This window comes from Planococcus sp. SE5232 (genome assembly GCF_050686535.1).
GTDB lineage: Bacteria > Bacillota > Bacilli > Bacillales_A > Planococcaceae > Planococcus.
The window spans coordinates 1-230686 of the sequence record NZ_JBOGCP010000003.1; the positions used below are offsets into that span (position 1 = coordinate 1).

General features: G+C 46.0%; 204 protein-coding genes, 1 tRNA gene, 1 rRNA gene, 1 pseudogene and 4 riboswitches. Of the genes and pseudogenes, 68 read left to right on the top strand and 139 right to left on the bottom strand.

The genetic code is table 11. The features are described from left to right. Nucleotides 1–70: 70 nt before the first annotated feature. From ACRC6Q_RS11300 to ilvD, 15 genes are all read right to left on the bottom strand, one after another. Nucleotides 71–1621, bottom strand: a 16S ribosomal RNA gene (locus ACRC6Q_RS11300). 529 nt (nt 1622–2150) lie between these two features. Then, nucleotides 2151–3488, bottom strand: coding sequence for an NCS2 family permease (locus ACRC6Q_RS11305; protein WP_223635992.1), 1338 nt, complete (start codon nt 3486–3488; stop codon nt 2151–2153). A gap of 118 nt (nt 3489–3606) precedes the next feature. Further along, nucleotides 3607–3708, bottom strand: a riboswitch (purine riboswitch). A 126-nt stretch (nt 3709–3834) separates the two neighbouring features. Continuing rightward, a complete protein-coding gene (gene guaA, locus ACRC6Q_RS11310) occupies nt 3835–5373 on the bottom strand; it encodes a glutamine-hydrolyzing GMP synthase (RefSeq protein WP_223636047.1) in 1539 nt (512 codons plus the stop codon). Between the two features lie 125 nt (nt 5374–5498). Then, nucleotides 5499–5600, bottom strand: a riboswitch (purine riboswitch). Between the two features lie 32 nt (nt 5601–5632). Continuing rightward, the gene (locus ACRC6Q_RS11315) at nt 5633–7816 is read right to left on the bottom strand and encodes a transglutaminase domain-containing protein (RefSeq protein WP_431466556.1); all 2184 of its coding nucleotides are present in this window, start codon (nt 7814–7816) and stop codon (nt 5633–5635) included. Beyond that, nucleotides 7813–9027 (bottom strand): DUF58 domain-containing protein, encoded by a 1215-nt coding sequence (locus tag ACRC6Q_RS11320; RefSeq protein ID WP_431466557.1) that lies wholly within the window; start codon nt 9025–9027, stop codon nt 7813–7815. The genes ACRC6Q_RS11315 and ACRC6Q_RS11320 overlap by 4 nt, the downstream gene beginning before the upstream one ends. Next, the gene (locus tag ACRC6Q_RS11325; RefSeq protein ID WP_223635984.1) at nt 9024–9974 is read right to left on the bottom strand and encodes an AAA family ATPase; all 951 of its coding nucleotides are present in this window, start codon (nt 9972–9974) and stop codon (nt 9024–9026) included. The genes ACRC6Q_RS11320 and ACRC6Q_RS11325 overlap by 4 nt, the downstream gene beginning before the upstream one ends. Before the next feature lie 168 nt (nt 9975–10142). After that, nucleotides 10143–10970 carry an ammonia-dependent NAD(+) synthetase gene (gene nadE / locus ACRC6Q_RS11330; protein ID WP_223635981.1) on the bottom strand — a complete coding sequence of 276 codons (828 nt, stop codon included), beginning with the start codon at nt 10968–10970 and terminating at the stop codon, nt 10143–10145. An 11-nt stretch (nt 10971–10981) separates the two neighbouring features. Beyond that, nucleotides 10982–12451: a nicotinate phosphoribosyltransferase gene (locus ACRC6Q_RS11335; RefSeq protein WP_431466558.1), complete on the bottom strand. Its 1470-nt coding sequence runs from the start codon at nt 12449–12451 to the stop codon at nt 10982–10984. Between the two features lie 559 nt (nt 12452–13010). After that, nucleotides 13011–14453: an aldehyde dehydrogenase family protein gene (locus ACRC6Q_RS11340; RefSeq protein WP_431466559.1), complete on the bottom strand. Its 1443-nt coding sequence runs from the start codon at nt 14451–14453 to the stop codon at nt 13011–13013. Between the two features lie 19 nt (nt 14454–14472). Then, nucleotides 14473–15228 (bottom strand): SDR family NAD(P)-dependent oxidoreductase, encoded by a 756-nt coding sequence (locus ACRC6Q_RS11345; protein WP_431466560.1) that lies wholly within the window; start codon nt 15226–15228, stop codon nt 14473–14475. Nucleotides 15229–15240: 12 nt separating this feature from the next. After that, a complete protein-coding gene (locus tag ACRC6Q_RS11350) occupies nt 15241–16314 on the bottom strand; it encodes a tartrate dehydrogenase (RefSeq protein WP_223635970.1) in 1074 nt (357 codons plus the stop codon). Between the two features lie 18 nt (nt 16315–16332). Beyond that, a complete protein-coding gene (locus tag ACRC6Q_RS11355) occupies nt 16333–17601 on the bottom strand; it encodes a TRAP transporter large permease (protein ID WP_223635967.1) in 1269 nt (422 codons plus the stop codon). Nucleotides 17602–17603: 2 nt separating this feature from the next. Next, entirely contained in the window at nt 17604–18074 is a 471-nt protein-coding gene (locus ACRC6Q_RS11360) for a TRAP transporter small permease (protein WP_223635964.1), read from the bottom strand. Nucleotides 18075–18140: 66 nt separating this feature from the next. Continuing rightward, nucleotides 18141–19154: a TRAP transporter substrate-binding protein gene (locus ACRC6Q_RS11365; protein ID WP_431466561.1), complete on the bottom strand. Its 1014-nt coding sequence runs from the start codon at nt 19152–19154 to the stop codon at nt 18141–18143. 177 nt (nt 19155–19331) lie between these two features. Further along, a complete protein-coding gene (gene ilvD / locus ACRC6Q_RS11370; protein WP_223635958.1) occupies nt 19332–21017 on the bottom strand; it encodes a dihydroxy-acid dehydratase in 1686 nt (561 codons plus the stop codon). A 333-nt stretch (nt 21018–21350) separates the two neighbouring features. On the opposite strand from ilvD, the gene ACRC6Q_RS11375 reads away from it, so the two are divergent. Further along, complete coding sequence (locus ACRC6Q_RS11375; protein WP_431466562.1) at nt 21351–21857, top strand: GNAT family N-acetyltransferase; 507 nt, start codon at nt 21351–21353, stop codon at nt 21855–21857. A gap of 59 nt (nt 21858–21916) precedes the next feature. Here the strand turns inward: ACRC6Q_RS11375 and ACRC6Q_RS11380 are convergent, their stop codons facing one another. The 14 genes from ACRC6Q_RS11380 to ACRC6Q_RS11445 form a co-directional block, all read right to left on the bottom strand. Next, nucleotides 21917–23359, bottom strand: coding sequence for an aldehyde dehydrogenase family protein (locus ACRC6Q_RS11380; protein WP_431466563.1), 1443 nt, complete (start codon nt 23357–23359; stop codon nt 21917–21919). A 17-nt stretch (nt 23360–23376) separates the two neighbouring features. Further along, nucleotides 23377–24435 (bottom strand): homoserine dehydrogenase, encoded by a 1059-nt coding sequence (locus ACRC6Q_RS11385; RefSeq protein ID WP_431466564.1) that lies wholly within the window; start codon nt 24433–24435, stop codon nt 23377–23379. Nucleotides 24436–24530: 95 nt separating this feature from the next. Then, nucleotides 24531–25745, bottom strand: a complete 1215-nt coding sequence (locus tag ACRC6Q_RS11390; RefSeq protein WP_431466565.1) for a M20 metallopeptidase family protein — start codon at nt 25743–25745, stop codon at nt 24531–24533. A 26-nt stretch (nt 25746–25771) separates the two neighbouring features. Beyond that, nucleotides 25772–26971 carry a cystathionine gamma-synthase family protein gene (locus ACRC6Q_RS11395; protein WP_431466566.1) on the bottom strand — a complete coding sequence of 400 codons (1200 nt, stop codon included), beginning with the start codon at nt 26969–26971 and terminating at the stop codon, nt 25772–25774. Between the two features lie 13 nt (nt 26972–26984). Beyond that, nucleotides 26985–27989 carry a cyclodeaminase gene (locus ACRC6Q_RS11400; protein ID WP_431466567.1) on the bottom strand — a complete coding sequence of 335 codons (1005 nt, stop codon included), beginning with the start codon at nt 27987–27989 and terminating at the stop codon, nt 26985–26987. 28 nt (nt 27990–28017) lie between these two features. Further along, the gene (locus ACRC6Q_RS11405; protein ID WP_431466568.1) at nt 28018–29202 is read right to left on the bottom strand and encodes a M24 family metallopeptidase; all 1185 of its coding nucleotides are present in this window, start codon (nt 29200–29202) and stop codon (nt 28018–28020) included. 203 nt (nt 29203–29405) lie between these two features. Next, nucleotides 29406–31112 (bottom strand): PucR family transcriptional regulator, encoded by a 1707-nt coding sequence (locus ACRC6Q_RS11410; RefSeq protein WP_431466569.1) that lies wholly within the window; start codon nt 31110–31112, stop codon nt 29406–29408. 165 nt (nt 31113–31277) lie between these two features. Beyond that, nucleotides 31278–32249 (bottom strand): hydroxyectoine utilization dehydratase EutB, encoded by a 972-nt coding sequence (eutB, locus tag ACRC6Q_RS11415; protein ID WP_431466793.1) that lies wholly within the window; start codon nt 32247–32249, stop codon nt 31278–31280. Nucleotides 32250–32453: 204 nt separating this feature from the next. Beyond that, nucleotides 32454–33119 (bottom strand): GNAT family N-acetyltransferase, encoded by a 666-nt coding sequence (locus ACRC6Q_RS11420; protein WP_431466570.1) that lies wholly within the window; start codon nt 33117–33119, stop codon nt 32454–32456. Between the two features lie 178 nt (nt 33120–33297). Next, nucleotides 33298–34536 (bottom strand): helix-turn-helix domain-containing protein, encoded by a 1239-nt coding sequence (locus ACRC6Q_RS11425; protein WP_431466571.1) that lies wholly within the window; start codon nt 34534–34536, stop codon nt 33298–33300. A gap of 168 nt (nt 34537–34704) precedes the next feature. Beyond that, complete coding sequence (locus ACRC6Q_RS11430) at nt 34705–35964, bottom strand: S8 family peptidase (RefSeq protein WP_431466572.1); 1260 nt, start codon at nt 35962–35964, stop codon at nt 34705–34707. A gap of 275 nt (nt 35965–36239) precedes the next feature. Then, nucleotides 36240–37868 carry an alpha-glucosidase gene (locus tag ACRC6Q_RS11435; protein WP_431466573.1) on the bottom strand — a complete coding sequence of 543 codons (1629 nt, stop codon included), beginning with the start codon at nt 37866–37868 and terminating at the stop codon, nt 36240–36242. Between the two features lie 75 nt (nt 37869–37943). Further along, nucleotides 37944–38903, bottom strand: a complete 960-nt coding sequence (locus tag ACRC6Q_RS11440) for an aldo/keto reductase (RefSeq protein ID WP_223635922.1) — start codon at nt 38901–38903, stop codon at nt 37944–37946. A 162-nt stretch (nt 38904–39065) separates the two neighbouring features. After that, nucleotides 39066–41078 carry a penicillin-binding transpeptidase domain-containing protein gene (locus ACRC6Q_RS11445; RefSeq protein WP_431466574.1) on the bottom strand — a complete coding sequence of 671 codons (2013 nt, stop codon included), beginning with the start codon at nt 41076–41078 and terminating at the stop codon, nt 39066–39068. A 262-nt stretch (nt 41079–41340) separates the two neighbouring features. Here ACRC6Q_RS11445 and ACRC6Q_RS11450 point away from each other — a divergent pair, with 262 nt between their 5' ends. After that, entirely contained in the window at nt 41341–42618 is a 1278-nt protein-coding gene (locus tag ACRC6Q_RS11450; protein ID WP_431466575.1) for a glucose-6-phosphate isomerase, read from the top strand. A 57-nt stretch (nt 42619–42675) separates the two neighbouring features. Here the strand turns inward: ACRC6Q_RS11450 and ACRC6Q_RS11455 are convergent, their stop codons facing one another. Continuing rightward, on the bottom strand, nt 42676–43551 hold the full coding sequence (locus ACRC6Q_RS11455) for an ROK family protein (protein WP_223635916.1): 876 nt from the start codon (nt 43549–43551) through the stop codon (nt 42676–42678). A gap of 206 nt (nt 43552–43757) precedes the next feature. Here ACRC6Q_RS11455 and ACRC6Q_RS11460 point away from each other — a divergent pair, with 206 nt between their 5' ends. Continuing rightward, a complete protein-coding gene (locus ACRC6Q_RS11460) occupies nt 43758–44339 on the top strand; it encodes a biotin transporter BioY (RefSeq protein WP_223635914.1) in 582 nt (193 codons plus the stop codon). Between the two features lie 41 nt (nt 44340–44380). Here the strand turns inward: ACRC6Q_RS11460 and ACRC6Q_RS11465 are convergent, their stop codons facing one another. The 5 genes from ACRC6Q_RS11465 to ACRC6Q_RS11485 form a co-directional block, all read right to left on the bottom strand. Continuing rightward, nucleotides 44381–44827 carry a HEAT repeat domain-containing protein gene (locus ACRC6Q_RS11465; RefSeq protein ID WP_223635912.1) on the bottom strand — a complete coding sequence of 149 codons (447 nt, stop codon included), beginning with the start codon at nt 44825–44827 and terminating at the stop codon, nt 44381–44383. 229 nt (nt 44828–45056) lie between these two features. Next, nucleotides 45057–46289 (bottom strand): cysteine desulfurase-like protein, encoded by a 1233-nt coding sequence (locus tag ACRC6Q_RS11470; protein WP_431466576.1) that lies wholly within the window; start codon nt 46287–46289, stop codon nt 45057–45059. A gap of 255 nt (nt 46290–46544) precedes the next feature. After that, on the bottom strand, nt 46545–47507 hold the full coding sequence (locus ACRC6Q_RS11475) for a TRM11 family SAM-dependent methyltransferase (protein WP_223635906.1): 963 nt from the start codon (nt 47505–47507) through the stop codon (nt 46545–46547). 69 nt (nt 47508–47576) lie between these two features. Continuing rightward, nucleotides 47577–48515, bottom strand: a complete 939-nt coding sequence (locus ACRC6Q_RS11480) for a ketopantoate reductase family protein (RefSeq protein ID WP_431466577.1) — start codon at nt 48513–48515, stop codon at nt 47577–47579. 162 nt (nt 48516–48677) lie between these two features. Then, nucleotides 48678–49727: a YkvI family membrane protein gene (locus tag ACRC6Q_RS11485; protein WP_431466578.1), complete on the bottom strand. Its 1050-nt coding sequence runs from the start codon at nt 49725–49727 to the stop codon at nt 48678–48680. Nucleotides 49728–49932: 205 nt separating this feature from the next. Here ACRC6Q_RS11485 and ACRC6Q_RS11490 point away from each other — a divergent pair, with 205 nt between their 5' ends. The 4 genes from ACRC6Q_RS11490 (at nt 49933) to ACRC6Q_RS11505 (ending at nt 52690) form a co-directional block, all read left to right on the top strand. Next, nucleotides 49933–50484 carry a TVP38/TMEM64 family protein gene (locus ACRC6Q_RS11490; protein ID WP_223635900.1) on the top strand — a complete coding sequence of 184 codons (552 nt, stop codon included), beginning with the start codon at nt 49933–49935 and terminating at the stop codon, nt 50482–50484. Between the two features lie 619 nt (nt 50485–51103). Beyond that, entirely contained in the window at nt 51104–51877 is a 774-nt protein-coding gene (locus ACRC6Q_RS11495) for an alpha/beta fold hydrolase (protein ID WP_431466579.1), read from the top strand. Between the two features lie 204 nt (nt 51878–52081). Next, nucleotides 52082–52282: a DUF3231 family protein gene (locus ACRC6Q_RS11500; RefSeq protein ID WP_223635895.1), complete on the top strand. Its 201-nt coding sequence runs from the start codon at nt 52082–52084 to the stop codon at nt 52280–52282. A gap of 144 nt (nt 52283–52426) precedes the next feature. Next, nucleotides 52427–52690 carry a spore coat protein gene (locus ACRC6Q_RS11505; RefSeq protein WP_431466794.1) on the top strand — a complete coding sequence of 88 codons (264 nt, stop codon included), beginning with the start codon at nt 52427–52429 and terminating at the stop codon, nt 52688–52690. Nucleotides 52691–52765: 75 nt separating this feature from the next. On the opposite strand, the gene ACRC6Q_RS11510 is transcribed toward ACRC6Q_RS11505, so the two are convergent. Both ACRC6Q_RS11510 and ACRC6Q_RS11515 read right to left on the bottom strand, forming a co-directional pair. After that, a complete protein-coding gene (locus ACRC6Q_RS11510; RefSeq protein WP_223635893.1) occupies nt 52766–53542 on the bottom strand; it encodes a 3-hydroxybutyrate dehydrogenase in 777 nt (258 codons plus the stop codon). A 22-nt stretch (nt 53543–53564) separates the two neighbouring features. Beyond that, a complete protein-coding gene (locus ACRC6Q_RS11515) occupies nt 53565–54884 on the bottom strand; it encodes a GntP family permease (protein WP_223635889.1) in 1320 nt (439 codons plus the stop codon). 181 nt (nt 54885–55065) lie between these two features. Between ACRC6Q_RS11515 and ACRC6Q_RS11520 the strand changes: the two genes are divergently transcribed. After that, the gene (locus tag ACRC6Q_RS11520) at nt 55066–55947 is read left to right on the top strand and encodes a LysR substrate-binding domain-containing protein (RefSeq protein WP_431466580.1); all 882 of its coding nucleotides are present in this window, start codon (nt 55066–55068) and stop codon (nt 55945–55947) included. Nucleotides 55948–55990: 43 nt separating this feature from the next. Here the strand turns inward: ACRC6Q_RS11520 and ACRC6Q_RS11525 are convergent, their stop codons facing one another. The 3 genes from ACRC6Q_RS11525 to ACRC6Q_RS11535 all read right to left on the bottom strand — a co-directional run bounded on the left by ACRC6Q_RS11525 (nt 55991) and on the right by ACRC6Q_RS11535 (nt 58519). Next, nucleotides 55991–56818, bottom strand: coding sequence for an undecaprenyl-diphosphate phosphatase (locus tag ACRC6Q_RS11525; protein ID WP_298825980.1), 828 nt, complete (start codon nt 56816–56818; stop codon nt 55991–55993). 109 nt (nt 56819–56927) lie between these two features. Then, complete coding sequence (locus ACRC6Q_RS11530; protein WP_431466581.1) at nt 56928–57581, bottom strand: SDR family oxidoreductase; 654 nt, start codon at nt 57579–57581, stop codon at nt 56928–56930. A 179-nt stretch (nt 57582–57760) separates the two neighbouring features. Beyond that, nucleotides 57761–58519, bottom strand: coding sequence for an SDR family oxidoreductase (locus tag ACRC6Q_RS11535; RefSeq protein WP_223635876.1), 759 nt, complete (start codon nt 58517–58519; stop codon nt 57761–57763). 188 nt (nt 58520–58707) lie between these two features. Here ACRC6Q_RS11535 and ACRC6Q_RS11540 point away from each other — a divergent pair, with 188 nt between their 5' ends. Further along, on the top strand, nt 58708–59313 hold the full coding sequence (locus ACRC6Q_RS11540; protein ID WP_223635873.1) for a TetR/AcrR family transcriptional regulator: 606 nt from the start codon (nt 58708–58710) through the stop codon (nt 59311–59313). 52 nt (nt 59314–59365) lie between these two features. Here ACRC6Q_RS11540 and ACRC6Q_RS11545 read toward each other — a convergent pair whose 3' ends face one another. From ACRC6Q_RS11545 to ACRC6Q_RS11560, 4 genes are all read right to left on the bottom strand, one after another. After that, entirely contained in the window at nt 59366–60004 is a 639-nt protein-coding gene (locus ACRC6Q_RS11545; RefSeq protein WP_223635871.1) for a class F sortase, read from the bottom strand. Next, nucleotides 59979–60776 carry a DUF4397 domain-containing protein gene (locus tag ACRC6Q_RS11550; protein ID WP_223635868.1) on the bottom strand — a complete coding sequence of 266 codons (798 nt, stop codon included), beginning with the start codon at nt 60774–60776 and terminating at the stop codon, nt 59979–59981. Before ACRC6Q_RS11550 ends, ACRC6Q_RS11545 begins: the two co-directional genes overlap by 26 nt. A gap of 224 nt (nt 60777–61000) precedes the next feature. Continuing rightward, on the bottom strand, nt 61001–61660 hold the full coding sequence (locus ACRC6Q_RS11555; protein ID WP_431466582.1) for a reverse transcriptase-like protein: 660 nt from the start codon (nt 61658–61660) through the stop codon (nt 61001–61003). Nucleotides 61661–61808: 148 nt separating this feature from the next. After that, entirely contained in the window at nt 61809–62465 is a 657-nt protein-coding gene (locus ACRC6Q_RS11560) for a potassium channel family protein (protein ID WP_223635863.1), read from the bottom strand. A 140-nt stretch (nt 62466–62605) separates the two neighbouring features. On the opposite strand from ACRC6Q_RS11560, the gene ACRC6Q_RS11565 reads away from it, so the two are divergent. Beyond that, entirely contained in the window at nt 62606–63523 is a 918-nt protein-coding gene (locus ACRC6Q_RS11565; protein ID WP_431466583.1) for a PhzF family phenazine biosynthesis protein, read from the top strand. A gap of 223 nt (nt 63524–63746) precedes the next feature. Here ACRC6Q_RS11565 and ACRC6Q_RS11570 read toward each other — a convergent pair whose 3' ends face one another. From ACRC6Q_RS11570 to xylA, 4 genes are all read right to left on the bottom strand, one after another. Beyond that, the gene (locus ACRC6Q_RS11570) at nt 63747–64763 is read right to left on the bottom strand and encodes a Gfo/Idh/MocA family protein (RefSeq protein WP_223635857.1); all 1017 of its coding nucleotides are present in this window, start codon (nt 64761–64763) and stop codon (nt 63747–63749) included. Between the two features lie 84 nt (nt 64764–64847). Continuing rightward, nucleotides 64848–65831 (bottom strand): aldo/keto reductase, encoded by a 984-nt coding sequence (locus ACRC6Q_RS11575; protein WP_431466584.1) that lies wholly within the window; start codon nt 65829–65831, stop codon nt 64848–64850. 77 nt (nt 65832–65908) lie between these two features. Continuing rightward, a complete protein-coding gene (gene xylB, locus ACRC6Q_RS11580; protein ID WP_223635851.1) occupies nt 65909–67408 on the bottom strand; it encodes a xylulokinase in 1500 nt (499 codons plus the stop codon). A 30-nt stretch (nt 67409–67438) separates the two neighbouring features. Next, nucleotides 67439–68761, bottom strand: coding sequence for a xylose isomerase (gene xylA / locus ACRC6Q_RS11585; protein ID WP_223635848.1), 1323 nt, complete (start codon nt 68759–68761; stop codon nt 67439–67441). Between the two features lie 209 nt (nt 68762–68970). On the opposite strand from xylA, the gene ACRC6Q_RS11590 reads away from it, so the two are divergent. Beyond that, the gene (locus ACRC6Q_RS11590) at nt 68971–69606 is read left to right on the top strand and encodes a YesL family protein (protein ID WP_223635845.1); all 636 of its coding nucleotides are present in this window, start codon (nt 68971–68973) and stop codon (nt 69604–69606) included. 20 nt (nt 69607–69626) lie between these two features. Here the strand turns inward: ACRC6Q_RS11590 and ACRC6Q_RS11595 are convergent, their stop codons facing one another. The 3 genes from ACRC6Q_RS11595 to ACRC6Q_RS11605 all read right to left on the bottom strand — a co-directional run bounded on the left by ACRC6Q_RS11595 (nt 69627) and on the right by ACRC6Q_RS11605 (nt 72739). Beyond that, a complete protein-coding gene (locus ACRC6Q_RS11595) occupies nt 69627–70448 on the bottom strand; it encodes a carbohydrate ABC transporter permease (protein ID WP_223635842.1) in 822 nt (273 codons plus the stop codon). A gap of 13 nt (nt 70449–70461) precedes the next feature. Continuing rightward, nucleotides 70462–71340, bottom strand: a complete 879-nt coding sequence (locus tag ACRC6Q_RS11600; protein WP_223635840.1) for a carbohydrate ABC transporter permease — start codon at nt 71338–71340, stop codon at nt 70462–70464. Between the two features lie 97 nt (nt 71341–71437). After that, nucleotides 71438–72739, bottom strand: coding sequence for an extracellular solute-binding protein (locus ACRC6Q_RS11605; RefSeq protein WP_223635837.1), 1302 nt, complete (start codon nt 72737–72739; stop codon nt 71438–71440). Between the two features lie 333 nt (nt 72740–73072). Between ACRC6Q_RS11605 and ACRC6Q_RS11610 the strand changes: the two genes are divergently transcribed. Together ACRC6Q_RS11610 and ACRC6Q_RS11615 are read left to right on the top strand one after the other, a co-directional pair. Further along, nucleotides 73073–74281: an ROK family transcriptional regulator gene (locus ACRC6Q_RS11610; protein WP_223635834.1), complete on the top strand. Its 1209-nt coding sequence runs from the start codon at nt 73073–73075 to the stop codon at nt 74279–74281. A gap of 188 nt (nt 74282–74469) precedes the next feature. After that, the gene (locus ACRC6Q_RS11615; protein WP_223635831.1) at nt 74470–76083 is read left to right on the top strand and encodes a glycoside hydrolase family 43 protein; all 1614 of its coding nucleotides are present in this window, start codon (nt 74470–74472) and stop codon (nt 76081–76083) included. A 53-nt stretch (nt 76084–76136) separates the two neighbouring features. Here the strand turns inward: ACRC6Q_RS11615 and ACRC6Q_RS11620 are convergent, their stop codons facing one another. Continuing rightward, on the bottom strand, nt 76137–77180 hold the full coding sequence (locus tag ACRC6Q_RS11620) for an AbrB family transcriptional regulator (RefSeq protein ID WP_223635828.1): 1044 nt from the start codon (nt 77178–77180) through the stop codon (nt 76137–76139). Nucleotides 77181–77458: 278 nt separating this feature from the next. Here ACRC6Q_RS11620 and ade point away from each other — a divergent pair, with 278 nt between their 5' ends. Then, nucleotides 77459–79186 carry an adenine deaminase gene (gene ade / locus ACRC6Q_RS11625; protein WP_223635824.1) on the top strand — a complete coding sequence of 576 codons (1728 nt, stop codon included), beginning with the start codon at nt 77459–77461 and terminating at the stop codon, nt 79184–79186. Nucleotides 79187–79365: 179 nt separating this feature from the next. On the opposite strand, the gene ACRC6Q_RS11630 is transcribed toward ade, so the two are convergent. Beyond that, entirely contained in the window at nt 79366–80259 is an 894-nt protein-coding gene (locus tag ACRC6Q_RS11630; protein ID WP_223635821.1) for a sulfurtransferase, read from the bottom strand. A 185-nt stretch (nt 80260–80444) separates the two neighbouring features. Here ACRC6Q_RS11630 and cysK point away from each other — a divergent pair, with 185 nt between their 5' ends. The 5 genes from cysK to ACRC6Q_RS11655 all read left to right on the top strand — a co-directional run bounded on the left by cysK (nt 80445) and on the right by ACRC6Q_RS11655 (nt 85076). Beyond that, entirely contained in the window at nt 80445–81365 is a 921-nt protein-coding gene (gene cysK / locus ACRC6Q_RS11635) for a cysteine synthase A (protein WP_223635818.1), read from the top strand. Nucleotides 81366–81631: 266 nt separating this feature from the next. Beyond that, nucleotides 81632–82420: an ABC transporter ATP-binding protein gene (locus ACRC6Q_RS11640; RefSeq protein WP_223635815.1), complete on the top strand. Its 789-nt coding sequence runs from the start codon at nt 81632–81634 to the stop codon at nt 82418–82420. Then, on the top strand, nt 82404–83159 hold the full coding sequence (locus ACRC6Q_RS11645; protein WP_223635812.1) for an ABC transporter permease: 756 nt from the start codon (nt 82404–82406) through the stop codon (nt 83157–83159). Before ACRC6Q_RS11640 ends, ACRC6Q_RS11645 begins: the two co-directional genes overlap by 17 nt. 66 nt (nt 83160–83225) lie before the next feature. Beyond that, complete coding sequence (locus tag ACRC6Q_RS11650; RefSeq protein ID WP_223635809.1) at nt 83226–84215, top strand: ABC transporter substrate-binding protein; 990 nt, start codon at nt 83226–83228, stop codon at nt 84213–84215. 144 nt (nt 84216–84359) lie between these two features. After that, the gene (locus ACRC6Q_RS11655; protein WP_431466585.1) at nt 84360–85076 is read left to right on the top strand and encodes a 3-ketoacyl-ACP reductase; all 717 of its coding nucleotides are present in this window, start codon (nt 84360–84362) and stop codon (nt 85074–85076) included. A gap of 571 nt (nt 85077–85647) precedes the next feature. On the opposite strand, the gene ACRC6Q_RS11660 is transcribed toward ACRC6Q_RS11655, so the two are convergent. Further along, nucleotides 85648–85779 (bottom strand): hypothetical protein, encoded by a 132-nt coding sequence (locus ACRC6Q_RS11660; RefSeq protein WP_263298578.1) that lies wholly within the window; start codon nt 85777–85779, stop codon nt 85648–85650. 64 nt (nt 85780–85843) lie between these two features. Further along, complete coding sequence (locus tag ACRC6Q_RS11665) at nt 85844–87139, bottom strand: MFS transporter (RefSeq protein ID WP_223635803.1); 1296 nt, start codon at nt 87137–87139, stop codon at nt 85844–85846. A 350-nt stretch (nt 87140–87489) separates the two neighbouring features. Between ACRC6Q_RS11665 and ACRC6Q_RS11670 the strand changes: the two genes are divergently transcribed. Then, complete coding sequence (locus ACRC6Q_RS11670; RefSeq protein WP_223635799.1) at nt 87490–88023, top strand: hypothetical protein; 534 nt, start codon at nt 87490–87492, stop codon at nt 88021–88023. Nucleotides 88024–88075: 52 nt separating this feature from the next. Here the strand turns inward: ACRC6Q_RS11670 and ACRC6Q_RS11675 are convergent, their stop codons facing one another. The 3 genes from ACRC6Q_RS11675 to selB form a co-directional block, all read right to left on the bottom strand. After that, on the bottom strand, nt 88076–89218 hold the full coding sequence (locus tag ACRC6Q_RS11675; RefSeq protein WP_223635796.1) for a glycerate kinase: 1143 nt from the start codon (nt 89216–89218) through the stop codon (nt 88076–88078). A 140-nt stretch (nt 89219–89358) separates the two neighbouring features. Continuing rightward, entirely contained in the window at nt 89359–90759 is a 1401-nt protein-coding gene (gene selA / locus ACRC6Q_RS11680) for an L-seryl-tRNA(Sec) selenium transferase (RefSeq protein WP_223635793.1), read from the bottom strand. Continuing rightward, nucleotides 90756–92660 carry a selenocysteine-specific translation elongation factor gene (gene selB, locus ACRC6Q_RS11685; protein ID WP_223635791.1) on the bottom strand — a complete coding sequence of 635 codons (1905 nt, stop codon included), beginning with the start codon at nt 92658–92660 and terminating at the stop codon, nt 90756–90758. Before selB ends, selA begins: the two co-directional genes overlap by 4 nt. A gap of 160 nt (nt 92661–92820) precedes the next feature. On the opposite strand from selB, the gene ACRC6Q_RS11690 reads away from it, so the two are divergent. From ACRC6Q_RS11690 to ACRC6Q_RS11720, 7 genes are all read left to right on the top strand, one after another. Then, nucleotides 92821–92917, top strand: a tRNA-Sec gene (locus ACRC6Q_RS11690). Nucleotides 92918–93597: 680 nt separating this feature from the next. Next, nucleotides 93598–94593: a glycosyltransferase gene (locus ACRC6Q_RS11695; RefSeq protein WP_431466586.1), complete on the top strand. Its 996-nt coding sequence runs from the start codon at nt 93598–93600 to the stop codon at nt 94591–94593. Between the two features lie 50 nt (nt 94594–94643). Further along, nucleotides 94644–95693: a selenide, water dikinase SelD gene (gene selD, locus ACRC6Q_RS11700; RefSeq protein WP_223635786.1), complete on the top strand. Its 1050-nt coding sequence runs from the start codon at nt 94644–94646 to the stop codon at nt 95691–95693. A gap of 122 nt (nt 95694–95815) precedes the next feature. Further along, entirely contained in the window at nt 95816–96718 is a 903-nt protein-coding gene (phnD, locus tag ACRC6Q_RS11705) for a phosphate/phosphite/phosphonate ABC transporter substrate-binding protein (protein WP_223635784.1), read from the top strand. Nucleotides 96719–96729: 11 nt separating this feature from the next. Then, nucleotides 96730–97485 (top strand): phosphonate ABC transporter, permease protein PhnE, encoded by a 756-nt coding sequence (gene phnE, locus ACRC6Q_RS11710; protein ID WP_431466587.1) that lies wholly within the window; start codon nt 96730–96732, stop codon nt 97483–97485. A 12-nt stretch (nt 97486–97497) separates the two neighbouring features. Then, nucleotides 97498–98268: a phosphonate ABC transporter ATP-binding protein gene (gene phnC, locus ACRC6Q_RS11715; protein ID WP_223635781.1), complete on the top strand. Its 771-nt coding sequence runs from the start codon at nt 97498–97500 to the stop codon at nt 98266–98268. A 65-nt stretch (nt 98269–98333) separates the two neighbouring features. After that, nucleotides 98334–98939 (top strand): polysaccharide deacetylase family protein, encoded by a 606-nt coding sequence (locus tag ACRC6Q_RS11720; RefSeq protein ID WP_223635779.1) that lies wholly within the window; start codon nt 98334–98336, stop codon nt 98937–98939. Between the two features lie 242 nt (nt 98940–99181). Here the strand turns inward: ACRC6Q_RS11720 and rpiA are convergent, their stop codons facing one another. The 11 genes and pseudogenes from rpiA to ACRC6Q_RS11775 all read right to left on the bottom strand — a co-directional run bounded on the left by rpiA (nt 99182) and on the right by ACRC6Q_RS11775 (nt 108488). Further along, nucleotides 99182–99877 carry a ribose-5-phosphate isomerase RpiA gene (gene rpiA, locus ACRC6Q_RS11725; protein ID WP_431466588.1) on the bottom strand — a complete coding sequence of 232 codons (696 nt, stop codon included), beginning with the start codon at nt 99875–99877 and terminating at the stop codon, nt 99182–99184. Nucleotides 99878–99944: 67 nt separating this feature from the next. Beyond that, nucleotides 99945–100082 (bottom strand): annotated as a pseudogene (locus tag ACRC6Q_RS11730) (hypothetical protein); the annotation flags it as partial. Between the two features lie 49 nt (nt 100083–100131). Continuing rightward, complete coding sequence (locus ACRC6Q_RS11735; RefSeq protein ID WP_223635775.1) at nt 100132–100419, bottom strand: cupin domain-containing protein; 288 nt, start codon at nt 100417–100419, stop codon at nt 100132–100134. 29 nt (nt 100420–100448) lie between these two features. Next, the gene (locus ACRC6Q_RS11740) at nt 100449–101741 is read right to left on the bottom strand and encodes a TRAP transporter large permease (protein WP_223635773.1); all 1293 of its coding nucleotides are present in this window, start codon (nt 101739–101741) and stop codon (nt 100449–100451) included. After that, nucleotides 101738–102193, bottom strand: coding sequence for a TRAP transporter small permease (locus tag ACRC6Q_RS11745; protein WP_223635770.1), 456 nt, complete (start codon nt 102191–102193; stop codon nt 101738–101740). Before ACRC6Q_RS11745 ends, ACRC6Q_RS11740 begins: the two co-directional genes overlap by 4 nt. 97 nt (nt 102194–102290) lie before the next feature. Beyond that, nucleotides 102291–103322, bottom strand: a complete 1032-nt coding sequence (locus ACRC6Q_RS11750) for a TRAP transporter substrate-binding protein (protein ID WP_223635767.1) — start codon at nt 103320–103322, stop codon at nt 102291–102293. A gap of 67 nt (nt 103323–103389) precedes the next feature. Next, nucleotides 103390–103947: a 6-phospho-3-hexuloisomerase gene (gene hxlB, locus ACRC6Q_RS11755; protein ID WP_223635763.1), complete on the bottom strand. Its 558-nt coding sequence runs from the start codon at nt 103945–103947 to the stop codon at nt 103390–103392. After that, on the bottom strand, nt 103919–104569 hold the full coding sequence (gene hxlA / locus ACRC6Q_RS11760) for a 3-hexulose-6-phosphate synthase (RefSeq protein WP_431466589.1): 651 nt from the start codon (nt 104567–104569) through the stop codon (nt 103919–103921). The genes hxlB and hxlA overlap by 29 nt, the downstream gene beginning before the upstream one ends. A 32-nt stretch (nt 104570–104601) precedes the next feature. Beyond that, a complete protein-coding gene (locus ACRC6Q_RS11765) occupies nt 104602–105603 on the bottom strand; it encodes a LacI family DNA-binding transcriptional regulator (protein WP_223635756.1) in 1002 nt (333 codons plus the stop codon). A 252-nt stretch (nt 105604–105855) separates the two neighbouring features. Further along, complete coding sequence (locus tag ACRC6Q_RS11770) at nt 105856–106335, bottom strand: DinB family protein (protein WP_431466590.1); 480 nt, start codon at nt 106333–106335, stop codon at nt 105856–105858. A 119-nt stretch (nt 106336–106454) separates the two neighbouring features. Then, the gene (locus tag ACRC6Q_RS11775) at nt 106455–108488 is read right to left on the bottom strand and encodes a Na+/H+ antiporter (protein WP_431466591.1); all 2034 of its coding nucleotides are present in this window, start codon (nt 108486–108488) and stop codon (nt 106455–106457) included. A 213-nt stretch (nt 108489–108701) separates the two neighbouring features. Here ACRC6Q_RS11775 and ACRC6Q_RS11780 point away from each other — a divergent pair, with 213 nt between their 5' ends. From ACRC6Q_RS11780 to ACRC6Q_RS11795, 4 genes are all read left to right on the top strand, one after another. Then, nucleotides 108702–109439 (top strand): hypothetical protein, encoded by a 738-nt coding sequence (locus ACRC6Q_RS11780; RefSeq protein WP_223635748.1) that lies wholly within the window; start codon nt 108702–108704, stop codon nt 109437–109439. A gap of 184 nt (nt 109440–109623) precedes the next feature. Next, on the top strand, nt 109624–110772 hold the full coding sequence (locus tag ACRC6Q_RS11785) for an NAD-dependent epimerase/dehydratase family protein (protein ID WP_223635746.1): 1149 nt from the start codon (nt 109624–109626) through the stop codon (nt 110770–110772). A gap of 43 nt (nt 110773–110815) precedes the next feature. After that, the gene (locus ACRC6Q_RS11790) at nt 110816–111955 is read left to right on the top strand and encodes a glycosyltransferase family 4 protein (protein WP_223635744.1); all 1140 of its coding nucleotides are present in this window, start codon (nt 110816–110818) and stop codon (nt 111953–111955) included. Nucleotides 111956–111990: 35 nt separating this feature from the next. Next, nucleotides 111991–112446, top strand: a complete 456-nt coding sequence (locus ACRC6Q_RS11795; RefSeq protein ID WP_431466592.1) for a GtrA family protein — start codon at nt 111991–111993, stop codon at nt 112444–112446. A 319-nt stretch (nt 112447–112765) separates the two neighbouring features. On the opposite strand, the gene ACRC6Q_RS11800 is transcribed toward ACRC6Q_RS11795, so the two are convergent. Further along, complete coding sequence (locus ACRC6Q_RS11800) at nt 112766–113317, bottom strand: alpha/beta fold hydrolase (protein ID WP_223635740.1); 552 nt, start codon at nt 113315–113317, stop codon at nt 112766–112768. 173 nt (nt 113318–113490) lie between these two features. Between ACRC6Q_RS11800 and ACRC6Q_RS11805 the strand changes: the two genes are divergently transcribed. From ACRC6Q_RS11805 to ACRC6Q_RS11825, 5 genes are all read left to right on the top strand, one after another. Next, nucleotides 113491–113700 carry a DNA-binding protein gene (locus tag ACRC6Q_RS11805; RefSeq protein ID WP_431466593.1) on the top strand — a complete coding sequence of 70 codons (210 nt, stop codon included), beginning with the start codon at nt 113491–113493 and terminating at the stop codon, nt 113698–113700. A 47-nt stretch (nt 113701–113747) separates the two neighbouring features. Beyond that, nucleotides 113748–114593, top strand: a complete 846-nt coding sequence (locus ACRC6Q_RS11810; RefSeq protein WP_223635736.1) for a DUF4097 family beta strand repeat-containing protein — start codon at nt 113748–113750, stop codon at nt 114591–114593. A 396-nt stretch (nt 114594–114989) separates the two neighbouring features. After that, entirely contained in the window at nt 114990–115367 is a 378-nt protein-coding gene (locus ACRC6Q_RS11815) for a YidH family protein (protein ID WP_223635734.1), read from the top strand. A 43-nt stretch (nt 115368–115410) separates the two neighbouring features. Further along, nucleotides 115411–116628, top strand: coding sequence for an EAL-associated domain-containing protein (locus ACRC6Q_RS11820; RefSeq protein ID WP_431466594.1), 1218 nt, complete (start codon nt 115411–115413; stop codon nt 116626–116628). An 89-nt stretch (nt 116629–116717) separates the two neighbouring features. Continuing rightward, nucleotides 116718–117542, top strand: a complete 825-nt coding sequence (locus tag ACRC6Q_RS11825) for an STAS domain-containing protein (RefSeq protein ID WP_223635729.1) — start codon at nt 116718–116720, stop codon at nt 117540–117542. Nucleotides 117543–117581: 39 nt separating this feature from the next. On the opposite strand, the gene ACRC6Q_RS11830 is transcribed toward ACRC6Q_RS11825, so the two are convergent. The 8 genes from ACRC6Q_RS11830 to ACRC6Q_RS11865 all read right to left on the bottom strand — a co-directional run bounded on the left by ACRC6Q_RS11830 (nt 117582) and on the right by ACRC6Q_RS11865 (nt 125165). Further along, nucleotides 117582–118424, bottom strand: a complete 843-nt coding sequence (locus tag ACRC6Q_RS11830; RefSeq protein WP_223635726.1) for a YitT family protein — start codon at nt 118422–118424, stop codon at nt 117582–117584. 287 nt (nt 118425–118711) lie between these two features. Next, entirely contained in the window at nt 118712–119572 is an 861-nt protein-coding gene (locus ACRC6Q_RS11835) for a PPK2 family polyphosphate kinase (protein WP_223635723.1), read from the bottom strand. 138 nt (nt 119573–119710) lie between these two features. Beyond that, complete coding sequence (locus tag ACRC6Q_RS11840) at nt 119711–120145, bottom strand: VOC family protein (protein WP_223636036.1); 435 nt, start codon at nt 120143–120145, stop codon at nt 119711–119713. A 28-nt stretch (nt 120146–120173) separates the two neighbouring features. Continuing rightward, the gene (locus ACRC6Q_RS11845; RefSeq protein WP_431466595.1) at nt 120174–120674 is read right to left on the bottom strand and encodes an SRPBCC family protein; all 501 of its coding nucleotides are present in this window, start codon (nt 120672–120674) and stop codon (nt 120174–120176) included. A 140-nt stretch (nt 120675–120814) separates the two neighbouring features. After that, nucleotides 120815–121939: a zinc-dependent alcohol dehydrogenase family protein gene (locus ACRC6Q_RS11850; protein ID WP_431466596.1), complete on the bottom strand. Its 1125-nt coding sequence runs from the start codon at nt 121937–121939 to the stop codon at nt 120815–120817. A gap of 34 nt (nt 121940–121973) precedes the next feature. Beyond that, complete coding sequence (locus ACRC6Q_RS11855) at nt 121974–123422, bottom strand: aldehyde dehydrogenase family protein (protein WP_431466597.1); 1449 nt, start codon at nt 123420–123422, stop codon at nt 121974–121976. Between the two features lie 242 nt (nt 123423–123664). Beyond that, nucleotides 123665–124231, bottom strand: coding sequence for an MEDS domain-containing protein (locus ACRC6Q_RS11860; protein WP_223635711.1), 567 nt, complete (start codon nt 124229–124231; stop codon nt 123665–123667). Nucleotides 124232–124364: 133 nt separating this feature from the next. Next, nucleotides 124365–125165 carry an SDR family NAD(P)-dependent oxidoreductase gene (locus ACRC6Q_RS11865; RefSeq protein WP_431466598.1) on the bottom strand — a complete coding sequence of 267 codons (801 nt, stop codon included), beginning with the start codon at nt 125163–125165 and terminating at the stop codon, nt 124365–124367. Nucleotides 125166–125351: 186 nt separating this feature from the next. Between ACRC6Q_RS11865 and ACRC6Q_RS11870 the strand changes: the two genes are divergently transcribed. Continuing rightward, nucleotides 125352–126212, top strand: coding sequence for a GNAT family N-acetyltransferase (locus tag ACRC6Q_RS11870; protein ID WP_223635706.1), 861 nt, complete (start codon nt 125352–125354; stop codon nt 126210–126212). Between the two features lie 112 nt (nt 126213–126324). Here ACRC6Q_RS11870 and nhaC read toward each other — a convergent pair whose 3' ends face one another. Next, a complete protein-coding gene (gene nhaC / locus ACRC6Q_RS11875) occupies nt 126325–127782 on the bottom strand; it encodes a Na+/H+ antiporter NhaC (protein ID WP_431466599.1) in 1458 nt (485 codons plus the stop codon). Between the two features lie 472 nt (nt 127783–128254). After that, the gene (locus ACRC6Q_RS11880) at nt 128255–128545 is read right to left on the bottom strand and encodes a hypothetical protein (RefSeq protein ID WP_431466600.1); all 291 of its coding nucleotides are present in this window, start codon (nt 128543–128545) and stop codon (nt 128255–128257) included. Nucleotides 128546–128820: 275 nt separating this feature from the next. Here ACRC6Q_RS11880 and ACRC6Q_RS11885 point away from each other — a divergent pair, with 275 nt between their 5' ends. After that, on the top strand, nt 128821–130647 hold the full coding sequence (locus ACRC6Q_RS11885) for an LTA synthase family protein (protein WP_431466601.1): 1827 nt from the start codon (nt 128821–128823) through the stop codon (nt 130645–130647). A 137-nt stretch (nt 130648–130784) separates the two neighbouring features. Next, complete coding sequence (locus ACRC6Q_RS11890; protein ID WP_223635695.1) at nt 130785–131315, top strand: TlpA family protein disulfide reductase; 531 nt, start codon at nt 130785–130787, stop codon at nt 131313–131315. Between the two features lie 78 nt (nt 131316–131393). Here ACRC6Q_RS11890 and cax read toward each other — a convergent pair whose 3' ends face one another. The 3 genes from cax to ACRC6Q_RS11905 form a co-directional block, all read right to left on the bottom strand. Then, the gene (gene cax / locus ACRC6Q_RS11895; protein ID WP_223635693.1) at nt 131394–132449 is read right to left on the bottom strand and encodes a calcium/proton exchanger; all 1056 of its coding nucleotides are present in this window, start codon (nt 132447–132449) and stop codon (nt 131394–131396) included. A gap of 105 nt (nt 132450–132554) precedes the next feature. Further along, complete coding sequence (locus ACRC6Q_RS11900; RefSeq protein WP_223635691.1) at nt 132555–133454, bottom strand: 3-hydroxyacyl-CoA dehydrogenase; 900 nt, start codon at nt 133452–133454, stop codon at nt 132555–132557. Between the two features lie 79 nt (nt 133455–133533). Continuing rightward, complete coding sequence (locus tag ACRC6Q_RS11905; RefSeq protein ID WP_223635689.1) at nt 133534–134283, bottom strand: phosphatase PAP2 family protein; 750 nt, start codon at nt 134281–134283, stop codon at nt 133534–133536. Between the two features lie 160 nt (nt 134284–134443). On the opposite strand from ACRC6Q_RS11905, the gene ACRC6Q_RS11910 reads away from it, so the two are divergent. Beyond that, the gene (locus ACRC6Q_RS11910; protein ID WP_223635687.1) at nt 134444–135349 is read left to right on the top strand and encodes an oxidoreductase; all 906 of its coding nucleotides are present in this window, start codon (nt 134444–134446) and stop codon (nt 135347–135349) included. Nucleotides 135350–135406: 57 nt separating this feature from the next. Here ACRC6Q_RS11910 and ACRC6Q_RS11915 read toward each other — a convergent pair whose 3' ends face one another. The 3 genes from ACRC6Q_RS11915 to ACRC6Q_RS11925 are packed head-to-tail and all read right to left on the bottom strand — an operon-like array spanning nt 135407 to nt 137377. After that, nucleotides 135407–135880 (bottom strand): NUDIX hydrolase, encoded by a 474-nt coding sequence (locus tag ACRC6Q_RS11915; RefSeq protein ID WP_431466602.1) that lies wholly within the window; start codon nt 135878–135880, stop codon nt 135407–135409. A gap of 46 nt (nt 135881–135926) precedes the next feature. Beyond that, complete coding sequence (locus ACRC6Q_RS11920; RefSeq protein ID WP_223635683.1) at nt 135927–136652, bottom strand: ABC transporter permease; 726 nt, start codon at nt 136650–136652, stop codon at nt 135927–135929. Further along, complete coding sequence (locus ACRC6Q_RS11925) at nt 136649–137377, bottom strand: ABC transporter ATP-binding protein (RefSeq protein WP_431466603.1); 729 nt, start codon at nt 137375–137377, stop codon at nt 136649–136651. Before ACRC6Q_RS11925 ends, ACRC6Q_RS11920 begins: the two co-directional genes overlap by 4 nt. 290 nt (nt 137378–137667) lie before the next feature. On the opposite strand from ACRC6Q_RS11925, the gene ACRC6Q_RS11930 reads away from it, so the two are divergent. From ACRC6Q_RS11930 to ACRC6Q_RS11945, 4 genes are all read left to right on the top strand, one after another. After that, on the top strand, nt 137668–138279 hold the full coding sequence (locus ACRC6Q_RS11930) for a hypothetical protein (protein WP_223635679.1): 612 nt from the start codon (nt 137668–137670) through the stop codon (nt 138277–138279). 144 nt (nt 138280–138423) lie between these two features. Beyond that, on the top strand, nt 138424–139323 hold the full coding sequence (locus ACRC6Q_RS11935) for an oxidoreductase (RefSeq protein WP_431466604.1): 900 nt from the start codon (nt 138424–138426) through the stop codon (nt 139321–139323). Between the two features lie 163 nt (nt 139324–139486). After that, nucleotides 139487–140500 (top strand): STAS domain-containing protein, encoded by a 1014-nt coding sequence (locus tag ACRC6Q_RS11940; RefSeq protein ID WP_223635671.1) that lies wholly within the window; start codon nt 139487–139489, stop codon nt 140498–140500. A 140-nt stretch (nt 140501–140640) separates the two neighbouring features. Continuing rightward, complete coding sequence (locus ACRC6Q_RS11945; RefSeq protein ID WP_223635668.1) at nt 140641–141552, top strand: DMT family transporter; 912 nt, start codon at nt 140641–140643, stop codon at nt 141550–141552. A gap of 71 nt (nt 141553–141623) precedes the next feature. Here ACRC6Q_RS11945 and ACRC6Q_RS11950 read toward each other — a convergent pair whose 3' ends face one another. The 6 genes from ACRC6Q_RS11950 to ACRC6Q_RS11975 form a co-directional block, all read right to left on the bottom strand. Next, nucleotides 141624–142745 (bottom strand): NADH-dependent flavin oxidoreductase, encoded by a 1122-nt coding sequence (locus tag ACRC6Q_RS11950; protein ID WP_223635665.1) that lies wholly within the window; start codon nt 142743–142745, stop codon nt 141624–141626. Nucleotides 142746–142942: 197 nt separating this feature from the next. Beyond that, nucleotides 142943–144922 carry an FtsX-like permease family protein gene (locus ACRC6Q_RS11955; protein WP_223635662.1) on the bottom strand — a complete coding sequence of 660 codons (1980 nt, stop codon included), beginning with the start codon at nt 144920–144922 and terminating at the stop codon, nt 142943–142945. Continuing rightward, nucleotides 144915–145682, bottom strand: coding sequence for an ABC transporter ATP-binding protein (locus ACRC6Q_RS11960; RefSeq protein ID WP_431466605.1), 768 nt, complete (start codon nt 145680–145682; stop codon nt 144915–144917). Before ACRC6Q_RS11960 ends, ACRC6Q_RS11955 begins: the two co-directional genes overlap by 8 nt. 174 nt (nt 145683–145856) lie before the next feature. Next, entirely contained in the window at nt 145857–146873 is a 1017-nt protein-coding gene (locus tag ACRC6Q_RS11965; protein WP_431466606.1) for a sensor histidine kinase, read from the bottom strand. After that, on the bottom strand, nt 146866–147555 hold the full coding sequence (locus tag ACRC6Q_RS11970; RefSeq protein WP_431466607.1) for a response regulator transcription factor: 690 nt from the start codon (nt 147553–147555) through the stop codon (nt 146866–146868). The genes ACRC6Q_RS11965 and ACRC6Q_RS11970 overlap by 8 nt, the downstream gene beginning before the upstream one ends. A 155-nt stretch (nt 147556–147710) precedes the next feature. After that, the gene (locus tag ACRC6Q_RS11975) at nt 147711–148322 is read right to left on the bottom strand and encodes a type 1 glutamine amidotransferase family protein (RefSeq protein ID WP_223635650.1); all 612 of its coding nucleotides are present in this window, start codon (nt 148320–148322) and stop codon (nt 147711–147713) included. Nucleotides 148323–148463: 141 nt separating this feature from the next. Here ACRC6Q_RS11975 and ACRC6Q_RS11980 point away from each other — a divergent pair, with 141 nt between their 5' ends. Together ACRC6Q_RS11980 and ACRC6Q_RS11985 are read left to right on the top strand one after the other, a co-directional pair. Beyond that, nucleotides 148464–149939, top strand: a complete 1476-nt coding sequence (locus tag ACRC6Q_RS11980) for a protein adenylyltransferase SelO (protein ID WP_431466795.1) — start codon at nt 148464–148466, stop codon at nt 149937–149939. Between the two features lie 154 nt (nt 149940–150093). Then, nucleotides 150094–150981, top strand: coding sequence for a fructose bisphosphate aldolase (locus tag ACRC6Q_RS11985; protein ID WP_431466608.1), 888 nt, complete (start codon nt 150094–150096; stop codon nt 150979–150981). 54 nt (nt 150982–151035) lie between these two features. On the opposite strand, the gene ACRC6Q_RS11990 is transcribed toward ACRC6Q_RS11985, so the two are convergent. Both ACRC6Q_RS11990 and ACRC6Q_RS11995 read right to left on the bottom strand, forming a co-directional pair. Beyond that, on the bottom strand, nt 151036–152592 hold the full coding sequence (locus ACRC6Q_RS11990) for a class I adenylate-forming enzyme family protein (protein WP_431466609.1): 1557 nt from the start codon (nt 152590–152592) through the stop codon (nt 151036–151038). 301 nt (nt 152593–152893) lie between these two features. Next, a complete protein-coding gene (locus ACRC6Q_RS11995; protein ID WP_431466610.1) occupies nt 152894–154114 on the bottom strand; it encodes a PLP-dependent aminotransferase family protein in 1221 nt (406 codons plus the stop codon). A gap of 209 nt (nt 154115–154323) precedes the next feature. On the opposite strand from ACRC6Q_RS11995, the gene ACRC6Q_RS12000 reads away from it, so the two are divergent. Next, nucleotides 154324–154818: a BsuPI-related putative proteinase inhibitor gene (locus tag ACRC6Q_RS12000; protein ID WP_223635638.1), complete on the top strand. Its 495-nt coding sequence runs from the start codon at nt 154324–154326 to the stop codon at nt 154816–154818. Between the two features lie 202 nt (nt 154819–155020). Here ACRC6Q_RS12000 and ACRC6Q_RS12005 read toward each other — a convergent pair whose 3' ends face one another. From ACRC6Q_RS12005 to ACRC6Q_RS12040, 8 genes are all read right to left on the bottom strand, one after another. Next, nucleotides 155021–155503 carry a DUF2975 domain-containing protein gene (locus tag ACRC6Q_RS12005; protein WP_223635635.1) on the bottom strand — a complete coding sequence of 161 codons (483 nt, stop codon included), beginning with the start codon at nt 155501–155503 and terminating at the stop codon, nt 155021–155023. A gap of 207 nt (nt 155504–155710) precedes the next feature. Continuing rightward, nucleotides 155711–158446, bottom strand: coding sequence for a M14 family metallopeptidase (locus ACRC6Q_RS12010; protein ID WP_431466611.1), 2736 nt, complete (start codon nt 158444–158446; stop codon nt 155711–155713). A gap of 262 nt (nt 158447–158708) precedes the next feature. Further along, entirely contained in the window at nt 158709–159611 is a 903-nt protein-coding gene (mtnN, locus tag ACRC6Q_RS12015; RefSeq protein ID WP_223635630.1) for a 5'-methylthioadenosine/S-adenosylhomocysteine nucleosidase, read from the bottom strand. A gap of 171 nt (nt 159612–159782) precedes the next feature. Then, a riboswitch (purine riboswitch) is annotated at nt 159783–159885 on the bottom strand. Nucleotides 159886–159998: 113 nt separating this feature from the next. Further along, nucleotides 159999–161369, bottom strand: coding sequence for a vWA domain-containing protein (locus ACRC6Q_RS12020; protein WP_431466612.1), 1371 nt, complete (start codon nt 161367–161369; stop codon nt 159999–160001). Nucleotides 161370–161516: 147 nt separating this feature from the next. Then, entirely contained in the window at nt 161517–161963 is a 447-nt protein-coding gene (locus ACRC6Q_RS12025; RefSeq protein ID WP_431466613.1) for an SRPBCC family protein, read from the bottom strand. Nucleotides 161964–162247: 284 nt separating this feature from the next. Further along, a complete protein-coding gene (locus tag ACRC6Q_RS12030; protein ID WP_431466796.1) occupies nt 162248–163114 on the bottom strand; it encodes an AraC family transcriptional regulator in 867 nt (288 codons plus the stop codon). A 137-nt stretch (nt 163115–163251) separates the two neighbouring features. Next, on the bottom strand, nt 163252–163929 hold the full coding sequence (locus tag ACRC6Q_RS12035; protein ID WP_431466614.1) for a serine/threonine protein kinase: 678 nt from the start codon (nt 163927–163929) through the stop codon (nt 163252–163254). Between the two features lie 612 nt (nt 163930–164541). Then, the gene (locus ACRC6Q_RS12040; RefSeq protein WP_223635619.1) at nt 164542–166155 is read right to left on the bottom strand and encodes a glycoside hydrolase family 13 protein; all 1614 of its coding nucleotides are present in this window, start codon (nt 166153–166155) and stop codon (nt 164542–164544) included. Between the two features lie 581 nt (nt 166156–166736). Here ACRC6Q_RS12040 and ACRC6Q_RS12045 point away from each other — a divergent pair. After that, nucleotides 166737–166943: a TM2 domain-containing protein gene (locus ACRC6Q_RS12045; protein ID WP_223635617.1), complete on the top strand. Its 207-nt coding sequence runs from the start codon at nt 166737–166739 to the stop codon at nt 166941–166943. A 38-nt stretch (nt 166944–166981) separates the two neighbouring features. Beyond that, complete coding sequence (mug, locus tag ACRC6Q_RS12050; protein WP_431466797.1) at nt 166982–167491, top strand: G/U mismatch-specific DNA glycosylase; 510 nt, start codon at nt 166982–166984, stop codon at nt 167489–167491. Nucleotides 167492–167532: 41 nt separating this feature from the next. Here mug and ACRC6Q_RS12055 read toward each other — a convergent pair whose 3' ends face one another. From ACRC6Q_RS12055 to gdhA, 4 genes are all read right to left on the bottom strand, one after another. Further along, the gene (locus ACRC6Q_RS12055) at nt 167533–168072 is read right to left on the bottom strand and encodes a DUF1697 domain-containing protein (RefSeq protein ID WP_431466615.1); all 540 of its coding nucleotides are present in this window, start codon (nt 168070–168072) and stop codon (nt 167533–167535) included. Between the two features lie 30 nt (nt 168073–168102). Then, nucleotides 168103–169062 (bottom strand): Abi family protein, encoded by a 960-nt coding sequence (locus ACRC6Q_RS12060; RefSeq protein WP_223635604.1) that lies wholly within the window; start codon nt 169060–169062, stop codon nt 168103–168105. 144 nt (nt 169063–169206) lie between these two features. Next, nucleotides 169207–170334, bottom strand: a complete 1128-nt coding sequence (locus ACRC6Q_RS12065) for a 5-methyltetrahydropteroyltriglutamate--homocysteine S-methyltransferase (protein ID WP_431466616.1) — start codon at nt 170332–170334, stop codon at nt 169207–169209. A gap of 217 nt (nt 170335–170551) precedes the next feature. Further along, a complete protein-coding gene (gdhA, locus tag ACRC6Q_RS12070) occupies nt 170552–171934 on the bottom strand; it encodes an NADP-specific glutamate dehydrogenase (RefSeq protein ID WP_431466617.1) in 1383 nt (460 codons plus the stop codon). Between the two features lie 538 nt (nt 171935–172472). Between gdhA and ACRC6Q_RS12075 the strand changes: the two genes are divergently transcribed. Further along, on the top strand, nt 172473–172988 hold the full coding sequence (locus ACRC6Q_RS12075) for a DUF2798 domain-containing protein (RefSeq protein ID WP_431466618.1): 516 nt from the start codon (nt 172473–172475) through the stop codon (nt 172986–172988). Between the two features lie 59 nt (nt 172989–173047). On the opposite strand, the gene ACRC6Q_RS12080 is transcribed toward ACRC6Q_RS12075, so the two are convergent. Next, nucleotides 173048–173548 carry a pyridoxamine 5'-phosphate oxidase family protein gene (locus ACRC6Q_RS12080; RefSeq protein WP_431466619.1) on the bottom strand — a complete coding sequence of 167 codons (501 nt, stop codon included), beginning with the start codon at nt 173546–173548 and terminating at the stop codon, nt 173048–173050. A 176-nt stretch (nt 173549–173724) separates the two neighbouring features. Here ACRC6Q_RS12080 and ACRC6Q_RS12085 point away from each other — a divergent pair, with 176 nt between their 5' ends. The 3 genes from ACRC6Q_RS12085 (at nt 173725) to ACRC6Q_RS12095 (ending at nt 177448) form a co-directional block, all read left to right on the top strand. Beyond that, entirely contained in the window at nt 173725–174474 is a 750-nt protein-coding gene (locus ACRC6Q_RS12085) for an SDR family NAD(P)-dependent oxidoreductase (RefSeq protein WP_431466620.1), read from the top strand. Nucleotides 174475–174755: 281 nt separating this feature from the next. Continuing rightward, nucleotides 174756–176087 carry a sigma 54-interacting transcriptional regulator gene (locus ACRC6Q_RS12090; protein WP_431466621.1) on the top strand — a complete coding sequence of 444 codons (1332 nt, stop codon included), beginning with the start codon at nt 174756–174758 and terminating at the stop codon, nt 176085–176087. Further along, entirely contained in the window at nt 176084–177448 is a 1365-nt protein-coding gene (locus ACRC6Q_RS12095; RefSeq protein WP_223635590.1) for a YjiH family protein, read from the top strand. Before ACRC6Q_RS12090 ends, ACRC6Q_RS12095 begins: the two co-directional genes overlap by 4 nt. 142 nt (nt 177449–177590) lie before the next feature. Here ACRC6Q_RS12095 and metE read toward each other — a convergent pair whose 3' ends face one another. Together metE and ACRC6Q_RS12105 are read right to left on the bottom strand one after the other, a co-directional pair. Beyond that, on the bottom strand, nt 177591–179882 hold the full coding sequence (gene metE / locus ACRC6Q_RS12100) for a 5-methyltetrahydropteroyltriglutamate--homocysteine S-methyltransferase (RefSeq protein ID WP_431466622.1): 2292 nt from the start codon (nt 179880–179882) through the stop codon (nt 177591–177593). A 160-nt stretch (nt 179883–180042) separates the two neighbouring features. Further along, nucleotides 180043–180222: riboswitch (cobalamin riboswitch) on the bottom strand. Between the two features lie 572 nt (nt 180223–180794). After that, nucleotides 180795–181295 carry a site-2 protease family protein gene (locus ACRC6Q_RS12105; RefSeq protein WP_431466798.1) on the bottom strand — a complete coding sequence of 167 codons (501 nt, stop codon included), beginning with the start codon at nt 181293–181295 and terminating at the stop codon, nt 180795–180797. 428 nt (nt 181296–181723) lie between these two features. On the opposite strand from ACRC6Q_RS12105, the gene ACRC6Q_RS12110 reads away from it, so the two are divergent. The 3 genes from ACRC6Q_RS12110 to ACRC6Q_RS12120 are packed head-to-tail and all read left to right on the top strand — an operon-like array spanning nt 181724 to nt 182970. After that, nucleotides 181724–182203: a DUF2975 domain-containing protein gene (locus ACRC6Q_RS12110; RefSeq protein ID WP_223635583.1), complete on the top strand. Its 480-nt coding sequence runs from the start codon at nt 181724–181726 to the stop codon at nt 182201–182203. 10 nt (nt 182204–182213) lie between these two features. Further along, entirely contained in the window at nt 182214–182438 is a 225-nt protein-coding gene (locus ACRC6Q_RS12115; protein ID WP_223635580.1) for a helix-turn-helix domain-containing protein, read from the top strand. 46 nt (nt 182439–182484) lie between these two features. Next, on the top strand, nt 182485–182970 hold the full coding sequence (locus ACRC6Q_RS12120) for a DUF2975 domain-containing protein (protein ID WP_431466623.1): 486 nt from the start codon (nt 182485–182487) through the stop codon (nt 182968–182970). Between the two features lie 65 nt (nt 182971–183035). Here ACRC6Q_RS12120 and ACRC6Q_RS12125 read toward each other — a convergent pair whose 3' ends face one another. The 14 genes from ACRC6Q_RS12125 to ACRC6Q_RS12190 all read right to left on the bottom strand — a co-directional run bounded on the left by ACRC6Q_RS12125 (nt 183036) and on the right by ACRC6Q_RS12190 (nt 196672). Then, entirely contained in the window at nt 183036–184034 is a 999-nt protein-coding gene (locus ACRC6Q_RS12125) for an SPFH domain-containing protein (RefSeq protein ID WP_431466624.1), read from the bottom strand. 32 nt (nt 184035–184066) lie between these two features. Then, complete coding sequence (locus ACRC6Q_RS12130) at nt 184067–184843, bottom strand: TPM domain-containing protein (RefSeq protein ID WP_223635569.1); 777 nt, start codon at nt 184841–184843, stop codon at nt 184067–184069. Continuing rightward, entirely contained in the window at nt 184840–185868 is a 1029-nt protein-coding gene (locus tag ACRC6Q_RS12135) for a TFIIB-type zinc ribbon-containing protein (protein WP_431466625.1), read from the bottom strand. Before ACRC6Q_RS12135 ends, ACRC6Q_RS12130 begins: the two co-directional genes overlap by 4 nt. A gap of 48 nt (nt 185869–185916) precedes the next feature. Beyond that, nucleotides 185917–186633 (bottom strand): PspA/IM30 family protein, encoded by a 717-nt coding sequence (locus ACRC6Q_RS12140; RefSeq protein WP_431466626.1) that lies wholly within the window; start codon nt 186631–186633, stop codon nt 185917–185919. 294 nt (nt 186634–186927) lie between these two features. Continuing rightward, nucleotides 186928–188142 carry an acyl-CoA dehydrogenase family protein gene (locus ACRC6Q_RS12145; protein WP_223635563.1) on the bottom strand — a complete coding sequence of 405 codons (1215 nt, stop codon included), beginning with the start codon at nt 188140–188142 and terminating at the stop codon, nt 186928–186930. Between the two features lie 14 nt (nt 188143–188156). Then, nucleotides 188157–189320, bottom strand: coding sequence for a CaiB/BaiF CoA transferase family protein (locus ACRC6Q_RS12150; RefSeq protein ID WP_431466627.1), 1164 nt, complete (start codon nt 189318–189320; stop codon nt 188157–188159). A gap of 285 nt (nt 189321–189605) precedes the next feature. Continuing rightward, nucleotides 189606–189917 carry a DUF3870 domain-containing protein gene (locus ACRC6Q_RS12155; protein WP_223635558.1) on the bottom strand — a complete coding sequence of 104 codons (312 nt, stop codon included), beginning with the start codon at nt 189915–189917 and terminating at the stop codon, nt 189606–189608. A gap of 69 nt (nt 189918–189986) precedes the next feature. Then, entirely contained in the window at nt 189987–191180 is a 1194-nt protein-coding gene (locus ACRC6Q_RS12160; RefSeq protein ID WP_431466628.1) for a M20 family metallopeptidase, read from the bottom strand. A 362-nt stretch (nt 191181–191542) separates the two neighbouring features. Further along, a complete protein-coding gene (locus ACRC6Q_RS12165) occupies nt 191543–191920 on the bottom strand; it encodes a hypothetical protein (protein WP_431466629.1) in 378 nt (125 codons plus the stop codon). 146 nt (nt 191921–192066) lie between these two features. After that, entirely contained in the window at nt 192067–192768 is a 702-nt protein-coding gene (locus tag ACRC6Q_RS12170) for a LutC/YkgG family protein (protein WP_223635551.1), read from the bottom strand. Next, entirely contained in the window at nt 192761–194197 is a 1437-nt protein-coding gene (locus ACRC6Q_RS12175) for a LutB/LldF family L-lactate oxidation iron-sulfur protein (protein WP_431466630.1), read from the bottom strand. The genes ACRC6Q_RS12170 and ACRC6Q_RS12175 overlap by 8 nt, the downstream gene beginning before the upstream one ends. A gap of 2 nt (nt 194198–194199) precedes the next feature. After that, nucleotides 194200–194931, bottom strand: a complete 732-nt coding sequence (locus ACRC6Q_RS12180; RefSeq protein WP_431466631.1) for a (Fe-S)-binding protein — start codon at nt 194929–194931, stop codon at nt 194200–194202. A 121-nt stretch (nt 194932–195052) separates the two neighbouring features. Continuing rightward, nucleotides 195053–195760: a FadR/GntR family transcriptional regulator gene (locus ACRC6Q_RS12185; protein ID WP_431466632.1), complete on the bottom strand. Its 708-nt coding sequence runs from the start codon at nt 195758–195760 to the stop codon at nt 195053–195055. Between the two features lie 693 nt (nt 195761–196453). Continuing rightward, entirely contained in the window at nt 196454–196672 is a 219-nt protein-coding gene (locus tag ACRC6Q_RS12190) for a hypothetical protein (protein ID WP_223635543.1), read from the bottom strand. Nucleotides 196673–196897: 225 nt separating this feature from the next. Between ACRC6Q_RS12190 and ACRC6Q_RS12195 the strand changes: the two genes are divergently transcribed. The 4 genes from ACRC6Q_RS12195 (at nt 196898) to ACRC6Q_RS12210 (ending at nt 201535) form a co-directional block, all read left to right on the top strand. Continuing rightward, nucleotides 196898–198997, top strand: a complete 2100-nt coding sequence (locus ACRC6Q_RS12195) for an MMPL family transporter (RefSeq protein WP_431466633.1) — start codon at nt 196898–196900, stop codon at nt 198995–198997. Between the two features lie 75 nt (nt 198998–199072). Continuing rightward, nucleotides 199073–199744 (top strand): response regulator transcription factor, encoded by a 672-nt coding sequence (locus tag ACRC6Q_RS12200; protein ID WP_223635538.1) that lies wholly within the window; start codon nt 199073–199075, stop codon nt 199742–199744. Next, nucleotides 199741–201120 carry a sensor histidine kinase gene (locus ACRC6Q_RS12205; protein WP_431466634.1) on the top strand — a complete coding sequence of 460 codons (1380 nt, stop codon included), beginning with the start codon at nt 199741–199743 and terminating at the stop codon, nt 201118–201120. Before ACRC6Q_RS12200 ends, ACRC6Q_RS12205 begins: the two co-directional genes overlap by 4 nt. Before the next feature lie 25 nt (nt 201121–201145). After that, nucleotides 201146–201535, top strand: coding sequence for a hypothetical protein (locus ACRC6Q_RS12210; RefSeq protein ID WP_223635531.1), 390 nt, complete (start codon nt 201146–201148; stop codon nt 201533–201535). Between the two features lie 56 nt (nt 201536–201591). Here ACRC6Q_RS12210 and ACRC6Q_RS12215 read toward each other — a convergent pair whose 3' ends face one another. After that, nucleotides 201592–202014, bottom strand: a complete 423-nt coding sequence (locus tag ACRC6Q_RS12215) for a YybH family protein (RefSeq protein ID WP_431466635.1) — start codon at nt 202012–202014, stop codon at nt 201592–201594. 257 nt (nt 202015–202271) lie between these two features. Between ACRC6Q_RS12215 and ACRC6Q_RS12220 the strand changes: the two genes are divergently transcribed. Next, nucleotides 202272–203054 carry an SDR family oxidoreductase gene (locus ACRC6Q_RS12220; protein WP_223635495.1) on the top strand — a complete coding sequence of 261 codons (783 nt, stop codon included), beginning with the start codon at nt 202272–202274 and terminating at the stop codon, nt 203052–203054. A gap of 146 nt (nt 203055–203200) precedes the next feature. Here ACRC6Q_RS12220 and ACRC6Q_RS12225 read toward each other — a convergent pair whose 3' ends face one another. The 9 genes from ACRC6Q_RS12225 to ACRC6Q_RS12265 all read right to left on the bottom strand — a co-directional run bounded on the left by ACRC6Q_RS12225 (nt 203201) and on the right by ACRC6Q_RS12265 (nt 213786). Further along, nucleotides 203201–204097: a PucR family transcriptional regulator gene (locus ACRC6Q_RS12225; RefSeq protein ID WP_431466636.1), complete on the bottom strand. Its 897-nt coding sequence runs from the start codon at nt 204095–204097 to the stop codon at nt 203201–203203. A gap of 66 nt (nt 204098–204163) precedes the next feature. Next, nucleotides 204164–205216: an aldose epimerase family protein gene (locus tag ACRC6Q_RS12230; RefSeq protein ID WP_431466637.1), complete on the bottom strand. Its 1053-nt coding sequence runs from the start codon at nt 205214–205216 to the stop codon at nt 204164–204166. Nucleotides 205217–205282: 66 nt separating this feature from the next. Beyond that, nucleotides 205283–206425, bottom strand: a complete 1143-nt coding sequence (locus tag ACRC6Q_RS12235) for an ROK family transcriptional regulator (protein ID WP_431466638.1) — start codon at nt 206423–206425, stop codon at nt 205283–205285. Between the two features lie 256 nt (nt 206426–206681). Then, nucleotides 206682–208448, bottom strand: coding sequence for a glycoside hydrolase family 2 protein (locus tag ACRC6Q_RS12240; RefSeq protein ID WP_431466639.1), 1767 nt, complete (start codon nt 208446–208448; stop codon nt 206682–206684). 22 nt (nt 208449–208470) lie between these two features. After that, nucleotides 208471–209304, bottom strand: a complete 834-nt coding sequence (locus ACRC6Q_RS12245) for a carbohydrate ABC transporter permease (RefSeq protein ID WP_431466640.1) — start codon at nt 209302–209304, stop codon at nt 208471–208473. After that, on the bottom strand, nt 209304–210233 hold the full coding sequence (locus tag ACRC6Q_RS12250; RefSeq protein ID WP_431466641.1) for a carbohydrate ABC transporter permease: 930 nt from the start codon (nt 210231–210233) through the stop codon (nt 209304–209306). Before ACRC6Q_RS12250 ends, ACRC6Q_RS12245 begins: the two co-directional genes overlap by 1 nt. Before the next feature lie 90 nt (nt 210234–210323). Then, nucleotides 210324–211601, bottom strand: a complete 1278-nt coding sequence (locus tag ACRC6Q_RS12255; RefSeq protein WP_431466642.1) for an ABC transporter substrate-binding protein — start codon at nt 211599–211601, stop codon at nt 210324–210326. A 46-nt stretch (nt 211602–211647) separates the two neighbouring features. Further along, nucleotides 211648–212658, bottom strand: coding sequence for a family 43 glycosylhydrolase (locus ACRC6Q_RS12260; RefSeq protein ID WP_431466643.1), 1011 nt, complete (start codon nt 212656–212658; stop codon nt 211648–211650). 207 nt (nt 212659–212865) lie between these two features. Further along, nucleotides 212866–213786 (bottom strand): ArsR/SmtB family transcription factor, encoded by a 921-nt coding sequence (locus ACRC6Q_RS12265; protein WP_431466644.1) that lies wholly within the window; start codon nt 213784–213786, stop codon nt 212866–212868. Nucleotides 213787–214032: 246 nt separating this feature from the next. Here ACRC6Q_RS12265 and ACRC6Q_RS12270 point away from each other — a divergent pair, with 246 nt between their 5' ends. The 5 genes from ACRC6Q_RS12270 (at nt 214033) to ACRC6Q_RS12290 (ending at nt 219923) form a co-directional block, all read left to right on the top strand. Continuing rightward, nucleotides 214033–215211, top strand: coding sequence for a galactokinase (locus ACRC6Q_RS12270; RefSeq protein WP_431466645.1), 1179 nt, complete (start codon nt 214033–214035; stop codon nt 215209–215211). A gap of 2 nt (nt 215212–215213) precedes the next feature. Next, entirely contained in the window at nt 215214–216209 is a 996-nt protein-coding gene (gene galE / locus ACRC6Q_RS12275; RefSeq protein ID WP_431466646.1) for a UDP-glucose 4-epimerase GalE, read from the top strand. Between the two features lie 2 nt (nt 216210–216211). Continuing rightward, nucleotides 216212–217690, top strand: coding sequence for a UDP-glucose--hexose-1-phosphate uridylyltransferase (gene galT / locus ACRC6Q_RS12280; RefSeq protein ID WP_431466647.1), 1479 nt, complete (start codon nt 216212–216214; stop codon nt 217688–217690). Between the two features lie 151 nt (nt 217691–217841). After that, nucleotides 217842–218939 (top strand): ABC transporter ATP-binding protein, encoded by a 1098-nt coding sequence (locus tag ACRC6Q_RS12285; RefSeq protein WP_223635476.1) that lies wholly within the window; start codon nt 217842–217844, stop codon nt 218937–218939. Nucleotides 218940–219359: 420 nt separating this feature from the next. Further along, complete coding sequence (locus tag ACRC6Q_RS12290) at nt 219360–219923, top strand: DUF4256 domain-containing protein (protein ID WP_431466648.1); 564 nt, start codon at nt 219360–219362, stop codon at nt 219921–219923. Between the two features lie 123 nt (nt 219924–220046). Here ACRC6Q_RS12290 and ACRC6Q_RS12295 read toward each other — a convergent pair whose 3' ends face one another. From ACRC6Q_RS12295 to ACRC6Q_RS12320, 6 genes are all read right to left on the bottom strand, one after another. Next, nucleotides 220047–220853, bottom strand: coding sequence for a lysophospholipase (locus ACRC6Q_RS12295; RefSeq protein ID WP_431466649.1), 807 nt, complete (start codon nt 220851–220853; stop codon nt 220047–220049). 193 nt (nt 220854–221046) lie between these two features. Next, complete coding sequence (locus tag ACRC6Q_RS12300) at nt 221047–222993, bottom strand: LTA synthase family protein (RefSeq protein WP_223635470.1); 1947 nt, start codon at nt 222991–222993, stop codon at nt 221047–221049. 300 nt (nt 222994–223293) lie between these two features. Beyond that, nucleotides 223294–223659: a hypothetical protein gene (locus ACRC6Q_RS12305; protein WP_223635467.1), complete on the bottom strand. Its 366-nt coding sequence runs from the start codon at nt 223657–223659 to the stop codon at nt 223294–223296. A gap of 284 nt (nt 223660–223943) precedes the next feature. After that, a complete protein-coding gene (locus ACRC6Q_RS12310) occupies nt 223944–224303 on the bottom strand; it encodes a hypothetical protein (protein WP_431466650.1) in 360 nt (119 codons plus the stop codon). Nucleotides 224304–224496: 193 nt separating this feature from the next. Continuing rightward, nucleotides 224497–225258, bottom strand: coding sequence for a hypothetical protein (locus ACRC6Q_RS12315; protein ID WP_431466651.1), 762 nt, complete (start codon nt 225256–225258; stop codon nt 224497–224499). A 4-nt stretch (nt 225259–225262) separates the two neighbouring features. Continuing rightward, a complete protein-coding gene (locus ACRC6Q_RS12320) occupies nt 225263–229036 on the bottom strand; it encodes an AAA domain-containing protein (protein ID WP_431466652.1) in 3774 nt (1257 codons plus the stop codon). 937 nt (nt 229037–229973) lie between these two features. Between ACRC6Q_RS12320 and ACRC6Q_RS12325 the strand changes: the two genes are divergently transcribed. Both ACRC6Q_RS12325 and ACRC6Q_RS12330 read left to right on the top strand, forming a co-directional pair. Then, nucleotides 229974–230108 (top strand): hypothetical protein, encoded by a 135-nt coding sequence (locus ACRC6Q_RS12325; RefSeq protein ID WP_431466653.1) that lies wholly within the window; start codon nt 229974–229976, stop codon nt 230106–230108. Between the two features lie 2 nt (nt 230109–230110). After that, on the top strand, nt 230111–230236 hold the full coding sequence (locus ACRC6Q_RS12330) for a hypothetical protein (RefSeq protein WP_431466654.1): 126 nt from the start codon (nt 230111–230113) through the stop codon (nt 230234–230236). Nucleotides 230237–230686 lie beyond the last annotated feature (450 nt).

A 230686-nucleotide genomic window follows, 5' to 3' on the forward strand; every position in this document is an offset into this window, starting at 1 on the left:
TGAAGGTGAACCTTCAAAACTGAACGCAAAACGTCAACCCCGGGAAACCCGGTTCCGAATTCATCCTTAGAAAGGAGGTGATCCAGCCGCACCTTCCGATACGGCTACCTTGTTACGACTTCACCCCAATCATCCGTCCCACCTTCGGCGGCTGGCTCCACAAGGGTTACCTCACCGACTTCGGGTGTTACAAACTCTCGTGGTGTGACGGGCGGTGTGTACAAGGCCCGGGAACGTATTCACCGTGGCATGCTGATCCACGATTACTAGCGATTCCGGCTTCATGCAGGCGAGTTGCAGCCTGCAATCCGAACTGAGAACGGTTTTCTGGGATTGGCTCCCCCTCGCGGGTTGGCAGCCCTTTGTACCGTCCATTGTAGCACGTGTGTAGCCCAGGTCATAAGGGGCATGATGATTTGACGTCATCCCCACCTTCCTCCGGTTTGTCACCGGCAGTCACCTTAGAGTGCCCAACTGAATGCTGGCAACTAAGATCAAGGGTTGCGCTCGTTGCGGGACTTAACCCAACATCTCACGACACGAGCTGACGACAACCATGCACCACCTGTCACCGCTGTCCCCGAAGGGAAAGGCGTATCTCTACACCGGGCAGCGGGATGTCAAGACCTGGTAAGGTTCTTCGCGTTGCTTCGAATTAAACCACATGCTCCACCGCTTGTGCGGGCCCCCGTCAATTCCTTTGAGTTTCAGCCTTGCGGCCGTACTCCCCAGGCGGAGTGCTTAATGCGTTAGCTGCAGCACTAAGGGGCGGAAACCCCCTAACACTTAGCACTCATCGTTTACGGCGTGGACTACCAGGGTATCTAATCCTGTTTGCTCCCCACGCTTTCGCGCCTCAGCGTCAGTTACAGACCAGAAAGTCGCCTTCGCCACTGGTGTTCCTCCACATCTCTACGCATTTCACCGCTACACATGGAATTCCACTTTCCTCTTCTGCACTCAAGTCCTCCAGTTTCCAATGACCCTCCACGGTTGAGCCGTGGGCTTTCACATCAGACTTAAAGGACCGCCTGCGCGCGCTTTACGCCCAATAATTCCGGACAACGCTTGCCACCTACGTATTACCGCGGCTGCTGGCACGTAGTTAGCCGTGGCTTTCTGGTGAGGTACCGTCAAAGTGCCAGTAGTTAATTGGCACGTGTTCTTCCCTCACAACAGAGTTTTACGATCCGAAAACCTTCGTCACTCACGCGGCGTTGCTCCGTCAGACTTTCGTCCATTGCGGAAGATTCCCTACTGCTGCCTCCCGTAGGAGTCTGGGCCGTGTCTCAGTCCCAGTGTGGCCGATCACCCTCTCAGGTCGGCTACGCATCGTCGCCTTGGTGGGCCATTACCCCACCAACTAGCTAATGCGCCGCGGGCCCATCCTGCAGTGACAGCCGAAACCGTCTTTCCGTGCAGCCTCAGGAGAGGCCGCAAACTATTCGGTATTAGCACCGGTTTCCCGGAGTTATCCCGATCTGCAGGGCAGGTTGCCCACGTGTTACTCACCCGTCCGCCGCTGAACCGAATGGAGCAAGCTCCACCGGTTCCGCTCGACTTGCATGTATTAGGCACGCCGCCAGCGTTCGTCCTGAGCCAGGATCAAACTCTCCATTATAGAGTAGTTGATTGCTCAAATACTTGCTGGCGTACCGCCGTCCGAAGACGCACGGTTCGCTTTGATCTGCATACGCTGATCAGTAAAGTGCGCGGGCCGTTTTGCGCGGCCGTTGCTGTTTGTTGACGTTTTGCTGTTCAGTTTTCAAGGTTCAATGTGTCGCGCTCATTTGCGACTTGATTAATATACCACGGGCATATTATAGAGTCAACACTTTAAAGCGGATTTTTTCACAACTTTATTATAACAGAAAATTCTTAATAAAAAGATTACAAAAACGTTACAGATTTGAAAGGAGATTCACTCTTTACATTGAAGCTATCCCCTTATATTTAAAGCTTTCCCACTAATGGTCGACACTTGAATTTTCTGTGTAAAAAAGCCCCGGTAATATTTTCACTCCTTGAATTCGGAAAGCTCAAATCCCTCTCTCATTTACTGCGTATTTTAAGTTTCTTCTATATATAGGCTGCCTGCGTTATTTTGTCCAAAGAAAAAATCCTCCAGTTTACCTGGAGAATCTTTGTGTTTACGCAATGAAAATAAAATACAGAATGAAAATCACAAACAGTCCATACATGATCGGATGAACCTGTTTGCCTTTCCCTGCTACCAGCATCGTAATCGGATAAAAGATAAAACCAATTGCGATTCCTGTTGCAATGCTGTATCCAAGAGGCATGGCAATCATCGTCAAGAATGCTGGCACTGCAATTTCAAATCTTGTCCAATCAATTTTCCCGAGCGCGGAAACCATCAAGACGCCAACAATGATCAAAGCCGGTGCTGTTACGGCACTCGTGATCACTTCAAGTAAAGGATAGAAGAAGATTGAAACCAGGAACAGCAGACCGGTGACGACTGCCGCGAATCCGGAACGAGCTCCAGCTGCAACGCCGGATGTGGATTCGATATAAGAAGTCGTCGTCGATGTTCCGAAGATCGCTCCACTGACTGTAGCAATCGAATCAGCCATCAGCGCTTTGCCCGCTCTCGGAAGTTTATTGTCTTTCATCAACCCTGCCTGATTGGCTACAGCAACCAATGTTCCGGCTGTATCGAAGAAATCGACGAACAGGAATGTTAGCACAACTACAAGGAATTGAATATTCAGCAGTGAACCGAAGTCGTTGAAGATTGGCTCAAGCGCCACACCGAAAGTCGGCGCCATACTCGGCACATTCAAATCGATAATGGCACTCGGCAAGTTGACGACGCCAAAAATCATGCCGACAACAGCCGCAATCAAAATTCCGAAAAAGATTCCGCCTTGGATTCCCCGGACCATAAAGATGACGGTGACGAACAAGCCGAAGATTGCAAGCAATGCTGACCCGCTTGATAGATCTCCTAAGCCAACCAGAGTAGCTGGGTTATCAACAATAATCCCTGCGTTTTGAAATCCGATGAACGTGATGTAAAGGCCGATCCCAGCACCTACCGCATATTTTAATTCGGCAGGAATGGCGTTGATGATTAATTCACGAAGACCCGTTAATGTGATGAGAATAAAAATAAGGCCAGAAAATAAAACACCTGTTAAAGCAGTTTGCCAAGGAATTCCGTATGTCAGAATAACTGTATAAGCAAAGAATGCATTCAGTCCCATACCCGGCGCAAGCGCAATTGGATACTTTGCCAGGATTCCCATAACGAGACATCCGATGGCCGCAGCTAAAGCCGTCGCCATAAACACCGCTCCATAATCCATTCGCATTGCATCTGGAAGATCCGGAACCGATTCCAACGTTAACGTTAGCGGATTGACGACCAGGATATACGCCATCGCTAAAAATGTAGTTAAGCCTCCGATAAATTCACGGCGGTAATTTGTCCCCAGTTCTTCAAACTGAAAATACTTTTTCATTCTGATTCCTCCGAATGCCTGCGTATAATTTCTACAAAAGAAAAACGCATACAGCGGATTGCCGTATGCGTTCGATTTATCCCTTCCACTTAAATAAAAGAAGGGCATCCTACTCATCAGTTGAGCGGATTAAAATCGTAGTCGAGCCATTTACGGTGACTCGGTAGAAACTTTCGGGCCATATCCCCGACATTATACGACAAGCTTATTTAATTTCATACGTAATATATCATGGATAAAACGAATAAACAATACTAAACACGAACATTTATTTAGAATACGCAAAAAAAGTTCGTGAAAAAGACAAAAAAGATGCCAGCTTGATTAGCCGGCATCTTTTAATAATTTATTCCCACTCAATTGTTGCAGGTGGCTTGCTCGTAATGTCATACAGTACGCGGTTGATGTGATCCACTTCATTGACCAAACGGACGCTGATCTTCTCAAGCACTTCCCAAGGAATGCGTGCCCAATCAGAAGTCATGCCATCAATTGAAGTGACTGCACGGATGCCGATCGCGTAGTCGTAAGTACGGGCATCGCCCATAACACCTACGCTGCGAAGATCCGGCAATACCGTAAAGTACTGCCAGATGTCACGATCAAGACCCGCTTTACTGATCTCATCGCGCAAAATCCAGTCAGATTCGCGGACGATTTCCAGTTTCTCTTCCGTGACTGCTCCCATGATGCGAATGCCGAGGCCAGGACCAGGGAACGGCTGACGCCAAACGATTTCATCCGGCATGCCAAGCTCTGTACCAAGCACACGCACTTCATCTTTGAACAGCGTGTTCAATGGTTCGATCAATTTAAACTGCATGTCGTCCGGCAATCCTCCCACGTTGTGGTGGGATTTGATGGTTTGTGCAGTTGTCGTTCCGCTTTCGATGATGTCGGTATAAAGCGTTCCTTGTGCAAGGAAGTCCATGCCTTCCAATTTCGAAGCTTCGTCATCAAATACATAGATAAACTCGTTGCCGATGATTTTACGTTTTTTCTCTGGATCTGTAACGCCTTCAAGCTTGCTCATGAAACGGTCGCGTGCGTCGATTTTGATGACATTCATATTGAATCCGTCAGCAAAGGTCTTCATGACGCTTTCCGCTTCCCCTTTTCGAAGCAGGCCGTGATCCACGAACATGCACGTCAATTGATCGCCAATCGCTTTATGGATCAAAACAGCAACTACTGAGGAATCTACTCCGCCGCTAAGTGCGCAAAGAACTTTTTTGTCGCCGACTTCTTCACGGATTTTTTCGATTTCCAAGTCGATGTAATTTTCCATCGACCAGTCATCGGTCATGCCACAAACATCATAGACGAATTTGCGCAGAAGATCGTTGCCGTAAATCGAGTGGCGCACTTCCGGGTGGAATTGAACGCCGTAGAATCCGCGGCTTTCGTCAGCCATGGAAGCGATTGGACAACCCGAGCTTGTTCCGATGACGTCAAACCCTGGAGGTGCAGCAGTAACCAAGTCTCCGTGGCTCATCCAGACGATCTGTTCTTCAGGTAGGTCTTTGAAGATTTTGCTTTCTTTTGTCAGCTTCAGCTCCGCTTTGCCATACTCGCGGTTTTGGGATTTCTCCACATTGCCTTTCAAGTGCAAGGCCATCAGCTGCATGCCGTAACAGATACCTAAAATCGGCAAGCCCATTTCAAAAATCGCTTCATCGATGGAAAATGCGTTTTTATCGTAAACAGAATTAGGACCACCAGAGAAAATGATTCCCGTAGCGTTCATATCTTTGATTTCTTCAGCAGTGACTGTATGCGGATGAAGCTCGCTGTATACGCCGATTTCGCGGATACGGCGAGTAATCAACTGGTTGTATTGACTTCCGAAATCCAAAACGACGATTTTTTTCTGCTCTTTCAACATTGGACTAACTGGCAAAACCTTCACCTCTTCTATTCAATTCAGGTCTCAAAATAGCAAAAGAACGCGAAAATTGGACCTCGCGTTCTTCTGCTCTACATCAAAAAGGCGAATGCACATGTCTAAAAGCATGCGTCATCCACCTTCATAGTCAAGTCATTTCCGGGGACTTGGTAGAGACATCCGATCCATATTACCGGACATATATGAGGGCACCTGTAATCTATAATTTTCTCAATTGTACAAGTTAAAAGCGTTAAAATCAACCGCTTGTCCGATTGATTAAATTTTCCCAACTTTCTCTTAACTGAAGCCAGTCAACGGATTCAGCATCGCCTCCGTATACCGAACGCTCATAGGCCTCCGTCAATTCAGACATTTCCCTCGTCCCGAAAAACGAATCGATGTATGCAGCGTAGGACTTCAATGTCTGTCCCGGCCTTCTATGAATGCCATACAGATCCAATTGCTTCAATAATCGGAGATAAGCTTTTTCGAAGCGTTGCGGGCTGCCTCCACGGCTTCTGTAATAAGTAACCAGCAGCTTGGGCATCCATTTATGGCGGATTTTAAAGAGAATGCCTGCCAGTAATGCGCCAGCCACAAGAGTCCAGATGATTTTCCATCGGTTAGTTGAGATGAATTCAGCTGCTCCATCCAAGAAAGAAGGGCCTGATGAAACTGCCGTCTCCTCCTCTTCCACATTGTCAGAGTCTTCTTCAAGGGGACGTTCTTCTTGATCGAGCTGCTCGGGATCAGTCGGGTCCAGTTCCAAATCGAAATCGATTGAAGAGGCGCCTGTAAAGCCGATGGTCGGTTCAAACAGCATCCAGCCGACACCCGGCATATAAGCCTCAACCCACGAATGGGCATTGTTATTTGTCACCTGATAGATATCGGTGTCCCCTTCTGAATTGATCAGCTCACCTTCATTGAATCCTTTGACCCAACGGGCTGGAATATCAAGAGAACGCAGCATAACCACCATCGAGGTGGAAAAATTATCACAATAGCCCCTTTGGGTTTCAAATAAAAACTGATCGACGTAATCCTGGTCGGCTTCAGGCACCGGGATATCGGTTTGGCTGTATTCAAATCCGGAAGTACTGAAGTACCGCTCTATTGCCCGCGTCTTATCATAGACAGTATCGCTGCTTTCGGTGATTTCAGCAGCCAAATCCCCGACACGTTCAGGCAGTTCGTCGGGCAATTGCAGGAAACGGCCGAGTTCTGCCGGCAACTCCGCCAAATCCGCCAGCTCCGTTTCCCGCAAAGCGGTCAAACTATAGCTGGGTTCATTGAAGGTGATTTCAACGGTTTCGGGCTCGAACTCCTCCCCGTTCTGGTAGGTTTCAAAACGCTGGTCTGCCGTATTGTACTGGTAGTCCAGCGGTTCTTCCATTGAAAAAGATTGCGTTCCATAAGGATAAAGAACGAACGGGAACTCCTGCTCCATCGACAACAGAGCTGTTTCGAGCTCTTCTTCATCCGGGACAAAACCGGTATCAACAGTGTCGTTGTTGCCATAGACGAATGATTCGCCTATATTCTCCGTAAGTTCCCAGCCTTTCGTCGTGTAGATATCTTTGGATTCTACTTTCCAATATTGGCCTTCCGCTACCTCGGCGCGGAAAACGGGAGTATCGTCTCCGATAAAGGAACCGCCCAGACGTGAATCATCGACTCCGTAGCCGATCCGGCCGACACTTCCAGCGCTGCCGGCACCTCCCTGGCCAGAGAAAGAAGTGATAAATGGAACGGGATCTGGCCAAATCGGTCCTGCTTTCGGAAGATACAACGCGAATGCAGTGGAGGCGGCTATCACAAAGACAAGAGGAACCGCAAACAACGCCATTTTATCTGTACGTTCCACAACCCGGTGCCCTTCCATCCAACGCGCCAAGTACAGGAGGCCTGCAAGCAGCAGACCGATGACCATAATCCGGATAATGGCTGTTTCTCCTGAATAAGGACTGAAGGTATCCAGCACCGCTATGAAAATGACGGTCAATAAATAAAACAGGAAAATGCTTAATCTGAAGCTCACCCAGTAGTGGATTAAATAAATGGCCATCCAGAGCAAGATGAAAAATAACACAGTCCGAAAAACGTCTGTCGTCTGCGCCCAGTTCTGGGTCATTAAAGCTGAAAGATTCAGACTGAAATCATTTCGTAGAAAGGAAATCGCTTCACTGGTGAAAAACAGATTACCAGTATAGACGTACACGATGAACCATAGAATATACAGCATTTTCATTGGTCCTGAAAACCACCACGGAACTCTTAAAAAAGCCATCAACAAACCGACGGCGATAAAAATCAGAAAGAGTGCTTTATGCCCTGTTTCAGTCAATACAATGACCGGCGTCAGCCATTCAACCAGCATAAAGAAAACCAGTAGATACAAAACAGCCATAAACCATTTGTTTTTTCTTATGGAAGTCATTGCCGGCTCACCTCCGTAAACACTGTTGCAAAATTCTCTGGACTGACACGCCTGACAACAAAGCCTTTCGAGCGGGCAAATTGATGCACTTCCTCATCTTCCTTGAGCAATGCTTCTCCTTTGTTGACGACAACCAAACACATACAGTTGGTAAGACTTTTGGCATTTCGCCGGATGGACTGAACCATCTCCACGGAAAGCTGACTGGTCACATACAGCAGACTCGACGTATTCATCTGTTGGAGTTCACGGCCGATAGCTTGATCGACCGGCATATCCAAATCGCTCTGCACTTTCGCCAGATGATACATCACCCGCTGCAGATGCTCTTCGGTTTGGATCAACGGAAAATAATTCCGGTTCCGACCTACTGAGAGATAAGCCACACTTGAATTTGCGTGTACAATCGACTTTAAAATGGACGCCACCAATTCAATCTGCAACTCGAATTTCTCTGATTTTTTTCGGTCATCCAGCAAAAAAAGCTCCTGCGACTGGCGATCTTCGAATTCTTTTGTACGCAAGGTCTGGGTGCGTGCATAGGATTTCCAATGAATCCACGACACCCGGTCTCCTGGCTGGTAGTCCCGGATTCCGCTCGCCATGGTCGTGTCTTTCACTAAGGTAAAAGGAGCCGCCATCGACCCTTGATCATAGCGGGACTCCATCGGACGGTAGGCGATTTCTACGGTATTCGGATAAACCAAAACTGTCTGTTGGACAGGCAGCAAACAACTTTTTTTCACCCAACCGAAAAAATCAGCGATTTCCAACTGAACCCCTTCCAGCACATGTTCGCCTCTCGGCATCTGGTCGACCGCATACGTCCAGGAGACCGTTTTCTGAAATCCCGGAACAACCATTTTCTGTTGCTGGCCCGCCATTCTTCTATTCAAAGAAGGGGAATTTGTTTTTTCGCTCAGGACTGTGTAAAGCAACGGAAAAGGAATTTTCCTGTTGATTGTGGCGGTGGCTGAAAAGCTTCCGCCTTTCCTGACCTGGGCTGTATGGATTTCCCGAGTGGCTTCGACATCCTGCAAAGGATAGAAAGTCAGCAGCACCGAATAAAGGATGAATGGCAGAACCATATAAAAAATGAACCAGCTGACAAACCCGCCTTGAAACATGGCGAAGGAGAACGTCAACACAAGGATGAATAAAACGAGGATGAACCGCCCCCATAAACCTGTAATTTTTTTCAATCGACTCATTGGCCGACAAGCCTTTGGACAGGTACACGGGTTTTCGCTAATATCCGTTCTGTAATTTCTTCTGCAGTTATGCCATCGTAACGGGCCTCCGAACGCAGCATGATGCGATGGCCGAAAACAAACTTCGCCAAGTACTGAACATCATCCGGCGTCACGTAATCCCGTCCTTTTAATAGAGCATAGGCTTGGGATGCTTTCATGAGTGCAATAGAACCACGCGGACTGACTCCGAGGTAGACATAGGAATCCTGACGGGTCTGTCTGGATAAATCAACAATGTAGCTGCGAATGGTTTCATCCACTTTGATTGTTTTCACTTGTTCTTGAAGTTCCAATAGTTCATTGAGGGAAATCACCGAAGTCAATTCTTCGATTGGAGCTGCAGACTGTGCGCGGTTCAATACTTCCATTTCCTCTTTCGGCGTCGGATAGCCCATTTTGATTTTCAATAAAAAGCGGTCAAGCTGTGCTTCAGGCAGAGGGTAGGTTCCTTCGTATTCAATCGGATTTTGGGTGGCCATAACAAAGAACGGTTTAGGGATTTGCATCGTTACCCCATCAATTGTGACAGAAGCTTCTTCCATTGCTTCCAGAAGAGAAGATTGGGTTTTCGGGGAAGTTCGATTGATTTCATCAGCCAAAATGATATTGCCCATAATCGGACCCGGACGAAAATGGAATTCCATGTCTTTCGGGTTATAGATCGATACCCCAACGACATCCGATGGCAGCAGGTCGGGTGTAAATTGAATGCGCTTAAAATCGGCCCCTACAGATTTCGCCAAAGCGCGGACCAGCATGGTTTTTCCGACACCCGGCACATCCTCTAGCAGCACGTGTCCATGAGACAGCATCGCTACGATGCTCAACTCTGCAATATTCCGTTTGCCGATGATGACTTTTTCTATATTATCGATGACTTGTTCCAACCGCTCTTTTGCATTCATCTATAGTTCCTCCAATACGAATCAAAAAATGTTTTGAATTATCACAATCTTACCGTAATCATAACGAAAAATAGGTAATAACTCAACTGCACGGCTTCTTTGCCCTGACGTTTATCCTAGAACATAAGAAAAGCAGGACATCCCGAAGGATTCCTGCTTTTCTGTTTGTTATTTCCAAAAATCATCAAAAACCGTGATCGGCAAATGACGCTTATGCTGTGTTTTCAAATAATGGCCTTCCAGCGTTTCCTGAGCATCCGCCGGAATCTTCTTGCCTTCCAGATAATCATCGATCATTTCATAAGTGACTCCTAGAGCCACTTCGTCAGGGATTGCCGGCTTATCTTCTTCAAGATCCGCCGTCGGAATTTTCGTATACAGATGTTCAGGAGAACCGAGCTCTTTTAGCATAGCCCGTCCCTGACGCTTATTCAAACGGAATAATGGAGTTAAATCCGCGGCTCCATCTCCAAATTTTGTATAAAAACCGGTTATCGCTTCGGCTGCATGGTCCGTTCCCAGTACGACGGCATTGTGCATGGCCGCAACCGAATACTGAGCTTTCATCCGCTCGCGCGCCTTCTCGTTGCCTTTGGCGAAATCCGTCAATTCGATGCCGGCTTCTTCTAAGGCACGATCGCTGGCATCAACCGCTTCTTTTATGTTGATGGTATAGGTTTTCGACGGCTGAATGAAATCCAGGGCATCTTTGGCATCGTGTTCGTCAAACTGCACGCCGTAAGGCAGACGAATAGCATAAAACCCATATTCAGTCCCACCTGATTCTTCATTCAATTGGTCGATTGCCATTTGGGCCAGCTTGCCGGCCAATGTTGAATCCTGTCCACCCGATATGCCCAATACATACCCTTTCAAGAAGGAATGGCGCATCAAGTATTCCTTCAAAAATGAAACCGTGCGTTCAATCTCTTCCTTTGGTTGAATGGAAGGCTGGACTTTCAGTTCTTCGATAATTTGCTGCTGTAAAGTAGACATATGATTCCTCCTCAGTCTCCGATATAGTCATGAACTGCCTGCCGCACTTCTTGAATATTCCTCATCTTATTGTCCCAGCACTTCTGGCTGAGGTCGACTGGATATTCTTCAGGATTCAGTGAACGTTTGTATTCATCCCACAATAGATCCATATTTCGGATGGCATAAGCCTGCATTTCCTGCAAACTTGGATTTTCATAAATAACCTCGCCGTTTTCAACCACTTTCTGATGAATATTGACGGCTTCGAAATTCGTAACAAATTTTGATACGAATGTATGGACCGGGTGGAACATTTTCAAACGTTCCTGTGAAGCAGGATTCTCATCATGCATAGCGATATAATCGCCTTCTGACTTTCCATTTTCCCTATCTATGATCCGGTAAACGTTTTTTAATCCCGGAGTGGTGACTTTTTCAGCATTTCCAGAAATTTTGATGGTATCTTCCAGTTCACCATCCTCATTTTCTATAGCCACCAATTTGTAAACCGCCCCTAATGCCGGCTGATCGTAAGCAGTGATCAGCTTTGTACCGATGCCCCAAGAATCAACCCGTGCACCCTGGGCTTTTAAGTTCAAAATGGTATATTCGTCCAAATCATTGGAAACCACAACTTCCGCATTCGGGAAACCTGCAGCATCCAGCATCTTCCGCGCTTCTTTCGACAGGAAGGCGATATCACCACTATCCAGTCGAATTCCAAGAAAATTGATCTGATCGCCCAATTCCTGTGCCACTTTTATCGCAATGGGCAATCCGGATTTCAAGGTATCGTATGTATCGACTAAAAAGACGCAGTCCTTGTGGCGTTTGGCATAAGCATGAAATGCTTCATATTCATCTTTATAGGCCTGCACCATTGAATGGGCATGTGTACCTGCTACTGGAATGCCGAATTTCTTGCCTGCCCGCGCATTGCTGGTCGCTTCGAGCCCACCGATATAAGCTGCCCGCGTCCCCCATATTGCCGCATCCATTTCCTGCGCACGTCTTGTGCCGAATTCCATCACCCGCTCGTTTTTCACAATCTGTTTGATGCGGCTCGCTTTCGTCGCGATCAAAGTCTGGTAGTTGACGATATTCAATAGTGCTGTTTCAATTAATTGTGCTTCCACTAACGGTGCCTCTACACGAATCAACGCCTCGTTTTGGAAGACCAATTCACCTTCAGCCACCGAATAGACATCTCCTGTAAATCGGACTGTCCGCAAGTATTCGATGAAATCTTCCTTATAGCCAAGCTCTTGCTGAAGATATTCCAAATCACTGTCCGTGAATTTGAAGTTTTTCAAGTAATCCAACACACGTTCCAAGCCAGCAAAAAGGGCATAGCCATTACCAAAGGGCAATTTACGGAAAAATAATTCAAATACCGCCTTCCGCTCATGCATGCCGTCTGCCCAATAAGCCTCCGACATATTGATTTGATATAAATCTGTATGTAGTGCCAAACTGTCATCCGCATAATGCTTGTCCATAAGAGTCCCCTTCTTCCACCATCAGTAATGCCTACAATTATACACGAATAAAGGTAGGACCATAAATAAAAGCCACCTGAGCTGTATTTAAATTACTACATAATGTGAATACAAGGGAAGAGATTCCGTTTGTTTTCAGCTAACGCAGCTGGATCTGCAGCCAATAACCCTGTCTACTGTCAATGTAAGCTTATTTTAAACATTCATAATGAATGCTTTGACATTTATAAAGATATGTGAGATAGTAGTCTAATTAACACAAAGGTAACTGGTAAATTTTGATAATCTGGCATTCTACGATAAATGTTTTTGAGAATACTTATTCACACTGGCGCGATTTGAGGATCGCAAGGACGTAAAAGAAGGTAGGGTTTACGTTGCTTAAGTTAGAAAGCACCCAGTGGAACAATGACCGCGGTACTGGAAGTAATACTTTCAATGGAAATGATTCCCCGATAAAACGGGTTGAAAAATTGAGTCAAAACAAATTATAGTTACCTTAAACCAACAAAGGGATGTCCTCTAATCGAGGACATCCCTTTTCCAATTCCCCCAAACTTTAATACTTCAGCGCCACATTTTTCAAAATGGTGTAATTGCGCAAAGCTTCCAGTCCTTTTTCACGTCCAAACCCACTCTTTTTATATCCCCCAAATGGCATCTGCACACCTCCGCCTGCCCCGTAATTGTTGATGAACACTTGGCCTGCCCGAATTTTACTGGCTACACGGTGCGCCCGCGCGCCATCTTTTGTCCAGACCCCTGTCACCAGCCCATAATCGGTGCCGTTTGCCAGTTCAATCGCTTCTTGCTCAGTATCAAACGAAAATGCGGCAACAACCGGTGCAAAAATTTCTTCTTGAGCGACATAGCTTTTTGGCGCTAATCCATCAATGACGGTCGGCTGGAAAAAGTAGCCTTTTTCGAGTCCTGCTGTCACTTGTCGTTTTCCGCCTGTTAAAAACTGCGCTCCTTCTCTATCGGCGACATCCATAAACTCCAAGATGCGGGTGAATTGTTTTTCATTTAGAATCGGGCCAAGATCCAAATCATCAATTCCTTTGCCGATTTGAATCGCTTCCATTTTCGCTACGACCTTTTTCAGAAATTCATCTTTGATCGTTTGCTGAACCAGCAAGCGGGATCCCGCCGAGCAGGTCTGTCCAGCATTTTGGATAATGGACCGCACCACCCAATCCACTGCTTCCTCCTGATCGCAATCGTCAAAAATGATGTTTGGAGACTTTCCGCCAAGTTCCAAAGTGACCGGTTTGACGTTTTTGGCAGCCCCCATCATCACAGCGGAGCCTGTTTGGACGGAGCCCGTAAACGTGATATGGTCAACATCCGGATGCTCGGAAATCGCCGCTCCCGCCTCGAAACCATAGCCGGTCACCACGTTGAAAACGCCTTTCGGCAAGGTGGTTTGATCAAAAATCTCCGCCAATTTGATGGCCGTCAACGGGGTGTCTTCCGCCGGCTTTGCAACTACGGTGTTGCCTGTCGCAATTGCCGCGGCGGTTGAGCGTGAAATGATTTGCAGCGGGTAATTCCACGGAACAATATGAGCAGTTACGCCAATCGGTTCCCGCAAGGTATAATCGAGAATTCCCGGCTGAACCGGGATGGTCTCCCCGAAAATCTTATCTGCCATTCCCGCATAGTATTCAAAATACAGCGCAGAAGCTTCGACGTCTTTACGGGCCTGTGTCAGTGGCTTGCCTGTATCGAGCGTTTCCAGCAAAGCGATTTCTTCCGCATCCGCCCGTAAGGCATCCGCTACTTTATGTAAGATCCGGCCTCTTTCGATCGGAGGGAAAGACTGCCATTCTTCAGACTCGAAAGTAGCCCGTGCCGCTTCGACTGCCGCATCCACATCTTCTTTTTTCCCTCTCGGAATTTCTGCCAGCACGTCCCCAGTCGCCGGATTTTTTGTTTCAAAACGCTCTTTTCCGATGCTGTCGATCCACTCACCATTTACATACATCTGTTGCTTTTTCATTTTCTGCACCTCTTTCCGATTAGATTCCGCGGCCTCCATCTACATTCACTACACTGCCAGTCATCAGTTTCGCTAAATCGGAGCTGAGGTATAAGACGCAATTAGCAATCGCTTCAGGAGTGATCAACTCACCCAGCGGGACGCTTTTCCGGAAAATCTTCTCTTTTGTCTCGCCTGCATCACTGCCTGCTGCTGTAAATTCACTCAGCATCTTGGTATCCGCTGGACCGGGATTGATCGCATTGACCCGGATATTATAAGGTGCCAATTCAATAGCCAGCGCTTTTGTCAAGGAAATCGTCGCTCCTTTTGAAGCGACATAGGCGTTCAGACCAGGACGCGGACGATCTACCGAAACAGAGGCAATATTGATGATTGAACCACTATTTCGTCGTTTCATATACGGTACCACAGCCCGTGAAGTTAAAAAGACGGCAGTGGAATTGATCGCCATGATGCGCTCCCAATCCTCCAGGGAAACTTTTTCAATATCAGTTGCCGCTTGGGCGATTCCGGCAACATTTGCCAAGACATCAATCTGTCCAAACCTATCAGCTGTTTTTTTCACAGCATCTTCAACACTTTGTTCATTCGTTAAATTGCTTTGAATGACCAGCAGTTGTTCCGGATATTGAGCTTCTAGTTCAGCAAGTCCCTCCACTTGAACGTCGATTCCGGCCACTTTCGCACCTTTTTCGAGAAATTGCTCAACGACCACTTTTCCCATTCCGCCGCCTGCACCGGTGACAATCGCTACTTTATTGTCTATATCCATCCGACTCTCCTCCTATTTCCTCACCAATTGTTTAAGCTTTTCCGCAATTGCTGAACCGACTTCCTGTGTCGTGGCGCTGCCCCCTAAATCCGGCGTCAGCACCTTGCCTTCCTGAAGCACCTGCTCAATCGCATCAACAATCGCTGTCGATAGGTCTGAACGCCCTAAATGATCCAGCATCAAAGCCGAGGACCAGATCTGCGCAATCGGATTGGCAATTCCTTTGCCCGCAATATCCGGTGCTGACCCATGAATGGCCTCAAACATGGAAGGGAAATTCCGCTCGGGATTGATATTACCCGACGGCGATACACCAAGACCTCCAACTAAAGCCGCTCCAAGATCCGTCAAGATATCCCCGAACAGATTGGAAGCGATGACCACTTCAAATGATTCCGGGCGCATGACGAAATAAGCGGCCAAAGCATCAATGAAATTGCTCTCGAGTTCGATGTCCCCATAATCTTTGGCAACCGCCTCGACCACTTCGTCCCAAAGCTTCATCGAATGGATAATCGCATTGGATTTTGTAGCGCTGGTCACTTTGGATTTTTTGTTCTTTTTGGCATATTCGAATGCATATTTTGCAATGCGCTCGACACCTTGTTTAGTGATGACCGTGTTTTGAATCGCCATTTCCTGCGACTGCTGCTGATACAGACGGCCGCCGATATTCGAATACTCCCCTTCCGCATTTTCACGGAATACCATGAAATCGATCGGCTGATCGTTTTTCAAAGGAGATTCGATGCCCGCCAAGCGTCTGATTGGCCGCATATTGATGTATTGCTGAAAATTTTTGCGGATGGGCATGATCAATTCCCAGATGGTGATTTCATCCGGCACACGTTTATCTCCCACAGCCCCGAACAAGATCGCATCATAATCCTTCAGCTGATCCAATCCATCCTTCGGCATGATATGGCCATGCGCCAAATAATATTCACTGCCCCATTCAAATTGGTCGAAATCAACCTCAAATGTAGAATCCAACTGTTTTAAAGCTTCCAACACTTTAATTGCTTCTTTGGTGACGTCGGGTCCAATCCCATCCCCGGGAAGGACTGCTACTTTATGTGCTGACATGAACTCTCCTCCAATGCCTTAATCTCCAAGAAAGAATAGACTGATTCCTGGAATAAACGAAATAATGAGTACATCCACAATCATGATCAGAATAAATGGAACAATTGCTTTCACGAGGCTTTCAAATTTTGTTCCTGCTATGTTCGCAGCCACAAATAGATTGACGCCTACCGGTGGGGTGATAAATCCAATCCCAAGGTTGACGATCATGATGATCCCGAAATGCACGAGATCGATTCCAAGCGCGCTGGCGATCGGTACAAGAATCGGCGTTAAAATAATGACTGCTGCTGAAGTTTCCAGGAATACCCCACAGATCAGCAACAGCAAGTTGATGATCAATAAAGCAATAATCCAATTATCTGTCACGCTGAGCATCAATTCGGTCAGTTCAGCCGGAATCCGCTGGCGCGTCAAATAGTAGCCGAAGACCGAAGCACCGGCAATGATGAACATAATTACTGCGGTCACGACTACAGAAGAAGAGAAAATTCTTGTCAGATCCGCCACTTTAATCTCCCGATAAATGAAAATCCCCACAATCAATCCATAGACAACCGCTACAACCGCCGCTTCCGTCGGAGTGAATATGCCGCCATAAATACCGCCCAGTATAATCACCGGCATCATCAAAGCCAAAAATGCATCGAAAAATGCTTTGATGAAATCCTTGAATCCAAACTTTTCACCACCGCCATATCCCTCTTTCAAGGAAATCAGGTAGACCAGCAAAATTAGAGAAACCATTACAAACAAACCGGGAACAATCCCTGCAATAAACAATTCACTGACAGAAACGCCAGCTGCCACGCCGTAAAGCACCAGCGGAACACTTGGCGGAATCATGATGCCGATAGTTCCACCGGCCGCCTGGATCGCTGTCGCAAAGCTCTTTTCATAGCCTTTGTTGACCATTGCCGGAATCATTAAAGCTCCTACCGCTGCAGTTGTCGCGGCAGCTGAACCCGAGATGGCTGCAAAAAAGGCACAAGCGACAATCGATACGATTCCAAGTCCGCCTTTGACACGGCCGAAAATGACATTGGCCAGGTGGATCAACCGCCTCGAAATCCCCCCGCTTTCCATTAACTTGCCCGCCAGAATGAAAAAAGGTATCGCCATCAGCGGGAACGAATCGACTGAGTTGAACATCCGTTGAATAATGACGATCAGCGATACGTTTCCATCAAGAAAAAAAACGAGAGTTGAAGCCAGTCCAAGTGCCACCGCAATCGGAACATTAATTAAAAACAAAGCCAATAATAAGATAAACAGCACCAATGCCATCTTCAGACACCCCCGCTTTTAAAGTCTTTTGAAAACTGCGAGGCCATATTAATGATTAAAAGTACGCCGCTCACTGGAATGACCATATAAATCATTCCCATCGGAATCCGTAAAACCGGCGAGGTTTGGGACATTCCCTGCATTGCTAAATCATAGCCTTCTATTACCATCAACAGAAAAAAGAGCAGACTTGCAAATGTCGCAATGCTGTAAAGAGCTTTACGAATGGGAACACCGAATAAATTCACAAAAAACTCCATTCCAATATGCGCTTTTAAAGACATTGCATAAGACGCCCCCAAAAAGGTCAGCCAGATTAAGCAGTATCGCGCCAGTTCCTCAGTCCAGGCAAGAGGAGAATTCAATATGAACCGAAAAATCACCTGAAGAAAAACGGCCGTGACCAGCACAACCATAATAAGATTCAAGAAATGCTTGACACCGAAATTCATGTACCCGATTAACTTCCCCATCATCTTGCCCCCGATATAAAAAAGAGAGAAAGGATTCTCTCTTTTTTGAATTGACTTATTACCCGTTTACTGAGCTTCTAGAATCTCATTCAACAAGTCCTGATGTTCAATTGTTTCATAGACAGGCTCCACTGCTTCCTGGAAAGGCGCAGTGTCGATATCTTCAATGATTTCCATGCCATTATCCTTCAGGGTCTGAAGTGATTCCTGCTCCATTTCAACGATCAGATCACGTTCTCTCGCCCCCGCTTTTTGTCCTTCTTCGACAACGATATCACGCAAATCTTCCGGCAATTCATCGTAAGTCTGTTGGCTCATCATATAAATGGCTACAGAATAAACATGTCCTGTTAAACTCATGTATTGCTGATTTGCATCATAAAGACTGAACTGGTCTGCAACAATCGCTGGGTTTTCCTGTGCATCTACAACCCCCTGCTGCAAAGCAGTGATCGCTTCAGTCCATGCCATCGGCGTCGGCTGTGCACCCAATGCTTCAAAAGCGGCTAAATGGATTTCATTTTCCTGCGTTCTGATTTTCAACCCCTTTAAGTCTTCAGGTGTTTCAATTGGGCGTACGGCATTCGTGATGTGGCGATAACCGTTTTCTCCCCATGACAATCCGATGATTCCGTTTTCTTCCATCTTAGCGAATAACTCATCACCGATATCACCTTCCAAAATCTCCACTGCCGACTCCCGGTCCTGGAATAGGAAAGGCACGTCCAAAACGCCTAACTCCGGCACAAAATTGGTGACTGGAGCGGTTGAAGACACAACCAAATCGACTGTCCCAAGTCCCATGCCTTCAGTCAATTCACGCTCTGCTCCAATTTCACTGTTTGCAAAAACTTCAATGGTCACTTGCCCATCAGTCCGCTCTTCCACAGCTTCTGCCATTTCCAGGAATCCGATATGGTAAGGGTGATCATCCGGCAATGAATGTCCTGCCTGCAAAACGTAGGTTTCTCCCGATCCTCCCTCTTCACCCGATGAATCGCTGTCAGAACCTCCGCATGCTGTTAATGCCAATACACTTGCCATCATCACAGACACCATTCCAAACTTCTTTTTCGCCATTTTCTTTTCCCCCTTTTTTATGGTAAGTGGAACAATTTCCCCGGATTCAAAAAACTAAGTATCTTCAATTTCCTCTTCATAATATCAAAGGATCACCCTGTTTAGTAGACAAAATATTCAGTCTTAGCGAGTCAGACTAACTCAGTAGGATGAAAAAATCCCACCGAGTCAGTCTATTTATCGATTCAAGTAATCCGTAACTGCCCCTTTTGAAGAACAGGATACATTATGTGCGTATTTTCCGAGCACGCCTTTTTTATGGAGCGGAGGAGCTACCCACTGTTTGCGGCGTTCTTCCAACTCAGCTTCGGAGACATCCATGGAGATTTCCTGCAACTCCGAATCGATGGTCACCAAATCGCCTTCCTGTAAAAAGGCAATCGGTCCGCCAACCTGCGCCTCGGGTGCAATATGTCCAACCACCAGGCCATGTGTCCCGCCTGAAAAACGGCCATCTGTCAGCAACGCAACTGACGCGCCCATGCCTTTGCCGACAAGAATAGCTGATACAGAAAGCATTTCAGGCATTCCCGGACCGCCCTTCGGACCTACATAACGGATAACCAGTACATCGCCATCATTAATTTCATTGGCCATCACGGCTGCTGTCGCTTCTTTTTCGTTGTTGTAGACACGCGCTGGCCCTGTATGGCGTTTCACTTTCACACCGGAAACTTTTGCTACTGCGCCACTCGGTGAAAGGTTTCCTTTCAGGACAATCAATGGACCGTCCTGACGTTTTGGGTTATCGAACGGCATGATGACCTTTTGTCCTTCCTGCAACCCAGGTGATTCCTGAAGGTTTTCAGCTACTGTTTTGCCTGTTACCGTCATGCAGTCACCGTGCAGATACCCTGCTTCAAGCAACATTTTCATGACTGCTTGAACGCCGCCGACTTCGTGCAAGTCCTGCATGACGTATTTGCCGCTCGGTTTTAGATCAGCCAAATGCGGAACGGTTTTCTGTAGTCGGTTAAAGTCGTCAATCGTCAAATCCACTTCCGCTGCATGCGCAATCGCCAATAGATGCAGAATGGCATTTGTCGATCCGCCAAGCGCCATAACGACCGTGATGGCATTCTCGAACGCTTCTTTTGTCATGATGTCTTTCGGATAGACACCCAGTTCAAGCAGATTATGCACGGCTGCACCGGCCTTTTCACAATCCGCTAATTTTTCGGAAGATACAGCGGGATTGGAAGAACTTCCAGGAAGACTCATCCCCATTGCTTCAGCTGCAGATGCCATGGTATTTGCCGTATACATACCGCCGCATGATCCCGCTCCCGGGCAGGCGCCGCATTCAATCTTGCGGAGCGTATCGTCGTTGATGTCTCCATTATTATGCTGGCCTACACCTTCAAAAACTGAAACAATGTCAATATCCTGGCCATTATGGCGTCCTGGAGCAATCGTCCCACCGTACACAAAAACAGCTGGAACTTCAGAATTCGCAATAGCGATCAAACAACCCGGGATGTTCTTGTCACAGCCGCCGATCGCTACTAAGCCATCCAGGCTTTCAGCCCCTACCACCGTTTCAATCGAATCAGCAATCACATCGCGACTGGAAAGGGAATACTTCATGCCTTCGGTCCCCATTGAGATTCCGTCAGACACTGTAATCGTATTAAAAATGAACGGGACTCCTCCAGCCGCTCTAGCGCCTTTTTTCGCGCTGATGGCTAGGTCGTCAATATGTATATTACACGGCGTCACTTCACTCCACGTACTGGCGACACCAATCATCGGTTTCTTGAAATCTTCATCTGTAACTCCTACTGAACGGAGCATCGCACGGTTCGGTGCTTTCATCGCCCCTTCGCTGAAAACTTTACTGTTGATACGCAAATCTTTTTTCATAATTATCCTATCCTTTCTTTTCTATTTATTATAGAGCACATTTGTCAGAATTCAACGAATTAAAAAATAATATTTCATTATTTTTATAATCGTCAAATAACTTACACATGTATGCGGTTTCATCTTATTGTTTGATTATCTCCCTCTTGATGTATGCAATATATTTCTATATAATTACCTTGTCTACAATAACTTTATAGTCGGAGTTCACTGCATCCTTCTATTCTCGTCCATTTTTTAAAAAAGTGTTTTCAAACGAACTATCCCTCGATTCTAATTTTTGTGAAAGTCCGTGAGAATACTCAGGGAACGTGAGTAAAAGGAGATGGTCATATGTTGATCCGTGAAGCTAAGAAAAATGAGTTTTATATATTAAAAGAACAACGACTTGAATCCTATCGCCCATATGAAGCAGAGCTCTCGCCAGAGCATTGGGAAATGCTGAAAGCAAACTTGGAATCCACGAACGATCAAGAGGACGGTGCTGAAGTATTCGTTGCAGAAATAGACGGGCATATTGCAGGCAGTGTTGTGTTGTTCCCCGCTGATTCCAAGGCCTATGAATGGGATTCAATGGCCATAGAACATCCCGAAATCCGATTATTGGCGGTCAGTCCAGATTTCCGTTCCCAGGGAGTCGGCAAAGCGCTAGTCGAACATTGCATTGACATTTGTAAAATACGCAAGCAAAAATTTGTCGGCCTTCATACCGGAAGCTTTATGATAAACGCGATTGCCCTTTATGAGAAAATGGGCTTTGAACGGATTGAGTCACTCGACATCACGCCTTTAGATGATGGCATCGTTGTAAAAGCTTTTCGCTTAGATATCCAAAACTGATAAAAAGGTTCCGTCAAATTTTGACGGAACCTTTTTCAATCGTTTTTCAGGCCGTTCCTTTAGTGACTCGACAGTTTAAAACAGACAACTTTCGGCTCGGTCATTTCCTGAATCGAAAATTTGATGCCTTCACGGCCTAATCCCGAATTTTTTACCCCGCCGAATGGCATCGCATCGATTCGGTAATCGCTGCTGTCATTAACCATGATTCCGCCTACATCCAATTTGGCGATCGCCTTATGCGCTAAATCTATATTTTTCGTAAAAATTCCTGCCTGCAATCCATAGTTCACGTTATTTGATAATGCGATAGCCTCGTCGAGATCGGCTACTGTGTACAGCAATACTACAGGACCAAAAACTTCTTCTTTGGCGATCGTGCAATTTTCGGGAACATCCGTCAGTACAGTCGGCGAGTAAAAAGCTCCAGTCCGCTCTCCCCCTGTTAAAACAACCGCGCCTCTGCTTACCGCTTCTTCAATCAGTTGTTCAACACGCATCGCTTCCTTTTCAGTAATCAGCGGCCCCATATCTGTGAGCTCGGATAATTTATCTCCGACGATGTATTCCCCAGTGCGCTCAACGAACTGCGTCTTGAATGATTCAAAGACGCTTTCCTGAATATAGATCCGCTGAACGCTCAAACAGTTTTGTCCGGCCGCCCAGAAAGCTCCTGAAACGCTGGAATCCACAGCCTCTTCCAAATCGGCGTCCTCCAGTACGATGACGGGCGAATTCGACCCCAGTTCCATGCTGATTTTCTTCAATCCCGCTTTACGCGAAATGTCTTCACCCGCTTCCAGCCCGCCAGTGAAGGTGATCATCCGAACTGCAGGATGTGTAACAAGTGCATCTCCGATTTCCCTGCCATGGCCGGTGATCACGGACAAGACTTTTGCTGGCAAGCCGGCTAGGGAAAAAGCTTCCGCCAAGAGCAACGCACTTAAAGGTGTAACAGTTGCCGGCTTAACGATGATGGCATTTCCTGACGCAATGGCTGGACCAATTTTATGTGCAACCAAATTGAGTGGATCGTTGAATGGGGTAATCGCTCCGATAATACCGATTGGAAAACGGTAGAAATAGCCGATGCGATTTTCGCTTCCTGGCGATTGATCGAAAGGAATGGTTTCTCCGTTGATCCGCCTTGCTTCTTCCGCACTGATACGTAAAGTTTGAATAGCACGCCCTACTTCCTTTTTCGCTTCACGAATCGTTTTGCTGCTTTCCAGGGCAATCGTCCGGGCGTATTTCCCGCTATGCTGTTCGATGTGATCAGCAGCGCCATTGATTACTTTTATACGCTCGTGGACAGGCATTGCGGCTGCTATTTCGGCTCCTTCTTCTGCCTCTTTCACACAGTTCAACATATCTTCCGCTGTAGCGGCAGGAACTACATCGATGATGCTGTTGTCTTGGGGGTTCCGTACTTCAATGATCTGCTCACTGTTCACCCATTTTCCTGCAAAAAACATTTTTTTGCCTGTAAGATGAGTCCTCAAACAATTACCCCCTTATCTCATAGTAATTTTACCGCATGTTTTTCACGGGAAATCGTAATAAGGTCAATTAATAACGAAAAACCTGTCTCTGTCTTTCCCGCTCCCGCGCCGCTCAAGGTTACGTATCCCAGAAGGTCGGTCTCATAGGTGATTGCATTGACGGCTCCGCCGACAGATGCCAACGGATCAGTCAGGTCCACTTTCTCTGGAGCAATCGAAGCGATGACTTTGGACCCCTCTTTACGTGCTTTCGCTATAAGCTTCCAACGCTTCCCTTCTTTTTTCGCTTCCTCAATATCTTTTAATGTAAGGCTTGAAATTCCTTGGCATGAAACTTCTTCAACGGTCAACGGCGCTTTCATCACATAGTTCGATAGAATAACAATTTTATAGCGGGCATCGTAGCCTTCTACATCACTGGTCGGATCCGCTTCAGCAAAGCCTAAATTCTGCGCTTCCTTCAAAGCCTCCTCGTAACTGACACCTTCTGTCTCCATTTTCGTTAAAATATAATTTGTGGTTCCATTCAAGATTCCCCGCACTTCTGTAATTTCATTTCCCGCAAGTGTCGCAACCGGCATCCGAAGTGCCGGCGTCCCACTCATTACAGTGCCTTCAAATCCCCAAGACACTCCGTGTTGTTCAGCAATTCCCGAAAGCTCCTTATACGCCAAAGCGACCGGCCCTTTGTTGGTCATCACCACGTTCTTGCCGTTTTCGAAAGCCGTTTTGCAATGGTCGATTGCCGGTTGGCCTGTTTTCACATCCGTATAGGATACTTCAATGATAGTGTCTGCATTGGATTCCCGAATGGTCGTCAAACTATCCCACCCTTTGATCAGTCCTGAAGTTTGAGGATAGTCTTCCAGATTCCCGGTTTCTTTCAGCGTTTTCAAAATCACATTGATATCAAGGCCATTCGGATGATAAATAGCGCCTTTCCTCAAATCAGAAATCGCCACAATCTGCGCTTCAAAATCCTCATCCCGCTTCAATGATTCTTTCTTATCCCTAAGGATTTCAGCCAAGCCTTGTCCGACTACGCCAAATCCTATAAAAGCTAATTTATGGACCACGGTTTTCCACCTCTATCTTGTTGGATTCAACTGCGCCGGTTTCTTCCAATTCCAGACACATAACGCAATTGTTTTGTGAACATACCCACAGAGCTTTAGTTGTCGGCAGCTGTTCTTTCCTCTGTCAAAAAATTAAGCGCTGTTTGTGCAAGAATTGCCGCTCCAATCGGGAGGCAGTTTTCGTCAATATCGAAAGTCGGCGTGTGGAGATCCCGATGGACCCCATCTGTCAGGGAACTTCCTAGGAAAAACATGGAGCCCGGCAGTTTTTGTGTGACATATCCAAAATCTTCTCCACCCATGCCAAAAGGCTTTTTGGTGATCCGCAACTTTGGATAGAGTTCGTACATCGCTTTCAGGATCCTGTCATTAACGGCTGGGTTATTGACCAGTGCCGGCTCGCCTCTATGAATTTCCAAAAAATATTCGCCGTCCAGGTTTTCTACAATCGAGAACGCTTTGTTCAATTCGGTTGATAATAGCTCACGGATTTCAGTGGAATAGCTGCGGATCGTCCCCTCAATTTCCACTTCCGTCGGTATGATATTGCTTGCTGTTCCAGCATGAATTTGGCCGATGCTGATCACAGCTCCTTCTAATGCAGGCACTTTGCGTGAAACAATCCCGTGCAATGCCTGTAAAACAGGGCCGAGCATCCAGGTTGGATCGGTTCCTAGTTCCGGATAAGCACCATGTCCGCCAGTGCCCATGATTTTCGCCTGAAAAACATCGACATTTGCCATGCTGTATCCATCACTGATCTGGACTTCTCCAGCAGGCAGCCATGGACACATATGAAGCGCAATCGCCGCCTCTACTCCGTCGTATGCCCCTGCCTGCACCAGATAAGGAGATCCTGACAATCCTGCTTCGTCTATGCATTCTTCCGCTGGTTGAAAGATGAATTTAACAGTTCCTTTGATGTCATTTTTTTTGAACTGTTCAGCTAAAATTACAGCAGCTCCCAACAGGATTGCTGCATGCGCATCATGGCCGCAAGCATGCATCATCCCCGGATTTTGTGAACGATAATCGATTTCGTTTTCTTCTTCGATGGGAAGCGCATCAATATCCGCTCTAACGGCGATTGTCGGCCCTTCTCCGGAAGTCAAGGTGCCGATGACACTCGTTTCTAACCCGATTCCAGTTTCCACCTCGATGCCGTCAATTTCCTCTAAAGCTTGTGCAATATACTGAGAGGTTTTGAACTCCTGAAAACTGAGTTCGGGATATTGATGGAATGTGCGCCGCCATGCAATCAGTTTGTCTGCTAGGGAGTCGGCTTGATCGACAATATGATGTCCAGACATCCACTCTGCACCTCGAATCCTGAAATTTAAACTTTAAGTGCGTTTTCCACGTGTTTGAATGCTTGTTCAAAATCAGCAATAATGTCTTCGATATTCTCGATGCCGCAAGACACTCGGATCAGCCCTTCAGGAATTCCCATTGCTGCACGTTCTTCGGGCGTACACTCTACATGGCTTGTTGTCCGGGCTGGGCCAACCGTCGTTTCCACTGCCCCCAGATTGGCTGCACGATGGGCATATTGCAATTTTGGAAGAAGGTCCCGTACCGTATCGACGCCGCCTTTCACTGCAAAACTGAGCATGCCGCCGAAATCCTTCATTTGTTTTTTCGCAATATCATGGTTTGGATGCGTTTCGAGTCCAGGGTAGAAGACATCTTCAACCAACTCTTTTGTTTGAAGGTATTTGGCAAGCTCCATTGCATTTTTGCATTGCTCACGTACGCGGAGGTGAAGTGTTTTCATGCCGCGCAAAGTCAAGTATGCCGCCATCGGATCCATTGTAGCGCCGTTGATTTCGCGGTAATGGTAAACTTGTTCAACAAGTTCATGGGAACCGACTAATACCCCACCCAAAGCATCTGCATGGCCGCCGAGAAATTTTGTTGCGCTGTGTATGACCAAATCCACACCAAGCTCAAGAGGGTTTTGGTTGATCGGCGTTCCGAATGTATTATCGATGATCACGAGAGCCCCAACTTCATGTCCCGCTTTTGCCATTCGTTCAATATCGGTGATTTTAACTGTTGGGTTTGTCGGCGTTTCCAAATAAAGGATTTTACACCCTTTTGAAACTTCCGCTTCAATTGATTCATGATTGCCGGTTTCGGCCAAAGCGACTTCAATATTTTGTCGTGATAGAAATTCCGTGAAGATTTTATTGGTGCCGCCGTATGTGTCTTTAACCGAAACAATACGATCGCCCGGCAACAGGAATGTCGCTAACGTATTGCTGATTGCCGCCATTCCGGTGGAAAAGCTGGTTGCCGCTTCGGCTCCTTCCAGAATCTTCACTTTATCTTCAAACGCCTGTACTGTCGGATTTGTGTTGCGCCCATAGATATGGCCTTTTTTCTTGCCGATCGCGACGTCATACCATTCATCCATATCGTCATACGTATAAGCTACGCTCAATACTACGGGTACTTGAGTTGCCCCGTGAACCAAATATTCTTTTTCTCCTGCCCATACTGCTTTTGTCCCTGCATGAATATCTTTTTGTGTCATATGACCACTCCTCTTAGTTTTTTTGGAACTCATGATGATTGTCGATTTCCACCCCTGTTTGGTGCTTTTGCAATTCTTGATAAGCAAACAGGGCAATGGCCGTATCCTGTACGCCGGTACCGGTTAAATCGCAAACTGTAATCTGGTTATCATTGTCACGGCCCTTCAACTCTTTGGAAGTCAATTGGCCAAGTTCGATAACCTGGAATACATCCTTTAGTTCGCCGCTGTCCAAAGCATGGTGCAATTCCCCGAGCTTAGCGCATTGCGCTTTGGCATCACAGACAACTTTATCCGCCGCTGCCAGGACCCGCGTCTCGAGTTCCTGCTTTTGTTCAGCGTCTGAGCCCATTGCTGTAATGTGAAGACCGGCATGCAGCCATTCTGCTTTTACGAGCGGCTCAGTTGCCGGAGTCGTTGTCACGACCAGACCGCTGCTGCGGACCACTTGTTCGGCACTTTCTGCTGCTTTGACTTCTTTGCCGAGAATTCCACTCATTTCTTCTGCGTATTGCCTGGCCCGTTCGTCAGATCTTGCATATACAAGAACCCTTTTGAAATCCCTGACCAATGCCAATGCTTTCAGCTGGAATCTCGCCTGGCTTCCTGCTCCGATCACTCCGACAGTGTGGATGTCTTTTCGCGCCAGGTAATCGGCGGCAATCGCTCCAGCCGCTGCAGTCCGGATTTCGGTCAAATAGCCATTATCCAGGAAAAGTGCCTGCGGAATACCGGTTTGTGCACTCAGCAGCATCATGAATCCATTGCCGCTCGGCAAGCCGATTTGGGGATTATCAAAAAAACCGGAAGACACTTTGATGGCAAACATCTCTTTGCCTTTCACATAAGCTGTCTTGACGTCCACTTCACCGTTATGGTCATGGATGTCTATCCGCATGATGGGCGGCATCTCCACATGGCCCTGCACCAATTTGTTGAATCCGTCTTCGATCACCATCTTCGCTTCCAGATTCAAGGTGATATATTGCTTCACTTCCTGCTCGGTGTAGATCAACAAGTTTTAGCACCTCCTTAAATGGAGTTCTCTATTTAATTAAGATTTCGCCCTTGATGTGCAGTCCTCTAGGCAGATTCGCTAAAGTTTCACAGCCATTCTCTGTCACGCGAAAAGCTTCACTTACTTCAAAACCGGATTTGTCGTACCACATTCCCGGAATTAGATGAAATGTCATATTCGGCTCAAGGATGGTTCGGTCGCCTTTGCGAATGCTTGCAGTGTGTTCACCCCAATCCGGCGGATAATTCAACCCCACCGGGTAACCGAGGCGGGACTCTTTTTCGAAACCATATCTAGCAATCGACCTGGTCCAGACTTCACAGATCTCCTCCAAGGCAATTCCAGGTTTGATCATTGCAAGGCATTCTTCAAGCCCTTCCAACGTCACCTGAACTAGTAACTTCATTTCATTGCTTGGCGTTCCGATATGGACAGTCCGTGCCAACGGCGAATGGTATCGTTTATAGCAACCGGCCAATTCTAAAATCACTGATTCATTTTTCTTATAGCGGGCGTCCGTCCATGTCAGATGAGGGGTCGATGTTTTTTCACCTGATGGCAACAGCGGCATAATGGCCGGATAGTCCCCGCCGAATTCCTCTGTGCCTGTCACTTGCGCACGCAGGATTTGGGCGGCCACATCACATTCACGGATTCCTTCATTTATCATCTCAATTCCCACAGTCATTGCTTTTCCGGCGAATAAAGCAGCCCGTTTCATGTAAGTGATTTCCTGATCGGATTTTATAAGCCGTATCCAATTCACCAATGAAGTCGCATCTTGGAAACGGGCATTCGGCAAGCCTTTTTTCAATTGTTCGTAGCATTTTGCAGTAAAATAATAATTCTCCATTTCAACGCCTATACTGCGATTCTGCTGTCCGATTTGCTTTAGAATATCAGCTACAAAATCCATTGGATGCTTTACATCTGATTGAACATACGTGTCCGGATAAGGAATGATGTTGTCATGGTACAGCCATGTTGTAATTTTTGCTCCATTTGCATCCATTGTCCGCCCTACCCAGATCGGCTGGTCTTCGTCGTCAATGACGATCAGCATCTGATGTACATAAAACGACCAAGCATCGTAACCAGAGAGGTAGTTCATATTTGCCGGATCGGTGATCAGCAAGACTTCTATCCCCCTCGCCGACATCCGCTCTTTTGTCTTTCGTATTCTTTCTTGGTACTCCGCTGTTCCAAATGACATGGAAAATCCCTCCCCAATGTATAAGATTTTCGAATTTTCGGAATAATGTTTCCGTGGGTTCAGTATAGAACATTCTCCACCAAACTATCATCTGCAATATTGTATGAAGATTTACATTTATCGTAGTCATATTTTCTTGTTGGTCCACGCCTCAAGAGAAAAAACCGCCATCCGAACTCTGAGTTGCAAGTTCGGATGGCGGTTTATCCATTTGTATGTTCTGCGACGCCAATTTCCCAAGTCTTCAGGCTTAAGTCCAATAAGAACAAATCATCGGGGTCAATAAGAGATAATCCCGTCAATGATTCGATTTTTCTTAGGCGGTACAATAAAGACTGGCGATGCAAACTCAAGGCCCTCGCCGACTGGCTGACGTTTCCATGATTCTGGTTATAGGATTTCAGCGTTCCGATTAAGTCCATATTCCGCAGAATGTCATATTCAACAAGTGGTTTAATGGTGCTCATAACCACTTCTTTCATTTCCTCATTTTGGGCAAGAGTCAACAGTACTCGATCTATACGTGTATCGCTATAGAGCATGCGTTGGCCTTTTCCTTTTTTCCGCCGGCCGATATCCAAGGCCAAGGTGGCGTGGCGATAACTTTCAGACAAGCCTTGAAAGCCTTCACTGTAATCTCCAATTCCCCAGGAAATGACGACTTCCGGCAACAGATGCTTTAAACGGCGGTTCGCCAAGTCCAAAAAATCAACGACGTGATCATCATTTGTTCCCGCAGGCTTTTCCAGATAAATCACCAGTTGGTATCCATGATAGGTCATAATAATTTCCCTTTTCAACGACTGGGCTGCAAAATAGATTTCTTCTTCTATATAGCGAATCATGCTTTCTGTCCATTGAATGTATGAATTATAATCTTTTTTGCGTTTTTCAAATAGCTCTTTGAAGTTTTCAGGAAACCCGACGATGCATATATACGGCAATTCCAGGTTATATCCCAGAAGCTTTGCTCTCGAAAATGCTTGATTTGCAGACGTGTATTCTCCTGTGGCAATTTCCTGGACGAAATCGCTGCGCAGGCTTATTTTCGTTTCTTCAATGGCATTTTTCCTTGAAAGCCATAACGATATGGTCGTCGCGGCATGTTCAAGCACCGCTATCCTGTAATGCGTCAAATAAGAAACTACTGGTGTTTCCTTCGGCAATACGACAAAAATGTAGCCTTGGGGATCTTCAGAAACTTGGAGAACCGGAATCTGCAAGATCACTTTACCGTCCAGAAGCGCCGTCCGGAATTTTCGCAGCAGAGGGTCGTTATTCACCAGATCCGCTTCTCTCCTTATCGGAAAATCACCCTGCATTACAGCATTTTTCCATTTCTCAATAAAACTTTGTGGATAGTCGCTTTTAGCCTGGATAAACCCGTTCCGGTCAGTTATCAGAAGTTGGCAATCCAGCTGTCGTTGAATGTACTTCGAGATAAGATCCAAGTCCGTATCGCCCAAAATAAGATTCAACAATTCCCGCTGTACTTTTTCTGAGCGTTCACGGTCTTTGTAGTGGGTATCATTGATGTTTTTCATCACTTCTTCGATAATAGTGGAAAACCTTACTTCCCAAGGAAGTTCAATAATCGCGAAGTTCTGTCGTTCAGCCAATTCTTTAACTTCTGCCGGAATTTCAAAAACATGGCGGCCAATTGCAATCATCAATGCCGAAGCATTTGAATCGATGATATCTTGCACAAACTTTTTAAAACTTTCCAGATCGCCATGGCATCCTATGGCAGTCGTTAGGACAAGTTCGTTTTGACGGACAAAATTTTCGACTGGCATCTCCATTACAGATACCCACTGGACAGTGCGCTCAGCCACAAAATCTTTTGCCGTTAAAATGCGGGCATTTTCTAAAATTCCATAGTTCAATACACTCTCTACCGTCAATTGCATGGTATCCCCCCATTGCGCTCCAACAGATTTCTATTTGCCCCAGGCAAATAAAGCTTGATGCAACTCTTTAACTCCAATTATAGCATTACAGAAAATGCGGGGGGCACATTAATCTGAATTAACAGTTTTCTTCCTCCCGTAGATGAATCCTTACCGGCTAGCTGTTCATCCATGAGAAGCATATGTTTTGAGCAACTTGAGCAAAATCGTAAGATCCACGTTCCTGCCGGTGATAATGACAACAAGTGACCCATTTTGATTCGGGATTTGATTGCCTAATACGGCTGCTATTCCAGTAGCCGCTGCGCCTTCCACGATCATCCTTTCCTGATCCATCATATAGGCCATCGCATAGCCAATCTCTTCTTCAGGAATCAAAACCAGCTGATCCATATATTCTTCAACCATATCAAAAGTATAGTGATTATCGAGGCCGATCCCTCCAAGCAAACTGTCCGCAAGCGTTTCACTTTCTTCCATTTCAAGCGGTTTACCTGCTTTTAAGCTTTCGTACATGACAGCGGACCGTTCCATTGAGACGCCGGTTATGCGGACATCTGGACTGTTGGTCTTTAAAGCCAAGCCGATTCCTGAAAGCAGTCCTCCTCCCGATAAAGGAACCAGCACGTCTGATAAAGTGGGAAGGTCTTCTAAAAGTTCCAAACCTATTGTTCCTTGTCCAGCAATAACATAGGGATCGTCGAATGGCTCGATTACGGTGTAGCCTCTTTCCTTCTCCAATTCAAAGCAGCGTACACCAGCCGCATCCTGGCTTTCCCCCCCTATTTCTAACCGGGCACCAAGTCTTTTCAAGGAATCCACCTTCATTTTCGGAACACGGCTTGAAATACAGACCCTTGCCTCAATTCCTATCTTTTGCGCTACAAATGCGACCGCCATCCCATGATTTCCAGTTGAATAGGTGGTGACTCCCCGTCTCTTTTCTTCGTCACTTAAGCTTAGGATTTTATTGGCAGCGCCTCTGATTTTAAATGCGCCGATTTCATGCGTATTTTCCAGTTTCAAGTAAACCGGCCGTCCTACTCTTTCAGATAATGCCAAAGACTTTATCAGAGGCGTCTTCTTTACAAGGGAAGAAATTCGTTTTCGTGCTTCCCACACTTCCTGTATTCTCATTTGTCTGTTCAAGCCGAAAGCCCCTTTCTCTGAACAAATTCTTTAGCTAAATCTTAGCCTGTTGCATCGAATATATCTATTGCTCAACATGGCTGATTTATCAGCCGAAGTTTCATACAGTTTAGCAAGGAGCTCAGCCGGTTTTCTTGTCCACGGCAAACGAGCCGCAAAAATCTTGCGGCTCAGCTATTGGTTTTCCAGCTATTACTGGTGGAAAGGATTTTTCCATTCCATCAACAATGCGTAATTTCTAGACTCTTGGTCTTCCACATAATTGGCTACTACGGAAACCGGTGTTCTTCCACAGCGCAGCAAAAAGGAAATGACCGGGTCTTTTATCTTCCCTGCTATTACTTGTTGTGCATACTGTTCTGCTGAGAGCGTATTTGAGAATTTATGATAGCCAGGCATCCTTCCCCCGCCCAGCAGACGTTCCAATCCATCGTGCACCACACGCTCATACATCGATTGCATCAGAAGCTGGCCAAGTTTCAAAGACCGGAATTTCGGCAGGATGCAAATATCAACGACATACAATGTTGCGCCGTCGGAGTTGTGATTTCGGATATAGCCATCATCTGTTATCTCCTGCCATGTATGCACGGGATGAGCAGGATCAAAGTCCGTCAGCAATGCCGTCATCGATCCAGCCATTTCTCCTTCCACTTCTATACACAACGCCCCTTGCGGATACAAGTCCACATGATTCGCCAATTGTTCATCATTCCACCAAAGTTCTGATGGAAACGGAGGTGGAAAACTTTCCTTCTGAATGGCAATCAGTTCCGGAAAATCAGCTTTAGTGTAATTGCGGATCTCCACTGCTACAGGCGTATCGCCGTCAAACACATACTGGGTCTTCCTGTACATGTGCTTTCCCTCCTTTCTCCTTATCATACTTCACTCCGGACTATGAAAAAAGCTGCTCAATTTTGAGCAGCTTGGCCATCGGATAATTAGATTGGTGGCAATACATTTGGTCCACTGAGGGCAACGACTGCCAATAATGCGGCATATGCAACAGACTGGATGAACAATCTCTTTTTCATCATTTCAACTCACCTCCATTTTCTTCATCGTAAGTTTGATAGAAATACGCTTTTTCCCACTGCTGCTGGTTTCGGTAATGGGCGGCGAGTTCAGCAGCAACAATTTTTGTTTCCTTTATATAACCATTCTTTCTGAAAAATGGAAACATTGTTTCTTCACAATAGGCCATAAGGTCTGGTTGGGAAAAATTTCTTTTCTCGAAATAATTGGCATAAATATGAAAATATTTGTCTTTAGGTGAATTGCTTATCGCTTTCAACTCTTCAATCTGTATAGCTGAGTTTTGGCCGCCTTCAACCATGGACTCCAAAAGACTGGTCAAAACCGCTTTATAGAAATACGTGTCGGGTTCGACTTTTTCCTTTAACGCCTGGAGAATCTCCAGAGCTTCACCGTGCGCATTTTTCAGCCTCAGCAACTCTGTATAATTATAGAGCGTTTGATTGTGCAATACTGACTGCTTCGTCAGATGAGTATTGCGGATCAACACTTCGTAAAGGCTTTCTGCCTGAACCAGCAGATTTCTGCGGGTATAATTGATTGCCAAAAGTATCTGCGCATGGAGCAGCCGGATGTAATTATGGTGCAGCTGAAAAGAGCGGACGGCCAGTTCGGCAAAATGCGCCGATAGTTCATGGCGGTCTGCCAAAACCAGCATCCGGGCCTTTTGATAATAGAACTCTCCTTCGAATTTTTGGGGAATACTTTGGATGCCCAGATCCAAACTGTTGAGAAATTCAAGAGACTTCGTATTATCCCCCATCATGGACCAGTACAAGGATTGGAAAAATTGGTGGATCCAATGCTCCGGAGCCAAAAAAGACGCTTTCATACGTTCCAGCATTTTTTTCTGTTCTTCTGCTTTCATGAGATCCGTATCGTAAATATAAAAGCGGAATTTATAGAGTTCGTATTGATTGACCAACTCTGTAGATTGAATATAATCATTTTCTGTTTCCAACTGCTTGTATATTTCACGCATCGTTTCAAGATCATAATGGAGGGAACAATCAATGAATTTTCCAATGATTTTCTCCAAACGCATATGTTTTTCAACTTCTCTGTTCAATAGAACGCCCATTTTCAATAACAAGGCTTTAATGGTCGATTCATGAGGACTGTAAGCGTTGGACTCGATCTTGCTTAAATGTGAAATCGAGCAGATGCCTTCAGCCAGTTGTAACTGGGTCAGTTTGTTTTTCGTCCGGTAATACTTGATGATTGAACCAGCATTCATATTTTCACCCTTTTTTTACAGAATAAATAAAATATACCATAAAAAGAAACTTCAATCAGCGGTGGACTATCTTCCATTGATCAAAGCTCAATAGGAGCACATTAAAGCGGGATAAAAAAACCCCAGCATTGCTGCCAGGGTTGCCTCTTTCGCTACTTGCTTATTTCATTATTGGACTCGCGAAAAACCGAATCCTGATGCGTAATCATCACCATAGCCAGCACCTGAACCCGACAGGATGTCATATGCTTTTGCGCGATTTTGAAGATTAGCTCTCACTTGGACATTGGTCGCACTTGGGTTCGTTGCCCATACTTTTGCTGCAAGTCCTGCTGCATGCGGTGAAGCCATCGAAGTTCCACTGATTGTTGCGTAACCGCCCGTATACCAAGCTGAGTAAATTGCTGCACCTGGTGCGGATAGTTCAACATCGTATTTACCGATCGAATAATCACCATCTGTGGAGCTATAGCCGCGTGAAGAGAAATCCGCTACACGGTAGGTGCCATTTTGGATGACGTTTTCAAGTGCCGCCACTGCCACGGCATTCTGCAATGCTCCCGGGAAACCGATCGATCCTTGATAAGGACCTGAGTTTCCAGCTGCCGCAATGATCAATACGCCTTTGTTGTAGGCATAGTTGACTGCGTTCGTGATCAAGCTGCTTTCAGCGGAAGATCCCAAAGACATATTGATGACCACTTTCGTTTTTAATGCAGTGGCTTGATCCGCAACGTGGCGGATGGCAGCTGCAATATCATCAGAAGAACCGGATCCGTTATCCCCTAGTACTTTATATGCCCATAGATCAGATTGAGGAGCCACCCCGTATAAGCCCCCGTTCCCGTTCGCCAGCGCAGATCCTGCGACGTGCGTGCCATGCCCCTGACGATCTGTACACGTACCATTTGTGATGCTTGCACCAAGGGTGAAGTCTTTACATTGCTCTACGTTATTCGCTAAATCTGCATGGTTTACGTTGACGCCAGTGTCGAGTACGGCGATGTTAATGCCGGCTCCTCCTGAAGACTGAGCAAGGTTGGCGTTATTGTAGATAGCCTTGATCCCCCATGGTGTTGATTGAGCAGCCGCCATAGTCGAGTATTTAGCCAGTGGTTCAGAAGACGTTTCTTCAATGCTGTATTCAGGGACTTTTTCAACGACTATATTTTTGTTTTTCTGAAGAGCTTCGAATTGTTTCTCATTCATATTGGTGGTGAATCCTTCATTATCAAAATCCCAGTGCACACCGTATTGGTTTTTAGCGTTTTTCAGCTCTTTTTGGTTTGCCGTATCAATCAATACACGGAACTTCTCATTGCCGTTTGCTTTTTCAGCGGAATTCCCGTTTGCGCTGACTCCCATTGCCGGTACTAACAACGCAGCTGCCAGCATTGCTGTCGTGATGAATTTTGCCGATTTCTTCATCATTCAATCCCCTTTTCCAATATGGTTTATGGCGGCCAGGATCCAGCGACGGCGTCCCGCACTTTCACACCTTCCCAACTTGATGGCCCTGCCACATCTTTAAAGTTAGCAGAAGTTTCAGTTTTCCGTAATTGGGAAATTTTTTCGTTAAACTATGTAATTATTCTTGAACAGGTCTAATTGCTCAATCAAATATACCTACAATAGATTTTTCCAAAAAAAAAAGCCGTAAAGCCAAACCCTCATGGCGCTACAGCATTTACACTCAATGACCGTCAGTAAATTTCTTTTCTCATGAAATATATACAAGCTTCATATGGCTGCAGGACACCTTTAACACGCTCATCATAATTGGTCAGAAGAAGCTCCGCATCGTAAGGCGTATTCCATGTGCAGGTGCTGTCAGTTAAATTCGAAGCAATGAGCATTTTGGTATAGCGGTCTTCCCGGACGTACGCGTATACATCCGGACATCCGGAATCAGTCAGATTAGTGGTTCCATACACCAGCACGTCCCAATTTTGGCGAAGATGGATCATTTTCTTATAATAGGTCCAAATAGATTTCGGATCATCTTTTTGAGCCTCGACATTCAACCATTTATAATTCGGATTGACTGCAAGCCAAGGTTCGGTCTTGGAGAACCCCGCATAGTCCTCGCTGTTCCATTGCATCGGCGTACGGGCATGGTCACGACTGATTTTTTTAATAATTTTCATCAGTTCCTCATGGGATGCACCTTCCCTGCGATTGTACCGATACATATTTTTAGTTTCGATATCATTATACATTTCAATATCGTCAAACGGCGCATTGGTCATGCCGATTTCCTGTCCCTGGTAAATGAAGGGGGTACCCTGCATGAAAAAATACATGCAAGCCAATGCCGTCGCACTTTCAAACCAATAATCCTGATCATTTCCCCAAATCGAAACCGTTCTTGGGCGATCATGGTTTTCCAAGTACAGCGAATTCCAGGCGATGCCATGCGCCGCTTTTTGCCAGCGGTCCAGAACTTCTCTTAGATCCTCCACATCCAATCCGGCATCAAAGCTGCTGCTTGCCGCTTCATGGGCTTCCAGGTGAAAAATCATATTGAATTTTCCTTCATGCTCACTGATCCATTGTTCCAAATCCTGCGATTTGGTACTGTTCGCTTCACCTACTGTCACAATGTCGTACCCTGAAAAAGCTTTATCCCGTAGTTCTGCCAGCATCTCCTGTAGTCCCTCCACATCGGTGAATTTTTCCCACGCTGGAAGATAGGGCAGGTTTTTAGGATTGGGCATATCACTGTAATCTTTTTTTATGTGGTTGATGGCATCTACACGAAACCCATCAATTCCTTTATCCAGCCACCAGCGGATCATTTCATATACGGCTTCACGCATGTCTTGGTTTTCCCAGTTCAGATCCACTTGGTTTTTCGTGAAGATATGCAAATAATATTGATTGGTCTTCGGATCGAATGTCCAGGCGGGACCTCCGAAAATACATTCCCAATTGGTTTGTTGGTCACGCCATACATACCAGTCACGCTTCGGATTTTCTTTGGAGGACCGAGACTCCAAAAACCATGGATGCTGATCGCTTGTGTGGTTGATGACCAGGTCGATGATAAGCCTCATGCCTCTTTTATGCACTTCTTCAAGGAGACGGTCAAAATCCTCCATGGTGCCCATTTCTTCCATGATGGCTTTATAATCGCTGACATCATAACCATTGTCTACATTCGGAGATTTATACATCGGACAAATCCAGATAATATTGATGCCCAAATCGTCCAGGTAATCCAGTTTTTCTGTCACACCATTCAAATCACCGATGCCGTCTCCGTTCGAGTCCTTAAAACTGCGCGGATAAATTTGATAGACTACTGCCTCTTTCCACCATGTTTTCTTCAAAGCACTCTCCCTCTTCCTGAAATTGGAAATAAGTAGTGTTGAATCATGTTGCTGTTTGGCTCCACTCCTTATCGATCAAATAGCTGAAACCTGCTCTTTAAGGCTGTCCGTCCATTTCCAGTCGCTGATGTCAGCAGCCTGCGACACGTGGTGCGGCTTGCTAGCGCCTACAATCGCTGAAGTGACGGCCGGCTGGTTGAGTGTCCAGGCCAGTGCAAATTGCGACAGATTATAATCTTTATCGTCCAGCAATTCCTTATAGGCTGCAACTTTTTCAAAGTTGGCATCTGTGAAATAATGCCGGATGAGTTCTTCTCCTTTTGCCGCTCGGCTGTCTTTGGGCATATCGCCTTTTTCTTTGTACTTTCCAGACAGCACGCCTCGAGCCATCGGACTGTATATCAGTAATCCCATTTTCTCAGCTGCGCAATAGGGCGTTATTTCGCTTTCCAATTCGCGGGACAATAAATTATATTGTGACTGACTCGATACAAAATGCTCGAATCCATGCAACTCACTGATTCCCCGCGCTTTTGCCATTTGCCAGGCAGCATAATTCGAACAGCCGATATAACGGACCTTCCCTTGCCTCACCAAATCAGTCAGTGCGGATAGCGTTTCTTCCAATGGTGTGCTGTTGTCGAAACGGTGCACCTGATAAAGGTCGATCCAGTCCGTCTGCAGCCTCCTCAAAGATTCTTCTGCCTGCTGCATGATATGGTGTTTGGATAGACCCTGCTGGTTGGGCCCTTTGCCCATTGGCAAGCCCACTTTTGTGGCCACTACCGCATTGTTCCTTTTTCCTTTTAGGTAACGGCCAACAATTTCTTCGCATTCCCCAGTTCCGTACTTAAAAGATTCATCCTGTCCTTTGCCATAAAAATTGGCTGTATCGATCACATTAATGCCTCTTTCCAGCGCAATATCCATTATGTCAAATGAAGCCTGCTCGTCGATCCACCGGCCGAAAGCCATCGTGCCTAAACTCAAGTTTGAAATCCTTAACCCTGTTCCTCCTAAGTTCTTATATTCCATCCAATCCCCCCTATTGACCACTGCCCGAATCTCCAGCGATTCCTTACTCTTTTTATTCCATATTCCTATGGAAATTCCTGCAATTAAGCTCAAAATTTTATTAGAAACTTCATTATAAAAAGCCATCTGTAAAATTTCTCTACAGATGGCTCCTTCCATTTCCTATTCCGTTTTATGGGCTTCAAATACCTTTGCTGCAAATCCGGCAACATAATCACTGCCGCCATTGTCTTCAATTGATTCGATCATCATGGCTAAGATGAAATCCGGACTTTCAGAATCGTAGGCGACAAAAAAGCCATTTTCCTGCCCTTCTTCTCCGATGGCACCTTTCAATTCAGCCGTACCGGTTTTTCCGGCAATTTTCACAGTTGAGCTATTGGCAGACTGTGCGTAGCCATCCACTACGACATTTCGCATACCGGCGCGGAGCGTTTCAGCATTGTCTGCGCTCAATAAGCCATCTTTCCAAACCTGTCCTTTTTCCTCGTCCATGAACAGCAGAGGCTTATACATGATGCCATCTGTCAGGAACGGCTCATACATCGAGGCCAAATGAAGGATGTTCGTCAACATTTGCCCCTGCCCAAATGAAGTATCCGCCAGCTGACCTTCAGATCCGAGCGTTCCTTCATTGGAAATCTGTGAGGTCTGCAGCTCCAAAGCAAATGGAACCTCTTCTCCGAAGCCGAAGCTCTGCAAACCGGAGATAAATGCTTCATTGCCCATTTCGAGCGCTTGACGGGCAAAGTAGATATTGTCCGAGTACACCAGCGCTTTGTTCAAATCAATTGGATTGGGTGCTTCCGGATGCAGACGCGAAACCCGGTAATCTCCCCATGAACCATCTTTTTGCCACGTCGCACCGTCAATCTGAATGCCTGCGGCTGGATCAAGCGTTCCCGCTTCCATGCCGATGGCCGCCGTGACAGGCTTGATCGTTGAACCCGGTGCATAAGCTGCCCCAAATCGATTGAATAAAGGATTCAAGGGATCTTCAGTCAATTCTTTGTAGCGGCTTTCACTGATGCCCAGCATGTATTCGTTCGGATCATAGGCCGGCGAACTGGCCAATACCAAAGTTTCACCCGTGTTCGGGTCAACTGCAGCACTGGTTCCTGCTTCGCCTTCCATCGCATCAAAGGTCGATTTCTGCAATTCTGCATCAATTGTCAGGATGACGGTTTCCCCGTTTTCCGCCGGTGTTTCCGCCACCGTCAGCTCTTCTCCTTGTTTATCAATCAGGATTTTTACGCCGTTGGCACCGTGAAGCCGTTCTTCAAGTGTCTGTTCAAGCCCTCTTCTGCCGATTGAATCCGTCGACGTATAGCCCTGGTCTTTCAGCTCTTCTAGCTTTTCTGCAGTAATGGGGCCGATATAGCCGCTTAAATGTCCAAGGGCTTCTCCATACGGATATTCACGCATAGCAGTTTCCTGATAGGTCACTCCTGGAATTGCTGCCGCTTTTTCCAATAGTTCCGTGTTGGTTTTGGCTGCTTTGGCAATCGGCACAAACTGCTCTTCCTGCACCCAGCTCTGTCCCATTTTTTCATCGATGGATGCTGCTGAAATCCCGAGAATTTCCGCCAACTCTTCTTTGGCAGCGGCATCTGTGAAGCTCTTAGGCACAACCCCGATGTTAAAGCCGGTTCCATTGATGGCTATCGGCTGTTCATTGCGGTCCAGGATTTCACCGCGCTCCGCTTTTGTTGTGGACACACGTACTTCGTCCCCTTTTTCCAGCTGCTCAAAAATGAACGATGGATCCCATTCAACAAACCACGCTTCTGTTTCTTCCTGTGCTTCAAACAATAAAGTCATTGTCTTTTCAAACTCGACCGGTCCGGCCAATGTATCCATCTTCACCTGCACCGGGAAATCAGCCGGGTTTTCAGTATCCCATTCTGCATCTTCCGGCGGCTCAGTATAGCTCACTTCGACATTTTCAATTGCCAGCTCTTCATAAAGCATTTGCTGCCGCTCGATAAAATCCTCCGAAGCGTAAGCTTCTTTTGTGCCGGTATTTAAATAAGCACTATACATTTCCGAGAACTCTCCAGTGTTCCAGTGTTCTATGTATTCCTTCAACCTGTCTTCAGGCGTTGCCTGCTGCTGGCAGCCAGCCAGAAATAGCAGGATAGCCAAAGCCAGAATAACTGTTAATTTCTTGCCCATACCATAACCCCCAGTTGTTTTCTTTATTTTACCAATAAATACCCAAAAGGTGAAAGGATAAAAGCTCCGCTGGAAGATGAATCGCTGAATATCATTTCTTTTCATTCCATTAGCCAGCATGCAAGCTGTTCGGAAAAAAAACTGTCATTTTTTCGGAGTAGCCTAAGTCGTAGGAAGAAAACACTTTAGTTGCAGATGAAAACATCCGCAAACAAAGTGTTTTTATATGGTAAACTATTTAACAAAAGATAGGAGGATGAATATGGTTGAAATTACATTTTCAGAATCAATTGGTTCTGTCCTAACACTTGAAAAGAGAACGCGCTTAAAGCAAATTCACGAAGACCTTTACAACAAAAAAGGTAAAGGCTCTAATTTTCTCGGCTGGCTGGATTGGCCAAGTACGCTTGATGAGGAGTTCATGGGGAAAGTCGAAAAAACGGCTGCCCAAATCCGTGATAACGCGGACGTCTTGGTAGTCATCGGCATAGGTGGTTCATACCTGGGTGCCAAGGCCGTGTTATCGGCATTGGATCCTTATTTCAGTAAAGAATCCGGACTGGAAGTGGTCTTCGCAGGGCATCAAGTCAGCGGCGAATACTTGAAGCAATTGCTTGCCCATCTTGAAGGCAAACGCGTCATGGTCAATGTCATTTCCAAATCCGGAAAAACGACGGAGCCCGCCATCGCTTTCCGTTTCCTGAAAGATTATATGGAAAAACGCTATGGCCAGGAAGCGGCAGAACGGATTATCGTGACAACCGATGCCGAAAAAGGGGCATTGCTGACACTTGCAGAAGAAAACGGCTATGAACGCTTTGTCGTACCTGCAGATGTGGGCGGACGCTATTCCGTTTTCACTGCTGTCGGCCTGGTGCCAATTGCGGCTGCCGGCTATTCCATCCGCGACTTGATTGCGGGAGCAGTAAGTGCTGAAGAGCTTTACAACAACACGGATGCTGATGAAAATCCAGCGCTGCAATACGCGGCAGTCCGCCACCAGTTGTATGTGGAAGGATATACGACAGAAGTGATGGCGACATTCGAACCGAAGCTTTCATTCGTCCAGGAATGGTGGAAGCAATTATTCGGCGAAAGTGAAGGGAAAGAAGGCAAAGGGATTTTCCCGGCGTCCGTTTCCTTTACTACTGACCTGCATTCGATGGGACAGTACATCCAGGACGGCAAGCGCAATTTGTTTGAAACCTTCCTGCTGGTTCAGGAAGCAAACGAAGATTTGTCAATTTTTGAAGCTGAAAACGATGACGATGAATTGAACTATATGGCGGGGCTCTCCCTGCAGGAATTCAATCATGTGGCATATAAAGGAACATCAAGCGCCCATTTGGACGGCGGTGTGCCGCAGCTCAGCCTGACAATTCCTAAAATCAATGAATACTACCTCGGCCACTTGCTGTATTTTTATATGCTGGCATGTGCCTACAGTGCCTATATGCTCGACATCAACCCATTCGATCAGCCAGGGGTCGAAGATTACAAGAACAATATCTTTAAACTCTTGAACAAACCTGGATTTTAAAACATCGAAAAAAGCTGACCTTTTACAGGTCAGCTTTTTTTAATGGAATTTTTTCAATCAATTCTTTTCCAACACCAGCAAAGCCGCTCCGAGTATGCCCGCATCATTTTCAAACTGTGCAATTTCTACAGCCAGCGGATTCAGCAATTGCGGCTCCAGCTTCTGAAGGAACAACTCCCACCAGAACTCCGCCGATTCCGAAACGCCTCCACCAATGATCATCATGTCCATATCAAATGCTGCCTGCAGGCTGCTGACAATAAAGGCCAGATCAGCTGTGAATCCTTCAACGACTTGCATAAAGGCTGGATCTGTTGCTGCATTTTCAAACAGCTCCTGAGGCGTTACGTTCAAACCAGCTTCTTTGATGCGCCGCCGGATGGCTGTGCCGGAAACATATTGTTCACCGCAGCCTTTCCGGCCGCACGGGCAAAGGACGCCGCCCGGGTACAGGAGCATATGGCCAAGCTCTCCAGCTCCTCCGTGCCGGCCGCCGCTCAAAAGCTGGCCATCCCATAGGACACCACCGCCAAGTCCTGTGCCAAGCGTCAAACAAACGACACGGTCAAGCCCTTTGGCCGCTCCGAATTTCGATTCAGCCAATGCCGCGCAATTAGCGTCATTTTCCAGCTCTACCTGCTTGCCAGTTGCTTTTTCCAATTGTTTTTTTACGGCTGTCCCTGACCACCCCGGAAGAATGTCGGTCGCGTAGATGACACGCCCTTCTTTCGGATCGACAAAGCCATGGGTACCGATGCCAATCGCTGCCACTTCAGGATGCAAGGCCAGTACGCGCAGAACCTGCTGCTCCAAATAATCATATAAAGGAAAGGCCGTTGGTACCTGTTCGTCATAAAAAATCTCCCCATTCGCATCAATGACGCCCATGCGAATTTTCGTTCCACCAATATCGATTCCTAAAACCTTTGTCATAAGAGCCTCCTAATAGTTGACTGAAGTAGTTCTATCATACAGGATTCGTCTAGTGGCAAACAGTATTTTATACAATCTTCTGTCAGTGTCACTGCACCCGCCCGTTGTCATCCATTGAATTTGTGTTAACTAAAATAAAATATAAGTTGACTTAAATATTTTGTCTGATTATACTCGAATTATATTGAAAATCAGGAGGATACAGAATGACAATGACTACAACCAGATCGACCAATCATTCCCGCACGCTGCAATTGGTGCATATCGCTATGTTCTCTGCCTTAATGGCAATTGGCGCAAACATCGCTTCATTTTTGATCGTTGGAGGCGTACCAATTACGCTTCAGACATTCTTTGCAATTTTGGCAGGCCTATTACTCGGCAGCCGTATAGGAGCCGTTTCCATGATTGTCTATGCATTTATCGGCCTTGCCGGGGTTCCGGTCTTCGCAAAATTTTCCGGCGGCATGGATACCCTGATCAGTCCGACATTCGGATTTATTCTTTCTTATGTATTCGTTGCTTATATTGTCGGATTGATTGTGGAGAAATGGCCTTCCAAAAAAGGGTTTATCGTTGCAGCGCTCGCCGGAACAGCTATCAATTACTTGTTTGGCACGAATTGGATGTATGCAGCCTATAAGCTGTGGTTCGCTGCACCAGAAGGCTTCACCTATCAGATGGCTTGGGCCTGGATGGCTGTGCCTCTCCCTAAAGATCTCCTATTGGCAGTACTTGCCGGTTTGTTCGGTTACCGATTGCGGCCGATCATCCAAAAATATCTATAAAAAAACCGGATGCCTCAGGGGCATCCGGTTTTTTGATCCATTTATTTAGATGGGGCAGATTTCCACTGGTCTTCCAACCATTTTTCGAAATCCTCGCCTTTATCGCCTTTATACGTGTCGTAGATATCCACGCGCATTTTTTGGAGCTTCACTTTGAAGTCCTCATAGCTGTGGTCGGCAGGCAAACTTTTCTTGATGCGCACAAGCACCTTGGTAGTGTCTTTGATCAAGTCAAATTTCTTCCGTTCCGGCATGTGGACGTTTTCGCCAAAATCTTTTAATTTTGCATAAGCAGCTTCCTGCACTTGATAGACAGGGTCATGGTTCATGCGATGGGTCAAAAGGTCGATTGTTGGATCGCTTTTCCAGTTGCCAAGCTCCTCAACCGCAGCCAAACGCTCTTTCCAGTTTGCTGTCCGGTTCGCCGCTTTTTTCAATTCGTCATAATTCGGTGGTAAATTAGGGGTGTTTTTGTTCGGTTGTTTCAAAAATTTCATTCTCCTTTGTTCATCTCCCTTTTCGGGAAATGGCGTAATGCTCTCCGTTGACGGAACAAGTTCTTCCCAGTATACCATCAACTGAGCCAAAAAGAAAAAAGTCGACTATTCTGCATCAGACTAATATTGTTGAAGCATCATCAGTTTTAGCCCATACAACTTCTTCAAATTAAACAGGACACCAGCGGATGTCTTCATCCGCTGGTGTCCTGTTTTTCATTTATAAGTTTTTGATGGCCCCGATCAAACGCTCGACTTCTTCTTCTGAACTATAAGGGGCAAGGCCGGCCCGCACCCAGCCTCCGCTGTCGTTGACCCCCAAGACCTCACCAAGCGTAGAAGCATAGAAATGGCCGGCGGCGACAAAGATGCTGTGGTCTTCTGCTAATCTCCTGCAGATTTCCCCAGGCTCCCTGCCGCTGACCTGGAAAGCGACTGTCGGTGTTTTTTGCACGTCGTTGGCGGCTTGCGTAACCGTCACACCTTCGATTGCAGCTAACCCTTCCCGAAGCCGGTCAGCCAGGCTATTTTCATAGATTTCAATTCGCTCCATACCGCTTATAATCTGTTCTCTTCGGCTTTCACCTTCACCGAATTGGGCAAAAAATTCGATGGCTGGGCGGATGCCCGCTATGCCTTCATGGTTTTGCGTACCAGTTTCCAGCTTATCCGGATAATAGCTGGGAGAAGTGGTCAGCTTATAAGGCTCAAGATTCTTAAAGACCGCTTCTTTGATTGCCGCTATTCCGATATGCGGTCCGAAGAATTTATACGCTGAGCACAATAAAATATCAATTTGCTGCTGATCCCGGTCAATCGGCAGATGAGGCGCAGCATGGACAGCATCCGCTACCAGAAGGGCACCGACTTTTTTCGCCCGTTCGGCGAAAGGCTGGAGGTCGACGACTGTACCGATGGCGTTGGAAGCCATTCCCACCGCGACGATTTTTGTCTTGTCATTGATCAACTTATCCAGATCTTTCAAATCCAATGTTTTTGTATCGGGTTCGACCTTGACCCAGCGGACCGTCAATCCACGATCTTTTGCCATCATGATCCAGGGATCGACGTTGGCGCGGTGGTCCATTTCAGTGACAACGATTTCGTCACCCGCTTTGAAGTTTTTGCCGAGTGCATTCGCTATCGCAATCGTCAAAGTAGTCATGTTCGCACCGAATGCCACCTCATTTGCCTGGACATTCAGAAAGTCAGCCACAGCCAATCTTGCTTCCGAAATGATTTCTTCAGTTTCCCAGCTGGACGGGAAAGTCCCGTGAAGATTGGCGCCTCCTCTTTCCATATAAGCGGTGATCGCCTGGATTGCCGAATTGACGACCTGTGAACCGCCTGGCCCATCAAAATAGGCAACAGGTCTGTCTTTATACGTTCTGGCCAAAGCCGGGAATTGCGCCCGGACTTCAGTAATGGGAAACGTTGTTTTAGTGGATTTCATTGGATGCAGCTCCTTTTCATTTAAGGTACTGTTACCGTATTCAATTTTCCGTTGAAATCTCCTTTATTTTTCAGCGTTTTTCAGATTACGATCCCTTGAAGGTGAAATACGATTCATACCGTACGAAATACATGCCGTTATGGATGAAATACAGTCCATACAAGCAGAAATACAATCCTTTGCACACCGAAGATGACTCTACACTTTTTGGCCAATAAAAAAACGCCGCAATTTGCGGCGCTTGATTTTATTCCATTAAACAGCTTTCTCGCATACGAGGATTTCACGCAGGAACAGCCCTTTTTTTGCGATGCAGCGGTCTGTAACTACAAACCCGGCTTCTTCGACCATATGATCCATCGCCTCGATGGTGACGACCAGCAGCTTTTCCGTGAAAGGATACGCGTCTTTCAGTATCGCCAACTGATCGGCAGGGGTCGCATGCGTGTACAAATTATACGGCATATCGATAATGGCCACATCGTAGCTTTCTTCGACTTCCGCAATCGGACCGAGATTGACATCCCCGGTCAAGCCGAAATGGGCGATGTTCTCCCGGGATCCTTCGACGACCAATGGGTTGATGTCGCGTCCGACAATATCAATGCCCATCGACAAGGCCTCCACCAAAACCGTACCGATGCCGCAGCATGGGTCGATGGCTTTGACGCCTTCCGGTTCCGGAACCGCAATGTTCGCTACAGCTCGGGCCACACGCGTGCTGAGTGCTGTTGAATATTCCCGCGGCTTTTTCATATGTTGAAACCAGACTGGTTCACTTTGGAGATAACGTCCGAAATACCAACGGCCTTCAAAAGGAATCAACCCGAACGTCACATCGGGATGATGAACATCCGCCTCGCCGGTAATTGCCGAGCCGATCTGCCGTTCCACATCCCTTTTTCCCGAGAAGTCCACCTGATCCTGCTCGGCCAGGCCATTGATCTTCAAAAAGATCACTTTGAATGTCGCTTCGCCCATATCTACTCCAGCAGATTGTTCAATGATTTCCTGCAAGGTCTTCCCTTCAAAAAACAATTCGATCCGCTCTTTGATGAACGGACTTCGGCTCGGCTCAACGGCTACCCCGCTCTTAACTATTTTTTCATCGGTATCTTTTCCGAAAAAAGACCGCATTTCCAATTGGCATAATGCTTTTTCATCATTCGTATAGGCGTACGTATAAATATAGTCGCCTGTTGCAGTTAATTGATTCAATTCATCCCGTCCTTATCTGCCCTTTTGTTCAGGACAATATCTCATAAGTATAGCAGAATCCATTGAAAGTTAGTCGACTTGAAGGTCATAATTCGCTTCGATGACTTTAATGAGCCTCGTAATCATTTCATTGTATGGAGTACTGAGGCCGTGATTTCTGCTAAGCTTTGCCACAGCTCCATTGATGGCATCAATTTCTGTTTTTCGCTTATGTAAAACATCCATCAGCATGGAAGATTTATTGGCACCGATATCTTCTCGGCCCATCTGTATACATTTTGCGATAACTTCTTCCTCATCCACAGAGATGCCTTCCGCCTTCGCTATTTGAACCGCTTCACTGACAACATTCCGCACTAAAGCCAGTCCTTCATCGGTATTCAGGATGTCCCCATTTCTCAATCGTGACAGGGCGGTCAGTGAATTATAGGCAACATTGACGAATAGTTTATTCCAGATGACGGTTTGGACATCTTCCGCCAACTCGGTTTCCAGTCCCGAGCAATTCAGCATTTCGGTGAATTCCAGCAGTTTTTTCTGTGCATCGGCGTCCACAGCCTGGCCGATGTAATTTTTCCCCCAGCCGCGGTGAAGAATCCGCCCATCACGTTCCACACTTGCACCACAGCCCATCGTCCCAGCAACCGCCGGATTATCCGGAAAGAGTTCTTTTATCACTTCCAGATTTCCAAGCCCATTCTGCATGGTGATGATTAAAGTCTGTGAAGAAAAAGAATCCTTCATCGGTTCCAGTACGGCTCTCGTGGCATGGGCTTTCACCAGTACCAGAACCACATCATAACCATCTGTTTTTGAAATTCCCTGCACAATAGTCAAGGGAACTGTCGTCTCTTTGTTGTCACGCTCGACTATCGTCAATCCGCTGTGATTGATTTTTTCCACATGCGGGTTATTTCTATTATAGAGAAGCACTTCATCGTGCTGAGCTTTTAGGCGTCCGCCAAACAAACTGCCCATTGCCCCTGCACCGACCACCAATATTTTCATAAAACCCCTCTTTTCAAGCAGCTTCATCTGCTGCTGGCTAGCCTGAATATACCATAAAGAGAAACTTCAACCTGACTTTTTCGTTCAATGGATCCAGCTTCCGACCGTATACACAGCATAAAAAACGGCGGCCTCTACAAGGAGGCCACCGATTTTCACCATTTATTTTCTTCCGACTTTGCGGATATCTGCAACTACAAGAGATCCTACCAGCAGAAGACCGAGATAACCGACAACCGGATAAAACCAGTTGACGAGTACGGTGAACCCAAGAAAGCTCAAGAGGAATGCGATTGCCCCCGAAACGATGACGAAAACGCGGAAACGGTTTGTCCCCATCTTCATGAAACGGGCTGAAAATGACAGGAGTAAACTGACTGCCGTATTGTAAATCATCGCAAAAATAACGATGGCCATAATGATTCCGAGTACCGGAGAAATGTTATCGGCAAGAGCCAGCATTGGAAGGTCCGAACTACCGACTACATCGACTTTTGCAAAAATCGCAAAATAGCTCAAGAGAATGAGCAGACCAAAACTAAGTCCACCAATCAACCCGCCGCGGGCTGCAACTTTTTCATCTTTCTCTGCTCCGCCCATAACGAGTGACATCGATGCACCAAGCGCGATGGCCAACGACACATAATTGATGGCCGACAACAGCCAATGAGGCGTCGAAGACAATTGTTCTCTGGCGACCGGCTCCAATTCTGCAAAACTTGAATTCATCGTCAACAAACTGTAGATCGTGATTCCTACTACTAATAAGACCAAAAACGGCGTTATACTGCTGATGATGGTAATGACTTTTTTAACATTCAACATGATGGTAAAAATGACGAGGATAACCATAAGAGTGCGGCCAAAAGCTGGAGCCAGGCCAAATTGCTGGGAGAAAATCGACCCTGCCCCAGCAATCATGACGACCAGAATTCCAAACAAAGTCAAAATCAACGTGTAATCGATTATTTTCCCAAGTACTTTGCCGCTGATGGCATACACTGCATCTTCATGTGAAATGGTCTGCATCCGGCTGCCCAGACGCATTAATACCATTCCCAAATAACCGAACAACGCCGTCGCCAACAGGACAGCTCCAAATCCCCAATAACCAAAGCTGGTGAAGTACTGGAGAATCTCCTGTCCGGAAGCAAAGCCTGCCCCTACTACTATTCCGATAAATGCACTTGCTAATTTCAAACTTCGCTTCATCATCTCTTCCTTCCGTCGTTTTTTGCTCCTTCTTATAAAAAATAAAATAAGGCGCTGATTATTTATGTGACTAGATCATTTTTTTATTCCCCTTGCCACAGACCCTAAACATTAATCGTGGGAAAAACTTCATAGTTCTTGCTTTTAAAGGCTTTTTGGATTATCCTACCTTATTAGCAAACACATTTAGAGAGGTCGGAATCGTATGGAGCAATTCGATCAATCCCTCGAAGTATTCATGGACAATGTCGGCTGGCTGGCCCCATTCCTTTTTGTTTTATTGCATTTATTGCGTCCGCTATTGTTCTTGCCGGTTATTGCAGTGTGCATTGCCGGAGGATTCCTTTTTGGTTTCTTTGAAGGAGCTGTGCTGTCGTTTATCGGGTTGACTTTAATGAGCTGGGTATCTTATCTGCTGGTCAATAAATTCCCGAAATTCAGGGATAAGATGTCCCGGCTGAAAGATAAGATTTTTCCTGATCGCACCTTATCGGTTGCCCAAGTGATGATCCTTCGCATCATGCCTTTTGTCCATTTCCATCTATTGTCCCTATATTTGATGGAAATGACCAAGTCACTGAAAGAATATATGGCCATATCTGCACTGGGCCTGATTGCCCCGGCCATCCTATATACCGCTTTTGGCCAGGCCATCTCGGAATTCCCCTGGTATACAACCGTCAGTATGTTCCTGCTGCTTGCGGCCATCTTCAGCTTTATCGAAAAATGGCAAAATTCCAGAACCCAATCCAATTGACCCAGGAAAACTTCAACCAGCTGAGCATGATAGAAATCTTCGGAAGCGTTAAGCACAACTTTGTTGTGCTTCAGACTGTAGACAAAGTCTGACCAAAATGTATAGCGGTGCATAATCCCCAGCCGGTCCGGCCACTTCGCTTTCCGTGGGCTCAGCTTCAGCCTCCTCGTCACTGCGTTCCTGCGGGGTCTTCAGCTTTCGCTGTCCCACAGGAGTCTTCGTGGCCAGCCCGGTTGGGGGCATGTTGCTTCAATCAAAGAGTGAAGCTTGCTAGTCAATATCAGGAAATGTAGTCTCTACAAACCTGGTAAACCCTTCACTCAAGGATCCGGAGCGCAAGGCGGCGACTCCTGCGGGGACAGCGAAGTGCCGAAATCCACTCGGGCGCCAGTCCGAGTTAGTTCGGCGCGAGCCCGTGGAAAGCGTCCGCCTGAAGCGCAGGATCCGGTATAAACAGGATGAAATATGTTTTCATTCTTTAGAAGACATCAATATTCTTTTGTCTACAAGCTCAAGCACAACTTTGTTGTGCTTTTTTCTTGCCTAAAACTCATAATTTATTAATGATAGGGTATAGCAGACATGAGACCCAAGCTGTTTACTGAAAAGGAGAATGATTATGCCCGTTTTCAACCGCAATGGAATTGAATTATTTTATCAAGACACCGGAAAAGGCCATCCATTGTTGCTGCTGCACGGTTTGACAAGCAACTCTGCGATGTTTTACCGAGAAATCGAATTTTTTAAAAACCAGCGACGTGTTATCGCCTTGGATTCACGCGGCCATGGCAATTCAAGCCGCCTTGAACAGTACACATTGCAGGATCATATAGAAGACGCCATCGCCCTTCTTTCCCATTTGGCACTGGACTCCGTCGATATTCTTGGCGTGTCGATGGGCAGCTATATTGCGCAAGGGATTGCCACACAAAATCCGGAGCGGGTCAATAAGCTTATTTTGGTTGCCACTAAATCCTTTGGGGAACAATCTTCAATGGCCGAGCTATTTGCCCGCTATCCTGAAAAGTTCGATGGGTTAAATATGCTTGACAAATTCAGCGCTTCCTCAAGCTATATTTACTATAACCAAAAAAAGATCGATGAATGGCTCAGTAAAACAGCCCAAAACAGCCGCCAACTAACGATGCAGGAACAAATTACTGCTTCTGATGCGTTGAAGGAATTCGATTTTCGCCAGCAGCTTTTCAACATTACTGCTGAAACCTTGGTCATCAGCGGCAAATTCGACGGGTTGAATCCTCCTGAAAAAGGGCGTGAAACAGCAGTCTCCATCCCAGATGCCACCTTTATGGAATTCAAACGCTCTGGTCATGCACCCAATGTTGAACAAGCTGATTTGTTTCTAGGGATTGCAGAAAATTTTCTGGAGTAATCTCCCTACTCTTCCCACTAAAAAAGGAGCGATTGTCTACAGGAGATCCTGATAAGCTCCGATTGCTCAAAAGCTTCCCTTGGGAAGCTTTTTTATTGCGCGTAATGACTCGGACAGTTGGAAGACTTGTCTGCGGTTTAAAATTGAAGGAACGGGTAAAGGTTAATTAGCATTCATCATTCATCATATGCAGGAGGGAAAAACATGGCGAAGGAACTGGCAATGCATGAAAAGCTTGAAGTCCATGAAGTGCTTACTTTCAAAACAGCCTGTGTGGCCAAAAACAAAGTGTTCAGCGGATTGGCAAAAGACCCGGAGCTGAAAGCGATTCTGGAAGAAGACCTTGAACTGTCGAAAAAGGCCATCAGGGATTTACGCAAATTACTGGCGGATTCACAAAAGTAGACTGCAGGCATTCGATTTGAAAGGAAGGATCTTATGGCAAAGAAAGCCGACACAAAAATAAAAAAATCAACTGCTAAAAAAAGCGATGCCAAGAAAAAAATCAAAGAAGACAATTTAGCGATTCCCGGGTCGCTGCTTGATGATATGGCCATCGCTACAGATTTCCTGGTTACTTCAAAAGCAGCTGTGCGAAATCTGGCTGTGGCCATCACCGAAACCGCGACTCCGGAAGTGAAGAATTTATTGCGCCGGGAGCTGGATCTCGCGATCGATACGCATGGTAAAATTGCACAGTATATGATCAAAAACGACATGTACCATGCCTATAATATCGAGGAACAAGTCGAACATGACCTTAAAAAGGCGGATGTCGCGCTGGAACTGATCAAAAATAAGAATTTTGTTTAATGGTTAGAACCGCTCCGAGCGTCCTACAAATAACCCCGTCCGGCAACTATGCCGGACGGGGTTATTTGTTCGTCATTATTGAGCTGTATAGCCACCGTCGAGAACGACGGCTTGTCCGGTGATGCCCGATGCCTTATCACTGGCCAGGAACATCGTATAATCCGAAACTTCTTTGACGGCCAACAGCCTTTTTTGAGGAATCAATGGATACAGGACTTCCTCAAATACTTTTTCAATCGGGACATTGCGTGTCTTCGCCAAATCGTCCATCTGATTCCGGACCAGCGGCGTATCCACATAGCCCGGGCACATAGCATTAACGGTGATGCCGTGTTCCGCGCCTTCAAGCGCTGCCACTTTAGTCAAGCCGATGACGCCGTGTTTGGCGCTATTATAGGCAGCTTTCCCTGCAAATCCGACAAGCCCATTGATGGACGCCATATTGATGATGCGTCCTGACCCTTGTTTTTTCATGATTGGAAACGCATGCTTCGTAGCAATGAACGGGGCAATCAACATGATCCGGATCAGCAACTCGTATTTTTCAGTAGGGAATTCTTCCAGCGGCGCAATGTGCTGCATTCCCGCGTTATTAATCAGCACATCAAGCGATCCATAATGGGCAACCGTCTCATGAATGGTTTTTTTGATATCTTCTTCATCCGTCACATCACATTTAATGCCGATGCAGTCCAGCCCTTTTGACTTTAAGCTTTCTGCCGCTTTCTTTACCGCTTGTTCATCGATGTCCGACAACACAATTTTCGCACCGGCTTCCGCAAAATCAGCGCTGATTTCATAACCGATTCCGCTGGCGGCACCTGTTATTAATACGACTTTATTCTCTACCAAAACTATCCCTCCCAAGCTAGAGTTAAATTCCAAGTCCAAGTGTAAACAGCACAATAGCGATAGCCAATCCCAGCAATGGCACAATGACCGTAACCGCGCCGACAGCTCCGTAAGCGGCTTTATGTGTCTCACCACAGATCCCTTGAATTGTCGTTACGACATAACCGTTATGCGGCAATGAATCAAGAGCTCCGGATGAAATCGCAATTGTCCGGTGCAGAGCTTCTGTATTGACACCCATATCGATATAGTGAGGAGCAAGCAGCGGCAAGGCGATAACCTGTCCGCCCGAAGCAGAACCGGTTAATCCTGCAATAACACTGACCGCTATGGCTCCACCGATCAATGGACTTCCTGGGATATTGGTCATGGCATCGACGGCTGTTTGAAAAGCCGGTACCGCTTTAGCCACTCCGCCGAACCCAACTACAGCAGCGGTATTGCCAATTGCAATTAATGCCCCAATTGTCCCTTCAGACAGGGCCTTGCCCAAGTTCAGGAAATATTTGCGATTCAATAAATAGGTTGTAATGACGCCCCCAAGTAAGGCAATTATCAAAGCGGATGTCATTAAGGAATCATGGAAAATATAAGAAATTGCCAGAACCACAAGCAATGGAATCAAGCCCATCAATGGATTTGGCAGATTTCGATCTTCCACGATCGGATCCGTCTTGCGCGCTTCAAAACGCTCTCCCTTATTGACTGCTTTTTGGATCATCCGCTTTAACCACCAATAGCCGAATACGGCCATAAAGACAGCTACTAGAATACTGACTTCCCATCCTGCATACGGTGTCGTATTCAAGTATTCAATTGGAATCCAGTTTTGGATTTCCGGGGATCCGGCGGAGGTCATCGTAAATGTCACCGAACCCAATGCCAAAGCGGCAGGAATAAAGCGGCGCGGCAGATCTGCCTGCTTGAAAAGGCTGAGCGCCATCGGGAAGACCGAGAACGCCACAACGAACAAGCTGACACCGCCATAAGTCAAAACAGCACACGCAATAACAATCGCCAAAACCGCTTTCGATAAGCCGAACTTGCCGACGAGCCACCTCGACACGCTGTCAGCAGCCCCACTATCTTCCATTACTTTGCCAAATATTGCCCCAAGCAGAAACATTGGAAACCACGAAGTGATAAATCCAGAAAAACTGGTCATATAATTTGTTAATAAATTCGCTTCTCCTTCGCCTACGAGTTGTGGAAATAAAGGCAGTCCGCTGAAAATTGCTACAAACAATGCGGACAAAGGCCCCGCAATCAGTAAATTCATGCCTCTCATCGTTAAAACGATAAGCAAAACAAGTCCCCCGACCATCCCAAACATACTTAACATTTAAAATCCTCCTTTTATTCCCCTTTTTGTAACCGCTTACTTTAATCTCCCGAAAAGTATTGAATTATCTAAATACGTAACCCCTTTGTTGCTTTCATTAGTGTACAACTCCAGAAAGGATAGGTAAAATGAATAATAACTATAAGTTCTATAACAATTAGTTATAGGAAAGGAGGGCGTCATGGATATCCGTCAATTAACGTACTTTGTAGAAGTGGCCAAGCATCAAAGCTTTACAAAAGCTGCACTTGCTCTTCATGTGACACAGCCGACTCTGAGTAAAATGGTCAAGAATCTCGAGGAGGAAATGGAGGTGGTGTTGTTTGACCGCTCCGCCCGGCAAATCAGCTTGACCGATGCTGGTGAAGTGGTCTATGCACAGGCACAGAAAATCATCCACAGCCTTGATGATTTGTCTGCCTCTCTTTATGATGTCATGAACTTGAAAAAGGGGAAAATAAATATTGGACTTCCTCCAGTCATCAGTACTTTGTTCTTTCCGACAATCATAGCTGAATTTCAGCATGCCTATCCAGACGTTACGATTATGCTTGCAGAGGATGGCGCCAAAACGGTGGAAAGAAAAGTATTTGAAGGCGAAGTCGATTTGGGCTTTGTCATGCTTCCAGTCGATAAGGAGAAATTCGATGTTGTACCATTTGTCGATCAGGAGATCAAACTGCTGGTCCACGAGTCACATCCCCTGGCTCACCATGATCTGATGGATCTCATTCAGTTTAAAGATGACCCTTTCCTGCTGCTCAGCAAAGAATTTACCTTAAACAGCCGGACAGTTGAATTCTGTATCAGCGAAGGGTTTACCCCAAAAATCGCCTATGAAAGTTCGCAATGGGATTTCATTGTCGGTATGGTGGAAAAAAACTTGGGTGTCACACTCATGCCGAAACTGATTTGTGACCGCGTCAAGGATGGCCCCTTCAAAATGATTTCGCTGACCCACACATTCCCCTGGCGACTCGGCATCATCATGGCGAAAAACCGTTATGTCCCGTATGTTTCACGTGAATTCATTACTCTAGTGAAGAGTTTGCCGCAAGTTTGACACACAAAAGGAGCCTCCTCACGGAAGCTCCTTTTGCCAGTAGCTATAGAAAAACAATAATCGCCAACACAGCTGCCAGCACCAGTCGGTAAATGGCAAATGGCATCAGTTTGATGCGTGAAATCAGCTTCAGGAAGAAGCGGATGGAAATCAAAGCGAAAACAAAAGCGGATATGAAGCCGACAATGTAAAATGATAAATAATCCATCGACAACGTATCCCAGTTTTTCATTACCGATACGAGACTTGCCCCGAACATGATGGGAACTGCCATGATAAAAGTGAAGTCAGCCGCAACCCGGTGATTCAATCCGAACAGCACGCCGCCTGAAATCGTAGCTCCTGAACGGGAAAATCCCGGCCACAATGACAGACATTGCACAAGGCCAATCTTCAATGCCTGGAAATAGGTAATTTCATCCAACGAGTTGACCGTCGGCTTTTTCGGGCCGAACTTGTCTGCAACGATCATCAGAATCGCTCCGGCAACCAATGCATAAATGACCGTTTCTACTCCGAACAAATGGTCATCGATCAAATCCTTGAAGGCAAATCCGAAAACCACTGCCGGCAGCATGCCGATGATGACATGCAACAAGTTGAAACTTGCGTTTGCCTGCTGCCCTTCAATCTTATACAAACCCACTAAACTGAACAGGCGTTTCCAAAATACCACAACAACCGCCAATATGGATCCTAGTTGAATGACGATTTTAAACGTATTTGCTGGATATTTCCCTAAAAACTCCTGAGACTTCAGCCACATATCATCGACAATGATTAAATGGCCGGTAGAAGAAACCGGAGCGAATTCTGTCATGCCTTCCACAAACCCTAAAATTAATGCCTTAAGCAAATCAAACCAATCCATGTCTGTTGTTCCTGCTTTCTTTAATAAAATAAGTCCTCGACCTACTAGAACGCTGCACCCCCTCAAAAGGTTGCAGCGTTCCCCACAGTTATTTCTGAAGCTCGAATCGTCATCTGCCCGCCTTTATTTTTACTGCTGACTCGATCGTTTCTTCTCCCCGAACCACTTCCAAAATCTGTCCAGCAGTTTTAGGATAGTTGAGCAGCACCGCTAAGGTACGGGCAACATCTTCACGTGAAATCGTGTCATACATCAAGGTGTAACCTAAATTCACTTTCCCGGTTCCTTCTTGATCCGTTAAAGTTCCCGGCCTCAAAATCGTCCAGTCCAAAGCGGATTTCACTAAATCGACTTCAGACTGCCGTTTAATCTTCATATAATGCTCGAAACTGGCAGGCATGTCTTTGCCGCGTCCAGCGTCCGGAAAGGCGGATACCAATAGAAATCGCCGAACATCTGCCAACTCGGCAGCCTTGGCGATCTTCACCAAGCCATGCCCGTCGATGGCTGTCGTCAATTCCTCACCTGCCCCGCCTGCACCTGCTGTAAAAACCACGGCGTCACAGTCTTTTAGAAGACGGGCAAATTCTTCCGTCTCCGTTTCGATCAAATCTGCTGTAACGGTTCGGATCCCCTGCGCTTCCAATTGTTCAGCCTGTTCTGCTTTGCGGATGAAACCAATAGGCTCGTCTCCTCTTTCAGCAAGGATCCTCCCCAATTTACTTCCCACTTTCCCGTTCGCTCCGATAATCGCCACTTTCATCAAACGCACATCCTTTCAGTCGATTGGTGTTCCTGGCAAATCCATCTTGTGCCGCTTCCACATCACTATAGCCTATACATTGGCATCTTAAACACATGACGCACCACTGCAATTCAGTGCACAGAAAATAAAAATAACCCGTTGCATTCTCATGCAACGGGTTAAGTGGATTCTATTGTTTAGTAAGCCGTCCATCCAGCATCAGCTGTGATGACTGTTCCGTTGACAAAGCTTGAATCATCAGTAGCCAAGAACAAGGCCACTTTTGCGATTTCTTCTGACTTGCCATTGCGCGGGTTCAAGGCCATTCCAGCCTGTATGCGTCCCATTCCCATTTCGCTGATGGACGTCATTGTGGAGCTGATGTTGGTTTCTACGCCGCCTGGTGCGATGGCGTTGCAGCGGATCCCTTCTTTTGCGTACATGAAACCGGTATTTTTCGTAAAGCCGACAACAGCATGCTTTGAAGCTGTGTACGTAGCTCCTGCACGCGCACCATATAATCCGCCTGCTGAAGCGATATTGATGATGATGCCTTTGTTTTTCTCAAGGAAGATCGGCAATGCTTTACGTGTTGCGCGCATGACACTCATGGTGTTGATGGAAAAAATCCGTTCCCATTTTGCATCTTCAATTTCTCCAGCCGGCTCGAAATTATCCATGATGCCTGCATTGTTGACAAGAATGTCCAAAGTTCCATATTCACTCACTGCCAAGTCAATCATCGCTTCAATCTCTTGAAGTTCTCCCACATTGGTTTTCACCGATATTGCCGTACCGCCATTTTCTACGATGCCAGCAACTACTGTTTTTGCGCCTTCTTCATTGATATCGGAAACGATAACTTGTGCGCCTTCTTTAGCGTAAAGTTCCGCAATGGCTTTCCCCATTCCGGATGCTGCTCCTGTTACGATAGCTACTTTTCCTTCGAGTTTCATTTTGCAGGTCTCCTTTTCCGTCCGTTATTTTGTCATGCAAGAGAACGCTTTCATCTATACACTCCCAGTATATTGGCCTATACTTTAGTTATCAATCAACAAATTACCCCTTAAACGTTGATTAACGTACATCCGAATTTGATTTTGTGCAGTTACACAAAACAAATGACGAAAGTGAGGTCCAACCGATGAAAAAAGACCGCAGAATCGATAAATCAAAAATGGCTTTAAAAGAAGCATTGATCAGACTAATGGAAGAAAAAGAATTCAAAAGTATTACCATCACAGAAATTGTCCATTCGGCCAATCTCAACCGCGGAACTTTCTATAAGCATTACCAAACTCAGGAAGAACTCTTGAATGAATTGATTGACGATGTTCTGATCGACTTGATTCATTCCTACAGGGAGCCTTATGTAAAAATAAAAGACTTCGATGTCGGCAAGCTGTCAGCTGCCTCTGTAAAAATCTTCGATCACGTTGAACGCTATTCCCGTTTCTATACGATCATTGTCAATTCGAATGTCCTTCCTGGCTTTCAGAACCGTATTTGCCAAGTATTGAAGGAACTTGTCCAAAAAGAGCTGATCAGCCCGATGCCCACCCCCGGCATTGATCCCAGTTTGCTGAGCAGCTATAACGCTTACGCTCTGTTCGGCTTGATTATTGAGTGGGTGAGCGGAGACTTCAAGTTCACCTCTCAACAAATGGCAGATCAATTGATCAACATCCTGTCTTATCAAACTCCAAGAGCTGAGGCAATTACTGTCTTTAAAGAGAAAAACCTGCGTTAAGAAAAAGATGCCGCCTTACTCCTTTTCAGGAATTAGGCGGCATCTTTTTCATTTATTCTTCGGTGAGGCTGGCATAGACGATCAGGCGTTCTTCCCGAGTCCCCCGATCAAAGTCATAGGTTCCTGAACAGGTGATCAGGACCAATTCCGGGGAAGAGGTGTATCCGAAGACCTGTGAGACATCCGCCAAATCCAATGGTACGGACTCCATCGTATGGACTTTGAACGTCAAAGTCCGCTCCTTGTCCTGCACCACGACTTCGTCCCCTAATTGCAGCTCGGAAAGATCCCAGAAAATTGCCGGTCCATCAACACCATCGACATGTCCGGCAATAACAGCACGGCCATTTTCACCCGGCTGATATCCTGGAGAAAACCAGCTGACATCTTCGATATTATTCGGCACCGCCATTTCACCATTCTCTGTCGTCCCCAAATGCTGGACTTGTGCTTCCAGCTCAATTGAAGGAATCTTTAAAGAAGTCGGCTGTATGCCTGAACGTTTTAACTCATTGATAGGATTCTTTGCTGGTGCCGGCTGCTGAATAGTGACTGCAGCCGGTTCATCAAGCGTAAATCCCACATTTTCCGAACGAACACTTACTTCGTCTACCGGCTGCTGGCAACCGGTTAATAAGAACAGCACTAAAACCAGTAGGAGCTTGTTATTGAAACCGTTTTTTCCATACAAGAGTGCTGGCTCCAATAAGCACTAACGCGCCGCCCAACAATAACCATATAGCCTGAGATTGATCTGGTGTTCCAAGACCAGTAGTCGGCATGCCATCCGGTGATCCTGCTGCTTCGTAGTCAACCAGCGCAATCACTTCAAGCGAATCGACCGTATTTACCGCAAAGACACTATAGACAGTATCTGCAGCCAATTCAGTGCCTTCAAGTGGCAATACCTGTGTTCCATCCGGCAAACGGATCTCCAAATCATATGTGCCTGCATCCAATTCTGCATAATCCGTAATTCCTGGGAATTCCGCTCCGCTGAATAAAGCGTCTCCACCGATTACGCCAACATCAACTGCTGGTGCATCCGGCGACAAATGCCCGACGCGGACTTTTGTTTGCCCTTCTGTTACTTCCATTGAATCTTCTGCAACTACAAATTCAATCGACTCCAGAAGGTTTGCTGCAGCAACCGTATAAGCTTTTCCAGCTTCTACAGCAAGATCTGCCTGCAATACGCCTTCACCTGCAGCGTATTCTGTTCCACTTGCAAAAACTTCTACATCATGTGTTCCGGCCGGTACTTCCAAATAGCCCGAGTCCGCTTTAAAAGGTACTTCTTCAAGTGTTAAATCTCCATTGACATAGACATCGACAGCAGGTGCATCCGGTGAAGCGTGAACCACTCTGACTTTAGCGGTATGGCTGTCTGCCATTACTCCAGAGGCGAGCAGTGAGAACACAAGAGCCATTGCAACAGAGAATGAAACTAAGATTTTCTTCATTTTTCCCTCTCCTTCATGTGTGTAGTTTTTGCACAAGTATTGTACAACTTATTTATAACCCACTCCACTTAATTCCGCAAGCAATAAACCGATTATTCTGATTTTTGAATATAAAGAACTAAACTGCTTATACGTCTATTGAACTGCCTGCTGAATCTCAGCTTTACATGTGACTCTCCAAACCGGCCTCCTCCCTTATTCACCATCGCTGAAAACATCATTCCTTAGGCAATGATTTCGCTGGTGGCTGCAATCAATACACCGTTCAATGCCTGGGTTGCCAGCTTATCAGCTTCGGAATTGGCTTTGCGGGGTATTAATTCGTATTCGGGCTGTATTCCCATTTCAGTTATTTTTTCCTCAATTCGATTTGCCCAGGGAACCAGCAGCTCTTCAATTGCCGGCCATTCATTGTTCATTCCGTTAACAACTATCCGTGAGTCTCCGATAAATCGGACCGGCAGATGATGGACCTCCAAGTATTCAAGTTCCTGCAGGCAGAAATACAGTGCGGCATATTCAGCCTCATTATTGGAGGACAGCTCATCCAACTTTGTATTGGCGCGCATGCGGTAAGATTTGCCGTTTTGCTCGTAATAGATCACACAGCCAATGCCTGCATATTTCGTATTTCGATCATAACCCCCATCAAAATATACAATTACGTTGTGAGGTTCTGTCTCGATTCCTTTCAAATAAGTCTTCATTTCCTTCATTGTCCAACTGCTGTCGAACTGATCTACAAACTGAATATTTTTTATCCGGCCCATCCGCTCTAAATCTTCTGCTACTGCCATGGCGGTCTCTGCGGGCAGATCTTCTGAAGAGAAAGCCACTTCTTCACCTTTGGGAATTTTATAGGTCCACTCTATGCGGATTTTCATCCTCAAGCCTCCTGTCACTCCAATAGTCTCGACTTTTCCCGCTCACTTTTCTTGTAGATACCATTCCCCTTTAACATGTCGATAAACGGCTAATTCAGACAAAAGAAATAGCCGGTTCCAAAAGAGGAACCGGCCCGGGTCTACCACATTATAATGCTTTATCTTCCAAGCGCTTCAAGTCGTCTTTATGACCCATGATGATCAAAACATTTCCCTGCTCGACAATATCATCTATTGCTGGGGCAATATTGACTTCTTCTTCTTTTTTTATAGCCAACACAATACAATTGAATTCTTTACGGATATTCAGATCCACTAAAGTTCGATTGGCCATTTTTCCGGAAGCCACCAGCTCGATGATGCTGTAGTCATGGGAAAGGTCGATATAGTCCACAATCTTATCCGAGTCGACATGGTGGGCCACCCTGATCCCCATTTCTTTTTCTGGCTGAATGACACGGTCCGCTCCAACTTTGTGCAGGATTTTCTCATGCTGCAGATCACGCGCTTTCACCCAGACTTTCGGCAGGCCCAGTTCCTTCAGCATCAAGGTACACAAGACACTGGCTTGAAGATTATCTCCAATCGCCACAATCGCATGTTCAAAATTCCGTACACCCAAAGATTTCAGCTGATTTTCATCTGTTGCATCTGCAATTACTGTAAAAGATGCGTACTCCCGCAAAGCATCGACTTTTTCAGGATCCGTATCTATGGCCATAATTTCATGTCCGAGACTGTGCAGCTCTTTGCAGACGCTGCTGCCGAAGCGGCCCAATCCTATGACCACAATCTGTTTTTTCACACGCTTCCCTCTTTTCTGCTTCGATACATTTACTTTATTCGCAAAGTCGGCGGAATGCAATGAAAGGTGTTGGACTTTTTATCCGCTACCTGATACAAAGAAACTACAAAGCCTTACTATTCAAATAAAGGAGGGGTATTATGAAAACCTTGAAGTATACTTTAGTCGATGTCTTCACCAATCAATCTTTCGGTGGTAACCCTTTGGCGGTTTTCCACGACGGCTCAGGACTGGATTCGAAAACCATGCAGCAGATCGCCAATGAACTCAATTTATCAGAGACAGCGTTTATCTGTCCTCCCAAAAACCAGCAAAATCAGATCAGTCTCCGAATTTTCACACCTCAAGTGGAATTGCCGATAGCAGGCCATCCCACAATCGGAACAGCTTTTGTTATGGCTTACTTGAAGATGTTGCCTTCGCAGGACGGCTTAACTGAATGGACCATCGAAGAAGGTCAAGGAGATATCGCTGTATCTGTCCGGAAAGAAGCAGAGAAAATCGTCAAAGTTGAAATGATCCAGCCCCTTCCGGTTTTCGGTGAAATTTTGACGAGACAAGCTCTGGTTGCAGACTTGCTGTCGCTGCCGAAAAGCGAGCTGGATACACGCTTTCCAATTCAAACCGTTTCTTCGGGACTGCCGTTCCTATTTGTCCCCCTCCGCTCATTGGCTTCGATACGGGAAATCAATTTCCGCACGGATGTCTGGGAACGCCATTTCAGCAATGACCCTGCCCGCCAGCACATCTTCACTTTTACCACTGAAACCGAACATGACGATTCCACTGTCCATTGCCGAATGTTCGCCCCGGCCATGGGTATTTCGGAAGATCCGGCAACCGGCGCTGCCTGCGGTCCTCTTGGAGCATTTCTTGTCGAGCATAATGTTATTGAAAGCCCTGAAGAAATCTGCTCTATCCGAAGTGAACAGGGCATTGAAATGGGAAGACCCAGTTTCATCGACATTACCGTCACAAGAAAAAAACAGCAATTCGAGGAAGTTAAAATCGGCGGCACTGCAATTGTGGTGGGACAAGGCGAACTTTATGTCCCGTAATATCCGTTGAACGAAAAGTCGATTCATGATTGGACTATCTGACTTTTTTAGAACAATGGATAAACGGTGGCCGTGCGCAGCGAAATGGAAATCCGGTTTCCTTTCCACTTCGCTGCCAATGGCTGCGACAGAAGGATAATTGCAAGCAACACGGGCGACCGGAAGCGCTTTCCCCCGTATTTTCACTTCGTTCTTCATTAGTCTAAACAATCTTCAATTCAACTCATACCGGAGTAAACTGATTATCCGCCTGCATAACAAGTTTCTTTCCGGTTCTCAAGGATTCATAGCAAGCGTCGATAACCCGCATATTTTTAATGGTGGAATCACCTGTAATGACCGGGTCTGAATCCGTTAAAATCGCATTGGAAAAATGTTCGATTTCCAGTTTGTAAATATCCCCTTCAATCTTTTCTTCCCGTGTGACTCCTTCTTTTTGGATAACCACTGTACCTAGATGGCCATTGTTATCCGGACGAAAGGCAAATGGCACTTTAATGCTGCCCGCTGTCCCCACCACTTCGTATTCATTTCTGCCCGTCATGTCGAAGCTGCAATCGAATAGGGCGTGGACACCGCTATCCATAGTCATATGTACGATGCCGGTCAAATCGACCCCTTTTTCAGGATCCATTTCCCCTTGAGCCAGAACTGTCGCCGGCTCAGAATCGGTGATGTGGCGAATGGCTTGAATGGAGTAGCAACCAAGATCATAGATGCTGCCTCCTCCCATCGTTGCATCCATCCGTATATCCGTCGAACGATTTTGCAGATAAAACGAGTGGCTGGATTTCATCAATTTGATTTCCCCGATTTCTCCTGAGGCGATAATCTCCTTTACACGGGCGTGTTGAGGATGCAGCTGATACATGAATGCTTCCATCAACTTCACGCCGTGTTCCCGGCATACCGCAATCATTTCTTCCGATTCCGCTCTATTCAATGCAATCGGCTTTTCACAAAGGATATGCTTGCCTTTTCGTGCCGAACGAATCACCCACTCTTTATGCAGATGATTAGGCAGCGGGATATAGACAGCATCAACGTCGGGATCATCCAACAGCTCCTCATAACTTTCGTAGGCTTTCGGTATCTCCAATTCTAAAGCTGCCGCATGCACTTTGTCGGTTCGGCTCGCTATCGCGATGATTTCGGCATTACCAGCTCTGCCGATTGCAGGAATCACTTGTGTTCTGCCGATATTAGCTGTACTCAATACACCCCAACGAATTTTCTCCATCCAAATCTCTCCTTTTTTTATAGCTCTCGATTCTTTAGACAAAACCGCCAAGAAGGCATTTCTGCTTCTTAGCGGTAAGTTTTTTTAATATACGCCTCTTATTTCCGGGTGTACATGCTCTTCGTAGAATTTCGCCAACCGCTTCATTTCTTGAGGTGAGAAATTCTTGGCATCCAGCGCTTTCAGATTATCTTCTGCTTGGTCGACATTTCTGAATCCCGGAATAACCGAAGTGATTGCCTCCTGCTGTAGAATCCATTTTAATGCAGCCTGTGTTCGATTGCCTCTGCCGTCTGCAATCCACGCAAGCTGATCACTCAATTCCACGCCTTTTGAAAATTCTACCCCTGCAAACGTTTCTCCGACATTGAACGCTTCCCCGTCGCGGTTAAAGTTTCGGTGATCGTCTGATTCAAACTGTGAATCCACTTTGAATTTCCCGGTCAATAAACCACTGGCAAGCGGGACGCGTGCAAGGATTCCCACATTCTTCTCCATCGCTTTCGGAAACAGTTCTTCCAATGGCTTCTGGCGGAACAAATTGAAAATCACCTGTAAACTGCTGACATTCGGGTTTTCAAGACACAGGAGTCCTTCTTCCACTGTTTCCACACTGACGCCGTAAGAACGAATTTTCCCTTGCTCTTTTAATTTGTCCAGCACTTCGAACACACTGCCGTCTTTTAAAATCTCCATCGGCGGACAATGGATCTGATACAAGTCAATTTGCTCACGTCCCAGACGCTTCAGGCTCGCTTCGGCGTATTTGGAAACCTGTTCCATCGAATACGTCTGTGGGTCATGGATATCCCCTGCCCGGCAAAACTTTGTAGCGATATGAATTTCGTCGTGTTTCCCTTTTGTCGCCTTGCCCAGCAGTTCCTCACTATGCCCATCTCCATAAACATCTGCTGTATCAAAAAAGTTTACGCCTTTTTCCATCGCGTATTCCAACGCCTTTAATGATTGCTCATCATTGGTGTTTCCCCAAGAACCTCCGATTGCCCATGTCCCAAAGCTCAATTCACTGATTTCCATTCCTGTCTTGCCCAGTTGACGATAATTCATCCCATTCACCTCTTCGTAAGATTTGGTTTTCTTTACAGAAAAAACCTCAACTGATGAGTTGAGGTTCTATTTGGCAACTACTTGCGGAATTCCAAAAGTTTACTATTCAAATCACGCGTTTTTTCGTAAACTTCCTGATAGATAGAGAACAACTTTCTGTAAGTCTGTACGTTTTCTTCTATCGGGAAATAACTCTTATCTTCATGCAAAAATACATCTGCACATTGCTGCAAGGATTCAAACCACGAACAACCGAAAGCGGCGAGCATCGCTGCACCCATTCCAGGTCCCTGTTCGCTGGTTAGGCGAACGATTTTGGCGTCAAAAACATCTGCCTGCATTTGAAGCCAGTCTTCGTTTTTGGCACCGCCGCCGATCGAAACGATCGTATCGATCGTTTTGCCGCTTTCCCTGAAAATCGCAATCGATTCATTCAAAGAAAACGTGATCCCTTCCAGAACTGCACGTGCAAAATCTGTTCGGCGATGTGAGCCGTCCATGCCGATAAAACTGCCTCGGATCGAAGCGTCTGCATGTGGAGTCCTTTCCCCTACAAGATAAGGCGTAAACAACAAGCCGTTCGATCCGGCAGGCACATCATGGACACCGGACAATAGTTCATCAAATGAAGCTTCCGGAGCAAATGTCTCTTTGAACCACGATAAACTATAGCCAGCAGCCAAAGTCACACCCATTGTGTAGAACGCACCAGGTGCTGCATGGTTAAAATAATGGACTTTTCCGTCAAAGTCTTTATCGCCCTTGGCTTCATAGGACAGCACGACACCTGAAGTTCCGATGCTGCACATGGTTTTGCCTTCTTCTAAAATCCCAGCACCAATGGCTCCACAGGCATTGTCCGCACCACCCGCAAAAACACGGGTCGAGAGAGCAAGCCCGGATGCTTCAGCAAAACCCTTTGTAACAGTACCTACTTCTTCATGCGAATCCACTAGCGGAGGACACATGGTAACATCAAGTTCAAACAAGTCGCAGATTTCGCTGCTCCATCGCCTTTCTGTAACATCCAACAACAAGGTTCCTGCTGCATCCGAAAACTCCATTTGCAGCTTATCTGTCAGTTTGTAGCGCAAATAATCTTTCGGAAGCACAAAGGATTTCACCTTTGCAAAAAGTTCCGGCTCGTTTTGTTGAACCCAAAGGATTTTCGGCAACGTAAAACCTTCCAACGCCGGATTTTTCGTAATCTCCAATAATCGCTCCCGCCCGACCACATCATAAATCCGTTGGCACTCGGAAGTTGTCCGGGTATCATTCCATAGAATGGCCGGACGCAGCACGTCCTTGTTGTCGTCCAGTAACACCAGCCCGTGCATCTGACCTGAAAAACTGATGCCTTCAATATCTTCTGCATTCCCAGTAAAGGTCTTTAACAAGTCTTTCAATCCTGCAGCGGTCTCATCCACCCAATGCTGCGGATCCTGTTCACTGTATCCATTTTTTGCATGGATCAGCGGATAGGACTTTGATACGGTCTCTACCACCGTTCCCTGCTGATCCACCAATAAAATCTTCACAGCGCTTGTTCCCAAATCGACGCCAATAACATATTTCATAAAGTCAGCTCTCCCAGCCTGAAAAATTTCTTATTTTGCGAAAGCCTGCAATAAATATTGATTGATTGTGGCTTTGATCTGCTCGAGGCGCCCTGAAGTTTGTTTAATATCCGTAATGCCGAACGCATAGTCTTCAAGTTTATGGAAGTCCGTATTGCCATTGACGATATCCAGTCCGATGCCATTTGTATAAGTTTCGTATCGGTTGCTCACAACGTTTTCAAGTACCTTGTCATCAATCAGTTGCTGAGCCACTTTTAGACCAACAGCGAAAGCGTCCATTCCGGCAATATGTGCATGGAACAGATCGTCCTGCTCGAATGATCCTCTTCTTACTTTAGCATCGAAGTTCAAGCCGCCGCGGCCAAGCCCGCCGTTTTGGAGGATTTCGTACATCGCCAAAGTCGTTGACCATAGATCAGTCGGGAACTCGTCGGTATCCCAGCCCAATAGCGGATCTCCTTGGTTGGCGTCCACTGAACCGAGCATATTGTTGATGCGTGCATAGTGAAGTTCATGTTCAAACGTATGGCCAGCCAGTGTAGCATGGTTGGCTTCGATATTGAATTTGAATGTATCGTCCAATTTATAGCTCTGCAAAAATGCATGGGCTGTCGCTACATCATAATCATATTGGTGTGTAGACGGCTCTTTTGGCTTCGGTTCGATCAGGAATTGTGCATCAAAACCGATTTCCTTCGCGTAGTCGGCAGCCATATGATAGAAGCGTCCTAAGTTATCCAGCTCCAGTTTCATGTCGGTGTTCAGAAGCGTTTCGTAGCCTTCACGGCCGCCCCAGAACACATAGTTCTCAGCCCCAAGTTCTTTACCGATTTCAAGCCCTTTTTTTACTTTAGCAGCAGAATAGGCAAAGACATCTGCATGGCTTGACGTTGCGGCTCCATGGACAAAGCGTGGATGCGTGAAGTTATTGGCTGTATTCCACAGCAATTTCGCTTTGCTGTCTTTCATGTATGCTTTGATCATTCCAACGATTTCATCCAGGTTCTTGTTGGATTCGCGCAAATTGCTGCCTTCAGGGGCGATATCAACATCATGGAAACAAAAGAATGGCACATCCATTTTTTCGTAAAATTCGAAGGACGCTTCAACCCGTGCTTTAGCCAAGTCCATTCCTTTTAAGCGGTCCCAAGAACGGACCATGGATCCAGCACCGAATGGATCTGAACCATCCATCGTAAATGTATGCCAGTAAGATACTGCATAACGAAGGGTTTCTTCCATTGTTTTCCCCCCGATTTTTTCTTCAGGGTTATAGAATTTAAAAGCGAATGGATTTTCTGAAGATGCTCCTTCAAATTTTATCTTTTCAATTTCCGGGAAATGTACCATTTTCCATACCTCCAATATAATTTTGTTTCTGTGAATATGTATCAATTGTTAGACTTATTAGTGAAAAGGCTTTCATTAAGGATTATATCAAGTTATAATTAGTTTGTCTATTGATTAAACAAAGTATTTGATTCCCGTGTAATGATTTTTTCTGATGAGTAGGATATGATTTTATCAATTACGAAAATCTGCGATAAAGGCGGTCACCAATGAATAACACAAGCAGCTATATTTATCTTGGTTTGGAATGGATCACCCGCTTTGCTTACTTGAATCTCCTATGGGTGTTGTTTTCCCTGCTGGGAGGCGTCCTGTTCGGTTTTTATCCTGCCACCACTTCCATGTTTGCCATATGCCGTGAATGGCTGAAGGGAAATACCGATCTGCCTCTCTTTAATTCTTTTTGGGAATTTTATAAGAAAGATTTTTTAAAAAGTAATTTCCTTGGATTCTTCGTATCTGTGATCCTATTGTTTATCGCTTTGGATATTTTCTATATCCAAGCAAGTCCGAACGAACAAGTGGATTGGACATACATTCCTTTGTTTGCATTTATGCTGATATTCACGTTCTTCCTTTTTTATCTATTCCCGGCCTTCGTCCACTACGACATTAAGGTGCCTTCGGTCATTAAAAACGCATTTCTGCTAATGCTTGTCAATCCACCCGCTACTGCTGTCATTGTGCTCTGTCTAGTTCCGTTGTTCTTCATCATGAGACTGTTTCCAGCTCTGGCATTTATATTCGGCGGCAGTTTATATGCTTTTCTTACGACCTGGATGGCTATGCACGCAATCGGGAAAACCCATAAAAAAGCTTCACACCCAGAGGAATCTCTTCCTTAAGGTGTGAAGCTTTTTTGAATTTACCCTTTTACGGCACTTGATGAAATGCCTTCGACTACTTTATTGCTGAAAAAGATGAAAGCCACGATGATCGGCAAGACACTGATGACTAAAGTTGCGCCGATTGCTCCCCAATCCGTCATGTATTGGCCAATGAAATTTTGGATACCCACTGTCAGCGTCTTGTATTTTTCGGAGCTGATGAAGGTATTGACGAATACGAATTCGTTCCAGTTATAGATCATGTTGATGACGACAGTCGTTGCTAAAATCGGTGTTGTCATCGGCAGGATAATCCGGAAAAACATGCGGTGGATCGAGCAGCCGTCAATCACGGCCGCTTCTTCAATTTCATGCGGCAGCGTATAGTAGAAGCCGAGCAGAATCATCAATGTGATGGGCAGATTATATGCCGTGTAGGTGATGACAATGGAAAACGGATTGTCGATCATGTCGACACTTAAGAACATGCTGTACAGCGGAATCAGGGCGGAATGAATCGGAATCATTAATCCAACCATGAACAACCCAAGCACCAGTCCACTCAATTTCCACTTTAACCTTGTAATCGCGAAAGCCGCCATGCTTGCAAAAAGGACGGTTAAAATGATGGCAAGGATCGTAATCCAGACACTGTTGAAGAAATAAGTACCGATGCCGCCATCCCAGACTTTCGCGTAATTCTCCCATCTGAATTCCGAAGGCAGCGCAAACGGCGAACCCGCGAAGATCTCATTATTATCTTTTAAGGAGAATAGGAACAGCCAGATCAACGGCAAGATTTGAAATAGCCCTACGATGATCAATGCCAGGTACAGAAAGAAATAACCAATGCGGCCCATTTTCATGCCTCCTCTAATATTCGAGTTTATCTTTAGTTTCTGTCAGTTTCCGTACAATAAGTGTAACGATCAAAGTAATGATCAATAACAGGAAGCCGATGGCACTCCCGTAACCGAAGTTATAATTCGAAAAAGCAAGTTTGTACATATAAGAAGCCATAACTTCACTGGCTCCGTTTGGCCCCCCGGCAGTCATTACGTAGATCAAATCGAAATATTTAAGAGATCCGACGATTGCCAGGACAATCGTTACGCTGACCACTTCTTTGATCAACGGCAGCTTGATGCGTGTGGCAATCTGGAAAGCGGATGCTCCATCAATCCTTGCAGCTTCTATCAGTGATTCAGGAATATTCTTCAGAGCTGCATAATAGATCAATATGTAGAAACCTGCATACTGCCATAAAATCGGAACGAATATGGCAAACAACACAATCGAAGGATTTGCTAACCATAATGGTGGATTTTCCACGCCGATGCTCATCAGGAAGACATTCAGAATACCATTTGATGGATTGTAGATTTTAACCCATAGCTGGGCAATGGCAACTGAAGACAACAACATGGGAATCAGGTAAATTTTGCGCAGTAAATCTGCTCCTTTAATCTTTGAAGCCAATATAAAAGAGACCGTCAAGTAAATGACTAAACTTAAGGTAGAAAAAATCGCCAATAAAAATGAATGGAACGCGCTGTTCCAGAACAGCTTATCCTGAATTCCAGTGATGTAATTTTCTAAACCGATAAAGGTTTTCTCTCCTATGCCGTCCCAATCCATCAAGCCATAATACCCTGATAAGACTAAGGGGATGAAAACGAGGATCAGCAGTAGAAGAAGTGCTGGCGCAATATAAAAAGCGATATAGAACTTATTCGACATTACTTTATTCATACCATTCAACCCCATATCCTAGAAAATACAAGGGGACAATCCACAGTGTTGGATATGCCCCCTCTTTTTAATTAGATTTTTCTTTTGGAAGTATCACTTATTCTTTTGAAAGGGCTTCTTCGTGATTCTTAGCAAACTCTTCCGGAGTTATTTGATTGCCGAAAAGGGCTTGAATAGAGTCCAAATGTACTTGAGCCACGTCCGGGCTCATTTGAACATCTGCGAACAACGTGATGTTTGTAGCACCATTCAATTCATTCAGAATATCTACATACATTTCAGGCAGGTCCAATGACGCGGCGTCTACTTTAGTGGCAGGAATTACTCCCGCTTTAGTCACAGCTTCTTCTCCCCATGCCTTAACAAAATAAGATGCGAAATCTTTCGCTTCTTCTTTTACTTCGGATTCTTCCGCAACGAATAATCCAACTCCAGGACCACCGACAAAACTGCTCATATCCCCTTGTCCTTCGACAGTCGGGAAGTTAAGGTAGCCGATTGAATCTCTGAATTCTTGCGGTACGCTTTCGTTTGTCGTGAAGTTTGGAAGATCCCAAGTCGCGATCAAGTACATCGGCGCCTGTCCACTCATGAACATGGATTTTGCCTCTTCGTCAGCAAGTCCGTTAAAACCATTGACGAAAGCACCCATGTCGACCAATTCCTGCGTTTTCGCAGCCGCTTCGACCAAAGCCGGATCTTCAAAAGAACCCGAGCGGTCAATCGCTTTGTTCAATACATCCGCGCCGCCGATACGGTCAGCCAGATACATATACCACATAGATCCTGTCCAAGAATCCCGGTTTCCTAAAGCGATCGGTTGGATACCGGCGTCATTGAATTCTTTTACAGCCGTCTCAAGTTCTTCATAAGTCTCGGGCGGTGTGATTCCCTGCTCTTCAAACATCGCTTTGTTATAGTATAAAGAAACGATATTCAATTCTAAAGGCAAACCATAAGTCGAACCATCCATGGCATAGGCTTCCGTAGTCCCCGATACAAATGCATCGCTCAAGTCTTCTTCGATTACATCATCCAGTGGCGCAAACATATTGCCGCCCACATAAGGCTCCAAAAATCCTGCTGCCCATGTCAACCCGACATCCGGAAGATCCCCGGACGTGGAGAGTACTCTCAACTTATCTTTATATTGTTCATTGCTCAATACTTCAAGGTCAACGGAAACCCCTTCATTCTCTGCTTCGTATTCAGCGATAATTTCATTTACCACATCAAAATGTTTTTTAGAACTGCCCTCAGGCCATAAATGCATGAACTTTATTTCTTTTTCTGCTGCCCCTGATGCTTCCCCTGCTTCCTCGGAATCTGAGCAACCTGTTAATAACATTGTTAAAGCCAAAGCGGACGATAGAAGTGTAAGCGTTTTCTTCTTCCCCATATTGTTCTCCCCCTTGCAAATTTTATTATTACAACAATTTTCAGATTGTTGTATGCGGTTTCATTGTAGCAAAATAAATATTGTTAGTCTAGTGGCTAAACAAAGTTTTATTTTCGTGATAAAATTCCAAACGAATGAGGTTTTTTTACCCAAATCTTAAAAATGGCGTTACACTATTAACTAGAGGGTTTTGAAAATTACCGTACGAGAAGTCCCCAGATAAATGTCTCTTCCACTTCTCCTCCACAGCTTGGACGTTTGTACAGAAAATTTTCAAAGGTCGATTTTGAAAGTTGATAGAAAGCAAGATTTCAGTAGAAGGAGTTGCTTGTCATGAACATTGGAGAAAACAAGACCTGGAACCATCACGTAGTAAAAGAGGGCAATAAATCCCTGGTACTGAAAAAAATTATAAACCATTCCCCTATCTCAAGAGCAGCAGTGGCTCAGGAAGTCGGTTTAAATAAAGGCACGGTCTCTTCCCTGGTGAATGACTTATTGGATGATCAGTTGATCTATGAATCGGGTCCAGGAAAATCCAGTGGCGGAAGGCGCCCGGTCATGCTGCTTTTCAATGAAAAAGCCGGTTACTCTATCGGAATTGATATTGGAGTGAATTACCTCCTGGGTGTGCTGACGGATTTGAACGGCAATATCTGCATAGAAAAAGAAGTTACTTTTAAGAATTTGTCCTATGAAGAAATTGAAAAACAGTTATTCAATACCATCGATCATTTGACGGAGTCTGCTCCGCCTAGCCCTCACGGCATCATCGGCATCGGTGTGGGTGTGCCGGGCATCGTTGACAATAATGGCGAAATCCTGCTTGCCCCCAACTTAAAATGGAAGAACTTAAACTTGAAGCTGGTTCTCGAAAACCGCTACCAGTTGCCGATCATCATTGAAAACGAAGCGAATGCGGGTGCATATGGAGAAAAGAGGTTCGGTGCCGGAAAAGATTCCGAGCATATCATCTACGTCAGTGCCGGAATCGGTATCGGTGTTGGGTTGATATTGAATGGCGCTTTGTATAAAGGCTCAAATGGCTTTTCGGGTGAACTCGGCCATATGACGATTCAAGTGAATGGCCCTACTTGCCGTTGCGGCAATAAGGGCTGTTGGGAACTATTTGCTTCTGAACAGGCTTTGCTGACAGCCGCAGAAAAAATGAACATTTTCTCCCATTCAGGAAAAGAATTGGAGCTGAGCGATCTTATGGTGCTTGCCGAGCAGGGCGACCCAAAAGTGATAGCTCTATTCGAACAAGCCGGTGATTACCTGGGTGTCGGCATCAATAACATCATCAACAGCTTTAATCCCCAGCAAGTGATAATCGGCAACCGAATGGCGTCTTCTTCTAAGTGGCTAACTAAAACCTTAACGGATCGGGTATCGAATCAGGCTTTATGGTTCCAGCAAAATGATTTGACCATCTGCTTCTCTGAACTGAGCACTTTCTCAAGCGCTTTGGGGGCAGCCGCCTTTTCCATTGAAAACTTCCTCAGTGTCAGTATGCAACAGAAAACAAGCTTGAAGGCTTAGAAAATAGACGCTTCCAGCTAGTAGGTCTCGCTGATATCCCATTTGCGGATACCAGCTTTTTCTAATTATATTTTAAGCTATTTCAAAAAACTTAGTTTACTCAATAGACTAAGTGCGGTATGATCGATTGGAAGTTGAAAAAACGAAATTTGTAAGCACTTACATATCTGAATGGAGGATGAAGAACAATGACGATGATCCAAAATCCGATTTTGCCAGGTTTTAATCCCGACCCATCTATTTGCCGTGTAGGAGAAGATTACTACATTGCTGTTTCTACCTTCGAATGGTTTCCAGGAGTAGGAATCTATCACTCCAAAGACTTGAAGAACTGGCGGTTGATCTCACGTCCCTTGAATCGGTTGAGTCAATTGAATATGTCCGGAAACCCGAATTCCGGAGGCGTTTGGGCTCCTGCCCTGTCATACAGTGATGGGCAGTTTTGGCTGATTTTTACGGACGTGAAAGTGACGGAAGGCCAATGGAAAGACTGCCACAATTATTTAGTGACCTGTGAAACCATCGACGGGGAATGGTCAGAGCCGTCTTACCTGAACAGCTCTGGATTCGACCCTTCCCTCTTTCATGATGAATCCGGCAAAAAATACTTTGTCAATATGTACTGGGACCACCGTGTCGGGCATCATCCTTTTTACGGCATCGTCCTGCAGGAATTCGATCCGGCCACACGCAAACTCATCGGCGACTCCAAAATCATCTTTAAAGGCACTGACATCAAACTGACCGAAGCGCCGCATCTTTACAAGATCGGCGAGTATTACTACCTGCTGACAGCAGAAGGCGGAACCAAATACGATCATCAGGCAACAATCGCCCGCTCTCGCCAGATCGACGGACCGTATGAAGTCCATCCTGAAAATCCATTGATTACCTCATGGCCCTATCCAAGAATTCCACTTCAGAAAGCCGGACATGCTTCGATGGTCCAAACTCATACAGATGAATGGTTCCTGGTGCATTTAACTGGACGTCCCTTGCCTCAGGAAGACCAAGCTTTATTGGATCCGCGAGGTTTTTGTCCGCTTGGCAGGGAAACTGCCATCCAACGTCTGGAATGGAAAGATGATTGGCCTTATGTTATCGGAGGCAACCAGCCTTCTTCAAAAATTGAAGGTCCGGCGATTGAAGAAGTCCAATGGCCAGCAGATTTCCCTGAAAAAGATGAGTTTGATTCTGTAGAATTGAACAGCCATTTTCAGACACTCCGCATTCCGCTTGGCGAAGAAATCGCGTCTTTAACAGACAGCCCTGGACATCTCCGTCTATACGGGCGTGAATCGCTGACGTCCAAGTTCACGCAGGCGTTCGTTGCAAGACGCTGGCAGCATTTTAATTTTATCGCCGAAACAAAAGTTGCTTTCCAGCCCACTACTTTCCAGCAGGGAGCCGGACTCGTAAATTATTACAACACCGAAAACTGGACAGCTCTCCAGATTTCCTGGCATGAAGAAAAGGGACGCATTCTTGAACTTACAGTGTGCGATAACTTCTCCTTCGCACAGCCGCTCCAAGGAGAGGAAATCAGCATTCCTGAGCATGTGGAATCTGTTTGGATGCGTGTGGAAGTACAAACGACAACTTACCTGTACTCTTACTCCTTTGACGGAGAGAACTGGCACACGCTTCCGATCAAGTTTGAATCCCATAAACTTTCGGATGACTATATCCAAGGCGGCGGTTTCTTCACTGGTGCATTTGTCGGCATGCAATGCCAGGATCTGTCAGGACAACAGCAGCCAGCTGATTTCGACTATTTCATCTATAAGGAAACAACCGAATAATGCTACAGCAAAAAAGCAGCCAGGGACAAAAGAGTCCCTGGTTGCTTTTTGCCCTATCTTATATTTTCCTCAACTACTTTTTTCCTTTGCTCACTGCGGCCCACCACTAGTTTAACAAATGGCACAACCAACACCGATAAAAACAAAATCCGGAACAATTGAAAAGCAGTTACGACGGTGACGTCTGCATGAACCGAGGCTGCAATGAGTCCCATCTGATCAAGCCCCCCTGGCACCAAACTCAGGAAGCTGGTTGAAAAACTAAGGCCGTAGAGGTCCTGAAGAACAAAGCTGAGCCCATAGGCAAAGGCGATCAACACTGCGCTTGAAAAGAACGAATAGAAAATCATTCGCTTCGTCAATTTCAAATCTTCTTTTTTCAGCAACAGCCCGATGTAAATGCCGATGAATAATTGCGCGATGTGCAGAAAAGAACCTGGCATGATCGGCATAGGTACACCAACGAGATTAAAGGCCATAATCAGAAAGACTGGTCCCAGCAAAAAAGCCGTCGGCACCTTCATTTTCTGCGCCAGCATCCCAGCTCCGTAACACAGCCCCAACAATCCGATTAATTGCAGGGAGTAATCTCCCTGCCCCAGTTCTTCCACATGGGCTGATCCTCCATTTGCCACAATAAATGGCACGATGGCAACAATCAGCAGCACGCGAAGAACATGGTAAAAAGTGACTGCCGTCAAATCGATGGTTTTCTGTTCTTCCGCAAACGTGATGATTTGAGACAACCCCCCCGGAACGCAGCAGGTCATCGCGGTTGCCTGATCAACTTTTGTCCGTGAAGCCATCAATGAACTGATGAACATGAAAAGGATAAAAAATGCGATATTGATCAGTACCATCGCCCAAAAATATTGTTTCATCCCCTGCAAAGCTTCAAGAGTGAAGGCATATCCGATGACATACCCTGCCACAACCAATCCGCCATTGCGGTAACCGGAATGCCATTTCAGTGAAACCGGTGTAAACAATTGCACCAGCAAAACCGCAAACAAAGGACCCAACAGCCAAGGCATCGGCGCTCCTGCTGCAACAAACAGCCCAGCACCTGCCAAACCGACTGCAAAAGCTTTTGCCATCGGGTGATTCCTCATATCGTCATCTTCTTTCTGGAAATTCGCTAAGTGATTTCCTTATTATAATCTCTTCTGCCGATAAAATAAAATCTTTATGCACTTAACAGCATCCAAGCTGCATTTTTCATACAGCTTCCAGCCTTCTAGCCAAGAACTTTTCCCTCCCACTTTTCGCTAGAGCTTATCAACTATCTCATGTAAAATGAAGCAAAGTTCAGCTCGTCAATAACTTCCCTTCCATTAATGAAATCCAAAATCCCTTTAAAGGAGCCTGAATAACAATGACTAAAGCACAATTAAAAAACCGGATAGATGTCGCCAATAAACAAAGAAAAGCCGATTTGGTGATCCGCAATGCGTCAATCGTCAATGTATTCACAAAGACCCTCACTACTGGCGATGTAGCTATCAGCGATGGGATAATTGTCGGCATCGGTGATTATCAAGGCCTCAAGGAAATCGATGCCACTGGAAAGTTTATGGCTCCGGGTTTAATCGATGCCCATGTCCATATCGAATCTTCGATGGTGACACCGCAGCAGTTCTCACAAGTGGTCCTGCCGCATGGCGTCACAACAGTCATTGCCGATCCACATGAAATTGCAAATGTCAGTGGAACTCATGGACTGGAATTTATGCTGAAGGATGCTGAAGCAACATTGCTCGATATCCAACTTATGCTGCCTTCCTGTGTGCCGGCGACTTCCTTTGAAAATGCAGGTGCCTGCCTGGCCGCTGAAGACCTGACGCCTTTCCTGCTCCGCGATGGGGTTTTGGGGCTCGCTGAAGTCATGGACTTCCCAGCTGTTCTGCGCGGAGATGATGCCATGCTTGATAAACTGCTGCTGAACCGGCAAATTGACGGGCATGCGGCCGGCCTCACTGAAAACGACATCAATGTCTATGGAACTGCCGGCATCTTGACGGATCATGAATGTGTCACAAAAGAAGAAATGATGATGCGTTTGGAACGGGGCATGTACGTGATGCTTCGCGAGGGGTCCGTCGCAAAAAACCTCCTGGCTCTGCTCGAAGGTGTAACAGACCAGAACGCCCACCGCTGCTTGTTCTGTACAGATGACAAACATTTGGATGATTTGATCGAAGAAGGCAGTGTCGATTATAATGTGCGGACTGCCATTAAGCAGGGCGTCCATCCGATAACCGCTATTTCCATGGCCAGCATCAATGCCGCACAATGCTTCGGACTGCACCAAAAAGGCGCCATCGCACCAGGTTATGTTGCGGATTTCCTGCTGCTCGACAATTTAGAGGAATTGACAATCGCAGAAGTTTATAAAAGTGGGCAGTTGGCGGCGCAAAACGGCCAATACGTGGGACCCCTCCAGCAAAAAAGTGACATAGCAACAGTCCAGGATACCGTAAGTATCGCAAAGCTTTCCAAGGACAGCTTTCAAATCCCCGCGAACGGCAGCACAAAAGCGCACATCATCGGCATCAACCCAAATAATCTCATCACGGAACATTTGATTGAAGAAGCTCCTGTAGTCGATGGTTTGTTTGAATCGGATACAGAAAAGGATCTATTGAAGATTGCGGTGATTGAGCGCCACCGCGCAACCGGCAATATCGGCCTTGGCATCGTTCATGGCCTTGACCTGAAAAACGGCGCCATCGCGACTACCGTTGCCCATGATTCACATAATATTATCGCTGTTGGAACAACAGACAGCGACATTCAAACGGCAGCGGAAGCTTTGCAAAGCCTGAAAGGCGGATTGGTGATTGTCCAGGATGGGAAAGTTTTAGCCAGCCTTCCTCTTGCCATTGCAGGCCTGATGTCGGAAGAACCGTTCGACGTCGTATTTGAACAGCTCAAGGAGCTCGATGAAAGTCTTGAGCTGATCGGAGCTCCCTCCCATTTCAACGCCTTTTTAACGCTTTCTTTTTTATCGTTGCCGGTTATCCCAAAATTGAAGTTAACCGATTGCGGCTTGTTCGATGTAGCAAGCTTCCAGCACATCCCAGTGGCAGCTGTCGAAGAATAAGGAAGATTCGTCCACGGAAAGCATCCGCTTAGAGCACTTTTTTCATTTCTTCACTAATAATGAGTTTAAAAAGCAATTCATTGGTTCAACTTGTATAGATCTTACTATCCATAAATGCCCATTATATCGGTAAACGATAAAAGACCGCATCGCCTTTTAGAGGCAATGCGGTCTTTTGGTCATTCTCCTGTCACCAGCGGGCAGGATGGGTCGCTCGCCCATTCGTTCATCGAACCGTCGTAGACAGCGACGTTTTTCTGTCCGAGTTTATTGAGCAGCAATGCGTTCCAGGTAGCGGCAATTCCACCGCCACAGTAAGTGATGACTTTCTTGTCCGGATCCAGTGCCCCAATCTTCTCAAAAGGTTCACGAAGCTCAGCATCGTCATGTATTTTCTTGGTTTGCTGATCGGCGTGGAGGCCGAAAAAGACATTGACGCTGCTTGGGATATGGCCTTTTCTTGGGTAAGTATCAGACTCCCCTCTGAAATCCTCCGGTGACAGGCTATTGATCAGGATGACATTGTCGTCATTCATTGCCTGACGTACGTCTTCTTTGGTGGCAAGCAGTTCCGGCCGGCGGTGCCCAGTGAAAGTGGCAGGCGAATAGTTGCCCGGAACAGCTGTCAACGGCCGGTTCTCCTCTTTCCACTTCGGCAAGCCACCGTCTAGAATCGCTACATTTTCATAGCCCTCATAATGCATCTGCCAAGCCAAGCGTGAAGCCCAGTAGGCAGCAACCACCGGGTTTTCCACTAAAGCGCCCTGGTCGTAGATCACTGTATAATGGCCGTCCCCTATACCCAGTTCCGTCATTTTTTTAATGAAATGATCTCGTGGTGGTGCCATAAACGGCAATGGCGACTCCGGGTCTGACAGTTCGTTCAACAGATCCGCATAGACAGCTCCGGGAATATGCCCCTCTTCATAAGAATCTTTTCCAGACTGAACGGAAGGCGGTCCGCCATCCGCTGGAATATCCATAAACGTCGTGGCATCAATAATCCGCAAATCCGAGTCTCCCAAACGTTGTTCCAACCAATTTGTACTGACGATTAAAGGTATTTTTTCCATCGTATACGCTCCTCACTTTTAAGCCTACAAATCCAATATGATTAACAAAGATGCGTTATACTAGTACAATAAGGTTTGAATTTCCTATCGTCAACTGAAAGACTCCAGTTCGAAAACGCTCCGAAATTCAGCTGAGAGAAAAAAGAAGCTGTAAATTCCATAACTTGAGAAAGGTTGTCTCCTACATGAAACCATATAATAATATCATCGAATTGATCGGCGATACGCCGGTTGTAAAACTGAACCGCATCCTTCCAGAAGGTGCAGCTGATGTCTTCGTCAAATTGGAAATGTTCAACCCATCCAAAAGTGTCAAAGATCGTGCTGCCTTCAACATGATCGAAGTAGCAGAAAAAGAAGGACTGATCCAAAAAGGCGCTACCATCATTGAACCGACAAGCGGCAATACAGGCATCGGCCTCGCAATGGTCGCTGCTGCAAAAGGCTACCGGTCTATCCTGGTATTGCCGGATAACGCCACGAAAGAACGCATCAATTTATTGAAGGCATTCGGCTCTGAAGTGGTGCTGACACCAAGCGATGCCAAGATGCCCGGTGCAATCAGCAAAGCGCTGGAGCTGCAGAAAGAAATTCCGAACAGCTTCATCCCTCAACAATTCGAAAATAAAGCGAATCCAGATATCCACCGCACCACCACTGCAATGGAAATTCTCGAGCAAATGGACGGCAAACTGGATGCATTCGTGGCGTCTGCCGGAACCGGGGGCACCATCACAGGCACTGGGGAAACCTTAAAAGAACATCTTCCGGAACTTTACGTTGCGGTCGTGGAGCCGAAAGGATCTCCTGTACTATCCGGCGGAAAACCCGGCAAGCATAAATTAGTCGGTACCAGCCCAGGATTCATTCCTGATATTCTCAATACTGAAGTATACGATGAAATTATGGCAATCAATGATGACGATGCAATCGACATCTTTAAAAGAGTTGCACGGGAAGAAGGAATTTTCGTCGGACCATCTGCCGGCGCCACCATCTACGCAGCAATCGAACTGGCTAAACGCCTGGGGACAGGCAAGAAAGTCTTATGCATCGCTCCTGATACGGGTGAACGGTATTTAAGCATGAACCTATTCGACGAATAGAAGTGTGAAATTTCTTCCTTATCATAAAGGCAGACCCTGAAATTTAAGGGTCTGCCTTTATTTTACTTTTGCTAGAACCATCTCCAGACACTTGGAATATAGCTTAGCCTATAGTAGAACAAAAATCCTTCACCATGCTGGCATATTGGTGCGCCGAGCAAAAAACTGTTTTTTCAGCATCTTCATCTTGACAATCCTTATCATTCTACTATACTTTAATAATATTATCCGATAGGAAAGGTAGGTTTTATTACCGGTGGCCAACTATGTTCATTGAAGCCAAGAAAATCAACAAAGTGTACTTCGATAAAAATGATAAGCCAAATACTGTATTAAAAGACATCGACCTATCAATCCAAAAAGGAGAATTTGTTTCCATCCTCGGACCTTCCGGTTGTGGGAAATCCACCTTGTTGTCGATGATTGCCGGACTTGTCAGTTCAACTTCAGGCGTCATCATCGTCGACGGCAAGAAAGTCGTAAAGCCTGGAAAAGATCGGGGCATGGTGTTTCAACAGGCCGCCCTGTTTCCGTGGATGAATGTCACGGAAAACGTCATGTTTCCTTTACGAAAAGAAATGTCCAAAAAAGATGGCCTGGAGCGCGCTCATCATTTCTTGAAAATGGTGCAGCTCAGCAATTATCCTTCCCATTATCCCCATGAATTATCCGGAGGCATGCAGCAGCGTGTATCGATTGCCCGGTCATTGGCGATGGATCCTGCCGTCTTGTTGATGGACGAACCGTTTGGGGCATTGGACGAACAGACGAGAAGCCGCCTTCACGGCCAGCTTGAGGAAATCTGGATCGATACCAAAAAGACCATCGTCTTTGTGACCCATAGCATTTCGGAATCCATCAAACTGTCTGACCGCATCATCGTCATGGGGACGCGGCCAGGAACCATCTTGACCGACATCACCGTCGATATTCCCCGTCCGCGTGAACAGCACCGGCAGGAAATCGCTGCATTGGAAGAGCAGATCATGGCTCTCTTGAAAACTGAAATCGATAAAGTCATAGACGAGGAGCAAGCATATGAAGCCGGCAGTTAAACGAATCATTTTTTTCGCCGCGCTCATCGTCTTCTGGGAACTGGGTTCCCGCTTTGAACTGTGGCACGAAACCATCCTTCCTTCCCCTGTCAGCGTCTACGATTCGCTGGTGGCCGGATTTGCCGATCTGACATTGGTCTATGACCTGATCGCGAGTTTCCGCAGGCTGCTGATTGGTTTGGTTGCAGCTGTCATCATCGGAACCGGCATCGGCATTCTGCTGGCACGTTCGAAAACGGCAGATGAAACCCTTGGAACCCTGGTGCTCGCCTTACAAAGTGTACCAAGCATCGTCTGGCTGCCCCTCGCAATGATGTGGTTCGGCCTTGGCGAAGGCTCCATCATTTTCGTCGTCATTTTGGGCGGTACATTCGTCATGATCCTGAATGTCCGGACCGGCATCAAGAACGTCGATCCCCTCTTCATCAAAGCTGCACGGACCATGGGGTCGAACGGCCTGGATCTGTTCATCAAAGTGATCATTCCGGCATCTGTTCCGTATTTCGTAACGGGTGCACGCCTGGCCTGGGCATTTGCCTGGCGGGCGTTGATGGCCGGAGAACTTCTCAGTTCCGGCCCCGGACTCGGGTATACGCTGCGCTATGCATCCGATTTCGGCAATATGTCACTGGTCATCGGCGTGATGATCATCATCGGCGTCGTCGGTGCAATCGTCGACCTGATGATTTTCCAGCGAATCGAAAAGAACGTCCTCAAGCGGTGGGGATTGGAGACATAAAAATTAAATGTTGCAGCAAAGCCATATCACGAATAACTATTTCAACACACAGGAGGAATTCATCTTATGAAACGTATTTTTTCACTTATTGCACCTGTCGCGATGGTCGGTATTTTGGCAGCTTGTGGTTCACCTGACGCAAGCGAAGATTCATCTTCTGTAACAATCGGCTATTTCCCGAACCTTGACCACGTGCCGGCCATGGTCGCAAAAGATCAGGAATTATATGAAAAGAACCTTGAAGACGGCACAGCCGTTGAATACGTGACTTTCGCGGATGGCGCGGATTTTATGACGGCATTGAAAACCGGTGATATCGATGCCGGCCTTGTCGGACCTGGTCCCGCAATGAACAACTACACAAATGGCGCAGATGTCACCATGGTTGCCGGCGGTGCTTCAGGTGGTACAGTCGTCATGGCGAGAAATGGCAGCGGCATTGAATCCATCGAGGATTTCGCAGGCAAGACGTTCATTACGCCGCGCGTCGGCTGCACACATGATGTTCAATTTGAAACCTTCATGAAAGAACACGGCATCACTTCAAACCGCATCGGCGGCGAGATGCTTCACCAAACAGGCAACCCTGCTCAATACGAAGCGATGTTCGCTACTGAAAAAGTGGACGTTGCCGTCGCCCCTGAACCTTGGGCATCTGTACTGAAGCAAAACACAGGCGCAAAAGTGATCATCGAACCGGATGAGATTTCATTCGGCACGACATTGCCGGCTTCTGTTCTGGTGACTTCAAGCAAGTTGATTGAAGAAAATCCGGAAACGGTTCAAGGCATTGTTGACGCACATAAAGAAGCGACTAAATTCATCGCTGAAAATCCAGACCAGGCAAAAGAAATCACCATCAACACCATCGATGACATCACTGGCCAGAAGCTGGAAGCCTCCATCATTGATGGGGCTTGGGAGAATATGATTTTTGATACCGCTCTTGCTCCTGAAGAAATCCAGGCATTCGGTGATTCATCGTTCGACTTGAAGTTCTTGAAAGAACAGCCGGATTTTGCGTTATTGACGGATACGCAATTTCTTGATCAATAATTCAACCGACAGCAGAAATTTTTTCTGCTGTTTTTTTATGTCCTTTTATTGGTCTGCTCTCTCTGAGCTTTTGAGCAAGGTTTTTCGATTGGAATTTGCTACACTGATTAATGGATTAGATTTACACTAAAAGGAGCGGTTCACATGCAGAAGTTAACAGGGAAAAATGCGTTGATTACAGGAGCTGGAAGAGGAATTGGCCGTGCTACAGCCATTGCTTTTGCAGCGGAAGGCATAAATGTAGGATTGGTCGGACGTACGGCTGAAAACTTGGAAAAAGTTGCAGCGGAGTTGGAACAGTACGGAGTCAAAACAGTATTTGCAGTGGCTGATGTAGCGGACCCGGAAGCGGTCAATGCAGCAGTCGAGCATGCACTAGCTGAACTTGGCACCATCGATATTCTGATCAACAATGCCGGTATCGGCAAATTCGGCAAGTTCCTCGAATTGTCGCCTGAAGAATTTAAAGGAATTATCGACACCAACCTGATGGGTGTATATTATGTGACCCGCGCTGTACTGCCGCAAATGATCGAGCGTCAAGCTGGTGATATCATCAACATTTCATCAACAGCCGGCCAAAAAGGTGCACCTGTCACAAGTGCTTACAGTGCTTCGAAGTTCGGCGTTATGGGATTGACGGAATCGTTGATGCTGGAAGTCAGAAAACACAATATCCGCGTCAGCGCCTTAACGCCAAGCACTGTCGCCACTGATTTGGCAGTTGAAGCAAATCTGACCGATGGCAATCCCGACAAAGTCGTACAGCCGGAAGACCTTGCTGAAATGATGGTTGCACAATTGAAGTTGCACCCTCGCGTTCTATTGAAATCGGCTGGTCTTTGGTCGACAAATCCATAAGCGTTGACTTCTAAAAAAAGCCTGATCGAAATGTATAGCGGTGCATAATCCCCAACCGGTCCGGCCACTTCGCTTTCCGTGGGCTCAGCTTCAGGCTCCTCGTCACTGGAAAACCCATGCTCCTGCATCGCTGCGCTAGCTTCGTCGCAAAGGCTTGACCTCACAAATTTCGGCCAATGCCTTTCCTGCGGGGTCTTCAGCTTTCGCTGTCCCACAGGAGTCTTCGTGGCCAGCCCGCTTGGAAGCGTATTGCTTCAATCAAAGAGAGAAGCTTGCTAGTCTGTTCTAGAAAGAATAGTCCTAACAAATCTAGAAAACCCTTCACTCAAAGATCCGGAGCACAAGGCGGCGACTCCTGCGGGAGCGACGAAGTGCCGAAATCCACTCGGGCGCTAGTCCGAGTTAGTTCGGCGCGAGCCCGCGGAAAGCGTCCGCCTGAAGCGCAGGATCCGGTATAAACATGATGAAGTGTGTGTTCATTCTTTAAATGACATCAATATTCTTTTGTCTACAAGCTAAAAGCTCAGTCCACTTTTGTGGACTGAGCTTTTTTTCAGTGCTTTATTCAAGGCTATTTATCCTTTATTTCTTTCAACAGTTCAATCACCTGTTTATTTTGTTCGATTAATTTGTCGTTTTGTTTGTGCAGTTTCACAAAATCGAAAAGAAAGACCAGCAAGATGGCTGTAACAAGAAACCCCATGGATAGACAAACCCCTTTTCAGTTTAGGTAAGAAACAGAATTAAAACGCTGTATTTCAGCTTATTCAAGCATCCATCTTTACCGTCTTTTTTGTAGACCAAAGTACGACCGGTATCAGGATCAGTGCAAGAAATCCGCCGCCCAAAGACATCACGGCGTAACTGGACTGTGCCATGACCAGTCCCGAAATCCCGCCGCCTGTGGCTCCTGCGAGCGCAACCAATACATCAACAGTGCCCTGCGTTTTGGCACGGGTAGATGGATGGGTCGAATCGACAAGGAGGGTGGTTCCGCTGATCAACCCGAAATTCCAGCCAAGCCCAAGGAGAGCCAGCGCGACAATCAGCACAAACAAGGAATCGTTCGGCGCCAGCGCAGCCACAATTCCAGCAGCCATGAATGTCACCCCGGCTGCTATCGACATGACAATACGTCCCAGCTTGTCGACAAGGACGCCTGTGACGATCGAAGGCAGATACATCGCCGCTATATGGATGCTGATGACCAGTCCCACATCTCCAAGATCATGCCCATAATGCCCCATATGAATTGGCGTCATCGTCATAATCGCAAACATGATCAATTGGGTCAGCACCATAACGGTTGCCCCGAGCACGACGCCTTTTTTATTGATGGAAGCCGCAGCCAGCGGTTCCATGTCTGGCGTGTTCACTTCAAGCCTTTGCTGATGCTCCGTTATCGCTTTTGAAACCAGCAATGGATCGGGACGCAGGAAAATCAGCAAGACCACTCCCGCCAAACTATACGCTGCTGCCGCTAAGATAAAAGGGCCCGCTAAAGCCGGAATGCCGATGGACTCAGCAAACCGGCCCATAACACCGATCAGGTTCGGCCCGGCAAACGCACCAAAGGTCGTTGAAACCAGCGCAATGCTGATGGCCGTTCCCCGTTGTTTTACAGTTGCCAGGTCTGTGCCTGCATAACGCGCCTGCAGATTGGTGGCGGTTCCTGCTCCGTAGATCAACAAGGACACAAACAACAGAAATACATTTTCGGATAAGGCCGCGGCCACTACTCCAATTGCACCAACTCCTCCGGCCAGAAAACCTGAAGCCAAACCGGTACGCCGGCTGAAGCGTTGGGACAGCCGGCCGATGAGGAGCGCTGCCGCTGCCGATCCCAGGGTAAACAAAGCAACCGGAGCACCGGCGAAGCGATCCGTGCCAAGCATGTCCTGTGCGAGAAGTGCGCCGACCGTTACTCCTGCAGCCAGCCCTGCTCCGCCGAAAATTTGTGACAGTACAACGATCCATAAGGTGCGGCGGTAAAGCCCCCTGACCTTTTCAGGTGATTCAATATAGCTTTGCAGCATCGCCTGCTGTTTGTCAGATTGCCTCATGACGTTTCCTCATTTCATGGTAACTACATTTTTCTTCTGAATAATTTTAAAATTGGCTCAAAGAATAAATCCATATTCTTTTTTCAGTATAACGGTTTTCCATATAGTCGCCATGAACTTTTTAAAAAAAGAGGCTAATGAACACTAAAAGCTGTTTTTCCATATCCGTATCTACCTTTATCCCGCTTTAACGGGCAGTAAGACTCCCGCTTCTATAAGCGAGAGATCAACTGACCGTAAAAGTCCGATTGGATCAACTAACAATCAGTGAGGGATGAAGAAAACCCCCACTGATTGAAATTTCTCTTTATAATGAAATCAGCAATGACCCGAATGGAGTGGCTGGAATAATGGCTGAAGCAAACAAAAAGAAACTGCAGCGCTCTGCCAGTTGGATGTGGTTAGCCGTGGCATTCGTCATTTTGATTGCCGTGAGTGGTTGGCTGTTGAAGAGCGAATCACAGGAAGCAAAAAGCCTAAAAGCTGATTTGCAGGCTATCATTACCCAACAACTTGGAGAGAAGAACAACCTGGACAAAAAACGCATTGACGGAATTTCGGTTTCCCGAGTTTCAGAGGGCTGGAATGTGGAACTTGCCTTAAATGCCGATAAAGGATTTACGATGGTTTCAACAAAACAGGCTATGTGGCAGCAAGCCATAGCTATACTGGCTCCCTTGTCAGACATCAGCAAATTGAACGATATCTCCATTTCGTGGATTTTTCCTGTGGAAGATTCCCAAAACGATGTAAACGATAAAAGCGTCATGTCTTTTCGGATGGACAAAGCAACGCGCGACCAATTGATTTGGGGCAATGTCGAACCTTCCATCCTCCCCGACATCGTTTTCGACTACACGGAACACCCTGTTCTGAACCAATGACCGCAACCATCCAAAAAGGTGAATCGATTATTTACCGATTCACCTTTTAAGATTACTGGCGTTTGATTTTCTTAAAGTAGCTCTCCATCACATTCCTTGTTTTCATTTTCATATAGTCATAGGCATTCGCCATGGATTCTTCCGGTGAAATTCCATCATCCGCTACAGCATGGACTTCTGCAAAATAAGGAGATAGCTGGTCTCTGTCTGTTTCGTCGATCATTCCCGAAATTAGGACGACCGGTTTCCCGTGGCGATTGGCCAATTCCGCAATGCCAATCGGCGTTTTTCCAGACAAGCTCTGGACATCGGTTTTTCCTTCTCCTGTCAACACCAGATCAGCATCAAGCAACTGCTCTTCAAAATTCATCACTTCAAGCACCACATCAATTCCCCGTCTGATCTCTCCTAAAAAGAATGCCTGGAAAGCCCCTCCTGCACCGCCGGCAGCACCTGCTCCTTTTTTATGGTGCAGCGCTGTACCGGTAAAGCGCTCAACAATATCCGCGAAATTCGTTAAGATTGCGTCGAGCGTCTGCACCATTTCAGGTGTCGCCCCTTTTTGCGGCCCAAAGACGGCTGATGCACCTAGAGGTCCGATCAAAGGATTTTCGACATCACTGGCAATCAAAAACCGGCTTTCCATGATGCGTTGATCAAATCCATGTGGGTCAATCTTCGATAAACCATTCAGCGCCACAGTTCCAGGGCCCAATTCCACGCCATTGGCATCTATAAACTTCATGCCCAATGCCTGAAGCATGCCGATTCCTGCATCATTGGTTGCACTGCCGCCAAGGCCGATGATGAACTTCCGGTAGCCGGCATCCAGTGCGCGAGCAATCAGTTCACCGGTACCATAGGTTGAAGCAAGCAACGGGTTTCGTTCCTCTCCGGCCAGTAGAGTCAGTCCAGATGCCTCTGCCAACTCCACCACGCAGGTTTCCTGGTCTCCGAGTACGCCATACTGCGCTGTAATTTTCCGTCCGAGTGGATCTTCCACTACTGTTCCAATCGTTTTTCCACCAGTTGAAGCGACCAGGGTAGCCAATGTGCCTTCTCCGCCATCAGCTGCCGGCAGTAAAACCACCTCTGCTTCTGGAGATGCCTCCTGAACCCCTTCAGCCATTGCCCTGGCTGCTTCTATCGCTGTCATGCTCCCTTTAAATGAATCAGGTGCTATCAAAATCTTCACTGGATCTGCCTCCTATGCAACGCGCTATATTGTAGATTATAGAACTAATCCCTCTAAAATTCACTCCACAGCAAAAAGCGGCTATCGCAAAAATCTGCGATAGCCGCCTTACCTCTTAACAGAAGCTGATAGCCATTCCGTCACAAGGCGAGGAATCCTGCAAGTAACTTTTCCATCTCGGAATGATGAATGGTCCGAAAGTCAATGCATACCCGTTCTTCCTGGATTCGCGTTACAATTGCCGGCTTTGCCTCCCTTAATTGGGCTGCTAATTGTTCAGCACTTAAAGTCCTGTGTGTAATCGCCGCAATATAGGTGGGGATTTCCACTCCCGGCATGGTGCCTCCTCCTATTTGGGAGGTGCTTTTCTGAAGCTCACCGACATAATTACGGGAATCCGAGCGCAAACTGCTTAAAAACGACTGTGCTTGAATCTTAATGTCTTCAGCTGGTCGGATGATATCGCGGACAGTGGGCAGTTCAATGATTTTCTCCGGGCCCGACAAATAGCTTTTCAAGGTTTCTTCCAGTGCTGCCAGCGTCATTTTATCCACCCGCAAAACACGCGCCAATTGATGTTTCTTCAATTGATCGATCAGTTCTTTCCTGCCGGCGATCAATCCAGCCTGCGGACCACCGAGCAGCTTATCGCCACTGAACGAAACAAGGTCCACACCGCTCTGGATCACTTCACGGACAAGCGGCTCCTCGCCAATGCCATGTTTTTTAAAATCATAAAGCGCGCCGCTCCCCAAATCTTCATAAAAGATGAGATTCGGGTGTTTCCCCGCCAGTTCAGCCAATTCGGATGTCTCCACTGTTTCCGTAAAGCCGATCATTTTGAAATTGCTGGTATGCACTTTCATGATCATGGCGGTTTCTTCGCCCACTGCATTTACGTAATCGAATAGATGCGTCTTATTGGTCGTCCCCACTTCAACGAGCTCTGCGCCGCTTTCTTCCATGATGGAGGACACTCGGAAAGAGCCGCCGATTTCAACCAATTGGCCGCGGGAAACGATGACTTCCTGTTTTTTGGCCAATGCGCTCAAAATCAGAAATACTGCCGCTGCATTATTATTGACCACCATTGCCGCTTCTGCACCTGTTGCTTCCAACAATAAATCTTCGATGATGGCGTGGCGCGACCCGCGGCTTCCTTCCATTAAACGATATTCAAGGTTGGAGTAATTCGCTGCTGTTTTTGCCACATGGGCGATTGCCGCATCGCTTAAGCGGGACCGTCCCAAGTTGGTATGCAAGACTGTCCCCGTTCCATTGATCACCCGTGACAATCGATCTTCCTGCCACTTGCTTACCCGGGTTTCCACTGACTTGAAAAGCTGGCCTGTAAAATCAGGGCCAAGCTCTTCACTCGCCCACTCTTCTGCCAGCAAGCTTTGCCGCAGCCTGCCGACTTCCTGCTGCAGAAAGTCCGTCAGCTGCGCGCCACTTAAGCTGAAATCTTTTTTCAGGTCTTCAAAGCGCGGGTCTTTCTGCAATTCATGGATTGCCGGCAACTGCCGCAAATACTGTTTCATAGCTTTTCCTCCATCCAGTAACGCTGATCTTCTGACCGTTTTGTAAAATTCAGTTCATCCAACAAGTCCAAAAACGGTATCATGTATTTCCTCGATAAATTAAGGATCTCTTTCGCCTGCTTCAAATCAAAAGAAGCTCCTGTATTCGTTCGCAGCTGGTTTAAAGCTTGTTCAAAAGCCGTACGGTGGATAAGTGTATCTTCCCTCAAGCGATAGGCCTGGCCGCTTTCAAGCAGATAGGCTGTCAGTTCTGCAATTTCCGGCTTCGGCAATGGACTGCCTGCAAAATACGCTTCCCATTTTTCCGCCTGGAAGCCATCCTTTTCCAGAGAGCCGATTACCTGCTCCATTCGTGCACGCCATTTTTTTGGAAGATGCGGTTCGAAAAGAGCCAGAGCTACAAACTGGCCGGATCGCTGCAGTTCATGTTGCTCCATCAATAAATTCAGACTGAACTCAAGCAAGGGTTTCGGATAAGCAGCCGCAACTGATTGGATCAGTTCAGCTTTGCCTATGCCTTTTCGCATCGGAAAGTCTCCATGAAACTGCCACAGCCTTGCCAATAACTCGTCTTTTATTTTAATGAACGTTTTGGTCAAGCTATAGCCTTGGCGCGGTATCTCCAGCCAGACACCAGAAGCCAAGCCTTCCGCCAAAGTTTCATTCAAGATGCCGTCATCCAGGGAAGTCTGCTGCATCAGCTGCTGCTGGTCGAGCAGAAGGGATTTGCTGAGGGCATCCGCCACTAAATCCTCTGGCGTCCCCTGTTGCTGATGGCGAAGCATAGTGATGGTCTCTTTGCCGAACTTGTACTTGCCGCCATTCGGCTGAATGACCCAGCCGCCTCCAATCGTCTCCATTGGACTTGGTCGCCGCAAAATAAACCGGTCCCCCCTGCGTACCACAATTTTTTCATCCAAGCGGATTTGGCATAACACTTCGTCCTGTGTGCTCGCCAGCTCATTGCGGTCAAAAAAGACAATTTTGCCCATCACTTCAGACGTACCGATATGAAGCCTGACAGCTGTCCGCTGTTTAAGAGGCGCAAACTTCCGGCCAATCACCTGCAAAGCAACATCAATGGTATCTGTTACGAGAAAATGCTCCGAATCCACCAGCACATCTCCTCGCTTCACGGCTGTCCGTTCGATGCCGCCGAGGTTGATGGCCGTCCGCTGTCCGGCTCTTGCCTTTTCGCATTCCTCATGATGCACTTGAATTTGCCTCGCTTTCACTGGAATCCCAGCCGGCAAAACCATCAGCTGAGCCGCTTTCCGGACGACACCTTCATAGACAGTCCCCCTAACGACCGTCCCTTGTCCCTGGACCGTAAAAACCTGGTCAATCGGCAAACGGAAGGAACCATAAGCGTCACGGAAATCAGTTGATTTCAATTCCGTTAAAATCAATTGCTTCAATTCATCGATCCCTGTACCCGAAAGACTATCAAGTGCAATAGAGGGCGCCTCATGAAACACGGTTCCCGCTAACCTTTCCTTAATATCATCCGTCACCAATTCAAGCATCACTTCATCGACCCGGTCCATTTTCGATATGGCTACGATGCAGCGTTCCACACCTAAAAACTGCAGGATCTCCAGATGCTCTTCAGTCTGCGGCATGATGCCTTCGTCCGCCGCCACCACCAGAACCACCAAATCGATTCCCGCAACACCTGCAATCATCTGGCGAATAAACCGTTCATGTCCCGGCACATCGACAATCGATACAAAGACGTCATCTTCCAGCTGCAACGGCGCATACCCCAATTCAATGGAAATGCCCCGTTCCTTTTCTTCTTTCAATCGGTCCGTGTCAACATTCGTCAAAGCTTTCGTCAAACTGGTTTTGCCATGATCAATATGGCCGGCCATGCCGATTGTAAAATATCGTTCTTCCATCTTTTTCACACGCCTTCTCTAATCGCTTCTCCCTTTACTTTAGTCTTCAGCAAAGGCTGTTTCAAGCCTGAACCCTGCCCTTCATCGTTTTACCCAAGCGCTGTTCTTGCGTAGATCTTTTTTTCGGTATAAACTTGTACAGGTCGGCCGACAATATCCTGGGGTTGGATGGGTGACTGGTGTCCTCCTGGGTCTTCAAAACCCTGAGGGGCCTGCGTGCCAGGCTCGGTGGGTTCGATTCCCACACAATCCCGCCAATACATACTGAAATGCTGAGGCACCCGTGTAGATTCGACGGGCATAAGACGCGCTGGCGAAGCGGCATGTTTTCAGCCGCACAGCCAGAGTGGCTTATGCCCAAGAATCTGGGTGCCGAAGCTGGACATACAGAAAAGCTGAAGGGCCTGTCGAGCCCCGACAGGCTTAAGTCGAATCGGTTGTGTGGCGTTTCTTTGTCACACTGCCGGTTTGGCTTAAGACCCCGAGGGATTGGGCGCTGAAGCTAGACAACAGAAATGCTGAAGCGCCCGTGTAGTCCCGACAAGCGCTGGAAGCCTTACCGGTAATGGCGTTCTCTGCCATTGCTGGTAAGGCTGAAGCGACTCGAGGGACTGGGCGCTGAAGCTAGACAACAGAAATGCTGAAGCGCCCGTGTAGTCCCGACAAGCGCTGGAAGCCTTACCGGTAATGGCGTTCTCTGCCATTGCTGGTAAGGCTGAAGCGACTCGAGGGACTGGGCGCTGAAGCTAGACAACAGAAATGCTGAAGCGCCCGTACAGTAGAACCACAAAAAACAAGGTTAAAAAGATTGCCCTACCGGCAATCTTTTTTTAATGAAACGAAAGACGACTTAAGTGACAAACTTACTTTGTTTTAGGATAATTCAATGGAGCGGAAGTGTTCAAACGCCAAATTGTTGGATTAAAGGATGAAGAAGATGAAAATTGTTTTAGCTTCACCGAATTACCCACAACTGCGTGGAAATACCATAACGGTTCAACGCATAGCAGACAACCTCAAAATGCTGGGTATGGAGACGGAAATCGTTTCGACAACAGATGAGAACGCCATCCATACATTCCCTGCTGCTGATATCGTTCATGGATTCCATGCCTATAATTTCTATAAATTTCTGCAAAAGTTGGATCGCCAGCCGCCTCATTACATGGTGACCATCACAGGAACCGATTTGAACCAAGACCTATTTAATCCGGATAAACGGGAGGATGTTCTGGCTTCCTTAAACGGAGCAAAAGCCATCCATGTATTTGATGAGAAAGCCAGAGCACTCCTGGTAAAGGAAGTTTCCGGGATTGCCGGCAAAATCTTCATCATGCCCCAGGGAAATCAGGCTTCTCTTTCGGGAGTTTCACTTTTCAAGAAAGAACCCGATAGCTTTTTATTTTTCCTGCCTGCCGGTATCCGGAAAGTGAAGAATATACCCGCAGCAATTTCGATGCTCCATGACCTTCGCCAGCATTATCCGCAGCTTCGACTTTGGCTTGTCGGACCTGTGCTTGAAGAAAAGGAAGGCCAAGTTGTACTTGAACTTGTCGAACGCCACAAAGAGTGGATCCGTTACCTTGGACAAGTACCACATGAAGACATGGGTTCTGTTTATCGGGAGACGGATGTTGTATTGAATACCTCGCTGTCGGAAGGTCAGCCGGCCACCATTTTAGAGGCGATGGGCTATGCTCTTCCAGTGCTGGCTTCAGACATTCCCGGCAACAGCAGCATCATTTCCAATGGGGAAACAGGGTTTTTATACAAAACCCGAAACGAATTCCTTGATTATGCTGAAAAGCTCATGAATAATAACAAAATAAGGGAAAGTATTGGCCAAGCCGCTAAAGCTTATGTGAGACAGGATCATTCAAGCGAACGCGAAGCCGAGACTTTGCTGAAGGTTTATCAAGGGATTGTAAACTAAAAAAAATTACCCTGTATAATAGAATAGGAATTTGAAAAGGAGAGATTGACATGGTTGAAAAAGAAACAGTGAGATTAACTTCTTTATCTACAAAAGGCGGTTGAGGCTGCAAAATTGGTCCTGAGGACCTGGCGCAGGTTCTGCGTCACTTACCGAAAAATGTAGATGATCCAAACTTGCTGGTCGGTCTGGAAACAGCTGACGATGCAGGAGTTTATAAAATTAATGATGAAACCGCATTGGTCCAAACTTTGGATTTCTTTACTCCAATTGTAGACGATGCTTATATGTTCGGCCAAATTGGTGCGGCCAATGCTTTGAGTGATGTTTATGCCATGGGCGGCAAGCCTTTGACTGTCATGAACATCGTCGCGTTTCCGATCAACACCTTGGATAAAAGCATCTTAGCCGACATCCTGGCCGGTGCTTCCGATAAGGTCAAAGAATCTGGCGCCACCTTGGTGGGCGGCCATTCGATTGACGATCAGGAGCCTAAATTCGGACTTTCCGTCACAGGTACCATCCACCCCGACCGCATCCGCTCCAATGCAGGTGCAAAGCCGGGTGATCGCCTCATTTTGACCAAACCGATTGGTGTCGGTATTTTGACCACTGCCATCAAACAAGGGATTCTGGAAAAAGAAGACCTGGATGAAGTGATGAATGTCATGGCCACCTTGAACAAAACTGCGGCAGAAGTGATGGAAAAATACACCGTCAATGCCTGCACAGATGTTACTGGATTTGGGCTGCTCGGCCACACGATGGAAATCGCCAAAGGCGGCAAAGTCGGCGTTACAGTGTATAACCAAGATGTCCCTGTCCTTTCACGTGCCAAAGAGCTTGCGGAACAAAACGTCATTCCTGGCGGCACACGCAAAAACCGCCAATGGCTTGCAGATGACATCGATTATGCAGAGAACATCAGCGAAATCGATCAATTGATCTTATGCGATGCAGTCACTTCCGGCGGTCTGCTGATTTCAGTACCGGAAGCCGAAGCTGACGCCTTGCAGGGCGAATTGCTGAAAAACAACGTCCAATCCGCCATCATCGGGAATGTGACAAGTGAAAATGCTGGTCGGATTCACGTAAAATAAGAACTGCTGACTAAAGAAAAAAAGCTTAAAAGTAGCAATAGTTAAGCTTTGGACAAGGACTCTATGGGGGTCCTTGTTTTATTACGCTCAGCTACATACCAAAACATGAAGAGGTGCTTGTATTGAAAAAATGGATTTTAACGATTTCTGTACTTTTGCTGGCATTATTCCTGTCAGCATGTGGAGACGATTCAACTGATACTGAAAGTTCAACAGGGTCCAGCAACGAAGAGCCCTTTACAATCGGCGTAATCCCTGCCCAGACAGAGGGCGAAATGCAAACGGCCATGGATAAACTGCAAACCATCCTGAGCGAAGAATTGGACCGCGAAGTCGAAATTGAAGTTTACCCAGACTACAACGGTGTCGTAGAATCAATGAATTACGACCAGATCGATATGGCGTACCTTGGGCCTTTAACGTATGTTATCGCAGAAGCAAACAGCAATGCCAAGGCAATCATCACTCAGTTGGTGGACGGCGAGCCATTCTACAATGCGTATGTCATCACCCACACCGACAATCCTGCTACTTCACTAGATGAATTATTGGAGAATCCGGGTGAAGTCCAGTTCGCTTTTGGTGACCCGAATTCCACTTCCGGTTCATTGATTCCTTCAATTGAATTGCAGGACCGCGGAGTATACGAGTCTGAACAGGAAAATCAATTTGAGACTGTTCGCTTTACCGGTTCGCATGATGCAACTGCACTTGCTGTTCAAAACAAGCAAGTCGATGCGGGTGCCATTGACAGCGCTATTTACAATCAGCTGCTGGAATCAGGCAAAATTGATGGAGAACAACTAAAGATCATCTGGAAATCAGAGCCTTTGTTCCAGTATCCATGGGCCGTTCTTGAAAGCACAGATGATGAAACTGTCGCAAAACTGCGCGAAGCATTTTTAGCAATTGAAGATCCTGAAATCCTTGATGCATTTGGCGCTACCGGTTTTACTGAAGCTACTAATGCCGATTACGAAAGCATCAAACAAGCCGCTATAAAGCAAGGTATCATTGAAGAATAGAGTTGATCAGCTTGTGGTTTAAAAAAAGTAATTTCATCACAGTAATAATCGTCCTTGTGCTGGTTTATTTCAGTATGCGGATTACGGAATTCGACTTGTCCAAGTTCAGGGATTTCCGCAACATGATCGATTTTCTGTCTCAATGGTGGCCGATGGACTTTTCCAAGCTTCCAGGTATGGTGGAAGATACATTCGAGACTTTAGCAATGGCTTTTCTTGGCAGTGTTTTTGGTTTATTGATCGCATTGCCGATCAGTTTCATTGCGGCGCGCAATACGGCGCCATCCAAGTCCCTCTTCCATTTCACCCGCGTGGCACTCAGTTTTGTGCGTTCGATCCCTGAAATCGTATTTGGTCTGATTCTATTGACGACCCTGGGACTTGGACCTTTTCCAGCAGTTATCGCCATCATGTTCCATAATGTTGGTGTCTTTGGAAAACTGGTCTCTGAATTGATTGAAGCTGCCGACCCCGGCCCTCAGGAAGCTATGCGGGCAGTGGGCGCGAAGAAATGGCTGGCTAATCTGTTCAGCATTCTTCCGCAAATCTGGCCGAACGTCCTGTCCCAATTTTTCTATCGTTTTGAAGTCGCCATCCGTACATCGCTTATCCTGGGCTTTATAGGCGGCGGTGGAATCGGCCAACGCCTGTTCAATGACTTTAAAACTTTCCAATACTCTTCCGTTTCGCTGGACGTCCTGATTATTATGATCATGGTGATCGCCATCGACTTTTTAGCCAGCACCATTCGAAATCGCGTCATTTAAAGGAGTGGCTATATGATACAAGTGAAAGACCTGTCTGTACATTATCCGGATACAAAAGTAGAAGCACTGACTGATATCAGCCTCTCACTTGAAAAAGGCGATTTCGTCTGTGTACTGGGTAAAAGCGGTGCAGGAAAATCGACGTTCATCCGCTGTCTCAATGGATTGCAAAAACCGACCGGCGGAAAAATTTACTTTGACGGTGAGGATATCTCTATCCATACTGAAGAAAACCTGCGAAAAGTACGTCGTGAAACCGGGATGATCTTCCAGCATTTCAGCCTGATTCCGCGTTTGAGCGTCATGCAGAATGTGCTGACCGGCATGTTCGGCTACCGTTCTTCTTTTAAAAATTTGATCGGTTGGTTCACTGCAGACGAGTTGGCCTTGGCTAAGCGTGTCATTGCAGATGTCGGCCTTACGGAAATGGCTTACCGGAAAGTGGAACAGCTGAGCGGCGGCCAAAAACAGCGTGTCGGCATTGCCCGTGCGCTTGCCCAACAGCCCAAAGTCCTGCTTGGGGATGAACCGGTCGCCAGCCTCGATCCCGGCACTTCCAACCATATCTTTACTTTACTGACGGAAATGCATGAACGTTTGGACTTGCTGACAATCATCAATGTTCACGATATTGAATTGGCAAAGCGCTATGCTACCCGCATTCTGGCCTTGAAAGACGGAAAACTTATTTTTGATGGTCCACCTGAAAAATTCTCCGATGCGGAATACCGTCAAACCTATACAGCTGATCCGCAACCCGCTTTTTTCGATCCTGGCATTTAACAGCGAAGCGAAAGGAGATGTTCTGCATGATTAAAAGTCCATGAGCAGTTGATCAATCCAGGGTCGTGTACGACTCTACTCATCCGCAAATCATTACATCCAATCGACTGCACAGCAACAAATCCGTCGTTCTCAGTTTTGATGACGGCCCAAGCAAAGTACTGCCGCAAATTCTGGATATCCTGAAACAGGAAAATGTGCAAGCCATGTTCTTTTGGCAATCGCGTCTGCTCTACCCCGCTAGACCGTGGCAGCGCGTGCTCGATGAAGGCCATATCATCGGAACACATTCCATGAAACATCGAAACCTGGTGCAACTTTCCTACGAAGAGCAGTATCAGGATATCCGCAACAGCGTTCAGCGTATTGAAAAGACAACCGGCACACCGGTTGTCCATTTCCGTCCTCCTTATGGGCGTTTCAACAGCCACACTTTAAAGGCAGCACAGGCGCTGGGCTTAACGACTGTCATGTGGCGCATTGCTTCAATGGACTGGGAACTGAAAGACGATCCCGGCCAAATCATTCGGTATGCTACAGAAAACCTGGAGGATGGGGCCATCATTCTGCTTCATGAATTAGAGCAGACCGTTGCCGTACTGCCTCAATTGATTAAAACCATCAAAGAACAAGGCTACAGCTTTTCGCTGTTGCCTTCTGAAAACAAATAAAAAATCAGCACCGGTAAAAAACTGGTGCTGATTTTTTTAGGAACAATGCTTGTAGGTAATCAACTTTTTTTCGTCTTCTATTTATTTACTGATCCAACCGACTTTATAACTTAAACGACTTAAGCCAATCGCTACATACTTTCTGCTCACCAATATGCTTCGGAAATTGTACGTATTCAAACGATTACGTTAGTTCAGCTTGATAGACAGCCTTCTTTCCCTCTAAAGTAAATACATCTATCTCACTCACGCTGTTCCTTCTTTTCGAGTATTCGCACTCCACTCTCTCCACCTACCAGGACGATATCCGTCATGTTGATGAATAAGCCCGTTTCAACCACTCCTAAAATCAGTTTTAACTTTTGATGAAGTGCAGTTGGATCAACTATTTCATTGAATTGGCAGTCCACAATATAATTGCCGTTATCAGTGATAAAGATTTCATCGTTTTCTCTTCTAAGCTTCGGCTGACAGTGCAAGCCGGCTATTTTTTCTGCAGTATTTTCCCAACCAAATGGAACGATTTCAACTGGCAATGGAAATGCTCCAAGTTGATTAACCAATTTGCTGTCATCCACAACGATGATCAATTGTTCAGCTGCATCATTCACCAATTTTTCCCGAAGCAATGACCCTCCTCCTCCCTTAGTTAAATGAAAGGAAGGATCCACCTCATCTGCTCCATCAATAGCCAAATTCAGGCGACGAGCTTTTGAAAGCGTAGTTAAGGGAATGCCGAATTCTTTCGCCCATTCTTCAGTTCTTAAAGAGGACGACACCCCTTTGACAGTCATCCCTTCCTTTACACGTTCCCCCAGTTTCTTCAACATCCAATAAACGGTGGAGCCAGATCCTAATCCCAATACCATGCCGTCTTTAATGTATTCAACCGCTTTTTCTCCGACTTCTTTTTTCTTTTCATCTATCATGTCTGCCATGATTTCCACTCCTCTTTTGAATTTGCTATTGATCCGCTTTAGACTGATTTGTATGGAAAGAACCTTCCTAATCAGTTTTTCTGTAAGTATCAGCACCAAAGTAATCTCTTTGTATCTGCCATAGAACTGCTGGTATATTAGCTGATCGATAATTATCGAAATACGGATCCAATAGCAGATTCTTCAGCTGGAGATTTTGTTCGTAATTGGCCTAAATTGAAAAAAAGGAGAGACTGCTCTCTCCTTTTTTATACTTAGTTCTGCTGGTCAAGAATATCTTGACGCACAGGAGTAAAAACATCCAAGATGACACATTCCTCAATCACGTTTACTTGATGTTTTACATTAGACGGAATATATTGGGTATCCCCTTTGTGCAGGATTTTTTTCTTACCGCCTACTCCAAACTCTACAATACCTTTTTCGATATAACTGATCTGCTCTTGCGGGTGCTGATCCACGTCTCCTCTAAAACCTTCTGCCAGGTGCACTCTTACAAGCATAAGTGAACCAGTGCTCGATAATACTTCTCTTGAAACCATAAAATCGTCCTTTCTTTATTGAGTGTATTTTATAAGAATAGACCCGGGTTAATCATTTTCGGTATAAAAAATGCAATATCCGGGAAGAAAGCCACGAATAGCAGTACCACGATAACAATCAAGATGTAAGGCAATACCGCCACTAAAGATCGCTCTATGCTCAAACCACCAATTTTTGCAGCTAGCAACAGACATAACCCATAGGGTGGGGTGATTAAACCGATCGCTAAAGTCATAACGACGATTAACCCTAAATGGACTGGATCCATTTCGAATAAGGTAGCTGTCGGTAAAATGATGGGAACAAACAAAATCATCGCTGGGATGGCATCCATGAAGGTGCCGATAAACAGGAAAAAAGCAATGATGATCAAAATGAACAGCCATTTAGTTCCTATATGATCGACAAAGAATTGCTGAGCTACAACTGATAATTGGTAATAGCTCATTAATTCACCAAGAGCACTTGCTGCCGCTAGGGCAAATAGCGATAGCGAACTCAACGCCAAAGTGTCTTTCAAGATTCCCGGTAAATCAGCTACCTTCAAGGTTTTATAATAAAACATACTGATTACCAATGTATAAAGAGAGGCTACTGCTGCAGCTTCTGTTGCAGTAAAGAAACCTGTAATAATACCGCCGATAATGATTACCGGCGTCAACAAGGCTGGCAGTGTTTCGAAAACCAGTTTTAAGAATGTTCCCATAGACGCTCTTTCAGATCGTGGATAGCCTCTTTTCAGAGCCATGATGTAAATGAATGTCATCATCCCAACACCAATCAAGATACCCGGGACAATACCGCCCAAGAACAATGCACCAATCGAAGCATTTGTTAATCCCGCAAAGATGATCATCGGAATACTCGGAGGGATGATGACACCGATTGTAGAAGAGGCTGCTGTAACCGCCACTGCAGTTTCTGTGTCATAGCCCTGCTTTTTCATATTCGGAATCAGTATTTTTCCGACTCCTGCTGTATCGGCTTGTGCTGCACCAGAGACTCCAGCAAAAATCATGGATACCAGAATATTGGAATGAGCCAATCCCCCTCTTATATGGCCAACTACTGAAAGAGATAAATCAATCAGTTTTTGTGAAATTTTCCCGTGATTCATTAAATTTGCGGCTAGGATAAATAACGGTACAGCCAACAGCACAAAAGAATCGATGCCGTTCAGCATTCTTATCGGCACGGTTACTTCAGGGAGGGTTTCAATACTCAAGACACCGATAAATGAAACAATTCCAATAACAAAAGCGATGGGGACACCGATGAACATAAGGACCAGAAAGATCAGAACAAGTAAAATGCCAATCATGCATCAGCCCCCCTTTTCAGATTTCTGAGGTCTTTAAAGCCGTTGAAGAGATGGCCAAGCGTATAAACGGCCATGGTGAAGCCCATAATCGGCAACGAAATCCAAACATAGCCCATTTTCATTTCGGGCAGGGCGACCCAATTATAATCCCAAAAAGTTTGTGCCGCTTCAATCCCGAAATATAAAATAGCCAGCGCAAAAAGTAAAATGATTGTGTCAATCACCAATACCAATACCGTCTTTTTTCTGCCTTTCAACTTAATCGTTAAAAAATCAAAGCTGAAATGTTCTCGTTGGTTGACCATGACGGCTGCTCCCATAAAGATAGACCAAATAAATGAATAGTTCGCCACTTCTTCAGTCCATATAATGGCAACACCCATGTGTCTGGATACAATTTGAATGATGATAGCAATAAAAAATATCGATAAGGTTATTACTCCAAACGTCATTTGCGCCTTCTCTAAGACCTTTATCATGGAACCATCCTTTCATAAAAATTAAAAGGGAGAATAGACAAGCTGTTTCTCCCTTTTAACAATCATAGAATTATTTTTGCTCTACAATCTTTTGATACATTTCTTCTGCCCCGATGTCTTTGGCTGCCTGTTCCTGAAGCGGCTTCGCTAATTCAGCAAATGGTGCTGTATCAATTTCTCCGATTTCGGCACCATCAGTGATTGCGATTTCTTTGTATTCATCTTCTTGTGCAAGCAAAGCTTCCCGTTCAGCTTGAACCGACTCTTCAGCTGCTTTTGTAATAATTTCTTGCTGTTCAGGCGTATAAGAATCAAATTCATTTCCGTTTACCAATAAAAATCTTGTTGTGTAATCATGCGCTGTTTCTGTCACGTATTTCCCATTGTCCGTTTTATGGTGGTTTTGCTGAACGAAATAAGGATACGAGTTTTCTGATGAATCAACTACGTTTTGTTGCAGAGCCTGATACAATTCGCCCCAAGCCACAGAAGTAGGTACTGCTCCTGCTTGTTTCCAGTAATCAGAAACCACACCAGAAGTCTGAGTTCTGATTGTCATTCCGTTTAATTCATCCATGGATTCAAGCGGTTTTTTGCCATAGAAATGTCTTACACCGGCAGACCAATATCCTACGATTTTAAAATCATTGTTCGATTTTTCATTGACGATAGTCGCCATTTCTTCTCCAACTTCACCATCAACCACTTGTTCCCAATGCTCGTAGCTGTCAAATAGATAAGGAAGAGCGAATAGATCGACCTCTTTAATACCTGTTTGAGTCATAAATCCTGGAGATACCAAAACAACATCTGCTGCCCCTAATTTCAGTTTTTCCACTAATTCGGATTCTTCTGTCCCGATTGTCCCGGCATGTACTTCCACTTCAATATTTCCATCAGATTCGCTTTCCACCACTTCTTTGAATTTTAATAACCCGACCTGATATGGATTATCCGGTGATGTTTGGTTATGCGCTGCAATCAGTTTAATTTTCTCTGGTGCCCCACCGTCTCCACCTGCTGATTCTTCACTTCCGCATCCTGTTAATGCTGCTGCTAAAACCAATGGCAAAACTAGAAACTTTTTCATCTTCTTGTTCATATCTTTTCCCCCTTATTTTGAAGTCCTTAAATCTCCCATGTCCTGTTACATAGCCATAGATTACCTGTTATTCAAAGTTTGTATGCCGTCTGGTCATTTCCTCATGCATATCTTTATTTCCATTCCCCTCTAATGTTCCGATTATAATGGCATCCAGTACAAGATGGACAGATTGATCAAATTGATTTCCGAGTGGTTGGATTGTTGCAGGCTCTTCCGGCCGACGATGTTTAGTGGCGGCTGGAATATTCAATACGCAGTCACAAATCGCTGCGATTTTGGATTCTTTGTTGGTTGTCACCAGGGAAACCTTTGCTCCTGACTCTTTAGCCTTTGAAGCAAATTGAAGGATAGCTTCTGTCGATCCCGATCCCGAAATAGCGACCAGCAAATCTCCCTCTTCAATACTTGGAGTGATCGTCTCGCCAACTACAAAAACCTGGAACCCACCGTGCATCAGCCGCATTGCGAAGGCTTTGCCCATCAAGCCTGATCGCCCTTCTCCATAAACGAAAATCCGCTTTGCCTCTTTTAGCTGAGTCGAAAGTTGGACCGCTTCTTCTTCTTTGACATTCGATAAAACCATTGAAATTTCATCAGCTACTTTTTGTATGATTGATTTCAAAATGCTCTGCCGCCTCCTTCATCTCTTTTGCTTCCTGTGCCGGATTTGCAGCCTTTGTAATGGCACTCCCGATAATTACAGCAGTAAGCTTTTTATCCAATAAAGAAGAGAGTGATTCTTTTTTGATTCCTCCTGCTATTGCTATTTCCATACCCGTTAATCCTTGCGCCAGCTTTAACAGGTCTCCACTCATTTCCTTTTCGAGCTGCATATCCTTTCCATGATGCAAACCGACAAGCTCGACTCCCATACTTTGCAATTCCTTAAGGCGGTCCGGATCAGTCACTCCCAATAAATCGATCATGACGCGTTTATTTAATTCTTTTGCTACTCCCAAGGCATCCGAAATTGTCTTGTTAGCTGAAAAAGCCATAACCGTTGTAATATCCGCTCCTGCCTCAAAAGCTTGGAGTGCTTCGTGTTTACCGGCATCGCATGTTTTCATGTCTGCCACCAAAATCTTATCGGGATAGGCTTCTTTAATCTCTCGGACAATTGCCATTCCATATTGCTTAATAACACCTGTCCCTACTTCAATCCAGTCAATATAAGGAGCTGTTTCATGCAGAATCGCAAAGGATTCTTCTCTTGTTAAGCGATCTAGAGCCAACTGGAATTTCATCTAATCATCCTTTCTTCAGAATAAGTTAGATCTCAACAGGAGTTTCTGATGACTAATTTAGGCTCAAAACGATGAATTTTCTCCTGATCTACTTTATCTGCCTTTTGAATTTTTTCCATTAAGAGTTCTGCAGCTTTTTTTCCAATTTCAGCTGCGGGCTGCTCTACGATGGTCAATGCTGGTTCAAAAAAAGAGGCAAACGAAACGTCATCAATTCCAATTACCGCTATATCTTTTGGAATTTGCAAATTTTGGCTTTTTAAATACTTTAGAATTTCAATCAAGGTTAGATCGTTTCCGGCTAAAATCGCTTGAGGTGGATCGTCAAGCGCCAATAATTCTTTGACACCTTGTTGAACCTGCTTGATTTCTAATGCCTTAATATAATCTTCTTCTATAGTTATTCCATTGCTTTCCAAGGTTTTTCGATGTCCTACAATCCTCTCAATTCGGGGGATCACAGCATCAATTTCATTTGTGATAATACTGATTCTCTGATAACCCATATCGATAAAATGTTGGACTGCTAATCTCGAAGCCATCTCATTGTTCACCATGACTGACGGAATGGAAACATTGGGTAATATGCGATCCACAAAGACTACCGGATAATTGCTTTGGACCATATCATTATAAATGTCTTCATTATGGCCGGTGGGGATAATGACCATGCCATCAACTTGCTTGGCACGCAGCATGTCAATGTATTTTCTTTCTTTGATGCAATCGTTATCTGCATTGCAGACAATCAGATGAAAATCTGTCTGATTGCAAATATCTTCAATCGATCTGATTACTTGTGCCGAAAAAGTGTGCAGGCTATTCGCTACAATAACTCCAATTGTCGTTGTAGTTTTTTGCTTTAAGCTTCTTGCTAAGATATTCGGCCGGTAATCCAATTCTTTAATCGCGTTTTCAACTCTTTGTTTCGTTTCCTCACTCATATGCCCATACCGGCCATTTAAAAAGTGGGAAACGGTGCTTTTTGAAACTTGTGCATGTTGAGCAACTGTCGCCATCGTAATTGATTTCATTTGAATCTTCTCCAAACTTATTTAAGGAAGGTATACCGGTTTACTAAACCGATGTACCTTAGTATAAAGAAGATGTAAGCGCTTTACAATAGGTTTGATAAAATAATCTGATTTTTTTATCATCATTCTTTTCTGAGAGGATTTATTTGAAAAAAATATGACAATGATTCCAAACGATAATGAAGGCTTAGATAATTGAATTATCTAAGCCTTCATTATCGTTTAATTTAGTTTAAAAATAATAGCTTCCATTCACTCTGATCTATCATCCCCATCAGGCGGTGGCCATGCGCTAATCAAACGGCGTGCATAGACAACTTGTCCCGCATGATAGCTGTTGTGATTGATCAGCACCATCAGCAAATCTGCTGCTGTTCTTTTTCTGCCGCCGAGACCTTCTTCCAAAGAATCTTTTGATGCTTGCTGCGTCGCTTGCCCTAGGCCTTTTAAAAACTGAGTCACTGCCTCTGTATATTGTTGTTCGTTTGAAGGGAATGGAGAACCTGGCCAAGACTCTGACAAGTCCTGAGGGCTTTCCGGCTCCTCTTCACGAAGCTCCGCTAAAATGAATTCCTGCCAGTAATTCATGTGAAACAAAAGTTCCCATACGGAATGGGGGCTCCCTTCCGGCTTTTCTCCAGCCATTTCCCAACTTAGGCCATTAAACAGCAGATCTGTCTGATAGTGAGCATACTTTCCCTGAAGTCCATTCTGTAAATAACGATTGATCATCATCGATTCCTCCTCACCTTATTAATTGTTTAATTCCCCAAAAATCATAAAAACCCTTTTCTTTCCTTCTCTGTTTTTGTATGTTTTCAGTACTGGAAACAGAAGTTCAGATGGCCTCACTACTCACTGGTCTCGTGCAAAGTCACACTTTCAATATAATGGATGTAGCGTCTAAGTTCTTTCGACTGCTCTCTCGTAACATCTCCGGCTACATACATCTTATAAATTTCAGATCGTCCCATATCCATCACAATGACCCGCAATTCCTCTTTCTGTAATTCGTATTTTTCATCATACAAGGCTTCCGGTGTTTTTAATCGGCTGACCATCTGCTTATAATCCGAAACGACGGCTTCCACAATTTCTTTCGGCTCGTATTTCTTTGCATAGTTTTCGAGCCCCAGCAGAGCTGACTGCAAAGCCTCCAACTGGATTTCACGCCCTTCTTGAAATTCAATCAGACGTGTTTCTTCTTCTTTTAGGTTTTGTCCTCTGAAACGTCTCCATGCCCTGATCAGTTTCCCTTGCAGATACAGCATGGTAGAACGCGTATTATTGGCAAGTACTTCTTCACGGCGGTCCAGAGATTTCTCGAATGCTTCGTATATTTCTTGCTTCATTTCTTTTTTGCGATAAAGCTCCTGGATGTATTTGCGTTCAAGCCTTAACGCCTTTAACCGGACTTCCCGCATCTTGCGCTGATATTTTTTATTTGCCTGGGCGGCCGTATCTTCTTCCGGCTGAATTTGTTGGAAACGTAATTTGTATTCTTCCATCAACTCATAAGCGGCGGCTTCATTCTCTTCCGTAATTTCGGATTTTATTTTTTTAATTGAGGCCAGCAGTATCCGCCTCCGTGCCTCCTCCAAATCCATCTTCAACGTATCTTCACCGTCGGCCAATTGTCCTTTACTGAGCATTGGGAGGAAAATCGTCGCCACAATCAATGTAAAGAGAATCGTTCCGGCTGCCAGAAAAAGAATAAGTGATCGGTTCGGAAAAGCTTCTCCATTGTCCATGAGAAACGGCAGCGACAATACACCTACCATCGTTACTGTTCCGCGTACCCCTGTCAAGCTGACGTACAAAGTCAATTTCAGGCTCGGCTTTGCCGCTTCTTCCATTTTGCCGAAGCGGAATTCATACACAGAGAACAGATATGCCCAAATAAACCGGATTCCCAGAATCATGATGCCAATAGCGGCAACATAGGAAAAAATTAGCCACAGGCTGGTGTTTGGATTTTCCAAAACTCCGCTCATCGAAGTCGGGATATTCAGACCCAACAATAAAAAGACGATCCCATTCAATATAAAGATGATGATTGTCCAAAGATTTTCTGTTACAACCTGTTCTTCGGCAATTAAAGTCTCTGTCTGCTCCCTTACCAGCGCGTGGACGATTCCGGCGACCACTACTGCAATAACTCCGGAGGCGTGCAGAATGTCTTCTGTAACAATGAAAATCAAAAATGGTGTCATGATCTGCAGTAAGGTGTGGAAGGTAACATCATTTATTCCCTGCTTTCGCAAGACCAGACGAATCCCGATGATCAATAAGCCCAAAGTCAGCCCCAACAGTCCGCCCGCCACAAATTTATATGAAAAATCCAATACGGCTTCTGATAAGGAAAAGTAACCGGTGACCACAGCGGCTACAGCATAATTGAACGCCACAAGACCTGACGCATCATTAATCAGGGACTCTCCCCGTACCAGACTCAACACCTTCTGGGGAATCCGGATGCGCTGCGCGATGCCATTGACCGCCACAGGATCTGTCGGAGACAGGATAGCCGCTAAAGCAAATGCAGCCGCGAGAGGAATTTCCTCTATCAGCCAGTGGATAAAGTATCCTCCCACAACAGTCGTCAGCAGCACCAAAATGATGGCATTGCCCAAAATGGGTCCTTTCATCCGCCACAGTTCTTCCCTTGGAAAGTGGCTGCCGTCATTGAATAGCAGCGGTGCGATGAACAGCAGCAAGAACCATTCCGTTTCGATATCAAAAGAAATGTCCTGATAAAGCAACACCAAGACAATACCGAGGGCAATCTGGATTAAAGCAGTCGGGATAAAAGGGATGTAATGGCTCACAACATTGGATATCAATAGGCAAATCAACAAAAGAAAAATCGTAAGCAATAAGTCCATGGCTGTTCTCCATTCTGCTCCTGGCGCGAATTCTTTCCATATGAGTAATTCATGTATACCCAAAATCATCTTCTGAGTATGCTTTTTCTGATTTATTTCATTTAAAACCCTGCTTGGATATGCTGCATTCCACCTCTTTTTTTCTGTAAGAAAAAGAGGTTGGATCAAAAGATTCGGGTATACTCTTTTTAACTGACATCAGGAGGTGCCGTCATGTTCTATCTCAGTCTGGCATTTATCATCGGATTTATGATTATTCATATATTTACGAATTACATCAAATTTTTGGACCGGAAGCCTAAGAACCGGCTAATGTCATTCGTCTCGGGAGGTTCAATCGCTTATGTCTTTCTGCATCTGGTTCCCGAATTGACGCATTACCAGGAAGTGGCTGAAGAAGCTCAATTGGCTTCTTGGCTGGAAAGCCTCGATTTCGTCACCTATTTAGTGACGCTGGCCGGCATTGCATTTTTCTATGGGATCAGCCAACTAAACGATAAATCCCAAGAGAAAAATGAAAAGGAAAAAGACATCACCCGGCCTAGCAAGCCGGTATTTGCACTTGAGATTGTTTCCTTCTCTTTATACAATATGCTCATTGGCTACTTGCTGGTGGATTTAAGCGGTGAAAAGCTCGCCGATTACTTCATCTATTTTATTGTCTTTTCATTTCATTTTATCGCCAACAATCGTGTACTACACTTGACCCATGAAGATTTATATACCAATATCGGCCGTTGGATATTGGCAGCTGCAGTGCTGGTGGGCTGGTTGTTTTACAATTACACTGAAACTACCGAGCTGAATATCGCTTTCTTTTCCGCATTTCTCACAGGAGGCGTCATCCTGAATATTTTAAATGATGAACTGCCGGTTGAAAAAAACAGCAGTTATCCCTCTTTCCTTGCGGGCCTTGCCTTCATTACTATCCTGCTGCAGCTCATTTTGTAAAAAGCTGGCTCTTGCCATTACTGACTAATGGCTGTGCTATCGGGGGCAGGTTTATTTTATATGTTAAAGTGGTACAAAAGATATATGCAATATTCTAAAAAGTCTGTTATTAATGAATAGTATGAGTTGTTTTGACAGAAAAATAGGCAAAGTGAAACAAATCGCTGGAATGGGGGAATATCTGATGAAGATTATTGTAGCAGGTGGAGACGGATTTTGTGGTTGGCCCACTGCCTTGCATTTATCTCAAAAAGGACATGACGTGTCCATCATCGACAGCATGGTCAGAAGACAGATTGACGAAGAACTGAGATCAAACTCACTCACACCCATCGCCAGCCTTGAAGAACGGGTGGCTAAATGGCATGAACTGACTGCCAAAGAAATACGTACATATGAAGGCGATCTTCAGGATTTTGATTTCCTGAAAAGCGTCCTTGAAAAAGAACAGCCTGACGCGTTCGTCCATTTTGCAGAGCAGCGATCTGCTCCGTATTCCATGATCGACCGTGAGCATACGGTCTATACACAGGTTAATAATGTGGTCGGAACATTGAACGTTCTTTATGGCATAAAGGATATTGTTCCCGATTGCCATTTGATTAAGCTCGGAACCATGGGCGAATACGGGACACCCAATATTCCAATCGAAGAAGGCTATTTGGATATTGAACATAAAGGCCGCAAAGATCGGCTGCCATTTCCTAAGCAACCCGGGTCCTATTATCATCTTTCCAAAGTCCATGACAGCCACAACATCATGTTTGCCTGCAGGGTTTGGGGGATTCGCGCAACCGATTTGAACCAGGGAATCGTTTACGGGCTATCGACAAAAGAAACCGAGCTGGATCCAATTTTGGCCAATCGGCTGGATTACGATTCCGTGTTCGGAACTGCATTGAACCGATTTATCATCCAGTCAGCCATCGGGTTTGATTTAACCGTCTACGGAAAAGGCGGCCAGACACGCGGCTTCCTGAATATCGAAGACACGGTTCGCTGTATAGAAATTGCGGTTGAAAATCCAGCTGACTCAGGTGAATTCCGTGTATTCAATCAGTTCACGGAAGAGTTTTCAGTAATGGAACTGGCGCAGATGGTCCAGAAAGTAGCAGCAGACGAGGGCTTGACTATCGGACTTTCCCACTTGGAAAATCCCAGGGTGGAAAAAGAAGAGCATTTCTACGAGGCTGTTAACACCAATTTATTGGATTTGGGATTAAAACCTCATTTATTGACCGAGAATGTCATACGTGAAATTTTAAAAACCGTTATTAAACATAAAGATCGTGTCATCAAAGAAAACGTCCTGCCAACCGTGACGTGGAAATAAGTAGCGGTTGATCCATTGAACTTTTACGTAGGGAGTTGTTTCGATGAAGATCATGATCGTCACTGAGACTTTCTTGCCCTCTACCGACGGCATCGTTACTAGACTGACAGCTTGTATCCGCTGGCTTCATCGGGATGGACATGAAGTACGGATTATTGCCCCGGAATTGGGTGTGAAAGAATATGACGGAGCCATTGTCCAAGGTGTTCCTGCATACGCTTTTCCTTTTTACCGCTCCAAAAAATTCGCTTTTCCGAACCGCCTGGTGAAGAAATATATGGCCGACTTCGAGCCGGATATCGTTCATGTCGTCAACCCTGCGGTTGTCGGCTATTCAGGCGTGAATTATGCTAAAAACCTTGGCATACCGTTGATTGCTTCTTACCACACGAATATCCCTCAATATATGTCCTATTACAAGCTTGGCAAGTTGAATTGGCTGATGTGGTGGTTCATGAAAAAAATGCATAATAAAGCAGATCTCAACTTATGCACTTCGCAGACTGTTTTAAAGGAATTGACAGAAAAAGGGTTTGAACGGATGCAGGTATGGAAGCGCGGTGTTGATACGGAGCAATTTCATCCAAGACATTACACAGCTGAAATGCGTACCCGTTTAAGTGGTGGACAAAAAGATAAAATCCTTCTTCTTTATGTGGGGCGTTTGGCCGCTGAAAAGGAAATCGAAAAAATCCGAGATGTTTTAACGGAATCGAATCGATTTTGTTTGGCAATAGTAGGAGATGGCCCTCACCGAAAAGAACTCGAAAAACATTTCAAGGATACACGGACAGTGTTTACCGGCTTTATACACGGGGATGAACTGGCTTCAGCTTTTGCTTCAGCAGATGCCTTTGTCTTTCCTTCCACAACTGAAACGCTGGGTTTGGTCATTATGGAGGCCATGGCTTCAGGTCTGCCGGTAGTGGCGGCAGAAAGCGGCCCCACAAAAGAACAGCTTACAGATCGAAGAAACGGTCTGCTCTATGATTCAAAAGATCCCAAAAGTTTCAAAGACACCGTCCGTCTGCTTGAGGATTCCAGCTTCCGGCAACAACTCGCACAGCAGGCAGCCGCAGACGTATCCGACCTGGGATGGGCGGCTGCCGCGGAACAAATTCGGGATTTATACAGCCAGATAGCCGAAGCAAAAGCGGCGGAATCTTTTCAGGCTGCTGAATAAGAAAATCCGGATTGTCCGGAGAACAGAGGGATGCTATGGAGAACAGCGAAAAACGGCGGACTCCTGTTCAAACCCTGCAATTTACAGTGATCGGCATCTCCAATGCAGCTGTCGATATTGGTTCGCTCAATTTACTGTTGCTGCTGCATCCGACTGATCACAGCGTTACATTGACTCTATTCAATACCATTGCCTATAGCCTGGCAGTGGCCAATAGTTATATATGGAATTCGATGATTACTTTTCGCCATACGGCTAGAGGCACCACCAAACAGCGTTTCGGTTTTTTTCTGCAAGCCCTGTTTAGCCTGTTCATTAATAATGGCGTTTTCCTGGGGTTCAATTTGCTGTTTCAATTCATTGGCATGCCTGCTTGGATTCGTCATAACCTGGCAAAAGGATTGGCAATGTTCGCTTCATTTTCAGCCAGTTTCCTCATGATCAAATACCTCGTATTCAAAGACGATCAACGCCGTAAGCAGCAGAAGTAGAATAACGAACCTCTTCATCAAAGCTTTTTTTGTTGGAGAGGCTTTTTCATGTCTTATGCATCCAGTCAGCAAACAGAATTCCTAAGGCTCATTAATATATATAGGCATCCCCATCCTGCACCAAAGGGTTTAAACTTCTTTGCGATTCGGGTAATTGATATTATCTTCAAAAAGGTGGGATGGTTATGCGAATTTCCTGTATGGGCAGTCTGCTCATTTCAATCATACTTTCAATTATCTTGACGATTCTGCTGAATCTGCTGTTTTTCTAGAGATCACAATACACGCGCTATCGAACAATAATAGCGCGTGTGTCTTCTTAGTCCTTCAGAATCTCTTCCTTTAATTCTTTCAATCCATTCTGAAATACGTGATCGCTTCCTGACAGTTCCTTTACTGTTGCACTCGGCAAATTTTCTTTATACTTTTCAAGATGTTTGAAAGGTACAATTTCGTCATCGGTGCTGTGGAAAAGAACAACATCAGGTAAAAGTGAATTTCGGGACACAAAATCCTCTGCCAGCGTAAAGTCCTCCAGTTGCCAATCCGCATCGATTCCCCAAAAAGGTGCTGCAATCGTAATGACTTTGGCAAATGACTTTCCAAGCTCCTCTTCCGATAAAAACTTCAATAGAGCCGAGCCCCCTATGGAATGTCCCACCAATACCGCTCCATCATCCAAAGCTGCAATCTCTTTTTTTAATACGTCCTTCCACGGCGCGTACTGTGGATCTTCCGGGTTCGGCATTTTTGGAGCATGCACCTCATAAGCTGATCCCAATTCATCTTGCAAATACTGCACCAACCCCGCGCTTCCCTGTTGTTCTCCTTGAGGGCCGGCACTGTGAATGAATAAAATTTGCTGCGCCATTGCAACCGCCTCCTTTTAGTTCATCCCGAAGCCAAAAGCAGTTTGCCGCTAAAGTTATTTTCATTTACTATTTCTCCGTTATTTCGTTTTTCAAACATACCCTTTCTGCTCCGATGCTGATAAACTACAGGTATCTAAAGATATCGTAACGTTATAGACAGGGGGTGAATTCAATGACGGACAACACCGACATGGAGCATGGGTTTCCAAGAAGCATCGGAAAGCCGGCACAACGAGCGTTGCTGGCAGCCGGCTATCATCGACTTCAGGATTTGACTTCAGTCACTGAACAGGAGTTGCTCAACTTGCATGGCTTCGGGCCAAAAGCATTGGGCATTCTGCGTGAGACACTTGCTGCGCAAGGCATGCGTTTTAAATCATAATCACCCCAGTTCCCGCCTGTCGAATTATAATAAGGGAGAGATCGCTTATGAGGAAACCTGGAAGAATCATCTTGTTGATCGTTTTCTTTTTACTCTTAGCCGTTGGATTAATCGCCTTATTCGTCAACGCCTTTACCGCAGGGAACAAGCGTTCAGAAACTATGCTTTTTGAAGAAGAAATCCGGGACATCTTCATTTCTGCAGAAAATGCGGATGTGACGGTACTCTCTTCCGAAAACGAAAGCACCGCTATTGAATTATCCGCAAGCAGTGATGATTTCAATTTATCGACTAGCCTCGAAGGCACAGAACTCACAGTAAAGGTCAGCGAAACTTCCAGTTTCCTAAATTCAGGATTGCTGGATACTTCCGTATTGACTGTCCATGTACCACTGGTGAATTCCAGGACCCTGGATATTCAAAGTGGCAATGGAAATCTCAGAATCTCAGAAATCGAGCCTTACGAAGTCTCCGTTTATACTGGAAACGGGAAAATCGAAATACACACTGTCTCTGCTAAATACTTCATTGCTGACACAGGGAATGGCGATATCAGTGTGAAAGAAAGTGATGCCCAAATGGTGAAATTGAGCTCCGCGAATGGAAATATCCATTTGGAGAATGTTTATGCTTTTAATGATTTACTTGCCACTTCCTCAAATGGCAGTATCGATCTGCAGGTTAGCGACCTGATCTATCCCATCGAATTTAAGGCAAGCAACGGTGACATTACCATCCAAACCGACAACAAGCCGATGCAGGGTTCTATTGAAGCCACAGCATCAAATGGAACTATCGATATTTTTGGAGATGATTCTGAAAGAATCACATTCGACGGGACGTTTCCCCTCTTAAAAGTAGAGGCCGTAAACGGTGATATCCTTGTGGAATAAATTTGCGTTACACGAATGAAAACTTTACATTTCTGTTTTGGATACGATTCACTCGCTTCAGTAGGGCTTTGTTGTGTTTGATCCCCAAAAGGCCTTTCGTAAAATCAGTGATGATTTCACGAAAGGTTTTCTATTAAGTTGCTAATTTCCGATTCCCTTATTTATCTGTTCGCTTTTCATGCATTTTTGATTTTGATCAATAACGCGAACTACAGCATCCCCTTGAGTTTAACTTCCTATATTCTCTCTTTCTATACTTGAAGCAAATGACCTATAAAATTATTCGAAATTTCTTTTTTTTCCTGATTCATTTATACTGGAAATACAATAGGCTTTTCTCGATTCCAGATTGTGAAAATTCCAGACCTGATTACTGCTGGGAGGAGAGATTAAATTATGTCGCGTCAGTCTTATCGAAAAGAAAAAAATCAGCTGATCTACACACAGCAGCATCTTGCTAACGAACGTACCTACCTGGCATGGATCCGTACCGTCATTTCAATAGTTGGCGTTGGCTTTCTGGCGACCAGTCTGCATTTCACTATGGGCGTTACACGCAATCCATTAGTTGATGTCTTTACTATTGCACTTGGTATCTTTGCCTGTATATTCGGTTTAACTGTTATTTTTTCAGCAACTCAAAACTATAAAAAGAAACGCCAGCAAATCATCAATGAAACTTTCACACCTTCGAATATGCATATCACCTTGATTTCTTCTATGTTGGCTATCATGATCATCATGGTCATCATTTACTTTTTCATGATTATGTAAGCTGTCTCTGTCCCTACAGATTTACAGCAAAGGAGCACACATTATGGATCCATTGGATATACTTGAGAACTTACATAACGTTAAACCCGCTTTTCAACCAATTATCAGCGCCGTCAAACATACCGTCATCGGCTACGAAGTTTTAGGCCGCTTCCAGTTTGAAGGCGCCTGGATCAGTTTGGGGGATTTCTTTCATGATGAAGATGTGCCGGATGAATACAAAGTTGAAGTCGACCAGCACCTCCTAAAACTGGCAATCAGCCAAATGCTCGACTCCGGCAATGATGGTCTGCTGTTCATCAACCGGAATGCCCGGCAATTGCTGATTAACAGCGGTGAAGATTTTCTGGAGACTTTGCTGGTATACGCAGAACAAGGCTTCTCCATGAACCGGATTGTGCTCGAAATTACTGAACATGATTTTGATCAGGATTTCGATGTGCTGGAACATTTGCTGATTTACTATAAGACTTATGGCATCCAAATCGCCGTCGATCATGTGGGGGCAAAAAGCTCCAATATCGATCGAATCCGCCAACTCAGGCCTCATATCCTAAAAATTGATACCAGCTTCGTCCGGAATGCCAATCCTGACGTCTTCCAGGACGTCATCCAAACCTTGTCTGGGCTTGCACGCCGTATTGGCGCCAAACTTTCTTATGAAAATATCGAAGATAATTACCAATTGTATTTCGCTTGGAAACACGGCGGCCATTATTACCAGGGATATTATTTGGCAGAGCCGGATTTCGAACTGCCGCTGAATGGCTGCATTCCGAGTGATGTGGGAGAAAAGATCAAGGCTTTTGTTCAACGGGAAAAATCGATGGTAGAAGGACGTTACGCTTTTACGGCCAGACGGGAAGAGAAAGTGAAGAAGTTGATTTCAAAATGGCATGGTCCAGAAACAGCAGACCATTTTATCGAAGCTGTGGCTGAGTCATTCACTGAAGAAAGTTTCCGCTTATATATTTGCAACAGCGACGGCCTACAAGTGTCATCCAATTATAGAAAACATGGCAGCCAATGGGAAATAGAACCGGATCAAATCGGTTCACATTGGGCATTCCGTCCGTTTTTCCTTGAAAATACGATGCGCATGAAAACATGGAATAAAGGGATTTTATCAGATATCTATTCGGATATCGAAACAGGTGAACTGATTCGTACATTCAGCTATCCCTTATCAGAGGACTGCTATTTGTTCATTGATATCAGCCATGAGTTTATTTCCGAAAGAGATTACCTTCTGTTTCAGTAGTCGATAAATCGGGCTTTGTTCTGCTGGAATCAAGACTATATAAAAATCTTTAACCGGTTAATACATTTGAAGAAAGAAGGAGAAAAGAAATGGCACAGTCCCTGCAAAACTCTTTGGAACTGCAAATTTTTTTTGATACCCATAGTATCGAGTTTGAAGATAGTCTCTTAAATGAAGCAGTCAACGTTAAGGATAAAATTGATGAAATTTTATCGATCGGCAATATTGACCTCGTGACAAATGCCCATAAATTGGTTATTTTCATTATCGATGGCCAAGAAAGAGAGTTGGAGTTATTCGCCCAGCAGGAAGGAATCGCTTGGGCGACCCATTCCATCGAACTTTCCTTCAAACTGGAATGGGTGCAGGCTATTCGCCGTACATTCTGGAATTTCATCGAACAATTCAATCATTCCGTTCCACCAGAGAAAGCCATGGACTTTTTCCGTATGGAGAAAGAAGTAAACACACGAGTCGATTCGTTTTTGAATGCGTTTTTCCTCAGTTATTCTACATATAAGGATTCTTTGCTTAAAGCACACCGTCAACTGGTTGAAAATCTTTCAGTTCCGATCATCCCCATCAATAGTTCCGTCTGCATTTTGCCATTGATCGGTGCCGTCGATACGAAGCGGACATCCATTATTGAAGAAAAAGTACTGACGGAAATCGGTGACGCGCATATTCAAACGCTGATCATCGACTTATCAGGAATCGCCCATATGGAAACCGAGGTCATCCACCATTTGATGAAAATTATGGATGGCACAGCCTTGATGGGCTGCAGTACAGTCATTACTGGCCTGCGCGCAGAAGTTGTCCGCAAAATGATCCATTCACATTTGAAGTTTGATGAAAAAACAAAGACATTCGGCACGCTGCAACAAGCCTTAAAAGAATACTTAGTTGTTTAAGCAGCAAAAAACCTCTCCACAAACTGGAGAGGTTTTTTATTAAACTGGATTCTTCATGAAGTTATCGTCTTTTCTGAAATTCCCCATGACTTCCATTGTTTCGCTGATGCTGACGAACGCATTGGGGTCGATGTTTTTGATCAATGGCCGCACAAATGCCAGCTCGTGGCGGCTGATCACGCTATACAGGACTTTCACTTTTGCTGCAGAGTATGCACCTTCGCCGTCCACGACAGTGATGCCCCGGTATAGTTTATCAAGTAATTCATTTTTGACTGCATCGCCTTGGTTCGTTACCACCATCAAGCTCAGCTTAATGTGGCGCGTATGGACCCGGTCAATCACCAGACCGGTAATATAGATGGATGCCATCGTATACATCGCCAGCTCCCAAGAGAATACAAATCCAGCTACGAAGACCACCGCACTGTTAAGTACAAAAACAAGGGCTCCAAGCGGAATATCCCGCTTCATCGACATCAAGAGGCCAATAACATCAAAGCCACCGGTTGAACTGTAGAAACGGATGATGATTCCCATGGCCACTCCGGAAATCACTCCGCCGAACACCGAAGAAAGCAACGCATCTTCTGTCAGTTTAACGACAGGAATGTATAACATCGAAACGGATGTCACAACAACTGAAAACAGGCTATTGACAATGAAGGTCTTACCCAGCTTCATCCAACCGACGACGAGGATAGGAATGTTCAGGACAATCATCCAGATCCCCGCATTCAAAGGGGTCACCAATCCCAGCATCATCGCAATACCGGTAACGCCGCCCGCCAATACTTCATGGGGCAATAAAAACATATTAAATGCAACGCCAAGGACAATCGAGGCAACAAAAATAATCAATAATCTCGTCCATTTATTCATAACCAAACTCCATTCTTAAGGCAAACCTTAGTTGCTCTATTTTGTTCAAACCACAAAAAAAGGCCGTGCGGCTGCACGTCACCTGAAGAGCAATTATCATAATGTAATCTTTTACTTTTCAATAAAAACTACGGGAAAGTGAATAAATTGTTCTTTTTTATAGTTAACCAATGTTTCATATTATAGTAGCTTAGGGGCAGGAAAAGCAAGTGTTTCTTCTTTTTTTTACACGCTGTTCACAAATAGAAAAGAGATACGGAATATCCACATTCCGAATCCCTCTATTTTCATTCCTTTTCTAATTGGTGAATTGCTTTTTCCAGCTCTTCCTTTTCTTCTCCCTTAATCTCCGGATATTGCGGATTCAGCTGCTGCAACACTTTGACCATGACCTCTGAAACGATATAACGCGAATACCATTCATCGTCTGCAGGCAGTGCGTACCAAGGAGCATATTCTGTCGATGTGTTGTTCAATATGTCTTCAAAGATTTCCTGGTACCCATTCCAATGCTGCCTTTCTTTGACGTCATTAAATGAAAACTCCCAGTTTTTTTCGGGGTTTTTCATGCGTTCAAGCAATCGGCAACGCTGTTCATCAAAAGACATATTGAAAAAGAATTTCACCACAGGAAATCCATTTTCCACCATATACCGTTCATAATCATTAATTTGCCGATAACGGACGTTCCAGATATCTTCATCGATCAATTCATCCGGAAGCGGTGTACCCCCAAGTAGATCGTGGACTCTCGGAGCAATCACTTCCTCATAATAGGACCGATTCAAAATTCCAATTTGCCCTCTGGCAGGCATGCCTTCCTGAAATCGCCATAAATAGTCATGGGCCAGCTCTGTTTCAGATGGTTTTTTAAATGAAGTCACTTTGAGTCCCTGTGCCGTTAAATTCGAAAAGATATATGTAATCGCTTCATCTTTTCCAGCTGCGTCCATCGCCTGTAATACGACGATGATTCCTTTCTCTTCTTGGGCATGCAATTTCATATGAAGTTCTTTCAGCTTTTTGACACTTTCCGGAATCAGTTTTTCTTTGAGTTCTTGTTCATTGTATTTACCATTAACGTTCGCAGGATAATGGGAGAGTTTTATCTTTTCATCTTTTTTGACTAAGTAATCGTCAATATTCATAATTCTCCTCCTTTATAAACTTCAACGAGTCGGGTTGAGTGGCCTACTGCCTACTTCTTCCATACCCTCCATCGGAATAGAAGTAACCGCAAAAAAACCGCAATCCTCATCTCGGGTCACGGTTTTTCTCTACATCGCCTATTGCATCTCACCTTCAACTGAAACCTGCCATTCGATTCCAAAGCGATCAGTCACACTGCCATACAAAGGGCTCCAGAAAGTTTCCTGCAACTCCATGCCGACTTTTCCACCTTCCAATAGCTTGTTGAAAACGCTTCGTGCTTCTTCGATCTCATCGAACAATAGAGTTACAGACACATTATTGCCTCTTTGAAAATTCGGCATTCCCATTCCCGGAGGAACGTCAGAAATCATTAACGTGTCACCGTTTTTCAAATTGATTTGTGCGTTCATCACCATATCCTTTACTTGTTCAGGCATGTCTTCCGCATCCTGCGCTTCACCGTAAGTCATAACGCCAACTAATTCTCCACCTAGTACCTCGGTATAAAAATGTGCCGCTTCCTGGCCATCCCCATCAAAATTCAAATAAGGAAACAATTTCGTGATCATCATTGCCCCTTCTTTCTGAAAACCCCATTTATTTTTCCTGCTGCAGTTCCTTCAAATATTCCTCCAGACGGTCGTAGGTTTGGGTCATCCCTTCAACAGCACCCATTTCGATTACACTCTCAAGCTCTTTTTCTGAATCGAACTTCGTAGCAGAAACAACTTTACATCCAGTGCCTTCCGCAAAAAAATCCGTTGTAATCAGCATGGTCGGCAGCCCTTCGACTTCATTTTCCTGTTCATCGGAAAATGTATCCACGTAAACGAGTCGGTTTGGCGGCTCAATTTCACGATAAACGGCTTTTCCCCAGGCTTCCTGTCCTTCCGGCGAGCGCATGCAGTAATGCCAGACGCCTCCAGGCTCCACCTCCATTTTGTAGACCGTCGTGTCCCAACCAGTCGGACCCCACCAGCGCGCAATATGATCCGCTTCCGTAAACATTGAAAATACCCGCTCTCTTGGTGCTTCAAAAGACCTTTCCAAGATCAGTTCCAATCCCTCGACTTTTGAAGAGACCTTGTTTGCAGACATGCTAAATCCTCCTTATCGTAATATTTGAAGCAATCAGCTCTGCTGCCTGATAAACGTAGGCAGTTTTCCTCCTTCCTTTTTTTTAGGTCAATACAGAGACTGATCAATTTAAGTCCTCTATACCCATTTAGTTTTTACAGTTAAAATTTGATGATGATCCGTGATGATTCACCTTTGGCCAAAATATCGAACCCTTTATTGACCTCATCCAATGTGATGAAATCCGTAATCAATTTATCGACAGGCAAGCGGTCTTCCTGGAACAGATTCATGTAACGCGGTATGTCACGGCTTGGTACGCAACTGCCCAGATAAGATCCCTTAATGGTCCGTTCTTCGGCTGTCAGCGATAAATAAGGAAACGAAAACTGATGTTCCGGATGCGGCAGCCCTGTTGTGACTGTAGTTCCGCCACGCTTGGTGACGGCGTAGGCGACCTCCATCGCCGGTACGACGCCCGCGGTTTCAAAAGCATAATCCAAGCCACCTCCTGTCGCTTTCCGTACTTGTTCAACGACATCCGGATCTTTGGAATTAAACACATCGGTTGCCCCTAGTTCCTTCGCCTGTTTCAATTTGGTTTCATTGATGTCCACTGCAACAACTCGACTGGCGCCTGCCGCAATTGCGCCAAGCAAAGCGCTGAGTCCTACTCCACCGAGGCCCACGACGGCCACGGTGCTGCCGAGTTTGATCCCAGCTGTATTAACCACTGCACCGACTCCCGTGATGACTGCGCAGCCGAACAGTGCCGCTTTTTCAAATGGAATATCTTTACTTACTTTGACGACTGAATTTCTTGAGACCACCGCATATTCCGAAAAAGCCGATACACCAACATGATGATGGACGGTTTCCGTTTCCGTGCTGAGACGATTTCCTCCACCGAGCAAGGTGCCCGCCGTATTGGAAGCTGCTCCAGGTTCGCATAAGGCAGGACGCCCTTCCCGGCACGGGCCGCATTGGCCACAACTTGGAACGAATACGCAAGCGATGTGATCCCCTGGCTCCAAGTCGGTTACGCCTTCTCCCACTTCAACGATTACACCTGCTGCTTCATGGCCCAAAGCCATCGGCAGCGGCCGCGGCCGGCTTCCGTTCATCACCGATAAATCAGAATGGCATAAGCTCGCCGCTTTTATCTGGATCAGCACTTCCCCTTTTTCCGGAGAATCCAATTCCAATGTTTCAATTTGTATAGGCTGGCTTTCCTCGTAAGGAGTTGAAGCCCCAATTTCCCGTAATACCGCTGATCTCACTTGCATATTCCCACCCTCTCCTCAATCAAATTTTCAAGACTCAATACAGTTTGATGCCGATGAACTTTACGTCCGTCATTTCTTCGATGGCATATTTGACTCCTTCTTTTCCAGTGCCGCTGTTTTTCACTCCGCCGTATGGAATATGGTCATAGCGCCGAACTGATACTTCATTGATCCAGACGCCTCCTGTATCAAGTGCATCCGCCATCCGCATGGCACGGTTGATATCAGCAGTGAAAACAGCCGCCTGCAGGCCGAAATCCGAATCATTGGCGTGGTGCACCGCGTCTTCTTCTGTAGTGAACGGCATGACACTGACAATCGGCGCAAATACTTCTGTACAGACCACTTTCATGTCAGGGGTTACGTCACTGACAATGGTCGGCTCCATCAATGTACCTCGGCGTTTGCCGCCTGCCGATAAAGTCGCACCTTGTTCGACAGCTTCCGTGACCCACGATTCTGCCTTTTCAGCCGCTTCCTCTGTGATCATCGGACCCATATCGGTCGACTCATCCAATGGATCGCCAGTTTGAAGCGCTTTCACTTTCTTTGTCAGCTTTTCGAGAAAAGCCTGATAAACAGCTTCCTGCACATAAATCCGCTGGGCAGAAACGCAGGCTTGACCGGCATATGTGAAGCCGCCGATTACAATGGCATTGACGGCAACGTCCAGATCCGCATCCTCAAAAATGATATTTGGAGCATTCGACCCCAGTTCCAAGGTAACTTTTTTCCGTTTGGCCATTTCATGTATTTTCCAGCCGACAGCACTGCTGCCGGTGAATGTCACCCGTTTGACTTTCGGATGGGTCACCAAAGTTTCCGCCAGCTCCTGCCCAGGACCCATGACAATATTGATCACCCCTTTAGGCAGTCCGGCTTTTTCGAACAGCCGGTAAAGAAGAACCGGGGACAGCGGTGTTTTCTCTGCAGGCTTTAAAACCACCGTATTGCCTGCCGCAATCGCCGGGGCGACTTTATGGAGCACCAGATTCAGTGGAAAGTTGAAAGGCGTAATGGCTGCCACTACGCCCAAAGAAACACGTTTTGACATGCCGATTTGATTTTCTCCACCGATTGCACTGTCCAGTGGAATCATTTCTCCATAAATCGATTTGGCACCCTCCGAAGCAAAACGCAGCACCTGCACCGCACGCGCTACTTCTACACGGCTTTCCTTGATGGGTTTCCCTGCTTCCAAAGACAGTAGATGGGCAAATTCATCGGCATCGATTTCCAGCAGATCAGCCGTTTTCCGTAAAATCGCTGCACGCTTATGCGCTGGCATTCTCTTCATGGTTTTGGTATAAACACGATGGGCACTGGCAACTGCATCAGCCGCATCTTCAGCAGTCGCACACGAAATCTTCCCGATTACTTCATTGTTATAAGGATTAATCACTTCAATTTCATCCCGACCATCTTTCGGCAATTCCTTACCATCAATAATGGAACCGAAATGGTATTTTCCGATTTCAATCATTACAGGTTCTCCTCCTTCTTCAGTTACAAAAACCCGGTTTCTTGTTGGAAATTCCGGCTTTACCTCAAGGACTCGTTACTTAATATAGTATGCCCTTTTCAAAAATTGTCAATATTCTGTCAATAAAAGATGGGAGTATCCTTAACTTTTTTCGTGCTCTCTACGCTAACTTCCGAGTAACGCATAAAAAAAAGAATTTCTTCACGGAGACCGAGAAGAAATTCTTTTAGTTGTATTGCCATTTAATTATCCTGCTTGGAAATCGGTGCAATTTCTTCGTCTGTCATCAGGAAGCCGTGGCAGTTCATCAGCACTTCCTTAAATTCAGTGGAAAGACGGGCTGCATCATAGGCACATACCGAAAGAGCTTTGATATGAGGCATAAGCTGTTCGATTTCGCATTCATATTCTTTGATATCTTTTATGATTTCCACTTCGTCCCGCCATTCAATATGTCCCCACGTGCGGAAGCTCTGTTCCTCTTCCATAAATGGACTGATCAAATCAGAGAAATAGGCAAGGATTGTCGGAGGATGGAAATTTCCGTTCCGCCAGTAAAACGTGAAATTATTGACGTAATGAATGTTCTTCAGCTGTTCTTGGGTAACAAGTTCTTCTACACGCTTTAAGATCTTTGGATAAAGGCGCTCGCTCTCAACGAAGAGGATTTGATCCCCATTCTCGATGCCTGCAATAATATAAGAGGCTGCATTGACAATATAACGCTCGAGCTCCTCCACATAATAAAAAACATGGGCCCCTTCAGAAGTCTGTAAAATATCTTGAATCTCTGTAATCTCTTTTTCCAAATGGTCGTTCCCCTTTTATCCGGCAAGTTACAAAATAGGCAAATCGTCTTTTTCACTCTATCTACTATACACAACAAATAGGCTAAAAGATAATACAAAGCCCCTTTCCCCGTCAAGCAGACAAATTGCCGCCTCATCTCATAACACTGCCTCCTGAAATCTTAAGCGATTCCCCAACAATGTTCCCGGCAGCTTCCGTCAGTAGAAAAGCAATGGTATTCGCCACTTCAGAAGCCGTCGACAAACGTCCGGACGGGATGTCTTTCTTTGCATTTGCCAGTTCATCTTCAAAACTGCTTTGGTTTTTCTGCGCTTTTCTGCGGAGGCTGGTTCTTGCCATTTCGGTGTCTACATAGCCCGGGCAGACAGCATTGACACGTATGCCGTGTTCGATTGCCTCAACCGCCATCGATTGGGTCCAACCGACAACAGCGAACTTGCTGGCCGAGTAAGCCGTGTTGCCATAGGTTCCACGCAACCCCGACAAAGAAGCCAGGTTGACGATGTCCCCTTGTTTTTTCTCCAGCATCTTGCGATATAGTTCCTGCGTCAACAGGAATGTCGAAGTAAAATTCAAGTTCATCATCTCTTCGATGAACGGTTCATCAAGCTCCTCGACCAGCTTCCCTCCTGAAATACCGGCTGAATTCACCAACCCGTTAATAAAGCCCAATTCATTTTCAGCTCGCTTAATAAGAAGCGTTCGATCTTCGGATTTGGTCAGATCGGCTTCCTGCATACAGAGTCTGTCTTCCGGCATCTGTTCAAGCAGTTCGCATTTCAATTTTTCCAGCTTTTTTTTGTTGCGTCCGGTGATGGTGATCCGTGCACCCATCCCAGCAAGTAACTTTGCTGTCTCCATACCGATGCCCCCAGTGGCTCCAGTGATCAATACATGCTTATGAGCTAATGCTTCAGTTGAAAAAATAGTCATGCCGCAGCCTCCTTTAGAATATGCTCCCTCTTTTCCCTCTTGCTTTCGCCCACTAAACATTTTCCGGATCTGCCTTCTTTTACAACCAGCAGCTATCGAGGTTGGGAAAGAGCAGGCATGCAAATCGAGGCCTTTCCTGCATATAATACAAGTAGTCAGTTAATCATCAACAAGGGGTGTCCGGTTATGGAAAAAATTATTCGTCAATTGAATCTTGAGGACCTTCATCATTTGGAAGAAATGGACACCGGCATAGAGGATGACTACATTCTTCGGGTTTATAAGCGGATATCCAACGGTTCCAGCCGTTTATACGGCCTTTTCCTGGATGGCCGACTGGCAAGCATCGGTGGTTATACGATTTTCGCCAAGCAATACATCATGCTCGGCAGAATGCGCAGCGACCTTCGCTATCGCGGAAAAAATTTATCGACGCAATTGATGGCCCATATTATGGAACAGGCCTTTAAGCTTCCCGCCATTCAATGGATTGGTGCAAACACGCAAGAGGAGAATATATCTGCTCGGCGCGTCATGGATAAACTGGGACTTGCAGAAATATCCACACTTTACAGTGCCATTTCATCTGATATTTCTTCGCTTGGAGCTGGCAGCCCTGTCTGGCCGGAAATCACGGAGATTCCCCATAAGCAGGCATGGATCGACCGCTTGTATATCCAAACTGGAGCTGTCTTTCCTTACGAATGCTACTACACATTTCCAGCTTCTGAGGCATTGTTTGAGGATGCCGAGCTCGCACAGTGGTCTTTCTTTGAAAATCCACGCAAGGATCGGGTGCTGATCGCTAAAAAAGATTACAAACGGGATTATTACCTGCATGCCATTTATCCATGGGACGACCTTATGGAGCAGCCGGGTTTCTGGGAAACCGTCTCAATGGCGCAAAATCAATTGAGCAAAAAAGTAAAAACACAGGCCTTGCTCTGGATGGACTTAAGCCCTGACCAAGTCCATACATTACCTGCCCTTCACCCTTTTGAGCTGCCTTCTCCATGGCTGTTGTATGGTATTGACCGCCACAACTGAAAGCAGCTTCCTGCTTTCTCTGGTTCATTCCAAAATCAAAAAGCGAGCCTTCCTTTTTGAAATTCAAAAAGGAAGGCTCGCTTTTCATTTTTAACCACAACACATCGAGAACTTAAACGCTTTCCGTCAATTCGTTTTCACGATCGATTCTCAGCTGCTTCACTTTTAATTGCTCCATTTCAGCTTCTGTCAAAAATTGAACCTTGTAGCCAACCAATGCCATGATGATCCCGATGATCGGAACTGCGTAATTGAGCACCGCATAAGGCGCGTAGGCAAACGGATGGACGGCTAAAGTTGCCAGGATGAAGACACCGCAGGTATTCCATGGAATGAAAGGAGAAGTCAGAGTTCCTCCATCTTCAAGCGCACGTGACAGGTTTTTGGAATGCAAGCCTTTCTCCTGATAGGCCGTGGCGTACATTCTGCCGGGCAGCAGAATGGATATGTACTGCTCTGAAGCTGTCGCGTTTGTGAAGAAAGCGGAGACGATTGTAGCGGCAATCAAGCTGCCGGCTGATTTCGCCACTTTCAAAATTTGTGTGACGATGGCTTTCAGCATGCCGGTATGTTCCAGTACACCGCCGAACACCATCGCAAAAATGGTCAGTGAGACCGTGAACATCATGGAAGCGATGCCTCCCCGGTTAAATAATTCATCGACCATTTCATTATTTGAGACAATTGCAAAACCATCATGGAGCGTATTGACTGCATCCCCTACATTGCCGCCTTGGACAAAAATCTGGCAGATAAAGCCGAGGAACACCCCAACTACCAGGGCGGGCAAAGCCGGCACTTTCAATGCCACAAGTACGACGATGGCAGCAGGCACCAGCAGAAGCCAAGCAGAAATGACAAAATTGCTGTCTAATGCTGCTAAAATGCTTTGGATATTCCCTTCATCAATTGCTGATCCGCCAAATTGGCGGCCAAGGAAAAAGTAGACAACCAAAGCAATGACCAGGCCTGGAACAGTTGTATACAGCATATGCCTGATGTGTTCAAATAGATTTGTGTCGGTAACGCCTGCCGCGAGGTTGGTAGTGTCGGACAGCGGAGACATCTTATCACCAAAATAAGAACCCGATATCACCGCACCTGCCACCATTGCAGCGGGAATTCCCATACTCATGCCGATTCCCATGCCCGCTACCCCGATTGTCCCCATCGTCGACCAGGAACTGCCGATTGCGAGTGCAACGATTCCGCAAATGAGGCAGATCGTCATCAAAAATAGTGACGGCGTAATGATCTGCAGGCCATAGTAAATCATGGTCGCTATAATGCCGCCGCCAATCCATGAGGCAATGATCATGCCGACCACAATAATAATCAGAACAGCAGGCAGAGCCAAGCGGATTCCTTTATAGGCCCCTTCTTCGATTGTTTCCCATTTATAGCCGAGTCGCCAGGCGATAAACCCAGCCACTATAGCACCTAAAGCAAGTGGTACGTGCGGGCTGCCTTCAAAAACGATAATCGTGATCGCCATTGCGGCAATCATCGTGACCAGTGGAATCAGTGCCAGTATAAAAGGTATTTCGATCTCTTGTTGTTTTGTTTTCATCCTATGTAACCCCTTACTTTTATGTATTACTTTTATATTACAGCAAAATTTAAAATAGTCTATCTATATAAGTTGAACTAATAATCTATAATTGAAAACGTTTCAATTACGGAGTTTCAATTACGGATATTCCACAAACCAACTCCGCTTTCCTACGGGCTTGCGCCGAACTAACTCGGGCTAAACGCCCGAGTGGATTTCGACACTTCGCTTGCCCGCGGGAGTCTCCGCTGGTTTGCTCCATATCCTGTTGATCAGTTAGTGAAGACGATTAGAAGAAAGACCGCAAGGCGGTGACTCCTGCGGAAGAACGGAGTGATGAGACCCCGCAGGAGCTTGCGACGAGGAGGCTCAGCGCGTCGTCCGCGGAAAGCATCCGCCTGGAGCGCTTTCTTCGTTTCTCCGCTCTTTTTGAGAATAAAACAGCAGACAATAAAAAATAGCCGCCTTTCTCGAAGGAGCAGCCGCTCCATCATCTCAATAGACTTTCTTCAGGATTCCCATCCAATGCACGATAAATTTCTGCTTCGAAAAACTTACGGCGGTGATCAGCCGATTTTCTTCTGGACAATTCTCCATTATCAAACACCCGGCTGCATAGATAAAATGGAGCTTCCGTGTTTTCCACGACCTGCCATTTGCCATGAAGAGCCTGTTGACTGCCAAAATCCACAAGGAAATTTTGACCTACAGGCAATACCGGGTATTTGCATTCCACTTTGGCTGATGTCGTTTTGTCTGGAGCCTTCTTGAATCTTTCCACACTTAACACTCCTTTATAAGGCTATCCCCCTTTGGAATTCCGGGTCCATTGCTGCCAGCCTCTTCCTCTCTTAAATACCCACCCCCCGGACAGATTCAAACTCCTGATCTGCCAACTCACATTGACACAATACAGACATGACCGCAGGTTTCCTGTTGTCTGATAAGTGGTATTTAAAAGAACAACTACGTTTTGCAGCAAGAAAAAATGGTTCACTGACAAGTGCTTCATTTATATTGATCCGCAAAGCGCCATAACTTGTTCGGAGGTGCGCTATGAAGTTTCTGGAGTATTGGGTCTACCTGTCATTATCGATTTTCAAAATATTTCTGTTCAGCATGTATGCCGGCACTGAATTTCAGGCCAGCTTCTTTGTTCTTAACCTTGCCTCCATCGTCGTCTTGTCGAGCTGGACATTGTTATTGAGCTACAAGAAACGCCGATGGATTTTGTTGACCTTGCTGTTTTTGCATAGCACCCTGCTCATTTCCGACCTTTGGTATTACCGCTACTTTAATGATTTACTGTCCATAGCCCTGCTTTCGGACGTTACCCAGATGAGTGACGTGGGCGGTGGATTCATGACCTTGATCGAAGCGATAGACTTTTTCTTTTTCGCAGATCTGCTGATTTTTTCCCTCACCCTCTTTGCCACTCGTAAGAATCAGGAGCCGGTCAATCAAAAGAAAAAAAGAATGATGGCCGGATCAGGTTTTGTCCTTGGCCTGGCATTGGTTATCATTCCTATCGCAATCAGCTATACAAATGAAGAACAATGGCTCGTCGATGAGCCGATTTCAAATATGCGTGAATACTACCAGCTTGGATTTTGGGGCTATCACGGCTTGGATTTTGTCCAGGGTGTAGGTGCTCTCTTTAAAAACGACAGCGTAACAGCAGAAGAAGAAGCGCGGATCCTGGAGTTGAATCCTGAAACGCCTTCAGCTGTTTCCGACTCGGAAAAACCCAATATCATTGTCGTTCAATTAGAGTCTTTCCAAACCTCTGTGATTGGCCAGCAGGTCAATGGGCAGGAGCTAACCCCCCATTTAAATGCATTGAAAGAAGAGTCGAATTTTTTCCCGTCATTCTATCATCAAACACATGAAGGCCGTACCTCTGATGCCGAGTTTATCACACTGACTTCCCTGCATCCTTTGAAATCCGGTTCCGTATATACACAATACGCTGATAATGAATTTGATGCGTTGCCGGAACTGCTGAAAAACGCTGGCTACGACACGGCAGCCATGCATGCTTTCGAAAAGGATTTCTGGAATCGCGATGATTTCTACAAAAATATAGGCTTTAATCATTTCTTCAGTAAAACAGATTTTCCGGACAATCAGGACATCGGCATGGCTTTGAATGATGAAGATTTCTTTACGACTTCCATCAAGCTTACTGAGCAGCTGAAAGAGCCTTATTTTGCTTTTCTGGTTGCACTTTCAAGCCATACGCCTTATGAAATACCTAAGGAGCTGGAGCAGCTGGATTTGACCGGTTATGAAGATCCTCTGTTGAAAGGCTATTACGAAACCATTCATTATGTAGATGGGGCTGTCGGTGTGATGATTGAAAAGCTGAAACAGAAGGATATGTGGGATGATTCCCTTATCATCTTCTACGGCGACCATGATAGCGGATTGACACAGCCCGACAACGAAATGGCAAAGGAATTGGGTGCTGAAACCGAAGTCGAGTTAGTTGAACTCGATCAGCAGGTACCACTTTTCATTAAAGAACCGAAGATGGAAGAAGGCAGCACTGTCAATAATCCTGGCGGCCAAATTGATATCGCTCCGACCATTCTCGATCTGTTGGACATCAACCCACCCTATATGCTTGGCCAATCCCTTCTGGATGACGACAGCAACCTGACCGTTTTCCGTGACGGAGCTTTCCGTTACGAGGAGTTTTATTTCCAACCTGATTTGACTGCTCCCGGTGGAAGCGGAACGTGCTACGATACCACTTCAGGCGCGGAAGTTGAAATCGGCCAATGCCGAGAACATATCGAAACTGCAGCCGATCAACTCCGTATATCGGATACGATCATCCAGAAAAATGCGCTGCAGCAAATCAATAAAAACAAAAAGTGACAAAAAACCATCTTTGCGTAAAAACGGAGATGGTTTTTTGCGGAAAACCGAGGTGCTTCAATGTCTTTTCTCAGATTCCCACTATATGATGGAGTTATTAAGAGTTGAGCACACTTTTACTGGAAAGGATGATGGCCATGAGAGCGCTGACAAAAAACATACTGCTCCTTGTCCTTCTCGTCGCTTTGAGTGCCTGTTCCGGCAATTCACAGGAAAGCGGCGCTGCCGCCGGCCAACTGAACGATGGTGAACCCGCGCCTGCTTTCGAATTGATGGATCTGGAAGGCAATGAGCAGAATCTCGCGGATTATGCCGGCCAAAAAGTCTATGTGAAGTTTTGGGCTTCCTGGTGTTCAATCTGCTTGTCAGGAATGGAAGAGTTGAATACATTAGCCGGTGAAGAAACGGATTTTGCAGTCCTGACCATTGTATCTCCCGATTCGAATGCTGAAAAGAGTACAGAATCATTCACGAAATGGTTCGAAGGGTTTCCAAATGCCGAAAACATAGCTGTGCTATTGGATGAAGGCGGCATTTTCTTCGAAAAATACGGCATCATCGGCTATCCAACTTCCGTCTATATCGGTTCAGATGGAACACTCGTCAAAAGTCAGACTGGCCATTTCAGCAATGAAGAAATCAAAGCAAGCTTCGAGACGATAAAATAACAAAACGTGTTTTCCTTCGCCTTTTGGCACAGGAAAACACGTTTTGTTATAAGAATTCATTTCAGACAATCAAACCCATCACAATAAATAAAATCCTATTCCCATAATGAGGTAAGCAGCCAGGAGGGTTAGACCTTCAAACCAGTTCGACTCGCCGTCATTCATGACATTGATTGCCAGAAACACAGCCGTAATCATCGCCACCAGTTCAGAAATCGTGAAGACCAGCGGCATCTGCTGTGGCATGAAAAGGGAAATCAGCACCAGAATGGGCGCAACGAACATGGCGATCTGCAAAGTCGAGCCGATGGCGATTTCCACCGCCACATCCATCTTGTTCTTCATCGCCATGATAAGTGCCGAAGCATGCTCAGCGGCATTCCCGACGATTGCGACAATAATGACTCCAATGAACAGTTCAGACCAGCCGAACTCTTCCCCCACTTCTTCAAATGTATGGACCAGATTTTCAGAGACATACGCTACGATCAATGTGGCAAGGAGCAGGATGATGAGTGCTTTCTTCTTCGGCCATTCCGGTTCTTCGTGTTCAGTTTCCTGTGCTGCGTCTGCATGGCTGTAAACGCCCCGGTGTGTAACCAGCTTGAAGAACAAGCCCGCCAAATACAAAAGAATCAGGATAATTGAGATGCCGACACTCAATTGGATGGTCTCCGTTTCATTCATGGTCATCGAAAAAATTTCCGGGATTACAAATGCCACGACAACTGCAAAAATCAGCAAGCCGGAATTATGGGTGGCGTCATGGACATTGAACATTTGCCGCTTGAATTTGATGCCGCCGAGGAAAAACGACAATCCTCCAACCAGAAGCAAATTCCCCAATACCGAACCGGTCAAGGAAGCCAATACCACTCCAATCAACCCTGCCTGCAGAGCAAAAATAGAGATGATCAATTCCACTGCGTTCCCGAAGGTTGCATTGAGCAGTCCACCGATGCGCGGACCGCTGACGATTGCCAGGCTTTCTGTCGCTCTTCCCATAAAACTGGATAATGCAACTACGCTTACGGAACAAATGAAGAACATGGCAATGCTTGGCCAATCCATAAAAGAACCGATCACCGTCAAAGGCACACCGACTGCCACTAAAATGCCAAATACCCGATTCATAAAATCCCTTCTTTTCATTTTGATAATAATGGATACCCAGTTTTTTTAATTTCTTAACATGACAAAAAACACGCCCCACCACTCAATGGCTGGACGTGTTTCAAATCAATTTTTTAGGAATCCTTCTTTCATGAAAGAAGGGTTCGGATAGCGGTAGAAGCCTTCACCGGTTTCTCTTCCAAGCTTCCCTTTGTCCAAGTATTCCGATTTCAGCATGTGAGCCAATTCCACAAACTTTGGATTGCCGGTGGCTGCCGCCTTCGCCTGGACAATATTGTGGGCTGTATTGATGCCGACCACATCCAAAATAGCGAAAGGGCCAAGCGGCGCCCCTGTTGCGATCATCCAGGTCTTATCGACGGTCTCAACGTCCGCGACCTTTTTGACCAGCAGCAGTTCAGCGGCTTCCAGGAAAGGCACCAACAGTGAATTCAAGATATAGCCAGGCTGTTCCTTATAAAGAGGCAATGCTACCATGCCAATCGCTTCGGCAAATTTGATCATGTCCTCAAAAACTTGATCAGCTGTTCCCGGATGTTTCATAATTTCAGCAGTATTGTTGATGCGGATTGTATTGGCAAAATGCAAAGCCAGGAATTTTTCCGAACGCCCTGTCGCTTCTGCAAACTGGCTTGGCAGCAGCGTCGAGGAATTAGTCGCAAATACTGTCTTCTCAGGAGCTGATTTGCCCAGTTCTGTATAGAAAGCCGTTTTAATGTCCGCTACTTCAGGAATCGCTTCAATCACTAAATCTGCATCAGCAACCGCTTCGGCCAGATCGGTATGGAAAGACAGACGGCCATAAGCGGCGTCCACTTCCGTTTCACTCACGCCAAAGTCATTGCGGTAGTTTTTCTTCAACTTGGCCAATCGTTTTTTCGAGCTCTCAATCGCTTCTTCGTTGAGATCGTATATCGTTACATCAAATCCTTTATATGCTGTTTGGTAGGCAATCTGGCTCCCTAATACACCACTGCCCGCAACCGTTATTTTCTTGTAATCCATCATCATTCTCCTTTATATCCGATTCGTTTCATGCTTTGACAATAGCTTCCGCTAAAACCCAGTCAAGGAACTGTGCGCCTTACTTATTGAAAAAAGGGATTCTTGTCCGCACTGTTCTATACAACGGCCCAAGTAATTTCCGCAGTGCATGGACTGGCGGCAGCGGACTTCTGCTGTGCCACTGAATCCATTCCAATGCAATCAGGCTCAAAATCAGCCAGATGGAACCAGCAATATAACCGGCAAGGACGTCGCTCGGAAAATGGGCTCCCAAGTAGATCCGGCTGCTGCCGATCAAAAAGATGAGGAGGCTCAGAACAGTCAAAGTCAGCCCTTGAACCCATGCCTTCTGATGCGTCCGGATAACAAGGTACATCACAAAACCATAGAAAATCAAGGAGCCCATTGAATGGCCGCTCGGAAAACTGTAGCCGATTGCATCAATTTCAGCATTGATGCTTGGACGCTCCCTTACGTACAGATTCTTCAACAGCAATGTTAAGAGCGAGCCGCCCCCTACTGCAATAATGAAAAAGAGAATCCCCCATTTATCTTTCAATTTAACTCCCAATACTGCCAGAACAATAATCGATAAGCCCGTCAAAAACCAGGCTGAACCCATCTCGGTGAAGATGAACATCACCGTATCCATCGTCTCTCCAGCTCCCGCTTCAAGTAGGCTGATGATGAAACGATCAAACAGACCGAATTCCTTTTCCATCACTTCTTCCGCCAATTCGGCAAATAACACAATAAAAAGTGCCGCAACGCCCAGCCCGCCAAGCAATAGCAAAAATGCCAGGCCAGCTATTTTTTCATTTTTCTCCATCCTATCGCTCCCACCTACCTACTGCAGATATGTTCTCTTTACCCTTCTCTTTCAAAGATTATGTAAAAAAACCAATTATGTGGAACCAATAATTTGTTAGACACGCGGCACCGTGGTATTTTTACTAGAAGAAAAGTAAATAACTCAGGAGCTGATTTTTTTGGAACAACTAACTGGAAAGATAGCCATCATTACCGGTGCCAACAGTGGGATCGGCCTGGAAGCTGCTAAAGTGTTCGCCGATCGCGGCGCACAGATCATCATGGCCGTACGCGATACAGCAAAAGGCGAGGCAGCCCGTGATTTAATCCTTACTACGTATAACAAGGCAGCGATAAATGTGATGAAACTGGATTTGGCAGACCTTGAAAGCGTCCGGACATTCGCGGATAACGTTAAGAGCCAATACGATTCACTCGATTTGCTGATCAACAATGCCGGTGTCATGACCCCGCCTTATTCAAAGACGAAGGATGGATTTGAATTGCAGTTCGGCAGCAATCATCTCGGCCATTTTGCGTTGACCGGCCTGTTGTTGCCCCTGCTGAAAAAAACACCCGGTTCGCGTGTCGTCTCCCTCAGCAGCCTGGCCCATAAAGGAGCATCCATCGATTTTGATAATCTCGATGGCACAAAAGGCTATAAGCCGATGAAGTTCTACAGCCAAAGCAAACTGGCCAATCTGCTGTTTGCCCAGGAGTTGGACAAGCGCTTTAAGCAAAATGGCCTTCAGACACTGAGTCTTGCCTGCCATCCTGGAATTTCCGCGACCAACCTCTTTAAGTTCGGTAAACGCGATGCCCCACGATTGCTCAAGACAGTGATGCATAATTTCCTGCAGCCACCTGATATGGGTGCTTTGCCGACCATCTATGCGGCAACAGAGCCGCAATTGCAAGGCGGCGAATATATCGGCCCGGACGGCAAAGGCCAACGCAAGGGCTATCCGACGCTGGACACGCCTCACGCTTCTGCGGGTGATGAAGAAGTATCCAAAAAACTCTGGGAAGTATCGGAACAATTGACCAGTGTAAAGTTTGATTTTGCCAATGCCACAGCCCAATAAACAAGCCGCTTTCATGTTCATCCATGAAAGCGGCTTTTCCTATTCATCAGAGAGCGATTACTCCGGCAGCACAATTGGATAATGCTTATTGAGAAACTCCTCAATCACTGTGCGATGGCTTCCGACCATTTTTTCCGGCAGTTCTTCTGAAGCAAAGAACTTGAAGCTCAATGATTCTTTTTTGTCGACGGTCAATTCACCTCGGTATTCAGTGGAATAATAAGCGAGCGTCACCACATAGAACTCATCGCCGTTTTCGGCTACCACAAAATGCTGTGGGCCAGAATAGACATTGATCAGTTTGAGTTCTTCAATCGTCAATCCTGTCTCTTCCATAACTTCCCGTTTTGCTGTGTCCTCTGTGGATTCCCCAAGTTCCATCAGTCCGCCCGGAAGACCCCACAAATCCTTTGGGAATTTCCGCTCTTCAAGCAGCAAGCGGCCATCTTCATCGACAATCACTACTACCGCCCCGACAAGTATCAGCGGACGATGACCGACAATTGCCCGCAACTCTTCTATATAACCCATTTTGCCATAACCCCTTATCTTTTAACGTTTATTGTAAAGTAAAACTTTAACCGCGCATCCTCTTTCGGAATCCCCACACGGCAGTTCCGAAGATAACCGCTGTATAGGCGATTACCCATACCAACGGCGTAAGAACCGCGCGGTAGTCTCCGGCAAAGACAGCTCTTGAAGCGTCCACGGCATGGGCAAACGGCAGCAGATAAGCGACTGTTTCGAAAATGCCGCCAATCATGTCTAGCTCAAACCAAGTTCCGCTCAGCCAGGTCGTGATATTGACAAAAATTGCAAACATCGCCCCCACTTGGCGGTCGGTGAAAAAGGTTCCGAAGAACAGGCCGAATGCGATATAGAGAAGTGAAATGATCACCAGTACGCCGAAAGCTGGGATTGCATCATATGTGATTGGCATGCCCAGCAGCAGTGCCGTTCCATAACAGGCAGCCATCTGGATGAACGCTACCGGCAGCAGCGGCAGCGCGTAGCCGATCAGATAATCGATTGCAGTCATCGGAGAAGAAAAAATCCTCATCAAAAAGGAACTGCTTTTATCGCGGCCAATCAGCATGCCAGTAAACAGCGTAATGAACGAAAAACTGAACACGATGATTGCAGGAGCAAGCTTGCGCAGCGTAAAGAGATCAAAAGGCATATTCTCAGCCATCATCGAAAACAGCCACAGCATCAACAGCGGCAGAATCATGCCGAACAGCAATGTCATCGGATCCCGTAAAATCTCTTTGCGGTTGCGCTGTGCAAATGTCAGAGCCCTCATCCGGTTCCCTCCTCTGCGGTAAGCTGAAGAAAGACATCCTGGAGTTTGGCTTGTCCGGTCTGTTTCCGTAATTCGTCCAAGGTACCGAGGGCGCGCAGCCTGCCTTTATGCATAATGCCGATGCGATCCGCCAGCGCCTCCACTTCCTCCAAATAATGCGTCGTCAGAATGATGGTGATCTGCCCTTTCAAATCCAGCAGAATCTGCCACAAATCCAATCGTGCACGGACATCCAGGCCAACTGTAGGCTCATCCAGAAAAATGATTTCCGGCTCTGAAATCATTGCCATCGCAATGCTTAAGCGGCGCTCCAATCCGCCTGACAACGTCCTGCCTTTGCTTTTGGCCCGATCCTTCAGATCAAACTTGTCCATCAGCTGTTCCGCTTTCTGTTCTGCTTCCTTTTTGTCGCTGCCATAGATCCTGGCAATGAACTCGAGGTTTTCCTTGACGGAAAGGTTACGCGCTACTGCTGTTTCCTGCGGTGAGATATTCAATTTCTTTTTCACTGCCTGCGGATTTTCGGAAATGCTATCCCCCAGCATGATGGCATCTCCACTCGTCGGCTCCATCAGACAGCTCAGTAATTTGATGGTTGTGGTTTTCCCCGCTCCGTTTTCACCCAAGAGCGCAAAAAACTCCCCTTGTCCGATTGTCAGCGATAGATGATCTACGGCAACCCGATCTTTGAATGTTTTGGTCAATTCTTTAATCGCTATTTCCATGAATCCTCCAACGCCTCCTTTTCTCCATTCTAACGCCATTTGAAGCTGATGGATAATAAAGCAACAAGCCATCGTACAGATATGTTAAAGCGAATAAAATATTTATAAAACCGTTGAAAATTTGTGGTATTTTTTTGTTATTAGTAATATAATTTAATCATAAACAATGAACTGAAATTTCATGCGGCCGCATAGAATATGTTCATTTATAGCTTTGCTGGATTTGTCTGTGCTGTTTTTAAAATTGTTGGGACGTACACAAATCTATCAATCAAAAGGAGAAAAAGAAGATGAAGAAGCTGTTTATGATCTTATTTGCAGTTGTACTCGTATTTGGTTTTGCCTCCAGCTCATTGGCTGGCGGCAAAGACGACAGCCATGTAACGAAAACGGTGACGTTTGAAAAAGGCATCACCACCATTGTAACGACAACAGTTGATGTGAGCCATGATAAAGAGGTAGAGGTAAAAAAATCCACCGATACTTCAACAGTCAAGAAATCCAAGAAAGATGTTTCTGAAAAAGTCGACGTGGTAATAACCAAAGAACAACATCCAAAAAATCATAAATTGTACCGGGATGTCAAAACCGAAACCACTTATAAGATCATTAAAGTCACCACATGGGATGAAGTGACAAAAACAACAAAAATCAAAACAATCACCACTCCTGTCAAAATCATCAAAACCACTGTCCATACACTCAAACACAGAGGAGCGCCAGGTAGCAATGGCAAAGTGATCAGCGATGAAACCAAGGTTGATACTGAGAAAAAATACGGTAAGCCGGAAGTGAAAGTGACGACCAAAAAACAGGTTTCCAAAGAAAATGTCAAAACTTCCACAACTAAAAAAGTCATTGACGTCAAAGTGACTTACGGCGAGTGGGAAAAACACCATTAAAATCAAAAGCAGACTTTCCATCAAGCAATTGATGGAAAGTCCGCTTTTTTATCTGTCAAAATTCCAATCGAGCCAAAGAAACGATAAAATAAGCCTTACAGATTCCAGACTGACTGGCATAATGGAAATGGAGGGAGTGATTTTTTGCTTACAGGAAAAACAGCCATCATCACGGGCGGCAACAGCGGGATCGGCTTTGAAACAGCAAAGGGTTTGCTGCAGATGGACACAAACATCATCCTGGCTGTGCGCAATACGGTAAAAGGTGAAGCCGCACGTGCCGCATTGCTCAACCTCTATCCCTCATCTCAGATTGGCGTCATGCAGCTGGATTTAGCGGATCTTGAGAGTATTAGATATTTCGCAGAAGAATTCAAAAATTCCTATGACAAACTTCATCTCTTGATTAATAATGCAGGCCTCATGGCACCTCCCTATGCTAAAACAAAAGACGGTTTTGAAATGCAGTTCGGCAGTAATCATCTTGGCCATTTTGCATTGACCGGTCTGCTTCTGCCGGTATTGGCAAAAACGCCGAATTCACGTGTTGTGACCATCAGCAGCCGGGCACATAGCCGCGGTTCCATCAACTTCACTAATCTCGATGGGTCAAAAGGTTATCAGGCAAAGAAATTCTATAACCAAAGCAAGCTTGCCAATCTCTACTTTGCGCTGGAACTTGACAAGCGGTTGAAAGAGCATGGCCTTGAGACGATCAGCATCGCCTGCCATCCCGGCGTTTCTGCCACCAATATATTCAAACTGGGCAAGTGGGAAATCCCGGCTCCATTTAAACGCCTTGCCAACCTTTTCCTTCAGCCACCCGATATGGGTGCGTTGTCGACATTATACGCTGCGACCGAACCGGATTTGACAGGTAGCGAATATATCGGTCCTCACGGCCAGTTCCAGCGAAAAGGCTTTCCGGCACTTGGCACCCCACACGCCAATGCGACAGACCAGAATATCTCCCGACAGCTTTGGGAAGTATCGGAAAGCTTGACGACTGTCCTTTATCCCTTCGAATCTTCTTTACAGGAATGATCCAACCAATCTCAGCTGTTTATTCACAGGCAACTGCCTGGGATTTTTGCCGTCCAAAAAATTTTCGCACCAAGACATATTGTTTATTCCTAAGGGAATACTTAAGGGACAAGTATGAATATCACACGTTACATCACTTTTCATCAATGGAGGAATTTTTAGCATGAGTAAAAAAAGCGTTAATGTTGGCGGAATAGAACTCAAGTGGGATTTGGAAACAGGAGAAGCTCTTTTTGAAGGTGGAGATGTTGTCCTTTTTTGGACGACCGCCATGGAAACCTTCTTTGACACAATCAAAGATATTTCAGGTATAGAAGCGACGCAACTTGTGTTGGAAACAACCGGATTTCGCCAAGGGGTTATCGTAGGTGAAGGCTTCAAAGACATGAAGCAGATTGATACATCAAATGTTGTTGAGTGGATTTCCAATACATACGCTCCTGCCGGATGGGGAAAAGTCGAGATCATTGACATGGATGCTGAAAAAAACACCTTTACGCTGCATATACAGAACGATTGGGAATATAAAATGAACCTGCTGAAAAACAAGGACACAGAAGGCATCTTCGTCCCTTCGCATTATGCAGGGGTATTGACGGGTTTGTTCGGCATCAATTTCTGGTATAAAATCATCCAGTACCAAAAAGAAGATACTCCTTACAGCATCGTCGAGTATTTCCCTTCCGACGTGACAGTCCAGCAAAATATCCATGAATTGTCCCGGAAGCAGGAAGGTGACCAAATCCGTAAGTTGGAAGCTTTAGTCGATGAACACACAAAATCTTTGCAGAGTTTAGTGAAGGAACTCTCCTCTCCAATCATCCCAGTACTCGAAGGCATTATCGTAGTACCGATGATCGGCAGCTATGATGAACAGCGGACAGAGGATTTGATTTTTAAAACCCTGAGCGAATTGCCAAAACATAAAGCCAATTTCCTGCTGATTGATCTGACCGGGTTAAACCAGCACATTACCGAGCATACCGCTTCCCTGATCGATAAGCTGGGCGCTTCCGCCAGGCTTCTTGGAACAGAAGTCATCCTTGTCGGCATTTCACCTGAACTGGCAATCATCATTGCGCAATCCCAAAACAGCCTGAAGACTTTTGAATCCTTGCAGAGCCTGCAGCACGGAATCTATTATGCGCTCGGCCGAAGCGGACGGAAGATTGTCTGAAACATCGGCCCGGGTTCCAGCGAAATAGCGCTTCTTCTGAGAGACATTTCCTCCAAAAAAGAATATACTAATTCCTGTCTGTTTTATTAGCATGGATAGGATAGCCATTGTTTCGCTCAATGGTTAATGGAGGAGATCACTTGAACGCAAAAGCTTTTTCACTCGCGTTATTTTCTGTTTTAATATGGGGGTCTTCCTTCGCAGCCATTCGGGTCGGGCTGCAGGGCGGCTATGATGCGGGACAAAACGTACTGGTCCGCTTCCTGATTGCTTCGGCTCTGTTCCTCATATATGCACTATGGCCGGGAACGAAATTCCGCATGCCCCGTAAAGGCGACATTCTCCGGATCCTGATACTGGGATGGATCGGCATCAGTGTCTACCATATCTTCGTCACCTTTGGAATGGAGACCATTTCTGCTGGTACAGCCGGTATGCTCGTCGGTTCCGGTCCGATCTTTACAGCGTTGATCGCTGCATTTTTCTTGAAGGAACGCTTGAGCAGCCTTGGCTGGATGGGTCTTGGCATCGGTTTTATCGGCATTCTCTTTATCGCCTTCGGATCGGCTGGCGCTTCGCTGACACTGACAAACGGGGCTTTGCTGGTGTTGGTCGCTGCATTTGCTTCAGCTCTTTTCTTTGTTTTCCAAAAGCCGCTGTTGACGCATTACTCCGCAATCGAACTGACCGCCTACTTTACATGGGCCGGTACTTTGCCGTTCCTCCTCTTTTCTCCTGGTCTGTTCAGCGCGATGCAGTCTGCGACCTTGGAAGCCCATCTGGCGACACTGTATGTTGGCGTATTTCCGGCCGCAATTGCCTATGTGACATGGGCAACCGCCTTGTCGCTCGCCAACGCCAGCTCTGTCTCGAGCCTGATTTATCTGGAGCCGGCTGTGGCAATTGTCGTTGCCTGGATGTGGCTGCATGAACTGCCGACTCCCTTGTCGCTCATTGGTGGTGTCATCGCCATCGCCGGGGTTATGATCGTCAATGTTCTAGGCAGAAAACATCGTGTACTTTCCGGAAAAACTGCAGAATCGTCCTTATAAAAAACAGCGTCACCTGAAATTACTTCAGGTGGCGCTGTTTTTTTTTTGAAAAAGTTCTACCCATTGCAGCATTATTCCTCTACTCGGAACCAGCCCGGTGCATTGGTCACCATATTCCACAAGTTCTCTGGAATATCCAACTGTTCTTTTTTGCTCAAGTGGATCGCCTGGAAGATTTCTTCGTCCCGGCTCTGTTTAACTTTCGCCAGCCAATCCGGATCCATGATCAATGCATGGCCAAGCGATACCAGCGGTGTGATTTCCAATGCTTCCTTCACTTGCTTCAGCGTCTGCAGACCGCCGACTCCAATGACCGGCACACGATTGCCGATATGCTGCTGAATCATTTCCACGCGTGACCGGTTGTCTTCTTCGCGGATCGATCCTCCAAAAAATCTGCCGACGGATGCATGGATATAGTCGATGCCCTGGTCAGCGATGGCGTTCAGGAACTCTAATGTATCATCCATCGTGATCCCTGGCTCTTCGCGTTCTTCCGGGCTGATGCGGTAGCCGACCACAAATGGTTTATCGGCATGTTCAGCAACCGCTTCCTGGATTGATCGAATGACCGCAAGCGGAAACGCCATGCGCGCGGTGACATCGCCTCCCCATTTATCAGTGCGGACATTGGAATGCGGCGAGAAGAATTGCTGGATCAAATAGGTATTGGCACCATGGATTTCGATGCCATCAAAACCGGCCTCGATCGCACGTCTTGTCGCTTCTCCGAATGCCGCAATCGTTGCTTCGATTTCTTCTTCCGTCATTTCACGTGGAATTGCTGCATTGGGGCGCGGTGCCGGCACAGCGCTCGGTGCAACCGGCTGCTCGCCTTTCAGCAGCTCTTCATTCGACATGCGGCCTGCATGGTAGAGCTGCAGAATCGCTTTAGCGCCGCCTTCTTGAATGGATGCAGCCAAACGGGTCAGGCTGCCGATCCGTTCATCGCTGTCAGCACCTAAAGGATCAGAAAATCCGACACCAAGCGGTTCGACATGTGCACAGGCTGTAATGACAGCACCCAGTCCGCTTTCGGCACGTCGCTTGTAATAAGTCAATTCATCCTCTGTAACATCGCCATTCGGATCTGAAGACGAAGTCGTCATCGGGGCCATCAAAACCCGATTTTTCAAAGTCAGGCCAGATGTGAATGTGAACGGTTCAAATATATTTTGTGTTGTAAGGGTCATATAAATTCCTCCTTGACTATCTCTTTACCCATCAGAAGGCGCCGGCAAGCCTGACGTCTCCATTACTATCATCGTAACCGATAGCCAGGCAAAAGGAGACGCATCTGCTTGGCAGCAACAGAAGTTCAGTCTTTTGGCTGATAGGTAAAAGCCGTCCGGCGACTGAATGTCTGTCCTGACGGCTACGTATCTTTTATTCATTTAACGATGCTGTAATAGACACGTGAGGTAAGACGATAAATTAACCAGTAAATGGCCGCAAATGCGACGACCACGCCGACGAATGACAACAGCCACGTGACTTCGTTTGTCACGCCGAAAATCAGCAGCAGCTTTTGGACAATCGGATAAGCGAAAATGACATGGATTGTGGCGATGCCAATCGGCAAGAAGAACATCCAGACAATCTGGGAACGTGTGGAATCCTGGATCATTTCCTTGTCCAGTCCGACCTTTTGCATAATCTGGAATTTTTCCCGGTCGTCAAATCCTTCAGAAACCTGTTTGAAATACGTGATCAGTACAGTGCCGATGGTAAACAAGAAACCCAGAAAGATTCCTAGGAACAGGAAACCACCGTTCATGCCATACCATTCCTCACGTTGGAGCAGACGGGATTCATAAAGGTTTTGGCTGCCACTCTTAAGGCCATATTCTTCATTTAACTGTTCTGCGAACACTTTTTTCTGATCTTCCGTGCCTTTGGTATTCCAGCCGAGTACTGCATCAATAGTCAAGTAGCTTCTTTCCGGGAACTGCTCTGTAAAGTTTGCATGGATATCCGCAAGGTGTGAGATATCCGGTACTACAATGGCCATCGATTCGCTTAAATCCATGTCCTCACTAAATTCATTTTCGATTTCAGCAAGCCGGTACGTCTTGTCACCAATCGTCAGCTCCCTTTCCTCATAAGCTCCCGAATGGTAATACAATGCCTGATCATCGGCCAAAGAATAGGAGTTGCCGGTCATCTGATTGAAATCCTCCAGCGGCAGTATATTCAATTGAATGACTTCATCCGGTTCAGACAGTTTTTCATCAAGAATCATTTCGCTTCCGTTTAAAGCACCAAATAAAGCTTCATAACGGTAGCTCTTGATTTCCGTCGTTTCCAAATTCATTGATTTCTCTATTTTCCTAATCTCATCCTGAAGCTCAAAAAAACGTGCATTCATTTCATCAATATCGTCGACTTTACCAAAAAGGGTCATATTATTTTCATAAGGGTAGCGGTTCTCCAGAGCTTCTTCTGACCCAACAAAAATCGTCACCGTCGTTGAAACCGAAATGATGACCATGGTCGCCAGGATACAGATATTTGCAAGCCCTACGGCATTCTGCTTCATGCGGTACAGCATTCCCGAGATGGAGATGAAAGCGCCGGGACGGTAGTAAACCTGCTGGTTCCGCTTTAAGGATTTCAGGATGAAAATCGATCCGGAGATGAAGAATAGGTAGGTACCGATGATGACCAGCAGCACTGCCAGAAAAAACTTCGTCATGGCTTCAAGCGGATCCGGAATCGTCACGGAAATCCCATAGCCCCAGGCCAAAAAACCAAGTGACAAGATAAACAGGATGATTGAGCCTTTCGGTTCCTTTTCACCTTCCTGCTTGCCTTTCAGCAATTTGATCGGATTGGCAAAAGTGAATTGGCTGACATTATAAAGAAACGTCATGCCGAAAATCAGCAGGAATAACCCCGTTGTCGCCAAAACGATCAAGCCTGACGTCGAATACGCGATGTCCACAGGCAACCTGACCAAATAATTCAGCAGCATGAAGAACAGCCTTCCGAAGATCAGTCCACCAACCAGCCCTGCTGCAATACTCAAAAAACTTGTAAAGAGCGTTTCAAAAAACAGAAGTTTCGCTATATGCTTTTTTTCCAGCCCTAAAATGCCGTATAGGCCGATTTCCTTTTTTCTGCGTTTAATCAGGAAACTGTTTGTATAAAGAATGAAAATAACCGAAAAGATTCCGATCACCACCGTACCGAGCATAAACAGTGGGGACAGGGAACTTGAGCGATCCTGGACGAATTCATTGGTCAAAAGTGAAGCCATCAAGTAAAACATCATGATGATGGTGCTCGAAGACAATAGATACGGAATGTATAATTGTTTGTTCGATTTGATATTGCGTAGCGCCAACGAAGAGAAAAAACGGTTATTCATCCTGCTCACCCCGACTGGACAAGACCTTCAAGGACTTCGAAATGCGATCCATGAACTGATCAGCAGGTGCATCGCCCCGGTAGATCTCATGGTAAACCGCTCCATCGCGGATAAACAGAATGCGGTTGGAAAAACTTGCCGCACGGGCACTATGTGTCACCATTAAAATGGTTTGTCCGCTTTCGTTGATGCCTGTCAGGATTTCCATCAGGTTCTGTGAAGCTTTTGAATCGAGCGCTCCCGTCGGTTCATCGGCCAAAATGATTTTCGGCTGAGTGATCAAGGCGCGCGCCACAGCGACCCGCTGCTTCTGCCCACCCGATACTTCATAAGGGAATTTATCGATGTGGGCTTCAATCCCAAGATTCTTCACAATCGGCAGCAGCCGTGCTTCCATCTCTGCAACCGGCGTTTTCGACAGCACCAGCGGCAGCAGGATATTGTCGCGAATCGAAAAGTTGTCCAAAAGATTGAAATCCTGAAAGACAAAGCCAAGTGTATTTCTGCGGAATGCGGAAATCTCCTTATCTTTGATTTTCGATAACGGTTTGCCATCCAGGAAAACTTCTCCCGATGTCGCATCGTCCAAAGTGGATATGATGTTCAGCAGCGTGGTCTTGCCTGACCCTGATTCCCCCATGATGGAAACGAACTCGCCTTCCTCTATTGAAAAATTGACGGTTGTCAGTGCTTCTGTCTGCTGATTTGAAAATTTCGCCGTATATACTTTCTTCAAGTTCTTGATTTCTAATAAGGTCATTGCCAACCCCTCCTTGCTTTTAATCATACGGCAGGATCGAACCGGCTGCCTGTACCTATCCTTACAAACAGAAAGGCAATCTTACGGTTTCGTAAGATTGCTTGGGAAAAGCCACTTTTATATCCGAGAGGTGGTGGAGAAATCATTCTAGCCAGACGCTATCAGGTCCTCTATTCAATCGAACAACTGCAATTCGTCACGCGACATGTCAATGGCGACACGTGTCCCTTTGCCAGGCTTTGAGTCGATCGCCAACCGGTGTCCGAGGCGCTGGCAGATTTTTTTACTGAGAAACAGGCCGAGACCTGTCGATTTTTCATGAAGCCGGCCGTTCATGCCGGAATAGCCTTTATTGAAGATCTTCGGAAGGTCCTCTGAATGGATGCCCAAGCCCGTGTCTTCGATGATCAATGTTTCTGCGCTGTCCGGATCGCAGTAAATGGAGATTGAACCTTCCGGTGTATACTTCAAGCTATTCGACAAAATCTGCTCCAGCAAATTCTGCAGCCATTGGCCATCGGACAGCACGTTCATTTCGAGTGGCTGGTAATCAAGCCGAATGCCTTTGTAGATGAACAGAATGGAATATTTCTTGATCGCTTTTTTAACGACTTCATCCAGATCGACAAGGGATAATTCCATTGCCGCACCGGGTTCTTCCAGCTTGATGTAATTGAGCGCCATATGCGTATAATCTTCGAGTCTCACCAGTTCCTGTGAAATCTGCTTTGCTTCTTTTGCCCGCGAGCTTTGCGTCAGGAGGCTGATGGCAGAAATCGGCGTCTTGATCTGATGGAGCCACAATGTGAAATAATCCAGCTGGTCGGTCTGCCGTTCTGCATGCAGATTATCGGATTCCCGCAGCTGTCCAAGCAAAGACTCTATTTTTTCTATGTAGAGCTGGTCTAAGGAACCGGAACTTGTTTGAATCTCTTCGAGGCGTGAGGCATTCACCAGCTCCAGATCGCGGATCAGCTTGTAGCGTTTGGCATACGTGAAGTAATCGACAACCAAATAAATCAGCAGCAGAAATGCTGCCACCTGCAGGCTGTAGAAAAACAAAGTCAGCGGGAGTCTTCCTAAGACATAGACTACTCCAAAAATGACGCTCATGCCGATGAACAAAAACAGCTGTGGCCGGATCGACAGCAGAAAGCTCTGATACAAAGCGCCTCTTGAACCTTTATGCATGGGCCGCCTCCTTATTGAGTGCATAGCCGATATTCTTTTTGGTCAGGATAAAATCCACAAGCCCTGCCTTCGCCAGTTTTTTCCGCAGCCGCGCAATATTGACGGCCAATGTATTGTCATCGATGAATGACTCGTCTTCCCACAGCTTGACCATGATTTCTTCCCGAGTCACATAGTCGCCTTTTTGCAGGAACAAGAGCTCCATGATCTTCAGTTCTGTTCGGGTCAAATCCACTTCCTGCTCCCCGGCGAACAACTTTGATTCACCTGGCTTCAGAAGTGTCTGGTTAAAGTTCAAGAAATTATCCGATTCCTTGAAATCGTAGGTCCGTCTGAGGAGCGCCTGCGTTTTGGCGACCGCGACCGTCAAATCGAAAGGCTTGGAAATAAAATCGTCCGCCCCCATTTGGATGGCCATGACGATGTCCATATTTTCATTGCGCGAAGAAATGAAAATGATCGGCACCTGCGACACTTTCCGGATTTCCTGGCACCAGTAATAGCCGTTGAAAGACGGCAGCTGGATATCCAATAACACAAGCTGAGGGGCGTGGGCCTTGAATTCTTCCAGCACACGGCTGAAATCATCGACCAGAACAGCTTCATAATTCCATTTTTCCAGCTCTTCTTTCAGTATGCCGGCGATCGTCAAATCGTCTTCCACAATCATGATTTTGAACATCTTATCATTCCAATCTTTTAATCTGCATAGAATAATCGATTCCGTCTATCCCTCTTCCCAGTTTAGCGAAGTTTCTTCCTGGCCACCATCAAAAACAAACCACCCTGGATTGTGGATGCAGTCTCACAATGGAAGGTGGTTCGCTCAGTAAAGGGCTATTGCTTGGTTTTCATGTATTCGTGATAGCCTTGTTTGAAGAAGCCATACCACTCGTCGATTTCTTCCTGCGGCGCGGCATTCAGCGCTTCCAATACATGTTTTCCAAATTCCAAAAATGCCGAGCCGTTGGCGGTGATGAGTTGTCCACTCCGGACAGCTTGCTGGTGAAGATAGCCAACTTCGTTGCTGTACTGATCACCTGCTGTTTCCTTCAGATCTTCCAAGTAGTTGCTGGTATGCGGGATTTCGTTTAACAGGCCATTTCTTCCGAGGAATACCGTCGCGTCACAAATCGCTCCGACTACAACTTCTTTTTCGATGGCTTTTCCGACAAGTTCCATGATCCGTTTGCTGTCTTCTTTTCGCCAGGAATTTCCACCAATCAGAATCAGTCCAGCGTACTCATCAGGTACATCATCCACGCCATAATCGGGCAGTACCGTAAAGCCGCCGATCGATTTGACCGGATCCTTCGTCAACGACACGGTCTTGACATCGAACCTTTGCCCTTCTCCTTCCGGTTCTTCGTTCAGCGCCGCAGCCAGGGAAGCCGCTTCCCAGTCCGCATACTCATCCAAAAGCACGAACAAAACTTTTTGATTGCTCATCTTTTTTCCTCCTCCCGTTTGAATACTTACTTTTCTGTTAACTGGATTATATCATAGGCAAATCACTCGAACAGCTGTGACATGATTGCCCGACAGAGAGGGTATAATAAGAGTACATCCTACTGAAAAAAGGAGAATTCGATCATGCATAAAAAAGAACTAACCCATACCGGATGGCAGTTGGATAACAGCTATTCACGCCTGCCAGATATTTTCCACAGCAAAATTACGCTCAACCCGGTGCGTTCACCTAAACTGGTTGTATTAAATGAAGCATTGGCGGAAACGCTCGGGCTGGACCCTTCTGAATTGACGGAAGAAGACGGCGTTGCTATTCTTGCCGGCAACCAGGTTCCAGAAGGCAGCTTCCCCCTTGCCCAGGCTTACGCTGGACATCAATTCGGCAATTTCACGATGCTGGGCGACGGCCGGGCCTTATTGGTGGGCGAACAACTGACGCCTGATGGCAAGCGCTTGGATATCCAATTGAAGGGTTCCGGGAGAACGCCCTATTCCCGCGGCGGCGATGGCCGGGCAGCGCTTCGTCCCATGCTCCGCGAATACCTGATCAGTGAAGCGATGCATGGTCTCGGCATCCCGACTACCCGCAGCCTTGCCGTTGTCGAAACAGGGGAGACGGTCCGCCGCGAAACTGCGCTTCCGGGGGCTGTCATGACTCGCGTCGCCGACAGCCACCTGCGCGTCGGCACGTTCCAGTACGCTGCACGATTTGGTACAAAAGAAGAGTTGAAAGCCTTGGCTGACTACGCATTGGAACGCCATTTCCCCCATGTCCAGAACAATTCAACTCCTTATCTGGCACTGTTTCAGGAAGTCATCAAGCGACAGGCCTCATTGCTTGCCAAATGGCAGCTGGCTGGATTTATTCACGGGGTCATGAATACCGACAATATGGCCATAAGCGGCGAAACGATAGACTACGGGCCTTGCGCATTCATGGACAGCTTTGATCCGAAGACGGTCTTCAGTTCAATTGATGCTCAGGGACGCTATGCTTACGGCAACCAACCGATGATTGCCGGATGGAACCTGGCCCGTTTTGCAGAAAGTTTGTTACCTTTGCTGCACGAGACTCCGGAAGAAGCCGTCAGCATGGCACAAGACGAACTCACCAATTACATTGAGCAATTCCAGAGCCACTGGCTTGCGGGCATGCGTGGAAAACTCGGGCTCTTCAATGAAGAAGCTGAAGACTCTACGCTGGTGGAAGAGCTGCTCAATCTGATGCACGCACACGATGCCGATTACACCAACACATTTCGTGCTTTGACATTCGATAAGCTCCAGGGCGGCGAACTGTTCGATGCACAGGAATTTAAGGAATGGCACCGCTCCTGGCAAGCACGGCTGGATCGCCAGGAAGAATCGCCGGAAGAGAGCCATCAATTGATGCGCCGCAGCAATCCGGCACTCATCCCCCGCAACCATCGGGTAGAGGAAGCTTTGGCAGCAGCTGAATTCCAGGGTGATTACAGCGTGCTGCACCGGTTGCTTGCGGTTCTCGCCGACCCATATGCCCACTCTCCAGAACAAGAGGCATACGCTGAACCACCCGAGCCGACAAGCGGCCCTTACCAGACGTTTTGCGGGACATGATTTATCGATATAAAGGCATCTCAATCAGTTAAAAATTTCTTTTTGTAGTTTCGTCTTTATATTGTTACAATATTCAGTGAAAGAGGTTCTTTGCATTAAATTTTTTAAAACGAAGTGATTACTTACCAAAAAATTTATCTAAGGAGCTGGGATGATGAATCAAGAACAATTGGAATTTGTAAAAAACGGAAAAGGCTTTATTGCTGCGCTTGACCAAAGTGGCGGCAGCACACCGAAAGCATTGGCGCTTTATGGCGTATCGGAAGACCAATATTCGACTGAAGAGGAAATGTATGACTTGATTCACGAAATGCGGACACGCGTCATGACGGCACCTTCCTTCAATTCCGATTCGATAATTGGCGCAATTCTGTTCGAACAGACGATGGACCGCAAAGTGGAAGACCAGTATACGCCTGACTACTTATGGCAGCAAAAAGGCGTCGTACCTTTTCTGAAAGTCGATAAAGGGCTTGCCGATGAAGAAAACGGCGTTCAGGTCATGAAGCTGATTTCAGATTTGGATGACGTGCTGAAGCGCGCCAATGAACGAAATGTCTTCGGAACCAAAATGCGTTCCGTGATTAAGGAAGCCAATCCTGACGGCATCAAGAAAGTGGTCGAGCAGCAATTTGAAATCGGCAAACAGATTCTCGCAACCGGCTTGGTTCCAATTCTTGAACCTGAAGTTGACATCAACAGCAAAGACAAAGAACAATCTGAAAAAATCCTCAAAGAGGAAATGCTGAAGCACCTGGATCAGTTGAGTGACGATCAGAACGTCATGATCAAAATCACTATTCCAACAGTCGATAATTACTACAAAGAATTGATCGACCATCCGCGTGTACTTCGGGTAGTCGCACTTTCCGGCGGATACAAACGGGACGACGCCAACCAGAAATTGGCGGCCAATGAGGGGCTCATCGCCAGCTTCTCACGTGCATTATCCGAAGGCGTCAGCGCCAGCCAGTCGGATGAGGAATTCAACAACATGCTGGAAAATTCCATCAAAGGCATTTATGAAGCTTCCATTACGTAAAAAAATATGCCCCGCCGCCAATTAAGGCTGCGGGGCATATTTTTATAAAGGAGCTTAGTAGCGGCTCTCCGGGATTTTCCGGAACCACTCGAACTCACTGATGTGCAGCTCGCGCAATTGGTATTTCATGATTTTCCCGGAGGCATTCCGCGGCAATGATTCGGCTATCATATATTTACGCGGAATCTTATATCCCGGCAATTGCTCAAGGAAGTAATCCATCAATTGGTCTTCGTCGATGGTTTCCCCTTGTTTCGGCACGATGATGACACCGACAATCTCGCCCCATTCCTCTTCCGGCAAGCCGACAGTCGCAGCTTCCGCAACTTGAGGGTGGCTATTGATCACCTGCTCCACCTCGATCGAATAGATGTTTTCTCCAGCCGAGATGATGCGGTCTGCTTTTCGATCCACCAGCGAGATAAACCCGTCTTCATCGATAGTCGCCAAATCCCCCGTCAGCAGCCATCCGTTTTGGAAAGCTTCTTCCGTTTCCTCTGGCTTATTGTAATATTCCTTCATGACTGTTGCCCCTTTTAGGACAAACTCACCGATTGTGCCAGGTTCAACATCCAGAAACTCATCGTCCACTACCCGTACCTCGGTGAAATACATCGGTTTGCCTCCTGATCCCACCTTGTTTTCATGCTGTTCGGGCAATAGGAAGACACCACCCGGTCCACCTTCAGTCAACAGGCACAGATTATAGAATTGCTGGTGTCCGAAAAAGTCCATCGCTTTTTTAACGAGGTCAGGGTCGATCGGATCGGAACCGTACATGCACTTGGCAACAGGAGACAAGTCCACTCCTTCCGTATCCGGAAGCTGAAGCAAACCGCTGTACATATCCGGCAAGCCAAAGAACACAGTGATTTGGAACTCATTGATGAGCTCAATGGCTTTTTTAGGATGGAAGTCACGCATGATGATATTGGATGTTCCGAGCAGGATGCCCGTCACAAGAAATAAATTCAATTGAGCTGAGTGGAAAAGTGGCACCGCATGAAGGAGGCGGTCCCGGGCGCCAAGTTCGACCCCGAAAACAAATGAAGCACTGACATTCGCCAGACGCTGATGATCGAATAATGCACCTTTCGGTTTTCCTGTAGTACCTGAAGTGTAAAGGATTTCAGCGTCATCAGTACTCAACAGCTCAACCGTAGGCTCCAACGCATTTTCACTCAGTACGCTTTCCCAGCTGATATAGTCGGCATTGTCAGGCGCAGGCTGGACAATGACCTGTTGAAGAGAAGCAGCCTGCTGCTTGCCTTCTGTAATCACGCGCTCAAACTCCGCATCGCAAAAGATGAACCGGCTTTCGGATTGGCCGAAAATATAGCCGCTTTCATCGGGACTCAGCCTATAGTTGACCGGTACAGCAACGCCTCCAGCCTTCAATACTGCAAAAAAAGCCAGAACGTAATAATCGGAGTTTTTCATGAACAAGGAAACTTTATCTCCTTTTTGCAGCCCCGTATCGATCAGTCCATTCGCCAGACGATTTACTTCTTCGTTCAGCTCCTGATAAGAATACGTTCGCCCTTCATAGGTGATTGCCATCTTATCCGGAAAACGTTTAGCGTTTTGTGTGAGTGATGCCGTGATGTTCATTTTATCTCCTCCTTCTTGGTCAATTGGTCTAACCTGCCTGTCCCCCCACTTCTCCCGTCTTAGAAATTTCCGATGTTTCGGATTCCGTTAGAAATTTCCATATTTCCTTAAATAGTATATTTAACTTTACCGTATTCAGAAAATATAGTCAATTCAAGTTTTCCGTGGCCGCTTCCTAAGAACAGCCGGAAGATCAAAAAACGCGCTCTATTGCCAGGGCAATGAGCGCGTAACGAAAAAACTATTATATGGAAAGGAATTGCCGCAGTGGGATGGAACACCTGCTGAGTAAAGTTTCACTTTACTGCTGATCGATGCTATTTTTTGGCTGGGGAATATTCACTCCAGCCACCTGTCCAAGCAATTCTACGCCTTTAACGATGTCTTCTTCATTGGCATAGCTGAACGACAACCGAAGATACTCGAGCCCTTCCTGCTGATTGAGGAAAAAGTATTTGCCCGGGACGAAGGAAACCCCTGCAGCTAATGCTTCCGGAAGCAATTCTGAAGTATCGACACCCGGAATTTTGACCCATACAAAATATCCGCCTTTCGGAACGAACCAGGAAACCGCCGGAGGCAAAAATTCTTCTAAAGCCGCCAGCATGCTGGCACATTTTGACTCGTAGGCATCCGTCAAAAATTTCAGGTGTCCATCAAAATCGGTGGCTTCCAGGAACGAAGCCATCGTCGCCTGATCGAATGGATGGTTGAGGTCTTTTTTGAACCAGTTCAAAGGATCGATGATACGGCTATCCGCGACAACCCAGCCAATCCGCATGCCTGGAGCCACCACTTTTGATAATGAACCCACGTAGAGCACCCGGTTATTGGTGTCCATGGCCTTCAGCAGCTGCGGGCCTTCATGAAAGCCCAGCTCTCCATACGCGTCATCTTCCAAAATGATGAAATCGTATTGCTCCGCAAGCTCCAGCACATGCTGTCTGCGTTCCGGCGACAGCGTCGTGCCTGTCGGATTCTGGTAAGTCGGGATGGTATACAGCAGTCTTGGCAATGGCTGTCCTTTTTCTTTACGGTCGGCCAGCATTTCCGCAAGCTGTTTTGTCTGAAGTCCGTTTTCATCAATTGGGACCGTCATGTAATGCTCTGTGTAGTTCTGGAAAATTTCCAGGGCTTCCATATAGGTCGGCGATTCGACTGCCACTACAGCTTCGTCGTCCAATAAAACACGGGCAATCAAATCAATGGCCTGGCAGGCACCGGAAGTCACGAGAAGCTCTTCATCCGCTGTTTCAACTCCTCGGTGTGCCATGCGTTCCCGAAGGAATTCCTTCAGCTGCGGAACCCGTGGACTGCCCAGGTAATGGAGCGGCAAGTCGTGCTCTTCATCAAGCAAGCGGGCCACTGCTAATTTGATTTCTTCAGAAGGAACTAATGCGGGTGCAGGATAACCTGAACTGAGGCGCAGGCAGCCCGGCGGCAACGCCGAGAGCCACTGGCCAGGCGGGTCATTTTTAAAAGCCATTTCAATATCTTTTGAAAAATGGAAGTCTGTTTTCACGTAGGTCGTTCCCCTTTCGTCTGGCTGATGGAATAATGTGAAATCTCTTATTTCTTATTCTACAGGGTGCGGCCTGCAATGTGTAGGCTGTCATAAAAATACCTGCCGCATTCCCACGCTTTCAAAAGAGCCCTGTAACTTTTTTGGCGCTTTAACGTTCTTATGCTAAAGTGATTCACTTATTTCTTAGCATACGAGGAGGCATATCCATGAAAAATAAATTTTGGCTGGGAGCCTTTTTGATTCTGATAACCGCCTTACTTTTGGCAGCTTGCGGCAGCGGACAGGGAAATGAAAATCCTTCAGACAACCCAACGACCGAAGAACCCGATACAAATGATGAAACGACTGGAGGGAGCACAGAAGGTGAAATGGAACCCACTATCGAACAACTCAACGAGGATACCTATCGCTACAGTTTAGTGAACCAGACAGACGAAGCGCATACATTTGAATTCACCAGCAGCCAGCGCTACGACTTTTCACTGGCTAATGAAAACGGTGAAGAAGTTTTCCTTTTTTCATCCGTCAGCAGCTACTTGCAGGCATTGGGTGAAGAAACCGTCGATCAGGGGGATGAATTGAGTTATGAGTTTGAAATCCCGCCGCTTGAACTGGAACCGGGCACCTATGAACTGACCGCCTGGCTGACACCTCGGCAAGGCGAGACCTATGAAGTGACGACCGAGCACATTGTGGAATAAAGCGAAACCTCTATTCCAAGCGGATTTTCTTCATCCTCTACTGCCAGCGGGATCATAAAAAATGAAGAACTGAAAAAAGACCATCGAGTGGATGGTCTTTTTTTCGTTTTCAACTACCGAAAGCTCGGTGACACCTATTTTCCACTTAGCCAGAGCCAGTCACACCAACAATAATGATGGTCGCCATTACATTCACTTCAGCTTAGACGATCAAATCGTTTTCCGCTTTTATATCGATGGCGTCCTGCAGCAGCCGTTGAAGAACAGCCGCAAAAACGGCCACCACCATTGAAGCAAAAATAACAACGATGCCAATCAGGATGCCCGGCGCATCGTCAGCTTTTGTCAACAGGTACAAAAATGGAAGCTCCAAAACATAGAGGATGCTGATGGTGACTGCACAATACTTGATGGTTTTTAAAGCTTTAACCGACAGCTTCGAGAATGCCTCGTTCCGGTCAATATAACTCAATAGTTTTAATGTCTGATACAAGGCGATAAAGAAGGGAATCATAGCCAAATACATGCCGACCAATAATGGATACTGCAACTTTTCCAGCTCAGGCAGCGCCCAATAGGGGGAATTTGGATTGAACCTGGACAAGCCGTATATGCATACAGCCAGCACCGGCACTCCCATAAGAATAATAACAGTCTTCAGAAAAAGGGTGGATCCTCGGCTCATGAAAAACACCTCGCTTATTTGTTCTTGAATTTATAATAACTTATAATTTATCGTATTACAATAAATAAATATTGTTTATGAAAACTTAATTGTTGTTAGTCCCCATTAAATTCCCTTAAAACAGAAAAACATCCCCACCATCCTTGTCAGATTGGCGGGAATGCTTTTCGCTTGTTTTTATTCGTCAATGAAACTTACTGCCAGTGCTCATGGTTTTTTAGCTTTGCTGGTTTCAACCGGTACCTCTACGCGTACTGCATCGTAGATCGAGTTGGCCAACAAACGGTAAGAGTGTTCAGTATGGGCACGGAAAGCCAAGTCATTGGCAAACAGCGTGTACGTCGTCTCACCGCTATCTGCTGTAAACGCCATCGTTTGGCCGCGAGCTTTTTCATGTTCCGGCCACCAGCCGGCAATGTAGAAATCATCGCTGTCCTGGAAGCTGGCCAATACTGCTGCACTTTCTGGAACACTGGAAATCCAAGAACCCGTCGTTACATACAAGTTTTCCTGCTGCTCATAACCCGCAGTCAACGGGTGCGGAGCTACTGTCGCTTTCACAAGCCCTTCATGTCTGGCTCCTGTGTTGCCGAACGCAAACCCTGGAAGCAATCCGCTATCACTGACTGCCTTCAATGCCGGTGCACCGATGCCGACATAGGTTTTCCCGCTTACTTGTTGAGCATCAAATGCGCTGGCATCACTGACAATGACATCCGCATTCGCTGGTTCCACCAACTCGAAGCCGAGCTGGCGCAAGGAGAAGTTCAATTGCGCAGAACCGGTTGTTGCAACACGCGGCTGCTCCAGAACTTCAACAGCGGCATTTTTACCGTTGCCAAAAGACTGCGCTTCAAAATAATAATCATCTGCATACGGACGCAGATCATTCGCAGCTACTACATAATCGCCTGCTTCCGCTTGTCCGATGCTTTCTGTCAGCACTTCCACCGTCTTGCCTTCAGCAAGCAAGGCATTAACGACACGAACTGCGTCATTGGTCGAGTTTTCAAGAATTTGTTTTGGTGGATTTCCTTGAATAGCACTTGTTGGAATGACCACCTCCGTTACTTCCTTGGTCTTGTCATCAAACAAGCCTTCCTCGCGAACTTCCACAAGATCGAACCCTCTCAAATCCGAGAAGTTGACGACGATCGGGTCATACATCGCGTCCCAATCGGATACATCGTCTCCTTCATACAGCATGGCGTTTGCCAATCCGCGTTTCGCCTGATGCATCGGCACGATGAATGTTCCTTTCGGATACGTTATGCCGCCAATGGCTGTCGGCTTGGTCGTCTTCTCGACTTCCACACCGTTGCGGATCAAATACTCCGCCATATTATAAGCTTCCAATACATTTTTTTGCGTTTTGGAATCTGCCGGAATGACGTAATAATCCGGGAAGAAGTTTTCATTGCCGTCACGGATCCGGCCGATCGACTCACCCGCTGCGTTGACCAGATGTTCATCAACAGCCCGGTTGTCTTCTCCATTGACTCCACGCTTGAAAATTTCCAACTGTTCTTTGTACAATTCATCTTTATTGTCGTGCACATATTTTGCGGCACCCAGGCCGCTGCCCACCAAGGCGTTGTAAGAATCCTGGCTGAGCGTCGGGACTTCGATCGTGTGGCTTAGCGCCCCATGGAGCATGCCATACATCGCAGTGTACGCCGGTGTCATATCATCCCAACCAGATCCGTAGCCTTCTTTGGCTATAAAATAAGAGGTCAGATCTGAATTGGCGATTCCCGCATTGCCTAAAGCATGTGCTTGTTCCATCATATTGCCGATCAACAAGTCATATTCAAAATTCGGGTTATGCGGCGGTGTCGCCGGCTCAATCAAGAATCCATCGACATAGCCATGAAAATCGACGAAAGATAAAGGGGTCCACTGTGACACCACTTCATTCACCTGCTGTGTTTCTAACTGCGTTTGATAAGCATTATCCCGGTTCAAGTCAAAGCCCTCACCGTTTGCCCGTGTATTGGCCGCTCTGCCATCCGGGTTGCTCGTGAACATGTACAGGAAAATTGCATCATCCAAAACATCGTCCACATTCAAGGTCTCGCTAATTTCTGTTGTACCTTCTGTATTATTGAAGGTGATTTCTTCTTCGAGTGCAAACTTCTCCAGCAATTCAACTTGAACATCCACACCTTCCACTTCATCCGGGTGGATATTATTGAACCAGATTGGAACCTGGTAATCTTCCATCGAGCCATTCTCTAGCTTTTCGATCAGGCTTGCCGGATCTTCCAAAGCTGTCGGCAGTGTTTCATGAAGATATGTATCCACTGCCTCTTCATCTCTCGCAAGAATGACGAAATGAATGTCGCGCCCTTGAGAGGTTTCCCCTACTTTTTGATACTCAAGATACCGGTCATTGTCTCCGTCTTCTTCAGCAGCTTCGAAAATTTCATCGATCGCTGGTTTCAATTCGTCGTAGACTTTGAATTCGTCATAGACATTCCACTCGACAGTTGCAGCCGCTTTAGCGCCGCTTGCTGAATCGATCATGGCCAATTCATAGTCACCGATGAACTGCTGATATTGCGTACGGATTGTACGGTTTGATAAATCTTCCGTCCCGTAGGGCAAGCCGAACTCCAATGTTGCTGTGATTTCAGTGGTGCCTTCCACGAAGCTTGGTCCTTCGACAACGGTAATGAATGGTGCGCCGTCGTAATTTGTTCCTGAGGTCCACGTCTGCCATTCGGATAATGGTTTCCCTCCAAATTGAAACGCCAGATTCTGCAGATCCACGCCTTCTCCTAAATCAGCGCTGAGTTCTACAGTACGCGCTTCTGTCATTGAAAATACCGATTGGCTGAGTGCCAATTCCGTGGCCCGATCTGTCTCAACAGCGGCCATTGACGGCACAAACAACGACAACATCAAAGCGGCTGCTGCCACACTCGAAAACATCTTTTTCATCCATTCACCCATCCCTTCCAATTTGTTTTGATTCTTACATCCATCAATATAACAGAATATTTCGTATTCCGAAAAGCTAAATCAATTGTTTTTCAAAGTCAGTACTTTCTTCCAGTTTTTCAATCTATTTATTCTGTCAACTATAGTTTGATAGTCACTTGATTAAAAGCTGAAAATAGGACCATTCAGTCATTCCACAAAAAAGCACGAACTTTTGTTTTTCACAAAAGTTCGTGCAAGCTTCAATAATTGAAGTTGTTCTTTATTCACTTTCTAAAGAAGCAATATACTCTTTAACAACCTCATAGACATATTCCTGGTTCGCTATTGCAGTATCTGCATTATAAGCGCCGTCGTTGGTTTTATTGTTCGACAGAATTCGGATTGCGAGGAAAGGTACATCATAGGCTTTCGAAATCATCGCAACAGATGCCGATTCCATTTCTTCAACTGACGTGCCATAGTTTTCATGGAACCAGTTGATGCGGTCCACTTCGTTATTCCACAAGTCAGCCGAGCCGATTGTCCCTTCGACGATCTTGCCTTTCGTGTAGCTGTCCTTCACGGCGTTCGCTGCAGCCAATAGATCAGCATCCCCTTCATAATAACGGGCTTTTTCTGCATTCGGATCTTCTCCTGCACTTCCTTCAGAAGCCATGACGTCCATCGGCTTCCATTCGGTCGGTTCAATGCCTTCACCTGCTGCACGGTCTCCCGTCTTCATCGAGCCGATGTTGACCGTACGTTCTCCAAGAACGATATCGAACACATTCAGTTCCGGATCGTGCCCACCTGACGTTCCCTGGTTGATGATGGCGGCTGGATTGTATTTTTCAATAGCGATTGCCGTAGAGGCAGCCGCGTTTTCCATGCCTTTGCCTGTTTTTGATACGATGACTGGATAGCCATCAACCGTACCGATATAAAATTCATACGTCGAACCTGATTCTTCCACCTTTACGTTTTCAAGGCGCTCCGCGAAGGTTTCAGCTTCGATCGGCATCGGTCCCTGAATCAGGATCGGTCGTTTGGTTTCTTCTTTGTCTTCTGTTGCTTCAGCTTCATCCGCTGAACTGCACCCAGCAAGCACCGCCAATAAGATCATGGCTATGATTCCCAATAAAATGCGATTGCTTAGTCCTGTCTTCGATTGAATCTTTTTCATGTGAATTTCCTCCTTGATGTCTGCTCAACGGCAATGCGGCCAAAGAAAAAAGGCCCTGAAACGGTCTGAAAAACACTACCTTTCGGACATTTGGGAGCCAAAGTTTAAATTGAATAAGGAGAGCTGATCCACACGCCAAGCATTCAAAAAGTGATTGGCCGAAAACTCGGCTAACCAGATACTTCGGCTCGTAGTCCGGTTCTTTAAGGGGAACCTGGTAGAAACACTCGGACCGTATTACCGAGTTTATACGAGCGATATATTGTTTGTCTGTTACTTGGCAACTATAGCAAACACAAAACAACTGGTCAACAAAATAACGAACATTAAACCATAAGTAACGATTTAATGTTCGTTAAAATAGGATATAATGATGGGTTCTACTCTTTAAGAAGCATAATCCCCTTCTTTTTCCTCACTTGTTTCTTTCACCTTCTTTTCCAATTGTTCATATATATCTTTGCGGATCGCGTCTTTCCTCTCTTTTTCCTGTCTGAAGTATTGAGTAAGGGTTTCATGTCTAGTAGTTGCCAATTTATTGTATTGATCGGCCGCTTCCTTGTCTTTGAATTTGCCAAACTCCTCCAGCTCATCTTGCAGACGATTCATTTTATTGTTTTCAGCCAGGGATTTCCCGTAGATTTCATTATTGTAGCTCAATAAGTCTCCGGCAATATCGTTGCTTTGCTGGAGAATTTCCAAATACCGGTCATTTCCCCAGGCCAACCATTCCCAGTATAGGCGACTGTGTTCCTGTTTGAGGTACTCATTCAAATCGCTTTCCGAATAGACGGATTTATATTGTCCATTCCCTGCTTTCGCTACAGCTTCCAGCTGGGCCTGGCCTTCGTTGTCAACATCAAAGCCGATGATGTTCACTTCTGCCTGAATAGCGGATCCAGTCAATGAAGCAGCAGCAGACACTGGATCGCCGCCACAAGTTTCAATGCCATCACTGACCACATAAACTACATTACGGACATTTTCACCTTTTTGTTCTTTGAGATCTTCCTCGGCAGCTTCAATCGCCCCTGCTAAAGGTGTCCAACCTGTCGGAGCGAACTGATCCAAGGATTTGCTGAATGCCTGCTCATCATAGACACCCAGATCATAGACCACTTCATTGCTGTTACAGGACATATCCTTGTCCGCATTGGTGCCGGTCCCTTCATGTCCATAAACCCGAAGCATGACGTTGGATCCTTCCGGCAAGTCTGCTGCATATGTCTGCACTGCTTCTTTAGCCAGTTTCATCTTTTCACCGCCCGATACCTGTCCTGCCATGCTTCCACTTGCATCGAGCAGAATTGCGACATTGACCGTTTCCTCTTGAGGCAATGTAATGCTGTCTTCCGGAGTAGAGGAATCCATGGTAATCACGGGATCAATGGCTTCAAACTTCTCTGCGGCTTCCTCAATGTCCACCGCCACCAGTGAGACTGCAAAGGAGTAAGCTTCCTCTCCTGACATTCCTTCAGGTGCCGCTTCCAGTTCTGCTTGCAGCTCTTCCTTTTGCTGATCCGTCATCTGCTGGATATTGTACTTGCCTTTCTCTTTCACAATCTCTTCTACATTATGTACAGCCGCTTCCGCGGTTTCGGTTTCTGCCACCTTTTTTTCTACCACCGTTTCTTCTTCAGCTGTTTGCTCTTGCCCGGCAGCCGGCACCTTGGATGCATCATCTTCATTATCCGAACATCCCGTAAGTATTACGGTGGATAAAAAGCCAGCCACCATCAATCCGTTGAACTTCTTCATAAAACGTTTCACTCCATTCGTCTTTCTTTCATAGTTTACGGCTTTGTTCATAAAGAAGTTTCGTTTTCCACAGTTATTTGGAATAAACGAAAAGCCATACCTTCCATCCAGTTCAATGGAGGGGTATGACTTTTCGGCTTTATGGCGTCAGTCAGTTTCACAAATATCTTTCAGATTTTTCAGGGTCTGTTCTGCCGAATTGTCCATCAGCTTTTTCACGATCAGCTTATTGGCGACTTTCCCAAGCACACTGCCCGGCAATTCATATCCCATTTCAAACTTGACCTCTGTTCCGGTTCCTTCCGTATGATAAGTCCAGGACTGCTTTGAATTGATGGCTCCACTGATTTGGCCGTTCCAAAAACGGCTATTGCCTGCACGTGATTTTTCTATCACTTCAAGTGATATCGGCAGGTTCATTCCCAGCAACGTATATTTCATGTCCATGGTTGTCCCTACTTCGCCGTCCCCTTTTAAATTCTCAAGCTCCGAAAGACCTGTATACCATTGGTGCCAATAAACAGGATTTGACGCATAGTTGAAAACTTCCTCAACCGACCGATCGATCACAATACTTTTTCGAATCGTCCACATGCTTTTCTCCTCCTTCGTATACTGATTTTCACCTTTTTGGACATATTCACTGTTTTGCAGTTAATGCACTCAATTTCCGTTTTCGTTATGTAGGTTCATCTTATTATCCTTTTAGAACATTGTAAAAGAAAGCCACTTGTGCCGGCCAAAACCATAGCTTTCAAGAAATGATAGTGGGAAATCAATTTTTTTCATGTTTACAAGAACGCCGTTTTATTCACATCAAAAAACTCTCCAGCGCATCGGCCGGCCACTGAAGCCGTTGATGCGCTGGAGAGCAACTGTCATTCCTGGCGTTTCTTCACCGGAATCCAGATTTCACTATAGACATTCTGCAGATCCGACATATCCCCGTTGAAGGAAATTTCCGGTCCGTCGACCAATTCATAGTTTGAAGATGGCAGCCAGTCCGAAAAGATTTTGCCCCAGGTGTCCTGCAGCTTTTGCGGAAACGGGCCTTCCAGACTGAAAATCGCCCAACTTCCCGCAGGCACTTCCACGATATCAAAGCCTTCAAAATCGCTTTCTAAGGTCGTAATCGATCCCACCAGATGATCCAGCTGGCCTTTTTCCTCCAAGCGCCCATCATCAAAGTTAAGCGATGCGTTAACGACGGTCTGGACATCCGTATTGTGCCATTGTTGCAGCTGTCCGCGCTGTTCGCCAGTAATGGACTTCCCCATCTTCATGATTTCCGGATTGGGCCCTTCGAAAACGATGGGCACGCGTTTTTTGATTCCTACTAACTTAAAAGCGTCTTTTTCTGCGATGCGGCATTCCATATCCATTCCTCCTTGAATCGTCAATTGGAAAGTCAGGCGTGGAAATGCTTTGAAGCGACCGCTGTTCTTCACTTCCGATGGACTCATGCCAGACCATTCACGGAATGCCCGGCTGAAGCCGTCTGCCGAGTCATAGCCATATTTGACGGCTACATCCAAAACCCTTTGTTCCCGCTGCAGATCGATGGCGGCCTCCGACAATCGACGGCTGCGGATATAGCTGCTCAATCCTATGCCCGACAAATACGAAAACATTTTCCGGAAATGGAATTCTGACACCCCGGCAATTGTTGCTACTTTAGTGAAATCGATGTCTCCATCCAGATGGTCCTCGATATAGCGCAGCGCTTCATTCATATGCTTCAGCATATCCACGCACACCCCTCCTTTCCCTTTCTATTCTAATGGGAATAAAACCAGCGCATCCGACTTTTTCTGTACGGAAACGGTCGCTTCATTGTTGTTCACGCATCGTCTTCTCAGCCGGAAACTTATTGGGGACCTTACTATTTCCAGTAACTCATCTGCTTCGAGACGATTTTCATAAACTCATCAAAAGAAGACGAGTATCGGTTCCAATGATGGTACCACTTCCTGATGGTGTCCAATAACCAGTAAGGCATCGGCTTGCCATCGATGAGCGGATAATATTCCTCATAGGCTTTTTTCAAATGCTCCCACCTAAAATCATTGCCGGGTTTTATATACTCGGAAACATCCAGAAGCTTCGCCCGCCCGTTCTGCAATAAAATATTTTTCAAATGGATATCCCGTGGATTTAACCCGATTTGCCGGATATAATTCCTGGCCTCTTCTACATCCTCCATCACTCGTTTCGAAACATGAACTCCCTGCAGCAGACAATCGAACAGAGTTAGGCCTTCTTCGTATTTGATCACCAGCAATCGGTCCGTTAGACCATAACAGCTGGAGAAGTAGTAGGACGAATCGATCTGTGCATAAACCTTCACCTCGGCTTCCAGCTTATCCTTTTTGTTTTCTGCATATATCTTGAAAGCATATTTTGGTGTTTCCAAAAATTGAAACACTGCTGCATCAGTCCCGACTCCGATGCAGCGGAATCCCTCTGCAATACCCTCTATGCTAACCGGTTCATTATCCGGATTGGCTACGATCTTAATTGCTGATAGCAATTCCGCAATCTCTTGCCATGATTTCTCCATAACAACTCTCCCTCATCCCCAAAATTGCGTAGCGATTCTTGGTCTTTAGTTGACGAATGTCTCCGCGCTAAGATCCCATTTCGGCGAAAACATTGACAGACTCATGCACATGCTCTATTGTTAACTACGCGATGAGCTCGTTTGCGTAAGACGGACAAGCACTCCTTTTTGGAAACACGTTGTGGAGCGTGGCTTGATACGCCGCAAACTATCGAAAACATCTTGCCCTCGGGCAAGGTGTTTTTTTCTGTTTTATGGTCAAAATTTCAGACGCCTGCTTAATGAAGAATATACAGGCTAATTGGACCTATTAGTAGACGAAAATCCATTATTTCATCTGGCTGGCAGATTTTATTCTTATTCAGGTGAATAAAACCGGTGTACTTCTTATACTATATGGCTTGTGGAGGCTTTGTTTGCGGGATAATCGGCTTTGTTTGCGGAATCGACACCGTTGTTTGCGGAATACCGATGTTTGTTTGCGCAATATCCGGTTTGTTTGCGGAATAGCAGACTTTGTTTGCGCTACAGCAAATTCCCCGCTCATCCGCTGTCCCCAACACAAAAGCCCCTGTCCTCAAGCAAATCACTCGAGGGCAGGGGCTTTCGATTTTACAATTCGTAGACGCGTGCTTCAAAAGGCTTCAATTGCTTTGGATCCGGCTGCTGGTAATTGTTCAACAAGCAGCGTGCCGATTCCGGCTCGTCCCAATAGCAGGCGTATTCCGTCAAATTGGTGATGACCAATAGGGTCTTTTCTTCATTCGAACGGGTGTAGGCATAAATCGATTCGTGGCCGACATCCTGCAGCTCGTAGTTTCCATAGACCAGGACATTCTGTTGCTTGCGCAGCCAGATCATTTTCCGGTAAAACCAAAGAACGGAATGCGGGTCCCGCAGCTGTGCTGCCACATTGATCTCTTCGTAGTTCGGATTGACGCGGAGCCATGGCTCGCCGGTTGAAAATCCGGCATTCGGGCTGGCATCCCATTGCATCGGCGTACGAGAATGGTCACGGCTTTGCGCCTTGATGATCGTCATCACAGCGTCGTGCTCCATACCTTCCGAACGGTTGAAATGGTACAGGTTATGCGTTTGGATATCGTTGTAATGCGCCAGTTCTTCAAACGGCGCATTGGTCATGCCGATTTCCTGTCCCTGGTAGATGAACGGCGTGCCCTGCATGAAGAAATACATGCAGGCGATCGCTGTGGCACTTTCCCGCCAGTACTGCTGGTCATCGCCCCAGGAAGAGACAATGCGCGGCTTGTCGTGATTTTCCACGAATAACGCGTTCCACCCATGCCCTTCCACAGCTTTCTGCCATTTGGTCAGCACTTCCTTCAATTTCGGCACGTCAATTCCCGTTGTCGAATCGGTATCCCAAAGGCCCATGCTTTCGAATTGGAACACCATATCGAATTTCCCGTCATCCTCGGAAATCCATTCCTTGATGTCTCCTGCCTGAACGCCATTCGCTTCGCCGACCGTCATGATGTCGTGTTTCGCAAATGTCTCATCACGCAATTCCGCAAGCAGGGGCTGGATGCCTTTGACATTCATCATTTTTTCCCATGCCGGCACATACAGATTCTGTTCCGGGTCCTCGATGTCGCTCAACTCTTTTTTGATATGGCTGATGGCATCTACCCGGAATCCATCGATTCCTTTGTCGAGCCACCAATTGACCATGTCATACAAAGACTGCCGTACTTCCGGGTTTTCCCAGTTCAAGTCCGGCTGTTTCTTAGAGAATAAATGCAGATAATATTGTTTGGTTTCCTGATCGTATTCCCAGGCGGTTCCGCCGAAAATACTTTCCCAATTCGTCGGCTCATCGCTCCAGATGTACCAATCACGTTTAGCGTTATCAAGTGAAGCGCGTGATTCCATGAACCATGGATGCTCATCACTCGTATGATTGATGACCAAATCGATGATCAGCTTCATATCCCGCGCATGCACTTCTTGGAGCAAGCGGTCAAAATCCGCCATCGTTCCGAACTCTTCCATAATATCCTGATAGTCGCTTATGTCATAACCATTGTCATCATTGGGTGACTTATACATTGGACAAATCCAAATCACATCAATCCCAAGGTCTTTCAAATAATCCAACTTACTCGTCACGCCGTTGATGTCCCCAACGCCGTCACTGTTCGAATCCTTAAAACTTCTCGGATACACCTGATATGCAACTGCTTCTTTCCACCATTTCTTGTTCATAACTGATCCCTCACAAAGACCTTGGCCCGTCTCCCTATCAATCAATCGGCCTTAACCCCTGATTTGTTCCGAAGATGTCCGAACGCCTATTTCAACTTTTATTCGTTTCCATTATCCAGCAACATTTTTTTAGAAAAACTAATTACAAGTTGATAGTGTAGCAGAATTCGCAAAAAATTACCAAGGCAGCAGACCGACTATTTTATGGATTTTAGTTGGATTCATCACCTTCCCCTTTGTGAATATCTTTTTATATAACCGCTATACCAATAAAAAAACCTATTTTGTGAAGTTTTCTGACATTAATTTTATGTTACCGTTTTCATTTAGACACATGTCTGATCTATGGCTTATTTTGTCCTTACAGCCTTTACCCTTTAAATCAAGAGCGATATTTGAATAATTTTGTTTATGGAGTTCCGGACAAAATCATGCTTCCTCTCTATCCTAAAAAGTAGATTTCGAGGTAACCGGAACCTGCAGTCGACTTGGCAAAAAAAATTTCACTGTTGTTCTTGATAATCATTAACTTTATGAAATTCGGGAATACACTATTAGAGAAACGGAAAGGATGATCGATTATGAAAAATAAATTGGCAGCCGCGCTGCTCGCGATTTTCCTCGGCGACTTCGGCGCGCATAAATTTTACTTAGGCAAACCGGGCATGGGGATTCTGTATCTGTTGTTCTTTTGGACAGGCATCCCTGCAGTTATTGGTATAATTGAAGGAATCCTCTACCTATTGCAGTCTGAAGAAGACTTTCAGAGAAAACATGGCAGAGGCTGATCCACTGGATTATTTCTACAGTTTTAAGGAGGCAATGAATTTTGCAGCTTGAACCGATTTCCGACCACCTGCAGAAAGACTTGAAGATTTTATTTGTCGGGTTCAATCCGAGCATCCGCTCTTCGGAAACCGGCTTTCATTACGCCAATCCGAACAACCGGTTCTGGAAAATTCTCCACCAAGCTGGATTGACGCCTCGAAAATACCGGCCTGAGGAAAACAGTGAGTTGCTTGCGCTTGGATATGGACTGACGAATATCGTTGCGCGTCCGACCAAGGAAGCCGCGGAAATTTCCAAAGAGGAATATGCCGAAGGCGCCAAGCTGCTGGAACAGAAAATCAGACAGGTGAATCCGAAAGCTGTCTGTTTTGTCGGCAAAGGCGTCTACCAGCAATTCAGCAAACAAAAAACCGTTTCCTGGGGCGTCCAGCAAGAACCGGTCATCCCGGGAATTGTTGAATATGTCGCTCCATCCTCGAGCGGACTGGTGCGCATGAAGCTGGATGACATTGTGGAGATTTACAGCGGGTTGAACGAGTACAAATAGGAAATACCAAGCTCTGTTGTTCAGAGCTTGGTATTTTTGTTTCATATTTTATGCAGCAATCCCTGAATCTTCCGGACCGTGTTGACATTTCGGATGGTGACGCGCTGATAAAGGGCAGATCCAACGATTTTCAACATGCCGCTTTTGGTGACCATGTCTCTGCCGACCGCCCAAAGGATCGCACCTGGCACGTAAATGACCTGGTCGATGTCCGGCTTGATGGCCAATCCGTCCAGTACTGTTTCTTCATCGACATCCTGCCATAAAAATAATACATCGCTTTTCATCTGCTGATCGTTTGACCAATTTTCCGGAATGGCCTCCGCGATTTTCTGAAATTCGTCTTCATCATAGACCAGTACATTGATTTTCAGATTAAAATGGCTATCGATTGCTCTTTCCAAAATCGCTGCCAATTGTTCTTTTCGGTTGTTCTCGTCAGCAAAAATGATATTTCCCGAATTGATATAAGTGGTGACTGAAGACATTCCAGCTTCTTCGAATGCCAGTTTCAATTTCTTCATGTCCACTTTGTTCTTGCCGCCTACATTAATTCCCCTCAGCAATGCCACATACTTCATGAAAATCCTCTCCTTCGTTAACTGATGGATTTATTCCACAAAACCAACATCCTTCATAATCTTTTCGAATGCCCGCGCCGGGATCGATTCCTCCAGCTCTTGGACCATCTTCTCCAGTTCCATAGAAAACCAGTCGTAATCATCTTTTGATAACACCAGCTTCAGCAGGCTCAGCACGGAAAACACGGTCGCACCACTCAAGCTTCCTTTTCCCATGTCCAGCATCCCCTCCAGCGTACCGAGCTCCACTGGATGCGGAAGATGATAGCGATACAGCACTTCTTCGTGCGCAGATTTATTGCGGTACGGGAACACAATGCGCAAAATGGCATCCAAGTCCACCGGCTTCAAATGGATCTCCCCGTACTCTTCGCTGTACTCCTCCGCAAAGTCCCGGGCAATGCGCTCCCTCAGCTCTTCATCGATGACCGTATAGAAATGCGTGATCTGGCCAAGCGATAGAAAATTGACCAGCACCCAAAGCGGTACGTTCTTATGCTTATCGTAAAAATCGCGGATGGCCGGATACCTCACTTTGTCGCGTTTCTTATGGCTTTTGATCAGGTTGGCGAGTGTTGAAATGATGCGGTCGCGCTCATGGTGGTGCCGGCTGTCTCGACTGTAATTGTCCGGTTCCAAAAAGCTGGCTGTCTCCCTGAACTTTTCGGAAAAGCGGTATGCCACTTTCGACTTGATATTTTTTTCGAATTTCAGCAGCTCGTTCAGCAAAAGCAGCCGCAGCTTCCGGTCAAAGCTGTGCAACGCATAGATATGTCCGAACTCCGTGCCTTCCTGATAATGTTCAAGGCCATAGGGATTGAGCCGTTCATCATCCAAAAGGAATGGCTCCTTATAGCCATCGATCAAAGCGTAATAATTCTCGCGTGACAAAATCCGTTTTGCTGCCGCTTTATCAGGCACATCCAAGCCCCGCTCCTCGAGTATCTCCAGTTGTTCCGCGTGGGAGGCAAAATCCTTCACATGTCTCATCCTTTACACATTCTTCTTATCTTCAACTGTAAGCGAAACGGCTGTATTAATAAACCACTTGCCCACCAAAATAAAAAAGCCGTCCCCGGCATATACTGTTGCCGGGGACGGCAGGCTGAAGCTGTTTAATTGGCAGGAGTGTTTTTACGCAGTCCAGACATCATCCGCGATCTTCACGACATGGCGGACTTTTTCCCATTGCTGTTCCGCTGTCAGCAGATTCCCTTCTTCTGTCGAAGAAAATCCGCATTGAGGACTCAGGCATAACTGTTCCAATGGCACATAGGCAGCGGCTTCGCCAATGCGTTTTTTGACTTGCTCCGGATCTTCCAACTCACTGAACTTCGAAGTGATCAATCCAAGGACAACCGTCAAATTCGTTCGGTTGACATGGCGCAATGGTTCAAAGCCGCCTGAACGTTCATCATCGAATTCCAAGAATAGACCATCGACATCCAGTCCGCCAAAAATCGTTTCAGACAAAGCTTCGTATCCTCCGCTTGCGGTATACGTGGATTTGAAATTACCGCGGCAGATGTGCATGGTGACAAGCAAGTCTGCTGGCTTGCCGGCAATCGCTTCATTGATGGCGCGTGCACATTGTACAGCCATTTTATCCGGATCCTGGCCTTTGGCACGAAGAGATTCCCTTCCCTCTTCAGAAAAGAACGTCGCCCAAGACGTGTCGTCGATCTGCAGATAACGGCAGCCTTCATCGTAAAGGACCGCAATGATATCCTGATAGGCTTTGATCAAATCTGCAAACAGCTCTTCGTCCGTATCGTAGACGCCATCTTCAAATGACGCACGGAAAAGCAGCATATTCGGGCTGGGAATCGTGAACTTGGCTACCGCCTCCCCAGCAATGCTTAGAAGAAATTTGAAATGCTCAATCATGTAATGGCCATTGAACTTGATCTTGCCGGTCACTTTGATGCCGTGTGCTCTCGTTTCCACGCCTTTGAATTGAAGGCCTTTATCCGTTTCGTAGAACTCCACTCCATCAAAGCCGCCAAGAAAATCAAAGTGCCACCATTTCCGGCGCAATTCCCCGTCCGTCACAGATTTCAATCCCGCCGATTTTTGCTGTTCGACGAGCTTAGTGATTTCCTCATCTTCAATCAGACGGAGCTCATTGTCCCTAATCTCACCATTTTCATGTTGGAGGCGTGCTTTTTTCAATCGCTCCGGGCGTAGGAAGCTGCCTACATGGTCTCCTCTAAAAGGAGCTAAAGCCGGATTTGTTTGCGTTGTCGAGTTCGTCAATGTCATGTCCCTCTTTCCATAGCTGGTATAGGTCGCGTGATCAGTACTGCTCTTCGCAAAATAAAGCCTTGTTCTTCGTTTCTTCAATGGTAAAGATTTCTCAACTCGGCTCCTTTTGCCTGGTCGCAAAGAGATGGACCAAATTCCTTTGGCCCATCTCTTTGAAAGCGTCTGTCTGGAGTGATTTCTTCAGACAGCTTTTAATCTATATCCGATGACCCAATCAGTTCAAGCCGTGGCTGACCATTGCGTCGGCGACTTTTTTGAAGCCGGCGATGTTGGCACCGATAATTAGGTTGCCCGGTGAACCGTATTGTGCCGCAGTTTCTGTGCAGGTCTTGTAAATGGTTTTCATGACTTGCAGAAGTTTTTCGTCCACTTCTTCTGCTGTCCAGGAATAGCGCATGCTGTTCTGGGACATTTCCATTGCAGAAACTGCAACGCCGCCTGCATTGGCTGCTTTCGCCGGAGCGAATAGCACTTTATTATGCGTCAGTACGCGGACCGCTTCTTCCGTACAAGGCATATTTGCGCCTTCTCCTACAGCCTTCACCAAATTCTCGACCATGGCTTGTGCACTTTCTCTGTCGATTTCGTTCTGTGTAGCGCAAGGCAGGGCGATATCACATGGAATTTTCCAGATTTCCGATTTTTCTTTGCCGTATTGCGCATTCGGATGACTTTCAAGGTAATGGTAAATCCGTTTTCTATCGACTTCTTTCAGTTGTTTGACGGTTTCAACATCAATGCCGTCCGGATCGTAGATGTAGCCTTCCGAATCGCTGCAGGCAACGACGGTTGCACCGAATTCAATGGCTTTTTCCATTGCATAGATCGACACGTTTCCAGATCCGGAAACAATGACTTTGCTGCCTTTGAATGAATGCCCTTGTTCTTTCAGCATTTCTTCGACAAAATAGACAGTTCCATACCCTGTTGCTTCCTTACGGATCAGACTGCCGCCATTATCCGGATTTTTCCCCGTGAAGACACCTGCTTCAGAAGCATTCCGGAGACGTTTGTATTGGCCGAACATATAACCGATTTCCCGTTTTCCGACGCCGATATCTCCTGCTGGAACATCGATGTCTGGACCAATATGGCGGGTCAGTTCTGTCATGAAGCTTTGGCAGAAACGCATGATTTCACGGTCTGACTTTCCTTTCGGATCAAAATCAGATCCGCCTTTTCCACCGCCGATCGGCAACCCGGTCAAGGCATTCTTGAAAATTTGTTCGAAACCAAGGAATTTCACGACACTCGCTGTCAGGGACGGATGGAAACGCAGACCGCCTTTGAATGGTCCAAGCGTACTGTTGAACTGCACACGGTAACCCCGATTGACATGCACGTTGCCGGCATCGTCTTCCCAAGTCACACGAAACGCGATAAATCGTTCCGGCTCAGAAATGCGTTCCAAAATGCCTTGTTCCACGTATTCCGGATGCTGTTCAAATACTGGCTGCAAAGAATCAAAGACTTCCCAGGTTGCCTGCAAAAACTCTGCTTCTCCAGGATTCCGGTCTCTGACCTTTTTATGGATGGATTGTATATATTCATAAGATGATTGCTTCTTAATCGAATTTTCCTGCTGTACAGATGTCAATTGCGTTCAATCCCCTCTTGAAAATATGCAGTATATTTGAATAATTATTCATATCATTTAATATTTATCTCTCATTATACAAACTGGTGCAACACGGTGCAAACTAATATTTGCTACATAGCACCCTTCCAATCTTTCATAACCTGGTTTCCATAAAAAAGTAAACGCTATCATTGCCTTCTATTCAGTGTTTTCATTTTTTTGTGACAAATTAATTTCTTTAAAAAATAATAATGTGTTTTTGTGGAAAAGCTCTACTTTTCTGCGGTTTCACTTTCTATTTATTTCATTTGCGGGGTATTTCTTCTATAAAATAGTACGATAGAGAATTTCTCATATGATGGAATGAGACACTCAAAAAAAGAGACACAAAATCGGCACTTACACCCAAAATGGATGGCTTGATATAGTTACAAACAGACTGAAAGCTTGCCGTATTTCGTATGAGTACACTCGCCATCATGGAGTCACCGTCTTATCTGCTCGATTACTCCACGGAATAAAGGTCAAATAACAGCAAGTTGAAAGGAAGAAGAACATGCACCAAGAAAAAAGATTGCCACATAATGGAAAGGAAGGTCTTCTATACGGCGGACTCATTTCTACTATGACTGTCCTATTTATGACTTCGTTCAGCGCCATTTACTTTGCCGGTGAATTTAATGGCGACATCGCTTGGAGCATCGTTAAAATGCTGCCCCTTATGTGGATCATCGTGATGATCATTGAACCCGTTATTTTCGGGCGGCTCGCCGAAGCTTTAACCGCCAGTTTCACCCACCCATCGGACAGCTTCAATTCGAAGATTCTCTTCCGCATCCTATTCACCGTACTCGGTATGTCAGCAGCCATGACTTTGATCGGCGATGTTGTCGGCAACGGTCTCCACTCCGAACTGTTCAGCAACTGGATTGCGAACTGGCCACGCAATTTCGTCATTGTCTTGATCGCTGAAAGCCTGGTTATCCAGCCGATCGCACGTTTCGCTATGGTCAAGCTCCATGAAGCGCAGGACCGAAAAGCAGGAATTACTCCAGAAGCAGAAGTTCTTTAAAAATCGAAAAAGCTCACAGACATGTTTTGTCTGTGAGCTTTTTTATATTAGGACCCTTATTAATTAAAGTCCACGGTATCGTTTATTTCTTTTTTATCTTTTTCCGTTTCTTTGTTCGTCAGCTTTTTGACAAAAGTTTTTACTGATTTCAAAGTATCTCCTGAATCCCAGTATTCTGCTGAATCTGCATCGACTTTAATCAGCACAACATTTGGATCGTCATAGCTTGTGTCCAGCATTTTATCGAAAACCGGATTCCAGTATTCCTTTTTCTTCGCAGTATCTTCAATGAATTCAGCGGTTCCGCTGACCGATACATAGGATTTCCCTGCATATGCCAAATTGACATTCGGATTGCTGGCGATTTCGTGGTACTTCTCCGTATTTTTCATCGTCAGGAACCATAGCTCTCCATCAAACTCCACTTCCTGTGTCTGCATTGGACGTGAAATGATTTTATTGTCTGTCGAGATGGTTGTGAACATCGCTACTTTGATGTCCTTGATGAGGTCATTGACGGTCTTGATTGCTTCCTGGTTGTTTGTTGTATTGTTTACCATACTATTTTTTCCTCCTAGATAAGTTGGTTTAAGTAAGATGCCTATGGTTGATAGAATTCCCTGATTCCGCCTCATTAAACGTCCTTCCTTTCTTATAATCGATTACCTTCCCTTCGTTTAGGGTAAATAAATAGGGTAGATACAAAACCAATCATCAAATCGGAGGTCGATTTTTTATGGCTAAAACAGCAATCATCACAGGTGGAGGAAGCGGACTGGGACAGTCTACAGCGGTCCGATTAGCGGAAGAAGGCGTCAATATCGCCGTAGTCGATATCAGTGAAAAAGGTGGAAACGAAACCGTTGAGATGGTCAAACAGCTTGGGCCTGACGCAATTTTTATTAAAGCGGACGTCTCCAAATCGGAAGAAGTAAAGAACTACGTCGATCAGACGATGGAACATTTCGGCACCATTGAATATTTCTTCAATAATGCGGGGATTTCCGGCAGCGGAAAGTACTTTCTGGACACCGATATCAGTGAAATCGAAAGCATCGTCGGGATAAATCTACTTGGCGCTTTATATGGCATGCGGTATGTAGCTGAAGCGATGCTGAAAAATGGCGGCGGATCCATCGTTAACACCGCTTCCAGTGCAGGCGTCATCGGACAGGATTCTGTAGTGACTTATTCCGCTACAAAACACGGCATTGTCGGCATGACGAAAAGCATGGTGGCGGAATACGCAAAAGACGGTTTGCGCGTCAATTCCATTGCGCCAGGACCGACCGAAACACCGATGGTCGAAGCCTTCTACCGCGACAATCCGGAAATGAAGGAAAACGCCACATCCGGTATTCCGCAAAAACGGCTCGGTACGCCGGAGGAAGTCGCAGAACTGGTCACTTTTCTGTTGACCTCTAAAGCCAACTATATTAATGGAGAAGTCATCCGCATCGATGGCGGATTCACCAATACCAAATAAGCATAGAACCATCCAAAGTTTTCAGGCAAACTCCATTTCGGGGTTTGTCTTTTTTGTTTCTGTTTTAAATCTCCCTTTCCCGATCCATTCCCAAGAAAATAATTCATAAAAATACTCAATCCCTTATAAGAATTACACAATCAGCTTTTCGCACAATATAAAATCTCCCCTAATAAAATCAGCATTTCATTAATGTTATTTGAAAATAATTTAATTCGCTCTTGTAAAGTGATTATTCAATCATGTATAGTCTATACAAGAATGAATAACGGAGGCCAATGATGAATACTTTGTTTTTGCTTCCCAATACTGATGAAGAAATCATTGATACATATGACGAGGATATTATTGTCACCACCAAAGAAGGCCGCATCATTAAAGCTTCTACATTAAGCGGTGAAGCTTATGGCGTAGCGCCTGAAGAGCTGCTTGGAAAATCTGTCTATGACCTGGAAGCAGCAGGAATCTTCTCTCCTGCCATCACTCCGTTGGTGCTGGAGAAAAAGAAAAAAGTGGTGCTGCGGCAGGATACACCTTCCGGAAGAAAAGTCCTGATCACCGGCATTCCCTTATTCAACGATCGTGGTGACGTTGAGTTTGTGGTCAGCTATTCCTATGACATGTCACAGCTGATGGTCATGAAGGAGTACCTGGAGAACCTGGAATCAGAGATGTCCAAAGTAAAAGGCGAACTTGCCCACCTGCGCAGCCAGCAGCTTCATATTGAAGGCTGTGTTATGGAAAGTCCTTCTTCCAGCCGGGCACTCCAGACAGCCATCAAAATTGCGCAACTGGAAGTCCCGGTCGTTATCCATGGCGAGCCCGGCACCGGGAAAACCGCTCTCGCGAAATTCATTCATTCACAAAGCAGCCGGCGCAATGCCGCATTTATCGAAGTCAATTGCAGCGCAATCCCGGAATCGGTGTTTGACATCAGTTTTACAGGATTGGATCGAGAAGGCTATATCGGACTGGCGGCCGGAGGCACCTTGGTGCTCAATGAAATTGACCAGCTTTCCCTTTCTTCTCAGGCAGCGCTGTTCAAACTCTTGCAGCAGCCCCACACTGCCCGTATCATCGCCATCAGCCACACTTCCATTGAAGAAACTGTCACTGCCGGGCATTTCCGTGAAGACCTGTTCTATTCACTGCACCTGGCTTCAATTGAACTGAAACCGCTGAGAGAGCGGCCGGATGACCTGGATCAGGGCATCAGCCGTTTTCTGGAGGAACTGAACCATACGTACAATCAGCAAAAAGCAATTTCAGATGACCTGTACTTCCATTTGCTGCAGCTATCCTGGAAAGGCAATTTCCGTGAGTTGCGCAATGTCTTGGAACGCAGTTTTATCGAAAGTGAGTCGCCTCTGATCAGACTCGATGATTTGCCCATCACTTATCAGCCAGACTCAGATGAACGCATCGGCCTTGAGCTCGACGGCAAAACACTCCCGCACATTCTGGAATCCGTCGAAAAGAACGTCCTGCTGAACGCACAGAAGCGCTATCGGACAACTACCGAGATGGCAAATATCCTCGGTATCAGCCAACCGTCCGTTGTCCGCAAACTGAAAAAATATACAAGCACACCACCTGGGGGGAAAATGACATGACTATGCTTCAAAGCGAAAAAAAGACGATCGAACCGGCTGATACCTGGAAATTCCTGATTCCTTCCATCATCGGCGCACTCTTATTCCTCTGTCCGATATCTTATAACGGCGAAGTGACCATCGGCGTCGGCATTCTGGCCTCTTTCCTGCTGACGACATTCGGTGAAGTGATTCCGCCATTCATCGTCATCCTGCTCGGCTTCTCAGCAATCGCCAGCCTAACGGCTACTGCCGTGAAACCCGCGTTCGTCCGGGATTCACCTTTTTTACGCGCCACCTTCATAAACGGACCATTCGGCCTCATCGTCCGTGTGCTGGCTTTTGCATTCGGCATCATGGCCTATTATGAAATCGGGCCTGAAGCGATCGCTTCACGGAATACGGGCGGCGTTGTTCTCTACGACCTGGCGCCGGTCCTGTTGACCTGGTTCCTGTTCGCCGGAATCCTGCTGCCGTTATTGGTGGAATTCGGCTTGATGGAATTTGTCGGTACTTTACTCAATAAATTCATGCGACCTGTCTTTACCTTGCCTGGCCGTTCATCGATTGATGCAATGGCATCTTGGATGGGCGCCGCGCCGGTTGGTGTCCTGGTGACCATGAAGCAATACGATGAAGGCAATTACACGGAGCGTGAAGCTTCCGTCATTGCGACGACCTTTTCCATCGCTTCCGTCGCTTTCAGTTTGGTTGTCGCGAATGTCGTCGGCATCGGCCACTTGTTCTTACCGTTCTACCTGGCTGTATCGGTTGCCTGTCTGGTAGCCGCTGTCATCATGCCGCGCATTCCGCCGCTGTCCCGTAAAAAGGATGACTATTACGCGCCGGTCGGCAAGCAGATCGATGACGCCATTCCCGAAGGCACCTCATTGGTCAAATGGGGATATGATGAAGCCCGCCGCAAAGCAGGCGGTGCCGCAAGCCCGAAAAAACTGGCACAAATCGGCATCGAGACCGTGCTTGATATCTGGCTGGCGTTGATCCCATTGGTTATGGCTCTTGGAACAGTCGCTCTGATCGTAGCGGAATACACACCGCTCTTCAGAATCATTTCCTACCCGCTTATTCCTGTACTGACCTTGATGGGATTACCGGAAGCGGCTGAAGCAGCCCCTACTTTCCTTGTCGGATTCGCGGATATGTTCCTGCCGGCTGTACTTGGAAGCGGCATCGAAAGCGAATTGACCCGCTTTGTTCTTGCTGGTGTATCGTTGACGCAAATCATTTATATGTCTGAAATCGGCATCCTGATCCTGCGCTCGAATATCCCGGTGAAATTCTGGGAACTGGCTGTAATCTTTGTATTGCGTACCATCATCACTTTGCCGATTCTTGTGTTGTTCGGCCATCTATTCGTATAGAAGCGTAAAATCCACTTCCGATGAGGAAGTGGATTTTTTTCATTTAATGTCCTTGAGATACGCTCCTATTAAACAAAATTGGTGTCCCAATAGAAAATGCACGTCCAGGAGAAGTGAATTCCTGGATGTGCATAAAACTGTGTTAAATAGGCTGATGCTGGAGCTTCCGTAATTTTTGTGCCGCTGTCACCATGTTTTTCAGCGAAGCGACGGTTTCTGCTTCCTGCCTGGTTTTCAAGCCGCAATCCGGATTGATCCAAAATTGCTCTTTGGAAATCACCGCTAAACTGTCTGTTAAAATCGCCTCCATTTCCTCTACGCTTGGGACACGCGGGCTATGAATGTCATAGACGCCCAGTCCAACACCCAGTTCATATGGATTCTTTTTGAGTGACTCAATCAGTTCTCCATGGCTTCTTGACGTCTCAATTGAAATGACGTCTGCATCAAGGGCGCGTATTGGCTCAATGAAATCATTGAATTCGCAATAGCACATATGGGTATGGATCTGCGTTTCATTCGCCACACCCGATGTCGCCAGTTTAAAGGCATTTACCGCCCAATCCAAATATTCATGCCAATTTTCTTTGCGAAGCGGCAAACCTTCACGCAATGCCGGCTCATCAACTTGAATAATTTGGATGCCGGCTTTTTCAAGGGCGTCTATCTCTTTCCTCAATGCCAGTGCAAGCTGGTTGGCTGTTTGTTCATGCGAAATGTCGTCCCGGACAAATGACCAGTTCAAGATCGTCACCGGCCCTGTCAGCATTCCTTTCACGTAGTTCGAAGTCAATTGCTGCGCCTCCACGACTTCCTTGACTGTCATCGGTGCAGTCCATTCAACGTCCCCATAAATGATCGGCGGTTTCACACAGCGGGAACCGTAAGATACCACCCAAGCTTTTTGGGTAAAGGCAAAGCCCGTCAATTTCTCGCCGAAATACTCCACCATGTCTGTCCGCTCAAATTCCCCATGGACCAACACATCCAATCCAATTTCATCTTGAAGCTCAATCCAGCGTGCGGTTTCATTCTTCACAAATTCCGCATACGCCGAATCCGTGATCTCCTTTTTGCGCCAAGCACTCCGTGTACGCTTTACTTCACCGGATTGTGGAAAACTGCCAATGGTCGTAGTCGGAAAAATCGGCAGCCTGAGAGCTTGCTGCTGCTGTTTCTGGCGTTCTTTGAAAACCAGCGGACGCGTAAAATGTTCCGGCTTCACTTGCGAGACAAGCTCTTTCACCTGAATGTTTTCTCTAACTTCATGCTGTGTCAACGCTTCAATCGCGCGTATGCTTTCGGATACGTTTCGATTGCCGGACCATGACCCTTCCCGTACATAGGCAGTCAGCTGTGTCAGTTCTCCAATTTTTTCATCCGCAAACGATAGGACATCCAACAGGACATGCGGCAGGGCTTTCTCTTTTTTTGTGGTCACCGGCACATGCTGCAGGCTGCAGGAAGATTGAATCCATGCTTCTGCCACATCACATACGGCTAAGACGGCTTGAAGATTCACTGCTTTTTCCGCTAGGTTAGCACGCCAAATATCCCGTCCGTTCACAGTCCCGATTCCCAATACCCGGTCTTTTGGAAAACCGTATTTGCGGATTGCAGCCATATTTTCTTCTGCCCCCTTAACAAAATCAAGGCCGATACCTGCAACAGGCAATTGCGACAGTTCTTCATATGCCGAAAGGGCTTCAAAATAGGTTTGCAGCATAATTTTTGCAGCCGGGACTTCATCCGCTAGTTGTGTGTAGATTTCCTTGACCAGTTTGACGTCTTCTTCGTTCAATGACAACGTTAATGCAGGCTCTTCCACTTGAATCCATTCCGCTCCCGCATCGACGAGTTGCTGAAGGACTTTCGCATAAAGCGGCAAAAGCTGCAACAGGAACAGTGCCTTCGACTTGGCATCATATCCTTTCGCGAGCTGCAGAAATGTGAACGGTCCAATCAGTGTAGGTTTTGTTATGATTCCTAACTCTTCTTTCGCCTCATTGAAATAGGAAACCAGATGATTATGCGTCAACTGCAAAAGCTGTCCTTCGTATTCAGGAACAATGTAATGGTAATTTGTATTGAACCATTTAGTCATTTCACAAGCCACTACTTCATCCGCTCCACGGGCCATCGCAAAATAAGTGCCCAGATCGACCTTGTCCTCTGACCATTTGTAGCGGGCCGGCACTAAGCCGAACATGACCGCGTGATCAAGCATACGGTCATAAAGAGTGAAATCCCCGACAGTCAACAACTCTAATCCAAGCGATTGCTGCCGTTTCAGATTGTTCAGGCGAATCTCTTTCATTTCTGCGAGGAACTGCTCCTGTGATAATCCACCTTTCCAAAACGATTCCAAACTGCGCTTCCATTCCCGATTTTCTCCGATATACGGGTAGCCTACGACTGTACTCACTGTTTTCATCCGCTATTCCTCCTTTAGGATTTACAAGATGCCAAATACAAAAAAGCCATCTCCGCTTATGGGAAATGGCTTAACATTCAAGTTCAATAGACGCTTAAAAAGCATGCAAAAACTTGTTGTCGCAAAATGAATGTCACCACCTATTTCCACGTAGGTATTTGGCGCGCACTAGAAATTGGCAGGTCTCCTGGCTCATCTTCAACGCTCATCACACCTTCCCGTCTGAGACAGTGGTTTTTGTGAATCGCTCCGATTTACAGTTGCGGGACAGCGACGGATTTTCACCGTTCTTCCCTTTTAAGCCAAGCCGCAGCTTGGCACCAACTCTTACACGTTATGTAATTCTGACAACTATAGCATATCAACCACAGAAAATATAGAGTTTTCCGATAAAAGAGATTGGTTTGGTTTTCAAGAGACTTCACAAAAGCAATAACCAAAGACAATTACACAGGAAGCCGCATATCAGTATGCGGCTTCCTGTGGTGCGCTCATTTTGCCCAGTGATGGAAGAAGAAATAGAACGCGATGAGCACGATGACAATGACCGAAAGGATGAGCATGGGCACAAGACCAAAAGTAGGTTCCATTTAAACTCCTCCTCCTTTTACCCTTATCATACTCCGCTTCATCAAAAATTTAAAATAAAAAGATTGATTATTCAGTTATTTAAAAATACGGAGTTTGCATTCCCACTAAAATCGCTGATGCTAAAATTCATTTGAGGAGAATACGTATTTTAGTCTTCCGGCAGTGGCAATTATTCTCGCTGACTCTCACTTCAAGTAATAACTTACAACATTTTTGTAGGATTTAAAGTATGCCCTAGCCGGTTGTATGAAAAGCTTGCAGGGTTTCGTATTCTGGTCGTTTTCTTTAGATCAGCTATCGATAAACTAATGATATCTATTCTTATGAAACGGCTTTACTTTGTTTTCTATTTTCTTTTATCAGGTTTAAAACCTGTAATCCATCACTTGGACCACCGCCTAAAAATGGTGGATAGGTGAAGGGAATCAATGACGTTGCACATATAAAAAAGTTTGCGCCTGCCAGATTGATCAAGATAGTGCCTGTTACTCCGGAAAAGAAATGCGAAGCAAAGTATAGTGCCGCAAACCCAAACAATGAAGCAATCGGTCCGCCCACAAGGAAAACCAGTCTTTGTTTAAATGTAGGTGGCGGCAATTCTTCCCGGTTCGAAGGCTGGCAGAAGCCTGAAAGCGCTATGGTGAGATAGCAGGTAATTCTGCCAAGATTCAACTTCAGTTTTTTCTCTTTACTTGATGAACCCAAAAAAATCTCTGCCTTGGCTTTTTTGTTCTGTGCAATTGTTGCAATTGCATGGCCCATTTCATGTATGAAAAGAGCCGTTGTGATCATAAGTAAAACTGTAAGCACTTCAAAGAGCATCAACAAAACGCTACCTCCGTTTCTGTAAATGTAACCTACATTAATTTTATGTATGCTATCATATTACCAATAATTAGAAAACTTGAAAATGTTTTTCGGAAAATCAATAAGCACTTTAATCTCCTTCATAACAGTACATTTTTATAGAAAAAAAGAGAGAAGATATGCTGTAAACAGCCTCCTCTCTCCCTTTCTTCGATTTTATCGGTCACTCGATCAATCCAGCCTGTTGTAAGAATTCTTCAGCTACAACTTCTACCATCTGGCCTTCATCGTCTGCATGGTTGGTTCATCGATTATAATGCTTTCTTGCGCCTTTTACAGTAATTAAAAATAAAATTTAATTCGTAAATCAATATTTATATATTGTAATTCGATAAATAATAATTTATACTAAACTTAATCTTAACCAAACGAGGTGCTTTAATATGAAACGGGAAACACTGTTCCTGAAAATCGTTCTTTTCCTGATGGCCCTGCCGGTCGTGGCCGTGTGCATCTTTGTCGTACCTCCACTTTCAAGTTTTGTCGGGGAACTCATACCGGAATGGCCATTTTTGCAATACTTCTTCCTGATTGCCCTGTACGGTACCGCCATTGCGTATTTTGTGGCCTTGTATCAAGCGATGAAACTGTTGGGTTATATTGACCGGAACATCGCTTTCTCTGAAAGATCCGTTAAGGCACTGAAGAACATCAAATACTGTGCCTTCACCATCACCATTCTGTATCTATTGTGCTTGCCGATCATCCTGTACGTGGCGCAGGTCGATGATGCACCGGGACTTGGTGGTCTCGGTATGGTCATTACATTCGGTTCCATTGTAATAGCTGTCTTTGCAGCAGTTCTTCAAAAACTCCTGGAAAATGCAATTGAAATAAAATCAGAAAATGATCTGACGGTCTGAGGTGAATAATATGGCAATTATAATCAATATTGACGTGATGCTGGCCAAACGGAAAATGAGTGTAACCGAGCTTTCGGAGAAGGTCGGCATCACGATGGCCAACCTGTCCATCCTGAAGAACGGCAAGGCGAAAGCTGTCCGCTTATCAACCTTGGAGGCAATCTGCAAAGCATTGGATTGTCAGCCGGGAGATGTCCTGGAATACCGCCCTGAAGAAGAGGAGCCCTCATCTTAACTGGTTTTTTCGCTTCAGCTAATGACCGACAAGCGAGGTGTGCATGATGAAAACAAATTCGGCTGCACTGCTTTTTCTGAAGGCAGTACTCGTACTGCTTGCCCTTTTGGCGCTTGCCTTCTGCCTGTTTGCCATTCCTGGAATGGCCAGCAGAGACGCAGCGGCCCATCCGGAAACAGCTTATCTGCAATACCCTTTCCTGTTATCTGCCTATCTGTTATTCAGCCTGTTTTTTATTGCCTTGTACAAAACGTTCAAACTGCTGGCTTTTATCGGGCGGAACCAACCATTTTCCAAGGAATCGATTCATGCATTAAAGACGATCAAGTATTGCGCTCTCGCAATCGCCTTCTGCTTCATTGCCGGATTAGCATTCCTCATTTTCGTTATCGGCGGCGATATCGCCGGACTGTTCATGCTTTGTATGATCTGTATAGTGGCTTCAACGGCTGTCTGCGCGTTTGCAGCACTTCTTGAAAAACTCACCGTTCAAGCAATCCGGTTAAAAGAAGAAAATGATTTGACGGTTTGAAATATCGCAACCAAAAAACCGCTGCCCGGATTTTCATCCGGGCAGCGGTTTTCAGCTTTCATGCATTATCCCAGCTTCTGCCCGCAATTCGGGCAGAATTTGGAGCCTTCATTTTTCTGGCCGCAGTTCGGACAGAACTTCGGTGCCGCTTGCCCGCTTGTTTCTGGCTGTGCGGCCGAATCGCTCGAGCCAGCATCAGCAGTGTTCTGCTGCTTGCTGGAATCCGACTCTTTTTGGCCGTCCATCATTTCTTTGGCGATGTTCATGCCCATCATCATGCCGGCCATGTCCGATGCCGCGTTGGATCCCGATGATTTGCCCATGGCATCGGCCACTGAGATCTGCTGGTATTTGCCCACGTCGCCGACCATGCCGTGTGACGCGCTTTTGTTGATCATGTCCTGGATTTCCTTCGGATAATTGAAGCTCATGACCTGGAAGCCGGTGACTTTCATGCCGTCGTCCATCAGCTGCATATTCAGGTCGTCCTGGATGCCCTGGCCGATTTCATGCGCATTGGCCTGCAGATTGAACATGTCCTTGCCCTCTTTTGTAATCCATCTCATCAAGAGCTGATCCAGGATTGCCGTGATACGGATTTTCACATCGTCCACCAGATAGCTGTTGCGGACACCTGCAATCTTATCGATCAAGCCCACATAATCGCTGACCTTGAACTGAAAGGCGCCGTTCGCCCGGATTGGCATGCCGCCGGGCAGCTGAGGCGCCGGGATATTGATCGGGTTTTGCGTCCCCCATTTGACCGTGAACTCCTTGGTGTTCACGAACAGCACTTCGACACGCATGCCGCTGTTGAAACCGAAACGGAAACCTTTTAAAGTCGATAGAAATGGCACGATTTCCGATTCGATATCGTACTCGCCTTCGTCTTCGAAGATTCCTTCGATTTTGCCGTTATTGAGGAAAATAGCATCCTGCCCAGGCCGAATAATGAGCCGGCTGCCTTTTTTGACTTCGTTATTGTTCCATTTCCAGAAAATCATATCGTCCCTGAATTCTTCCCATTCCACTACATCTGAAAATTGATTGCTAAAAAAACCCATTCTGTTCATCTCCTCCTCTGGTTCGATCCGCTTTAAAACTTACGTCCGCCTCCACTGAAGGAGCGTCCGCCCCCTGTACTTCCGCCGCCAAAGCCGCCGCCCCCGCCACTTTTCTTCGGAACTTTGCGGCGTGAGATGGTCTTGTTGCGGAACTGGTCGAGCTTGCCGGTCACCCGTGAATTGTCCCCATCAAAATAGGTGCTTGCCGTCGTCGTCACACGTCCACCCGAATTGTAGACCATAAAACCGACGATGCCACCGCCTAGCAACAGCGCAACAGCCAGCTGGAACCAGTTTTTAAAGAAGATGCTTTCCGGATTGACGCCGGGGCGGAATTCCATGTAACGGCTCGCAGTCGTCACCGTTTCACGGAATGCACCTGCATAATCACCTCTTTGCATTTCCGGAAGGATCCGGTCCAGCACCAGGTTGACGCGCTGGTTGTCCAGCGTCGTTTCAGCTGTTCCAAAACCAGCCAGATACACATCGCGTGTCGCAATATTCATCGTCAGCAGTACAGCATTTTCCTGGCCATTTTCTGCAGCCCATGCGTCAAAGAAATCACCCATATAATCTACGACATCAAACGCTTCCGGGTCTTCAGAGGTCAGGAACAGGAAATCCGTTCCATGCCTGCCGCTATGTTCCGCTGCGACAGCTTCCAATTCCGCGATCTCCGAGTCACTCAACAGATTGGCGTTATCGTATACACGCTGATCCACTGCAGCAGACGCCGACACTCCGCCGATGCCTATGAAAATCAGCAGGAAATACAGAGTCATCAGCCATTTGGATTGAAAATCCCTCACCAAAGAACACCTCCCACAGCGAATGAAATCACTTTCAAGACGGCGAAAGCGGAAGCTGCAATGCCGGTGAACCAGGCAGCGACTTTGAACGCACTGATCGGCGGCTTGCCGACCACTTTACCGGTTTGGCCGTTCATCGCAAACGTATGTTCCTTATTTTCGAAATCATAATAAACCATCCATACCGGAAACAATGTATAGTAGACATTCTTTTTATGTGCCTGAATTTGTTTATTGGTATAGCTGACGGTTGAATAGCCGGCAATGGTGCTGCTTATGTACGAGTCGATATAAGGAACAATCTTCGATTCGACCCGTGAAAACAGCGCTTCATCATCGTAATCGTACTTCTCGGCCAGGTACCCTGCCAGGTAGGGCATTCTGAAATCCTTAAGTTCCCCGTAATCATACGGCTCCAGTTTGTCCATCAATTCATCGTCCATTTTCTCCGACGCATCCGCAGGCACTTTCAGGTAGCTGAGGTCCATTTCCCGGCGGACATCATAGAAATCCGTCTCCGTATAGATGGTATCGCCCCGCGTATAATTGCGGACTCTGGTCGCCAGTGCCGCTACGTCCGCTTTGCCATCGATATCGTACAGCCAAAACGGCACATACATGCCCGTCATCTTTTTGATCCGGTCGCCGCTCGCAAAGCCTGGCGGCGTCAATCGCCCGTTCTTCGTCCATTTTCGGAAAGCGGCGACGGCCTCGTCTTTGCTGATGGTGAAAGGGATCACTTTGGCAGGGGCCAAGTCACCCGTCAACCGGTCTGCCAACAGCACCGGCGCCCCGCAGAAGCTGCAATGGGTCGCGGTGGTTTCCGCTTCAGTCAGGATGACCGCTCCGCAGTTTTCGCAGTGATATTCCTTCGCTTCCTCCGGATCGAATTTCCGCAGGATGTTGGTTTCCGGAAATGTCTCGATGTCATCCTGCCGGCCGCAGCTCGGGCACGACAGGTGGCCCGATTCGCTGTCGAACGCCATATCCGAGCCGCAGTTCGGACATTTATACTGAATGACCATTCTGTCCGCCTCCTTTCAGCTTAAAGGAAACTGTCCGTACAGCAGCCATCATTCATTTTTGCCCAACTGGCTCTTCAACGCTTCCAGTTCATCGTCCACATTGATGCCGGCTTTCAATGATTCCAGTTCGTCATCAACCGAAGTATCGCTGTCGTATTTCGAAGCAAGATCCTTGATGTCTGTCTCCGAACCTTTGTTCAATTCCGACATGGCGATGGCCTCGTCAAGCTCCTGGTTGATTTTCTGTTCCATCTTGTCGAAGGCGGAAATCCGTTCGCCTGCTCCGTCCACGGAAGAAGCAAAATCGTTCATGCGTTTTTGCGTCTTCGCGACCGATGCCTTTCCTTTCAGTTCAGAGCGGCGGGACTCCAGTTCGCCGATATCCGATTCCAGCTTGTCATGCATTTGGCGCATCTGCTGCGTGTTCGCAGCAGCAAGCTCTACAGCCGTCTGTTTGTCTGTCACTTTTTCGGAAAGCTCTGCCTTGCGCTGCAGGAATTTCCGCGCGTCGTCTTCATTGCCGGCTTCCAATGCTTTTACGGCATAGCGCTGCATGTCGCCGATTTCTTTTTCCAGCTCTTCAAGTTCACGCCGTTCGCGCTTTTCAGCCGCCATGATTGCTGCCGTCTCTGATTTCACTTTTCCAAGATCGCTGTTCAAATCACGCAAATACTGATCGATCATCTTTTCCGGATCCTCTGCCTTATCCAATAGCGCGTTGATATTGCTTGTCATAATGTCTTTGAACCGTCTTAGAATTTCCATCATCATTCTCCTCTTTGTATGGTTTTTTGGGACTGCCGAGCAGTCTCTTTCTTACTTGAAAGATTACCCTCTACCTGTAAAGATTAAGCCTGCCAACAGCGCGATCCATTTGCTGATGCATGTACAAGATGAAAAGAATTCTCCCTATCAGTATATCGTATTGCCGCGTCCAGGTGATCTTTATAGGGGGAAAATTCAGTCAACTAAAATCAAAAAAAGCCGATCAGCACCTCCTGAACCTAGCTTCAGTTCATCGGGGTACTTTCGGCTGTCATTTCTTCTGCATTCTATTTCTTAACGGATGGCTGTGGGGTCGTTTTGCTGTTCCCATGCCGGCAATGTTTTCGACAAGGCTTTGTCTTCCTTATAGCCCAGCACGTATTCCGCCTGCATGATCGTGTGGATTTCACGTGTTCCTTCGTAAATGACAGGCGCTTTTGAATTTCGCAGATAGCGGCTGACCGGGTATTCGTCCGAGTAGCCATAGGCGCCGTGGATTTGGAACGCATCGTCTGCAGCCTGGTTGGCAAAATCACAGGCCTGCCATTTCGCCAATGACGTTTCCCGGGTGTTGCGTTTCCCTTGGTTCTTCAATTCGCCGGCGCGATAGACAAGCAGACGGCTCATCTGAAAACCTGCTTCCATTTTCGCAATCATCTGCTGGACCAATTGGTGCCGCCCGATTTCCTTACCGAATGTCTGGCGTTCATGGCAATAGCTGACGCTCGCTTCCAGACACGCCATGATTTGACCGACTGCACCCGCTGCCACCGTGAAACGGCCATTATCCAGTGCCGCCATGGCAATCTTAAAGCCTTCGCCTTCTTCGCCCAGTAAATTCTCTTGCGGAACCTTGACGTCTTCAAAAAACAATTCGCCCGTGTTGCCTGCCCGGATGCCATGCTTGCCTTTGATGGCTTTGGAAGAGAATCCTGGCCATGTACGCTCCACGATAAAAGCGGAAATCGCTCCATGCTTTTTCGACTGCTCGCCCGTATAGGCGAAAACCAGGAAATGGTCTGCCACATCGCTTAGAGAAATCCAGGTCTTCTGTCCATTCAATACATAATGGTCGCCTTGTTTCACGGCGGTCGTCTTCATCGCTGCTACATCCGACCCGGCACTTGGTTCCGTCAATCCGAAAGCGCCGATCTTTTCACCTTTGGCTTGTGGCACTAAATATTTTTGCTTTTGCTCTTCCGTCCCCCATTGGAGAATCGTCAGGCTGTTGAGGCCCGTATGGACAGAAACGGCGGTGCGGAAAGCCGTATCGCCCCGTTCCAACTCCTCACAGACAATTGCCAGCGAATTATAATCCATGCCGCTGCCGCCGTATGCCTCCGGTATGCAGACACCCATCAGCCCGAGGTCAGCCAGCTTGCCATAAATCGCCGGATCCGATTTGCCTTCGCGGTCCCATTCCTCGATGTATGGCATGATTTCTTTGTCGACGAACCCTCGTGTCGTGCGGCGCAGCATTTCCTGTTCTTCTGTGAATGAAAAATTCATAATAAATTTCCCCTTTATAAAGTATTGGTTTGCCGTGTGGTATATCGTCCTAAAATTTCATTGTTATGTTCTCCCGGATTCGGCGGATGCCGTTTCACTTTGACGGGTGTTCGCGACAATTTCAGCGGACTGCCAATCATCTTGATTTTTCCGGCTGTCGGATGATCGTGCTCGATGAACATATTGCGCGACTGCAGCTGCGGATCATTGACCACGTCCTGCATGGTCTGAATCGGCCCGGCCGGAATCTTGTGTTCCCTGCATAGAGCCTGCCAATGAGCCGTCTTTTCTGTCAGTAAAACCTTCTGCAGCAAAGGCACCAGCGTTTCCCGGTTCTCCACCCGTTTCGGATTGGTCCGGTAGCGCTCATCCTCTGCGTATTCCGGTGTTGCTAACACCGCGCACAATGCTTTGAATTGATGATCATTGCCGACAGCGAGCACCATTTCCCCATCAGCAGTCCGAAATGTTTGGTAAGGTACGATATTGGCATGGGCGTTGCCTAAAGCCGTCGGTATATTTTCATTCATCAAATAATTGCTGCCTACATTGATCAACGCACTGACCGCTGTATCGTATAAGGAAATATCCAGCTTCTGCCCTTTGCCGGAACTCACCCGTTCCAGCAATGCCGCCTGAATGCCGATGCAGGCATATAATCCCGTCAACACATCCACAATCGCAACCCCCGACTTCTGAGGTCCTGATTCCTTAGTTCCCGTGATGCTCATCAAGCCGCTCATCGCCTGGATAATAAAATCATAGCCCGGCACATCGCGATCCGGTCCTGTTTCACCGAAACCGGTGATGGAACAGAAGACGATTCCAGGATTGACTTGCGACAAGGTCTCGTAGCCCAATCCGAAGCGTTCCATGGTGCCCGTCTTAAAATTGCTGACGACCACATCACTTTCTGCAGCAAGCTTTTTGATGATTGCCACGCCTTCCGCTGTTTTCAAATCGACAGTAATTGCTTTTTTATTGCGGTTGGCACTCAAATAATAAGCACTCACGTCATTCCGGAAAGGCGGACCCCATTTCCGTGTCTCATCACTGCCACCGGGAGATTCCACTTTTATGACTTCCGCTCCCAGATCCCCAAGAATCATCGTGCAGTAAGGACCTGCAAGAACACGCGATAAATCGAGTACTTTTATACCTTCCAATGCCCCGGTCATTTTTCACGGCTCCTTTCAATGCTGTTCCCATACAAAAAAGCCAGTCCAAAAAGACAACAGCAAAACTGCTTGTCTGAATGAACTGGCTTTTATCTACGTATGAAACTTCCGGAAAGAAATTTCGGCAGACTAGGCAGTATGGGTATTTCTTCTTTTCCGTGCTCAGCTTGATCGTACGGAAAGAGCGCTATCGCGTTCTGGTACGATTCTTATTGCCACTTTAATACAGAAGACATGTTTTGTAAATAACAAAAGCCTATTTATTTTTAATTTTCTGTAAACTAATTATTTTTCTTTGTGGGCTTCGTAATGCTTATGTAAATCCTTCAAAGCAGACGCTAAGGCATTTCCAGCTTTTCCAAGGTAATGGGTTTTGATGGCCGCCAACGGTTTTTCAATGCCATCCTGCAGGCTGTGCCCCCTCAATAATTGATGGACAAATTCCTGTCCGTGAACAGTCGCCAAAGTGCAGCTGGCCGCTACAATCACGCTGTATTTCTTGTCGATTTCTGCGGTGATGGTCAAGGTCTCATACATATTCTGCGCCGCCATACCCGCCGGCAGCCTGGCGTGGCCCGCAATAAAAACAGTATTCATGATTTTTTCCTCCTCGGCATTTCTCTGAAACTTTGTTCGTCAAAACTTAAGATTTGCTGGAAGCAATCGTCACTCTCCCCTTCCACAATAAGCCCCTACCACTGCAGCCATGGCTTTCGCACTGATCAACAGGCTCTTTTCATCGATTTCGAATTTCGGATGATGATGCGGATACGATTCTTTTCCTTCAGGCTTTGCACCGACATAGAAAAAGCAGCCCGGCTTTTCCTGCAGATAATAAGCGAAATCCTCCGAGGGCGGCTGCGGTGCAACTTCTGTGACAGCCGACACTTCGGGGATAGCTGCCTCTTCGAGCGCTTGGCGAACCTGTTCGGTGACTCCCGGATCATTATAGAGAACGGGGTAATCATTGGCGTATTCTAAAGTGGTCTCTACACCAAAAGAAGTTTCCAACCCTTCCGCAAATTGGCGAACCTGTTTTTCCACCAACTCCCGGGATTCATGCGACATGGTCCTTACATCGCCTTCGAGCGCGACAGAATCCTTGATGACATTGAACTGGCCCTTGCCGTCGAAAGAACCGATCGTCACCACAGCGGTATCGAATGGATCCATCCGCCTGCTGATGATGGTCTGGCAGTTCATCACAAAGGAACTGGCTGCCACAATCGCGTCATTTGCCATATGCGGTGAAGAGCCATGGCCGCCTTTCCCTTGGATATGCAGCTTGAAGCGGGCTCTCCCGGTTTGCGTATTGCCGCTTCGGTAAAAAATTTTGCCGGTTTCCATCGTCGACATGACATGGATTCCGAAAACCGCCTCCACGCCATCGAGAACTCCAGCTTTGACCATTCCGATTGCGCCTCCCGGCGGCATTTCCTCGGCCGGCTGGTGAATGACTTTGATCGTCCCTGTCAATTGACCTTTCATCTCGGCCAAGGTTTCAGCAAGCACCAGCATATAAGCTGTATGTCCATCATGCCCACAGGCATGCATGATGCCTTCCGTTTTGGAGGCGAACGGCAGTCCCGTTTCCTCCTGGATCGGCAAGGCATCAAAATCTGCGCGGATCGCAATGGTCTTTCCGGGCTTTTCTCCCTTAATCGTTACAACGATGCCCCGATGGCCACCGACATCGGTTTCCACAGTATCCACTGGCACGTCTTTATAGAAATCCTCGATATATGCGGCAGTCTGTTCTTCTTCAAACGACAGCTCCGGATGCTCGTGAAGATGCCGCCTTATCTCAATGATGCGCTGTTCTTTGGCATCTAATCGTTTCATCAATTCTGCAGTAAGCATGGCAATCACTCCCTTCCTAGATTCTACACTTTCTTGGAAAAACAATGCTTTTCATCTTTCATGCTGTATAATTTCATAATAAAAAACCGTCTTTACCTATACCATGGAAAGTCCGGCTTGTTTGACTTTCCCCCTCGCTCTTTTAGTTCTACTGCGGACCTTGAAAATTTATAGATCCCACAAACAACCAAAACAATGGCTGCAAGAACTAAAATAAGAAGCAGCTTGCCTTCATTAAAACTGTTTAGGAACACCAATAGCAAGGCAGACATTGAAAAGAAGACAGTAAAACAACGTCTCAGCCATTTCAACCCAAAGTATGCACCGCCGAACGCCAAGAGGCCGTTCATGGTAAACAGCACCTAAACTATAGCGTCATTTCCCATTTCCGTATAGACCACCAATTGCTCCGCTACAAAAGCCAGCGACGTTAACGCTGCGTCCCGATACTTCTTGCAAAAGGGGATCAGTAAAAGCCCCAATAAAAAACTGTAGATCCGAACTGAAACCTCATCCAAAAGAAAAATGGAACCGATGGTGAACAGCATGAATGCGGTTACTGCAATAATGCCTGTACCACCAGGATTCCAGCGCTTCCAAACCTGCAGATACAAAGCAAATATAATCAACGTTGATACAGCGAAGAGCCAATCGGTGTCGTCTGTACCGGACAGTTCTTCCCCGTAAATCAGTCCGATACTGGCTAACATAGCCACCGCAGTTAATACATACCCCTTCATCTTGTTCCTTCTTTCTCTCTAACTTCTCTTCAAGTATTTAGCCTGCTGCGATTTTCGGTCACCTGTTAATTATTCTGCAGCACCGGCGAACAATCCTTTAAGTTGTTTAGGTGACTCGCAGCGGCGGAAGACACGCAAACAATTAATCATCGATCAGCCACCACGATATGCACCGCTTCAATCGGTCCATGCACACCAATGACGATATTCATCTCAATATCCGCACTATTGCTTGGTCCTGAAATGAAATTGATGCATGTCGAAAGTTCTTTCCCTTCGCTAATCGATTTATGGATTGTCTGGGAAACCTGCGTCATGCGAGGCACAATCGTCGATTTCGGGACAATGGCAACATAAGCCAAGGGCAGCAAGCTGACCGAACGGGCAATATCCTTATCATTGAATTGCACAACCGTACCCGACTCGGCTAAACTGACATCACTGAAAAACACTCCGATGGCAGCTTGTTTTGCTATTTCGATATTCTCTTCTCCCAATTCCGAATTCCAGACATGGGCGCCGCTGTCAGCCAATACGACATCCAGTCCGTAGTCGCTGAATCGTCCATCTTTTGTGGCCACAATCCGCCCACCTTCATACTTCCTGAAAGTTTCCAGCAGGACTTCCCCAAGCTGCGCGCTATCTGTTTGAATCACATTGGTTGTTTTTTCGATACTGTTCTTAGTGAACACAGCGGCCAATTCTTCAGAAGATGTCTTTTTCAAAATTTCCAGCTGAGGACGATGCTTCCAATCGGGTCTAGTCACCTGTTTGCTTTGCTCTCGTCCAAGCTTGGTTGAAATTGTCGCCAAAAAATCCGTTTTATTGTGAATCATCCCTTCAGCCATCTGTTCCTCCCCCTCTCTTGTGATTGTCGAACCATTTCCGGAAGTTGCTGTTTGCAGGTGCTGGGAAATCCCGTACAGCTGTCCAAAGCTTAATCGGCCCCGGACCACCCGAGATGCTATCGTCTTTGACAAAAGGTTTCATCATGGCCGGCATCCCTTTTACTGCCAGGCGGAATAGCGAAGGGGAACTTGCACCGATGCCGAATGTTTTCATTGCCAATTTTTCACTGGTCTTCGCTTTTTCCTTCACATAAATCTCCCGGTGCCGGATCAATTGCTCGTGAAGGGGAATTTTCACCGGACAAGCTTCACTGCAGGCTGCACAAAGGCTGGAAGCGAAAGGAAGTTCACCATACTCTTCATAACCGCCGAGAATAGGGGACAATACAGCTCCGATCGGCCCTTGATAAATGGAGCCATACGCATGGCCACCTATATGGCGGTAAACCGGACATACATTGACACAAGCCGCACACCGAATACAATGGAGCGCTGATTGAAACTCAGTGCCCAGCGCCTTCGAACGCCCTGCATCCAAAATCACCAAATGAAATTCCTTGGGTGCATCCACACTGTCTTCCTCCAATTGGGGAGTCAGGTTGGTGACATACGTCGTTATTTTTTGCCCGACTGCACTTCTGCTCAGCAGATTGGTCATGACATCGAGTTCTTCCCAGGTCGGCACCAGCCGCTCCATTCCCATAATGCTGATCTGTGTCTCCGGGAATGTAGTGACCATATTGGCGTTTCCTTCATTGGTCACGAGAGAAATCGTTCCTGATTCTGCTACCGCAAAGTTGCAGCCTGTAACTCCAATGTCCGCTTGCATAAAGGTTTCACGCAATTGGCTCCGTGCAAAGGCAGCCAACTGCTTGGGTTCTTCAGTACCCGTATAGTTGGCTTTATCCCGAAATGTATCCCGGATTTGTTCCTTGTTTTTATGCAGAGAAGGAACCACAATATGGGATGGCCGATCATGGTTGTCGATCTGCAGGATGTATTCTGCCAAGTCTGTTTCATACACTTCACAGCCGACTTCTTCCAACGCTTCGTTGAGCCCGATTTCTTCTGTCACCATGGATTTTGCTTTCGTCACTTTTTTGGCGTTTTTCTGTTTGGCAACTTCCTGGATATAGCGGGTGGCGTCTTCCGCTGTCGCGGCAAAATACACATGGCCGCCCCTTTTCGAAAAGTTTTCACTCAATTGGTCCAAATAGAAATCCAAATTTTCCAGCGTATGGCGGCGGATCTCTTCACCGGCGCTTCGCCACTCTTCCCAATCCCCTACCAGTTCATCTTCAACGGTCGCCAGCATTTTCCTTCCACGCAGCCGATCTTGGGCAGAACTCATGGCCTTTCTCATAAAGTCATCTTGCAGAGCTTCATCAACCCGATCCAAAAATGGTTTGCTTCCAATTTTCATCGCCATTGTTAGACACTCCCTTCTACACGCGAATTAAGGATTTGTGCAATATGCTTCACTTCAATCGCTTTGCCTTTTCGATCAATCCGGCCTTTGATATTCATCATGCAGCCATTATCCGCCGCGATCAAAAGAGTTGCTGTTGTTTCCTCTACATGCCGGACTTTTTCATCCACCATCTGCTCTGAAATCGGCGCCATCTTAACGGCGAACGTTCCCCCGAATCCACAGCAATCGTAATTATTCGCGAGCGGCAGCATTTCAAGTCCTTCAACATTCGCCAACAGCTTAAACGGAGCTTCTGTTTCTTTCAATAATCGCATCATATGGCAGGAGGTATGGTACGTTGCGCGCGCTGGATACACTGCTCCTACATCTTCAATCTTCAACACATTGACGATGAATTGGGTGAACTCATACGTTTTATCCGCTACCGTTTTTGCCCGCTCATGCCATTTTTCGTCATCCTGGAGCAACTCCGGATATTCTTTGAACATCGCAGCACAAGAACCGGATGGAGTCACGATAAACTCCGAGTTTTCGAAACTGGCGATCATCTGCTTTGCCGCTTTTTGTGCATCTTCCCGGTATCCGCTATTGTAGGCCGGCTGCCCGCAACAGATCTGCCCTTTGGGAAAATCGATATCGCACCCGAGCCGCTCCAAAACTTCCACAACATCTTTTGCGACATTTTGATAAAACATCTCTGAGAGGCAAGTAACAAATAAGGATACTTTCATGTTCATCCACTCTTTCCATAGTTTTTTCATTCTAAGAGGAGAATATGATCCCTGCCCATAAATAGAACAGGTCATCATATGACTAGAGCGCAGAAGTGCGTCCTTTGGAAAATGAAGTGCGTTACTCGATATAGTGCGAAAGAACTTTTTCTACTCCAATTAAATGATTGAGCATGTTTTTTTGAGCTTCTTCTATATTTCGAGCTTTTATCGCTCGATAGATCAATTGATGCTCTTCGACTAAAGAAGCCATCATTTCTTCTGAATACAAAAGAAGCTGCCGTGTTTCCCGCATCGATTCAACCATAATTTCAGACACACTGGACATTAAATTGATCAACATCTTATTGTGTGTTGCATGAGCGATGGCCAAATGGAAATCCAAGTCTGCCTTCTCGCCTATTTCCCCTTGCCCTTTGGCTTCTTTCATCGCGTTTAAAGCTTCTTCCATCAGCAATAGATCTTCATCGTCATGGTTGACTGAAGCAGACGCTACCGCTCCGACCTCCAAAATTTTACGAACTTCTGAAAGTTCTTTAATATCTTCCCGCTTCATGAGAAGTGCAGAAGACAAAGGGAGGGAAAACTTTGAAGCATCGAATGAGGTAATATACGTTCCTTCGCCTTGGCGCATTTCGACTAACCCCATAGCACGCAAACCACTCAAAGCTTCTCGTATCGCCGAGCGTCCAACATTGAAGTTTTTTGCTAATTGCTCAACAGAATCCAGTTTGTCACCTGTCTTAAATTGGCCGCTCTTGATCATTTCCAAAATGGAATCTGTGACTTCTTCGTATATCTTTCTTGTGCGAATTGGTTTAATCTCCATAAACTTTCTCTCCTGACTGATATATTCCTGGCTCCCCTTTAAAAAGAAACAGAGAGAATATAGTGGAACGCTTCAAAGATGCTGACTACCAATACAACAGGTCATCAGATGATTAAAATTAAACTTATCCAATATTCTGAATTTAATCAAGTTTTTAAAATTCTCATTTTAACTATTCACAGATAGTAAGTTTCTCTCTACTTACAAAACTTTATCTCAAAATAATTCATAATGGGTATTCATTATTTGTTCCTCCGTATCCCAGCAAACTTTTTCACTCCAGGAAACGTAATGGAATGGTCTTTTATTCAATTTTATTCATGGCGTTAGCCAAAGGATTCTACTGATTATTCCTCCCTTTAGACCTTTTACTCCACATCCCTCGAAACCTTAGAGGAAATAGCGTTTTAGTTTATTCAGTTTTATTCCATTCACGATTTGAATAGATTGAAGCTGATTTTACAATATGGAAAATCTATGTAGTAGGCAGCCATCCACTATCCATTTCTTTATACAACAATACAATTGATGTGACTGACTGGCGGTCAAGACGGAATCGCCGTACCTGTCTAGATGGACATCGATTCAATTGCAGATCTTAAGCGAAAAGAGTAGAAAAATAGAAAAACCGGACCACTTGTTTCCAAGTGGTCCGGTTTTTACATTATGCGGGTGCCAGGCACGCATACAATTTCAATCGTTTCTTCTTGCGTCTCCTGTCCGTTTATCGGATACATCCTTAGAATATTCTTTCGCATCCTGCATTTCGTCTTTACCATCTTCATAATCAGTGGCTTCGTTATCTTTGTCAAAAGCTTCTTTAGTTTTCTTGACGGCTTTGTCGATTCCCGAATCCGGAGCACCGCTTGCTTGTTCTCCTGGTGATCGTCCTGCTGTACCTTTTCTTGTCATTGCTGATTCCTCCTGTTTGTACGTTTTAATGATAGTTTACCCTCCTGTTTCGATCCTAATCCTCTCTTGAAATCTTTATCGCCTGACTTCCCATTCCCCCTTAATATTCGGCTAAGGCTTTTCATCATTGTTCAAACCTCTGCCACCCAAAATTGATATTCAATTTATATTCGCCCCTTATGATGGGTCAGAAATGTTTTTTTGATAGAGAGGAGAAATAACGTAATGAACAAATTCCTGAACCCGATCACGGATTGGGTATCAACAAAAAAAGGCATGTGGATTACCCTCATTGTCTGGCTTGTCCTGATGATTGCACTCAGCATGGGGCCGAGGCTCAACGACTACAAAGTCGCTAATTTCCAGTCGCTGCCCGATGATGCACAATCGATCATTGCGGACCAGAAACTGAAGGAATATTTCCCGAACGACCAAGGGACACCTGGCATTCTCGTTTTCCATAACAGCGAAGGCGATGTCAATCCCGTAACTGTACAAGAAATTCTGACAGGCATTACAGAGGCAAACATTGAAGGCATCGACTCGATTGTCGACATCAGCCAATTGCCTCCTCCTGCTTTAGAAGGTTTTTATTCTGAAGACAATACGACAATGATTATTCCGATGTCACTTGAGGCAGGGCTCGGCAGTGCCGATTTTGCGGAAATCAATGACGAAGCTTCTGAAATCGGCAGCGGCATCGCAGCTGATTCCGGATCGATGGAATTTTACGTCACCGGCCCAGCCGGCATTGCAGGGGATACCGTGAAGTTGTTTGAAGAAGCGGATTTTGTCTTATTGATTGCGACTGTACTGATCATCCTTGTACTGTTGATCGCCATTTACCGCTCGCCACTTTTAGCATTCATCCCGCTTTTGGCGACAGTAATCGTCTATCAGGTGGTCAATCAGACACTCGCCTTTATGGGTTCTGGCGGATTGGAACTGACCAGCCAAACGACTTCGATCATGAGCATCTTGCTGTTTGCGGCTGTAATCGATTACTCGCTATTCGTGTTCTCACGCTTCCGCGAAGAATTGAACCATTATGAAAGCAAACACGAAGCCATGAAATACGCGATGCGGGCAACGGGAGAACCGGTGTTCTTCGCCGGCGGTACTGTTCTGGCAGCCATGCTGGTGCTGTTCTTTGCAGACTTCCGTGACTACGCAAACTTTGCGCCGATTTTTGGTACGGCTGTTTTCGTCATCATGATTGCTTCAATCACGCTGATTCCGGCTTTATTCACGTTATTCGGCCGTAAAGCATTTTGGCCGAAAGTGCCGAAATATGGTCAATCGTCAGAAGTGAAGCATGGCATTTGGGGACCCGTTGCGAAATTCGTCGTCAACAAACCGTTGTTTTCCGGCGGACTTGTCGCCGTTCTGATGATCATTTCGGCATTGAATATCGTGAACCTGGAGTTTGAATTCGATACAGTCAAATCATTCCCGGAAGATATGCCCTCCCGTGTTGGCTATGAGATTGTTGAACAGAAATTCGACAAAGGCGAAATCGCGCCTTCCACCCTTTTGGTTGTTGGGGAGGAGCCGATTACAGAAGAAGCCGCAGCTCTTCTTTCTGAAGAACTGACGGCTTATGAGGAAATCGCCTCTGCTCGTTTATCCGGTCAAACGGACGACGGCGAAGCAGTGAAATACAATATTGCCTTATCAATGAATCCGTATTCAACAGAAGCACTGGAATTTATGGAACGGCTGCGGAACGACGGCAGCACTTTGCTGGACCAGGCTTCCATTGATGGCGAAACGCATTTCGGTGGCATTACGCCGAAACTTGTCGATGAGCGGGACGTCAACAATAGCGATATCTACAAAATTGTCATACTTGAAACCTTGTTGATCCTGGTGTTGCTGTTCGTATTGACACGGTCATGGAAAATGCCGATCTATATGATGGTGACGATTTTACTTTCTTATCTGTCGGCGCTGGGACTGGGGATTTTCCTTGTTGACGTGCTGTTCGGCTATGAAGCCATCAGTACCCGTGTACCGGTGTATGCGTTCATCTTCCTGGTAGCGCTTGGAATCGACTATAACATCATCCTGGTTTCACGCTTTATCGAAGAACGGAAAGCACGGAAAGTCAAAGACGCGCTTGAAGTCGCAATCAGCCATACAGGTGGCGTCATTTCTTCTGCCGGCATCATTCTGGCAGCGACATTTGCGGCATTGACGACGATGCCGATTGCTGATTTATTTGTCTTCGGCTTTATGGTTTCGATTGGTATTCTGATTGATACCTTCCTTGTGCGCGGCCTGCTGCTCCCTGCTTTGATACTGTTTTTTGAAAAAGACAAGTAAACCCTGCATAATATAGAGAGTTGAAAGCCCGGTCTTCCTTATGCCGGGCTTTCTGAGTGAATGGGAGGAATCCACATGAAAATACTCGTCGTGGACGATGATATCTATATTCAGCAACTCGTGGCAATCCATCTCGGTAAGGAAGGCTATACCGTGTTCAAAGCAAACGATGCGGAACAGGCGTTGCTGCTGCTCGAGGACCAGCTCGTTGATTTGGCCATCGTGGATGTCATGATGCCCGGCATGGATGGTTTTCAACTGACCCGCATCTTGACGCAGGACTTGGACATTCCGGTGATTCTGCTGACGGCGAAAGGCCAGCTGGAGGACAAGGAGAAAGGCTTTCTTTCCGGTACCGAAGATTACATGGTCAAACCTTTTGAGCCGAAGGAATTGCTGTTTCGTGTTGCGGTGGTGCTCCGCCGATCCGAACGCTCTGTCCAGGAAAATTTGCAGGCCGGCAACCTGGCGATCAACCGGCGGAACTTCGAAGTGACCATCGGCAATGAAACCGTCATCTTGCCGCTGAAAGAATTCGAACTGTTGTCGCTGCTGGTATCGCGTGTCAATCTGGCCACTCCCCGCGGACTGCTGATGGACTACGTCTGGGGCGAAGAACATGAAGGCAATGAAATGACCTTGAACACCCACATCAACCGGATTCGCGACCGCCTGAAACGCTATGGCGCTGATGTTGAAATCCATACTTTGCGCGGCATCGGTTATAAGCTTGAGGCACCAAAATGAAAACCTTGTACCGGCAATTCACTGTGGCAACGCTGTTCATTCTGGCCATCAGCATCCTGATTGGTTTCACCATCGCCAATATCTTCTATGTGTCCATCACAAAAGAAGAAACCATCAGGCAGAACGTAGCCATCGCAGAAGAAATCGTCAGTACTGTGGAAAGCATCCCGTATTCCGAGGAAAGTTTCAACAGCTATATGCAGGCCGTCGCGAAGCTCGGCTATCAGATTGCACTCGCCGACAGTTCGGGAAATATGCAATTTTTCGGCGAACCGTTCGATGACATCACATTTCCGGAACCCGCCAACCGGGTCCTGACGGAAAATGAAACCTATACCGGAGTGGACAATCTTACAGACAAAATCTTCATGATCGGCCACTTCACCAATGAACTGCATAACACAGTCGGCGTTCCGTTTGAACGGGACGGCGAACGGTATGGTCTGTTCATCCGTCCCGATACCAAGCTCGTGTCGACCGATATCCATTCTGTGCTGATCGGCTTTGTGGCAGCGATTGCGCTTGTCAGCATCATCGGCATGATTTTTATGGCGCGGCAATTGACGCGGCCGATTGTCCAGTTGACGGAAGCGACCAAACACATTGCGCGCGAAAACTACAGCTATCCGCTTGATATTCGGCGCAATGATGAAATCGGCCAGCTGTCCGAAAGCTTCAACTTGATGCAGAAACAGCTCCAGCATAACGACCTGGCGCGCAAATCCTTCATCAGCAATGTGTCGCATGATTTCCAGTCGCCGCTGATGAACATCCAAGGCTATGCCGACTTGTTGAAATCGCCGAACCTTGCCGAGCAAGACCGCTTGGCATATACGGCCATCATTGATGAGGAAGCGAAGCGGCTGTCCAGCCTGACACGCCAATTGCTGCTGTTGACATCGCTCGACCAAGGCGCTTATCCGATGAAAGTGAAAGAATTCCAGTTGGATGAGCAATTGAGAAGCGCTGTCCGGAAATACCGCTGGCGCCTCGAGGAAGAGGACATCAATTTGTCTTATCAACTCGCACCCACCCGGTTCCATGGCGATCCCGAGCTGCTCGACAATGTATGGGATAACCTGCTGACCAATGCCATCAAGTACAATAAATCCCGCGGCAGCATTGAAATCACCTTACAGTCGGACGAAACCGGCATCACCGTAACATTCAAAGACAGCGGCCTGGGCATTCCGAAAGACGCCTTGCCGCAATTGTTCGACCGTTTCTACCGCGTCGATGCAGCACGCAAAAAAGACAGCACCGGGCTCGGGCTGTCCATCGTCCACCAAATCGTCAGCTTGCATCATGGCACCATCCGAGTCAATAGCAAAGAAGATGAGGGCAGTGAATTTATCCTGCACTTCCCTCATCCCTAAACACTAATAAGTTGGAGGTTTACTCATGGAAAAAACTTGGAGTCTTCGTTTAATACGCTTTTCAGCCATTTTCGGCTTGTTCGGTACATTTCTTGGTTCACAGATGGCTGGAGAAATGGATTACAGCCTGCGTCCGATCCACGCCCATATCCTGCTTGTCGGCTGGCTGTCGGTCTTTGCCTGGGGAATTTTCTACCGGGTCTATACGATCAAATACAAAAAGCTTGTGGCCATACACAGTGTGCTTGGAATGGTCGGTGCCTTTACGCTGACCGGCGGCATGTGGCTGTATAACCTGAACCCGTTCAATTGGAACGAAACCTTGGTCATGATCTTGTTCATCGTGGGCGGCAGCTTATTGCTGCTGGCATTCCTGCTGTTTTTGATCATTACATTCTTGACGGAAAAAGAATAGAAAGCAAAAAATCCACAAAGGGAGAGCGATGCTTTTCCTCCAGTGGATTTTTTTCATTAACCGAAGATCCCTTTCCCATCTTCCGTACTGATCGGAAGCGATGAGTGCTCATGAATAATACGCCAGGAACCTTCTGCTTTTCCCAGCACAAAAGTGAAACGGTTCTTCATCTTTCTCAATTCCTTTCCGGTCTTGTCAAAAGCCGTGAAACTGACGGATCCATGAACATGCGCAAGGTCTTCACTTTCTTTTAACGACTCGTCATATAGTTCTGCCTGAAGCAGCACGCCTTCTTCCACCAACCCGCCAAACCATTCATCCACGACATCCTTCCACTGCTCAATGCCGTTGAATTGCCATTCCTGCCAACAATCGAAAATATGAACGTCCGGCGCATACCCTGAAAGAAATTTCTCTACATCCTTTTCGTAAACGGCGTCCCTGTAGTTGTTGAGCACGTCCCGCACCTCAGTGAACATATGATTCCTCCTTAAGTTTGTTCCTATTGGGTATCTTTCGCCAAGATTTACCTGGTATCCTGCTTTTCTAAATCTCCTTCTTTATTTTTTGGAAGGAAGTCAGGATACCACGCTTATAGTATTAGCATCTACCTTTTGTACTAATTTCCCAACTCTCATCACTCCTCTATTTTTGGTGTAGTCCTTATAGATTAAATCCACCCCACCCGGGTATACAATCAGTGAAATCATCCACAACAAAAAAGGAGAGATTATTCATGATCAGCTACACAGACAAAGTGGTCATCATTACAGGCGGCGGCTCCGGGCTAGGACGCGCTGCTGCACTATCCATCGCCGAACTGGGTGGTAAATTGGTGCTTGTCGATATGAATAAAGACTCGCTCGAGGAAACAAAAAAACAGATTCTAGAAGCCGCTCCGGAAGCTGAAATAGAGCTTATTGAAGCCAACGTGACGAATGAAGAAGACGTTAGAAATTATGTCCAGATCACCATGGACACCTTCGGTCGAATCGACGGTTTCTTCAATAACGCCGGAATTGAAGGCAAACAGAACCTGACAGAAGAATACGGTTCTGACGAATTCGAAAAAGTGATCAGCGTCAACTTGAACGGTGTTTTCTACGGCATGAAGTATGTACTGAAAGTCATGAAACAACAAGGGTACGGTTCAATCGTCAACACTGCATCCGTCGGCGGTATCCGTGGTGTCGGCAACCAGTCCGGCTACGCAGCCAGCAAACACGGCGTCGTCGGCCTGACACGCAATTCCGGCATCGAATACGGCGAATTCGGTGTCAGCATCAATGCCATTGCACCGGGTGCCATCATGACACCGATGGTCGAAGGTTCTTTAAAACAAATGGCAGGCGATGACTGGGAAGCAGCCGGCAAAGAATTCGTCAGCGTCAATCCGATGAAACGCTTCGGCAAGCCGGAAGAAGTCGGCAACCTTGTTGCGTTCCTGCTGTCGGATGCAGCAAAATTCATCAACGCTTCCGTTATCCCGATCGACGGTGGCCAATCCTATAAATATTAATCTTCAAACTTTGAACTGCAGCACTCACAGCGCTGCAGTTTTTCTATGCCTGAATCCGCAACAAAAAAGCTGTTAAAAGCGGCGAACCCCTTTTAACAGCTTCATCAATTTTTCCTGTGATCTGTTTTTTGCCATCAGTCAATAGATTAAACTGGCGGTTTCACAAGCAACGAAAGATAGACCGCCATCGCATTGTGGAATTTTCGAATATCGATTCCTGTATTTTCTGCAAAACGATCTAATCGATACTGAAGGCTATTGCGATGAAGATGGAGCGCTTTCGCTGTCTCCGAGATGTTCAAATTGCATTGCGTAAACACTTCTATCATTCTCAAGGTTTCCTTGTCATCAGCATAATCCTGGAGGATCATTTCACGAATCCCCTGGTACTGGTCTTTTCCGGTTTGGTCGATCAGCAAGTATGGCACTGCATCGCTGAAATTCGCCACGGTCTTATTGGAATAGGCAAAAACCGATTTTGCCGCGGCTATCATAAATGAATGATAACGCGCGGCATGTCCCATCTCTTTTCTGAAAGGCCCTACAAGAAAATGGATCTTTATGTAAAGATCACTCATCAAGATATCGATAATTTCTTCATACCGAATAATGTCTTTCTCTAAAGCCGTATATTCGATCAGAACACCTTCATGTCCATTTTCCCAGAGAATCGGAACTTCCCCCGGAAATAATTCATGTATCGCGTCTTTGAATAAGCCGGGACTGATTTGATTTTTTTTAATAGAAAAGTAGACAAACCGATAAGGACTGATTGCTTCCATACTTTCCATTTCGGCAGGACCATCTGCGTCAATCGCCCTTCTCCATTTCTGTTCTTCTCTGGTCAAAACAGGAAATTCGATATGATAGGGAGTCATGAAAGCAGTCAAAACAGCCTCTTCTTTCTGTTTCAGTTGGGTTTTATGGATGCCGATGATTTCATTGTTCTGTGTCATAAACCATTTATAGCTGAAGTCCAGGTCATGTATGCCTTCCTCAAATAAGATTAATGAAGAATATATTTTTTTCAGATGATCAATCATAAAAACACTTCTTTCTCCAAAAAGATTCACTGCCCACTGTTCCATAAATAATTGATCGAGTCGCCTTTACACTAGAGCAAAAGTATACGTTGTTTGAGACTTGAATTCCTCGTCGGCTTTCAAGATGGAGGCCGGCAAATGTGGATGGCGCACGGAATCAGGTGGGCTCTGTGTTTCAAGGCAAAGCCCCAAATAGTTCTGCGCTTCGATGCCTCTAATGGAATAAGGGCCGCCTACTCCGTTTCCTGTGTATAATACCACTGCAGGTTCGGTAGTTTCGACTCTGAGCTTCCGTCCACTTTCCCCATCAGTTAATTCAATGCTTGGCTGTTCGCCTGCATTCAACATAAACGGATGATCGTAGCCATTGCCAGCAAGCTTCGTCTGTGGATGTTCAGCAGCTGAAGCTTCTCTTATGCTTCGGCCGCTTCGGAAATCGAAAAGCGGATCCTCTCCAACTGAAACCAGCTTCCCTGTCGGCAGTAATTCCTCATCCAACTCCAAGTATTGACCGCTTTTCATCGTCAATTCGTGATCCAGGATTGTCCGTTTGAAATTTCCGCTTAAATTGAAATACGAATGATTGGTCACATTCAGCAAAGTGGTCTGATCCGATTTTCCGGAATAGGAAATGACAAGTTGGTTGCTGTCGTTCTTGAGAATGTAGCAGACAGTCATGGATAGATTGCCTGGGAAACCTTCCTCCCCATCAGGACTTGAATACGTAAATTCGACTATGGCTTCACCTTCGCTTTCGATCACTTTCGAATCCCAAAGCACCGAGTGGAATCCTTGGGGTCCTCCATGCAGGTTATGGCCATTGGAGTTTTTAGCCAGTTGATAGTCGGTTCCTTCAATTGTAAACGCGCCTTCTTTTATCCGTCCGGCAAAACGTCCGACCACTGCCCCGAAAAAATGCGGATTGCTTTCGTATTCTTCAAACGTCTCAAAGCCGAGTACAAGATTCTCCGTTTTACCGGTGCGGTCCGGAGCAATCATCTCGGTGATGATGCAGCCATACTCGATGCAGGATACTTGAAAACCTTGGTCATTCTTCAATGTATACATTTTGACTGGCTGATTATTTTTGTGTCCAAAAACCTTTTCAGTGATGTTCATATTTTCTTCATCCTTTCATTCTCTAACTTTATTTTGGCTCATCTCAAAACTTTTCAACTCATTTCTTTATTCAAAAACGTCCACCAGCAAAAGCGTGATCGCGCCGATCAATGTCGCGTCGTCCCCTAACTTGGAGACTTCCACCTTCGTCCGGCTTGCTGCAGGGGTTAGGGCGGAGGCTTCGATCGTTTCACGGATGGCGGGCAAAATGAACCTTTCTGCTTTCGAAACTCCGCCTCCGAGGATGATTTTTTCCGGATTCACAATGTGGATGAGATTTGTCAGGCCGACGCCCATCGCTCTTCCAGCCTCTTTTAGTATCGCAGCAAATTCTTCGTTGCCGCCCAAGGCCCCTTCGAATATCTTTTCAGCCGTCAGTGGATTTGCCGCAGAGTTGCCAGCCACTTTTCTCGCAATGGCTGGACCGGTGACAAATGTCTGCAGGCATCCCTTGTTTCCGCATTCACATATCTCCCCGTGCAAATCGATGGTCATATGGCCAATTTCCCCCGCAATGTCAGAAGAACCGTGATAGAGTTTTCCTTCGATGATCAGGCCTGCTCCTACACCACTGCCTATGTTCACAGCCAACATGCTCTCCAGTTCACCGTGATTGCCGAACCAGTATTCTCCCAGCGCCATGGCACGTGCATCGTTCTCCACTTTCACTTCCAGACCAAATGCCTTCTCCAGCTCTTCTTTGATCGGGATATTGCTTAAGCCGAGATTAGGCGCATACAAAGAAGTACCGGTAGCAACATCCACCACACCATGCATGGCAACCCCGATGCCGATGACCGGATCTTTTGTTTCCAGAACCTCTTCAATACATTTCTTTAATACGGCAATAAATTCCTGATCGTCGATCGGCAAATGCAATTTGGTTGCCGACCTTTTCAGCACCTTTCCGGCAAGGTCCGCCACAATGCATTCAATGCTTTCGGGTCCTGCATCCACGCCAATAATGGAGAACGCCTGATTGTTGATGACCAGCATCGTCGGTTTCCGGCCGCCCTGCGACTGTCCGAAATCACTTTCTTCGACTATTTTCTGTTCGATCAATTCTTTGACGCTGCTGCTGACAGTCGGCGGCGTCAAACTTGTCTCCCTTGCAATCTGCGCTCTCGATATCGGTCCTTCTTTTCTTATTTTATTGAGGATAATCGATTTATTCACCGATTTCATCCATTGAAAGGTACCTTGACGCATATGAACTCCTCCGTTTTCCAAACTCCTGCAGTTTGTAACTGCCTGGAACTCTATTAGTTAACAGTTTAACAAAATCTTATATCTCTTTGTTAATTAAATTAACTTATTAGTTTTTTAGAGGAGATATTAAGTGAATATCGAATTTTCACTGTCATAGAAAAACACCTTTTTGCTGATAGAGGTATTTTCATACTTCCTCTGCAGCGCAAGATGTTTTTCAGTTTATTATATTTTGTCCACTCTTTGATTAAAAGTCCTACTCACCATCATTGATTTTTTTAATCTCAGATAACTCACATTTCGGCTTGCGATGATAAGTCAAAAGTCCATTGATTTCTTGTTCAACATCGGTCAGCTGCGTATAGCAAAAACCTTGGACCACTGAAGAATCAAGCAAAGCTAAGGTATTTGCACGATAAGCTTCAATTAATTCTTCACCTCCCTGAACTGCTGAATAGCCCCATCCATTTTTCTGGTCGATTTCTTTTTTGTCATAGGCGATCCCACCATATTCAGTGATCAAAATGGGCTCTCCTCTGTATCCAAAGCCTTCCGCATAAATCGGACGGTCTGCAGGGGTGGTCGCAATCGCACTTTCGACAGTTTGGTAGGCTTCCGCCATCTTCTCAGGAGACTGGTAATTATGGATCCCGCACAAATCAGAAACCGTATGTTCCCAGCCTTCATTTGAACAAACGGGCCGGGTTGGATCAAGGGATTTTGTTAAATAATACATAGCAAGTGAATGGTGCTGCTGCTGTTTCTCCCTGGCAACTCGGGAAATCCCCCAGCTTTCGTTCAATGGCACCCATACAATCAAGCTTGGATGGCTGTAGTCGCGCTTCACTGCTTCTGCCCACTCTGCTGAAATTCGCTCTACAGCTTCTTCGCTATATTCCGAGCAGTTTGCCATTTCCCCCCATACAAGGTATCCCAAATGATCTGCCCAATATAAAAATCTCGGGTCTTCCACTTTCTGATGCTTGCGCGCCCCATTAAAGCCCATTTCCTTGGCAAGCACAATATCCTGCTTTAACGCGTTGTCCGATTCTGCAGTCAACAGACCGCCTGGGAAATAACCTTGATCCAGAACAAGCTTTTGGTAATAAGGTTTGTTGTTTAGCATAAACGTGCCATTTTCAATGGATACTTTCCGCATCCCAAAGTAGCTTGTTATGGTGTCGACAGTTTTTCCATCTGCAATCAGTTCTACTTGAGCATCAAATAAATTTGGATGCTCCGGGCTCCAATACCATCCCGGCCCGTGAATATTGCTTCTATCCGGAAAACGTCCGCGGATGTTGATGCTTCGTTTAATATGCGGCTGAAAAACAGTAATTTCCTCGCTAAAAACGGGTTCTTCCTGGAACGAAACAGTTATTCGCAGCTTCGTATTCTCCAGAAACTTTCCTGCAAGCTCTGTTTCTAATTCAATGTCGCCGCGATCTATTTCCGGTGTCCAACGTAAACTTTTAATCGAAGTTTCCGCCACTGGCTCCAGCCAAACCGTCTGCCAAATTCCAGTGGTCCGCGTATAAAAAATTGAAGCTGATTCTTCATGCCAATACTGTTTGCCGCGTGGTATAGTCGTATCTTCGGAAGGATCTTCCACTCTTACTGTTAGATTGTTCTTTCCCGAAATAAGCAAGTCGGTAATATCAGCAGAAAACGGAACATTTCCACCTTGATGATAGATTGCTTTTTCTCCATTTACATATACCCACGCCCGGTAGTCAACGGCGCCAAAGTTTAACTGAATTCCTTTATCTTGCCAGTCTTCCGGCACTAAAAAAGTTCGGTTGTACCAAACCACTTCATGAAAAGAAGGATCTCCGATGCCGCTATTTTCGGTTTGGTAAGCAAATGGGACTTTTATGGTCTGTCCTACAGGAAAGTTCTGGTACCACTTTTCCTTTAATCCAACTTCTTGATCGTCGAAAGAAAAATTCCATTCTCCGTTAAGGTTCAACCAGTTATCTCGTTGAAATTGCGGTCTCGGATATTCCGTTTGTAAATTTGCCATATATTTGCGCTACCTCCATCACTTATTTGATGCCTGACTGTGTAATGCCTTTGATCAGCTGTTTCTGTCCAATTAAGAAGACAATCAAAATTGGAATGGTGGCTATCGTCGTTAATGCCATTAGTTTCCCATAAGAAGACGTAAAACTTCCTTGCTGCATGATGGCGATACCGGTCGTGATTGTTCTCATGTCCGGCGAGTTTGTAGCCACTAACGGCCATAAGAAATCATTGTAGATCCCCATGAAAGAGAAAATAGCCAATGTCCATATAATTGGTTTCGCAGAAGGAATGACAATTTTAATGAAAATCTGCCATTTGTTTGCTCCGTCTAATTTGGCTGCTTCTTCCAATTCTTTAGGGAACGACTTAAAGAATTGGTAAAGCAAAAATACACCGAATGCATTCGCTGTATAAGGGAAAATCAGCACTGCATAAGTGTTTAATAACCCAAAGTTGCTGAATTGCATATACATGGGAAGAAAGGTGATAACAAAAGGAATCATTAATGTACTAATAAACATTGGAAACAAGAATTTTTTTAAAGGAACATCCAACCGTGCCAAGCCATAAGCAGCCAGTGCATCAATTGCAACGATGATTGCTGTTCCAGTCAGTCCCGCAAATAGCGAGTTGAACATCCATCTGAATATGGGAACATCCACGCCTTCACCCGTCAACGTATATAAATAGTTTTCAAAAGTGAAGTTTTCCGGTATCCAGTTCAGCCCTCCAGCGATGGCTTCGAAATCATTTTTAAAGGAAGTGGAAATCATCCAAATAAGAGGAATGAGAAACAAAAGCCCTATAACCGAAGCTAATACGATCAGCCCGATCTGCTTACCATTCTTTTTCATCAGCTTTCCCCTCCTTGTTTGTAATTGGCAATTTTAAATTGAATCACAGAAATAACAATCATGATCAAAGACATGAGCAATGCCATTGCTGATGCCACTCCTAATTCACGTTCCTCAAAAGCAAGATTGACAATTCCCATCAGCAACACTTCAGTTGAGTCTCCAGGACCGCCTCGTGTCATTAAGTAAGGCTGTCCAAAGACGTTGAACGAAGCGATGGTTGAAGTAATTATGACAAATAACATAATGGGCCGAATCGTCGGTAAGGTGATATGAATAAATTTCTGCCAAGCACTTGCGCCGTCAATGGCACCAGCTTCATACAACTCTTCTGGCACTTCATTCAAAGCATTGATGAAAATAATCATATTAAAGCCAAGTGTCCACCAAATCGTGGCTCCTATAAGAGAAATCCACGCAAATGGCTGCTTTGTCAACCATGGAATTGCATCAAAACCCAAGTCCATTAAATACATATTCAGCAATCCGGAATTCGTATCAAGTATCCATAGGAAAATAATGGAGACTACTGAAACTGATATGGCATAAGGGATAAAGTAGATTGTACGGAAAAATGTTCTTAGTTTTCCAGGAATGCTATTTAATAGCAACGCCAATCCCAATCCGATGGCTACCAGTAAAGGCACTGAAAAAATGACAAACTTAACGGTGTTTCCCAGCCCTTCGAAGAACAACGAATTCATCGCTGAATCCGGATTGAAAATAGTTGCATAGTTTTCAAGGCCAATAAAAGGCTGCACACTCGATAATAAATTGTAATCGTGCATGCTAATGTATATTCCATAAACAAGTGGAATAAAAAGAAAAGCTAAAAACATCAGTAAATAAGGCAACACAAACAGGAAGGATGTGAATTTAGAAAGTCTTTCTCTTTTTGCTTTGCTCGCAGGCAATCTTGCTTCTTTCATCGCTTTCTCACCTCATTCTGTATAACTTCATACAGCTGATAAAAAGAAAAAGTAAGCAGTGCATACTCCACCTGCTTACTTTTTAATTTTTTATTCTAACGCATTCGTAGCTTTTTGCTGAGCTTCTTCCAATGCCTCTGTTGCATCTTTTTGTCCTAAGAGCACTTCATTGACTGCTTCCATCAACGGACTTGTTGCCTGCCCCCAGTTTTCAACATCTGGACCAAATTTAACATAATCAAATTGTTTGGCTACTTCTGGAGATTGTGCATTTACTTCCTGGAACTCGTCGCTTTCGTATACAGCTTTTGAAGCTGGTGCCTGGCCGGATTCTGCCCAAGCCAACGCATTGTCTCCTACATAGCCAAAGAAATTGGTAATTGCATCAAGCTTCTCTTCATCCACACTTTCCGGAACAACAAAGTTATGCGAGTTTGCATAGACGCCTTCTTGTTCTGTTCCTAATTGCGGTACTGGTGCAACGCCGTAATTAAGTCCTGAGTCATCCCACTGTTTCATCATCCACGGACCGTTCATGTGCATACCGCTTCTTCCTTGCAGGAACATGGTTACTTCCCCATCTTGTTGTACATCTCCAGGGGAGACTTTATATTCTTCGATTAAAGACCTTTCGAATTCCAAAGCTTCCACAACTGCATCAGAAGTAAACTGAACTTCTCCATCGGCATACAATTCACCGCCATTTTGGAAAACTATTGTCGGAAAAATAAATTCTTGCGGCCATAGAGTTGGGACAACATACCCGAATTGATTTTCGTCCTCATTTGTCAATGCCTGCGCATATTCGATAAATTCTTCACGATTAGTCGGCGGCTTTTCTGGATCTAATCCAGCTGCTTCGAACATATCTTTGTTCCAATAGAAAAGAAGCGGATGTATGTCTAAAGGTACTCCGTACAGTGTTCCATCCACTGAAGCACCTTCAATCCCATTCGGATGATACTCATCGGCCGAAATCTCATCACCCATTAAATCGCCAAGATCTCTTATGATGTCTTTTTCAGCATAGGTAAATATTTGATCCCCGTGCATAACCATTACATCCGGCATATTCGATTCTCCATTAACAGCTAAATCAACCGTTTTGTAATATTCGCTTTGTGGAACAATTTGGAAGTTGACTGTATAATCATCCTGTGATTCATTATAGCTATCAACAATCTCTTTCATATAGGGGCCGTCAGGGCCTGAAAATGGGGCCCATAGTGTAATTTCAGAGCTGTCTCCAGAGCCTACAGACTCTCCGCCACCTTCTTCAACTACACCACTATTGCCGCTGCACGCTGTCAACAAAACTGCCGAACAAGTTACTGCTAAAGCACTCCATCGTTTATTCATCTTCTTCATTTCCCCACTCCCTTTTCTTAGTTAAAGCACAGTTATAGAATCACTTTTAATCTATCACTGGAACTTGTACTTCTTCTTCACTTGGCTGTCCGCCTTCGATTACCGGCCAGCTGTCTTCCCAGATAATAGGATCGATCAACAATGGCCTTCTTGAAGCACCCGTCCATAATAAGGGGTCGACTTTTTCAATTGCATGATAGACAAGCCAGTCTTCTCCTGCCTCGTCTGTAATAATTGAATTATGTCCAGGACCGGCAAACTTGCTGTTTTCATCGGAAGATAAGATCGTTGTCCCGCCATTGTCGAGTAATTTCTTTCCTTCGTGGTCAACGTATGGACCCTTGAAACTTTCTGACCGTCCAACTGCTACATGATAAGTACTGTCTTCTCCGTCACAACAAGAACCTTTGGAACCAAAAAAATAATAAAATCCATCCCGTTCGATAATATAAGGTGCTTCATAATCCTCTCCAGCAAGCTGAAACTTTTCACCAATCGTCGTCATTCCATCTTGTGACAGTTCAATTCCATAAATGCCATGGAAACTTCCCCAAGCGAGATAGGGCACTTCATCTTCAACATAGAAAAATGGATCAATTGAGTTATCTACACCAATTTCCTCGCTTGTGAACATTTTCCCTTTATCTTCAAAAGGACCAGCTGGGCTGTCAGCAACTGCTACGCCGATGCCAGGATTTGTATCTCCCCATAAGGATAAAGAGTAATAAAGGATATATTGATCATTGTAGAATTGTATATCTGGCGCCCAAAGATCTCCTGCTGCTTTCCAGTCGGGCTTTTCTTCAAAGGCTTCTCCCACAAACTCCCAATCAATTAAATTTGAGGATCGAGAAATTGGAACCAATTTTGTTTCAGAATCATCCCCCCAAGCATCTTCTGTACCATAAGCGTAGTAACTACCATCCTCCGCTTTGATAATCGAAGGATCTGCCAATACGGGTTCGTACACAGGGTTGTTAAAAGTTTTTGCTTCTGTAGTCCGCTCTTCTTCCGAAGAACAGCCTGCCAAACTAATTGGTAGTAAAAAGACGCCCAAAACCAGAAACTTATAAATTGTGGAATCAACTCCTTCACTTTAATCGGTGTAAGCACTTTCATAAAGCCATTGTAATTCATAAGTTTGTTTCATTACAAGTATATTCGTAATAAAAAAACAGAAAAATTTTTTTATTCTATCTTTTGCATACAAAAAAGCAAGATTCACAGTAGCTTTCTGTAAATCTTGCTTTGAAAACGGATTCTATTATTTAAGCTCTGTCAGCAAACGCATCACAATTCCCTGCCTGTAATTCCCGAATTTGTGGCCGAATAAATTTATTCCACCTACATTGAGTGCATCTTCTTTAACACCAATTTTAAAAGAGATATAAGGAGTTTCAGCAATTTTTAATGTGTCTATTGTACACTCCCTGCTCACTAGTTTGTCATCCAGGTAACAGCCTTCTTTAGTCACTCGCCAGTTTTTCAGCAAACCATACTGGGTATGGTTCGTCATCCACCATTTTGGCGTAAGAAACCCCCGCTCTCCTCCAAAATCACTTGGTGACGTCCATGTTGCAATTTCATGCCCGTTAATCCATACGGTTATATCTGAAGGCCAATCCAACTTGAATAATGGCGCTTCCGAACAAACTTCTGCACTGAATTTGATTTGGTCCGCATTCTCACCGCGCGGCAGACGATTGGGAAACCGATACTCCAAATAACCTGTTCTGAAGAAAATTAACTGCGCTTGGTCCCTGCCTGTTTCATAGAAAGCACGCGGATCGTCATGTCCGTTAATATAGTCAGATTCTCCGACCAAACCACAACTCGGTTCAACGCTGCTGTCGGTAAAGTGGCCGATTGGCATATCATAAATAATCGTTTCTTCACTTTCTTTGCTTTCTTGCGGCGCAATATCAATAATAATTTGATCGTATTTTTTTGTATTAATTTTTTGCGTCCCTCTCCCAGGCAACAATTCTGTGGTAATGAGGTTAACATCTTCCAGCTTTTTCACATTTACAGCCGTTGTAGAAAAAGGTAAGCCAAGTCGCTCAGACAGTTCGTTGACATTATGCGGTCGCTCACTTAAAAGACGCAGTATTGCCATTCTATGTTTATTGGCCAAGGCTTTACATACTTCAATTGATTCTTCGAAACTTAGCTCTAATGTTCTCATGGGCATATCCTACTTTTACTCTATTTTTTATTGTAATAAAATTATAACATTCTAAAGATGAAGTCAAGCAGAAGAAATTAGTAGGGTACACTCATTAGTTATTATTTAATTGATAAAATGCTTTCTATGATGCAACTCTGTCTGAAATACGTTTATAATTGCCTTCAATATCATGATTGAATAGTTTAACAAAATACTCTATACTCATGTTAATTAAATTAATTTACAAAGTATTGGAGGAATAAGATGAAACAGACCGAACTGTCCCAAGCTTTCAAGGATCTCTTTCAGAACGATGAAAACCCACGGTTCTTTTTTGCCCCTGGACGCATTAACCTGATTGGTGAACATACAGATTACAATGGTGGCCATGTTTTTCCTGCTGCTATTTCCTTCGGCACGTATGCCGCAGCCCGTAAGCGTTCGGATCAGAAACTGCGCTTCCACTCCATGAACTTTCAGGAAAAAGGGATAATTGAATGCGACCTTGCCGACTTGTCCTTTAACCCGGACCATGACTGGGCGAACTTTCCAAAAGGCATGATCCATTATTTTGTCAAAAACGGATTTTCAATCTCTCATGGAATGGATATCCTGTTCTACGGAAATATTCCGAACGGAGCCGGCCTCTCTTCTTCTGCTTCCATCGAAATGGTTACAGGCGTCGTTCTTGAAAACCTGTTCGATTTGGAAATCGATCGCCTGCGTATGATTCAGCTGGGACAAAACGTTGAAAATCAATACATCGGCGTCAATAGCGGCATCATGGATCAATTTGCTATCGGCAAAGGCAAAAAAGATTTTGCGATTTTACTTGATTGCCAAACCTTGGCGTATAGCTACGCGCCTGTCGAATTAGTGGATCATGAAATCGTCATCATCAACTCGAACAAACAGCGGACATTGGCGGGTTCAAAATACAATGAGCGCCGCGCTCAATGTGAAGAAGCACTTTCGGACTTACGGAACGAGCTGCATGTCAACAGCCTTGGCGAACTGACAGCTGAAAATTTCGAGCAGTTTAAACACTTGATCAAAAATGACACAAATCGCAAACGGGCCAAGCATGCCGTCTATGAAAACGAACGGACATTGCTTGCGCTCAAAGAACTCGAACAAGGCAATATTGAAGCGTTTGGCCAATTGATGAATGCGTCCCATGTTTCTCTCCGTGACGATTACGCAGTGACTGGCGCAGAGCTCGACCACATTGCGGCAATGGCTTGGAGGCATCCAGGTGTCGTCGGCGCCCGGATGACCGGTGCCGGGTTCGGCGGATGCGCCATCGCGATTGTCCACCGGGCGCAAATTGAAAGTTTCAAAGAAAACCTGATCGACAGCTATACCAAAGAATTTGGTTTCTCCCCTTCTTTTTATGAAGCCAAAATTTCGGATGGCGCCAAAGAACTAACAGAGGAGTTTTGACCATGAGTGTCTTAGTGTTGGGTGGAGCTGGCTATATTGGATCACATGCTGTTCATCAATTGATTGATCAGGGAGCAGACGTCTTTGTTGTCGATAATTTGGAGACTGGGCACAGGAAAGCCGTGCACCCCCAAGCTGTTTTTTATGAAGGCGATATTCGGGATGCTGATTTTCTGAACTCGGTATTCGAAAAGGAATCGATTGACGAAGTGCTTCATTTTGCGGCCAACTCACTGGTTGGGGAATCGATGGAAAATCCTCTTAAATATTTCGATAATAATGTATACGGCACCCAAGTCTTGCTGAAGGCCATGGTTGATCATGATGTAAAAAAAATTGTCTTTTCTTCTACCGCCGCCACGTATGGCGAACCGGAATCCGTTCCGATTACCGAAACGATGCCAACCAACCCGGCGAGCACTTACGGTGAAACTAAGCTGACCATGGAAAAGCTGATGAAGTGGACAGGATTGGCCCATGGCTTAAAATTCGTTTCCTTGCGCTATTTTAATGTAGCCGGGGCAAGGGAAACGGCAGAGATCGGCGAAGATCACCAACCCGAATCCCATCTCGTGCCGCTCATCCTGCAGACAGCACTTGGACAGCGGAAGGAAATCACCGTGTTCGGCGATGATTACGACACACCCGATGGAACGTGCATCCGCGACTATGTCCATGTCGAAGACCTGATCCGTGCCCATCTCCTGGCACTGGATTATTTGAGAAAAGACGGCGAAAGCGACGTCTTCAACCTCGGAAGCAGCCAAGGATTTTCCGTGACTGAAATGATTTCTGCTGCCCGCTCTGTATCCGGAAAAAGAATACCGGTAAAAGTGGGCCCACGCAGAGCAGGTGATCCAAGTACTTTAATCGCCAGTTCGGATAAAGCAAGACAAGTACTGGGCTGGGTCCCCACCCATACTTCTATTGAAAAAATTATCGAAGATGCATGGAACTGGCATTCTTCGCATCCAAACGGCTACGAAAAGGACGTGTGAAAATGGTCTATGAAACTCTTGAAGGACTCCTTGACAAGGCGCTCGAATCGGACTTGATAGAAGCAGCAGATACAGATTACGTCCGCAACCAGGTGCTGAATCTGTTAAGCCTGGAATCCTTCCCTGAAGAACGGATCGAACCCGCAGATGACACCATTCCAAACTTGCTGGAAAACCTGATTGCCTATGCGGTGGAACGAGGGGTCATCATGGATATTTTTGATGACAAGGAAATATTATCGGCCTCTATCATGAATTGCTTTGTCGCCCGCCCTTCTGCCATCAATGCCGCATTCAATGAAAAATATGCCCAGTCGCCGATCGCCGCAACCGATTTTTTTTATGAATTAAGCAAAAACAGCAACTATATCCAAATGAACCGGATTCAAAAAAATATTTCCTATAAAGCGGATACTCCCTATGGCCAGATGGACATTACCATCAATCTGTCAAAACCGGAAAAAGATCCCGAACAAATCAGAAGAGAACGCGAGATGAAGCAAACTCTCAGCTATCCGAAATGCCTGTTATGCAAAGAAAACGAAGGCTATACTGGACGGATTGGCTATCCGGCACGGGCAAACCACCGTGTCGTCAATATTCCACTGACCGGAGAAAACTGGTATTTGCAGTATTCCCCCTATGTCTATTACAACGAGCATAGCATTTTGCTTTCTGAAGAACATCGTGACATGAAGATTGACCGCCATTCTTTTGAGCGGCTGCTCGCTTTTACAGACTTGTTCCCCCACTACTTTATCGGGTCCAATGCCGATTTGCCGATTGTGGGTGGATCGATTTTAAGCCATGACCATTATCAGGCGGGACGTTATGAATTTGCGATGACCAAAGCGGAAGATGCGTATGGATTCAGCTTGAAGGCCTATCCTGATATTGTTGCATCCGTCGTCAAATGGCCGATGTCCGTAATCCGGTTGAAAGGGAAAGAAGTCCACAGCCTGGTGAACGCAGCGGATGACATTTTGCAGACGTGGCGAAATTACTCCGATGAATCGGCAGATGTGTTGGCCTTCACTGGCGATACACCGCATAACACCGTCACCCCGATTGCGAGAAAGCGAAATGGGCTCTTTGAAATCGACTTGGTGTTGCGGAACAACCGGACAACGGAGGAACATCCGTCCGGAATTTTTCATCCGCACGCGGACGTTCACCACATCAAAAAAGAAAATATCGGCTTGATTGAAGTGATGGGGCTTGCAGTTTTACCGCCGCGCTTGAAAGAAGAACTTGCTGAAATCCAGGAGTTTCTGCTCGGAAATGCACATAAGGTAGCCCCCTTCCACCTCCAATGGGCTGAACAATTGAGAGCTCAGTACGGAAAGATTTCGTTGCCGGAAGATGCGGAAGCGCTCCTGCAAAAAGAACTCGGAAAAAAATTCGTAAGAGTTCTTGAAGATGCAGGTGTCTTGAAAAAACAAGAAGCATTTAAACGATTTATAGATACCTTGAATAGATGAGGGCAAGTAATTTTTCAGTGTAAATTGAGAATTGGCAATATGCACGAAGACTTCCATTAATTTTGTGCATACTTGCCATTTCTAAATTTCCCACTAAACGGTATGCTTTTATCAGTCAATGAAAGCACTTACATAAACTGGAGGGATTCAAATGGCAGGCTTGAACTTAGTGAATATCAGAAAAGAGTACGATAAAGGTGTTGTATCGGTACAGGATTTCAATCTGGAAATCCGCGACAAAGAGTTTCTCGTATTGGTCGGACCTTCGGGTTGCGGGAAATCTACAACTTTACGGATGATCGCAGGTCTGGAAGATATCACAGAAGGCGACCTGTACATCGGAGACCGCCGAGTAAATGATGTCTCACCGAAAGACCGCGATATTGCCATGGTGTTCCAAAACTATGCGCTTTATCCTCACATGAGTGTCTATGACAATATGGCTTTCAGTTTGAAATTGCGCAAGATGAAAAAAGAAGACATCAAGGTACGTGTAGCGAATGCTTCTAAAATCCTCGGACTTGATGAATATTTGAACCGCAAACCGAAAGCGCTATCCGGTGGCCAACGCCAGCGTGTCGCGTTGGGCCGTGCCATCGTCCGTGATGCTGAAGTATTCTTGATGGATGAGCCTTTGTCCAACTTGGATGCCAAACTGCGTGTACAGATGCGTACAGAAATCCAAAAGTTGCACCGTCGCCTGCAGACAACCACTGTCTATGTAACACATGACCAAACTGAAGCGATGACGATGGCGACACGCCTGGTTGTCATGAAGGATGGCTTTATCCAGCAGGTCGGTTCGCCGAAAGAAGTGTACGACCAGCCGGATAATATGTTCGTTGGTGGATTTATCGGTTCGCCTTCCATGAACTTCCTGCGAGGAAAAATTGTCGGAGATTCATTCGTAATGGAAGAATTCAAAGTTCTCGTGCCTGACAGTAAGCTCAAGATGCTGCGTGATCAAGGATATGAAGGCAAGGAAATTATGCTTGGCATCCGTCCGGAAGACATCCACGATGAGCCGTTGTTCCTTGAGCATTCCCCGCATACGAAGCTGAAAGCCTATGTAGAAGTAGCGGAGCTGATGGGATCAGAAATCGTGCTGTATTCAAAAGTGAACGAGCAGGATTTTGTTGCCCGTGTGGATGCCCGCTTTAATGTAGAAGCCGGACAAACCATCGATATGGCTTTTGATATGAATAAAGCCCATTTCTTCGATATCGACTCGGAGCTGCGCATCAAGTAAGGGGTATCGAATATCTTCTTCAACTGATCAGAAAATCCGGACGAGCCATCGTCCGGTTTTTTTCTTGTTTACTCATAATTCCACCTGTTCCTTATAGGAATTTTAGCTGAACGATTGCAAATCTCTCTGAACGATTGCAAATCCAGCTGAGCGAACGCAAATTGGATTGAACGACCATAAATCTAGTTGAACGCCCATAAATCCCGTTGAGCGCCCATAAATCCCGTCGAGCGCCCATAAATTCAGTTAAACGCCCATAAATCTACCGGGTATGCGCCACTGAAGACAGATAAAAGTCTCTGTCTGTAGCAAAATGAAGACTTGAAGACTATTCAACAGCTAAGGGATCGTATTCACTCCGTTTTTTTACTATACTTAAGCCATAACAAGTAACATTCATTTCAAAAAGGAGGAAATCGCATGAGCCCGAAAAACAAGCTGACAGCTGATCAGCGTGAAGAATTGCTTGGCACCTTGAAAGCCCGGTTCGAGGAACATATCGAACGGCACGAATGGATGAACTGGGATAAAATCCAGGAAAAGCTGGAGGCGAATCCCGACAAGCTGTGGTCCCTCCATGAAATGGAACGGACCGGAGGCGAGCCGGATGTCCTTGAGTTCGACGAAGCGAAAAACGAGTACGTCTTCTACGATTGCGCAGCGGAAAGCCCGAGTGGCCGCAGAAGCGTTTGCTTTGACCAGAAGGCGCTTGATTCACGGAAGAAAAACAAACCTGAAAACAGCGCGATGACGATGGCGAATGACATGGGCATTGAACTATTGTCGGAAGATCATTACCGCGTCTTGCAGCAGCACGGCACATTCGACGTCAAAACATCCAGCTGGGTTCAGACGCCCGAAGACATCAGAGATCGCGGCGGCGCCCTGTTCTGCGATTCCCGCTATGGACACGTCTTCCTTTACCACAACGGCGCAGATTCCTATTACGCAGCAAGAGGATTCCGTGGATTGTTGAGGGTTTAAGCACCGTAATCCGTTTGGCCGTCTATATTATTCAAAAAGAAAAGCATTGTCGATGCCCTTCAAAGGGTTTCGGCAATGCTTTTGTCATCACGCACTTAAATATAGATTTTTTGATAGAGCATCCTATAGCCGATCCTCCATCCACTCAATCACTTCATCGTAGATTTTGTATTTGGATGGTTCATTGAAGATTTCATGCATTAACCCAGCATATATCTTTAAGGTTTTATCTTTCGAGCCAATCTCCCCATAAAAATCCCGCGAGTCTTGTTCGGCAACCAAGCCATCTTCATTGCCATGGAGCACCACCACCGGGTCGATGAAGCTTTCTGCGTTTTCTTTCAGCCAAGCGATTCCTGGAGCAAATTCATTGATGAGGCCTACAGAAATCTTTTTTTCCACAAGGGGATCTTCCGCATAGGCTTTGACAACTTCCGGATCACTGCAGACTCCTTCTCCCAGCTGATTGTCCAAATACGTGTCTGCCGGCAAATCCATTGGCAGCGGACCGAAAAGTTCATTAGTGTAGCGGGTCAACGCACCCGATAACACGATGCCAGCCGCTTCTTCCGGGTATTTTGTGCCGAATGCTGCAGCCGTAAAGCCGCCCATACTATGGCCGATCAAAAAGACCCGTTGCTCCCTATTCTCTTCTTTCGCCAAATCCATAATCGCTTTCAGGTCATCCGGCATTTCGTTGAAATCCTTGAAGAAAGTCCGCTCTCCTTCCGAACGGGCATGGCCGCGCTGTTCGTAGCGATACACGGTAAAGTTGTGGCGCAGCAGGGTTTCTGCCAAAGCATCGTAACGCCCTAAGTGTTCTGCTAAACCGTGGGCAATCACTACTGCCGCTTTCTGCTCTTCAGCCGTATCTTTGCGGGTGAACAGCTGGGTTCCATCGAAAGACCGAATCATCTTCTCTTCGCTCATCAAACATCCTCCATTCGAGTAGCTCTATTTCCTACTGGTAGTATTCTCCATCAATCAAAAACCACCTTCTTTCCGATAGATATTTTTCTGGCATCTCCTTCGAAGACTTTCGTTTTATAAATAAAATATTTAAAAAAAAGCTATCCTGTGAGAAGGCAGAACCGCCTCTCAGGATAACTTTTGCTTTTATCGCTTATTCAGCTGCTTCATCCAAAATTCCCTGATAGCTGTAATCCGCTGGATCGATAGGGGTAAATCCGCTTGGTGTATAGAATCTCAACAAATCTCCGTTGACCAGCTGATCGGAAAGCTGCAATTCGTAGCTTCCGTGCTGTTGGAACTTCTCCGCTTGCTCCATCAGGCTTTCATCTATCGGCAATCCGGTTTCTGGATCATAGAAAGATTCGCCGATCGAGTAGATTTCTGGACTGACATAATTCCCGTTTCGGAAAGTGACCAGTTCCTCGTGTTCTTCAGACAATAGATCGGTACCGAACTGAATATTATTCTGCGTTTCAACGCCCAGCAAATGCATCACCGTCGGCAACAGATCAATCTGGCCTCCGTAAGTATGATTGGTGCCGCCTTCTACACCCGGTACATGGATGAACAATGGCACACGCTGCAGTTTGGCATTTTCAACCGGTGTGATTTCTTTGGAAAGCACTTGTTCCATTGCCTGGTTGTGGTTGTCGGAAATTCCATAATGATCGCCGTACATGACGATCATGGTGTTGTCGGCTAAACCGGACTCTTCCAGTTGCGTAAAGAACTGCTCGATCGCTTCATCCGCATAGCGGGCAGTTTGGAAATAGTTATCGACACTGGCATCGCCCGTCGTACCTTTTTCAATCGTCGTCAGACTCTGATCGATGTTATAAGGGAAATGATGTGAAACCGTGATGAACTTCGTATAGAAAGGTTCCGGCAGCGACTCCAGGAGAGGAGCTGACTGCTCGAAGAACGGCTTATCCATAACGCCATATTCGGCCATATCCTCTTCTGTCAGATCCGTGTACGATTCAATATCGAAGAAATGATCAAAACCAAAGGATTTATAGATTTCAGAGCGGTTCCAGAACGTTCCGTTATTGCCGTGGAACACGGCAGACGTATAGCCCTTATCCTTCAAAATGGCAGGCGCAGCCTGATAGGTGTTCTGTCCTTTGGTGATGAATGCAGAACCTTTCGGCAAGCCGAACAAGGAATTCTCCAGCATGAACTCTGCATCGGAGGTTTTTCCTTGAGCCGTTTGATGGAAGAAATTATCGAAATACAAGGTGTCCTGATCATCGATCAATGAATTCAGGAACGGCGTAACTTCTTCTCCATTCAATTCGTAATCCATCAGGAATGTCTGGAACGATTCCAGATGCAGGTAAACAACATTCATGCCTTCTGCTGCGCCGAAATAGGCTTCATTGGGACTCGCATAGTTGGACTTGGTGTAGTTCAACACCTCTGTACCGTCATCGCTGTCAGCGAGCACTCGCTGAGAAGAAGATTTCACGGTCTCAACTGTGTCATAAAGCGCGTAATTGTACATACCTAAATATTTGACGATGTAATTCCGGTCAAATCCGCGGGTCAGCAGTTCCGGACGATCCGCTTCCGCTAATGCCAGGTTAAAGAAAGATATGGCCAAGGCAATCGTCACTACCGGAATCGCAGCTTTGGTCTTGAAATTCCGCTGATCTTTTTTGAAGCGTTTTGAAACCACCAAAGCTATCAGCAACAGCACATCCACAAAGAAAAGGGCATCTGTCGGCTGGATCAAAGTTGCTACACTGCCGCCTAAATCACCGAAATTCTGCGTTTGAAACAGGGTCGGCAACGTGATGAAATCACTGAAAAAGCGGTAGTACACCACGTTCGCATACAACAGGACAGACATCCCGACATAGATCAGCAAAAGTGATATGTATTTCCGGGTTCCTTTAAAGAACAGTGACAGGCTTAACAGCAACAATGCGGAACCAAGGGGATTAAGCAACAGCAGGAATTCCTGCAATGGTCCTTCGACATCCAATTTAAACTGCGTTTTTTGGGATACATAGGTCTTCATCCACAGCATAAAAACTGCCAGCAGGAAAATCGGGATAAATTTATTCAACTTTTCATTAGTCATCAAATTTTTCATTTTTATAGTGCACCTTCTCATAATGGGTATTCACGAGGATTTGGGAACATTGAATTTTAAAGACTTGAAACTGTTAAGCTCAAGTAAATTTTACGTAAATAATAGCACAACAAAGTCTATTCTACTCCAATAACCTAGAAAATGACAGTTTAAGGTATTTTCAGAATATTGGCTGGGTTGATTTCAGCGAACAAGAGCAGGCTCATACAGCATAGAAAAAAGCCACACTCCACTTAGGGTTGCGGCAATGCAGGGTCCATATCGTATAGGACGACATGAGTACCCCTTTAAGTTCCCTGGTTAATCCCTTAAAAAGTCATCCATCGCTTCAATAGCCAATTCCATCGACTTAATCCGCCTCTCCAGAAGTGTCCGCTGAGGACTGCCAGGCTCAGCTTTGGTGTGCATGCTTTCTATAGAAGGCAATAATCCTGCCAGCACATCCCGGGCTTCCGTCATTTCTTCCTTGCTATAGGAATTAGGCTTTTCATGCCAAACCGTTTCCAAAACGGCCAATCCGATGTCAAATGCTTGGAGCCGTTTTTCGATCAGTCTTGTACTAGCGCCTTTTTCCTTCATCTGTGCCAATGCTTTTTCGGATTTCCGGATGGTCGATTGGAAAGATTTTATTGATTCCAGTTGAACGGCAGCGGGTACGGACTCCATCGTATTTCTCCTCCTTTCATCCTTAATTTCGTATGCCGGTTTTAAGAGCACAAAATTTTTTTCTTCTATCATAATAAAAAACGAAGCACGGTAATTTCGACTATCACTAAAAATCCTCCTGCTTATGGGCAGGAGGATTCATGGAAGGAATTTTAAAACAGGACTGTGGCCATTAGAGTTGAATTATACCGAAGTACAAAAAAGGTTTCCTTCCATTACCGAATAGCGTAGCAGTCCACCTAGTTTTTCACAATAAAACATGAAAGAACTATACGATTCTTCCCTTATTTAAATTCACGATCCACAGGTCCTCCCCATTTCAGCTCGATGTTCTCGCTTTCCATCTTATATAAATGCGTTAATAACTCATCCATATTCCCAGAACGGATTTGATGGTAGAATTCCTTTTTCATTTCTTTAATATATTCATTTCTGCTGAGCTTGTCGCTGTCATCGTGCGGTGCAAGATCTTTCTCGTATTTGCTCAGTTTCACCAAATCCTCTTCATCGAAGTGGTAGCTGTCTTTACCAACTTTTTTAATAACAAACGGGAAATCCTTTATAATCTCCTTCTTTTTATTCTTAAACGAAAAATGGTTGTGTTTAATCGAAGATATATCATGTACGAAAATAGTCTTCTTCACCACATTCACCCTTTCTTTTATCCCTCTCTTTTAATGATAGAATGCATAAAATAAATGTCAATTCTAAATTTTCTGATCATTAAACGGTTTTTTATCACGTTTCTGCTTTTGAGCACTAGTTCAATATCGATAAAACACAAAAGGAACCCTCCGGCCCTTAAGCCAGTCGGATTCCTTAAACATTCCTTCATGATCAAATCAAAGCCGCTTCCCGCTCTTCCATCACCTTCCGCCATTTCACAACTTCGCGCGCTTCGATCTGTTTCTCCAGCGTTTCATCCCAGCTGCTGTTCAGCGTATTCCAAACACGGGCATAGAAAATGTCCTGCTTTTGGTCGTAGAGTTGAAATTCGATGCATGGAATATGGACCGTGTCCTGCTCGATGCATCCCGTAATGCCGGTGATGAGCGTTTGAAAGCTTTCTTCCCCGAGATTCGATCCTTCCTTGGAAAGAAGCTGATACATGCGGTCCTTGTTCAAGCTGCCTTTGACGGGATAGCGGTAAATCGGAAGCGTGTCTTCTGCCTCTGGAAACACGTCATCTGCCGCCAACCGGTAGTCGTCATGGACGGCGCTGTAAGCAATGACCGTTTCACTTCCCGGCATCTCTTCTTCGAAAATCCCTTTGCCTAGGTAGTCATAGCCTTTGGCTGTCAGCTTATAGCCCTGCTTTTCCAGCCCAATCAAACCCGTACGCTGCATCTTGCCGATCAAGTCACTGATGAACAGTTCCTCCACGAACAGCATATCGGATAGAGTGGCAGCGCGGCGGATATCGGCCTCCTGAAAAGCCAGCAGCAGCATCTTCATCAAAATATCCATCTTCAGCCGTTTGACCCGGTCAAAACTGACGTCGTATAAAACGGCCGGCAGCTTCCATCGTTCTTCGTTGATAATTGCCACATCCGGATCTCCCGCTACAGTCGCCCGCAGCTCTTCCATCTGCTTGTCCAACTCCTCACCCCCTGCTGTTCTCTAAGGTCTTCAACCCATTTTTCTTTTTCACGACTTCTAACACGTGCCGGTACATTTTTCTCGTTTCCGGCTGTTTGGCGCGTTCTGTGAACATCTTGGAACTGCCCACAAGCACCAGCAATTCCTTGGCACGCGACAACGCTACGTTCAACCGCCGGTAATCTTTCGCAAAGCCGATATCGCCATGCTTGTTTTGGTTATTGCGCACCATGCTGAGTACGATGATGTCTCGCTCACTTCCCTGGAAACGGTCGACCGTCCCAGTCCGGACAGTCAGATGCGGCAGGCGCAGTTCCTGGTCGATCATGCGCTGAAGACGCTTGACCTGTTCACCGTAAAAGCTGATGACCCCGATGCTCTTCTGCTGGTCCGGATGGATTCTTCCAGCTTGCTTCGCTTCTCCAGCCGCTTCATTCAAGTCCACCAATAACGAACGGATTTCCTGAAGTTCCCCTGCATTATACAAACTTTTCCCGCCGCTCATCCGCTCTTCAAAATAAGCGGATTCATTCGGCAGGTCCAGCCACATGAGGTGATTGCTGCGTTTCACAGTGCTCGACTCCAACAGATGGTCGCGCTCCCGGTCGGAATCCGCGATGCCGCATTGCAGCTGATCCTTTTCCATTCTATAGAATGGCGCAATGGTTTCCATGATGTCTTCGTGCATCCGGTATTGGATGGCAAGCATCGTCTTATTGGCAGCCGGCAGATTTTTGTAGAGCCTCTCAAACAACGACTCTTCCAACAGCTTCTCGAGCTCTTTCTTTTCTTCGAAACCATTGTCTTCATCGATCATTTCCTGCAGTGTTTCTTCCAATGTATCGTTGCCGAGAAGCGGCGGCAATTGATGATGGTCCCCGACCAAAATGATTTTCTTGCCCTTCAGCATCGGCAGCAACAGTTCCGGCGGCGTGGCTTTTGATACTTCATCGATGATGACCACATCAAATTCCGGGTAGTTGTCGATGAAATCCTTGCGCGCCGAAGCGACACACGTCGTTCCGATGACATTGGCGTGCTTGATATACAGTTTCCGGATCTCGTCCAGATCGTGTTCGTTTGCCCCTGCCAATAAATCCAGCCATTTCTTCTGTACCGACTGCAGCAACGGCAGGTTCTTCATTTCCTGCTTGAGCGATTCTTTGGTGAAGGACAAACCGGCGAGTTCTTTTGCTGCCTGTTCAAATTGCCGCTCCACGTCGGAAGATAGGATGCCGCGTAAGGCAATCAGCTCTTGTTCGCGGTCCGCGATCGCCGCTTCCACTTTCTTGATTTCATTGTCGATAGCAGCGATTCTCGCTTCCGTTTGTTCAAGATCTGCAGTCTTTTGGATGTGTTCAGCTTGATGTTCTGCTATCCGCTGTTGTGCCTCATCAAAAGAAGCTTTCTGTTTTTCCAGTTCGGCAAGCTCTGTTTTAAGCCCGCGGATCGCCGCTTCGATATCGTCCGGAAGCTCTGCCGCACCGGGCATTTCCCGGTAGCGCTGTTCAAGCGGAGCCATCTCTTCTTCGTGTTTCTCCTGCTTTTCGAGCCATTTTTCGTCCCACAACCGGTATTGCTTCTGCTGCTTGACGAGCTGTTCACACAAAACCCGCTTCAAATCCTGGAAAGCCCGCTTCGATTCTGCTGCATAGACATCCAAGGATTTAAGCTTGGCGCCTCTGCTCCACAGATTGTTTTGCCGTCTGTACAAACCGGCAAGCGCTTTTTTCAGCACTGCCGCATCCGTCCGCTGGGCGCTTTTCAACAGCGTGCGGAGCTTCTCCAAATACTCGTCGATTTCTGCAGAGGTATAGGCACCATTCTGTGTTAGCGCCTGCTGCTTGAAATCGGCGAAGGAAATGCCGGTGGGCGCCAATAATTTCTCAAGATAGGAAATCGCAGCCGTGACGAGTTCGTTGTATTGATTGAGCTTGCCCCATTCCTCCATGTTTTCGCGGTTCGCTTCCAGCCGGTTGATCAAATAAGTCAAAGAAGGAACTTCCTCGACCCGCTGCTCTTTGATCACTTGAAGCAAGCCGTCGATTTTCTTGATGCTGTCCATGTTTTGGACGGCCTTTTCTTTCTGTTCAATGATGTCCGCCATTTGATCGCGTCTTTCCGTAATCACAGCGAGTTCCTGTCTTTTTACCGACAGGTCCTGCTGAAGCCGGTTCAAACCGAGCGCGCGCTGAAGCACGTTGAGTCGCTGCTGGATAGCTTGCTGCTGTTGCTGGAACCAATCACCGGTTCCTTTGCTGTCAATAAAGATGGAAACCTGGTCGATCCGATTTGCAAGTTTCTGCAGCTGCTGTTTCGTTTCCTGGCTTTCAGTTCTAGCCTTATCTTTCTGGAGTTCGCATGTCGCCAATTTCATCTGCTCTTTTTCAAGCAGCTTTTGAATGGCTTGCTGCTTGCTCTGCGCTGCTTTTTTCTCTTCAACGGCTGTTTCTAAGCGTTCATAGACCGGCTGCAGTTTTAAAGTAGCCTGTTCATTGGCTAAGATTTCGTTCTTCAATTCCGGTTCGCGTTTTTCACGCATTTCGTATTGCTCGGTGATTTCTGCCAGCGTATGGTCTTTCCAGTACTGCCCAACATTTTCTTCGATGAATTTCTTGCCTTCTTCTTCGATGCTTTCAGTCCGTCCGACACGCAAAATCCGAATGTCTTTATTGGCAAGCAGACGGCCGAGTGCGTTATCGACTGCCAGATTCGATTGTGACGCAACCAGCGTCCGTAAGCCTTTCCGGGCATTCTGCAGGCAAATTTCGGAGATGACCGTGGTTTTCCCTGTTCCCGGCGGTCCCTGGATGACATACAGATCCTCAGCGGCCATTGCCCCTGAAACCGCTTTTTGCTGGAATTCGTTCAACCGGTTATGGAAGGATAATTTTTCTAAAGGCTGGAGCGGCTTGACCGGTGGTTTTTCCTCGAACAGGATCCGGTCCAGGTTCGGATTGACCGCAAGCCCTTTTTCCAGATTGGCGAAGCCCTTGCGCAGCCGCCTGATTTGGCTCAAAGCCGCAAAATTGCTGAAAACCACTTCTTTTTTATCGAGCGACAACCCTTTTTCACGGAGCTGTTTGATGATATAACTTTGCAGTTCCACTTCCACCGTTCGGTTCGCCGCTTTGATGACTGTGCCGATGTCGCCTTGGATGCCAGTGAGCCGGACGGTCAGGTTTTTCAATGACTTCCATTCTGTGTCTTTCAGTTGGCAGCCCTTCAACGTGATGCGGCTGAAATCATGGCTGAACGACAGATTGGAATAACCCGTTTTGATATCCGGGATGTCCATCCCGCGTTCCTGGATCTTCAAATAGCCTTCCCAGCTGCCGATCCGCTTTTTGATATAATCCGAACTGTCCTTGGCTGGCGTCATCCGGTTGACGAGGTTGATCAACGAAACTGGAGCGGGATCACGCGAGCGGTCGAACACCATGTATTCCTCGCGCTGCCAATTGGTTCCGAGCGCCTGATAGGATTTCCGCAGTGTTAGATTGGTGATCAGCAAATTGTGATTCGTGAAGACGCCGTGCAGAACAATCGCCCCTTGCAGGTCTTTTCCGGCCAGCCGGACGTTTTCTGTGCTGTCCAAGATCAACGCGACCGAAAGTTCGCCATCCGCGTTTGACGGGTAACGTTCGATAAACACCTTGAATGCTTTGTCCGCAACAAAAAACGAGCGTTCGCTGATTCCGAACCCTCCCATTTTTTCCATAGCCGTCTTGGTCAACCGTATTGAAGTTCTGATTGTTGCTGTTTGTGCTTTAACCATCTAATCACCTGTTCTTTTAAAGCTGAAGAATTTTCAAACCGGCTCATTCCGCCTGATCTGTTTTCATCTAATCATATCATCTATTGGTGGGAATTAGCTTTAAAAGTTGTGATTTTCTGCGAATATATGTTCGTTTTTAATAAAGTGAATTGACGAGCATCGGTTTTAAGAAATCGTTGCAGATGGACGCTTGCTTATCAGTAGTCAAGAATCTTTTTCATCGACCTTTCGTGAGGACAGAAGAACCAATGGCTGCTTTCCGTTTCGGCGCTCGCTTTCCGCGGGCCCGGCTTCTGCCGCTTCCTTCGCGTTGCTATCACAGATATCCAAAAAGATTTTTCATGATTGATAATAACGAGATATATAATGATTTTGGGATACTTCCAGCAATGAAGTAAACTTCTCTTTATTATTTGTTAAAGTTCCGAAAGATTTCGTATGGACTCCTAATCACTAACTACTATAATTCGATGGAATCAACGGATTTCATTGAAAGAAAAATCTTAATGGATGCTTGAGTGTATATAAGCCTACTGGTTTTGAAAGTATTCCATTAAATCTTCACTTGCTTCTCGGCTTTCTTCGGACAAGTGATGTTCAACTACTATCTTCCGATTAGTTCCCCAAATCATAAATCGGTGACTCTACAGAGCGTTTGTTGCGATTCGCGTTTTAACTCCATAAGATGAGAAGTCTGCGGAGGGGAAACAATGGATACTCGTAAAGTGGGAGAATTAATATATCATTTGCAGAAAGGAAAAGAACTGACGTAGAAACAAATAGCGGTTCAGCTGAATCTGTCGGATCGAACAATTTCAAAATGGGAACGCGGGCATAGCTGTTCGGACGTCGCCCTACTGTCCAGCGCGGTATTCAGAGTCAATATCGAAATATTCTCGATGGTGAATTGCCATCGAATGAATTTATAGGAGGAAATATGAAAAAAACAAATTATTTCGTCTGTCCATCATGCACCAATATTGTCCTTACAACCGGAGATGTTACGCTGTTGTGCTGCAGCAGAAATCTGGAGGCGCTGGAAGCGAAGAAAGCAACAACCGAGGAAAACTGACCTTGACTGAAAGCGATCAGAAATGGTTCATCTCAAGCGACCATCCGATGACAAAAGACCATTATATCTCGTTCCTCTCTTTTGCGACGGGCTATCAGGTCCAGCTGTTCAAACAGTTTCCTGAATAGGGCATTCAAACCCGCATCCCGAAACGCAAACATGGGAAGTTGCTGTGGTATGACACGCAGTTCGGGTTATATTACCAGCTCGTGTGACCCAGCGAATAAATAGAACACTTATCCATAGTGAATGACAGGATTTTTTATAAGAATGCCCTTTTAGAAATTAACCGATCTCAAAGAGGGCATTCTACTTTATTCTATTCAGGTGAAATTCACTAGTGGATATTGTTATTTTAACAGGGATAAATTAATCGAAAATATTTATTATGCCTAATGGAATATTACTATAAATTGGAATATAATAGCGGTATAAATTAGTTTTATCTTTTTAGTGCTCCAGATGAGCTCCTATCATTCAATAGCTTTCCGATTCTTTGGTGCCCTGTCTTCATTTGTAAATAGACCATTTTCTTTCTGTTTCATTGATTGGACTCCAACACGTTTATGCTAATCAAT

Coding starts and splice junctions, on each gene's coding strand:
- ACRC6Q_RS11305 (WP_223635992.1), bottom strand. CDS start 3,488: ATGAAAAAGTATTTTCAGTTTGAAGAACTGGGGACAAATTACCGCCGT.
- guaA (WP_223636047.1), bottom strand. CDS start 5,373: ATGTTGAAAGAGCAGAAAAAAATCGTCGTTTTGGATTTCGGAAGTCAA.
- ACRC6Q_RS11315 (WP_431466556.1), bottom strand. CDS start 7,816: ATGACTTCCATAAGAAAAAACAAATGGTTTATGGCTGTTTTGTATCTA.
- ACRC6Q_RS11320 (WP_431466557.1), bottom strand. CDS start 9,027: ATGAGTCGATTGAAAAAAATTACAGGTTTATGGGGGCGGTTCATCCTC.
- ACRC6Q_RS11325 (WP_223635984.1), bottom strand. CDS start 9,974: ATGAATGCAAAAGAGCGGTTGGAACAAGTCATCGATAATATAGAAAAA.
- nadE (WP_223635981.1), bottom strand. CDS start 10,970: ATGTCTACTTTACAGCAGCAAATTATCGAAGAACTGAAAGTCCAGCCT.
- ACRC6Q_RS11335 (WP_431466558.1), bottom strand. CDS start 12,451: ATGGACAAGCATTATGCGGATGACAGTTTGGCACTACATACAGATTTA.
- ACRC6Q_RS11340 (WP_431466559.1), bottom strand. CDS start 14,453: ATGAAAAAGCAACAGATGTATGTAAATGGTGAGTGGATCGACAGCATC.
- ACRC6Q_RS11345 (WP_431466560.1), bottom strand. CDS start 15,228: ATGGATATAGACAATAAAGTAGCGATTGTCACCGGTGCAGGCGGCGGA.
- ACRC6Q_RS11350 (WP_223635970.1), bottom strand. CDS start 16,314: ATGTCAGCACATAAAGTAGCAGTCCTTCCCGGGGATGGGATTGGACCC.
- ACRC6Q_RS11355 (WP_223635967.1), bottom strand. CDS start 17,601: ATGGCATTGGTGCTGTTTATCTTATTATTGGCTTTGTTTTTAATTAAT.
- ACRC6Q_RS11360 (WP_223635964.1), bottom strand. CDS start 18,074: ATGGGGAAGTTAATCGGGTACATGAATTTCGGTGTCAAGCATTTCTTG.
- ACRC6Q_RS11365 (WP_431466561.1), bottom strand. CDS start 19,154: ATGGCGAAAAAGAAGTTTGGAATGGTGTCTGTGATGATGGCAAGTGTA.
- ilvD (WP_223635958.1), bottom strand. CDS start 21,017: ATGAAAAAAGATTTGCGTATCAACAGTAAAGTTTTCAGCGAAGGGGCG.
- ACRC6Q_RS11375 (WP_431466562.1), top strand. CDS start 21,351: ATGTTGATCCGTGAAGCTAAGAAAAATGAGTTTTATATATTAAAAGAA.
- ACRC6Q_RS11390 (WP_431466565.1), bottom strand. CDS start 25,745: ATGTCTGGACATCATATTGTCGATCAAGCCGACTCCCTAGCAGACAAA.
- ACRC6Q_RS11395 (WP_431466566.1), bottom strand. CDS start 26,971: ATGACACAAAAAGATATTCATGCAGGGACAAAAGCAGTATGGGCAGGA.
- ACRC6Q_RS11405 (WP_431466568.1), bottom strand. CDS start 29,202: ATGTCATTTGGAACAGCGGAGTACCAAGAAAGAATACGAAAGACAAAA.
- ACRC6Q_RS11410 (WP_431466569.1), bottom strand. CDS start 31,112: ATGCAATTGACGGTAGAGAGTGTATTGAACTATGGAATTTTAGAAAAT.
- eutB (WP_431466793.1), bottom strand. CDS start 32,249: ATGAGAATACAGGAAGTGTGGGAAGCACGAAAACGAATTTCTTCCCTT.
- ACRC6Q_RS11420 (WP_431466570.1), bottom strand. CDS start 33,119: ATGTACAGGAAGACCCAGTATGTGTTTGACGGCGATACGCCTGTAGCA.
- ACRC6Q_RS11425 (WP_431466571.1), bottom strand. CDS start 34,536: ATGAATGCTGGTTCAATCATCAAGTATTACCGGACGAAAAACAAACTG.
- ACRC6Q_RS11430 (WP_431466572.1), bottom strand. CDS start 35,964: ATGAAGAAATCGGCAAAATTCATCACGACAGCAATGCTGGCAGCTGCG.
- ACRC6Q_RS11440 (WP_223635922.1), bottom strand. CDS start 38,903: ATGGAATATAAGAACTTAGGAGGAACAGGGTTAAGGATTTCAAACTTG.
- ACRC6Q_RS11445 (WP_431466574.1), bottom strand. CDS start 41,078: ATGGGCAAGAAATTAACAGTTATTCTGGCTTTGGCTATCCTGCTATTT.
- ACRC6Q_RS11450 (WP_431466575.1), top strand. CDS start 41,341: ATGGTTGAAATTACATTTTCAGAATCAATTGGTTCTGTCCTAACACTT.
- ACRC6Q_RS11455 (WP_223635916.1), bottom strand. CDS start 43,551: ATGACAAAGGTTTTAGGAATCGATATTGGTGGAACGAAAATTCGCATG.
- ACRC6Q_RS11460 (WP_223635914.1), top strand. CDS start 43,758: ATGACAATGACTACAACCAGATCGACCAATCATTCCCGCACGCTGCAA.
- ACRC6Q_RS11470 (WP_431466576.1), bottom strand. CDS start 46,289: ATGAAATCCACTAAAACAACGTTTCCCATTACTGAAGTCCGGGCGCAA.
- ACRC6Q_RS11480 (WP_431466577.1), bottom strand. CDS start 48,515: ATGAAAATATTGGTGGTCGGTGCAGGGGCAATGGGCAGTTTGTTTGGC.
- ACRC6Q_RS11485 (WP_431466578.1), bottom strand. CDS start 49,727: ATGAAGCGAAGTTTGAAATTAGCAAGTGCATTTATCGGAATAGTAGTA.
- ACRC6Q_RS11490 (WP_223635900.1), top strand. CDS start 49,933: ATGGAGCAATTCGATCAATCCCTCGAAGTATTCATGGACAATGTCGGC.
- ACRC6Q_RS11495 (WP_431466579.1), top strand. CDS start 51,104: ATGCCCGTTTTCAACCGCAATGGAATTGAATTATTTTATCAAGACACC.
- ACRC6Q_RS11500 (WP_223635895.1), top strand. CDS start 52,082: ATGGCGAAGGAACTGGCAATGCATGAAAAGCTTGAAGTCCATGAAGTG.
- ACRC6Q_RS11505 (WP_431466794.1), top strand. CDS start 52,427: ATGGCCATCGCTACAGATTTCCTGGTTACTTCAAAAGCAGCTGTGCGA.
- ACRC6Q_RS11515 (WP_223635889.1), bottom strand. CDS start 54,884: ATGTTAAGTATGTTTGGGATGGTCGGGGGACTTGTTTTGCTTATCGTT.
- ACRC6Q_RS11520 (WP_431466580.1), top strand. CDS start 55,066: ATGGATATCCGTCAATTAACGTACTTTGTAGAAGTGGCCAAGCATCAA.
- ACRC6Q_RS11525 (WP_298825980.1), bottom strand. CDS start 56,818: ATGGATTGGTTTGATTTGCTTAAGGCATTAATTTTAGGGTTTGTGGAA.
- ACRC6Q_RS11530 (WP_431466581.1), bottom strand. CDS start 57,581: ATGAAAGTGGCGATTATCGGAGCGAACGGGAAAGTGGGAAGTAAATTG.
- ACRC6Q_RS11535 (WP_223635876.1), bottom strand. CDS start 58,519: ATGAAACTCGAAGGAAAAGTAGCTATCGTAACAGGAGCAGCATCCGGA.
- ACRC6Q_RS11540 (WP_223635873.1), top strand. CDS start 58,708: ATGAAAAAAGACCGCAGAATCGATAAATCAAAAATGGCTTTAAAAGAA.
- ACRC6Q_RS11550 (WP_223635868.1), bottom strand. CDS start 60,776: ATGAAGAAAATCTTAGTTTCATTCTCTGTTGCAATGGCTCTTGTGTTC.
- ACRC6Q_RS11555 (WP_431466582.1), bottom strand. CDS start 61,660: ATGAAAATCCGCATAGAGTGGACCTATAAAATTCCCAAAGGTGAAGAA.
- ACRC6Q_RS11565 (WP_431466583.1), top strand. CDS start 62,606: ATGAAAACCTTGAAGTATACTTTAGTCGATGTCTTCACCAATCAATCT.
- ACRC6Q_RS11570 (WP_223635857.1), bottom strand. CDS start 64,763: ATGGAGAAAATTCGTTGGGGTGTATTGAGTACAGCTAATATCGGCAGA.
- ACRC6Q_RS11575 (WP_431466584.1), bottom strand. CDS start 65,831: ATGAATTATCGTCAACTGGGCAAGACAGGAATGGAAATCAGTGAATTG.
- xylB (WP_223635851.1), bottom strand. CDS start 67,408: ATGAAATATGTTATTGGCGTCGATTTGGGAACAAGCGCTGTGAAGATT.
- xylA (WP_223635848.1), bottom strand. CDS start 68,761: ATGGTACATTTCCCGGAAATTGAAAAGATAAAATTTGAAGGAGCATCT.
- ACRC6Q_RS11590 (WP_223635845.1), top strand. CDS start 68,971: ATGAATAACACAAGCAGCTATATTTATCTTGGTTTGGAATGGATCACC.
- ACRC6Q_RS11595 (WP_223635842.1), bottom strand. CDS start 70,448: ATGGGCCGCATTGGTTATTTCTTTCTGTACCTGGCATTGATCATCGTA.
- ACRC6Q_RS11600 (WP_223635840.1), bottom strand. CDS start 71,340: ATGAATAAAGTAATGTCGAATAAGTTCTATATCGCTTTTTATATTGCG.
- ACRC6Q_RS11605 (WP_223635837.1), bottom strand. CDS start 72,739: ATGGGGAAGAAGAAAACGCTTACACTTCTATCGTCCGCTTTGGCTTTA.
- ACRC6Q_RS11610 (WP_223635834.1), top strand. CDS start 73,073: ATGAACATTGGAGAAAACAAGACCTGGAACCATCACGTAGTAAAAGAG.
- ACRC6Q_RS11615 (WP_223635831.1), top strand. CDS start 74,470: ATGACGATGATCCAAAATCCGATTTTGCCAGGTTTTAATCCCGACCCA.
- ACRC6Q_RS11620 (WP_223635828.1), bottom strand. CDS start 77,180: ATGGCAAAAGCTTTTGCAGTCGGTTTGGCAGGTGCTGGGCTGTTTGTT.
- ade (WP_223635824.1), top strand. CDS start 77,459: ATGACTAAAGCACAATTAAAAAACCGGATAGATGTCGCCAATAAACAA.
- ACRC6Q_RS11630 (WP_223635821.1), bottom strand. CDS start 80,259: ATGGAAAAAATACCTTTAATCGTCAGTACAAATTGGTTGGAACAACGT.
- cysK (WP_223635818.1), top strand. CDS start 80,445: ATGAAACCATATAATAATATCATCGAATTGATCGGCGATACGCCGGTT.
- ACRC6Q_RS11640 (WP_223635815.1), top strand. CDS start 81,632: ATGTTCATTGAAGCCAAGAAAATCAACAAAGTGTACTTCGATAAAAAT.
- ACRC6Q_RS11645 (WP_223635812.1), top strand. CDS start 82,404: ATGAAGCCGGCAGTTAAACGAATCATTTTTTTCGCCGCGCTCATCGTC.
- ACRC6Q_RS11650 (WP_223635809.1), top strand. CDS start 83,226: ATGAAACGTATTTTTTCACTTATTGCACCTGTCGCGATGGTCGGTATT.
- ACRC6Q_RS11655 (WP_431466585.1), top strand. CDS start 84,360: ATGCAGAAGTTAACAGGGAAAAATGCGTTGATTACAGGAGCTGGAAGA.
- ACRC6Q_RS11660 (WP_263298578.1), bottom strand. CDS start 85,779: ATGGGGTTTCTTGTTACAGCCATCTTGCTGGTCTTTCTTTTCGATTTT.
- ACRC6Q_RS11665 (WP_223635803.1), bottom strand. CDS start 87,139: ATGAGGCAATCTGACAAACAGCAGGCGATGCTGCAAAGCTATATTGAA.
- ACRC6Q_RS11670 (WP_223635799.1), top strand. CDS start 87,490: ATGGCTGAAGCAAACAAAAAGAAACTGCAGCGCTCTGCCAGTTGGATG.
- selA (WP_223635793.1), bottom strand. CDS start 90,759: ATGAAACAGTATTTGCGGCAGTTGCCGGCAATCCATGAATTGCAGAAA.
- selB (WP_223635791.1), bottom strand. CDS start 92,660: ATGGAAGAACGATATTTTACAATCGGCATGGCCGGCCATATTGATCAT.
- ACRC6Q_RS11695 (WP_431466586.1), top strand. CDS start 93,598: ATGAAAATTGTTTTAGCTTCACCGAATTACCCACAACTGCGTGGAAAT.
- phnC (WP_223635781.1), top strand. CDS start 97,498: ATGATACAAGTGAAAGACCTGTCTGTACATTATCCGGATACAAAAGTA.
- rpiA (WP_431466588.1), bottom strand. CDS start 99,877: ATGGCAGACATGATAGATGAAAAGAAAAAAGAAGTCGGAGAAAAAGCG.
- ACRC6Q_RS11735 (WP_223635775.1), bottom strand. CDS start 100,419: ATGGTTTCAAGAGAAGTATTATCGAGCACTGGTTCACTTATGCTTGTA.
- ACRC6Q_RS11740 (WP_223635773.1), bottom strand. CDS start 101,741: ATGATTGGCATTTTACTTGTTCTGATCTTTCTGGTCCTTATGTTCATC.
- ACRC6Q_RS11745 (WP_223635770.1), bottom strand. CDS start 102,193: ATGACGTTTGGAGTAATAACCTTATCGATATTTTTTATTGCTATCATC.
- ACRC6Q_RS11750 (WP_223635767.1), bottom strand. CDS start 103,322: ATGAACAAGAAGATGAAAAAGTTTCTAGTTTTGCCATTGGTTTTAGCA.
- hxlA (WP_431466589.1), bottom strand. CDS start 104,569: ATGAAATTCCAGTTGGCTCTAGATCGCTTAACAAGAGAAGAATCCTTT.
- ACRC6Q_RS11765 (WP_223635756.1), bottom strand. CDS start 105,603: ATGAAATCAATTACGATGGCGACAGTTGCTCAACATGCACAAGTTTCA.
- ACRC6Q_RS11770 (WP_431466590.1), bottom strand. CDS start 106,335: ATGATCAATCGTTATTTACAGAATGGACTTCAGGGAAAGTATGCTCAC.
- ACRC6Q_RS11775 (WP_431466591.1), bottom strand. CDS start 108,488: ATGGACTTATTGCTTACGATTTTTCTTTTGTTGATTTGCCTATTGATA.
- ACRC6Q_RS11780 (WP_223635748.1), top strand. CDS start 108,702: ATGTTCTATCTCAGTCTGGCATTTATCATCGGATTTATGATTATTCAT.
- ACRC6Q_RS11785 (WP_223635746.1), top strand. CDS start 109,624: ATGAAGATTATTGTAGCAGGTGGAGACGGATTTTGTGGTTGGCCCACT.
- ACRC6Q_RS11790 (WP_223635744.1), top strand. CDS start 110,816: ATGAAGATCATGATCGTCACTGAGACTTTCTTGCCCTCTACCGACGGC.
- ACRC6Q_RS11795 (WP_431466592.1), top strand. CDS start 111,991: ATGGAGAACAGCGAAAAACGGCGGACTCCTGTTCAAACCCTGCAATTT.
- ACRC6Q_RS11800 (WP_223635740.1), bottom strand. CDS start 113,317: ATGGCGCAGCAAATTTTATTCATTCACAGTGCCGGCCCTCAAGGAGAA.
- ACRC6Q_RS11805 (WP_431466593.1), top strand. CDS start 113,491: ATGACGGACAACACCGACATGGAGCATGGGTTTCCAAGAAGCATCGGA.
- ACRC6Q_RS11810 (WP_223635736.1), top strand. CDS start 113,748: ATGAGGAAACCTGGAAGAATCATCTTGTTGATCGTTTTCTTTTTACTC.
- ACRC6Q_RS11815 (WP_223635734.1), top strand. CDS start 114,990: ATGTCGCGTCAGTCTTATCGAAAAGAAAAAAATCAGCTGATCTACACA.
- ACRC6Q_RS11820 (WP_431466594.1), top strand. CDS start 115,411: ATGGATCCATTGGATATACTTGAGAACTTACATAACGTTAAACCCGCT.
- ACRC6Q_RS11825 (WP_223635729.1), top strand. CDS start 116,718: ATGGCACAGTCCCTGCAAAACTCTTTGGAACTGCAAATTTTTTTTGAT.
- ACRC6Q_RS11830 (WP_223635726.1), bottom strand. CDS start 118,424: ATGAATAAATGGACGAGATTATTGATTATTTTTGTTGCCTCGATTGTC.
- ACRC6Q_RS11835 (WP_223635723.1), bottom strand. CDS start 119,572: ATGAATATTGACGATTACTTAGTCAAAAAAGATGAAAAGATAAAACTC.
- ACRC6Q_RS11840 (WP_223636036.1), bottom strand. CDS start 120,145: ATGATCACGAAATTGTTTCCTTATTTGAATTTTGATGGGGATGGCCAG.
- ACRC6Q_RS11845 (WP_431466595.1), bottom strand. CDS start 120,674: ATGTCTGCAAACAAGGTCTCTTCAAAAGTCGAGGGATTGGAACTGATC.
- ACRC6Q_RS11850 (WP_431466596.1), bottom strand. CDS start 121,939: ATGCAAGTGAGATCAGCGGTATTACGGGAAATTGGGGCTTCAACTCCT.
- ACRC6Q_RS11855 (WP_431466597.1), bottom strand. CDS start 123,422: ATGATTGAAATCGGAAAATACCATTTCGGTTCCATTATTGATGGTAAG.
- ACRC6Q_RS11865 (WP_431466598.1), bottom strand. CDS start 125,165: ATGACTATTTTTTCAACTGAAGCATTAGCTCATAAGCATGTATTGATC.
- ACRC6Q_RS11870 (WP_223635706.1), top strand. CDS start 125,352: ATGGAAAAAATTATTCGTCAATTGAATCTTGAGGACCTTCATCATTTG.
- nhaC (WP_431466599.1), bottom strand. CDS start 127,782: ATGAAAACAAAACAACAAGAGATCGAAATACCTTTTATACTGGCACTG.
- ACRC6Q_RS11885 (WP_431466601.1), top strand. CDS start 128,821: ATGAAGTTTCTGGAGTATTGGGTCTACCTGTCATTATCGATTTTCAAA.
- ACRC6Q_RS11890 (WP_223635695.1), top strand. CDS start 130,785: ATGAGAGCGCTGACAAAAAACATACTGCTCCTTGTCCTTCTCGTCGCT.
- cax (WP_223635693.1), bottom strand. CDS start 132,449: ATGAATCGGGTATTTGGCATTTTAGTGGCAGTCGGTGTGCCTTTGACG.
- ACRC6Q_RS11900 (WP_223635691.1), bottom strand. CDS start 133,454: ATGGATTACAAGAAAATAACGGTTGCGGGCAGTGGTGTATTAGGGAGC.
- ACRC6Q_RS11905 (WP_223635689.1), bottom strand. CDS start 134,283: ATGGAGAAAAATGAAAAAATAGCTGGCCTGGCATTTTTGCTATTGCTT.
- ACRC6Q_RS11915 (WP_431466602.1), bottom strand. CDS start 135,880: ATGGGTTATATAGAAGAGTTGCGGGCAATTGTCGGTCATCGTCCGCTG.
- ACRC6Q_RS11920 (WP_223635683.1), bottom strand. CDS start 136,652: ATGAGGGCTCTGACATTTGCACAGCGCAACCGCAAAGAGATTTTACGG.
- ACRC6Q_RS11925 (WP_431466603.1), bottom strand. CDS start 137,377: ATGGAAATAGCGATTAAAGAATTGACCAAAACATTCAAAGATCGGGTT.
- ACRC6Q_RS11930 (WP_223635679.1), top strand. CDS start 137,668: ATGAAGAAGCTGTTTATGATCTTATTTGCAGTTGTACTCGTATTTGGT.
- ACRC6Q_RS11940 (WP_223635671.1), top strand. CDS start 139,487: ATGAGTAAAAAAAGCGTTAATGTTGGCGGAATAGAACTCAAGTGGGAT.
- ACRC6Q_RS11950 (WP_223635665.1), bottom strand. CDS start 142,745: ATGACCCTTACAACACAAAATATATTTGAACCGTTCACATTCACATCT.
- ACRC6Q_RS11955 (WP_223635662.1), bottom strand. CDS start 144,922: ATGAATAACCGTTTTTTCTCTTCGTTGGCGCTACGCAATATCAAATCG.
- ACRC6Q_RS11960 (WP_431466605.1), bottom strand. CDS start 145,682: ATGACCTTATTAGAAATCAAGAACTTGAAGAAAGTATATACGGCGAAA.
- ACRC6Q_RS11965 (WP_431466606.1), bottom strand. CDS start 146,873: ATGCATAAAGGTTCAAGAGGCGCTTTGTATCAGAGCTTTCTGCTGTCG.
- ACRC6Q_RS11970 (WP_431466607.1), bottom strand. CDS start 147,555: ATGTTCAAAATCATGATTGTGGAAGACGATTTGACGATCGCCGGCATA.
- ACRC6Q_RS11975 (WP_223635650.1), bottom strand. CDS start 148,322: ATGAGCAATCAAAAAGTTTTGTTCGTGCTTTTGGATGAGTATGCGGAC.
- ACRC6Q_RS11985 (WP_431466608.1), top strand. CDS start 150,094: ATGAATCAAGAACAATTGGAATTTGTAAAAAACGGAAAAGGCTTTATT.
- ACRC6Q_RS11990 (WP_431466609.1), bottom strand. CDS start 152,592: ATGAACATCACGGCATCACTCACACAAAACGCTAAACGTTTTCCGGAT.
- ACRC6Q_RS12000 (WP_223635638.1), top strand. CDS start 154,324: ATGAAAAATAAATTTTGGCTGGGAGCCTTTTTGATTCTGATAACCGCC.
- ACRC6Q_RS12005 (WP_223635635.1), bottom strand. CDS start 155,503: ATGAGCCGAGGATCCACCCTTTTTCTGAAGACTGTTATTATTCTTATG.
- ACRC6Q_RS12010 (WP_431466611.1), bottom strand. CDS start 158,446: ATGAAAAAGATGTTTTCGAGTGTGGCAGCAGCCGCTTTGATGTTGTCG.
- mtnN (WP_223635630.1), bottom strand. CDS start 159,611: ATGAAAAAGATTCAATCGAAGACAGGACTAAGCAATCGCATTTTATTG.
- ACRC6Q_RS12020 (WP_431466612.1), bottom strand. CDS start 161,369: ATGAAGAAGTTCAACGGATTGATGGTGGCTGGCTTTTTATCCACCGTA.
- ACRC6Q_RS12025 (WP_431466613.1), bottom strand. CDS start 161,963: ATGTGGACGATTCGAAAAAGTATTGTGATCGATCGGTCGGTTGAGGAA.
- ACRC6Q_RS12030 (WP_431466796.1), bottom strand. CDS start 163,114: ATGCTGAAGCATATGAATGAAGCGCTGCGCTATATCGAGGACCATCTG.
- ACRC6Q_RS12035 (WP_431466614.1), bottom strand. CDS start 163,929: ATGGAGAAATCATGGCAAGAGATTGCGGAATTGCTATCAGCAATTAAG.
- ACRC6Q_RS12040 (WP_223635619.1), bottom strand. CDS start 166,155: ATGAACAAGAAATGGTGGAAAGAAGCAGTTGCATATCAGGTGTATCCG.
- ACRC6Q_RS12045 (WP_223635617.1), top strand. CDS start 166,737: ATGAAAAATAAATTGGCAGCCGCGCTGCTCGCGATTTTCCTCGGCGAC.
- ACRC6Q_RS12055 (WP_431466615.1), bottom strand. CDS start 168,072: ATGAAGTATGTGGCATTGCTGAGGGGAATTAATGTAGGCGGCAAGAAC.
- ACRC6Q_RS12060 (WP_223635604.1), bottom strand. CDS start 169,062: ATGAGACATGTGAAGGATTTTGCCTCCCACGCGGAACAACTGGAGATA.
- ACRC6Q_RS12065 (WP_431466616.1), bottom strand. CDS start 170,334: ATGACATTGACGAACTCGACAACGCAAACAAATCCGGCTTTAGCTCCT.
- ACRC6Q_RS12075 (WP_431466618.1), top strand. CDS start 172,473: ATGCACCAAGAAAAAAGATTGCCACATAATGGAAAGGAAGGTCTTCTA.
- ACRC6Q_RS12080 (WP_431466619.1), bottom strand. CDS start 173,548: ATGGTAAACAATACAACAAACAACCAGGAAGCAATCAAGACCGTCAAT.
- ACRC6Q_RS12085 (WP_431466620.1), top strand. CDS start 173,725: ATGGCTAAAACAGCAATCATCACAGGTGGAGGAAGCGGACTGGGACAG.
- ACRC6Q_RS12090 (WP_431466621.1), top strand. CDS start 174,756: ATGAATACTTTGTTTTTGCTTCCCAATACTGATGAAGAAATCATTGAT.
- ACRC6Q_RS12095 (WP_223635590.1), top strand. CDS start 176,084: ATGACTATGCTTCAAAGCGAAAAAAAGACGATCGAACCGGCTGATACC.
- metE (WP_431466622.1), bottom strand. CDS start 179,882: ATGAAAACAGTGAGTACAGTCGTAGGCTACCCGTATATCGGAGAAAAT.
- ACRC6Q_RS12105 (WP_431466798.1), bottom strand. CDS start 181,295: ATGCTCTTTGAAGTGCTTACAGTTTTACTTATGATCACAACGGCTCTT.
- ACRC6Q_RS12110 (WP_223635583.1), top strand. CDS start 181,724: ATGAAACGGGAAACACTGTTCCTGAAAATCGTTCTTTTCCTGATGGCC.
- ACRC6Q_RS12115 (WP_223635580.1), top strand. CDS start 182,214: ATGGCAATTATAATCAATATTGACGTGATGCTGGCCAAACGGAAAATG.
- ACRC6Q_RS12120 (WP_431466623.1), top strand. CDS start 182,485: ATGAAAACAAATTCGGCTGCACTGCTTTTTCTGAAGGCAGTACTCGTA.
- ACRC6Q_RS12125 (WP_431466624.1), bottom strand. CDS start 184,034: ATGGGTTTTTTTAGCAATCAATTTTCAGATGTAGTGGAATGGGAAGAA.
- ACRC6Q_RS12135 (WP_431466625.1), bottom strand. CDS start 185,868: ATGGTCATTCAGTATAAATGTCCGAACTGCGGCTCGGATATGGCGTTC.
- ACRC6Q_RS12140 (WP_431466626.1), bottom strand. CDS start 186,633: ATGGAAATTCTAAGACGGTTCAAAGACATTATGACAAGCAATATCAAC.
- ACRC6Q_RS12145 (WP_223635563.1), bottom strand. CDS start 188,142: ATGAATTTTTCATTCACAGAAGAACAGGAAATGCTGCGCCGCACGACA.
- ACRC6Q_RS12150 (WP_431466627.1), bottom strand. CDS start 189,320: ATGACCGGGGCATTGGAAGGTATAAAAGTACTCGATTTATCGCGTGTT.
- ACRC6Q_RS12155 (WP_223635558.1), bottom strand. CDS start 189,917: ATGAATACTGTTTTTATTGCGGGCCACGCCAGGCTGCCGGCGGGTATG.
- ACRC6Q_RS12160 (WP_431466628.1), bottom strand. CDS start 191,180: ATGCTTACTGCAGAATTGATGAAACGATTAGATGCCAAAGAACAGCGC.
- ACRC6Q_RS12165 (WP_431466629.1), bottom strand. CDS start 191,920: ATGAAGGGGTATGTATTAACTGCGGTGGCTATGTTAGCCAGTATCGGA.
- ACRC6Q_RS12170 (WP_223635551.1), bottom strand. CDS start 192,768: ATGGCTGAAGGGATGATTCACAATAAAACGGATTTTTTGGCGACAATT.
- ACRC6Q_RS12175 (WP_431466630.1), bottom strand. CDS start 194,197: ATGGCGATGAAAATTGGAAGCAAACCATTTTTGGATCGGGTTGATGAA.
- ACRC6Q_RS12180 (WP_431466631.1), bottom strand. CDS start 194,931: ATGAAAGTATCCTTATTTGTTACTTGCCTCTCAGAGATGTTTTATCAA.
- ACRC6Q_RS12185 (WP_431466632.1), bottom strand. CDS start 195,760: ATGGAGATTAAACCAATTCGCACAAGAAAGATATACGAAGAAGTCACA.
- ACRC6Q_RS12190 (WP_223635543.1), bottom strand. CDS start 196,672: ATGACAAGAAAAGGTACAGCAGGACGATCACCAGGAGAACAAGCAAGC.
- ACRC6Q_RS12195 (WP_431466633.1), top strand. CDS start 196,898: ATGAACAAATTCCTGAACCCGATCACGGATTGGGTATCAACAAAAAAA.
- ACRC6Q_RS12200 (WP_223635538.1), top strand. CDS start 199,073: ATGAAAATACTCGTCGTGGACGATGATATCTATATTCAGCAACTCGTG.
- ACRC6Q_RS12205 (WP_431466634.1), top strand. CDS start 199,741: ATGAAAACCTTGTACCGGCAATTCACTGTGGCAACGCTGTTCATTCTG.
- ACRC6Q_RS12210 (WP_223635531.1), top strand. CDS start 201,146: ATGGAAAAAACTTGGAGTCTTCGTTTAATACGCTTTTCAGCCATTTTC.
- ACRC6Q_RS12215 (WP_431466635.1), bottom strand. CDS start 202,014: ATGTTCACTGAGGTGCGGGACGTGCTCAACAACTACAGGGACGCCGTT.
- ACRC6Q_RS12220 (WP_223635495.1), top strand. CDS start 202,272: ATGATCAGCTACACAGACAAAGTGGTCATCATTACAGGCGGCGGCTCC.
- ACRC6Q_RS12225 (WP_431466636.1), bottom strand. CDS start 204,097: ATGATTGATCATCTGAAAAAAATATATTCTTCATTAATCTTATTTGAG.
- ACRC6Q_RS12230 (WP_431466637.1), bottom strand. CDS start 205,216: ATGAACATCACTGAAAAGGTTTTTGGACACAAAAATAATCAGCCAGTC.
- ACRC6Q_RS12235 (WP_431466638.1), bottom strand. CDS start 206,425: ATGCGTCAAGGTACCTTTCAATGGATGAAATCGGTGAATAAATCGATT.
- ACRC6Q_RS12240 (WP_431466639.1), bottom strand. CDS start 208,448: ATGGCAAATTTACAAACGGAATATCCGAGACCGCAATTTCAACGAGAT.
- ACRC6Q_RS12245 (WP_431466640.1), bottom strand. CDS start 209,304: ATGAAAAAGAATGGTAAGCAGATCGGGCTGATCGTATTAGCTTCGGTT.
- ACRC6Q_RS12250 (WP_431466641.1), bottom strand. CDS start 210,233: ATGAAAGAAGCAAGATTGCCTGCGAGCAAAGCAAAAAGAGAAAGACTT.
- ACRC6Q_RS12255 (WP_431466642.1), bottom strand. CDS start 211,601: ATGAAGAAGATGAATAAACGATGGAGTGCTTTAGCAGTAACTTGTTCG.
- ACRC6Q_RS12265 (WP_431466644.1), bottom strand. CDS start 213,786: ATGAGAACATTAGAGCTAAGTTTCGAAGAATCAATTGAAGTATGTAAA.
- ACRC6Q_RS12270 (WP_431466645.1), top strand. CDS start 214,033: ATGAAACAGACCGAACTGTCCCAAGCTTTCAAGGATCTCTTTCAGAAC.
- galE (WP_431466646.1), top strand. CDS start 215,214: ATGAGTGTCTTAGTGTTGGGTGGAGCTGGCTATATTGGATCACATGCT.
- galT (WP_431466647.1), top strand. CDS start 216,212: ATGGTCTATGAAACTCTTGAAGGACTCCTTGACAAGGCGCTCGAATCG.
- ACRC6Q_RS12285 (WP_223635476.1), top strand. CDS start 217,842: ATGGCAGGCTTGAACTTAGTGAATATCAGAAAAGAGTACGATAAAGGT.
- ACRC6Q_RS12290 (WP_431466648.1), top strand. CDS start 219,360: ATGAGCCCGAAAAACAAGCTGACAGCTGATCAGCGTGAAGAATTGCTT.
- ACRC6Q_RS12295 (WP_431466649.1), bottom strand. CDS start 220,853: ATGAGCGAAGAGAAGATGATTCGGTCTTTCGATGGAACCCAGCTGTTC.
- ACRC6Q_RS12300 (WP_223635470.1), bottom strand. CDS start 222,993: ATGAAAAATTTGATGACTAATGAAAAGTTGAATAAATTTATCCCGATT.
- ACRC6Q_RS12305 (WP_223635467.1), bottom strand. CDS start 223,659: ATGGAGTCCGTACCCGCTGCCGTTCAACTGGAATCAATAAAATCTTTC.
- ACRC6Q_RS12320 (WP_431466652.1), bottom strand. CDS start 229,036: ATGGTTAAAGCACAAACAGCAACAATCAGAACTTCAATACGGTTGACC.
- ACRC6Q_RS12325 (WP_431466653.1), top strand. CDS start 229,974: ATGAAAAAAACAAATTATTTCGTCTGTCCATCATGCACCAATATTGTC.